Here is a 178,354-nt window from a genome sequence, read left to right as displayed (position 1 = left end):
GCCCGATCATCCCGGTAAAAGTCCGGCGCCATCGCCTGACAAAAGTAAAAAAACTCGCGGGAAGCGAGCTCAATAAGGGCATAACGTTTGATTGTCTCCAAGTCAACCATTGCGAATCAACTTCCGTAGTTCGTCGGTGGTCAGGCCCTGAAGCGGGTTCACATCCATACTACCGCTGTGCTCCACCTTGTCCTTGAACATACCAAGATGTCGGCCAATCTTCTCCAGCGCTGACACCTTGTCATGGAGCTTGAAGGCGATGCCTTCCCTCGTGTGCTTAACCTCAGAGATAACCGCACCGTCCACCTGGTCGCTCGGCTTCAGCTCGATCACGTCTTGATAGCCAAACACTGGAACCTCCTCATCGTCCACAGTTTCATAGCCAACCACTGCGCGTTCAGTCCGGAACGAGAGATAGCTTTTAATGTCCGCAAAGCCGATCTTCGCAAGTTCTTGCAATACCCTATCCTGGGTTATCTCCGTCCGCTTCTCTCGTCGTTCCATCGCCTCTTGAATCGCCTTCTGGATGTCTGGTTTTGTCAGGTTCTCCGCCCCTATCTTCCGCGCCGTTTTCGCGCTATACCCCGCCCTGATTGCCGCCTGTGTGGCATTGAGGTCTATCAGGTACTCTTGCACAAATGCCTTCTGCTTGGCCGTCAATGCCATGTTATCAACTCCTTTCGGTGATATGGAAAAGCCGCTGAACTCTGTCAGCGACTCAATTTATAAAGCGCGTATTGATTTAATGACACATTTTCGGCCGCTGCCTTCTCCGCCAAGTGTCGATGTAAGGACTTCGGCATGCGAACAAGGAACTTTCCGCTGTATTCCTCGTCTTCTGGTTCCGGAATAGGATCACCGTACTCCAGCTTTATTTCAATGTGCGTTTTAAATACTTCTTGAAGATCCTTATATGCCTCTTCCCACGTGTTACCGGACGTATGACAGCCATCCAGCTCTTTGACCGATGCCCAATAGCCATCCTCTGTACGCTTTACTTGAAAGGTATATGGCAGGCTCAGGTAATAATTGAGATCCTTTTGCTTTTCCATAATGTTTGGCTTAAGATAGGGGACATAAGGGGAATTACTCCCCCTTATGCTTGTTCAACCTCGTAAGCGCATCTTCCACAGCCTTTGGATGGACTGGATTCTCGCGCTTCACGGTGGTTAAAAGCCCTTGCGCGTTTCGGAAATGATGGTGAGAACCGACTATTCTCACTTCTATGTATCCGGCGTGTTCAAGGGCTTTTTTCACCTCTTGAAAGGTTATCCCTTTTGGTTTCCTCATCATTTTATTGACGAGTTTTTCTATCTTAGCCATGTTTCACCTCCTGTAATTATGATATCACATATAGTATCACATAGTCAAGCAGTGAAAATAGAAAAAGCACCGCGAAGGGTGCTTATTGTTAAAAAACCATATTTTCGTATACTTCTTTTATTTTTGAAATTAGCTCTTCATCACTTTCGACAGGAGGGTAGTCCCTATATACCTCGTCATGTGATTCCAAATGGCTAAGCCACCCTGCCAAAAGTGTGGAGTAGGTACTTGATAAATGGTTTAACCTACTCTTTGCGCCCACATAGCTATTGCCAGCTAGGTAACTTTCTAACCTGACTGCGTATCCATCGCGCAATTCTGCAACCGATCTGAAAGGGATAAGTTTTACTGTTCCATCCCAATCTATTATCAGAACGTTATTCTTGCTATCGTCCCCACTTTTTAATATGTCTCTTAGTTCATCCTTAGTAAACAGCATATTCTTAGGCTTTGTCACACGATGTGCTCTTATATGTATGCTGGGATCTGTTAACCCCTTAGCTCCTCCTACCTTTACCGTTATTCCATCGTCAACTACCCATTCTTCTTTTCTGTGGATATATTCCTCTGCTTCCAGTTTCGAGTTAAAAGTCATATCGTCTTCTTCTAAAATTTTATAAGGTTTTGGGATTGGCCCGAACTTTCCATCTTTCTTAAGCCGATGTGTTTCAATTATTGCTCTTGCAACATTAATAGTAAATTTCATTGTCTCGCCTCCCTTCTTCATTCTTCGACAAAAGAAATGAAAATCCTGCCAATAAGAATACCGCCCCCACAAAGGAGGCGGCTATGGTGAAAGGAGACAATAACGTTAGGTACAATTATTTCACACTACCATAATACCACGGGTAAAACGGGGTTGTCGTCTCGTTCTACTATCGATTTTTTATCATTATTTTCTCATATTTTTATTGGTACAAGGCCGCTAATCAATTTACCATATGCCGCAAGGGCCTGCCGACGCCACTTGTACAGGGTTGGGAGTGATATCCCCATCTCATCTGCGATATCCATCGGCTCTTTAAACTCAATGTACTGAAGGCGAAGTATTCGACCGAACTTACCGCCTAACGTTTCCACAGTGGATTCAAAATACTGCTTCTGTGCTTCGAGCTCCTGCAGCTCGCTTATGCGCTCCAGAACCCCCTCGAAATCGTCCACCTGCCCGCCGCCGCGTGCGTCGATTACCTTTTGGATCTTCCCAGCAAGTTCTTTCAGCAATTTGTCATCCTCCACGTCATTCCCTACGCATTGTCTGACTTCGTTTAGCTGTGCTTGGGTCCCGGCAGGATACCGAGTCAAATAAGCGTGCGCTGTTTGCTCTATTCGCTGTTCATGTTTTGTCAAATACATGTATGACGGTAGCCCTCGTAATTTTTTGTGAAGCTCTTGAAGGCGATCGTCTCCCGCAATGGTCCTTAACAAAATCCCCCCTGTTACGGGGTACGTCTCCAAGACCTTGATCCGCGTTAATAGCCGCTTATATGCAAGCAGCTGCTCTAATGCGTGTTGGTCGGCCGTTTCCTGCTTCGCTAAATTTGTCATTATGAGTCACCCCTGTAATTGAAATTCCCAAGCGCTTGGGATTATGCACTTTTAATCCGCTCTATTCTCGCTTTGACTGCCTGCATAAGGGCCTCCTGGCCGTCTGCCTTTCGCTCCAAGGCTGCTACAGCTTCCTCGTCCATCGTGCCCTCTGCCACCAGCCGCATGACGACGATGCTCCGAGTCTGACCCTGCCGATGGACACGGGCGTTCGCCTGCTGGTCCTCCTCGAGGCTCCATATCTGGTCGTACCAGACCACGGTCTGACAGCTCGACTCCTGCAAGTTGAGGCCATGGCCGGCGCTCTTCGGATGCAGAAGCAGAAGCGGGATCTCGTCGTTGTTCCAGGCCCGGATGTCCTCGTTTCCGTCTTTCCCTTTACGCAATACCCGGGCTTGCGGGAACCGCTCTTGAATCCGGGATAGACTGTGCTGGTAGTTGTAAAACACCATGACCGGCTTGCCCTGCGCCGCCTCGATGATATCCTCCAGTGCCTCCAGCTTGGCGTCATGGATCATCTTAACGCCGCGCTCCTCGTCATAGACGGCACCGGAAGCCATTTGCAGCAGCTTGTTACTCAGCACGGCTGCGGTGCTTGCTACCACGTCAGCGTCGACGTACTCCAGCAGCAGGTCCTCCTCAAGCTTCTCGTAAAGTTCCCTAGCCTTAACCGTCATCTTAACCGGTACGGTCCGGTCGATGCGTTCCGGTAGCTTCAGCCAGTCCTCGGCCTTCATGCTTACTGCGATATCGCTAATTGCCTCGTATATGTGCTGTTCTGACTCCTTTTTCTGCTTCCAGTTGTACACGACATGGCCGCTCCTTTCGCCGGGTGTAAAATACCGTTCGCGATAGCCCGTTATCGTCTTACCAAGGCGCTCACCTTGGTCGAGTAGATAAACCGGGGCCCACAAATCCATAAGGCTGTTCGGTGCCGGTGTTCCAGTCAGGCCGATGACTCGCTTCATCAGCGGCCGGACGCGTCGAAGGGCTTTAAACCTCTTGGCCTGTGGATTTTTAAAACTCGACACCTCGTCAATGACCACCGTATCGAACGGCCACTTGCTGCCATATTCCCCGACCAGCCACTCCACATTCTCGCGATTGATGACGTAGATATCAGCTTCGGCCTTTAATGCCTTCCTCCGTTGCAATGCGGAGCCAAGAACTTTGCTAATGCGTAGGTGTCGAAGATGATCCCACTTCTCAATCTCTCGCGCCCAGGTATCGTCAGCCACGCGCAACGGCGCAATGACCAACACGCGGGCGGCGTCGAAGTAGTCGTTCAACAGCAGGTCGATCGCCGTCAAAGTCGATACCGTTTTCCCAAGACCCATCTCTAGGAACAACGCGATATAAGGTGTATCAAGGATGCGGGACGTCGCATACTCCTGGTACTGGTGCGGCTTATACTTCACTCTCTGCTCACCTCGGCGATGAATCTATCTATGTCATCGTTAGAATCAATCTTGTAAACCTCATGGCCCAACTTCCGCAGCGTCTTTGCCCATTTCTGCTGTAAGGGCTGCAATGGCTTCCCCGGCGCTTTCATTTCGACATATACGGTTCTGCCGCCTGGCAGGATAACAAGCCGGTCAGGCACACCTCGATTCCCGGGACTTACCCATTTCGGGGCCCTCCCGCCTATGCGCTTTACCTCCCGCTCCAGTCGGCGTTCCAGTGTTGACTCTCTCATATCAAACCTCCTAAAATCCGTTGCCGTTTTGCCCTTCACGCACGCGTACTGTTAGAATCGCTATATAGCATAGGGGGCATAGGATCCATATAACCATTAGCCCCTATGCTATTAATAACTCCTTTACTATTAAGGAGATTACGGCAACTTCGGCAACTGTCGCCCGGAACCCTTGGTATGGCTGGTGTCTGGCGGTTGCCGTAATCCGATTTTCCCGGCAACCTATTGGCAACCTCGGCAAATGCTGACGGCAACCTTGGCAACCCCTCGGCAACCATTTACGGCAACCGCTCAAAAACACGCTGGACACCGTATCCTGGAACTTTCGCCTTTCCCGGACGTTCAGCCCATCCTGGGATGCGACGCATGATATCCATGATGTCCTTGCCGTCCCACGGCTTCATATCCCCTCTGCGCTTCCCCAGGCACTCGGTCCATATCTGGGCCGCGCACACACGATCCCGCAGTTGCTCCGTTGGCTCATCCTCCCATTCATCTTCGATAGGAGACTCCAGCCATTCCTGAATGAGTCCTTCACGCGGATCAGACTCCATATGTGCCGCTTGCTGCCGCTCTGCCTCCATGCGGGCCTCGCTGTCCAGCTCCAAGGATTCCCCCGCCTTGAACCAGCTCAAAACCTCCGCCCATATTTGCCGTACCACCTCGTCGGTCAAGTGGTCCCAGTGGCTGTACTCCGCCCGTTCCGGGACAACCTCCACCGGCCAGAAGCGGCGGTTCCCGGTCGCGTCCCTCAGAAAGTCCCGCGTGTTCGTGGTCCCGAAGAAGACGCATTTCCGTGGGAACTCCGACACCTGCCGATCATAGGCCACCCGATACCGGTCTTCTGTCTTGGACAAAAACGCCTTGACCTCTTCGACTTCCGTCCTCTTCATGGCCGACAGCTCGCCAATCTCAAATATCCAGCCGTTCTGCAGATGCTCGCCGGCTTCCTTATTTTCGAACGTCCGCAGGCTGTCGCTAAACCATTCCCGTCCCAGCTTCGCCAGCAGAGAGCTCTTCCCAGCTCCTTGGGGGCCAACAAGCACAAGCATCTGATCAAACTTGCAGCCTGGCCGATACAGCCGGGCCACGGCCGCCAGCAGCATCTTGCGCGTAACCTGCCGCGTGTAATGCGAATCGGCGGCGCCGAGATATGTCACGAATATACGTTCCGCACGCGGCACGCCGTCCCACTCCGTGCTCTCCACGTAAGCCTTGATCGGGTGAAAGGTATTTTTATGAACAACCTCCGTAAAGGCGTTTTGTATGGTCCGGGTTGAATTTATAGTAAATACTTTTGCGAACCAATGCTGGAGCCGCTTATCATCGGCCCCTAGCCACGGCTCATAGAGACGTCCCGGGCGCTCCAGGTTCCGCCACGGCAGCGGCCGCCGGATAACTTCCGAATTGCCGAACGCATCATAAGCGAGCACACCCTTCCAAACGCCGTGAGTCAGGATAAGCTCGACGTTCCCAGCAGTAGGGAGCGGGAAGCCGGTCTTTGGATGACATTCCAACTCGTCTTTCCAGCTGTCGTCCTCCGGCTCCTCTTCCTCCTCGTCAGTACTCGCGAAGTCCTCCGACAGTTCCGCCAGCCGCTCCCGCTTCACTTTCGGATCCTGCGTGGCAAAGGACAGCATGGCCGTATAGCTCGGCAGCTTCGTGACATTCGTCTTCTCGCTGGCCCGATCGTCCAACTGGCCAAACTTGTGCAGCCGGACCAAGTCGAACGCGTTGACCTCCCGTCCGCTTACCGGATCACTCTCATGATGGGAGTAAGCGAACGTGTCATCGTCATAGATGACAAGGCCGCCGTGGCTCGTCGAGCCGACATGTGTATATCGCGATAGGCTATCATCGACCGGCTCATATACGTCTGGCAGAAACGTGGCTATCGCTTCGCTGATGGAGTAGCACCGGCAGAACGCCCCTACTACCCCCTGCTTGGCTCTTGGATCTTCCATCCGCTTGGCCGTCTGCCGCAGCGCCTTATCGCCCTCATGCCGAGGCCACTGAAGCGGGTCATGCCAGTCCTCATATTGCTCCAGAACGCCATCGACACCCAACGGCTCGCCCTCGTAGACCCCCAGCACCGGCTCCGCGTCCTTCGAACATGATGGTAAATACATGAGCCGATGAACGTCGAAGGTCGTCTTGTCAAAGTAATCCATGCCGATATTGTCAGCCAGCTTGCGGCTGACAGCGGCGTATTCGTCCGGGCTCATGGTACGATCAGCAGGCACAATGAGCCTATATTTTGGGTTGTCCGGGCGGTGGCTATGCGTGGAATAGATCACATAGGCAGTCCCGCCCAGGACAAGCTCCACGGCGAAAAGGAAGTCGTCGTCAGCATGGTCAACGTCCAACGTTATCAGGCTGCGAGTGTCGACGTTCTCTTTTTTTCGGCGCCCGCCACGGACGAGGCCGCCGACGAAAGCAGGCCCGTCCTTGACTTTGCCGCGGCCGATATTGTGCATCTTGTCGTATTCCGCCATCGTCTCCCCGGTCCGCCGCACCTTCCGCAGCCGATCGACGAACTCCTCCCACGTCAGATATTCCGGCTTCCAATTCGTATCCGCGCGGTGCTTGCCGAATGATATATCTAGTTCCATGATGCCACCTCAGTCCTTTACAGCCGTTCTTCCATCTTTTTAATGAGGCCACTTACGGCTCCTGTGTACTTCTCGCCTTGTTCTGGCTCCGCTGCTTTTACCTCATCGAGCGCCACGAGCAGCCCCTTAAAGCACTCCACCAGTGCCTCGAAGCGTACCCGGAACTTCATCGTCCCCTCGCTGCTTGACTGAACCGCCTTCTTCCGCAGCTCCTCGAGCTCCTTCTCGACGGCTTCCGGTACCTTCTCCGTCACGGCCACGTCGATCGGCTTCTCCTTCAACTCTTTCTCCAACTGTTTAATCCGGAGTCTGGCCTCCTGAATTTCAGCCTTCAGGCGCGCCTCTTCTTCCTCATCAAAATCCGCCTGCGCTTCCTTCAGCTTCTCGTTGAGCTCCTGCAGGGCTGCGCGCTCCTTCTCCGCCGCCTTCAACTGCTTCTCAAGCTGCTTTTTCTCTTTGATAACCTTCTGTAATTCTCGTGCTGATTTATCCTCATTCTCGGCAGCGACCTGCTCCCGTTCCTCTGCCGGCACTCCGAGTAACGCAAGCGCCTTTGTATAGCTCAAATTTCCAAGCGCTTGCGAATTTGAACCATATTCGTCAGCCAAGCGCATGAAGTTGTTCGCAGTGGACTGGCTGTAGTCAACATTCTCTTTGAGCCAGTTCCCCCATTCTCCATGGGGCACCAGCTCCTTAGCTTCATTCAGTCGCTTGCCGATCTCAACCGCACTACGGAGCACGAGCTCCCTAGCCTGCGCATCGATGCCGCGTATCTCCGCAGCAATGATGGCAGCCGTTCTCGTCGATAGCTGCGTCATACGGCTACCCCCCTGACTTTAATTGCCTTTTTCTTTTTAAGCTTCTCGGAAATGAACCGCTCGACGAAATCCCTTACTTCCGGTGTCATTGAGCAATTTTTACAGCCGCGACACTGAAAAACTTGTCCTCCTGAAACCTCCATCGTATAAAAAGGCTTATCCGGTTCAGAGACCCGGCGTATAAAGAGCAGATCACATTTTCCGTCTGCATAGTTCTTGGCGTAACCTCCGACACAATGGCTTAGTTCTTTCCCTTCTCGGAACAGCTCCACGCTAGTTATTGCTGGCCGAATAACTAACCCGTTATATTCAAATTGATATAACTTATTAAGCTTTTCCAGTCGATTGGCGATCTGGATGTTCAGAGCCCTGTCCTCTTTATACTTCACTTTCTCGAGCGTCTTCTGATGCGCCGAATGAAGGTCATTCGGGTAACATACCGCTTGAGATGCCATATCCATCCCAAGCTTCTTGCAGTCGGAAAGATAATCTTTCCAGTCACGCAATACAGAAGATGCGCTGGAGTAATATTTACTAGCTCCCGGCCGTTCCAATTGCTTGAGTATATATTTAATGGCTTGATTGACAGTATGGGAAATACCCAATGACTTGAGGCTGTCCTGATTCTCTTCGAATGTAAGGTCTCTAAGCTTGTTTGCTTGGTCAAATGAAACATTTATACCTTTCTTTCTATAAAATCGGTAGCTATGAAGCATCAAAGGTATGTTTGTAGCGTTGACGGTTCGCATCTCCCGAATCTCTTGCTTAGAGAGCTTGAGCACTTTCTCCATTGTTGCACCCCGCCAGTTAATGGCCTTGTAGGTATAGTGACCGTTAATTTTCGTCTCAATAAGACTCGATAGACCCGACTTAACAAGATACTCTGTGCATGGATATTTCGCGGCCAGCGCAAAAAATTTCACAAGATCCGTTCTCGGCTCGCCTGCACGGCGTTCATAATAAAACAATCCACAATAGTCCACCTCACCTTCACGCCGGTGAGTCAACATTTCCTCCCAACCGCTGTATTGAAACGGTGTCCCGTGAACGGCCTCGCGAACATTTTCCTTATCTAAATAGAATGGGGGCCGCCTCATAGCATTTGACAGTTCAGTGATGATAGAGCTCGGGCTATAAAAATGATTGCCCCAAGGATGGCGTCGCCTCATATGAGCTTCGCCGAAGCGAGCCTTTCCTTTTGCTTTTGGATCCCCAGGAATAAAAAGATATTCCGCTTGCACATAAAACTGCGTATTGACTTCCCTATAATCTCCTGTGTAATCCCGCTTTACATATATGCCGTGAGCTACTAGTGCCTTGGAATTAATAAGTGACTTGTCATACCAGACTAAATAAGCATCATCAACTAACCGGCTTCTTCCTCTACCGCTGGCCTTAACCGTACAGAACGATCCGCACTTCTCGCACATCTCCGTTTTACCGTGGCGAAAACCTTTGGTCAGGTACTCCTTCCTGCAATGTGTACAATATCCGTATTGGAAACCGCCCACTCGACGAGTGAAGATATATCGGCTATCTCGTAAAGCCACATCAACAACATAAGTGTTTAACTCATCGCTAATCTGCTTAGGTAGGTGGGCTTCAAAATCTTTTGACATGTCCGCCCCTCCTTACTTCAAGAGCTCATCAAGATCGACATCGAAGTCATCAACGACAGGCGTCTCCACTTTTGCCGGGGCCACTGGCACGACCGAGGCCGCGTCTGTCGACTTAATGCCGTAATACTCGAACACAACGGCGAAGCCTTCCTGCGGTGTAAGCATGGCGACGTTGCCTTTACGCTTCTTCTCGGCAGCTTTGCGCATGGCTTCCAGACTCTTCGCGATCGTCTTATCCTTGACCATGACCTTCTCCGCATCGCCAGGGTGCGCCTCGATATGGTCAAGCAGGTATTGGCCGACAAATTGCACATAATCGTTATCCTTGGTTCCGTCCATCTCGGCCCTGAGCTTCGCTTTCGCTTGTTCTAGCATCCCGAGTCCTCCTCTAATGCAAATTCCAGATATTTGGCCGCCTTCTGCAGGTCTTCCTTGCCGTTCTTCCAGCGGGCCCGGCTGACATATTTCAACACGTTCCCCTTGCAATACCCCTGAAACTCCTCCGGAGTCAGCTTGGCCCGAATATAGTCGATCGTTTCAATTCCACCTGATGTGTAGTGCGATGGGTGATTCACCGGGTCGTTATCGCCGCCGAATATCTTTTCAGCAGCACCAGCCAACTGCCGCTCCAGTTCTTCCGCTCGCCGCTTCCAGTTGAATACATCCTCTTCAACCTCAGCAACACGCCGTTTATCTTCGTTCATTGCTCCTCCCCCTAGTCCTTTTTTTGATAGAAGTCACATTCAAAGCCGGCTGCCTTGAGCGGCAGTCCTGGCGCCCAATCAATCGGCCGCCCCATTATCTCCGTAACATGCTCCACCGAACCTGTCCCGATCGGCACTTCTAGCACAACCTCGTCATGTACATGTAGCGAAATAACATAATTTTCACTGTCCAGCCGCAGCAAACTTTCGGCGAGGCAGTCGCGCGCAATGGCCTGCACCAGATTCTCCACCAGCGTTCCGCCCCAGGTCCGCTGGGTGACCATCTTTCCCTGTTTATCTGGCGCCTTAAACGTAAGTCCTTCTTTCCCGTCAAATTTCGGATCAGGTTTAATAGCTGGTGAAGGGTAAGCCAAACTGTGCCCGCTTGGCAAATCGGCAAACAGAACTCCTGACTTATAGCGATACTGAACGCCGTGAGCTAACTTGACAGTGGATTTCGTCCGCACCGCCTCCATTGCGGCCTCCTCAGCTCTATACCAAAGCTTCCGGATGTTTGGATTGGCCTCCCGCCACTGCCTCACCAGTCTCGGATATTCTTCTGCAGGGATCTCCCTCTTTTTGTCCATACTGGCCAGAGCAGGCGCGCCGCCGCCGAATCCACAGGCCAGCGTCGCCACCTTCCCTGGCGGCCGATATTTGTAATTCTCATGGCCTTTGACAATCGTCTCGAAAGGGATGCCAAACATTCGGGCCGCCGTTGCTTCGTATATCTTGCCGTGCCCTTTAAATACTTCAAGCACCCAGTCCTCGTCCGCCAACCAGGCGATTACGCGTGCCTCAATCGCAGAAAAGTCCGAAACAATAAACCGGCACCCTTCTGCGGGGAGCAATGCCGTCCGGATAAGTTCAGATAGCACGAACGGTATTCGGCCATACATCAATTCCATCCACTCGTAGTCCCCGGCTTTTAATGCCTCGCGCGCTTCGGCTAAATCCGCCAAATGGTTTTGGGGCAGATTATGCATTTGCACGCGACGTCCTGCCCACCGCCAGGTCCGACTGGCACCGCAGTATTGCAGGATCCCCCGCACCCGTTCGTCAACACACATACTGAGCTCCATCGCATTGTATTTGCCGACGGACGTCTTACCCATCTCTTGGCGAACTTTCAGCATTCTCTTCGTGCTTTCGTTTGGCGCCGCCTTGAGTAGATCGGGCATATAATCCTTGTTCATCGACTCAATCTGCATGCCTTGGCTTGCAAACCAAGTTTTCAACTGCACCAAACTATTCGGATTTTCGAGCCCCGTCAGCTCCTTTGCTTCCTGCAGTAGCTGCTCCGTATATTGCACCGAGCACTCAATAGCCCGACTGACAAGCTGCGAGTCGATGCGAACCCCACGGTCATTGATTACCTGGTCCAGTGCCCAGATGCGCCACTCGCGTTCTGGAACCGGGAAGCGCTCCAGTCTGCGGCGCACCTCGCGTTCAACAACAACATCTTGCTGGTTGTATTCGATATATTGCTGCCACTTCTCCGGATCATGATGCGGATGATTACGCAGCCGGCCGCCGTTCACTTTCGTAGGTTTACATGGAGAACTGAAATACCTAATCAGGCTTTTGCCTCGACTATCCTTCTGCTCATCCAACCCTAATGCAATCGAAGCTTTTTCGAGAGTCCCAGGGAGTCCAAGCGTGTAAGCATGCGCCATCGAACACCGCCACCAATGAGGATCGCAATCGATGCCGATGTGCTTCGCTATGGCCGTGCGCTCGAATGCGGCATTCCAAGCGGTTTTTATCACGTCCGATTGAAGCGCTTGAATGACATCCTTGGGTAAATCCTCGAAGTCCGTTAAATCAATGACGGTGACAGGGTCATCGTCAAAGGCAAAAGCGAACAACAAGATTTCAAAGTCTGGAGCCTCAACATACCGATGCACGCCGGATTTTTTTAGATCAATGGAAGAGTAGGTCTCGACATCTATCTGAAGAACAGTCATGGCTGACTCCTCCCAAAAATATTGATAGGAAAGGGGATCCATTGCTGAATCCCCTAAAAATGCGCTAGCCCAAAAAATCCTCGTCATCATCAATGTCATCATCGATGTCGAAATCCTCATCACCGAAATCATCATTAACGCTGCTGCGGCCGCCCAAGAAGTCGCCGTCTTGCACCTTCACGATGTTGTTCAAGCCAGCAGCGATCCCCTTATTCCCTTTCGTGTCGAAAAGATAGAAGTTGACAGACACCTTAGCGTAGCAGCCGCTATAAACCTCTGTTGTGTCAGTAATCTCCTGAAACTTCGTTTTTCCATCGGAGCCTTTCCCGAGCGGCTTGGCAATACCCGGTTTGTTCTTGCTAGATGCGTTGAAGAAATAATGGCCAGCATAAGCCTCGTCATCCGGGCGTTCCTCATCCCCATCCCGAAGCGGTGTATGGAATTTAGCCGGAAGTTTCCCGTTATACTTCGCTTTTGCCTGCTCTTTCAGCAGGTCGGTAGCGGCCTTAATTTTGCGCAGTGTCTCCTTATCATCTTTTGGGATCAAAATCGAAACGCTATATTTCGGGTCTCCCCCGTCAACAGATTGCGGTTCCCAAACATTCGCATAGCTCAGACGTACCTTGCCCGTAATTACCTTTGTTGATTGGTTATCAATTGTCATTTGCACATTTCCCCTTTTCATTGATTTGAAAGTTGCTACAGGCCATTTGCCTGAAGTCATCATGTCTACGTGGTAATCCGCTATTTCACCCATTAGCTACACCTCAAACCCCACGTCGGCAAACTCATCTTCCAAGCTGTTCAACTCCGCGCGTGGGTCCGTCTCCGGAACAAGCACTGGTTTACCGGGCGGCTTAATAATCAGTTCGTCCAGGAGCTTTGCCAGCTCTTTCTTGCCGATCCGTTTCTCCAGCTCGCCGATGCCGCGAAGCTCCCGCGGTTTGAGATATTTGTCCGGCTCCAAGTTCGCCTCTTCAAGAGTCTTCCAAGCTACGTCTTTGTCAGAAATGACCCTATTGCTCCGGCCTTCAACAAGCTTCCATTGCGGGATCCGCTTCCCAACTTTCGCCTGTTCGAAGGCATAGTCAGCGACATCCTTCGCCCACGCTTGCAACTGCTCGGCAACAAAAAGAATCGATCCGATTTCTTCATTAGAAAGCAATGCCGGATCCTGAAACTCGTAAACCAACGCCTTCATGTTCTCATCAGCACGGGCTCGGCAGTTCCCTTTCACCTTGCACCAGCGGCAGTGGCTGCCTGCCTTAAATCCCCCCTCGCCGGCGTAGGCCAGCGCCGCAGCAGGCTTGACCACAATCTCCGCCCACTCTATTAGTTCATCAATAGGCATGGTATCCGTGCTGACGCTATCCAGGCGCGGCTGCACAATGGTCATGCAGACCTCTTTAATGTCATAGAGCCAGCTGTGAGCAGACCAGGCGCCAAGGCCGTACAGTCGAAGCTGCGCGTTACCGACTGCGCTGACGGGCACCCCTTTGCCGTATTTTAGGTCAATAACTTCAAGTACACCATCCGATATCAGGACCACGTCACCTGTGCCGTAGCCCATCGGTACCCACTCGGTGAAGTCTAGGCGTTCCTCCAACAGCACAACGGCGTCGGAGCTACGGGCCTTCGCCTCCATGAAGCGTTCCTCTACAAGCTCAATGTAATCCTGGACAGCATTCTCCATCTCTGGCCCGTAATACTCGTTCGTCTTGAATTTCTCTATCGCTGCATCGAGCCGCCGCCGCTCCGCCGAGTTACAAGGGATGATGCGGCGGCGCAGCTTCAATTCTGAAAGCTCATGCGCCGCTGTCCCCTCGTCCGCGTACTCGCTGCGCTTATCGGGAATCTTCTCGCACAGCCGGGCACTCGGCGGGCAGTTGATCCATCGCTCCGCTCCGGATGCACTCAGCAGAGCGTGGGCCCGTTCAACATGCGCCGGCTGTGTCATAGTGCTTTCAATCGTGCCAGGAACGCCGCCCGCTGCTCTTCCGGCACTGCGGTAATGTTCTTACTGCCGAACTCGTCAAGCAGAGCCTTTACGGCTTTCTTCCCTTCTGCCGTCTTGCCCTTAGCAGCAGCGACCTCTCGCAGTTCCTCTACAGTAGGGATCCCTTCTTCCCCATCGATGCCTTCCTCTTCGGTGACATCCGGCTTTTCTGGTTCCTCTTGCTTCTTCGCCGCCTCCGCTTTTGCGGTGCGCTGGCGCTTTGGCTTCTCCTCTTGAACCGGGACCGCTTCGAAGGTGGATACCTTTTGTCCCGAGATAGCTGCAGCTAAGACAGACAACTCCTGAATGGATTCGGCAGCATCGGCGCCGTTGATTGTGATTTGTACAGGCATGATAAGTCCTCCTATGATAAAATGATGAAGTGTGATACAATGGCGGTGAAAAATGTGTTTCGTGTGCAGCTCCGCGCGGCTCCTACCCCGCAAGGAGCTGTTTTCATTTTCTAGAATGTCTTTAGCCCGTAGGTATTGCCGGCGGTACATCTCGCGAGCCTGGCTGCATTGTGCCGTATCCCGCAGCTGTAGCAAGTTGCCCAGACTACGAAGGCGTTGCTTTCTCGACATGTCCTCTTACCTCCTTATCAGAATTAGAAGGATAACCGCACTCCTTTGTCGAATAATGGAAGTTGTCGAGACTACCAATATTAAGAAGGAGGTTTTTTGCGTTGGAAAAGAATGTCGTCACACCAAAAGACTTTGCTTTGGCTGTCGTCAGTGCAAACCCCGTAGACGGGGATACGCCTGAAGAGAAGGCCAAAAATGCGTTGGAATTGTATCTTGCAGCTAAAGCAGTTGTAAATGAACACAATTCACAAGTAAAAAATCGTCAAGCCAAGGCATATTTAGATTCCAATTAATCAAACATCGCTTGAGTGAGCTTTACTACAAAGTAGAGCTCCTCATCCGTCCATCCTTTTTCCTGAACAAATTTAAAGAACTCCTCAATGTTCTTTAAGGTCTTCTCAGGATGAACATAAGCTTCTACATCACGGTTGAACATGCCCCATCTCACCTCCTTATCAGAATCTGAAGCCCATTTCCTAGGCCTCAACTGTTGCCCAGGTCAAAAATGGGCATTTGCTTGGGTCGATATACTCCAGCATGTATCTTTCAGAGCCAGGTGGTCCAGCAGCTCGTCAGGAATCGGCATCAGGCTCGCCTCCTCCGACATCAATCTCCTTGCCAGCAATCACGATGGTTACCTTGGTACGCTGGATCATGTGATCCACCGAGCAACACAGGTCAGATCCTACTTTCCAAGCTACCTGGCCGTAATAGATTTCCTGTCCACATATTGGACAATGGTCGATGACTTCCTTATTAGTGCTCAAGTCCAATCCTCCCCTCAAAAAATGTCCATTTTGGACTGGAGCTTATCGATCCGGCTGCATATATCATGCTGCCAATCGGTATCGCCCATTTCATATGCATGCAGGCTCAACTGCTTGAGGCCGTCCAACTGCTGAATCAGGTCATAATTGGCCTGCATGCAGTTGATCATCTCCAGCTTTTCAAGGTCAGTCCATGGACGCCGCTTCTGTGCCAGGTGGAGCTCCGCCATCCGGCGGTGTACCGGGTGGATACCGATTTTGATGTCGGTCATGGTAATTCTCCTTTCTCTATGCACCGCTGCTCATACTCCAGCACCCATTCACGGCGGTAACGATACTCCTGACCTTCTTTGTAAAAGCGGATATCTCCGTTTTTAGACCGTCGCCGTATCGTCCATGTGCTGCGCTGAAAATACGCTGCAACGTCCTTGAGTTTAAGGACGGCCGGTAAGCTTGTCGGTAGCTCTGTCACTGTGCATACCTCCTCTCATGATGCGCTAATGAGCTGTAACAGATCGTCAAACTTGCTCGCATAGTAGTGCGGTTGAGTCTCTCGCGGGTTAACCGGGCTAATGATGTTCTTCCCATAAATCAATCCGTCATCGGTCAACGATTTAAATGTCTTGACTCTGCCATTGCTTGATGGCCGTTCCCTCTCTTCCAACAAGCCACGCTGAATTAATAAGGTGTTGAACTTGGCGGCCCCAAACGGTGCACCGTGCTTTTTCAGTAAAACCGTAGCCGATTCCGTGACATCCTCATTGACCGCATAGGCAGGTAATGGGACGTTGAGATGATGCACTTTAGCAAAGTCGCCCATCAGCTTCAGTTTCCCGCTTTCCGGCAGCCGGAGTATATTGGCGGCTGCCTCAAGGAACATCATCTCCTTCCGGAAGTGCAGCGTATCTACTGTTTCCCTAGCCGGGTGGGACTGCTCTGCATCCAGTAGGTAGCTCCTTACTGTCTGCGCAATGATGCTGTCCCGTAAGAGCATTCCGATGCGGAGGACTGCCCGCCGTGGGATGACAGTGAAGGCCGATGCCGTTTTTCCAATTAAACCCATGTCCTTGTAGGACTTCAGTTCATTTCCCATCAATACCCGCAACCCGTCAGACTCCAATTCACTTCTGTTATCTTTGATACAAGAATTTATTGCTTCTTTGCCTACTTCGTAATACTCCGCTGCCATGTCTATGCTTACGTTCATGTCGTCCGGCAACATGGCCAACTTCTTCACCTTGTCCAATACGTCTGTACGGTCAATGACTGATTCCCGCAGTGTCTTGCTTTCGATTAATGCCAGTTGATTCATTTGCCCGTCTCTTCCTTTCTTTCTTTTGTGCATACCGCATTCTCGAATCCATTTTTTTATAAAGCTGTCTCCATCTCTTCCAACTGACATCCCCCGGCTCTTTTACCCAAGCAGGATTTTGTGGATGGAATACTATCGAGGTGCCAGCCCTTTCAGCCATTCTAAGTAAACATTCCTTTTTAACTTTCATACTTGCCTCCCTTTTTTACTTTAAGTTAAACTATGCCGATGATGGGACGCGGATAACATCTAGGTCTACATCATATAACTTAGCTAGAGCGTAAATAACCAACTCTTTTGGTTCAGCGTGCCCGCCCTCCCATTTCATAACGGTTTGGCGCGAAACACCGAGTTTATCGGCTACATCTTGCTGAGTCATTCCCGCGTTGATCCTCAATGCCTCCAGCGATAATTGCAAGGACATTGTTTCACCTCCATTCGCCTTACCTGTAGCACCACTATATTTCACTTTAAGTTAATTGTCAATACTTATAAAGTAATAATTTTCCCTATAGTTAAGTTCTCATGTTTACTTTTTTTACTTTTGGTATATACTATATATAAAATCGGAGGGGATTATATTGAAAAGTGCAAGAGAAATCTTAGCCGAAAATTTACAGCGGCTCATAGACAGTAAAAGAATTGATCAAAGGGTTTTAGCGGAACACCTTGGAGTTAGCGACTCTGCTGTATCCCAATGGCTGAGCGGTGATAAGTATCCACGTATAGACAAGATCCAGAAGATTGCCGATTTCTTCAATGTCCCAAAGTCTAGATTAACAGAGGAACAGCCATCTAACCTCATCCATGCGACCCCTAAGACCGTACGCATTCCTCTTTTGGGGGTGATCGCATGTGGAGTGCCGATCTTGGCCGAGGAAAACGTTGCCGAATACATATACGAATCACCTGACCGGCTCCCAAGTGGAAATTTATTTTATCTGCGAGCTAAAGGTACGAGCATGGAGCCGACCATCCCCGACGGTTCTCTTGTACTTATCAGAGAGCAGCCGGAAGTTGAACCTGGTGAGATCGCCGCTGTGCTTGTCAACGGCGATACTGAAGCGACACTCAAGCGCATCAAGCGCCAGGGAGAGATAGTGATTTTGATGCCAGACAACCTAGAGCACGAGCCGATTATAATTACACCGGACAACCCGATCCGAATTATCGGGCGTGCTATCCAGTTCACGCAGACCCTGTGATCAGCGCTTTCCAGCCGCAAGGCTGTTTACATATACCTATCAATAGAACATAAGTTCGTAAAGGAGGGAAAGATATGCCAAAGGAAAAGAAGAAGAAGCTACCGCCTGGGGTTCGCGAGCGGAACGGCCGGTATACTTATCGGTACAGCGTTCCCGTCATCGTAAATGGAAAAAAGAAACGGAAACAGAAGGAGACAGAATCCTATCCAACGGCACAGGAGGCGTATGAGGCTGGAATACAAATAAAAGCAGACCAGATACGCGGGAAACTGGTCGATGAGAAGGATATCACTTTAGAGAAGTGGGGAGAGCGTTGGCTTGAGGATTACACACTCCTAAATGATCCAAGTAAGCACACAATACGTAACAAAAAAACTACAATTAATTCGTTAAAAAAACATCTCGGGGAACATACAAAAATCAAGGATATATCGGGCGATGATTATCAACGATGGCTAAACAATCTTAAAAAAGATGGACGAAAAGAAGGGACGCTTAAAGATTACCACAGTGATGCATGCATGATTTTTGGCGATGCGGTACGAAAGAAAATAATAACTAATGATCCGACGGAAGAAGCGAAGGTACCAGCATATAAACAGACGCTGGAGGAAATCGAAGCCGGGGAAACCATGTTACCGAAATACTTAGAGAAAGAGCAATTAAAGCACTTTTTGAACTTTGTACGATTTCGGGGGAATCCCCAGGATTACAACATTTTCGTTGTCCTTGCCTACACTGGCTTGCGTATCGGTGAGTTGTTAGCATTGAAAGTAAGCGATTTCCACGAAAAGGAGCGATATCTTTCAATCACTAAAACACTTACCGTTTTAACCAGTGTAAAAAAATACGAACTCGGGCCGCCTAAAAATCCATCGTCCATCCGAAAGGTGACCATAGGAGACACAGTTATTAAAGTCATAAAGTCACAATTGGCCTGGCGAGAACAGAAGGAGAAAGACGGGGAAGTTATCCATGACGGAGGCTTCATATTTTGGAGTATAAAATATCCGGGGTATCCTGGTAGCGTAAATGCGATAGAGTATCGATTTTCGCGCCTGCTTGAAGCTGCTGGGCTGCCGTCATCTCTCACTCCACACAGTTTACGGCATACCCATGTCACGTTGCTTGCCGAAGCAGGGGAGCAACTGGCAGTAATCCAGGAGAGGTTAGGCCATAAAAATGACGACATTACAAGACGGGTTTACTTGCATGTAACCGAGGGGCAGAAAAAACTTGTTCCGGACAGGTTCGAGCTGGTTATGAATTCATAAGGAGGACGGTTGTGGGTAACTTGTGGGTAACCCTTCATCCGTCCCTCCTCGAAATCCGCGCCATTTCAACGTTTTTTCTCATATTCTTGAATTTGCATACGGAATTGAACTCGGTCTGAAATCCCATCCGTCCCCGCTCCTTTGCGTTATAGTCTCTCTATTATTGAACCATGATGGAAGGGGATGCAGCAACCGGGCAATCACCGGCCGTCCCGAGGAGATCCCTACATGATGTTCGCCATGGCAGCGAAAGAGCTGGCCAAATTCGCAAATCCATGGATGAACCAGCTTGGAAGGATCGAGCCGCCCGGCATGAATGAATTGACTTCATCGTAAACCCTCCTCTCTTACTTATGTCCGTATGCACCAGATTCATCAGGTGCGGCAGAGTCCTCTTGTCCGTGCTTGAAGGGGCCTGCCCCGCAGCCGGGACAATAGTCCCAGGAAGGATGAAGCGGGTTCCGGCACCGCTCGCAAAGCCGTCCGCGTTCCGTTCCGCAGCGGGGACAATAGAGTTGATCGTCAGTCAACAAGCGGCCGCAGTTGCGGCATGGAATGGAAGCGTGATCCGCGGCTTCGCTCCGGCTGCGGGCCACAAAATATAAGATGACTCCGATCAGGTTCGGCACGTATACCGCAATCGTCATCCACAGCCACGGATCCATGCCGTGCCGGGCGGCATCTTTATATATGAATCTTCCAATAATGAGCACCAGCGCCGCCATGGCCAGAATCGCTCCCGGGAACAGGACATAGGCCAACAAATGTTCACCGGCCCGCGACATCTCCGCAATGCCGAACGCGCCGAGGCCGATTGGCAAATATCGCGACGATCGCCGTGATCGCAATAAATAAGCGCTTCGTTCTCATGAGCAATCCCTCCTTGTTCCAGAGCGATTTACAGAAGGGTTCAGCATGCCTGCCCCCCATATCACCACCGCATTGATCGCGGTAATCATGGCGTACCCCAGCATTCCCCACTCGATCCAGTGCCACTGAGGCATGAGGTGCGCGAGATAAACCCCATAACCAAGCACGCTTAACAGCAGAGACGCGATAAGAACCGGCGTCACGGATCCAGCTCGAATCCGCTCCCGCGTGCGCAACATTACATGCGGAGGAACCTGCGCTTGTTCTCGCCCCATTTCCCGGAGAATATTCTCAATCTCCGTCTCTTTCACGTTCTGCCGCCTCCACTTCTCTTTTCAATGCTTTCTTCGCCGAATTCACCCGGGATTTGACTGTCCCCTCCGGGATGCGCAATATCTCGGCCGCTTCCTGGTAAGTGCACTCCTCGAAACAGTACAGCACGAGGAGAATGCGATGCTCATCCATTACGCCTGACCTCCTCTTTCGTTCGCCGCAACGTACTGATTTATGATAAATAAAAATCCCCTTGCCAATCACGCTCCGTGACCGCAAAGGGACTTACTATCCTGGGAACTCTTAAATATTTTGCGCGTAACGCTCGTCGGGCGTTTTCGTCAAAACTACATACAGGCTGGATACCCCGTCTGCTCCGTTGCGAAAAGAGAAGCTCTCATCGCCAGTGATATGAATGACATCCCCTGCCGCTGCCGCCGTTTCCGTCCCATCGCAGATTACGGTGCCCGCCCCGTCAACAACGAGAATATAGACGTTGGCGCCCGGATGATTATGCGTCGGAAGCTCGGCTCCCGGACTAAAATTCAACATGAAAATGACATTTTCCGCTTCCTTGTGAATAATGCGCTTCGTAAATTTATGGTCCTGATATTCTTGATACTGGGCCAGATTACTCTTTTGCATCTCCTATCACTCTCCTGTTAAGTTGTTTTTTAAATTCCTGTTCAAAAAGGCCGGTTTCCTCTCAAAAACGAATTTCATACTCGCAGCAATCGTCGCCCGCCTTCCAGATCACAGACCATATGGCCTTCCATTTCCGGCAGCCCTTCGCAAAAACAGTCCTTCACGGCAACGTGCATTTTGTGCTCGTCCTCCAGCACGATTTGCGGATCTCCGATTTTTAATTCGCGAAACAAAGCAAACAGCTCCTCCAACGAATGAACGGGTAAGCTTTCGTCAAACGAAAACTCTTGCACAACACGTGCTTTATCCATAACGACACCGCCTCTTCATAACTGGTGGATGTGAATTTACTTCTAGTATATTGAACTGGTATTTTCAACTTGTGATTACAATCACATATTAAAAAATCACCATCTTTATCGGAATTATTTTTTCAGAAAATTTGATTTCAATCCTCTTTTTTGAAGCCCGGCAGGCATAGAATCAGGGTGTCGTCCAAATTGAAACCGCAGGAGGTTAGTCAAATGCACACGGAATATAAGCTGTCCAAGGATATTTATTGGGTAGGAAAAATCGATAGCCGCGAGGTTCCCTTTCATCGTCTTCTGTTAGCAAAAGGGACAACCTATAATTCCTATTTGCTCAAAACCGGCAAACCAACGGTGATTGATACGGTAGATATCGCGTTCGGAAGAGAGTTTGTCGAAAAAATAACGGAAATGATCGATCCACTTGATATCCAATATATTGTCATCAACCATACCGAACCCGATCATTCAGGCGGTCTGGCGGCGCTGGCTTCCAAGGCAACCAATGCCACGATTGTCTGCACGGAAATAGCCGTACCGGAAATTCAACAAATGTACAAGCTTCACCACCGCAATTACCTGGTGGTCAAGGATGGAGATCAGCTCGATATCGGAGGCAAGACGCTTCTCTTCAAAGAAACGCCTTATCTGCATACGGAAGAAACCATGATCACGTATTGCATGGAGGATAAAATATTGTTTCCCTGCGATATTTTCAGCACCCATGTCGCCGTGGAGCATCTCTTTGCCGATGAAGCGGGATTGGATATCACGGAGGATTTCATCGGATATTACCAGGCCATTATCCATCCGCACCGCAGATACGTCCGGACACTGATGGAAGCCATCCGGGATCTGGAGATCGACATCATCGCCCCCTCCCATGGCTTTATACTGCGGCGCGACATTGCCAAGTACATCGGCCTGTATGACGAACTCAGCACCGACACGAAGGACGGCAAACAAGTAGCCATCGTCTATGCAACGCTCAAAAATAACACCAAAAAAATGGCTCATATATTGAGGGATTGTTTTCTTGAAAACAATATCGCCGTCGAACTGTGGGACGTGGACAAGGCTGACGAGGCTGACATCCTGCACAGCATCGGGACTGCGGACGCCGTCTTGGTCGGCAGCTCGACGAAATATGCGGATATGACCGGAAACTTGGAGACCCTGCTGCAGAAAATGCAGAAGATGGACCTTACAGGGAAGCTTGCGGCGGCCTTCGGCTCCTACGGTTGGAGCGGCGAAGCGATTGAAGTGGTGCAGGATTATTTGAATCAGACGAATATGACCGTTCAAAGCACCTCCAGCGTAATCAAGTCAACCGGCATGACGCATGTCGAATTCCCTGTGCGCGTGCGCTTCTCTCCACAGGAGGAAGACAAAATCAAAAAAATCAGAAATGCTGCCGAATTCATCTCGGACTTGCTGCTTAGCGCGGTCTAATGAGATCAGGCAAGGAAAGGAAGACGAATATGGCCGAGAACCGCCATTATGTTATTGTGGGCAGCGGAGTTGCCTCCGTACATGCCGCCAAAGCGATCAGAGACCATGATGACGAAGCGCAGATTTCCATTTTCGGGGAAGAACCGGCCCTTCCGTATAACAGGGTAAAGCTGTCGAAAGGCTTGTTTACCGATTTGCACAGTGAAAAAATAGTAATCAAGAAAGAAAAATGGTTTCGCGAAAACCGAATTACCGTGCATGACAATACCCGGATCTCTTCTATTCATACCGGGAAAAAAGCGGTTATGACCGCTGACGGCCGGGAAATAGCGTATCATAAGCTTCTTCTGTGTACAGGAGCCACGAATCGCAAGCTGAGCCTGGAGGGCGCCTCCCTTCCCAACGTGCATAACATTCGGGACAAGCGTGATGCGGACCAGTTCAAGGAAGCTTTGCGGACCGGGGATCGGGTCTGTGTGATCGGGGGCGGGATTCAAGGGTTGGAGACGGCCTGGTCCCTTATCCAAGCCGGATATTCCGTCACGATTATTGAGGCCGGATCACGTCTTATGCCCCGGCAGTTGGACGCCCCATCTGCGGCGAAATTGAGGAAATATGCCGTTGAATGCGGAGCGGAGGTCAGGCTGGGTCAAGGCGTCACCCGCATCATTGGCGAAGGCGCAGGCCGTGCAGACGGGATAGAGCTTGAAGACGGATCGATTCTCGCTTGCGAGCATATCGTCTATTCGATCGGAATCATTCCGAACATAGCGCTTGCCCGCGAGGCAGGCCTTGAAACCGGGACGGGCATTATCGTCAACGAGCGGATGCAGACCAATGATTGTCATATTTATGCCGCGGGAGACTGCGCCGAATTCCAGGGCAAGGTGGACGGCCTGTGGGGATGCGCCATCGAGCAGGGACGAGTGGCCGGGGCCAATATGGCCAACCAGAATGCGGTCTACCGGCGGCCGGTTCCGATGACCTTGTCCAACACATTCAACACCCCCTTATTTTCCATCGGTCTGGTGGATGAACAGCAGTGCGATGCCAGCATAACCGATTCGGCGCAGGGGCGTTATAGACGGATTTTTATCAAAGGCGGCTCCCTCTGCGGGGCGATTGCCTTCGAGAACGCAGCCGCTTCCTTGCCGTATCAAGCCGCTATTGAACAAAAGCTTCCTCTGGATGGAATCGATGCTGCAAGCTGCGGCATGGAGGAAGTCATGAATGAAATCGCCAGAAGATTGCAATGACAAGGAGAGAGTAGTGTGAAAAAATATATATGTCAGCCTTGCGGATATATTTACGATCCAAGCGTTGGCGATCCTGATGAAGATATTTTACCCGGCACCGCATTTGAGGAGCTTCCCGAGGATTGGGTGTGCCCGGTGTGCGGGGAAGACAAGAGCCAATTCGCGCCTATTGAAAACTGACAGCATGAAATGACGTGCGGTCATATCGTGCTCACTATATGGAGCAGATAGAGGGAATGGAGTGGAGACGATGACAGAAGATTCCTGCCAATATGCCAAGGAGCCTTGCACCCGCAAGGTTCCTATTTTCGCCTCTCTTTCTGATGAGGAATTGGCTAAAGTCAGCGCCATGATTAAACATCGAAAGTATGAGAAAGGCGAAGCGCTGGTTCTGGAGGAGCAACCTTCGGACACCTTGTTCATTATTAAGCAAGGCCATGTCAAGCTGTTGAAAGTGACGCCTCAAGGAAAAGAACAAATTTTGCATATCCTGTCCAACGGCGATTTTTTTGGCGAGCTGAATATATTCAATAGCGATGAATTGAGTAATTTTAGTGCCTATGCGCTGAAAAAGACCGACATTTGCATGTTCACCAGAGATGATATGGAGCATCTTGTGCGCAACAACCCGGATATTTCGTGGAAGCTGCTCAAAACGGTAACCAAACGTTTGGCGCATACGGAAAACCTGGCCCAAAGCCTGGCTACCAAGGACCCTGAAATCCGTATTGCCTATATGATCCTGGAGCTCGGGAATAAATACGGCAAACCGGTTCAAGGAGCGCAGGATCGGATAAAGCTAGAACTCCCCCTGTCACGGGAAGAATTGGCCAACTATGTCGGCGTTACACGGGAAACGATCAGCCGCAAATTCAGCAAGTTTGAACGGCTGGGTATCATTGAAATCAAAGGTACCCGGGAAATCACGATCCTGAATGTGCAAAAGCTTAACGAATATATTGATTAGGTCATGAACGGAGCTGTAATCCCCCTGTTCACGAACATCTAAAGCCAAGCACCCCCTTGGCACTTAACGGCAGCCCGCAGGACAGAGGCACTTGCGAAGTGTCCGGCCTGCAGTGCATTGCCATAAATGTCCGCTCACCTTGCAGCGGCCGCACCAGAATAGGCAGACGATCCCGCCGCTGCCCCACATCCATTTCTGGCCGTCCGCCAGCGGCATAATCAAAAAAAGCCTTGGCGGCACCTGCTCCCGCCAAGGCTCCAATTTATTTGCTTCATTCCGCCCCATAAATCTTGTCGTACCATGCGCGCAGATGATGGATGGCGACGCCGGCGAAGGACGGATGTCGTCCTCCCTGCTGCTCCACGGCCCGCAGATGGTAATCAAAATAATGCTCCGACTGGCCATGGAACGATACGCTCTCGCCTTCGTCGGTCTGGCCCAGCTCGACGCCGATGAGGACCGGGCGGTTCAGCCGCTCCCCGATGCTCAGATCGGCGGCGGCCACGTCATAGATCGCATTGACGTGGTTGCGGTACGCCATAATCGTAATGGCGTCGAACCGCTCCTGCACCCAGACGCTCATCGAGGCGTCCTCCCCTGGCGCCGGAATCTTGTCCAGCCAGAAGGGCACGTCGGCCGCGATGAACAGTCCCGCCTCCCGGGCCTCGCGGATCCAGCGGTCCATGCTGTCCGTCCATTCCTTCACGATGCGAGCCTGCTCCTCCTTCCAGCCCGGAAGGAGATAAGGCTCGACATCGAAATGGACGCCGCTGAACCGCTCCTCCTCCGGAACGGCCTCATTATAATCGCGGACCCAGCGGATGAAGCCGACGCCTTCCTCGAGGCGGTCGGGCTTGGCCCACTCGGGCTTCCCTTCCAGGGCGTGCACCTGGATGCCGGCCTCGCGGGCCATGCGGATGAAGCGGCGATAAGACTTCGCTTCCCGCTCCTGATCAATCTGCAGATAGATCAGATTGATTCGCTGCGCCTGCGCGAAGGAGACGATCTCGGCCGGCGCTTCCGCCATCCACTGCGTCTCCCACAGCCAGGTCGCCCGCGTATTTTCCGTTCCGGCCTGGCTGAGCAGCAGAGAAGCGACCACCAAATAGCAGAGCAGCACGGCCACCTTCAGCCCGTGCTGCCCGGTAAGGAACGAGGGCCGCCAACTGCCTTCCTCGCTCCGGCGGAACAGCCACAGAAGCGGTCTAGACCAGAACAACCTGATCCCACTCGCTCTGAATTTGCTGCACCGAATTGCCCAGCTTGAAAATATTCGGCCGCTCAATGCCCTTGAAGGCGTTGCGGGTATCCAGAATCGGAATCCCCAGATCCGCCAGCTGTTCATAGTCGAACGACTGGTGATTCGTGATCAGCACCATGCAATCATAGGTCCCGAAGTCAGGCAGACTGTAGTCGATGGTGCGCACCATTTTGCCGGACTTGCTGACGAAGTGAGTGGCGTGCGGATCGTAATAGTCGACATTGGCGCCGCTCGCCTTGAACAGCTCGTACACTTCCAGTCCCGGCGATTCCCGCAGATCGTCGATGTCGGGCTTGTACGCCATCCCGAGGATAAGGATTTTGGAATGATTGAGCGATTTGGCGCTCTGATTCAAAATCCGTCCGGCCTTCTCCACGACATAATACGGCATGTTCGCGTTGATCGATTGGGCAATATCGATGAATTTGCTGTAGAAGCGGAAGCCCTTCGCCTTCCAGGACAGATACATCGGATCCAGCGGAATGCAGTGGCCGCCGATGCCCGGTCCCGGGTAGAACGGCATGAATCCGAACGGCTTCGTCGAAGCGGCCTCGATTACTTCCCAGATGTCGATGCTCATCCGGTCGCACATCATCGCCATCTCGTTGATGAAGGCAATATTGATGCTGCGGAACGTGTTCTCCAGCAGCTTGGACATTTCAGCGACCTTCGTGGACGAGACCGGCACGACCTTCATGACGACGCGGCTGTAGAGCGCCGCCCCCAGCTCCAGGCAGGCCGGGGTGGCGCCGCCGATGACCTTCGGCGTGTTGAACGTATTGTACTTTGTGTTGGAAGGATCGACCCGCTCCGGCGAGAAGCAGAGGAAGAAATCCTCGCCCGCACGGTAGCCGAGCTTCTCGATCTCCCGTTGAATGAGCTCCTCCGTCGTGCCTGGATAAGTCGTGCTCTCCAGCGTAATGAGGGTCCCCTTCTTCATATACTGCTTCAATTGATCCACGACTTGCGTAATGTACGACGTGTCCGGATCCTGATTTTCGCTCAGCGGCGTCGGCACGCAAATGCTGACCGCATCCATCTCCCGGATATGCTCGTACTCGTTCGTAGCCATGAACCGTCCTGTGTCCATGCATTGTTGCAGCGTCTCATCGCTGACGTCCTTGATGTAGGAGTGCCCTTTGCGGATGCTGGCGATCTTGGAAGGATTCAGGTCAATTCCGATGACGCGGAACCCTTGCTTGCACATCTCGACCGCGAGCGGCAGACCGACATATCCGAGACCGATAACTCCGACGACAGACGATTGATTTTCGATGTTGTGTTTCAAATTGGCGGCATACATGTTCACAGGTTTCACCTTCCATAGAAGAATTGGATTATAGAGGCTGTTCCCGTTGTCCGCTTGCCGGCTCTGCGGGAACGCGCACTTCTATCTATCTAAAAACAGTTTCTGATTCTGGCGTCCAAATCCGCCGGCGAGAACGGCTTCGTAATATAATCGCTGACGCCCTGCTGGAAACAGTGCTCGATGGTGCTTCCTACGCGCTGCTCCGACAGAATGACGATTTTGGGCTCCTTGGCCAGGTCCATCTTCTGAATCTGGGAAATGAACGGCAAGCCGTTCAACCCGTACAGATTCAGCTCGGTGACGATCAGGTCGTAGCTTTCCTTCCGGATCATATCCAGGGCGGTGATTGCATCGGTAGCCGCATGCACCTTATAGCCCTGGAGCTTGAGCTGAATCTGGAGGAACTCGCGCACGCTGTCGTCATGGTCGACGATGAGAATTTTCTTCGCGTCAGGCGCCTCCAGCTCATCGTGCAGGACGCGGATGCCGGCGGTGCCGTCCATCATCTTCAGCTCCGACCAGCGGTCGAAGAGGAGCGCTTCCGCTTCCGCCGGGTTGTCCAAGGCGGCTATCGCGCATACGATCGGCTTGCCGACATGGCTCTGCTCGAGCAGCATCTTCAGCTGCAGCGCATGATAGTGGGTCATGTCGAGCGCGCAGTCCGGCAGCAGGACGGCCAGAATGTCATGCGCCGCATCGCGCAGCAGCTCGAAGCGGAGATTCCGGTCAGCCGAGAGCCACTCCCGCGCCTGCGCTTCCCAGTTCGAACCGAACGGTTGAGCGTGAAGAAGAATCACCCCCAGGCGGCCGCTGTCATTGGCGCACAAGCGATGGACCTTTTCTTTGACAGACGTTGCAGCTTCCGGTTTCATTACCGTGTTCAGCATTTTCGGAAATACCACCTTTCCCAACTGTTATCGTCAAGCCGATTTGACCGGCTTGCTGTCCTCTTGCCAGCTCTGGCGGGTCATCGCCCCCCACGAGTTGTTGTTCTGGAAATATTGAATATGGCCTTGAATCCGCCATAGACCTCCCAACTGACGATAGCCGAAGAACATGAGCACGCTGAACGCGAGCATGCGCAGCAGGTCGCTAATCCGCGGATATCGATTGAAGGCGATCTCCTCCAGCAGCAGCGAGCCGATGGCAAGCAGCATGCCGGACAGGAAATTAATCAGCATGAAGATAAGCACGATCGGCCACTGCGTCATGTCCAGGAAGGCATAGCCGATCAGGGCGAGCAAGCCCGTGACTTTGAAATACGGATTCAGCGCCTCGAACAGAATCGTATACGGCATCGAGAGCAAGCCGAATACTTTGTACTTCGGACGGAACGCCATGTCGTAGTTCTCGATCATGTTTTTCAGATTGCCTCGTCCCCAGCGCTTCCGCTGATTGGACAAAATATGATACGTATCCGGCGCCTGGGTCCAGCAGACCGCTTCCGGGCAGAACGCGACGCGGTACGGCAGTTTATTTTCCAGCATATAGCGGTGCAGCTTGATAATGATGTTCATGTCCTCGCCCGGATACCCCTCGCGGTACCCGCCGACCTTGATGACATAATCCTTGCGGAACAGCCCGAACGCGCCCGAGACGATGATCAGCCCGTTGATCGCGCCCCAGCCGATGCGGCCGCCGAGGAACGCCTTCAAATACTCCAGCGTCTGGAACATCGGCCACCACTTCTTCGGCAGTCTCACCTCGGTGACGGTGCCGTTCTCGATCTTGCAGCCATTGGCGATCCGCACATTGCCTCCGATGGCGACATACTCCTCCGGATTGGACATGTACAGGTTCGCCATTTGGATAAGCGAATCTTTCTCCAGCAGCGAGTCGGCGTCAATCGACGAGATGAGCGGATAGTGGGAGAAGTTGATCCCCGCGTTGAGCGAGTCGGCCTTCCCGCCATTCGCCTTGTCGATAAGATACAGATTCGGGTATTCCGGATTGTAATAGACGCCCCGGAACTTCGTGCAATTTACCGCGTAGCGCACGGCCAGATTGTCCATGCGGTACATCCCGAACTCCTCGATCATCACCTGCAGCGTATTGTCGCTGGAGCCGTCATTGACGACGATAATCTCGTAGGTCGGATAGTTGAGCGTCATGAGCGACTTCACATTCTCGATAATCGTCAATTCTTCGTTATAGGCAGGCACGAGCAGCGATACCGGCGGTACATGCTCCGAGCCTGCAAGATTGCTGCGCAGCGCGTAGCGCTTGCGGCGAACAATCGAGAAAATGCTCTTAAAAGAACACAGCATTATGCCGAAATAAATAGAGTTGACAATAATGACGTAGTACATGACGACGATGCCATAGACAAGCAGCAGATCTCTAAGCAGAATAATCGCCTCCTACCCTGCCAAGTAGCGGAGCGATCGCGGCCTCGCCGAAATACTGCTCATAGATGATCCGCTTCGGCTGATATCCAGCACCCTGCTCTCGCCGGCTAGCAAAGAAGTGTTCGCGCAGAAGCTCCTTGTGTATGCGATCCTTCGCCATGTCCGACTTGAAGTGATCGTCGGTCTCCAGCGCTGCTTCGCACAGCGCATGGAAGCCCTCATCTCCCATATTGGCCAGGCTGTCCGCGCTGTAGTAGCGGACCCACCAATTGGAATCGGTCAATGCTTGCTTGAGCACCGGGATTCGATCCGTGTTCTTGGAATGTCCGAGCGCTTCTGCCACAGCGGCCCGGATTTCCCATTCCGGATCCTTCATCCATTCGCGGATGTTGTTCTCGGTCAGCGCATGTCCGGCGCGAACGAGCATTTTGACCGCGAGGGCCCGGATCTCTTTGTCATGGCTGTCAACAAGCGGAAGCAGGGCGGGCGTCAGCGCGACGTCTGTCTGTCCGCTTAACGCGAGCAATGCCGCCTTGACCATATTGTCCGATTCGTCCTTGAGACAGCGGACCAGCATCGGGGTCGCGTTCACCCGCGTCTCTTCCAACACCTCCGCAGCCAGCAAATAATGGCTTTGGCGGTGGCGCGTCAACTGCTGCAGCATGGTGTACAGCTGCTCTGCATCATTCGCGCATTTGGCTACGGAACGCGCCAGCACCTGCAGGAGCGGACCGTCCTTCTCCTGCATCATCGCCTTCGTCAGATGGGGCACCGCCCGCTCGGAGCGCATTCCGCCCAGCCGGAACGCCGCCTTCATCTGCCTGGAATAGAACAGGCTGCCCAACTCCTTAATGTCGCGTTCGACCAGACCCATCTCTTCACAGAGCGCCGTCAGCTTCTGCTGCTGCTCCCCGCTGAATTTGTCCATCCATTCCATCAGCTTATCCTGAATCACTCGCATCTCCAGCGGGCGAATAGGCCCCTTGGGAGGCTGGAACGGATCCGGGTCCAGCATATGTCTCTGCAAATACACGAAATAAGGCTGATGCTTCTCCAAATAAATCTCTTGATGCTTGGCTAGCCGGTTATTGCGTGCTTTCATCAATAACAAAATGAGTACACCGATTCCAATCAAGCCAAGACAAACGTAAATGAAGCCGAGGGCGACTCCCAAACTGGAAAACATGTACGCGTGCCTCCTTTGTCGGTATCAAGCGAAGCTGTGGGCCGCTACTCTGCACCCAACTGCTCGAATATATTTTTCATGTCGGTATAGCTTTGCTTCAATCGCTCCGTATAGCCAACCTGCTCCCAGTCATCCCATTGGTATACTGGGATATTCAGGAAAGCGTAAGATGCGGCCTTCTTCCCGGCTGAAGCCTGTCCCCGTTCCGAGAGCCAAGGCAGGAACCGGATGCCTTCCGTCTTCACAGTCGTGAAGGTCCGCTTGTCCTTGACCGGATCGTAGCTGATGACCTGCTTCGAGCTCGGGTCGGCGAAGCCGAGCAGCATCCAAGGGATGCGCAGCTCGATGAAGTCTCCCTTGTACTGCCAGGCGGCAAGCGATTGATATTGTTCGTCCTGCGGATTGTTCGTCCCCCGGATCAGCTTGCCTACCGTCACATCCTGGAACGGATGCGCCGTTCGCGTATCCGGCGGCTCCATCTTCAGGCTGACGGCCAATTTCCACGGATTGAAAATCCCTGAATTATCTTTAAGCTCTTTATTGTCCGGCTCCACCATCCAATAACCCGACGGACCGTACAGCCGGTTGTTAAAGTCATAGTTGGACGCGATGCGAATCTCGCTCTCCTGATCCGTGCCGAGCGTGATGAGCGTCTCCAGCCCTTCATCCAGCTTCAGGCCCGGGAGCTCCGGCATGGTGCGGTTGCCCCCCTCCAGCACGCTGGAGCCGATATGGAGCTTCTGCGTCTTCGGATCGAACGGCTTGTCCAGCTTGAGCGCCAGATAGACGTAAGCTTCATCATGGGTGGCCCACATCTCCCGGATGCCCGGAAGCTCGGTCTTCAATTGAACCTTATCCTCCAGGGCCTCCCAGTCGCTCCATTCGCCGTCGAGCACGATCTGCTCTTCCTTGCTCGGGTACATGCCGAGGATGCCGAACAATTGCTCATTCGTCAGCACGTTCAGCCAGTAGGAGCGGCGATCATCCGGAATTTCGAAGCGCATCGTATTCCAGGTCTTCTTGAACCATTCATCCTGCCACATGAACAGAATCGCGCCTGCGAACTGCTCGTCATAAATATCCTTCGTCAAGGAGGCGTTGATGCGGCCCTGCTCCCGCTCGTCATGTCCTCCCTGATTGCGGCCGCCCATGCCTAGATGGGAGATGCCGATGGACGACGGCACCCCGTATTCGGTAATCATAACCGGCATATCGGGATACTCCTCCTTCAACAGGCGCAAATACGCCTTGTACGTGTTGAACTGGCCATTCTCGTCCTTGATCGTCCGCAGCGTCTTGTCCAGATGGAAAAAGTCCGGGTAATACGGATACACGTGGTATGCCGCGAAGTATCCGGCCTTCCAGTCCACCGGCTGAATATGGCGCGCGTCGACGCTGGCCATATCTTCCTGGAACAGCGGTTCGCCGGGATGCGTCAGCACGTCGGTCGTCACCCAGTTGGTGAACGTCATCGGGTGCTGCCAGCCGTAGCGGTTCTCCAGCTCTGCCGCATGATCAATCATTTCTGCCAGCCAGCTCTCGAATGGCGATGCCTTCTCCGTCGCCTGGAACCGGCTTCCTTGGTAGGGCTTCACATCCTTATGCAGGCGGTTCGTATTATCGACCATCGTCGGGTCCCACTCGGTCCCGAGATGCCAGGCCATCAAATACTGACCCGCACTCTGCTTGTACTTTCCCCCTGCTGTTCCCGGATTGACCGGGATATCCAGATCCCCATAGACGGCCTTGACCGCCTTCTCGATTTCCTGCTTGAACTCCTGCTGGATCTCCGGAAGATACGCATCCTGCTTCTCGATGAGCTGCTCCTCCGGGGACCAGATTCCTTGTATAAAATAAAGCGGGCGTTCCGCTTCCTCCCGATTGAATTTCACTAACGCCTCGTAAAAAACCGGCTGGTGCACCGTATAGACGCGGATGACATTGGCGCCCATATCATGAATTTGGCGGAACCAGCGCAAATACGTCTCCTCATCGACCGGAAATTCACCCGGGAAGTGTCCCGGAACGGTCGCCCCAAGATTGACTCCTTTCACAAATAACGGTTCGAACTGCTCATTCCTGTATTCGAGGAACTGATCTCCTTCCGTCTTGAACTTCAACTTTATGCCGCTCGCATCAGCGTAGGCTATCTGCTTCGGATACAGCAGACCGGGTAAATAATACCCCGCCAGCCCGCCGGCAGCGAGAAGCAAGACAACAACTGTGATGAGATTCCACTTCGTTCTCCGGCTCATGGATCGTAGTATTGTTCACCCTTTCCTGCACAACGTATTTCCTGTGACTCATCCCGTGCCGAGGGAATCAGCCGCAGCACCTAACAATAACTATAACCAAGAAAACCAATGGTTTAACATGGTTATTTAGACTCTTTTTGTTCAGGACCCTTGAGTCAAAAAAATGGTTCTATGCGGGCGGAAGGCAGCGGCCCGTGATCAGACGGTCTACTCGGTTAGTCCCGTCTATCAGTGAGGAGAAAAGCAGGAGTCAGGTTCTGGTTTTCTTTTATTTGACATGGTTAGACGCATTCCTCCTTTAAAAGTTTCGGCATTGTAACCATTTTACCAATAATACCTAGTTTTTTCGTTCTTTAGTCATATTTATATTAACATTCATTGCATTAAAATGTTTTTAGCAATTTCTAGTTAATTTCTAGTTAATTCCTACTAACTTCATACCAAATTAATCCTAAAAATGGATAAACCAAAATGGAGAAAAAAGGACTACTTCTCTTTCCTTTCTCCAGACAAGAAAAAGGGGGTGTCCCAAAAGTAGTATTTCACTACAGTAAGACAGTCCCCCCTGATTCTCAAAGCTCGACTCGCCGAAAAACTGCAAAACTACACTTTTCCTTTATGACATGTACTCCGTTACAGCAATCCTGCAAAACGGCATCAATTTCTGACTATTGACTCGATAAAATACAAAAATCGATGAACATCATGTACTTTTACACTAGCGTTGCATCAATCTTTTTACGAAAATTTCTATCCCATAAGTCTCTATATTTGTAACTTATTGAACTATATTCATGGACAAAAATAAAGAAATCTCCTATTGTTGAGTTACCCTAACGTTATCCATAAAACGCCTCAACAAAGGAGATTTCTTATGGATAACGTACCGAATCATAACGTCATTTGTCAATGCCTAAAATGGTTACATGTCCATTCTACTCGACACGAGTCATTGGAGTACCGGGCCCAAAAGCTGTTTGTCGGCTCTTCGACACTCTTATTTGTAGAGGCACAGCTTCAGCAACGAGACTCATACAAAGTCATGTCAGAGCATGTAGCGGCTAATCCTGAATTTCAAGATCTTCTGGGTCTCAAGAGCATAAGCGCTTCTCAACTATCGCGGAAGCTGAAACGGCTGCCTATGGAGTATCTTCAGACGCTCTTTTTCTCGCTCATTGATCGAATCAAGCAACTTACAAAAGGGAAACGCGGCATTACGCCTGGTATTGGGAAACTCAAGCTAATCGATTCATCGGGAATTACACTACCTCCCATTCTCGCGAAATGGTCCTATTGTTCCAAAAGTAGCCATGGCGTGAAGATGCACACCTCCTTGGTCGTTGCGGACTCCAAAACGATGTATCCAGACAAGATCGTCGCTTCAACCAAAGATGTAGCCGATCATGAAGTCGTGTTGGAATTTACAGTGGATAAAGATGCGACCTACGTGATGGACCGAGGATACCAGGTATACGACCATTTTCAGAAATGGGTAGAGGATAAGATTAAATTTGTTTGCCGCGTCAAGCAAAAGAGCCGGTTAACGATCATCAGAAAAAGAGACCTCCCCAAAAGGCAGAATGGGTTTATCCTTGATGCTGATGTGACGATGCCGGAGCTGCCAGCGGTTCTGCGTTTGATTGAGTTTAAGGATGACCAAGGGCGTACCTATCGAATTGTAACGAATCGATTTGACTTATCCGCACATCAAATTGCCGAGATTTATCGAAATCGCTGGCATATTGAGTTGTTTTTTAAATGGGTCAAGCAGCATATTCGATTGGTAAAACCCCACGGTTATACGGCCGAAGCGATTTGGAACCAAATGTATATTGCTTTAATCGCGTATGCTCTCTGTTTGCTGATTAAATTAACACTGGACTGTAAAAAGTCGACATGGGACCTCCTCCAGTTGATTCGCATCTATGCGGAAAAACCATGGGAAAATTTGATCGCTGCACTCAACCGCAAGCCGACTCGAACATCTAGAGGTCGACCAAAGCGAAATGGGAGACGTCCGAAAAAGGCAACAAAGTCGATGAAACCGAGACTGATTGTGACGTAATGACAAACGAAAACGATTTTTACATATAATGGATAACGCGTAGGGTCTGTTTCCAGCTCGACTTTTTTAGACTTAGCGCGGACATCGCAAATGTAAATATATATCATATATTGATGTTAATTGAAATTAGATTATGAACTAACCGCTCGATGCAACGCTAGTGGTACTTTTACAGGAATTTCATCAAATAGCGGCTTAAAGAGCTGAAATTGATGCATCCACGCAGCATTTCACTGCTTGTGAGACACCCCCTTTGGGAATAAATCCGCTACATTCAGCAGGATTACGTATAAAGCAGCGTGATGACCAGCAGCTCGTACAGAACAAGCGGCAGAATGACATTGCTGTAATACGCCCCTGCCAATGACCGCTGCTCCATAAGCGGCCTCGTGTACAAATAAAGGTGACATCTGTCGACGTTAACGATAATGCCGTCATAGACCTGCCCGTCTATCGTCTGAACCCGCACATGCCGATCCTTATACATACGCCCCATATGCTGAACCCGGTCCCGTATAGAATGCAGGGCTTGAACCGTTCCCGGCTCCATCTGATAGATAACTTGTTGTTGATGCGGATTCGGGTAATGATGAGCGGAATATGGCTGATACAAGGGCCTGAACCTCCGTTCGGATTGAAATAGTATATTTCACCTTATGCGCATTCTTCAGGCATCAGCACCGAAAATTACCGTTGCTCGTCCGCCGCCCTCCGGCAACCCGCACTCCAATATATAACAAAAGCGGGCCAGCGCATGATGGCCAGCCCGCCCGGCAGGGAAGAAAGTGGATGTTATTCGATTCGATTACTCCTTGCTGCGGTAGTAGACATGGCGAAGCCGGAGAGACTGATCCTCTTCGATATCCAACAGGCCGTACGAATACTTCGGTTGAAACCGTTTGTCCGTCGGAGAGCCCGGATTGAAGAGAAGAATCCCCTCCCTTTCTTCCATATACGGGATGTGCGAATGGCCGAAGACAATGATATCGACACCTTGATTACGGAAAGTATGGAAGGCGGTATCCTTCGTCGATCGGCCTGCCCCGTCCCCATGAACGAGTCCGATCCGGAGCCCGCCAGCCTCAATGACTTTACGGCGGCCGAAGCGCTTTACAATATCCGCACCGTCATTATTCCCGGCGACACTGTCAACCGGGGCCAACGACTCGAACATCAGGATAACGCTTGCCGATGTCCAGTCTCCCGCGTGGAGGATAAGGTCAACGCCGCGCAGTCCTTTGACCAGAGCGCGAGGCAGCTTCTGTCCCCGATGAGGCATATGGGTATCCGACACGATTCCGATGCGCATAGGCTCTCCTTCCTCCTTTTCTTTTCCTAGAATAGGATACTCACTCGCCGCCTTCTTCTTTGTTTGAGTTCTATTGTGACACAACTTCCGCCTTACGTCGATCCCTTTGCCCCGCCGTTGTCCCGCCCGCGCAGGACGAGGATTGGCCAGGGCTGCGGGCTCTTACGGGCACTATCCCTTCCGCTCAGCGCGAGATGGGACACGGCGTACCGGTCCTACGAGCACTATCCCCCCCGCTCAGCACGGGATGGGACGCGGGCTGCTAGGCCCTTACGAGCACTATCCCTTCCGCTCAGCGCGAGATGGGGCGCGGGGGCCGGCCCCGAAGGGATAGTACGCTGGCCCCCCGAAGGGGCCGGGTAGGGGTGAGCAGCAGCCAGGTACATGTTCATACGCAGAGCAACAGCCGAATGTGGCCCCGGGTTCATTCCTATTGGCGTGCATGATGTTCAGCGGACGCTGTATTTATTTCTTTTATGAAGCGAAGGGATAGTGCCCGTAAGGGGTTCGAAAGGCATATCCCCGCATTCGAAATTCCCTTTCCACCGATTTCACCGCATGCCAGTGTTCTCCTCGACGGGTGTCATTTTCCGTTTTTCTTCCTATTATATGCATCGCTCTCCTACAACACGCCCAGAAGAAAAAGAAACCCGAAGTCTTCACCAAGACCGGGTTTCTCGACAAGCCGCCCGACACATGCTGTCCATATCCGGCAGGCCCTCTACCATTGCTTTTATTCAGCCTTCCAGCGGTCAAACACCTGACTGCGGGAAGCAAGCTCTGAAGCTATATCAGGCTATACGTTCTCATAGTGCAGCTTCTGCTTCGTCTCGAAGCGCTCCAGAGCGAGCTGAATGAGACGATCGAGCAGAGCCGGATACGTGATGCCCATCTCCTGCCACAGGATCGGGTACATGCTGATCGGAGTGAAGCCAGGCATCGTATTGACTTCATTAATCAGGACAGCCATGTCGGAACGGCGGACGAAGAAGTCCACGCGCGACAGACCGGAGCCGTCAATGGCACGGTAGGACTGCAGCGCCATCTCGCGGATTCGCTCCAGCAATTCCTCGTCCAACGGCGCGGGGATGGTGATTTGCGATTTGCCGTCGATATATTTTGCCTTATAATCATAGAATTCGTTGGATGAGATAATCTCGCCCGGTATGGATGCTTGCGGCTCGTCATTGCCCAGAACGCTCACTTCGACTTCCCGCGCGTCAACGAACTCCTCTACGATAATCTTCCGATCGTATTGCAGCGCGAGTTCAATCGCCCGCTTCAATTCCGCTGTATTGCGCGCTTTGGAGATGCCGACCGAGGAACCAAGGTTCGCAGGCTTGACGAAGCAAGGATAGCCCAGTTCGGTCTGCACCCGATCCATAATCTCCGCTTGATTCTGATCCCATTCCCAGCGGAGAAACTGCTCATATTTGCACTGCGGCAAACCGGCGTGAGCAAAGACCTGCTTCATGACGGCTTTGTCCATTCCGACGGAAGAGGCGAGCACCCCCGCTCCGACATACGGGATGCCGGCCATCTCCAGCAGTCCCTGGATGGTGCCGTCTTCGCCGTTCGTGCCGTGCAGCAGGGGGAATGCGACATCGATCTGGCGCCGGTTCACGCCGTCCTCCGATGTTCCTTCCGCGCTGTCCATGCCGGCGAACAGCATCTCCATCGCTGTTACGGTTCCCCCTCTGAACGATTCCAGCGTCAGCTCCTCCTGGTTCGTGAACGGCTGGTCCCGCCATGTGCCGACCCGCCACTCTCCCCTTTTCGTAATATAAAAAGGAAGGATCTCATACTTGCCGTAATCCATCGCTCCCATCACCGCATAAGCTGTAGACAACGATACTTCGTGTTCCCCTGATTTGCCGCCGTAGATGAGACCGACGCGCAATTTGCGTTCTTGTTCCATGTTCCCCTCCGGTCAGCGCCTGATGCGCCTGTTGTCTTCTCCCAGAATGCCCGTCACGCCTCGCACATCGGGCCACGCCGCAATAAGCGGGAACGGATTGTCTCCTTCCCAGCCTGGCAACCTAGAATGCATCGACAATATGGAAAAAGCGGTACTTCGTCGCTTCCGTCCATGCATACGAGTCCTGGTAATCCCAGTACCGGTGGCGGCTGCTTACCGTGTGAGCGTTCACCAGCGGCATGCCGTTCGCATCGAATGCGGTGACAATCGTCGTATGCTGATAATGACCGTTGCCGTCCCAATCATACGCAATGACGTCACCAAGCTGCAGATCACCGGGATGATCGACCAGCTCGGCCCGCAGACCGTGCGTGCTGTTCGTCAAATGCCGCTCCAAGCTGTTGGCTACCGCCCAGCTGTAGCTCCACGCTTCCTGGCCGTTAACCATGCCTTTGTACCACCAGCCCGAATCTCTTCTACCAGTATAGTTCATCGGTGCGCCGCCTGCAAAGAGACATTGCGAGATATAATTGGTGCAGTCGACCTCGAAGCTGAGGAAGCGCGGGTTCGGTTCATTCCACCATTCGTCCGCGTAAGCGACCGCTTTGTCGCGGCGGTACGGAATGGCCCGGAGGGAGCCGGGCGGCCCAAGCACATTCCGATTCAACAGCGGCAGCGAGCGGCTCGAACGCGATGCCCGCTCCTGCTCGGCCCCGGCGAATTGCTGTCCCCGCCGCTCCGGCACCGGAACCTCCACCTTGGCGACGACCCAACCGCTTCCTTCTTTAAGCAAAGTGAGCCGCTCTCTCTCAATTCTCTCATCCTTCAGAGGCAGTCCCTTCTGCTCATAGCCTCTCCGGATATGGAATTCGAGGTCTACCGTAACCTCCTGGTCGGCCTCGTAGGTGCGCAGGAGCTTCGCCTGCGTCTCGCTCTTGGTCGGGCTTGCCCCTCTGCTCTCATACCACGAAATCATCCTCCGTGCCCGCTCGCTCGCGAGGAGCGCATGCTCCATGTCGGTCACCGGCGCCTGGATAGCCCGGGGCCGATCGTCAATTTCAGAACGATTATGCTGATCCACGTACAAATAAAGGGTTGTCTTCCAATCATGACGCATCTCCTCTCTCCACCTCCTTCACTCACGTTTGCCGCTTCAGCCGCGGACGGAGCCTGTCGCTCTTTTCTCTCCGCCGGCCCGGTATTTTGCTATTCATTGTATGCAGAAATGCCGCTTCGCATGTCGAAGCGGCAGATTTAGGCACGTTTGTACGGGAAAAGCTCTTTACGGTGTCTCGCGAACACGATATACTAAAGATGTGAAGCAATTATGAAATCGGGTTTCATCAGATGAAACGAACAATGTAAAGCAAACGAAACATGACAGCGTGAAGCTCCATGACGGGCTTCGGATGAACAGAATCTAGAAGGAGGTAATTTTCAATGGCAAGAACAGATGCTTTCTCTACGGCCCGCGAGCTGACAGTCGGCGGCAAGTCGTACCGCTACTACAGCCTGGAAGCATTGGGCGCGCAAGGCTACGAAGGAATTGATCGCCTTCCGTTCTCGATCAAGGTCCTGCTCGAGGCTGCCGTTCGCCAATTCGATGGCCGCGCGATTACGAAGGATCACGTCAATCAAATTGCAAAATGGGCGGAAGGTCAAGATGAGAATAAAGAAATTCCGTTCATTCCGTCCCGCATCGTCCTTCAGGATTTCACCGGCGTTCCGGTGGTCGTCGACCTGGCGGCTATGCGCGATACGGTGAAAAAAGCGGGCGGCGATCCGAAGCGCATCAATCCGCTCGTTCCGGTCGATCTCGTGATTGACCACTCGGTAATGGTCGACGCTTTCGGTTCGGAGCAAGCTTTGGAATATAACATGAACGTGGAATTCGAGCGCAACGAAGAACGCTACCGCTTCCTGCGCTGGGCCCAGACCGCATTCGATAACTTCCGTGCGGTGCCGCCGGCTACCGGTATCGTTCACCAGGTGAACCTGGAATATCTGGCTTCCGTGGCCGCGACCAAGGAAGTCGACGGGGTGACCGAAGTCTTCCCTGACTCCCTCGTCGGTACCGATTCCCACACGACGATGATCAACGGTCTCGGCGTAGTCGGCTGGGGCGTTGGCGGGATCGAGGCCGAAGCGGGCATGCTCGGCCAGCCGCTCTATTTCATTACGCCGGAGGTTATCGGCTTCAAATTAACGGGAACGCTTGCAGAGGGCGCGACCGCGACCGACCTGGCGCTCACCGTGACGCAGATGCTGCGCAAAAAAGGCGTCGTCGGCAAATTCGTCGAGTTCTTCGGACCGGGTCTTGAGTCGATCAGCCTGGCGGACCGGGCGACCGTCGCCAACATGGCTCCGGAATACGGCGCGACGATCGGATTTTTCCCGGTAGACCATGAGACGCTGAACTACCTTCGCCTGACCGGCCGCACCGAGGAGCAAGTCGCTCTCGTGGAAGCCTACTACAAGGCGCAAGGCATGTTCCGCCATGCGGACACGCCGGACCCTGTATTCACCGACATCATTGAGCTCGACCTGGGTTCGGTCGTGCCGAGCCTGGCCGGACCGAAGCGTCCGCAAGACCGCGTGGAACTGTCGAATATGAAGCAATCCTTCCTCGATATCGTCCGCACGCCGGTCGACAAAGGCGGATACGGCTTGTCCGACAGCAAAATCGAGCAGAAAGTGCCAGTTGCTCATCCGAACGGCGAGACAAGCCAATTGTCGACAGGCGCTGTCGTCATCGCCGCGATTACGAGCTGCACGAACACCTCCAACCCAAGCGTGATGCTCGGTGCGGGCCTGGTGGCGAAGAAGGCTGTCGAGCGTGGACTGCACAAGCCGGCTTACGTGAAGAGCAGCTTGACGCCAGGTTCTCTGGTCGTTACGGAATATTTGAAGAAATCCGGTCTGATGGATTCGCTGGAGCAGCTCGGCTTCCATGTCGCCGGCTACGGCTGCGCAACGTGCATCGGGAACTCCGGTCCGCTGCCGGATGAAGTGAGCCAGGCGATTGCCGAGCATGACATGACGGTCGCGGCGGTCCTGTCCGGGAACCGGAACTTCGAAGGCCGCATTCACGCGCAAGTGAAAGCGAACTACCTGGCTTCGCCTCCGCTCGTCGTCGCCTACGCGCTCGCGGGCACGGTCAATATCGACCTGGATAACGAGCCAATCGGATACGACAAGAATAACCAGCCTGTATATTTGAAAGATATCTGGCCTTCCTCGGAAGAGATCAAGCAGGCGATGGCGCAAGCGATCAACGCTTCGATGTTCCGCGAAAAATACGAGCATGTCTTCACGCAGAACGAGCGCTGGAATGCGATTCCGGTTCCGGAAGGCGAGCTGTATGAATGGGATGCGAAGTCAACCTATATTCAGAACCCGCCATTCTTCGAGAATCTGGGCACCCAGCTCGGAGACATCGCCGATATCGAGAATGCCCGCGTCCTGGCGCTGCTTGGCGATTCCGTGACCACGGACCACATCTCGCCGGCCGGCAACATCAAGGTGGACAGCCCGGCAGGGGAATACCTGATCGCGCGCGGCGTTCAGCGCAAAGACTTCAACTCTTACGGTTCCCGCCGCGGCAACCACGAGGTGATGATGCGCGGTACGTTCGCGAACATCCGCATCCGCAACCAGGTGGCTCCGGGCACCGAGGGCGGCGTGACGAAGTATTTGCCGAACGACGAGATGATGTCCATTTACGATGCATCCATGAAATATCAAGGAGAGAACACGAACCTGGTCGTCATTGCCGGCAAGGAATACGGCACAGGCAGCTCCCGCGACTGGGCGGCGAAGGGAACGTACCTCCTCGGCGTGAAAGCAGTCATCGCCGAAAGCTTCGAGCGTATCCACCGCAGCAATCTGGTCGGCATGGGCGTGCTTCCGCTGCAATTCCAGGAAGGCCACGGCTGGAAGACGCTCGGCATCGACGGTACGGAAGTGTTCAGCATCAACGGCTTGTCGAACGACATTCAACCGGGACAGACGCTGCAAGTCACAGCGACCCGCCAAGACGGCACGACGTTCGACTTCCCGGTTACAGTCCGCTTGGACAGCATGGTCGACGTCGACTACTACCGCAACGGCGGCATTCTGCAAACCGTATTGCGGCAAATGATCGCCAGTGAAAAGGCGAACGCGTAAGCCGAATTGCTTGAGGGCGTAACGGTGAAAAAATAAAAACGGGGCTGTTCCCAAAAGGATAAGCTCCCCTCGTAGTTCTACTATAAGGGGAGAATCTCGACCGGGAGCAGCCCCTTTTTGCGTCTTCGGCCTCCAGGATTTGTCCCAATTATTTTCCTCCTGCCCCCGATGCGAACCGCTTCCCAATAACTAGGCTACCGCATAGGATGAACTATCTTGAGACCAAGGCATATCCAACGGAGGCGATTCTGTAATGACAGTCGTATTAACCGGCATTCACGCCGTCTATTTGCTGTTCGTCGCCCTCATCATTCTGTGCCTCGTCCTGCGGCGGGACACCACGGTCGTCTGCCTGATCGGCATCTTTGCGTTAGGATTGCTCGCCACCTCGTCGGCCAGCTCGGCGGTGAGCGGCATGTTCACAAGCTTCATTTATGCGCTTGAGCAATTGCTCGGGACGATACTCATCATCTCCATCATCGTCGCGATGAGCCGCGTAATGCTCGCGTCCGGCGTGAACGAGACCATAGTCTCCCCGTTCACGCGGCTGATGCGGGGGCCTGGCCCGGCTTATTGGACCGTCGGGCTCCTGATGTTCCTCATCAGCCTGTTCTTCTGGCCTTCCCCGGCCGTCGCTCTCATCGGCGCCGTCCTGCTGCCGGCTGCGGTCCGCGCCGGCCTTCCGCCGCTGGCGGTCGCCATGGCCATGAATCTGTTCGGCCACGGCATCGCGCTGTCCGGCGACTTCGTCATCCAGGGCGCGCCGAAGCTGACCGCCGACGCCGCGGGCCTGCCTGTGCAGCAGGTGCTTCAGGCCAGCGTGCCGCTCGTCCTCGTCATGGGCGCGGTCACGGTCGCCGTCTCCTACTGGATGATGCGCCGCGACATGCGGACCGGCCGGCTGACGATGGCGACCGGTCTGGCGAACAATGCCGCGGTTAGCGAGCCGCCGCGCCTGCCTCTGTCCGCCCGGACGAAGACGGCGGCGGCGCTGCTTATCCCGCTGCTGTTCGCCTTCGATGTCATTCTCCTGTTCCGCCTCGATCTGCAAGGCGGAGAGGCGACCGCCCTTATCGGCGGGACGGCCATCGCGATTCTCGTGCTCCTGGCCGGGCTTACTCATCGGAAGCAGGCGCTGGAGGCGACGACCGCCTATCTGATTGAAGGCTTGCAGTTCGGCTTCAAAGTGTTCGGCCCGGTTATTCCGATCGCCGCCTTCTTCTATCTCGGCGATGCGGCCTTTCTCGATCTGTTCCATCAGGGACTGCCGGAGGGGTCCCAAGGGATCGTCAATGATCTGGGCGTCGCGCTGGCCCATAGCGTGCCGCTCCATCCGGCCGCCGGAGCCGGGACGCTGGCGGTGGTCGGCGCCATTACGGGCCTGGACGGCTCCGGCTTCTCCGGCATTTCGCTCGCCGGATCGGTCGCCTCCCTGTTCGGAACCGCCAGCGGCGGCGGAACGGCGACCTTGACGGCGCTCGGGCAGATTGCGGGCATCTGGGTCGGCGGCGGCACGCTTATTCCGTGGGCGCTCATCCCCGCGGCCGCCATCTGCGGCGTGAGCCCGTTCGAGCTGGCCCGCCGCAATCTGACTCCCGTCGTCATCGGGCTGGCGGCAACCACGTTCGCCGCCATTCTTCTGTTGGCGCTGCACTGAGAGCGGGAGGAGGGCATGCCATGCCCGAGCGAGAAATGACTGGCGCCTGCGGTAAAATGAGAGTACGATAGTAGGAGCAATTATCCAAAATATAGCTAGGAGGCAGCATAGTGCTCCGAATCGGAATTATCGGACTCGACACATCCCACGTCACGGCCTTCACCGCGCTGCTCAATGACCGCACTCATCCCTATCATGTGCCGGGCGGGAAGGTCGTCGCCGCCTATCAAGGCGGGACGCCCGGGCTGGAGCTGAGCATGCCCCGTTTGAAAGCGTATACAGACGCGCTTGTCGGTCAATACGGCGTCACCCTCGTGCCGGATCTCCCGTCATTGGCGGAGCAATGCGATGTCCTGCTGCTGGAAGGCTGTTCTACTACGGCATCCACTGTGCGGAGATGCTGTATTCGGCTATGGGGCCCGGCTGCCGGGAAGTCCGGGGGGAAGCGATCCCCGGCGGGGAGTGCATTGCCGCCCGCTGGGAGGATGGGCGCGTCGCAACGAGCCGCGGCCGCCAGGGCGGGACGTTCGGCGCGCTCGTTCATGGCGAGCGCCAATCGCGCTATGCGGATGTGGCGGCCGATGCCAAGCCGTTCTACGCGAGCCTGCTGGAACGGGTCATGGCTTTCTTCCAGACCCGGGAGCCGGACGTCCCGCTTGCGGAGACGCTGGAGCTTATCGCCTTCCTGGAAGCGGCCAATGCGAGCCTCGCCGGGAATCGTACGGTAAGGCTGCGTTAAGCGAGGCAATAAGAAACGCCCCCTGACGCCGCGTTCCCTTCCCAGGGGAGCAACCAGGGGGCGGCGACTGCCGGATATTCCATTCGACAAGGCGAGCAGGCGGATCTGTGGCGGGCTGATCCTCTGGAGCCTCTCCGCTCGGCCCCGCTACCTTCTCTGAGGCTCGGTGGTCCTTTCCTCGATTATACGACAAGGATTGTTAAATTGTTCCTCCCGGCGACAATAATGATTCCAATTACCAGCTATCCTATCTTCAACAAAACAGGGCATAGCAGATATCACTCTGCCTGCCCTGTATTGTTGGTCCCGGATGATTAATCGGTCCAGTAAATTATAAATGGCTTGCGCGGCTTCCGCGCGAGTCGCGGCTGCTTCGGGGATGAACCGCCCGGTCGTCCGCCCCTTCATCAAGCCAAACCCGGCCGCGGCGTTCACATAATCGGCGGCCCAGCGCGAGATCCGGTCCGCGTCGCTGAACGCCCCCTTCGTGTTGGCGGGAAGCTTCTTGCCTGTCTTCGCTTCATAAGCTTTGACCAGCAAGACCGCCATCTCTTCCCGGGTAACCGCGCCCGCGGGATCGAAGCGGTTCGCGTTCTTGCCGCTGACGATTCCCGCCTCATGGGCCGCCGCGACCGGCGCGGCATACCAGGCATCCGCGTCGACGTCGGCAAATGCCTTGCCGCCCGTCCCGGCCAGGTGCAATGCTTGCGCCAGCAGCGCGGTGAATTCCGCCCGGGTAATGGCCCGCGCCGGCTCGAACTTCGTAGCGCTGGTGCCGCTAATGATCCGCTTCAGCGCCAGCTCTTGAATGACGCCGTAGGCCCAATGGCCGGAAGGCAGATCGGCGAACGGCTTCGTCATTTCCAGCACCGCATAGGTGCCGAACTGGCGGATCAGCGCAGCCATCTCGGCGCGAGCGTAGTCTCCCTCTGCCTGCGCCACCGCTCCGCTGCCGGCGATCGCAAATATCCCCGCGAAGTCCAGGCAGATGTCCGAGTCGGCGGTGAGCCGAAGCACAACGGGCTGTTCGAAGGAGGTCAGCTTCTCCGTCGTTCCGTTCGCGAGCGTGATCATCAGGCCAAGTTCGTACATATCGCCGGACAGCCTCACCTTCATGCCGGTTGCCCTTTCGGCCTTGGCGATCATCTCGTTCGCCGCCTTCTTCGCGAGCGGCGCCAGCTTCAAGGAGATGACGGCTCCCTGCTTCTCGCTGTCCGTCCATGGATTAATCAACTGCTTCATCAATTCGGAAGGGATCTCAAGCGTAATATGCTCCGAATTCACTTCCAGCTTATTCTGAAGCAGCAGCCCGTACGTATTGGACGGGAACTTCACTTCGCTCGTCCCGGCCGGCATCTCGAAGACGAGGCTGCCGCGTCCGTTCGCGGCCAGTTTTTCCGGTGTCGCCGTTACGGTTCCGGGCTTATCTTCGGCAGGCTTCGGTGTTGGCTTCGGACTTGGGGTGGAGCGGGAATCCGAGCTGGAGCTTGATCCGGAGCCTGATCCTGTCCCCGGGCCCGGATTCGGATTCGGGCCGGGCTCTTCCGGCTGCTTGCCGCCCTTCAGATCGGTAATCCGCCCTTCCACGCCGGCGTTGATGATGCCGACGCGCTCAAGATGCTCGATGAACACTTCATAATCAACAATGTTCAGTTCATAGAAGCGGCCGTCGTTCTTCGCCTGCTTCATCGAGCGGTAGAAATCTCCCCCGTCCGCCATGAACGAGTTCGTCGCCACGATGTAATAGCCCCGCGGATCGATATCGGCATAGGTGCCGTCGTCATTTTTCACCTGGACCTTGATGATCCGCTCGCCTTTCTGCGTCGCCTCGCCGGTCACGGCGTCGATCGTCTCGCCCTTCTTCGTGGAGTCGTAATAGAAGCGCATACCCGACACTTGCGGGAAGCGGCCCTGCCCCGTCTCCACGCCGCTGACGCCGTTCTCCAGGGCAGCGATAATTTCCTCGCCCGTCATCTTCACGGCGGACAGATTGTTGCCGAACGGCATGACCGTCAGCAGATCGCCCAGCGTAATATCGCCCGCCTGAATCGACGCCCGAATGCCGCCGCCGTTTTGTATCGTTACATAGCCTTTGACGTCTGTCTCGTTCAACAGGCGCTGCACCTTCGCGCGCATGCTGTCGGCGATCAGATTGCCCAGATTGGTCTCCTGCCTGCGCACGCTGCCGCGCTCGCCGTCCAGGAACACCTTCGTCTTGCCGATGACCTGCTTCTTGAATTCCTCCAGCGGCCCCGCGTACTCGGCCAGCTTCGCCGCGGCCTCCGCATCGTCGGCCAAGATATATTGGCCGGAGGCATCCTTCGCATCGATATCGGTCAGCTTGCCGTTCCAGTCCGTCAATGCGCCGTTGCGGTCGAAGGTGACATCCAGCTCGCCGAGGCAGCGCCCGTATTCCCCGGTCTGAACGATCAAGGTCCGTTGGCCGTCTGCCCGCTCGATGACGACCGGCTCCGTTAATTTCGTATGGGAATGGCCGCCTATAATGATGTCAATGCCTTCTACGCTCTCCGCAGCGCCCGGTCGACTTCATACCCGAGATGGGTGAGCGCAATAATTTTGTCGATTCCTTCTTCGCGCAGCATGGCCACCGTTGCCCGGGCGCTGTCCGCGTAATTGCGGAAGGCGATATGCTCGCCCGGAGAAGCCAGAAATGCCGTATCCTCCGTCGTCAACCCGAATACGCCGACCTTCTCGGCGTCCACATCAAGGATAATCGCCGGATAAATGCTCGCTTCCGCTCCCGGATGGCCGATCTCATGATGGAACAGGCCGCGGAGCTCCGGCTCCCGGTCGAAATCGATATTGGCGCTGAGGAACGGGAACCTCGCCTGCTTGATGAAGTTCGCCAGCTTCGCCGGCCCGGCATCGAATTCATGGTTGCCGAAGGTCATCACATCGTAGCCGATCAGGTTCATGAAGTCCAGATCCGCCAGGCCTTCATACTTATTGAAGTACAGCGTGCCGGAGAAGACGTCGCCCGCATCGAGCAGAAGGGAATGTTCCGCGCCCGCGCGCGCTTCCTTGATCGCCGTAATGCGGCGCGGCACACTGTCCAGATGCGCATGCGTATCATTCGTGTGAAGCAGCCTCAACTGGAACTCCTCGTCATCCGGCTCGCCGAACGGAAGCTGAACGAGCAGCGGATCGTGGTCGCTCACCCGTCCATGCGCTTCCATGAAATCGGCATTGATATGCACGATGTCCAGTTCCGCTCGCTTGGCCAGCTTTTTATCGGCCAAAATATGATCCAGCGTCTGCGAATTGCCTTCATAAATATAAGAGTAGCGCTCGGCTTCCGGCAGGCCGTCCACCAGATTGATTAGTTCATTCCCCGCTACAATCCGCAAGGTGCCGGAGAATTGGAAATCGTTCAAATCCCCGATCAGCACGACGTTCGTCTGCGGATTATGGGTCAGCGCTTCACTTACGAAGCCGTGCACGAGCGCCGCTTGCTTCACCCGCTGCACTTCGCTCGAGCGCTGCGGAGGCTGAATGCCTCCATACGGCGCATGGTCCCCGCCCTTCGAATTGAAGTGGTTGGCGATGACCAGCACGCGCTCGCCCCGGAACAGGAACTCTGCGGCCAGCGGCTTGCGCGAACTCTCGAACGCTTCGTTCGCCGGCTCAATCCGCCCCGGATTGAAGGACAATCCGTCCGGGCCGTAGCGAACGGCGGTCTTCGCGTCGCCCTTCGCATGCTGTTGGCTGTCAGCCAGCGCGACCCGTTCCGGATTGTACAGGAACCCGACGCGAATATTTCCTCCCGGCGCGCCCCCGTCCATTTTATCCTCCGGAGCGATATCCGTATATTGATAGACCGGCCCGCCCGCCGCTTGAATCGCCCCGATAATCGCTTCATAGTTGCGGCTTGCATCGACGGCGCCATTATCCGTTTCCCCGTTATTGTCCTGCACTTCCATCAACCCGATAATATCCGGTGATTTCAGATTCGTCACAATAATCTCCCCGATCTTCCGGGTTTTCTCTTTCCCCTTCGTACTCGGATCGTTCCAATAATTTTCGACATTGAAGGAAGCAATGGTCAATTTCTCGCTGTCCGCCACGATGCTCGTCACCGCAGGTTCCCCCTTGCCGTTCTCCACCTCCGGCAGCCGTTCCGGCAGCAGCTTATAATTGCTGAAGGAGTAGGCGATGACGCCGGTGAGCGGTTCTGTAAACCGATCGCCCGTCTTGACGACCGGATTCGGCTTCGGCGCAAGATAATCAAGGGATACCAGCACGCGCTGCGGATTGAGGCTGTCCTCGGTCAGGACGAGGCCGCCCGCCGGAGACGCGACGGGATGGCTGCCCTCCTGCCGCACGCTGACCGGAATCTCATATTTATAAGGGCCGATAATGTCCGGGTTCTCGATCATGACGCGCATCCCTTCCAGACTCTCGTACAGATCAAGCGCATTGCGCCCCGGATCGTAATAAGCATCCGTCAATTGATAACCGTCCGTAATGATCGATGGCGGAATCACCCGATCCTTGCCCAGCACAACGGGCGGAGGCAGATCCTGATCATGCGAAATAATATCCACGCTCGAAGCCGCGATTTCCGTCGTCGTCAGATCGACCGGATTGCTGGAATACGTCTTTTCCTTATATTCCTTGACGACGCCGGATACCTTCACTTTGTCCCCGACCTTCACCGGGCTGTCCTTGTGATAGACGAGAATGGCGTCCGAAGCGCGGCTATCCTTGCTGTACCGGTCCGGATTGCTTTCCTGGATATAGAAGTTACTCTTATCCCGCTTGAACGTCACGATGCCTTCCACGCCCGTCACGGCTTGATCCGCGTACGGAGAGCGATGGCCTTCGCCCTGAATATCGTGGATCAGGAGATGGCCGGTATCCTTCAGCACCTTGTACGTGAACGTACAGATCCCGCTGGCCGCTCCGTCCTTCACGACGATGGCCTTAATCGTCGCATCCTCCTGGATCGCAATCGGCGCTGCGTAGCGGGAGCTCGCCTGCGTCGGCTCCGTTCCATCCAGCGTATAGTATATGACGCCGCCGGAAGCCGGCGTGCTGAGCGCAATCTCGCTGCCCTTCGCGACATTCCCGGACGGCAGGCTTGCCGTTACGGACAGCTCGGTCTCCACCACATCCTCGTAGGCTCGCGGAATCAACTGGTACCCGTATGAGCTGTGGTAGGACAGGACGCCGGCAATCCTCTCGTAGGTGCGGCTGACCGCGAACGCTGCGGGAACGTTTTTGGCGTAAATGACAATGCCTGCGCCAAGCTTGTCAGCGGCATAGCAGGTAGATCCGCTGCTGCGGTCTATCGTTGCCGCGGTGACTTCCACCAACTGGCCTTCATACTGCTTCCCGGCATTCTGGGCAAAATCCGCCGAAGTGATTGGCTTCGACGCCGGCAGAGGCAAGCCCGGCTCCACGATCCGAAGGCTGCCTCCCGGCTCCTTGTTCAACTGCAGCAGACCGTTGTACAGCTCCAGCTTGCCCTGCACCTCGATCTTATCCCCTTGCTCGGCCGTGATATTCTGGCCGCGGACGACAATGCCCGCCGTATCGTCCTGAATATACAGATTGGAGAAGCCGCTGCCCGTATCTTCCCTGTAGGTGACGATGCCTTGCACCAAGGCGGAATCTCCCGCATTCATCCCTCTGGCTGCCCCAATGCTGGAGGCCGTTACAACCGAATAGGTGAATTCGGAAACATCGCTATCCTTCAGCCCATCCTGCTTGGCATAGGAATACTCTTCCAGCGTTCCGGTGACCCGAATCCGGGAGCCGATCAGGCCTGGATTCGATTGCAAACCGAACTCTTGTCTGAACGGAGACGCGATCTGGACGTTCAGCGTCCTGTCCTCTGCCGTCTCCTCTGCGCGGTCTGCGATGACCAGATTCGTATCGGAGTTGAATTTCGCGCTATCCCGCGTAAATGCGGTGCTGCTGATGGCAAACCCGACAACATGCCCTTCCACCGTGTAGGACTTGCCGTCATTGTTCTTCGCGATCGCATCGGCGACGGTGAGCACCGCCTCCGCGGCAGCAGCAGTTCCTGCGGTCCAGCCCGCAGGCGCGATCGAAGACAGCAGCAACACGGCCGCCACAATGACACGGATTGACTTGGTCCAGATCCGATATACCATTTTGTCGCTCCCTTCCCAATATGGGTTATTATTATAAATCGTAGCTTGTCTGTATAATCTTGGTGTTAGCGGACTGTAAAGAATATATGAATAAGCTCGGCTCGTTCATGCCGGAATGAACTTAAGCTCACCCCTTTATCATGCTTCCCGCAAAAAGAAACCTTGAAGGACATGGAGTCAATCAAGGTAAGTAACGCGATGCTATTCTTATTTTCTCTCGCTTATTGCCGCTCACCCCTTCGCTCCCTCTACAATCAGCATTTATCTCTTGTATACCCGCTTATTCAGAAGGTATTGGCTTATCTCGTCAACGTTGCTGCAGCCCCATCGAATATCCTCTTTTTGTGGAAAATACGAAGAAATGTGTTTCAAATAGTGGACACTTTTCTGCGGAAGAGATAGATGCTCCCCGCTCCTTCAAACTCTATATGTGGGGCTATGGGGCGAGTTCATGCACGATATATAGACTCATCTCTGTACATCAGCCAATCCCCCTTCGTGTCCACCTTTATATGGACAATTCCGCAATCTGTCTACCTAGAGAGAACAAAGCTTCATTCAATGCGCTTCCTGATCATCCAATCCTTCGGCTCATTCTCTGGAGATATACTGGGGAGGAATAAAGTCCGCCAGCCATATCGTATGATTGCCCGGATAAAACATAACCCCCTCGTTCCGGGCCATCCCGGCACCACCTTCAACAACACCGGGGCAGCGTCTCTTCGTTTCCCGACCAGCATGGCCGTCTCTTTGTCGGCGGATAAATGAACATATTGTCTCCCCATCGGCCGTAGTCCCTCCTTCAAGATTTGCGCCGCAAAGCGCCGCGCCGTTCCATGGTACACGACCGGGGGAGGAGTCTCCGCCTGCTTGACGATTTTGCGGGGCACGGAATGCCCGTATAACGCTCTAATTTTCCCGTCCGCTGCCTCAAACCGCCGCTTGTCCGCGGCCTCCATCATGCTGCAGATATCCTGCTCATTGAGAGATTCCCATCGTTGGTCGAGGCGAAGCGCCTGCAGCAGCTGCTCCAGGCTTACCCAGCCTTCCTCATCCAGCTCCAATTCATACTCCCAAGGCGCATGCCTCAGCGCATAAGATATTTCCTTGCTTAATTTGAACATATCTATATTCTGTCTGGTCATAAATAGCGCCTCCATAAATCTAATCTACTATTCCTATACGGCGCTGTCCCGGCAATCGATTCATCGGGAATGGACGCACGCACCTGGCTTGTATCCTACGCTCGCATTCGCTCGCCTTGCTCGGCCGCTCCTGGCAAGGGAACACACTATTTCGATTCCGATACCTCCCAAAAGATGAAAAAATGCAGTTTTTTGATCGACGCCGATATGCAAAAAAGCGAATCCTGCAAATTTACAGGAATTTCATCCATTATAGCTTGAAATAGAGATAAATTGAGTAAAAAGATGCACATTTGCAGGAATACAAACAAATATACCCTAAATTAGCACAAAATGATGTATTATTGCAGGATTGGCGGCCGACGTCGATGGCGCAAGCGGGGAAAACAAAAAACGATCACCCCCGTACTAACTTCAGGGGTGATCGCTTATACAATTTCACTTCGCCTCGCTATGCTATTCCGCCTTCCCTGCCGGGACCGCACCCGCCAGCTCGTCGTACATCGCTTGCAGGTCGATGACCTGGCCGCCCTGAAGGCGGGACTGCTCGGCCGCGAAGGCCATCAGATGGCTGCGCACGGATACCGAGGCGGAGGACAGGCTCTCTGTGCCGGAACTGGAGCCGAATGCGCGCACTTCCTTCAGGAACGAGCGCACGATGCCCGAATCGCCGCCGCCGTGGCCCGTGATGGACGGAGCGAGCTGCACGACGCGCTTCTCCTTCGTCACGAAGTCGGTGATCGTGAACGAGTCATCCTCCATATTGCCGCGGATGTCGCCCTTCGTGCCCATCACCTGCACGATGCGCGTGTTGTCGTGCGTGAACCCGCACATGCTGAACATCGCGGTCGCTCCGCTCGCGAATTCAAGATTGACGACCTGATGGTCGACGACGTTGTTGTCCGTCTGATAGACGCAGCGCCCGTACGGACCTTCCCAGAGCGCCTTCAGGATCCCTTCCTTCGTGTAGTCATCCGTAATCTTGCGCGCCCAGTCGATGCCCTCGCCGAGATAATAGCGCGGCGCATGGTACTGGCAGGCCATCTCCGCCGGACAGCCCTCGATGCAGCGGGCCGGTGCCCCTTCCGGCTTATGCCCTGCATGGAAATGCATTAGCGAGCCGAACGAGCTGACCCGCACGCAGGGCTCATTCATCAGATACGCCAAAATATCCATGTCATGGCATGATTTCTGCAATATCATCGGGCTCGATTCGTCGCTGTTGCGCCAATTGCCGCGGACGAAGCTGTGCGACATATGCATATTGCCCACATTCTCGTTCAATTGAATGGACACGATATCTCCGATCGCGCCGCGATCGATCTCCCGCTTCATCGCCGACCAGAACGACGTGTAGCGCAGCACATGGCATATCGTCAACAGCCGGTTATGCTTCTTCGCCGCCAGCTCCATCTCGACGCATTCCCGCGGCTCCGGCGACATCGGCTTCTCCAGCAGCACATGATAGCCGAGCTCTAGCGCCCGCAGCGTCGGCTCATAGTGCATGCGGTCCATCGTGCAGATGATGGCCGCATCGGCACGCCGGCCCCCTTCCAGGATCGCTTCCCATGTCTCGAACTGCTGCGCTTCGCTGAGGCCGAACTGCTCGGCGAAGGCTTGCCGCCGCTCAACATTCGGATCGGCGACGCCGACAAGCTGCAGCTCGTGCGGATTATCCAGGGCATACGGCGAATAAGCGCGCGCCCCCCGGTCGCCTGCGCCAATGACAATGGCTGTAATCGGATTCATGTGACATCTCTCCTTTGGACGGCGCAGAGAAACGCCGGCACGAAGCGGCGTTTCCCCGGCATACTCTGCTTATTTTGCTTGGGCGGCTTGGTAAGCCTGATTCATTTCATCAATAACTTTGAGTAAATCATTATCTTTTTTGATTGTTTCGATAAATTTATCATACTCCTCAATCGTCATTTTGCCAATAATTACTTTTGTGCGCATATCGTCAACTTTTTTCTTGATCTCCGGAAAATAGCGATTATACGCTTCCGAGTAGAGGCCGCGCTCCGGTTCCGGCACGACATGCTTCTTCCGTTCGTTCACGATCTCGACGTTGCGCTCGTACAGGTCATCCGGCATGCCGACGGCCCCGATCGCCATATCGTCGCTGATCAGATGGAAAAGGCTCGACATGTTGCCGTCTCCCGTCAAATCCGTTTTCGCCTGCTCCGTAGTCACGATTTTCCCGTTCTCTTCCTTATAATGGATGTCCTTGAGGCCGTAATAGGCCAAAATATTCCCTTCCGGACTGTTCCCGTAATCGAACAGCTCGAGAATTTTCTTCACTTTATCTTCCGGTACCTTCTTCGGAATCAAATATACGCCGTAGTACGAGGCGCCGGATGGCGCATATTTATAGCCATTCGGATTCTCCAGATATGGCAGCGGGTACAGATCCGCCTTCGAGTCGATGTCGCGCAGCATCTTGCAGGTTACCCAGACATGGTTCATGGACAGGCCCGTGCCGCCGACCTTGCCGCTGCGGAACGCATCCAGTATTTGTGAAAATTTCAAGATGGCGAAATCTTTCGGGAACAAGCCTGCATCATATGCTTTCTTAATCCACAGCAACGCGTCGCGCGAGTCGTCTTCCGTAATAATCGGCACGAGCTTGCCGTCCTTCAGCTTCCAGTTGCCCTGCGTCTCGTTGTAAATATTGTAAACGAAGGCCATCGAGCTTGGGGAGGCCGCATACGGAATCTCATCCGCCTGTCCGTTGCCGTTCGGATCCTTCTCCTTGAACGCCTTCAGCACATCGAACAGGGAGTCGAGCGACGTCGGCGCCTCCAGGTTCAGCACATCGAGCCAGTCTTTGCGGAGCATCGCGAAGGCGCCGCCTCCGAAGCTGGGATAATAGCGCGGAATGACGTAATTTTTGCCATCCACCTTCGTCTCGTCCCACATCGACGCCTTGACCCCGTCCGTCAGGTTCGGGTAATCCTTGATGAATGGCGTCAAATCCCAGAAGACGCCCTGCTTGATCATTTTTTGGAGCTGCGCGTTGTTGAGCGACTCCACAAAGACGACATCCGGCATATCGCCGGAAGCAAGCATAACATTGACCTTGTCCTCGATCGTCGTCGGCGTGAGCCAAGTGATGTCCAGCTTCGTATTGGTGCGCTTCTCGAGCTCTTTCCAGATCGGGCTGCTGTTGTTGACCATGTCGGTCGCATAGTTCAACGTCTGCATCGAGATCTTCGTCGGACCGTCTCCTCCTGATGAAGCGTTCTTGCCTCCGCCGCCGCATGCCGTCAGCAGCAGCGAGCAGGCGAGCAGAATGAGCATCGATGTTTTCAGCGCGGAAGCCAGCTTTCGTGGTTGCTTGTGAATCATCGTGGACCCTCCTTTTTTACGTGAACATGCTTCTTTTTTGTGTATCCTTATTTCGTCATTCTTTGACAGAGCCAACCATCGCGCCCTTGGCGAAATGCTTCTGCAAGAATGGATACACCATCATAATCGGCAGCGTCGCAATGACGACCGCGGCCATCTTGAGCGTCTCGGTCGGCATCTGGCGGTTCACATGGAAGTCCATGCCGCCGCCCGTGCCCCCGCCCATCGCCGTCGGATCGACCAGCATGTTCTGCAGGAGCACCTGCAGCGGCCATTTGCTCTGGTCGTTGATGAACATGAGCGCATTGAAGTACGTGTTCCAGTAGCCTACCGCGAAAAAAAGTCCGAAGGCGACCAGCGCCGGCAAAGACAGCGGAAGCATAATGCGCCAGAACACCCCGATCTCGTTGCAGCCGTCGATGCGGCCGGCTTCCTCCAGGCTGTCCGGGATGCTGTCGAAGAACCCCTTCATCAGCAGCACATACCAGGCGCTCGTCAAGCTTGGCAAAATCAGCGACCAGACGCTGTCGATCAGGCCGAGATGGCGGACGACCAGGTACAGCGGCACCAGCCCCGGCTGGAACAAAAAAGTAATTAAAATCATCATCATAATGGCTTTGCGGAAGCGCAGCCGCTTGCGGGACAGCGCATAAGCGAGTCCTCCCGATACGATGAGGCTGCACGCCGTGCCCGCGGTCGCCAGGAAGGCGCTGATTCCGAGCGAGCTCATGAACAGCCCGTTGGACAGCAAATATTTATAGGCGTCCAGCGTCCACTGCTGCGGGAAAAGAATTAACGGCCGCGTATAATATTCCGTCGGATCCGTGAACGACAGCACAATCGTATAGTAAATGGGGAACACGGCGGCGATACTGAACAGAATCAGCACCGTCGCGTTGCCCGCCTGGAACAACCGATCCCGCCACTGCTCTCTCATGGCATTCGGCCCCTTTCCTGCTTTTCTCATGGAAGATGTTGAACAAGCTAGTACAGACTGTCCTGACCGAACCGCTTCGCCGCCTTGTTCGCCGTGATGACGAGAATGACGCCGACAACCGACTTGAACAGCCCGATGGCCGTGCTGTAGCTGAATTCGCCCTGCTTGATCCCGATGCGGTACACATACGTATCGAACACATCGGCGACATGGGTTACCGCCGAATTCATCATCAGATAAATTTGCTCGAAGCCGGTATCCATAATCGTGCCCAGGCGAAGAATGAACAGAATCATGATGACGTTGCGCATGCCCGGCAGCGTAATATGCCAGATGCGGCGCATCCGCCCCGCTCCGTCCATGACGGCTGCTTCATAGAGCTGCGGATCGATGCCGGCGATCGCCGCCAGGAAGATAATCGTGCCCCAGCCGACTTCCTTCCAGATCGATTGCGCCGTCAGCAGGCCCCAGAAATAATTCGGATTGGACAAAATGTCGACCGTCTCCTTGCCCATCGAGACGAGCAGCTTGTTCATGAGCCCCTCCGATTGGGAGAACATGAGGAACGTCAAGCCGTAAATAAGTACCCAGGACAGAAAATGCGGAATATAAATAAGCGACTGCACCGTGCGCTTCAAGAGCGAGTTCCGCACCTCGTTCAGCATGAGGGACAGAATGATCGGCGCCGGAAAAAAGAAGAGAAGATTCAGGAAGCTGATGGCCAGCGTATTCCGCAGCAATATATAGAAATCTTCATTGGCGAAAAAGCGGCTGAAATGCTCGAACCCGACCCAAGGACTGCCCGTGACGCCGAAGTACGGAGAGTAATCCTGGAAGGCAATGACCAGATTCGTAATCGGAATGTACTTGAAAATCAGAAAAAACAGCAGTCCCGGCAGGGCTAACAAATATAAATACTTGTCGCGCTTCAGATCGGACCATAGCTTACGCTTGCCGGCGCGAGCATGGGCACGGGGCGCAGGGCCTGCTGTTCGCTCGGCGGCGATATTCGTTGGCTGTGAGCTCATCGGTCATCCTCGCTTTCTATTCGAATCGAAGCTTCATGGCTTGGTAGTGATAATGTAAACGCTGTCATCATTCCGTGCAATTTGACTTTTTTTCCAGACTGGCTTTATCCCTTTGCCGTTATGAAGGACAAGGCCGAAAAAGCCTCGTCCTGCCTGGACGGAGCGCCGGCGCAGCGTCTTTTTGGACCGTTCCGATTTCCTGCCGTTGCACTTTTTTTCCGGCCCTCTCCGGGGCTTGTTCTCTCCTTTTCCTACGGGACAATTTCGATTGGAAGCCTTTTCAATCCGCAGGTCATTCAGTATGATGAAGACAACGGCATCCGGACTTCCGCGATCCGAATCCGCTGCATGATGGGAGGATAACCGTTGAGACGGCAATGGATAAGCCTGTTGTCTTCGAAAGGCGTGTTTTATTGGAAGACCGTCGCGATGGCTGTGCTGTTGACCTGTCTTCCGCTGACGGTCATCAGCGCGGCTTATTTATATATCGGGAACCAGCATATGGTGAACCAGTTCCAGCAGAAGAATGAGGACGCGCTCCGGGATGCGGCGAAGCAGATTGACGAGCAATTCTCCCAGCTTGTCCAATATGCGCTGAACATGGTTGTGAAGCCGCATTTCAAGCCGTCCGTGTCGGATATGGATTTCGGGCTTCAATTCGAGGAGACGCTCCAGTTGCTTGATACGCTGACCTTGATTGAAAATGCCGATCCGCTGATCGACCAGGTGTACCTCTACGTGCAAAAGCAAAACAAAGTGCTGCAGCCTGCTCTCGGCCTTCGCACGCTGGAGGATCCGCAGGATGCCGAGCGCTGGGGCCGGCTGCTGCAGGAGGAGAAGGGGATCTACTGGGTGCATGATCTCGTGCGCCCGTTCGCCAAGGGCGGCGCGCCGCACGCAATTGTTCTCAAGCTCCCGTTCAACGGATCGGCATCCTTCGGCGCGATCGTCATCTATAGCAATCCGTCGAAGCTGCATATCTTCGCCAATACGGACAACCTCTCGTATGTGCTGGATGCCGAGGGACATGTGATCGGCCATTCCGCGAAGACCGCGGAGCATCCGGAGGCGCTGCCGCTCATTCTTGAGCATCTGCGGGAAGAGCCTGCCCCGGCCGAACCGGGACGCCTCCCTCCGCCGCGAACATGGCAGATGCCGATCGAAGGCGGGGACTCGCTGCTCGTCAATGCCGTCTTCTTCGAGAAAATGGGCGGAACGTGGACCTACATCGCGGGAACCCCGCTGTCGGTCATTACGGCCCCTACCCGGCCGTATACCCATGTCGTGCTCGTCCTGTGGGGCTGCGCCCTGCTGGCCGCGCTCGCGCTGAGCTGGTTCGCTTCGCGCCGGATGTACCGGCCGATTCGCCGGGTCGTCACGATGCTCGGCGGCTGGCGGACGCCGGAGTCGGCGGTCCACAATGAACTCGACTATATCGAGAAGGAATGGAAGCAGTACCGGTTCGCGAACGAGACGCTGCAGAGCCGCCTCGATCAATCCGTTCCTTCCGTGCGCGAAGCGTTCATCAACCAGTTCGTGACCGGTCAGGCTTCGCACCTGAGCGAGCGGGAGATTCGCGAGAAGCTGAAGCTGCTGCAGGTGAATATCGAGGGGAAGCGCTTCGCGGCCGTCGTCGTGCAGCCGCATGCGTTGGGGGATGGCCGGGAGCCGTTCTCCGACCGGGATGAGCATCTGATGGCGTACGCGGCCATCAACATCGTGCAGGAGCTGTCCGAGCAGGCGGCCGATTACGTCCACCTGATTAACTTCCTCGACGGCTCCTTCGGCGCCGTGCTTATCCTGCCGGGGCCGGGGCCGGGAACGGAGCCGGACGAATCCAGGCTCCGGATCGAGCAGCTCTGCGATCAATGTCTGCGCGCCCTGCGCGATGTGCTCCGCCTGGAGGCGACGATCGTCGTCAGCGTGCCGACTTCGTCCTGGCTTGACGTGCCGTATGCGGTCGAGCAAGCGCGGCGGGCCCTGCGGCACCGCGCCTTCGATTCCGGCAGCCAGCTGCTGGAGGCGGAGCATGTCCTGTCCCGGACGGCAGGCAGCGTCGAATTCCCGCTGGAGCTGGAGCAGGACATCATTCACGCCCTCAATATGGGCCTGGAAGAGGAAGCCGTGCAAGGGGTGGAGCAGTTCGTCACCGCCCTCCATGCCGGCGGAGCGGCCGAATGGCTGATCCACCAGGCCTTGATGCCGCTCGTCGGCAACATTCACCGGGCCATGCTCCAGGCCGGGCACAACCCGTATGCGGTGTTCGACGCGGCGGGCTTGCAGGAGGAGCTGAACGGGCTGCGCGACACGCGCGCCTGCCTGACCTGGTTCCATGCTCGCATCATCCAGCCGTACATCGCCTCGCTGAACAAGAGCTACAGCGCGACTATGAAGCGGCTGGTCGAAGAGATGCTGGAACGCATCGGCCAAGATTATATGAGCGACCTGTCGCTCGACACCGTCTCCGCGGAGGCCGGCGTGAGCGCATCCCAGCTCAGCAAGGCCTTCAAGCAGATGACCGGCTCCAACTATGTCGATTACTTGACGTCGCTCAAGATGAACAAATGCAAGGAGCTGCTCCTGACGACCGATATGAAAATCAACGAGATCGCGGAATCGGTCGGCTATCAGCCCTCTTACTTCAACCGGATGTTCAAGAAGCTGGAAGGGATGACGCCTGGCCAATACCGGCACCGGCATGCCGGATAAGGTCATCACCGGGCGGAGCAGAGGCTGCTCCCTCCACTCGTGGTTCCCGGTACGGAGAACCGGCCAGTGCCTGCCTTTGGATTCATAGACAAAAACGAGGCTGTCCCCATAAGTAGTTTTTACTACAGTGAGACAGCCTACTCTGATTCTCAAAGCTCGACTCGCCGAAAAACTGGAAAAATACACTTTTCCTTTTTGACGTGTACTCCGTTACAGGGAATCCTGCAAAGCAGCATCAATTTCTGACTATTCAATCAATAATAGACAAAAATAGATGAAAATAATGTACTTTTGCAGGAATTTCATCAAATAGCGGCTTAATGAGCAGAAATTGCTGCATCCACGCAGCATTTCACTGCTTCATCCATCTTCCACCGGTTTGCGTGCCGCCGTTTTTACCGCCTTCACACTCTCTGTTAACTCCTCCACATTTTGCAGTGCCTGTGAGACACCCCCGTGTGCTTGTGCAGTTCGCCGTACACTACGGCATAGGAAGCAATTAACGCAACATCGCCATTTGTTGATATCATTTAGCAGGTTAGCCGATCGAGCGCAGCATCGTCGCCATCCGGCTGGCAGCCTCCGTCAGCTGCGGCGCATACGCCTCCAGCGTCTCGAGCGACATCCGGCTGACCGGGCCGGAGACCGACAGGGCCGCCGCCAGCTTGCCGTGGCGGTCGAATATCGGCACCGAGACCGCGGCCGCGCCCGGCTCGCGCTCCTCGATGCTTACCGCGTACCCTTTGCGGCGCACCTCATCGAGCTGCCGCATACACGCTTCGCTGTCCACGCTGGGCGGCCAGAAGGCATCCCGAAGCGCCGCTTCGCGCTCGGCCGGATCGGCGAAGGCGAGCAGCACCTTGCTCGACGCGCCGACGAACAGCGGCAGCCGCGCCCCGACCGGGGCCACCCGCCGAATCGCCTGATTGCTCTGGACCGCCTGAATGCGAATCCGGTCCGAGCCGTCGCGCACATACAGACTGACCGTCTCACCCAGCCGGTCTCGCAGCGCCTCCATCTCGGGAAGCAGCAGTTGAGCGGCATCGCCGACCTGCGTCAGGTGCGCGGACAGCTCCCATATCCGGTAACCGAGGCGGTACTTGTCGCCGTTGCGCAGCACGAAGCCGCGTTCCTCCAGCGTCGTGAGCAGCCGGTGCACGGTGCTCTTATTCAAGTTGACCCGCGCGGCCAGCTCGGTCAAGCTCATCTCATACTGCTCCGTGAAGCACATCAAAATATCGAGCGCCCGTTCCACGGCACGGACGGTTAATTTCCCTCGTTCCTCCACGTCATCTCCCTCTTTCCGTTCCATTGAGTGAAACTACGTTACATCTAGTATAACCCGCTTTTCCGATGCCGTAAAGGGACGGACCGCCGATCGCCTCCCCGACCAACGTCCCTAATTTCGACATTTTTTACACCCGGATTGCAATATTACGGGACGATTACAAACACCTTACAAATCACGCACTTTTATTGACGTTATGCGGATCGCGGCATACGATAGTAGTACATTTCAGAGCAAATGAAACGCTTTCACTATCAAGCTATCATTTGACCCTAACCAAGACTTTCGTTCTAGTTAATGTCAGTTTATGTCGATACCTCGCTTTGCGAGTTTTTCTCCCTTTTCCCGCACATCCAGAAGGAGGTCATGCCCATGAGCACACCTGTCGTCACATCACCCGCGCTTCAACCGGAATGGATCGGGCCCTCGGGTCTGGCGCCTGCGGCCGCACGCCGCATCCGCCTGAAGCATATTGTGATCGCCCTGGCCTTGTCGACGGTGTTCGCCGCATCGGTCATCTTCCTCGCTCTGCACGGCTTTATCGCCTGGATGTTCGCGAATCCGCAGGTGCCTCCGCTCTTCTCCACTCCGATGGAGGCCAAGGGAATGCCTTACGAGACGGTGACCTTTCCGGCGGCCGACGGCCATACGCTCGTCGACGGCTGGTATATTCCTTCGGACACCGCTTCGTCACGCACGATCATTTTCAGCCACGGCTATGGCGCGAACCGCGAGGAATATTGGGTGCCGATGTACGATCTGGCCCAGTTCGCCCACCGGCTTGACTATAACGTCATCATGTTCGATTACGGCTTCGCCTCGGAGCAGCACAAGACCACCGCCACCGGGGGCAAGCTGGAGAAGGAGCAGCTGCTTGGCGCCGTGAACCTAGCCAAGGAACGGGGGGCCTCCCACATCGTCGTCTGGGGCTTCTCGATGGGAGCCGGCACCGCCCTCCAGGCCGCGCTGTTGACCGAGGACATCGACGCGATGATTTTGGACAGCACCTTCCTGCTGGAGCCGGATACGCTGTACCACAATCTGAAGCAGTACGTGCCGCTGCCGAAGCATCCGTCGCTCGATCTGCTTCGCTTCTTCTTCCCGGCGCTGAACGGCACCAGCCTGGCGCAGATTCCGTACAACGAAGTGAAGGCCACCAGCTACGAGATGCCGACGCTTATCATTCACGGAACCGCGGATACGAAGGCGCCGTACGAGATTGCCGAGCAGATTGCGGCTCGTCAGAGCAACAAGCTGTCGGAATCCTGGATCGTCCCTAATGTGCAGCATGAGCTTATCTACCGCACGCACCGCAAAGACTACCTCGGCAAGGCCGCCGCATTTCTGAGCGCAGCCTACCGCGCCGATGCCGCATCGATCATCGCCCGCCCGTAAGCCTTATGGCTTGCGGGTTTTTTGCGCTTCGCCGGGGCAGCGGGAGAAGCATAGGCCAACCTGTCGGCGGAATAGGCTATATAAGTTGAACTATTGAACCATTCAACTAGAACCTAATACACAGGCGATCAATAATGGACCATGGAGATTTCATGATCTCGTTCATAAACTGCAGGACATTCTTGCGAATATCGGCAACCGTGTGATAGAACACATTGTTAATGACATCGGACTTCAGCCATTTCCATAGCCCTTCAACAATATTGAGTTGAGGGCTGTAAGGGGGCAGGAAAACAAGTTCAAGCCGCCTTTTCATTTCGTCCAAAAACGGCCGGAGCAGCTTGGCATGATGAATGCGAGCATTATCTAACACGATGACGATTTTGCCTGCAGGATAGTGAGCAACAACCTTTTGGAGAAAACTCAAAAAGGTCTCGGCTGTGTATTGCTCGTCTTCCTGCCAAACCACCTTGCCGGTGGAATAGTCAAGCGTGGCCAGCAGCTTGACTCCACGGTGTTTGCCTGCCGTTCGAATCATTCGCTGTTTGCCCCTAAGAAACCATGTTTTTTGAATGGCTTGGTAGTCACGGATCATGGACTCATCTTCAAATAGCAAATGGTCGATCTCATCATTCATCAGTCTTTTTTTAACGCAGGAAAAATGGTTTCCGAGAACTGGCGTTGCTTCTCCTCGTCTGCTGCAGCTAAAGTGTATGTCGGTTTGGTGTAGCTTAACCCTTGGCGGTGCATCATCTTCGAGACCCCGCGAAGCGAATACGTTTGCCCAAATTCACGCTTAATAAAGGCTGCAATCAGTTCCAGCGTCCAGTTATGGCGAGCGGTAAAGCCCACCTCATGAGGAACACAATGAGCTATGGTCTGCTTCAGCTTTTCCTGCTGCTCTTTTGTTAAGCGAACAGGCGCGCCCGGCGAATGATTCATTTGCAGTCCGGAAAGTCCGCCCTGATCATAAGCCTTGATATATGCCTTTACCGTTTGAACGCTTCGGTCCAACGTATGGGCAATCTCTTTTACCGGAGCCCCTTGGAGATGTAAATATAATGCCTGGTAGCGCTCGTACATTCGGCGATCCTTTGCTTTTCTCATGGCTTGCTTCACTTCGTCAAGCTTCGTTGGGTTTTCCATGTTCTACTCCCTACCTGTCTTTTTGTGGTCCTTTATTCATTCGACATGCAGGTATGAAATTCCTTACCATAATTCTCTAAAACTTTAATTCAATTTATATAGATACAAGAGGTTATGGATGCGAGTCTGCATTGACATGTAAAGGAGGGACGCTCGTTGGAATACATATATGGGGCACTGATGCCCGTCCGCGTGCTCGAAGAGATCGTATTTTGGAAAAAACAAGAGCGCGAGCACATCGAGGTCATTCTTGCCATCGTGCCGCAGCTTGAGCCGGAATATGTTCAAGTGCTCCGGGAATGGCAGCCGGTCTTCACCAAGACCGAGGAAGCGGCCTCGGCCTGGCTCCAGTTCATTCTGTCGCAAGGAGGAAGCACCTCTCCCGATACGATGCACAAGATCGAGCTGCTGCTCAAGGCATCCGTCTATCAATCCGAGCAGTTCGTGAAGCATCTGGAGACGATGAAGCAGTACAGCCGCGCGGTGCAGACCGTGCCGCTAGCCCCGATCGTATTCGATCATATCGCCGATGAATCAATCTATTTCCTGAACGTCGTGCACGCCCTGAAAGAGAAACCGCTGTCTTCCTTCACTTCGCCGGACGTTCCGGGCGGGCATGCCGCGCAACCCGGGCACGCCGTGCAGCCGAAGGCGTTCATCCACGAAGCCCTATCCTTCGATAGCGGCAGCAGCTCCGATGCGCCGGCGGAAGCGGAATATCCCTTGACAGCCTATGACAGGGAACCCGAGGAGAGCTCCCACGGTCCGGAGGCAACCGCACCGCCATCGCCAGCTTCGGGCATTCTGGCTTACATCGGTACGGCTCAGACGCCCCAGACGGCCCAAGCACCGCAAGCGTCTCATGGGGTTCAGCAGGTTGAGTCGGTCCAGGAGCAGGGCGAAGCCCGGACCGGACCGGAAGACGCCTCCTTCGGCAGCGCATCGTGCCGGGATCTGCCGTATGCCCCGACGGGCGGATGGCCGCCCGGCCACCCTCAGCATCAGCCGCCGGTGCCGGAGTACTATCTGCGGGCGGAGCCCGACTCCGTCCCGATCGGCGGCCATACGCTGCCGCCATTGCCGTATCCGTATGATGCATTGGAGCCGTATATCGACGAGACGACGATGCGGGTGCATCACGACAAGCACCATCAGAGCTATGTCGACGGCTTGAACCAGGCCGAGCGCGCATTGGCGGAAGCGCGGCGCACCGGCCGCTTCGATCTGGTGAAGCACTGGGAGAGAGAGCTTGCGTTCCACGGAGCGGGCCACTATTTGCACACGATTTTCTGGAATACGATGAATCCGGTTGGCGGCGGCCAGCCGACCGGGGAGCTGCTCGACCAGATTACGCGGGATTTCGGAAGCTTCAAGGCGTTCAAAATGCATTTCTCCAAAGCCGCAGAGAAGGTGGAGGGCGGCGGCTGGACGATTCTGGTCTGGAGCCCGCGCAGCCGCCGCTTGGAGATTTTGCAGGCGGAGAAGCATCAGAATCTGTCGCAGTGGGACGTCATCCCGCTCCTGCCGATCGATGTATGGGAGCACGCCTACTATTTGAAACACAAGGACGAGCGGGCCAAATATATCGAGGATTGGTGGCATGTCGTCAATTGGCCCGCGGTCGATGAGCGGTTCCAGGCGGCGCGCACCCTGGTATGGAAGCCCTATTAATGCAGGCGCGCTTTCCTAATTCCCCGGGAAGCCGTATACGGCCGCATTTTCGATATTGCGTCTTCTCCCTCCCGTTGAGTACAATAGAAGAGGATACGCGAACTTACGTGCGGCCTTCAGGCCGCCTTTTTTTTGCGTGAGGAGAGACTGCCCCGCCTGCGGGCGAGCAAGTCCTCACGACGCAGATAACCGACAGGGGTGAAGGGCAATGTTGAAACCGATACTCAAATGGGCGGGAGGCAAGCGCCAACTGCTCCCCGACATCCGCCGCCGTCTGCCGCGCCTCGACTGGTCGCAGGCGGCCTATTTCGAGCCGTTCATCGGGGGCGCCGCGCTGCTGTTCGATCTGATGCCGCCGCGCGCCTTCATCAACGACGTGAACGGCGAGCTGATCAATCTGTACGAGACGATTCGCCGCGACCAGGAAGCGCTTATCGATGCGCTCCGGGTTCACCGGAACGAAGAGAGCTATTACTATGAAGTCCGCTCCTGGGATCGGAATCCGGAGGAATACGCGCAGATGGACGCCGTTACCCGGGCCGCCCGTCTCGTCTATTTGAACCGGACATGCTATAACGGCCTGTACCGGGTCAACGCCAAGGGACAGAACAACGTTCCCTTCGGGCGCTACAAGCAGCCGGATATCGTCCAGGAAGAGACGATCCGCTCCTTGGCGTCCTATTTCCAATCGGCGGATATCGCCATGACCGTCGGCGACTTCGAGCAGGCCGTGGAATCAGCGCAACCGGGAGACTTCGTCTACTTCGATCCGCCATACGACGTCTTGACCAAGACGGCTGCCTTCACCTCCTATGCGAAGGACGGCTTCGGGCGGGACGAGCAGCTGCGGCTGGCCAACCTGTTCCGCGAGCTGGACGGACGCGGCGTCTATGTGATGCTGTCGAACCATGCGACAGACTATATTCGCGAGCTGTACGACGGCTTCCCGCTCCATATCGTGCAGGCCCGGCGCAATATCAACTCCAAGGCGACCGCCCGCGGCGCGGTGGACGAGGTGCTGGTCATGAATTATCAACTCGAAGAATAAGGCCGGAACGGGGATGATTCCGTGAACACAGGAAGCTCCAGGGGGAATGAAGGAGATGGCGGCGGGCCGGCTGCGGAAAAAAGATGTCACCGGGGAGGCCCCGGCCATCGCAGAGCCGGAAGGCGGGCCGTTCCCGCAAGCGAACTCGTTCGTGCGTATCATCCCTCTGCTGGAGCCGCTGGCGGAGACCTGCCGCACACCGATAGGAACGGCGCGCCGCCCCTCTCCCTTAATCCAGATTGTAGCGTTCCTTGGCCCGCTTCACCGCCTCCTCCACCTTGTCCCTCCGGGGAAGCTTCGATTCGAGTTGATCCGCAGCAGAAGCAGCAGACTGCACACCAGCAGCACGATGATAATCAGCCCCATCACTAGCCTTCCCCCCTCCTTCCCTATGTACAAAAAAAGCTGCCGCCCGCGCCGCATGGACCTGCTACGTCGATCCCATGCAGCGCAAGGCAGCTTCTATTTTCTTCCGAATCGATCGCCAATCCGGCTCCCGACTCAGGCCTGTTCCTGCCCTTCGTCCGCTTCCGCAAGCGCGGCTTCCAGCCAAGGACTCGGCCGCCCCGTATAGTAGACATGGAGCTCATGCATCGCCCGCGTGCACGCCACATACAGCAGCTTGCGCTCGCTCTCCCGGCCGTACCCTTCGTCAGATGCATTATACAGCACGACGGCATCGAACTCGACGCCCTTGGCCAGATACGACGGAATAACCAGCGCGCCGGCTTCGAAGGTGACCGTCTCCTGGTGAACGAGCCGCAGCGGCACAAGATCCTTCAAGGCCTCGTACGCCTCGCGGCTCTCCCGAGCGGTCGTGCAGAGCAGAGCGACATTGCGGTGCCCGGCGGCGAGCAGCTCGCGCATCCGCGCGGCAACCTGAGCATGCAATTCCTCCCTGTCCTGCAATCCCGTCAGCGTCGGCGCCGGACCTTCGCGCACGAACGTATCGATCCGCTCGCCGCCCGGAATGATGCGGCGGGCCAGCTCCATGATCGGCCGGGTCGATCGATAGCTTCGGGTCAATTGGAACGACTCCGTCTCCTCGGCCGGGAACACTTCCGCCAACGCCGGCAGCGGCACCGCCGCCGCTCCTTCGGCATGCGGGTAAATCGCCTGATCCTCATCCCCCAGCACCGTGAACCGGGCCCGAGGGAACAGGCGCTTGAGGAAATGGAGCTGGAAGACCCCGTAATCCTGGCCTTCGTCCACGAAGACATGCCGGATCGACGTATTCGTATGGAAGCCTTCCAGACATTCATTCAAATACAAGTAAGGCGTGGCATCCTCTACGGACATCTCGCCCCGGCGCACCCGTTCGGCCGTCAGGGCGCAGATGTCGGCCCAGCGCTCAGGCAGCCCTTCTTTTCCGGCCAGGCTGGCCGCTATGTCCGGACTGGCGAATAATTGCGTGTAGATGGCTGGCATATCGACGAAGCGGAATCGCTTGATGTCCGCGCGAAGCGGCTTGAAGCGCTCATTCACGATCTGGCGGGCCAGCCATTCGCGTTCGCGATCGAAGTCATCGAATGTCTCCTCCGTATATCTTTGCCGGCGCTGCAGCTCCTGGAACGCCCTCACATAATCCTCATTGTCGAGCAGCTCGATCTCTTCCTCCACCCAGTCCGCCTTCCGCTCCCGGCGCGCGGCGGCGACCAGCTCGCCCCGCAGCCATTCCGCCAGCTGGCTCAGCCGGTTCGGGATCGACAGGGACGCATCCAGCTCATAAAAATGCCGCAGCATCGCTTCCCCCGATACGAGCGTCCGATCCTGGAAGCGAAGATCGCGGAACCGCATGCCTTCCTGTCCGAGCCGCTCCACATAGCGCCCGAGCAGCCGGAAGAAAGCCGCCCCCGCTTTATAACGAATCCCTTCCATCCGCGCCGCGTATTCCGGTTCATCCCCGGCGCTCAGCGCATATTCCATCTGTTCTGCCGGGTGCTCCAGACGGAAGGAGTCGGCCAACCGGTGCTCCACGTACTCCTGATACGTCGTCTGCCGCATGTTCCGTTCCCCCAATTCCGGCAGGACGGTCGAGACATAGCGGTTGAACATCGGATTCGGCGAGAACAGCACGATCTCATCGGCCTGCAGCGTATCCCGATACCGGTACAGCAAGTACGCAATCCGCTGGAGAGCGGTCGACGTCTTGCCGCTGCCCGCCGGGCCGGTGACGATCATGAGCCGCTTCTGCTCGTTGCGGATGATGCGGTTCTGCTCCCGCTGGATCGTCGCGACGATGCTCTTCATATGGGCGCTGGACGGGCGGCTGAGAATCTCCCGCAGCAGCTCGTCGCCAATCGTAAGCCCCGTATCGAACATGCCCCGGAAGCGGCCGTCCGTGATGATGAATTGGCGCTTGAGCCCCATCTCCCCCGACAGGCGGCCGATCGGCGTCTCATAGTGGGCCGGGCCCGGCGAATAGTCATAATACAGGCTGGACACGGGCGCCCGCCAGTCATAGACGAGGAAGTTGTCGTCCTTGTCCCGGAACGAGCCGATCCCGATATACACTCGCTCTGCCTCCGCTTCCCCCTCTTCCCGGAAATCAATCCGCGCAAAATAAGGGGACCGCGCCATCCGCCTCCACACATCAAGCTGCTGGGCGGCATGAAGATGCCTGCGCTCACGCTCCGCCAATACCTCCGCCTGCTGCTTCAAGCTGGCATGCGTCTCGATGGCCTCATTCGCGTCATCCAGATTGACCTTGACGTCGTCCCAGAACTCGCGCCGGATATCCACGACTTCCCGCTTGACCGCGCCCATCTCTTCCTGCAGCGGAACGATGCGCTGCTCAATTTTCTCCATTACCTCGACAGCCCGAGCTTCCTCCAACTGCCACTCCCGATGTTTCGGGTCCATCTTATCACCCGCTTTGATATAGATTACGATTTTGCGGCACCGGGTTGCTTAACCAGTTGACAACACCCCGTGCGTTATGATATTATATATTTGGATAAGAATATATTTGTTCATCATAAACTTATGCCGCACCTGATATCGTACCATAGGATGGATGCGGCTGCAAGCGTTGGACAAGGTGCTAAGCATGCTTTATATTACATAGATAACCTAATTTTGGTGATGTTTTCAAGAAGAGAACGACCGGAGGAGAGAATTTCCCCCGGTCTTTTTTATTGCGGTGAATTCGGAGCTTCCGAACTTATTACGAAGTTTTCCTTATGATCGATGAAGGGAGGTTGGAGCCTGCAGTATCCTCAACGCGCTGCGGATTCCGCGGCGCGGCTCTCCTCCGCGACCGGAATATGCTTGAAGGCGGCGAATTCGAATAAGCCCATATCCGTCAGCTTCAGTTCGGGTATCACAGGCAAGCATAGGAACGACAGCGTAACGAAAGAATTGAACTCGCTGGATGCGCCAATCCGCGCCATAGCCTGGCGGATCTGTTCCATATGACGGAGCACCTCGGCATAATCGCCGGTCGACATTAAGCCTGCCACCCGAAGCTCGATCGCCGCGAGCACGGCTCCATCGCTTGCGACGACCAATCCGCCCTCCATGTCGCGCAGCGCTTGGATGGCGGTCAGCATATCCCGATCATTGCTGCCGGCCACGACGAGGTTGTGCGAATCATGCGCCACGGTGGAGGCGATCGCTCCGCATTGAATGCCGAATCCCTTGACGATACCCAGTCCGATGCATCCGGTATGATGATGCCGCTCCAACACGGCGATCTTCAAATGGTCCTTGGCCACGGAAGGACGGAAGCAGCCATCCTCCACATCGACCTCCTCCACGAGACGCGTCGTGATGAGGCTGTTCGGATTGATGCCGATAATATGGCAGCGGCGCTCCCCCTGCAGCCGGATTTGCAGATCCCGCTCCGTTATCTCGGGCAGGTTGACCGTCTTCAACAGCTTGGCCGGGATTTCGGCGGCTTGCGGCTGCGGTCCGGTATATTGGCCGTTCTCGCCCACCAGCCTGCCGGCTTTGTACACTTGGGCAATCGTCAGGCGCTCCAGATCGTCGAGCAGCAAGAAGTCCGCCTCGTACCCGGGAGCGATCGCGCCTTTGGCCGGCAATCCGTAGCATTCGGCGGCATTCAGGGATGCCATCTGGATCGACTGCAGCGGATCAAGCCCGCAGCGAATGGCCAGACGCGCGTTATGATCGACGCTGCCCTCCTGCAGCAGCTCGTCCAAATGCTTGTCATCGGTGCAGAACACGCAGCGGCGCGCGTTGCTGGCGGTCACGGCCGGGATGAGCGCTTCGACATCCTTGGCGACCGAGCCTTCGCGAATCATGACATACATGCCGCGCCGCAGCCGCGCCTTGGCTTCCTCGGCCGTGACGCACTCATGATCGTTGCGAATGCCGACCGCCCGGTACACATTGATGGCCTCTTCATCCAACCCGGCGCCGTGACCGTCAATCCGTCCGCCGTGCCGATGCGAGGACACCAATTTATCCAGCATGCCGTCATCGCCGCGCCGCACGGAAGGGTAATCCATCACCTCGGCCAAGCCCAATACCCGGGGGTGGGGATAGAATGCCTCCAGGCTGGCCGCATCGAGCGTCGCTCCGGCATGCTCGAACGGCGTGCACGGAACGCAGGACGGGAGCATGACGTATACGTCCAGCGGCAAATTCTCGGAAGCGTCCAGCATATATTGAATGCCGTCCGCCCCTGACACATTCGCGATCTCATGCGGATCGGCGATGACGGACGTGACGCCGTGAGGAAGGACGACGCGAGCGAATTCGGCCGGCGTAACCATGGCGGATTCGATATGAACATGCGTGTCGATGAAGGACGGGGCGATGTAGCGTCCCTCCGCATCGATGACGCGGGCGCCTTCATAGCTGCCGCCAATGCCTGCGATGATGCCGTCCACAATCGCGACATCCCCTTCGATAATCTCGAGATTGAAGACATCGACGATTTTCCCGTTCGTGATGACGAGGTCGGCAGGCGCCGTTCTGGCGGCTGCGGCAATCCGCTTGCTCAAATGTTGCTTGCTCCAATTCATACGATTTCACATTCCTTTGCTTTTTGTAGGATACTAGCGCGATCCGAGTACAACAAAAAAACTCTAGTCCAGCAACTAGAGTTTGACGGCAAGGATCAAGAACAGCCTGTCCCAGCGGGGATCCATCCTCCGCGGCAGGCATTCTCTTCCTCGTAGTCAAACTATTTACGGTAGTTTGGTAGAGACGGTTGGACCATATTTCCAAAATTATACGAAGACTATCCTATTCAATTCTCTACATTGTAGCGACTGGGCCTATTTCCGTCAATGGATGTATGCGAAGTAAAAAGATGCCTGGCCCAATATCCCGCCTCAACCAAAAAAACGGGGATGTCCCAAAAGTAGTATTTCACTACAGTGAGACAGTCCCCCCTTGATTCTCAAAGCTCGACTCGCCGAAAAACTGCAAAAATTCACCTTTCCTTTATGACGTGGACTCCGTTACAGGGAATCCTGCAAAACGGCATCAATTTCTGACTATCCAATCGATAAAAGAAAAAATCGTTGAAAATAACACTAGCGTTGCATCAATCTTTTTACGAAAATTTCTATCCCATAAGTCTCTATATTTGTAACTTATTGAACTATATTCATGGACAAAAATAAAGAAATCTCCTATTGTTGAGTTACCCTAACGTTATCCATAAAACGCCTCAACAAAGGAGATTTCTTATGGATAACGTACCGAATCATAACGTCATTTGTCAATGCCTAAAATGGTTACATGTCCATTCTACTCGACACGAGTCATTGGATTACCGGGCCCAAAAGCTGTTTGTCGGCTCTTCGACACTCTTATTTGTAGAGGCACAGCTTCAGCAACGAGACTCATACAAAGTCATGTCAGAGCATGTAGCGGCTAATCCTGAATTTCAAGATCTTCTGGGTCTCAAGAGCATAAGCGCTTCTCAACTATCGCGGAAGCTGAAACGGCTGCCTATGGAGTATCTTCAGACGCTCTTTTTCTCGCTCATTGATCGAATCAAGCAACTTACAAAAGGGAAACGCGGCATTACGCCTGGTATTGGGAAACTCAAGCTAATCGATTCATCGGGAATTACACTACCTCCCATTCTCGCGAAATGGTCCTATTGTTCCAAAAGTAGCCATGGCGTGAAGATGCACACCTCCTTGGTCGTTGCGGACTCCAAAACGATGTATCCAGACAAGATCGTCGCTTCAACCAAAGATGTAGCCGATCATGAAGTCGTGTTGGAATTTACAGTGGATAAAGATGCGACCTACGTGATGGACCGAGGATACCAGGTATACGACCATTTTCAGAAATGGGTAGAGGATAAGATTAAATTTGTTTGCCGCGTCAAGCAAAAGAGCCGGTTAACGATCATCAGAAAAAGAGACCTCCCCAAAAGGCAGAATGGGTTTATCCTTGATGCTGATGTGACGATGCCGGAGCTGCCAGCGGTTCTGCGTTTGATTGAGTTTAAGGATGACCAAGGGCGTACCTATCGAATTGTAACGAATCGATTTGACTTATCCGCACATCAAATTGCCGAGATTTATCGAAATCGCTGGCATATTGAGTTGTTTTTTAAATGGGTCAAGCAGCATATTCGATTGGTAAAACCCCACGGTTATACGGCCGAAGCGATTTGGAACCAAATGTATATTGCTTTAATCGCGTATGCTCTCTGTTTGCTGATTAAATTAGGGCTTGCTGAACATATTGCCTTTTAGGCCACAGAGGCTGACGGCACAGATTCAGCAGCAGTCTGAAAATCGGCAAAAAGAGAACGCGCAGCTTGCGTTCGAGATTCATAACAAGCAGTTGCAGAGCAATGACCGTTTCGCTTGTCTCTCGAAGGCGTGCTCGAATACGCCCCAGTCCGTAGGAGCGTTTGCCTTCTCCGAATTTTCCTTCGATCGCGTTACGCATTGAAGCATCCTGTCTGGCCTGGTTCCGTTCTGGTTCCGCTTCTTTCTTCGGACGTCCTAAGTTTGGACCACTCAGACGGATGCCGTGCTCCTTACAATAGCGAAGGTTCTCCCGGTTTCGGTAGATTTGGTCGGCTAGAATGGCTTCCGGATAACATCCATATCGCTGGACGAACGACTCCACGGAAGCTTTCAGTGTCATGCTTTCGTTGAAGTTATCCCAGGACAGCTTCTCCATCCGAGCGTAACCATCCACCAGACTGATCGCCAGCTTTGCTCCAAACTCGACGGGAGCATTCACTTTCCCGCGGACAATCGGCCGTACATGCGGTTGGGAAAGACTGACGATTCGATCTTCCACCGAGTGTGTCCGTTTGTCGTACATCTCTTGCTGTTGACGATACAGCTCGGAAATGACGAGCAATTGCCGATACTGCTGCGAACCCAGTTGATTCAAGCTGCTTTTCGCTGCCAGCATTTCGATGATGCCAAGATTACGCGAAACATAACGAAGCTGTTTGCCAACCGCTTTCCGGATGGATTTGGCACCCGTTCGCCGTTTCTTGGCGATCTCGAGGTAGCATTTGCGGGCGGTTTGACGATACGTTCTCGGTTTCTTGGCCTTCCCGACGAAAGGCTCGTGCAGAACATCGATGATCGCTTCGAGTTTTTCCCGCGCCTCGTTCAATAATTTCAAATCGGTCGGATACGAGATGTCGGCCGGTGCGCAGGTCGCGTCGAGCATCAAGGTGCCTTTGTTGCATGGTTTCTCTTTGCTTTTGCCGTCTTCATTAACGGATGTTCCATCAGAGCCATGGCCGCTGCCTGGAGGATCTTGAGGATCGCTCTTGTTTTGTTCCTGTTTCTTTCGCTCTGCGTCCTCTTCCAAAATCCAATCGTTGATTCGTTCAATGACATCCGCACCCAATCGCTTGCGGAAATGGGTCAACAGCGAGTGATGGAACGGAGGCTTATCTTGGAACGCCGGCAGCCCAAGGAAGTACTGGTAGTACGGATTTTCGGCGATCTGCTGGACCGTCTCTCGATCATCGAGCTGCATACGTTCCTGAATGTACAGCGCTCCCAAAGCCATACGAACAGACAAAGGGATCTGACCGCGCATTGATTTCTTGAACGACTTCGCGTAGAATTCTTCTGCCCGCCACCACGGGATGATAGCGGCCAGTTGAACCCAACGGTTCTCCTTATTTAATTTACCGCCAAACGGCAAGTAGAAATCTTCGAACAACTGAAGCTGGCTTTCGGTTCTACGATACATGTTGGTTCACTCCACGTGCACGATTTTTTGCAAGAAATTCGCATTTTCCTTGCATTTTATTTCGAGTTAGAGTCCAGAAATCCTTGTAAAACCTTAGAAAAATGATTGTTCAGCAAGCCCTAAATTAACACTGGACTGTAAAAAGTCGACATGGGACCTCCTCCAGTTGATTCGCATCTATGCGGAAAAACCATGGGAAAATTTGATCGCTGCACTCAACCGCAAGCCGACTCGAACATCTAGAGGTCGACCAAAGCGAAATGGGAGACGTCCGAAAAAGGCAACAAAGTCGATGAAACCGAGACTGATTGTGACGTAATGACAAACGAAAACGATTTTTACATATAATGGATAACGCGTAGGGTCTGTTTCCAGCTCGACTTTTTTAGACTTAGCGCGGACATCGCAAATGTAAATATATATCATATATTGATGTTAATTGAAATTAGATTATGAACTAACCGCTCGATGCAACGCTAGTGTGAAAATAATGTATTTTTGCAGGAATTTCATCAAATAGCGGCTGAAAGAGCAGAAATTGCTGTATCCACGCAGCATTTCACTGCTTCATCCTCCTCCGCCGTTTTTCCCGCATCCACATTCTCTGTTAACTCGTCACCTCAATCATTTTGCAATGCCTATGAGACACTCCCATTGGGTGCCGAGCATCCTGCAAGAACGCCCGGTATGGCAATCAAGCTTCGTGCTGCGCGAAATAATCGAACAGATCCGCCTGGGCCTCCTCCAGATAGATGAGGCGCGGCTCGCGTTCGATTTTGATTTTCAGGCGCTGCGCCGTCTTCTCGAACAGATCCAGGCCTTCGTTCGACCGGATAATGAGCTTTTGCGGGCGCGCCCCTTTCTCCTCGATTAGCTTAATCATATGATCAATGAATTCCTGCTCGTAATTCCCTTCATAAGCGACATGGAAGCCGACCGCGCTGCGGGTCTGCCGATCCACCCACAGGCAGAGCCGCGGGTAATACGGCCGCTCCGCCTCGCCCTGCACCGCGACGGGAGCGAAGAAATAATCGGTCTCCCACTGCCCCCGCTTCTCCGGAATGCGGCGCACCAGGTCCGTCAGCTTCGCATCGTCGCTGTATTCATACTTCGCCGGGCGCTTCAGGACGAATTCGGGATCGCGCCAGCCTTCGCTCCATTCCCCGTTCTCCTGCGCGCGGACCAACAGTTGGCCGGAGACCGGCGGCACGAGCAGCCGCTCGTCCTTCTTGCATCGGGCGGCCAGCTCCACCGCTTGCTCCAAGGCGTTCGTCAGGAAGCGGACCTGCTTCCGGTCAAGCGTCCATGGTACAAGCCCCGGGTCATAGGCCCGGAACAGCGGCCAGGCGTTGCGGCCGCGGAAGCGGAAGCCAAGCTCTTTGATTTGCGCCAGATCCTGCTTGTCCAGATCGGTCCGGTCCTCGAACGTCACCATCATGCATTTTTGCCGGTTCAGCCAAGCATAATGATCGTCCTGCTCCAGCATCATGTCCCGCAGGCTCTCCAGCCCTTCGCCGCCGCGGAAAACGGCCAGGCCGAACAGCTCTTCGTTCGATCCCATAATGGTGCAGTAGCCGACCTCTCCATCCTCCGGGTTGCATACGCCGAAGATTTCGGAGTCGGACACCCACTTCCAGCTTCCTTGCTTCTTGAAAGCCGCCGCCGCTTCATAGAGGCGATGCCATTCCGCCTGCTCTTCGGTTAACTCCACCGCTTCTTCGTTGCGTTCCGTCTGTTCTACATCCGTCTTTGCCATAGAATTTCCTTCGTCCTCCTCTTCCATGCTGCGCTCTGCCGCAAGCGCGCCTTAATCCAAAAAACGCCTCGTCCCTCTCAACCTTTGCTACAAGCCAAGCAAAAAACCCGCCCCTTTGCCCGGAACGGGTTCCATTGGTTCTGCTCAAACCCTAAAGCACCAATTTACTGCTTAATCAGTGACAAAAATTCCGCGCGCTGCGCCGCATCGCTCTTGAAGCTGCCCCGCGTCGACATCGTAACCGTCTTGCTGCCAGGCTTCTTGACGCCGCGGGAACACATGCACAAATGCTCGCCCTCGACGACCACCATCACGCCGTGCGGCTTCAACACTTCTTCCATAATATCCGCGATTTCCGATGTGACCCGTTCCTGCACCTGCAGACGGCGCGTGACCGCTTCGACCAGCCGCGCCAGCTTGCTCAGGCCGGCCACCTGTCCGCTTGGAATATAGCCGATATGCACCTTGCCGAAGAACGGCGCCATATGATGCTCGCACAAGCTGTAATACGTAATGTCCTTGACGATGACGAGCTCCTCATGGGCTTCGTCGAAGGTCACCCCGAGCACGTCGCGCGGGTCGACCTCATACCCGCCGAAGATCTCTTCGTACATGCGGGTGACACGCGCCGGCGTCTCCTTCAGGCCTTCCCGATCGACATCCTCGCCGATCAGCCTTAAAATTTCTTTTACGTGATGTTCGATCTTCTCGCGATTCTCCCCGACTTTTGAATTGACATAGTCTTTCAAGCCAGCCATAATCGTGCCTCCTCCCGCCTAACGTGCCCATGGACGCGGGCCGTTCCGTTATTTCATTTTCTCTTATTTTTTTGCATCATTTTCTGAGCTTGCTGCATCTGCTTCGCATTCAAATTGTAGCCCATTTGCTTTGCCATCTTTTGAAGCATTTGCGGATCCGATTGCATCTTCTCCATCTGTTTGCGCAGGTAGAACACCCCTCCGGCAAAGCCGATAATGACACCCACAATGAGTGCGATAATCCCTACAACCCAAATCATCTGCTTATGGTCACCCCAACAAAAAATTAGTTAGATGAGGTCATTCAAAAACCGACTTTCGAGGAAGCCCGGCTTTTGAACACTCACTTCGATCTATCCGTGAGAAGGCATGGCTTCGCGGAACTCGTCCGCCATTATGATAGCATGTCCCTTCCAATATGACAAACGAATGGAATCTGTCCTGGATTCGCCCTGCGGCTCATGGCCCGCAAGGAATGCCCTCGAGACGGAGCAGGGTGATTTTCTTGTCCATGCCGCCGCCATACCCGACCAGCTTGCCGTCGGCTCCGATCACGCGGTGGCAGGGCACGATAATGGAGAGCGGATTGCGATTATTCGCTCCGCCGACGGCCCGCACCGCCCCCGGATTCCCGATCGCTTCCGCAATCTGCTTGTAGGACCGGGTCTCCCCGTATGGGATCTCGGCCAAGGCTTGCCATACCTGCCGCTGGAACGGCGTCCCTTGGATATCGAGCGTCAGATCGAACTCGCGGCGCGTTCCCGCGAAATACTCCTCCAACTGCCGCTTGGCCTCCTGCAGCCGCTCCGGATGGCGCTGCAGGACGGCGCGGCCGTAGCTGCGGGCGGCCCGCCGCTGGAGCCCTTCCGCCGCCGACAGCGCGTCCCCGAACTCGATCGCGAACAATCCGGTCGCGGTCGCGGCCAATGTCAACGGCCCGAGCGGGCTCTCCATCTCCTGCACATACAGCGGCTCTTGCTGAGCTTCGGCGCGCTCCTGCGCTTGCATCACAGCTTCCTTCACCTTCGGTTCCTCCTCGCGGCTTAGCGCCGCCTTCAATATGCGCTTGGCGTCCGGCCCGCCGATCTGGCCGAGCGCCCAAGCCGCGGCGGCGCGGATATCCGGCCGCTCATCCGCGCGCAGCAGCCCTTCCAAGGCCGGGACGGCCTGGCGGTCGCGGAAATTGCCGAGCGCCGCGATCGCGTTGCGCTGGATCGGCTTCTTCCCGCGCCACGCCGCCGCGCTGCTGCCGAACTGCGACTTGAATTCCCGGTTCGACAGCGACAGCAGCGGCACGAGCAGCGGCTTCGCCTGCTCCGGATCGGGCTGCATCTCGGCATGATGGGTCCAATTCAGACCACGGTTCTTCGGGCATACGATCTGGCAAGTATCGCAGCCGTACAGCCGGTTGCCTATCTTGACCATCATCTCATGCGGCAGCATCTCCTTCGACTGCGTCTGGAACGAGATGCAGCGCTGCGCATTGAGCTGCCCGGGACCGACGAAGGCTCCCGTCGGGCAGGCATCGAGGCAGCGCGTGCATTCCCCGCAATCTTCGGTCAGCGGGTGATCCGGCGGCAGCGGCAGATTCGTAATCATTTCCCCTAAGTAGATCCACGAGCCCCATTTCGGGGAAATAATCGAGCAGTTTTTGCCGCTGAAGCCGATGCCGGATCGCTCGGCGACCGCCCGGTCGCACAGCTCGCCCGTGTCGACCATGCTCTTCACCCGCACCTCCGGCACCCGCTCGCGCAGGAACTGCTCCAGCCGCTGCAGCCGGTCCCTCAGCACCTGGTGGTAGTCCAATCCCCATGCGGTCCGGGCGAACATTCCCCGGTACGCGCCCGGCTCCGACTTCGGACCGCCCTCCAGCTTGGACGGATAAGCGACCGCGATCGCGATAATGGAGCGCGCCCCGTCGAGCAGCAGCGCAGGCTGTGTCCGCTTGTCGAGGTCCGGCTCCTCGAACCCGGACGCATAGCCTTGATCGATGGAATGCTGCAGGCGCGCCTTCAATTCGGTGAACGGGTCTGCCGTCGTGAAGCCGACCTGGTCGATGCCCAGGGAAGGGGACGCGTCCATAATCTCCTGCTTGAGCCGCTGCCAGCGTTCCGCTTCCCGGATCGCCTCGGCCCCGGCCGCTTGGTCTGTTCCGTGTGGTGTCCATCCTACCGTTTGCTTCTGTTCCGTCATCCCGTTCACCTCCTTCGATTGATGTCACGGCGCGGTTCCGCGCCGCTCTAAATACATACAGAACGGCCCCCTAGCTCCGGGTACCGGATTCCCCAGAGCAGGCGCCGCTCCTGTTAAGGTCTGACTTCCCTGCATTTCCATTCATCCCCTGCCGCATTCCTGGCTCCGCCAGTCTGCTGCTTGCAGATGAATCCCCTCATTCCGGCTGGATCGCCTGCTTCCAGTCGTCGTAGTACCGGCGCACCTCATCGTCCCAGAACGGAGGCCGGCGATGCCGAATCCGTTCCAGCACCGCTTCGAGGCCGGCACTGATCTTCCGCTCCACCAGATCAGGATAGTGGTATATATGCCGGTTCTGTTCATACTCGTCCTGGTCCACCACATTCACCTGGCCTCCGGGCATTTGAATGACGTCCAGATCGTAATCGATATAGGTGAAAATGTTGTCCGTACGGTATGGGGGCGAGGCAATATTGCAGTAGTAGCGAATGCCGTGATCTTCAATCAGCGCCACCACATTGAACCACTGCTTCGGAATGAGGAACGTAACGGCAGGAATTTTGCTGTTCCATTGCTTCCCGTCCGCTTCCCTGATCGGAGTCTGGCTGTTAATCAGCACGAACATTCCTTCAGCGGCATGCTCGGGATGCACGAGCGAGGAGGGCACGATCCAGTTCTCCAGCCACATCCGGTGCAAATGGCCATCGTGTTTGAAACTTTTCACAAGGGCTTTCTCATAACGTTCCATGCGTTTTCCTCGGCTTTACTTCATTTCTCTTCACTTATTATTAATAGAAAAGCATATCTTCACCCCGATTGCAACGGTTGTAAAGATATGCCTTCCCATTCGGCGACAAATGTTCAATTCAGAGACAGCTAGCCGGCAACAATCCGAAGCTGCTTCAATGAACGCAAGACATGCTGGGCCCCGTATCCCAATGCCTCGAACCAAGGCAGCACGAATTCCGTATGCTCATCCGCAGCAATCATAATGTTGCGGACCTTGCGCTGCTGGAATTTCTGCTCCATTCCGGCCACAAGCGCCTTGCCTACGCCTTGGTTGCGGAATTCCGGGTGCACGGCCAGACGATAGTAGTACCCGTTGTTGCGATCGATGGTGCCGATAGCCAATCCGACCATGATCGTTTCCCCGTCCGGGTTCTCCTGTTCCGCGATGAGCACAAGCTCTCCATCCAAGGACAACTGGCGCGCGAAGGCATCCAGCGTCTTCTCGCAGCATTCCTCGGACAGCGATTCCTTCAATAACTGAGTAGCCGGCAAATAATCCGCCAAACGAAAGGATCGAACGTTCATGTCTTACTCTCCCTCATCCTGAGCTTGGTGTAAAATATACGGTTCTCTTCTCTATCTGTGAACAAACAGTCTGCGCCAACGGACATCCATTTTGCTCTCATATCATTATATATAGTATTTACAAATACGACAAAAATCGCGAAATTCCTTCTTTATCATTCAGATTCGCGTAAAAACGCCGAAAAAACACGGTTTTTCTCGTGTAAGCGTTTTAAATAAAGCGTTTACATTACTATTGGGTCCATAGGTATAAATAATTGGCAATTGTGCCAATTTTGTGACGAACTTTGTGAGCGCCTGCGCTACGTTTGAAAGCATCTTATATTGGGTAAGGATATAAAGTCAGGCCCTATGACAAACCTTTGACTTTTGAAACATTTATGTTGATTTATTAGCCCGACTCATGGTTAAATGAGAATATATCACTTACATATTTTTTGGGAGGAATGAACGAATGGCACATCAATTACCAGCTCTTCCGTATGCGAACAATGCACTGGAGCCTCACATCGACGAGACGACGATGATGATTCACCATGACCGTCACCACAACACATATGTGACGAACCTGAATGCGGCATTGGAGTCTGCCCCAGAATTGCAGTCCAAATCCGTTGAAGAACTCATCTCCGATCTGAACAGCGTGCCTGAGAGCATCCGCACGGCAGTCCGCAACAACGGCGGCGGCCATGCGAACCACTCCCTGTTCTGGGAGACCATCGGACCGAACGGCGGCGGTCAACCGTCCGGCAAGCTGGCGGAAGCAATCGACAAGGAGCTTGGCGGATTCGACAAGTTCAAGGAAGATTTTGCAAAAGCGGCTGCGACTCGCTTCGGCTCCGGCTGGGCTTGGCTGGCAGTCGACAAAGACGGCAAGCTGTCCGTTTCCAGCACGCCGAACCAAGACAGCCCGCTGATGGAAGGGAAAACTCCGATTCTCGGCCTGGACGTATGGGAGCATGCCTACTACCTGAAATATCAGAACAAGCGCCCGGACTACATCGCTGCGTTCTGGAACGTTGTCAACTGGCCGGCAGTTGAAAAGAAATACGAAGAAGCCGCAAAATAAGAAATGAAAATAAGGGACCGTCCCCCGGGTCTTGCCAGACCTTGGGGACGGTCCCTTTTTGCATGTCCATATCAGAACCGTTCCGTCTGCTCCTTCCGTCTCCGGCCCGCGCGATAACGGTATACCGCATATAATCCGCCCGCCAATGCCGCATAGAGGAGCAGCACGGCCGGAATCTTCAGGCCGTCTTCCAACAGCTGCTCCCCGATGAAGGCAAAGACGAGCATCACCGGGAGCTTGCCTGCGGCCGTAGCCAGCAAAAAAGAGACGAACGGCACCGACACGAGCGCCGCATACACATTGATCGCGATCGCAGGAAGCACCGGAATCGTTCGGGCGATGAAGATCGATGTCACCGGGCGATGTTCCATCGCGGCGTTCAGCTCGTGCAGCGGGGAGACCCGATCCAGATAGCGCCTGCCCTGCTCCTGCCAGCCGTGGCGGACAGCGAGGAACATGACGGCCGCCCCGAGCGTCGAAGCGGCTGCATTCATCAACCCGCCCAGCCATAGTCCGTACGCGGCTCCCATAATGCCCCCGACGACCCCGAACGGGATGACGGGAAAAAGAGAAGCAAGCGCCGCCATGATGAACATTTGCGCGGCGGCGGCCGCATCGCGGGAGGACTTCAAGCTCTCTATCCAATGAAGGAGCTCCTCGCGGCAGAACCAGATTCCGGCCATAGCCAGCATATAGACGGCCGCGGTGGCCCATTTCCCCATGCCTTCACCTCGTTTTCCTCTAACGGTACAAGCCCTTGTCCATTCTAGTGTAAAATGTCCGCACAATCATTGCTCTCGACTTGAATGCCCCCTCTTACAGCCGCTATCCCCTTCGCTCATTCGCTTGCGTTCCTGCACATTGCAGCTGCCTGCTACGACTGCCCCTCCGGCTTGCCGAGCGTCCCGTACTGCTGCAGCATGTCCCACATCGCCTTCACCGGCGGCGATATCCACCGTTCCTTGTGATAACAGCGGTAAATGAACCGCTTCAACCCCCGCTCCGGCAGGCGGATGGCGATCAGCGTCCCATTCGCCGCCTCCTGGCTCACGGCCCGTTCCGACAGCAGCGTCACGCCTTGCCCATGGATAACGGCCCGCTTGATCGCCTCGATCGAGTTCATGTGCAGCCGCGAGGTCAGCTTGATACCGTGAGCGTTCGCCCATTCGAGCATGATGCGCCGCGTCGCCGATTGGGTATCGTGGAAAAATAAACGGCTCCTCGCCGATCCGCTCCGCCGTCGGCGCTCCTTCCTGCGCCAGCGGATGCCCGGGCGGCACGACGAGCACCAGCTCGTCCTCGAGCCAGACTTGCTGATGGAGATCGTCGGCCTCGAACGGATGCGACGAGATAATCCGATATCGAGCTCATGCTGCCGCAGCCGCTCTTCGATGGCCGGGGCCGTCTGAATCTCGAGATGCACCGTAACGTCGGGGTAGCGCGTGTCGAAGGCGTTCAGCACATCCGGCAGCAAATACGCCCCCGGCACATGGCTGGCGCCGATCCGCACCGTGCCCCGGCCGCCCTCCGTGAAGTCTCCCATGACGTGATAAGTCTCCTCCATCAAGGCATGGATGCGGCGCGCATAATGATGCAGCGCCTCGCCCGCTTCCGTCAGCACCAGCTTCCCGCTTCGCGGCTCGCCCTCGTCGGCAGCGATGACGAGCGGATGCGGGTGCTGGAGGGACCGCCACGGGTCATCCTCGTCACCGACGGCATGATGCATACACCCGCAGCCCGCTTCTATTACGAGCAGCTCAACACCCGGAAGATCGGGATCGTCGCGATCCTTATCGCGTTCGCTTCCTTCGCAGCGTCCGCGGAGCCCGCTTCCTCCGCCGCGGCGCCGCAGCCGATGACGCCCGATTATGAAGTCAAACTGTTCCTGGATCCGAGCCTTGTGCTCGATGCCAATCACGAGCTGACTCCCGCTCTCCGGAACTTTTTCCAGACAAGGGCTGCCGAGAAGATCCGGGTCCAGTTCCTGGACACGAATGATCAGCGCATCAATCAAGAAGGCTGGTATGTCCGCCTCCGCAAAAAAGAAAACGACGCCAGCAACAAATTCGAGATTGTGTACAAGAAGCGCTATCCCGTCGAGAATGGCAATCTGAATGCGGCTCTCGCCCAGGCGGCCCGGGACGGCTTTACCGCAGACGACACCAATTACGAAGCGCAGGTCGATTGGGGGTACGCCAAGCAGACGCTGAGCATTTCCCGCAAGAAAAAAGTGAAACAAGACGCCTTCAGCGGCATGGCCTTGCCTGACCTGCCGACCACCCGAAGCTGGGCAATCGATGAAGCGCCCGGCAAATTCGTCAATTGGAGCGCGCCGCAATGGGGCGTGAACCGGCTTCAAGCCGTTCAGAAGCTGTACGGCCCGTGAACGCCACCCGTTCCAGCGGTCTGTGGGACGGCCGCAAAATCGACATTGAAGTATGGGAGATAAAAAATGAAGCCGGCACCGGCTTTGATTACATCGTAGAGGCCTCCTTCAAGGAAGCGGACGGCGCTGCGGCCGCCGCCAAAAAAGCGGCCCTGGAAGCCGATCTGGCCCAAGCGGGCTGGCTGCTCCCGGTCGACCAATTGAAATATGGGACAAGCACGTGATCGGCGTACGCCCCGTAATCAGCTTTTCCCCGTCGCTGTAACCTTCTTCCCTGTCCTTCAGCTCCCGCACGAGCACCTGCCGCCAATACGCCACCCGCTCCTGGACGGCGGCATCCCCGATCGCATTGTGAAGCTCCTGCGGATCATGAACGAGATCAAAATATTGCTCCACGCCGGTCTGGGAATACCAGATGAGCTTCTCCTTGCCGTTCGTCACCCAGTGCGTCGAAGCCATTCCCTGGGCATGCTCGCCGTGCAAATATTCGCGCCATTCCCGCTTCCGGCCGCGCGCCGCCGCAAGCATGCTCTTCCCGTCCACGCCCGCCGGCACCGGCACGCCTGTACGGGCCAGCTCATCCAGGTTCGGCGCCAACTATAAAAAATAAGTTCGATTGTAAGCCCTATCATTCCGCAACCATTTTATCATAACGAACGAAAGATTGGTTAGATTTCTCCGAATTCTTCTTACGCCCCGCTCCAACACAAGCTTTTTTCAGGAAATCCCCCCTCTCACTCTTGACTTTATTCCATTTTGGATAAAAGTCAGTTATACTAGCAGAAGAGACATAGCAAAGTATGTCAGTCACAAGAATGGGGATGAAGCGATGAGCGACACTCCGAACGCCAGAAAATCACCGGGTTATCCCGCTCTTCTTTTGCAATTATTTACTACGTTTCTCAAAATCGGCCCGACGACCTTCGGCGGCGGGTATGCGATCCTGCCGGTCATCGATCGGGAAGTGACTCAGAAGCGCCGGTGGCTCGACGAACAGGAAATGGGGGAAATCACCGCCTTGTCCGGCGCCGCCCCCGGGGGTATCGGCCTGAATGTTGCCGCTCTTGTCGGCTTCCGGATTGCAGGCCTTCCCGGCCTGATCGCAGCCATTATGGGGATTGCCTTGCCCACCGTCCTCATCATGCTTGCGCTCGGGGTGGCTGCCGCCTGGTTCCGCGCCAATCCTTACGTGCAGGGAGCAATTGCGGGCATTAAGCCGGCGGTCATCGCCCTGATCGTATACGCCGCCTTCGGCATGGGAAGAGACGCCTTGCGTCACGTTTTCGGCTGGACGGTCTCCTTATTGTCCGTTGCCCTGCTGCTGTGGACCCCGTTCAATCCGATTGCCGTGCTTGCCATCGGAGCGGCTGCCGGCCTCGTGGCGGAATGGTTCCGGCACCGCAGACTGCGGCGCCATGAGGGCCCTTATTCCGCCTCTTCCCCCCACCCGCCTTCCTCCTCCCGGCAGGTCAAGCAGGAACAAGGATAGACGATGAATCCTATTGAATCGCCCGGAAAGAAGGATGCAGCACATGCTATGGGACTTATTTTGGACGTTTTTCAAGCTGGGCTTCGTCTCGTTCGGCGGCGGCTATGCCATGCTGCCGGCGATCGAGCATGAAGCGCTGAGCCATCGATGGCTGACCGCCTCGCAATATACGGAAGCCGTCGCCTTGGCCGGCATGGCTCCCGGGCCTATCGCGATGAACAGCGCCGTATACGTCGGCTATACCGCGGCGGGCTGGCCGGGCAGCCTCATGGCCGCGTTCGGCATCGCGCTGCCGTCGGCCATCATCATGTTCGCCGTTGCCACATTTTTCTATCGCGTGTATGATAATCAGTGGGTGCAGTCCGCATTGGATGGAATGAAGCCTGCCGTCGTGGCGCTGATTGCCTTGGCGGCCGTCAACATGACGCGCAACGCAGGCTACCTGGACGGCTGGACCATCAGCTCGGCCTGGCCGATCATTTTGTTCATCGCAGCCTTGTTCGCACTGATTCGGCTTCGATTGCATCCGATCACGGTCATCATATTGTCTGGAATAGCGGGGATGGTAATCTATGGGTAACGCATTGGAGCAACGCATCCCTTCCAAAAAGGGAAAAGAACTGTTTCAACGAATCCGCCGGGCGCCGGAAATATCGAAAAATGATCTGGTCAGCGAGAGCGGCCTTACCGTCAGCACGCTGACCCGTGTACTGGAGGAACTGACGGCGCTCGGCCTTATCGTGGAGAGCGGCTTCGGCGCCTCCACGGGCGGACGGCGTCCGATTCTGTACCGTGTCCGCGCGGAATACGGCTATGCCTTCGGGCTTGATATCTCCCGGACCTCATCCCGGCTCGTCCTGCTGGACACGGCCGGACAGTTGAAGGCGGCCCACGTCATCGAGATGAACGACCAGATGACGCCGGAGCGGCTTGTGGAGCGCGTAACGGCCCATATTCATACATGGATGGACGAGTACCGGCTGAATTCGGATACGGCACTCGGTCTTGGCATTGGCGCTGTCGGACCGCTCAACCGGTTTGACGGCGTCATTTTGCAGCCGGAGTATTTCCCTGCGCCCGGGTGGGAGAACGTGCCTATCGTCGCCGAGCTGGAGCGGCGGCTGCACCTGCCTGTGCTGCTGGACAATGGCGCGAATACGGCCATCCGCGCCGAGGCCTGGGCGAACCGCTCCATGGACGTGCGCCACATGCTGTACTTTCATGTCGGGATCGGTCTCCGCTCGGCGATGATGTCCGACGGCAAGCTCATTTACGGAGCCGTCGACATGGAGGGGGCGCTCGGCCAAATGATCATTCAGGCCGACGGCATCCCTAACCGCTCCGCGAACGGCAATTACGGCTGCCTTGACTCTTATGCCACCATCTACGCGCTGGAGCGCGAAGCGAACGCGATGCTGCGCATCGGACGGCGCAGCCTGCTGGAGCATATCGTGCCCCGCGGGGAGCCTGCCGCATTCCCGCATATTATCGAGGCGATGAAGAAGCACGATCCGCTCGTCACCGAGCTGGTTACCCAAGCAGCAACCTACTTCGGCGTCGGGCTTGCCAACCTGCTCAATGTGCTCCATCCGGAGCGCGTCGTGCTGGGCGGACCGTTCATGAATATTAACGATCTCTATTTCTATACCGCGACGCAGACAGCGATTCGCAAAACCTATCATTACCCGCAATATCAGGTCGTCTTCAGCAAGGGCAGCTACGGCGAAGACGCCCTGGCGGTCGGCGGAGCGCTCATGGTGCTGGATCAGCTGACGGCGCCCGTCTCGCCGTCCCCGGCGATGCACATGTAATACAATACACTTAAGTACAATACCCTTAAGCATGACACTGCCTTCCCGGGCTCGCTAGGGAAGCCGCGGCATGATTATCTAGCACACAGCCGCATGACGAAAAAGTACAGCAACTTAAGCACAACAATGCCAAGGAGGCGATCACGATGACCCAAAGCAACCAACATCCGGACGGTTCTCCGCGGCCTTGCTGCGCGGCAGCGCGCGGCACCTCCCTCTCGGCAGAACCGGCGGCCGGAGATCGCCTGAACGGACAAGCCGGCCCCGATTGCTCCGGACTCCATGCCTCTACTTCTTCGACGGGCCTAGACAATACTGCCGCTGCCCTCCCGCCGGATGAGTCTGTCCAGGCCGCACGGAAGCTGCTGGCCAACGTGGACGGAGGCGCTGCGTCGCGTCCGTCCCTTGACAGCTTCATCCTCCTGGAAGGCGGCACATTCGCCATGGGCTCCGAGGATGCCGAAGCGTTCCCGGCGGACGGGGAAGGGCCGATCCGGGAGGTAACGGTTGGCCCCTTCCGGATTGCTCCTTATGCCGTCACCAATAAAGACTTCGCCCGCTTCGTCGCGGCGACAGGCTATGTAACTGAAGCGGAGCGCTTCGGCTGGTCCTACGTCTTCCATTTGCTTGCTCCCGCTCTGGAAGAGGAGCACATCATCGGCCGCCCGCAGGGAACCCCCTGGTGGCTTGGCGTCCGCCAGGCCTGCTGGCATCGCCCGGAAGGCCCCGGGAGCAGCGTCGCCCAACGGATGAACCATCCCGTCATCCACGTGTCATGGCATGATGCCCGGGCCTACTGCGAATGGGCCGGCACGCGCCTCCCCAGCGAGAGCGAGTGGGAGTTCGTCGCCCGCGGCGGACTGGAGCGCAGACGCTATCCTTGGGGCGATCTGCTGAAGCCGGATGGCGAGCATCGCTGCAACATATGGCAGGGCAAATTCCCCGTCAAAAACAACGCCAGCGACGGATACATCGGCACCGCTCCCGTCGACGCCTTCGAGCCGAACGGCTACGGACTGTACAACGTCGCCGGCAACGTCTGGGAATGGTGCGCGGATTGGTTCACCGCCAACCCGAACGAGCGCGGCCCGGCCGTTCAACCGCGCGGACCGCAGACAGGGACGGAACGCGTCATGAAGGGCGGTTCCTACCTGTGCCACAAATCATACTGCAACCGCTACCGCGTCGGCGCACGCAGCAAAAACACTCCCGACAGCTCCACCGGCAACCTCGGCTTCCGCTGCGCAGCCGACGCCAACTAGCCAACGCCATCCAATGCCTCTCCACGCAAGAGACCTTGCCATCGCGGAGAGTCACACCAATTGCCAATAGCCGGAGGCCTCCTTGCCTCCGGTTTTTTATGCCCCCTACTCGGGGAGTCTTCGTCCCCTCGGGACCGTTACTTTACTCCCGCTATCCTGCCTGTTTCTTATTTCACACTCCTGTCTGGCGCTCACCTCGGCTATCTGACTAATGCCTATCTATGCTCTCCTGTCTAGTTCTCACCTTTGCTGCCTAGACTCTTGCCCACTTCCGCTCCCTCTGTCTAGTGCTCGCCTCGGCTATCTAGACTAATGCCTATCCATGCTCTCCTGTCTAGTTCTCACCTTTGCTGCCTAGATTATTGCCCACTTTCGCTCCCTCTGTCTAGTGCTCGCCTCGGCTATCTAGACTAATGCCTATCCATGCTCTCCCGTCTAGTTCTCACCTTTGCTGCCTAGATTATTGCCCACTTTCGCTCCCTCTGTCTAGTGTTCACCTCGGCTATCCTCACTCCTGCTCACCTCCATTCTACGCCTTGTTCACTTCCGTCGTCCTGTCTATGTGCCCATTACCGACAGCGCCCTTCTCTTGTCGAATCTAGCAGCCTCTGTGTTTAGGTCCTTTTCATCAATATCCCCTCCACTTAAGCTGATTCAATGGGATAGTGACGCAAAGCTAATAGAGAGCCATTTGTTTCAAAAAAGCATGGTTGTTATCCAATAAAAGCACTCTACACCTTTTAGCTAGCTCCTGAAGGCTATATATTAAGTGTTTGAAATTCTTTGCAAATTTCTGAGGATAATGGAGGACTGGACAACGGAAAGTTTATGGATTAATTTTCAAATAAACACTTGAAACAAGAACATTAGTTCGTTATAATAAAAACAGAATGTATGTTCCTATATTTTCTTTTCGAGGAGGGAAACGGCATGAGCGCCTGGGAGTCGATTGATAGGGTGGAAGAACTGCTGCAGCTGTTACATAACGAAGCTGAGTGCCACTCTTTCTTGTTTCGTATGAAATGGCCTGATGGCTTTACTTGCCCACGCTGCCATCATGGCGAGGCCTATGTCATTAAAACGCGTCGGCTGCCGCTATATGATTGCCGCGCTTGCCGCCATCAGACCTCGCTAATTGCAGGAACGATAATGGAGGGAAGCCGTACGGCGCTATGGAAATGGATTACGGCAATCTGGCTCGTTTCCCGTACCGACATTTCATTGAATGCTGTTGAACTTCGTGCACTCATTCAAGTGACATATAAGACGGCTTGGTCCATGCTCCATAAGATACGAAAAGCCATTAACCGTGCCGACAGCGCTCAGCCGCTGGAAGGAGAGGTTCATGGCATCGTAGCTTTCTATGGCCGTCCCTATTACTCCCCTATTCTTCTCCATGAACGGGAGTGCCCGATCATTGTTGCTGAGTCGAACAGTGCGGAGTCCGCCGGTTCAGATGCAGTCAATCCAGCTTCTGATATCGAAATGGAAGAACAAACCGCCCATACCCGGAGGATCAAAATGAAGATCGTTGACCGTTCGCATTGCTCCGGCAAGTCTCTCTTGCGCACAGGTTCTGACGAATTCGCCAAGCTTCACGCTCATAGCGATTCTACCGTCTCGATTATTCGCTATTACTTCTAGGTCAAGCGCAACAGATACCTGTGCCAGACATTCAAGCGTGCCTGGCAGTGGATGAATAGTACGTTTCACGGCATCGGGTCTACATACCTTCAGTTGTACCTGGATGAGTTCTGTTTCCGCCATAATGCAGCAACCCGAGGATCATCATCGTGGGGCTATTTATTGCGTTTATGCCTGTCGTTCAATGATGCGCGTGTATCGAACGCCTCTTATGTATTTTCCGCTGCATAGGCAGATGCCAACGCAGGAAAATATGCAAATGGGTGTAACGTCCGTCTATTATTCACTGACAATAGGCCTTTCATGAGGATGCACTTAGCACCTATTTTCTGCAATGCCCTCAACGCGCCCCTCTCCTGATGAGCGTTGAGCATAGCTGGGGTGCGAATAACTTAGGCTTAGAGAGACTGGTAGGCTGCAGTTTTGTTTTTCAGAAAACTTTTCAGTTGGTTACTTGTGAGGGAGCAAGAACTGCAGTACTGCTACTATGCCCTTTTTATGAGTGGATGGGATAATGGCCAAAAGAACTTTAAACCCCACTGTCCTGTAAAGCATCCTTCCATTCAGGATATTCAACGATCCGAGCACTTCTTGGTATCTACTATACTATCTTGTCCTATTATCGTCTTCTGGGCCGCCTGCTCCATGTCAAAATATCCGCGCCCTTCCTGAATATAAAGGTATTCCAGAATCATCTAATCGCATTACTCGTCGCCACACAAGGATGCCGGGAATATTACAATGCCGAACAGAACAGTCTGCTGGACGAAAATATGACTATAATCGATTATTTCGAGAGGCGGATCACGTCGAGCAGCGGGACATATTGATGAGTGGCTTCGTGGACAAGATGGCTGTCGGTCACATGGTCAATGAACAGCTTGCCGTCCAGATGGTCCATCTCATGCTGGATGCAGCGGGCGAGGAGGTTTTCTCCCTCCAGCGTGAATGTCTTCCCGTTGCGATCCATGCTGCTGATTTTGACGTATTGGTATCGCTTGACGCGGCCGTAATATCCCGGGTAGGACAGGCACGCTTCCATCCCATCTTCTTCCCCCTCGGCCGCCAGCAGCTGCGGGTTAATCAGTTCTATCAGGCCTTCTCCGCAGTCCATGACGAGCACGCGCCGCAGCACGCCGATTTGCGGCGCCGCCAAGCCGGCTCTGCCGGGGCGGGCATAGAGGGTATCTTTCAAATCCTCGAGCAAGGCCAAGATCCGGTTATTCACTTCGGTAACAGGACGGCATATTTTGCGCAGTATCGGATCTCCAAAAGGAAGGATTTCTCGTTGAGCCATGAACACACTCACCCTCATTTCAAATCGAAAAGGCAGGATGACGTCTGCCGTCGGCCTGCCTTTTCGTAATGGTGTCTATTATATCATAGGAACGCCGCAGAAGTGTTATCCGTGCTGCCATTGCTCGGCGAAATAAGCATGCAATAGTCGTAAAAATAAGTTCGGGAACGCCAGCCGCTCCATCTCTTCCGGCCCGATCCAGGCATATTTGCCGCCGGCAATCGCCTTCGAGGCATCCTCTATTCCGCAGCGGTACACACGCATCTGCCAATGGATGTGGCTGAACGTATGCTCGGCATCGGTCCAATGCTCGAGCGGCTTCAGCCATACGCCCTCCGACTGCATCCCTTGCCGCAGCGCATCCATCGCTTCTTCCTCCCGCAAGTCAAGCAGCCCTCCCGTCTTCGGCGCCAGCAAATGGGGCAGCTCCCACATGCGCGCCAATAGTCCGGCGTCCGGGCGCTGGCGCACCAGCACCTTGCCCGCATGCTCCCCTGCGCCTTCCACGAGGGCTGCATAGCGGAGCTCCCGCTTCGGCGGCTTCGCCTTGGTCTTTACCGGCAGCATCAGCTCCTCGCCGGCAATCCGCCCGGCACAATGCTCCATGACCGGGCATGGCAGGCACGCCGGGGATTTGGGCGTGCAGACGAGCGCGCCCAGCTCCATCAGCGCCTGGTTGAATTCCGAGGCACAGCCCTCCGGAATCAATTCCTGCGCCAGATGCTCCATGTGCGCGCGGGTGCCGGCCTTGGCGATGTCGTCATGCAGGCGGAAGTAGCGCGACAGCACCCGCATGACATTGCCATCGACGGCCGGCTCGGGCCGGTTGAACGCGATGCTCATAATCGCGCCCGCGGTATACGGCCCGATGCCCTTCAAGGCCGAGACCTTGGCCTTGTCGTCCGGGATGCTGCCGCCGTATTGCGCCTTCACTTCACGCGCGGCAGCTTGAAGATTGCGGGCTCGCGAATAATAGCCGAGCCCTTCCCACGCCTTCAGCACCTCTTCTTCCGGTGCTTCGGCCAGCGCCTCGACCGTCGGAAAAAGAGCGATGAAGCGCTCGAAGTAAGGCTTGACGGTCTCGACGCGAGTCTGCTGGAGCATAATTTCCGATACCCATCACTAGCGTTGCATCAATCTTTTTACGAAAATTTCTATCCCATAAGTCTCTATATTTGTAACTTATTGAACTATATTCATGGACAAAAATAAAGAAATCTCCTATTGTTGAGTTACCCTAACGTTATCCATAAAACGCCTCAACAAAGGAGATTTCTTATGGATAACGTACCGAATCATAACGTCATTTGTCAATGCCTAAAATGGTTACATGTCCATTCTACTCGACACGAGTCATTGGATTACCGGGCCCAAAAGCTGTTTGTCGGCTCTTCGACACTCTTATTTGTAGAGGCACAGCTTCAGCAACGAGACTCATACAAAGTCATGTCAGAGCATGTAGCGGCTAATCCTGAATTTCAAGATCTTCTGGGTCTCAAGAGCATAAGCGCTTCTCAACTATCGCGGAAGCTGAAACGGCTGCCTATGGAGTATCTTCAGACGCTCTTTTTCTCGCTCATTGATCGAATCAAGCAACTTACAAAAGGGAAACGCGGCATTACGCCTGGTATTGGGAAACTCAAGCTAATCGATTCATCGGGAATTACACTACCTCCCATTCTCGCGAAATGGTCCTATTGTTCCAAAAGTAGCCATGGCGTGAAGATGCACACCTCCTTGGTCGTTGCGGACTCCAAAACGATGTATCCAGACAAGATCGTCGCTTCAACCAAAGATGTAGCCGATCATGAAGTCGTGTTGGAATTTACAGTGGATAAAGATGCGACCTACGTGATGGACCGAGGATACCAGGTATACGACCATTTTCAGAAATGGGTAGAGGATAAGATTAAATTTGTTTGCCGCGTCAAGCAAAAGAGCCGGTTAACGATCATCAGAAAAAGAGACCTCCCCAAAAGGCAGAATGGGTTTATCCTTGATGCTGATGTGACGATGCCGGAGCTGCCAGCGGTTCTGCGTTTGATTGAGTTTAAGGATGACCAAGGGCGTACCTATCGAATTGTAACGAATCGATTTGACTTATCCGCACATCAAATTGCCGAGATTTATCGAAATCGCTGGCATATTGAGTTGTTTTTTAAATGGGTCAAGCAGCATATTCGATTGGTAAAACCCCACGGTTATACGGCCGAAGCGATTTGGAACCAAATGTATATTGCTTTAATCGCGTATGCTCTCTGTTTGCTGATTAAATTAACACTGGACTGTAAAAAGTCGACATGGGACCTCCTCCAGTTGATTCGCATCTATGCGGAAAAACCATGGGAAAATTTGATCGCTGCACTCAACCGCAAGCCGACTCGAACATCTAGAGGTCGACCAAAGCGAAATGGGAGACGTCCGAAAAAGGCAACAAAGTCGATGAAACCGAGACTGATTGTGACGTAATGACAAACGAAAACGATTTTTACATATAATGGATAACGCGTAGGGTCTGTTTCCAGCTCGACTTTTTTAGACTTAGCGCGGACATCGCAAATGTAAATATATATCATATATTGATGTTAATTGAAATTAGATTATGAACTAACCGCTCGATGCAACGCTAGTGGATACCCATGTATAATACGGATTCGAATGGCGCCGCCAAGGCAGATCCCGCCGGTTCGCACGGTACCAACTCAGCAGCTCCCGGCTGAAATAACGCTTTTGTTCGTTCATGACGGCCTCCCGTTCACGTTTGTTAAAATTAAGGATATTACTTTTTAACGATCTTAACGATAAACAACCTTACGTATTTGTTCAATCCCTTCCCCCGTTTTTTTGCAGCCCCCCGCTGGAACCGCGGACAAGTCTCAGACAAAATAGAAAGTATTTTTTCAAAATCACAAACAAATCGAAGTCATTATATGATATATTTGTACACATTGAAACCTATTCAAGGAGTTATTATTTCGAAATGATGTAATTACGCAAGTCTCAACAAAATAATTCTCCTTGGCCTTCGTTTATACTTTCTTAGAAAGGAGATGCGTTCGTGACTCTCTTTGCTTTTGAAATGCTGCTGATTTCCGTCCTGGCCGGCATCGTCGGATCCGTGCTTGGGCTTGGCGGCGGCATTATCGTCACTCCCGCATTGACGCTGCTCTTCGGTATCGACATCAATCATGCCATCGGAGCCAGCATTATCTCCGTCATCGCGACGTCCAGCGGCTCTGCCATCGCTTATATCAGGGACCGGATTACGAACCTCCGCGTCGGCATGTTCCTTGAAATTGCGACAACGGTAGGCGCTATTACCGGAGCTTTCCTCGGAGCGATTATCGCGCCAGACTGGCTCTATGTTATCTTCGGCTTGCTGCTGCTGTACTCTGCCCTGGCCATGCTGAAGAAGGCCAAATCCGACCTGCCGGCCGAAGTCGAACCCCATCCGTTGGCGACGAAGCTGAATCTGCACAGCCATTATTATGACAAGGCGATTCAGCAGGAAGTGCACTATACCGTGGCCAACCCATACGGCGGGTTCGGCGTCATGTATGGCGCAGGCGTCATCTCTGGCCTGCTTGGCATCGGCAGCGGCAGCTTCAAGGTGATGGCCATGGATCTGTTCATGAAGCTGCCGCTCAAAGTATCCAGCGCGACCAGCAACCTGATGATGGGGGTCACGGCGGCTGCCAGCGCCGGCGTCTACCTGTTCCGCGGCGATATCGATCCCGTCATCTCCGCACCGGTCGCACTCGGCGTCTTGATCGGAGCCACCCTGGGCACGCGCATTATGCAGCGTTTGAAAAACAAAACGATACGCAAGCTGTTCGTACCGATACTGGCCTACGTTGCCATCCAAATGATTATACAAGGGATAGGTGGTCAAGGATGAACGAACCGAAGAATAAAGAGAAGCAAATGCTTGATGTCGAAGCCGCGGTCAGCTCGTTTTTGCGAATCGGCGTCCTGACGAGCGCGGCCGTCATTGTGACCGGACTCATCATGTTCCTTGTTACGGGAGTGAGCGGCTATCCGGAGGGCGAATATCCGACCACCGTCACGGCGATTATACAAGGTATCGCCGCCGGCAGAGCCTATGCGATTATGATGGGCGGCTTGCTGCTTCTCATTATGACCCCGGTCGTAAGGGTTTTTATTTCGATTTTCGTCTTTGCCAAAGAGAAAGACGATATTTATGTCGCTATTACATCGCTCGTCTTCGTCATTCTGATGATAAGTCTGGCGTTGGGCAGAGCTGGTTAACGAACTTCAGGAGGTGTCCGCATGTTCTCCTTTGACGATATTCCCGCTTCATCGCTCGATGAGATTGATAAGATGATTTTGTCGGCGCTGCACAGCAACAGCCGGATCTCGTATACCGATCTGGCCAAGAAGGTCAACCTGTCCCGCGTAGCCGTTCAAGCCCGGGTACAGGCGATGATGGAAGACGGGTTGCTGGAGAAGTTCACGATCGTCATCAATCCGGAAAAATTGGGCATCCGGGTCTCTGCTTTTTTCAATGTCGAGGTGGAGCCCCAATACTTGATGAAGGTCGCAGAGCAATTAGCGAATGAGCCCTGCGTGACGAGCCTGTATCATATGACGGGCCCGAGCAAGCTGCATATGCATGGACTGTTCGCTTCGAACCGGGAGATGGAGCAATTTCTGCAAGAGAAGCTGTATCCCCTTCCCGGCATTATGAGCGTGGAAACGCAAATTTTGATCAAGCGGTACAAGAGCCGGATGGGCATGAAGTTGTAACTCAGTTGTGAACCTTCTGCAACATTGCGGCGGAAAGCTTGCTTTTCGAGGAATTCCTTTCCTATACTGAGTACAAGATCATAGACAAATCGGAAAGTACGGGAAAGGAAGGGTTCCATGCGCACACGCAACTTATCGGCGCGCGCCGCGGCAGGCGGAGCGCTGCTGCTCGCAATCGGCATGCTGCTGGCCGCTTGCGGCGGATCGTCGTCCGCTTCGACGCTGGAAGGGCCGGAGGAAGCCGTCGCCGTCTACAAGCAGCGCTGCATGCAATGTCACGGCGATGCACTGCAAGGCTTGATGGGGCCGGAATCGAACCTGCAAAAGATCGGGGAACGGCTGTCGAAGGAAGACATCGTGAATACGATCAATAACGGGGGCAGCCGCATGCCTGCGCAGCGCAATATCGATCCGGATGACATTGACAAGGTCGCCGAATGGCTGGCCGGCAAGAAGTAGCGGGACACGGCTCAAGCCGCGGGTCGAGGCACGGCTGCCTCCACCAGAGATCGAAGCGCCCGCTCTCCAGTTGGGACAGATCCAGCAGATCCTTCACGAGGCGGGACATCCGCTCCGCTTCGTTCACGATGACCGAGGCGTACTTATGCCGCTTCGCCCCTTGGCCCACATTGTCGCGAAGCGCTTCCGCGTAGCCTTGGATCAGACTGACCGGCGTCTTCAGCTCGTGAGATACGTTGGCGACGAACCGCTTGGGCAACAGCTCCTGCTGCTTCTCCTTCTCGATATCCCGTTGCAGCTGCTCATTCGCCGCCTGCAGCTCTCCCATCATGCCGTTCAGCTCGGTAGCCAAATAGTCGAAGGTCGCGGCCAATTCTCCAATCTCATCCTGGCGCCTCATCTCGGTCCGCACGGAGAAATCAAGCCGGGCCAGCCGCTTCGCCATCTCGTTCAGCTTGACAAGCGGATGGGAGATCAGGCGCGGGAATAGGGCTCGAAAAACATCAATTGCATCACCATGAACAATGCCGTGAATAAGAAAAAACCGACCGCCGTCGTCCAATACACTTTTTTCGCGAGGCTCCAAGTGCGTTTTTGTTTTGTCATCGGTATTTGTATTCATTTCCTCCCACGGTGATCATCCGTCGCCACGCATTGGAATTTACTCCCATTATGGAGGAAGCCCCATGAGATTGCAATATACGCATGTTTACATCAAAGAGCCCCGCCCCCTGAACGGGGAACGGGGCTTCGCCGTGCGGATGCAAGGTTATACAACAACCGGGCAGTCCGCCAAGGGCGGTGTCTGTCAGCGGCCCTTATTCCGGCAGCCGCTCCACGATCGCCTGCGCCGAGGCGAGGCTTGGCTGATGGGAGATGCTGACGTGAATGCGGCAGGAGGCGCGGGACAGGCCGAGCCGGCTCCAGGCCGCCTCGCTGAGACGGGCATGCGGCTTGCCGAGCGCATCGGAGAGCACTTCGATATCCTGGAAGCCGATCAGCGGGCCGATTCCGGTGCCGAACGCCTTCACGACGGCTTCCTTGGCCGCGAACCGGCCGGCTACCCATTCCGTCCGGCGCGCTTCCCGCTGCGCCAGCGCCTCCCGCTCGCCCGCAGTCAAGATCCGCTGCAGGAAGCGCTCTCCGCTGGAGCCATTCAACAGGCGGGCAACCCGCTCCAGCTCCAATATGTCATGCCCGATACCGTAGATCACGAACCTCTTTCCTTTCTTTTCGGTTACGCTCCATTTTATTCGGTTACGCTCCATTTTATATAGAGAGCATACAACTGAGAAGCCGTAAGAAGCAAGTTAGCCTCCGGCAAAGCGGGCTGGTGTTGTTGCATCCGATTCCGCATGGCCCGTTCGGCTCCCGTGAGGTTAGTTCCCGTCAGATTGCTTTCCTGCGGGGCAGCCTCCCCACGTGCTGCCGTCTACTCGCTCACCCGCCATTTCACCAGCTTGTTAATGACGAACAAGGTGACAATGCTGCAGGCGAGCAACACGAGACAGTTCCACATGACGCTGTCGGTCCAGCCAATCAGCAGCACCGTGCGCATCGCATCGGCGGCATAGGTGGTCGGGAACAGATACGACACCCACTGCAGAGGCAGCGGAAGCTGTTGAATGTCCATCATGACCGGGGACAAGAAGGTGATGAACATCATGAGCACCTGGCAGATCATGTTCGTCAGCTGGTGATTCGGCGACCAGAAGCCGATGCACACCCCGATGCCGACGACGCTGGCAAGCGATAAAATAATGACGACCGGCAGTCCCCATGACAAGTGGAAGGCGATACCGCAGCCAAGGCTTCCGATGACGGCCAAAATAACCGTAGACGGCAGCGTGCTCATCAAGCCGCGCAGCAGATTGGCGATGACGAAGCTCATTTTGGAGATCGGAAGCGAAGCGTAGTACGTAAAGTGCCCTTGATGCTTTTGCCATGAAATCTCCTGGCCCATGCTGTTCATCCCCATCACGATGACCCCGAAAATCAGGTTGCCCGCAATGATGCGAGTAATCATCTCTTCGCTTGGATTGTCCGTGAAGAAGGTCATGAACATCATCGTCGTTAACGGAAACATCGTCGCCATCAGCAGCACCCATGCCCAACTGTCCCGGATGATAGCGAATTGAATGCGGAACAGGACGGACAGCTCGGTCAGCGCGCGGCCCGGACCTTGCAGCGGAGCGGATGCCGCTTCCGAATTCGGATGTGGAGTAATCGCCGGATTCATGCTCCCGCCACCTCCTTCTCTACCTCTTGATCAATATGAAAATAGACATCCTCCAGGCTTGGCGGCCTTACAGCATATTCCTCAATCGGCAATTCCGGAGAATGGACGATATAATCGAGCACTTGACTGGCGTCCTCCTTGTTCACCAGCAGGATGAGCCGGTTCTCTCCGTTGCTGTGCAGCTTCCCCCAGCGCTCCATCGCCCGCATCGTATCCTCGCGGCGCCCGAATTCCGTCGTCAGCTCGAACTTGAGGCGGTGATCGGCCTTCTGCTTCAGCTTCGCGACCGTATCGTTCGCCAGCAGCCGGCCGTGATTGATCACCGCGACCCGATCGACGACCTGCTCCGCTTCGAGCACATTATGCGTGACGAGAATGACGGTAGCGCCCTGCTTATTGCGCTCCTTGATCAGAGTCCAGACCAGCCGCCGATTGGCCGGGTCGAGCTCATTCGTGGGCTCATCCAATATCATCACCGGCAGCCGGCCGATCATGACCGTCCCGATGCCAACCATCCGCCGCTGGCCGCCGGATAACTGCCGCAGCAGCTTCCCTCCCTTATCGGCCAGCCCCATAAGTTCCAGCAGCTCCTCAGCCTGCCGCTCGGCCTCCGCCTTGGCCATCCCCCGCAGCCGCCCGGTGAATACGAGCGCTTCGCGCGCCCGGAGCGAGGACAGCACATGCGGCTCCTGTGAATAATAGGCAACCTGCTGCGCGACCCTTTTCGACTGCTGGCTGACGTCGATTCCTTCGTACCGCACGGAGCCCGACGTCGGCTTCAAATGTCCGATCATTTGCTTGATCAAGGTAGATTTGCCCGCGCCGTTCGGGCCGAGAACACCCAAAATCTCGCCCTCCTGCACCTGGAGCGAAATGTCGATATTCGCTTTGACCTTTCCCTTTTTATAGAGCTGGTTCACTTGTTCGACCTCATACACTACCCGATTCACCGCTTCTCCCTCCTCCTTCTTCTATCTATGAGCATACATGGCGCTCCTCTTCCCCTGAAGCGTCCGCCGCCTGAAAACGGATTCATGCTGCAGAAGAATTTATTTCTCGGTCTGAAGACCGAGGAGGGAGCCGGCCAAGAAGGTCCGATTCCACGGTGCCTAAACCTATCCACCGCGAGAGCAGCCCCTGCCGTTTGCCGATAGGTATTGTCTCTATCTTTATCATTTGTTAACCTTATATTGATATAAAATAGTTAACGTTTAAGATGAAGGGAAGTTAACGGACATACCGAACACGAAGGAGATGGAGTTCCATGGATGAGAACCGGAAGCGGCAATTGCTGGATAAGGATCGGGCGTTTGTGTGGCATCCGTTTACGCAAATGAAGGATTACGCCGATCGCGATCATGTGCTGATCGAAAAGGCCGAGGGCCTCTTCCTCTATGACGCGGACGGACGGCGGTATTATGATACGGTATCCTCCTGGTGGTGCAATCTGCATGGGCATGGCCATCCGCGCATCAAGGGGCGATTCGCGATCAGCTTGACACGTTCGACCACATTATGTTCAGCGGGCTGACGCATGCGCCGGGCATCGAACTGGCCGAGCAGCTCGTGCGTCTGACCCCCGAAGGGCTGACGCGGGTATTTTACTCCGACAACGGTTCAACGGCGGTCGAGGTGGCGCTCAAAATGTCGTTCCAATATTGGCAGCACCGCGGGCGAACGGAGAAGACGACGTTCGCTTACCTGGACGGGAGCTATCATGGCGACACGTTGGGCGCGGTGAGCGTGGGCGGGGTCGATCGCTACCACGCGCTGTTCCGGCCGCTGCTGTTCCACGGCCACCGCCTGCCGGCGCCCGATCTGCGGCAGGCGCGCGCCGCGGGAGCCGAGGGCGAACGCGAGGTGGCGGCTCGGGCGCTCGCGGCTGTGCTCGAGCTGTTCGAGCGGAAGGGCTCCACGATCGCGGGCTTGATCGTGGAGCCGATGCTGCAGGGAGCCGGCGGCATGATTATGACGCCGTCCGCCTATTTGCAGGGCGTGCGCGAGCTCTGCAGCCGCTACGGCGTCCACCTCATCGCCGACGAGGTGGCGACGGGCTTCGGGCGAACGGGCGTCATGTTCGCCTGCGAGCATGCCGGGGTCAGCCCCGATATCCTGTGCCTCAGCAAGGGGCTGACCGCCGGCATCATGCCGCTCGCGGCGACGCTGTGCCGCGAGGAGCTGTACGCCGCGTTCTATGACGAGGACGCGGCGAAGACCTTTTTCCACGGCCACAGCTTCACCGGCAATCCGGTGGCGTGCGCCGTGGCGTTGGCCTCGCTGCGCCTGTTCGAGGAGGAACGCGTCCTCGAACGGGCGCAGGACACCATAGCCGCGCTGGCGGACGCCCTGCGCGGCCTGGCCCGCCTGCCGCATGTCGCCCATGTGCGGCAGCTTGGGCTCGTGGCGGCGTTCGACCTGTACCTGGATGCCGAACGCCGCCAGCCCTTCCCGCCCGAGCGGCGCATCGGGGCGGCCATGTACGAGGCGGGCTTCGAGGAAGGACTCATCCTCCGCCCGCTCGGCGACACCCTCTACTATTGGCTTCCATTGTCCGCCACGCCGGACGATGTCCGCGACATCGCCGCCCGCACCGAGCGGGCGCTCCGCCGCGTCCTCGGCTAAACGCCGAAGCGGGCGGGCGCTTGATTCATCAGCTCCCGCCCGCTCTATTATCCCTGCTCGCTACAGCCTCATCCGAGTCAGGGTCCGGATGATCAGATACCCGAGCAGAAAACAGAACCCGGCTCCAATCAAATATCCCAAGCGGCCCGGGTAGACAAGACCATAACCGATATTGCCGCCGAGCAGAGCCGCGCACAGGACGAAGCCCCCAATCAGCACCTTTTCTCCCGCAGGAAACAGAATCAGCTTGCCGTTATTCTCCAGCGGATTGCGGTTATACAGGACAAGACCCGCGACAAGCAGCAGCAGAGCGGATACGCCGACGAATCCGTACGGATACCGATCGATTTCTTCCGTAATCCAGCCCAGGAGATTGAGTTTTTCCCATACGGTCCCGCGCAAATCCATATGCTGGTAGATCGGAACTAGAAAGAAAACATAGGAAAGCTGCTGCAGCATCGAAGCCATAAACTCATAAATGCAGAAAAGAATGAAGGTCAGCACCGCCTGGGCGGTCCAGCTGCCTGTGAAGGAACCCATGAACAGCATAAACGTATACACCGACAGGACGGCAAAAATAACATGGAACGCGTACTTGATGAAAACCATGACGTGAAAATGAGAGCCGACTGGAGAAGCCCACAGCATGACGGCGTACAGCACGGTGATGACAAACACGGACGAGATGATATAAGCGGCGCCGACCATCCATTTCGTGCCATAGATAAGCCATCGCGGATAAGGCAAGGCGAACCCCAGCTCGCTGATGTGGCTGCGCCGTTCATAGCCCATTTGCCACAAAGCCAGCAAAAAGCAGATCAGCGCAAGACCGAACTGGAAAATGGCATACTTCTCGGAAAACGCCCAACTCACTGCAATATCCGGGTCGCGGTCGAATATCGAGGCGTTATGCTGGATATACTCCGGCGTCTGGAACCACCATTGCTGCATGTGCGTGAACAAGACGGCAAAGAACCCAAGCAGCAGCATCAACCCGAGCAAGCCCCATGTCTGGCGAATCTCCTTCCGCCACAGCGGCCGGACAAACCAATTATGCAGCACCCCCGTCACCTCCCGACTTCCATGTAAACCAATCTTCCAGCGAGAGCGGGAGCTCGTCGATCAGCATCAGTTCCTCCCGCTTCAATGCCTCCAAGGCCGCTTCCGCTTCCACAATCACCGTGTACACGCGGCCAACCTGCTGGAGGACGAACACCCCCGGCTCATAGAGCCAGGCTGGCGGCTCCGCCTTGCCGAACACGATCTGCAGCTTCTTGATCTGCTCCCGGAGCCGATCCAGCTCCCACACCTCCTCCGTCCGTCCTTCCCGGAGCAGGACGACCGTATCGGCGATGCGGTCCAACTCGTGAAGCATATGCGATGAAATAAGGATGGAAGATTCTTCATCCATCGATTCGACAATCAGACTTAAGAGCTGCTTCTTCGCTACCGCGTCTATCCCGTTCGTCGGCTCATCGAATAGAATCAGCCGCGCTTTCGTAGCCAACCCGAGGGCCGTGCTGAACAGCATCTTCATCCCCTTCGACAGCGACCGCACCCGCTTGTGCAGCGGGAGCTTGAAGTTATCCATGGCCTCCGTAAAATAAAAAAGATCAAAATTCGGGTAAATTTGCGCGTACCAGCTGGCGCATTCCTTAATCGTATACGATTCCAGCGCCGTCGGCGCGTCCGGGACAAAGACGATATCCCGCTTCAGCTCCGGATAGCGGTGCACGCTAATCCCGTCAAAAGCGACGCTCCCCTGATCCGGGCTATAGATGCCGACCATCGTCCGCATCAGTGTCGTCTTGCCGGTGCCGTTCCGGCCCACGAGCCCGACGATGCGCCCCGGCTCGATGCCGAAGGTGACGCCTCGCAGGACGGGCTTGCCGTCAATCGATTTATGTACAGCCTCCACTTGCATCATGATTCTTCCCTCCACCATTCATGACATGCCTGCTCGACAATGTCCAGCAGACCGGACGGTTCCAGTCCGAGATGCTTCGCTTCCAGGGCGACGCGCTTGATGTCCTCTCTCAGCTTCTTCATCCGTTCCTCCGCCATGCCGGGAGACGCCGCTTCCGCGACAAACGTGCCTTTGCCCCGCATCGTCACAATCACCCCTTGCCGTTCGAGCTCCTGATAAGCCTTGCTGACCGTATTCGGGTTAACCAGCAGCATCGCGGACAGCTCGCGCACCGAGGGCACCTTCTCTCCCGCTTCCAGCGCTCCCGTGGCGACGAGCGCTTTCATCTGGTCCACGATCTGCTCATATATCGGCGAAGCGCTCTGCTCTTGCAGACGAAACATGGAAACCCTCCCTTTTTGCTATCGAACCATTAGTGTATTATCAGGACTAGTACACATGGTACATAAGAATAGACATTCCTGTCAAGATGAAAAGGACATTCTGCTCCCATTCAGGGGTGTGGTACAATGAGTGAAAATAAGCTGGAAGGCAAGGAGGTTGGCTTAGATTGAAGTATGCATTCACTTATTCAGGGCAGGATGGCCGCATCCTGCGCGGGGACGTGTTTCTGCCTGCGCAGCCGCAGCGCCCGGCAGTGCTCCTCATTGCTCACGGGTACAAAGGGTTCAAGGATTGGGGAATGTTCCCTTATGCGGCGGAGCAAATCGCAAACCGCAGCGGACTGCTTACGATGACGTTTAATTTTTCGCATAATGGCGTCGGCCCCTCGCTTGACCGCTTCGATCAGCCGGAGCGATTCGCAATCAATACGTACGGAGAGGAGCAGACTGACCTTGCCACGCTGCTCGATTGGTTGCGCTCCTCCGAATTCCCGCAATGGCTGGCTGCCCAAGGAGGAAGCTTCCCTTGGTCGAAGGAGATGCCGCTCTATCTGCTCGGCCACAGCCGGGGCGGGGCAAGCTGCCTGCTGTATGCGCTGGAGCATCCGGATCATATCGCAGGCGTGCTTACGTGGAATGGCGTGACGAATATGGATTTATTCTCCGCGGAGCAGAAGCAGGAAATGCGGGACAAGGGGCAATCCAAGGTCATTAACGCCCGCACGGGCGAAGCTCTTCCGTTGTCCCGTCTGCTGCTGGACGACCTGGAAGCCAATCGCGAGAAATATGACCTGATTCACCGCGTCCGCGATGCCCGCTTCCCTCTCGCGCTGATTCAAGGCTCGGACGATTTGCCGGGCTTTCGCGACGGATCGGCACGTCTGGTAGCCAACTATCCCCAAGCGGAGTGGATTACGATCGAAGGGGGCGGCCATACGTTCAACACGGTTCACCCGTTTCAAGGCACGACACCGGAGCTGGAGGCCGCCATTGAAGCAACCGTTCAGTGGCTGCAGGCCCGCTAATCTTCGCACATAGACAGGAGTTGCTGTGTACTTATGTTGACCCCGCGCCAGCTCGCTGTATCGGTCCTGACGACGATAGGCGGCCTTACCGCCGCCTATCTGCTCGGTCTGCCGCATATTGCCGGCTTTGCCGCCGGCTTCCTTGTGCTCGCTCTCTGCTCGCGCAAGCAGGGCCATCCCTGGCCAGACCTGCTTCGCTATATGCGTGCGGGCGCCCTCCATACGATGGAAGTCGTCTGGATTCTGCTTATGGTCGGCCTGATGATTCCGGCCTGGACGATCAGCGGAACGATCCCTTACTTAATCGAGCAGGGACTGTCCTGGATTCATCCGGCATGGATGACCACGCTCACCTTCTGGTTGTCCGCGCTATTTTCCATGCTGCTGGGCACCTCGACGGGAACATTGAGCGCGGTAGGCATCCCGATGATGGGTGCCGCGGCGATGGCTGGCGTGCCGCTGCCTCTCATGGCCGGCGCTCTCGTATCCGGCGCGTTCATCGGCGATCGCACCTCCCCCTTCTCAAGCGCCCGCCGCTTGGTCGCCGATTCGACGGGAACCTCCGTCAGACTCCAAGCCCGGGCGATGCTGCCTACCACTCTGCTCGGCCTCGGCGCGGCTACGGCCGTCTTTGCCTTATTCGACTGGGCGGGAGCATGGGTCGTACCGGCCAAGGCATTGCAGATGGAAGCCTATCGCGACGCCTTTGCATTTCACCCGCTGCTGATCCTGCCCGCTCTCGTTCTGGTCGCAGCGATCCTGTTCCGGGTCAAAACGCGTTACGCCTTCCTGCTCTCCATCGTAACGTCAATCATTCTCGGAACCTGGCTCCAAGGCGCCGGCGCGATGACATGTTGGAATGGCCTGCTGTGGGGCTATGACCATGCCTCGCTTCCCTCGCTGCATACGAAGGGCGTGCTGAATATGGTCGACCTCGTCCTGCTGATAGCGATGGCCGGCGCCTTCAACGGCATACTGGAGTCGACGCGCACCCTGGAGCCTTATATGGCCTCCTTATTGGGCGCGAAGCCGTCCCTGCCCGGGGCCACCGCGCGCATCGGCTTATTCGGCTTCATCCTGGCGCTTGTCTCCTGCACGCAGACCCTGCCCATCATGATGTCAGGACGGAGCGTGCTGCCGCTGTGGACCGCCCGCTTCCCGCCGGAGCAGCTCTCCCGCATCGTCGCCGATACGGCTCTCGTTTTCGCTGCCCTGATCCCGTGGAATATGCTGGCTGTCCTCTGCGCCACGATTCTAAATATGCCTGTTCATCAATACGCGCTCTTTGCCGTCTTTCTATGGATACTGCCGCTGTGCACGTGGCTCGTCTCCTTCCTGAGGGGGCGGAAGCAAAGTGCCGCTCATTACAGCAAAACATTATCAGGCTGAACATATCACCGCTCGCTTCAAGCTCCTTTACGCCGCTATCCCCTCTGCTCATATTGGATGCCTGTTGCCGGTTCGCCAGCTTCCCGGGAGATATTCTCCAGAGGTATTCTCCGGAGGTATGCTGCGGTGGTATTTGCTCCTTATCGATATTTCAGTGCGGCCCGGTTCGGTTAACAGCTTCTTTGAATGTTGGACGATATAAGCAAGTCAGTTCGTTTTTTCTTCTTTATGAATCAATGGGATATTGAGTAAAAGGCCTTGAAGATATACTGTTCTCCTGGCGCGGAAGAGAGGTCATCCAGTTCAAATCACACAGCGAACACGGTATCCGACAGATAATGCGAGATTCATCAAATAACACGGTATTCATTCTAAAAACACGAGTTTCGTCAACTAATGCGGAATCCTCTAAAAAGATGACATCAGTCAAAAAAACGCTGCATTTTTCCCCTTATGCTGTAAAAGTTGCAAATGTACGGCTGAGTTGTTGGGATCGTACGAAAAGAAACGCAGCCTCGACTTGCCGATGAATGCCGGTATCCTTCATCAAGGGCGAGCCCTGGGTTCAGCATGGCTTGCATAGGCATGGTTGTTAGGCATAAAAAAAGACAAGCACGGTTCATGTGCTTGTCTTCCTCGAAGAAAAGAGAATAGGGCAGGCGAAGGCCTGGTCTATTTCGCCTATCGCTCAGATGCCGGGAATCGGGGCGCGCTTGTGCTCGGTTTTGCGGTAATGCTGCTCGAGCTTCGCTTGAACGTCGGCGGGAACCGGCTTGCCCTCCAGGTAATCGCTGTTGTGCTCGTAGGAGACACCCAGCTCTTTCTCGTCGGTCTGCCCCTCCCACAGGCCGGCGGTCGGCACTTTATCGATGACGCTGCGCGGCACGCCAAGCCGTTCGGCAAGCTGGCGAATCTGGCGCTTGTTCAGAGAGGAGAGCGGAGTAATGTCTACGGCTCCGTCGCCCCATTTGGTGTAGAAGCCGGTCAACGCTTCGGACGCATGGTCCGTGCCGACCACGATCAGGTTGAGGTCGAACGCCAGGGCATATTGGGCGACCATCCGTATCCGCGCTTTGATGTTCCCTTTTCCGGGAACGCTTAAATGGCGCGGTTGACCAAGCCGCTTGAAGCCTTGCTCGACCTCAAGCGCCACCTCGTTCACCGCCTCTTCGATGTTGGTCTCGACGGTATGCTTCAACTCGAACGCTTCGGCGACGGCATAGCTGTCGGCAATGTCAACCTGGTCCCCGTAGGGTTGGAACACGCCGAGCGTCATGTACTCCTGCCCGGATTCCGCAGACAGCTCGTCGGTGGCCTGCTTGCATAAGCCGGCGGTGACAGCGCTGTCGATTCCGCCGCTAATGGCGATCAGCAGCCCTTTCGCGCCTGCGTTGGTCACATACTTCTTCAAAAAATCAACCCGTTTGCGGATTTCGGCATCTACATCGATTTGGGGCTTGACTCCGAACCGACTGATGATTTCCTCTTGTAGGCTCATCTGGATATCTCCCTTCGATCCATCCTGTTCACATCTGGTCGTATTTATGGAAACATCCCCGCATCGGACAAACGCGGGGATGAGTTGCTCCTTAGCGGCAGTGGCGATCAAACGCCGCTGTCAGATCCGCCGCAATCTGCTCGGCAGAGCGGTCTTCTACGCTATGGCGTTCGATAAAATGCACCAATTTGCCATCCTTCATCAAGGCAATCGATGGGGAAGACGGCGGATACGGCGCAAAGTATTCGCGCGCTTGTGCCGTGGCTTCTTTGTCCTGGCCCGCAAAGACGGTGAATAAATGATCCGGCGTCGCTTCATGCTCCAGCGCCTTGCGCACGCCTGGGCGGCATTGTCCCGCGGCACAGCCGCAGACGGAGTTCACGACCACAAGCGCGGTTCCCTTCGCCGTCGGCAGCTTCGCTTCCACCTCTTCCGGCGTCCGCAATTCTTCGAATCCGATCGATGTCAATTCGTTGCGCATCGGCTGCACCATATCGCGCATATATTGCTCAAAAGACATAGACATTCTTTCACTTCACTCCTAACCCGTTAAATAATTACCCCGATAGATGTCACCAGATAGTGCTATCGTTAATATTTTAACCATTTGCACAGGAGTAAAGCAAGGGAAAGCCGTTCCTTCCGGAAACGGCTTTCCCTTATCTTGCGCCGTGAGCGCTTATGTGGAAGGACGGTTTGGTCCTTCCAGCTTTTTGTCAACCGGTATTTTGCCGCGTGTGTCGGCTGTACGGTTGGCTTGTTCCTGCTGCTTTTGCTCCTTGGAATGACTTTCTTGCATCTCCATAGACCTCCTTCATGCAGTCTCGCGTCTAGTATGCGCACCTGCACTAGAGCCTATCCTTCCTCCCTATCCGCGGAACGCTCCGGCGATGAATCCGTCCGTGTCTCCGTCTGTTCCCGGTGCCGAACAACCATGTATCCCGCTGCCAGCAGGACAACGCACAGCCATTGCTCCGGGGCGAGTCCCACCCATACGGTCTCGTGAGACTTCAGGAAGCTGGCAAGCATGCCGAAGGCGCCGACGGGGACGAAGGTCCACTGCGCATCCGACAGATTGCCCAATGGCCGCCGTCTCATCCAGATTCCCGCCAGCCATAGCAGGGCGAGCATCGACTCGACCGGCGGCAGGCCTCTTGGCGAGATGCCGCTGGGCATCGGCAGCGCCGTATATCCCGGCGCCGCGCCATCCTGCACCGCGTACAGCCAGCCATAAGCCGCGAGAGATGCCAGCAGCCCGTAGGCGAGCAAGTCGGACAGCACCGGATACGACAAGCCGTGCCGTCTCATGTATACGGTCGTCCACACGATGAGGCCGAGTACGAGCAGCACATTGCCGTTCGTGGACGTTCCGCTCAAAAACAAGAGCGTCCGCGGCTGTTCCCACAGAATCGACGGTCCGTCCCATAAAAAGCCGAACTTCGCATTTAACATACAGATAAAGGCAACTCCGTAGGCCCAGTCTGCATAGCGCCGATTCAATCCTTTGTCCATACGGGCCCGGAGCGAGATGATGAGCGCCGCGATCAGGAAGGATGCGAAGCTTGCCAGTAAATCGCCGTTGATGGTCAAGCTGCCAATCTGGATTACGTTCACACGCTCACCTCCCTCATCTATGATAGCGGACGATCAGAGCGCGTTCAACGCATCGAGCGGATTGTGATCCTGCCCCTGATGCGGTTCTCCCCGCCGCTTCGGATCGATATGGAAGGTGACGATGAACGTCGTCCCTCGCTCCGACGTGTCGATCTCGATGGTTCCTTCGTGCCGTTCGACGATGCTCAAGCAGAGCGGCAAGCCAAGTCCGGTCCCTTTCGACTTGGTCGTATAGAACGGCTCGAACAGCTTTTCCATGACAGAGTTCGGTATACCCGTCCCGGTATCGCTTACAAGGAGCTGCACGCCTTGCGGCACGGCACGCGTCGAAAGCGTTAAGGTCCCCCGCTTCTCCATCGACTCCATCGATTCCAGCGCATTGCGCGACAGGTTCAGAATAAGCTGCTTCATTTCCTTCGTATCCAGGTACATCTCCGGAATATTCTCGCCCAACTGATAGATGATCTCCTGGCCACGGAGATTGGCATCCGCCCACAGCAGCGGCGACAACTGCTTCATAATATCGTGGAGATGGACCATTTCCTTCTCTACGATGCGGTTTTGCGCCAGCGCCAGGAAATCGTTGATGATTCCGTTGGCCCGGTCGATCTCGTCCATAACAATCCGGTAATAGTCCTTCATATTGTCGGGACTCTTCTCCTGGATCAATTGCATAAACCCGCGAATGACCGCCATCGGATTGCGGATCTCGTGCGTAATGCTGGCAGCCATCTGGCCGACCAGATGCAGCCGTTCCATGTTGCCGATCTCGGCGCGCAGCTTGGACAGCTCGGTCACATCATGGGCCATGCCGACTGCTCCGACAATCTCCCCGGTCTCTTGACTGTAGATGGACTTCGCCAGAATGTAGTAATCCCGTTCACCAATACGCGTGACTTCCCCTTCGACAGCCCCTTTTTGCAAAGCCCATTGCAGGATGATAAACTTATTCGGCTCATCCCCCATCTTTTTCAGCAGATCCCGGAGAGGACGGCCCATTAATTGAGCCCTGGTCATGCCTGGGACCTGCAGTTGGATCCCTTCAATCATCATATCGTTGATGGCGGTGATGCGGGTATCCGCATCGATGGCGATGACGCAGAGCGGAGCCGTATTGAGAATCTGCTTGAGCTTCTCGACTTCCTCCCGGTATTGACGGGAAACAATCCGGTATCCCTGCTGCAGGAACGTCTTCTCCCTCGTGCCTTCCATCATATACAGTACCAGACACGCGGTAAGCAGAAATACGATCCCGAATAAGACGAGACAGGACAAGCCTAAAGCCCCCGCATCTCTTTCGACCGGAACCGTCCAGAGATACGTTGCATAGACAATGCTGTAGACGAGCATGCCGAGCAGCGAGAAGGAAATAATGATGGCAAGCCGCATTTGCAAGCCGGACTGACGGAATTTGTTGATGGTAAGAAACAATAGCGGGGTTAAATAAATCAGGGCATCGCCCCATTGGTTCCCCGCCGGTTGATATAGTGGAAAAGCGATAATAAAAACGGTATAGAGGGCCACCATAACCAATCCGATGCGGTATCCGCCGTATAGCACGCCCAGCATAAAAGGGATCAGCCGGAAATCAAATGGCTGCGAAGCCTCCGCATGATGAAAGGAGAACAGGATGCACAGAAACACGGAAATCACGGAAGCCGCTCCAACAGCAAGCCGAGTCAGCAGCGGCCGCGCCGACCGAATGGAACATAGCTGGCAGGAGAACGCCGGTATACAAGCAATCAGAACTTGCAGAAGGGTTTCCTTCAAAGCGATGTACATGATTTCTCTCCTCTGGCATGTTGTGGAATGCATTGATTAAAACATAAATGCCCAAGTTTGACAATGGAGCAAACCAATTTTTTAGGCATTTTTCTACATATTGCGATACAATAAGGGACGAAACGACGGTGAAGGAGCATACGACATGAAAGAGACCGATATTATAATTATCGGCGGCGGGCCGTCAGGATTGATGGCCTGTATTGCTGCCGCGGGGGAAGGCGCGCGCGTGCTGCTGATCGACAAAGGGGATAAATTGGGCCGCAAGCTCGGCATTTCGGGCGGCGGGCGCTGCAACGTAACGAATAATAAAGATTTGGATGAGCTGATTCGTCATATTCCGGGAAACGGGAGATTTTTATACAGCGCGTTTTCTCATTTCAATAATCGGGATATTATCCGCTTCTTCGAAGGACTCGGCATCGCGCTGAAGGAGGAGGACAACGGCCGGATGTTCCCGGTGTCGGACAAGGCAAAGACCGTGGTCGAAGCGCTTATCGGGGAAGTCCGCAAGCGGGGCGTCACGATAATGACGAACCGGACCGTGTCGGAGGTGCTCTACGCAGACGGCGCCGTGGAAGGCGTCCGCCTGTCGGATGGCACTATTATCCGAGCCAAGTCGGTCATCATTGCGACGGGAGGAAAGTCCGTTCCGCGCACAGGCTCTACCGGCGATGGCTATCCTTGGGCCGAGGCTGCCGGGCATACGATCACCGAGCTGTATCCGACAGAGGTTCCGCTGACCTCGCAAGCTTATTTTATCCGCGAGAAGCTGCTGCAGGGGCTGTCGCTTCAAGATATCCGTCTTGCGGTGTGGAACGCCAAGGGCAAAAAGATCATTGAGCACGATGGAGATCTCCTCTTTACGCATTTTGGGCTGTCCGGGCCGGCCGCGCTGCGCTGCAGCCAGTTCGTCGTCAAGGAGCGGAAGCGGACCGGGCAAGAGACCGTGCTGCTGACCATTAACATGAAGCCGGAGCTCAGTCCGGAGGAACTGGAGCGGCATCTGATGGACCGGTGGAGCCAGGAACCGAAGAAGGCGATCAAAAATGTGCTCAGGCACCTCGTCCCCGAGCGGATGGTGCCCATCCTGCTCCAGCAGGCCGGCATCGAGGAGAGCATAACCCGCGATCATATCCGCAAGCAGCCGCTGCAAGAGCTGTGCCGGCTGATTACGGCCTTCCCCGTCAAGGTGAACGGAACCTTGTCTCTGGAGGAAGCATTCGTCACGGGAGGCGGCGTCAATTTGAAGGAGATTGACCCGCGCACGATGGAGTCGAAGCTGATGCGGGGGCTCTTTTTCTGCGGGGAGATTCTTGATGTGCACGGGTATACGGGCGGCTATAACATTACGGCCGCATTCGCGACCGGATATACAGCCGGCAAGCATGCCGCGGCCCTTCCATAACAAGGCGAAGCGGCTTCGCTCCCTGTTGCCGCCGGGGAGCGAAGCCGCTTCTTGCGTTGCCCTAGATATGAATCCCTCCAGGGAACTGGTTCGTATCGTCATTCCAGCCCATCGCGTCCTCTTCCCGCGCCGCGAGATCATCATGACTCGATGCGGCCAAGGCATACCGGTCGTCGTCTGCCCAATCCTCATTGATCACATGCGCCGGAATCGGAATGAGATCGATATTATAGGCATCATTCACGATTGCGGATTTGGTCATATCTCCCTCTTCCACAAGCGTGCCGCCGTGAGCCTCGGCAATCTCCATCGCCGAGGTCAGATCTCTTTTCTCCACATGAATATGAAGCTCCGTACGGTGATCGCCGTCATACACCGGCTCATAGCCGAGCTCTTCCAAGGTGTCGAAGGCCAATCGGGCACTCGCGGCATCCGAGAACCGGAACCGGATAGCGGCTGCTTCCATGTCTTGCCCTCCTCTTTCTCCGCTTTGGACATAATATGCCCGCAAGACCGGAATCTCATCCGTTCATCGGTTCACGCGCCGAATTGGCTCTCCTTCTCTTCCTTCTCTTCCTTCGTCTTCTGCTTCCAGCCCTTGATCTGCACGATGACGGTTCCAATCGCGCCGGCGGCCAGTCCTCCTACAAGCCCCATGCCGACTGCCAGCAGCGGCGGCGCAATGAACAGCCCGCCTGCCAGTGCCCAGAGGATCCGGGAACAGACGCCAGCACCTGGACCATGTGAGCCGCCGCTTGCTGCAGATGCGACGAGCGGAACGAGAACATCGAAGGCACGTCTCCCTCAATGAACTCCCTCCAATATAAGCTCAGCCAGTAACTTAGCACGCCGCACAAGACAGGAACGATTAAGTAGTACAAGGTTGACAGGGAAATGACGGAGGCAACGACTGCGGACAAGCCAACCCCCACGAACTGCAGATAAAACATAACATGATTGCGGCTGCGAAGCAGCGACTTGACGGCCAAAGATCCGATGACCTGCCCGCCGTTCTTCCGCTTCATGAAATAGCCCGAGCGCGGGAAGAGCAAGCCCCGCTTCCGCTTGCGCCGCACAGGCCGGTCCATGCTCTGCGACAGCAGCAGCGCGGTCAGTCTCATCCGTGCCTGGCTCTCCAGCTCGACATCGCGCTCTAATCAACATCAGCTTCTGCTGCATTCCTTTGGAGTAGCTGGCCGGCAAATGATGCTTCACCTAGGTTAATTGAAAGATGCCCAGCAGCTCCTCCGCCCGCTCCCGGAACTCGGCTTCCGGCAGCTCATGGGCGGCGGCAGCCAGCTCCAGATGCTCCCACAGCGTCATCGAATCATACAGAACGGGCTGCTCCGGCACATAGGCGTACGTCCCCGTTCCGTCCCCGATGCGAATGGCTCCCTTAACCTCGCGCATAATGCCCAGGATGGACTTGATGGTCGTGCTCTTGCCGGCCCCGTTCGGCCCGATGAGTCCGACAAGCTCCCCTGCGTTCACTTGAAAGGATATATTGCGAATCGTCGGCTCTCCTTTGTCGTAGCCCGCCTCTTCGATTCGTGTATCCAATACAATCATGCCGACACCTTCTTCTGCTTGTTCGTTCTCTTGCGGCTTAAGGCACCAAGAGAACGATTTTTCCTACATTTTCATTACGTTCCATCCGCTGATGCGCTTCATTTATTTGCTCGGGCCGCCATACCGAATCGATGACCGGCAGACACTCGCCCCGCTCCAGCCATTCTCCGGCGAAGCTCCAGAACGCCTTCGTCAGATCGCTCTTGCGCTTCGGAGGCAAGCCGCGCAGCGTGCTCCCGATGACTTGCAAGCGGCGCAGCATGACGGACATGAAGTCCACCTCCGCCTTCGAGCCGCCCAGCGTTCCGATCAGGACCAGCCTGCCGTCCATCGCCATGCAGCGCACATGATCGTTCCAATACGTGGCGCATACCGGATCCAGCACGACATTCACGCCGGCGCCCTCCGTCCAGGACAGCACCGTCTCGGCCAACGGCTCGGTCTTATAGTTCAAGACGAGCTCGGCCCCCAACGCCTTCAGCCGCTCGCATTTCTCCTCTGTGCCGGCCGTGGCGGCGACTCTCGCCCCCGCAGCCCGTGCGAGCTGAATCGCGGCCGTCCCGACGCCGCTTGCCCCGGCATGGATGAGCACCGATTCCCCGGCTGCCAGCTTCCCGAGTTGGAACAGGTTCAAATAGGCGGTCAAATAAGCCTCCGGCAGCGCCGCCGCCTGTTCCAAGGTGAGAGCCGCCGGGACGGGCATGGCCATATCGGCCGGGATGACCGCATACTGGGCATAGCCTCCTCCCGGAAGCAGCGCCGCACCCGGTCTCCCGCCTTCCAACCTGTCACTCCCGGGCCTACGGCCTCCACCGTCCCTGCCATTTCGAGGCCGAGGACGGGAGACGCTCCTTCCGGCACCGGATAATTCCCGCGCTTCTGCAGCAGATCGGCCCGATTCAGCGCCGTGGCATGCACCCGGACAAGCAATTCTCCCTCATCCCAGGGCGGCGCCTCCATCTCTTTCCAGGTCAATTGAAGATCCGGTTCCACATGACAAGCCAGCATGTTTTTCGCATAGGTCATTCTTTTCCGCCTCCTTGCGTATCTCCTCTCCATTATTCACCGAATGGAGCCGAAAGATCGCGATCAAATTTAATATTCAAAATTTTCTGCACTTTTTAGCCGAAAGTGTGATCTATGACATGTTGGACATCATCTTAAGCTTATACGATGAAGAGGTAACCAGTAAAGCGAGGTGGAAAGGACTATGTCTGAACGGGCGCAACGCGACACCGACGAAGCCCTGCATTTGTTCCGCGTATTCTCCAAAGCTTTCAAGAGCGTCTCCGATCATGCCGCTGCAGGCTGCAAAAAACAAGGCTACAATCCGACCGACTTTGCCGTACTCGAAATGCTCTATCATAAAGGACCACAGCCGATACAACAAATCGGGGCGAAGCTGCTGCTGCAGAGCGGCAACGTAACCTATGTCATCGACAAGCTCGTGCGCAACGGCCTGGTGCAGCGCCACCCTTGCTCCAAGGATCGGCGCGTCATTTTCGCCGAATTGACGGAACAGGGCCGGGCAGAGATGCAGAATATTTTGCCGAAGCAGGCCCAGACCCTGCGCCGGGCATTAAGCGGACTGACTTTGGAAGAGAAGGCGCAAGCGATCAATCTGCTCAAAAAGCTGGGCATCCAGGCGGAAAAGCTCAGCCTTGTCACAAAAAAAGAGGGGTAAAACGAGAAAGAAACGGCCGCGGTTGCGAATGCCGTTTCTTTGCTTGTTACCCCGTATATTACGCCTCCCCTCCCGCCGCTTCCGCGCTGGCTCTCCCGTCCGCATAGTGGGAGAATTGACGGAAGCGCGCCGCGAATTCCTCCGCAGGCAGCGGATGGCTGATATAATAGCCTTGGAAATGGTTGCAGCCCAATGCCTCCAAGTAATGGAACTCCTCGGCCGTCTCCACCCCTTCCGCTATGACGGTGAGATTCAAGCTGTGGCCGAGCTGGATGACGGCCTGCACAATCGAGGCGTTGACCGGATCCGCGGACAGATGCCGGACGAAGGAACGATCGATCTTCAACGTATGCACCGGCAATGTCTTCAACCGCTCCAGCGAGGAATAGCCGGTCCCGAAGTCGTCGATGGCGATGTTCATGCCGCGCCGATTCAGCTGCCGCAGGACATGGTTGGCTTGTCCGACATGCTTGTGAACATAACCTTCCGTAATCTCAAGCACCAATTGCTCCGGTTCGAACCGGGTCTCCTGCACGATACGCTCCACCATCGCCACGAAATCCTGATTCAAAAACTGCCTCAGCGACACGTTCACCGAAAGGCGAAGCGGCGGCATGCCCTGCTCCCTCCATTGGCGATGCTGCATGCATGCGCTGCGCAGCACCCATTCGCCAATCGGAATGACTAAACCGGTTTCTTCCGCGACCGGAATGAACTGCGAAGGCGATATATAGCCTTGCTGCGGGTGCAGCCAACGCAGCAGCACCTCGGCGGCGACGACTTTCCCTGCCCGATCGACAATCGGCTGGTAATGAAGCGTCAGCTCGTCCCGCTCCATCGCCCTATACAGCAAGCTTTCCAGCAGCATGCGGCCGGAAGCCAGATCCGGATGAATCTGATCGAAGAACATGTAGGACTGCCCGCCCCGCTCCTTCGCCGCATACATCGCCGTGTCGGCCTGCTTGAACAGGGCGGTCAGCGTATTCCCGTCATCGGGATAGAGCGCGATCCCGATCGATGCCGAGACGAACAGTTCATGCGCTTGAATGCAGAAGCGCTCGCGGAAATGCTGGAGGATGCGCTGCGCCAATTTTTTGGCCTCCTCGCGCGTTCCCTTTTCCAGCAAAATGACGAATTCATCGCCGCCCAGCCTGGCGCACAGATGCGCTCCTTCCGGCTTCGACAGGCAATGGAGCAGGCGCTGTCCGGCTCGAACGAGCAGCATGTCGCCGACCTTGTGGCCGAGCGAATCGTTAATGTGTTTGAAGCGGTCGAGATCGATGAACAGCAGCGCCAGAGGCGCGGCGTCCACCTCGGCCCGCTCCAGCGCCTTATCCATCTCTATCGTAAAATAATGGCGGTTCGGCAGCTTGGTGAGCGGATCGTAATAGGCTAGCCGCTGCAAGTGCTCTTCCGATTTTTCCAGCAGCTTCGTCTGCTGCACGAGATGCTCGTTCATGCGGTGAAGCTCGCGGAACTGCGCGGCAACCCTCTCGGCCATAGCGCGGAAATTCAGCATCAGGGAGCGAATCTCTCTGACGCGGCTATGCGGCCATGCCTGCCTCTCCCAATCCGTTCCCGCCGGATCAACGCTCGTCATCCGGTTCAACCCGTCAAGGGAACGAACGAGAGAACGGCTGGCGGTAACCGCGATCCCCGATACAATGCCCCATACGGCCAGCATCAGGGCCAACTCCCGGACATAAAAATGGAAGATCGTCGGCAGGAACGTATCATTCGGGAGAAAGGCGGTAACCGCCCCCGCCCTTCCGGCCTCGCCATAGCGTTCCAGCACATAGTAGCCGTCTCTCCAGCGGCAGGTTCCGTAAGGGTACTGCTTCGCCCCCGGCAGCACGCGGTAGAAGCCGGCCACCCGGCTCCGCTCCACTCCATCTCCGGACGTTAACGTTTTGGGCAGCGGAAGGTCGGTTCGGACCACTCCCGCTTCTGCGAACAACTGCTGCCGGGACTCCGCCCACATCCGGTCGCTCCACGCGAACATATTGCCGCGCTCGTCCGACAACGCGAACTTGAGCACGCCCTCCAGCGATTCCTCCTTCAGCAGATTCTCCGCCAGCGATACGTTTGCCCATACGTCCGGAACGCTCCACGGGTGCCTCCGGTTCGCTCCTTCCACCTCCCGAAGCGCTTCCTCGGCCCGGATCGACTGCTCCTCCAAATGGGCATACGCCTCGCGCTCGACTTCCGTTAATACGCCCGCGCTGCCTAGCCTCATCTGCGCGAGGAAGGAGAGCAAGACAGCGCACAGCGCCAGATGAACGATAACGCGATGGAGAGAAATCGGCCGATCCGCCCTGCGGGCGAGGAGCCGCTGCCATGGCACATAAGCAAGCAGCATATCGGCGAGAAGCGCGTTGGCGATGCCATTCACAGCGAACATCAAATATTGGAGCATGGCCTCTGTCCCGAACACGCCGGTTCGCGCCAAGAACAGCAGCACGAATGCCGGAGCTCCGACCGCAAGCCAGAACAAGCTGTCCCAGAACAACAGCCGCCGTCTCCGGCGACAGAGGAAGCCCACGACGGCAAGCTCCAGTCCGATGAACGCCAGCATATCGACAGAATATCCGGCGAAATAGAGGATCAGTGCGGCCAGGCCGGCGAACGCCATCGTTCGGACGGCACCGAATAAGACCAAAGCCACAAGGAAGAAAGCCCCGCTCAGTGCAAATTCCACACCGAACGGGAACTTGATTTCGATTTGGGAGCCGATGACCCCCAGCAGTATAAGCGAGATGTAAGCAAGCCCCGTACGGCTTGAGTTCGGCAGTACCGAGGTATACGGCATAGAGGACGACTCCTTTGGCTGAAGGTAGTTCGACATTTCCCCTATAACCATTCGACACAAATCCATATTTTCCTACTTTATGCATAAAAAAACCGCCCCGCACGCAGGGGGCAGTGGAATACGCCCTTCTTCTGGTTATAGTTGGCTCACAATAGTTGTATCCGATGTTTAGGATGCGAGCGAGTTTGTAAGCAGACCCTGCAGCAAAAATCAGAGGCTATCCCATAAGTAGTTTTACTACAGTGAGACAGCCCCCCTGATTCTTAAAGCTCGACTCGCCGAAAAACTGCAAAACTACACTTTTCCTTTATGACGTGTACTCCGTTACAGGGAATCCTGCAAAACAGCATCAATTTCTGACTATTCAATCAATAATAGACAAAAATCGATGAAAATAATGTACTTTTGCAGGAATTTAATCAAGTAGCGGCTTAATGAGCAAAAATTGATGCATCCACGCAGCATTTCACTGCTTCATCCATCTTCCACCGGTTGCAAGCGGCGCCATATTTTCGAACATAACGGCGTGGAGTTAACATATCGCCGCTTTGAGAATAGGAGTCAAATCCAGAGTTCCATCGCGGGCTGAGCCGAGTTGCATTGCCTTGCTTGGTAAGGTTCATCGTCGGGGCAATCGGGTAAAAAAGCTCCTGTAATGTTGTTGTTAATTCATCCGTTGTTTTTGCAGCCCTTACTTTGCCCACCCCATAAATGGCAAAACGATTCCAGTCGATTTGCGTGTTCTCATCACTTGGGTGAAAAAACCTTACATACCCATACAGCTTGGCAAACGCCTGAACGTTCCTAAGCTCTTGATTAGCGGTTTCCTTCGTTTCCTTTGCAAAAACGGGTACCACTGACATGAGAAAAACGATTGCGGTGAAAACAATAAGACTAGCCTTTTTCACTTGCCATTCTCCTTGTCCAATGTTTTGATCGGCCAGGTATGTATACGTTGCATTAATTTAGCCGACTATTTGTTTACACACCAACTACCTCCTCAGGTCCCATTATAATGAGTAATATTCTTCCAAGTAATGTCCGCCAGGCCAGTATATGATTTGACCCAGGCCCAGTATTTGGGCTAGACCTTCACCCAAAACACCGCCTTTTGTAGAGTAGAGAACTGAAATTTCATTGGAGGGCGAAAACCCTCTTCTTTACTTTTTCAGTTCCCCCTTCATCAAACCGTACGTGAGGTTTTCCCTCATACGGCTTTCCGATGCTCTTCTTCCTCCGGCATTACGGTACTTCCCTTAGCTGGCGAGTTTCTTTAATCCCGCAAGTTGTGCAGCAATGGCTGCTTGCCGGGAATTGCTGTGTTTGTTACGACGGCTACGTTTCTTGTTCCAGAACAGGGTGAGACGCTTACGGATGTACCAATCGATTTTGTTCAGGTACTGGTCAGCAAAGGAGTCTATACCATAGTAGTTCCTCCATCCCTGTATCTTCGGGTTGAGTTCATCTACCATCCGGTTCATCGTCCAGAATAGACGATTGCGCGGTTCTGTTGCTTCCTTTACCTTTTGCTTCATGTTCTTCATCGCCTTCTTGACGGGTAACTGCGAAGAACATGAACTTCCTTGTTCCTTTTCATCATCCTCGGTATTTTCCGGTGATGCATCCCCAGAAAGTCGAAGCCTTCTTTGTCTCCCCAGAGGTTAACAAGTTTGGACTTCGTCTTGTTCATTTCAAGTTCCAGCTTTCCAAATACCGCTTTGAGGACATCAATCGCCCTCAGAGCTTGTTCTTTGGTTTTGCACAGGATGACCAGATCATCGGCATAACGCACCAGTGTTCCTGCTTCCGCAAACTTCTTCTCCCAGATGGTATCCAGATAGTTCAAGTAGATATTTGCCAAGAGCGGACTTATGACTCCGCCTTGCGGGCTCCCGAGGTCGGTTTCATGAAACTGATCATCTTTCACGAATCCTGCCTTGAGCCACTTGCGGATGAGTTGTAACACTCGTCGATCACTAATTCTCTGTTCCACCAGTCGCATCAGTTTCTCGTGCGGGATATTGTCAAAATATCCGGTGATATCGATGTCGACGACCCAGTATACGCCTTTCTTTACTGCTCGGCGGATATGCCGGATTGCATCATGCTGGCTTCGCTTGGGCCGGAATCCGTAGGAGCAATCCTTGAAATCCGCTTCGAAGACCGGTTCTATAACCATCTTGGTCGCCATTTGAACGACCCTATCTCGGATGACAGGGATACCAAGCGGGCGCATCTTGCCGTCCGGTTTGGGTATCTCTTTCCGTCTTGCAGGCTGTGGATGGTATTTTCCGTTCCTCAGCTTACCTTGGATTTCATCGACAAATCGCTCTTCCCCGAACTCTTTGACGATGTGGTCGATGGTTATGCCATCTACTCCACCGCTTCCGCCCTTCGCCTTGACCCGTTTCCATGCTTCCCAAAGAATGTCGCCGCGGTGTACCTTGTCGTACAGCGCATGAAATCGCCGCCTCGGATTTTCCTTGGCCGCTAGATATAGTACGTTTTGGAGTTGTTGAGCTTTTACTTTGGCGTAGTTAGCCTTTTGGGCATTCACTGACTCTTACCTCCTCCAGTACGTGAACAAAGCAGGGGCTCTTTCCTCCACAAGGTTGTGTTGTCCTTGCTTCACGGGTACTACAACCCCCTCCGCCACCCTTCTCGCAGCTCGCCACTTCACCTTTCGGGCTTATAGGGTCGCTCTTTACGGCGTTGCCGTGCGAGGTAGGGTTTCCCCAGTTCCAGACACAACTTTCTCAACATGCCGTTCCCCATACACCGGAGAGTTCTTCCGCGCTGCGTTTCCAAGAGCTTCACGCGTTCCATGGCCTTCGCCCAATGTTCCGAGGCTCGGCTCTCTCTTGTCCTTTGCAGGTTCTTTTTGACGATGCGGCAGGATTCACTTCATGTTACGGCCTGCTGATTTGCTCGCACTCTCTTGAGAGTTACTTTGTCACAGGGCTTCAACCTTAGGGTCTCTCCACCAGTTGCCTGTCAGCTACGAGGCGACTTGGCTCTTACCTCGACCGGACTCACACCGGCTAGTTGTGCCTAGCTTGGCTAGGCGCGCGGACACAAAAAACCGCCCCCTAAGGGACGGTCTAATGTATTCTATTTGCTGTTGAGCTTGCCCTTCGGCATCAGCAATGTGCACCCGAGGCAGATGACGGCAACAGCCGCCATCACGAGGAACACATTTTCGAGCCCGGTCTCCAGAAACGTGCGCAGGCTGTTCATGATATCCGGCGCCAGTTGGCTGGCGCTCTCCGGGTTCAACAGCTTGTTCAGATCATCGTCCGAAATGCGCGAAGCGACGTCCGGACCGGCTTGTCTGACCATGGACGCGATGCGTTCATTCAGGAAGGTGCCGAGCGCCGCGATGCCGATGGTCTGTCCGAGCGTCCGCACGAACGTATTCAGCGCCGTGGAAGCGCCGCGCATATTCCATTCGACCGACGATTGGACGATAATCGTGAATACGGTAATCGAAAAACCGAAGCCGAGTCCGGACACCGTCATCAGCGCGACGATGACCCACATCGACGTGGCGCCCGTAATGGCGGCCAGCCATATCGATCCGGCGGCAATCAGCGTCATGCCGAGGGAAGAGGTCAGCCGCGGCCCGCTCTTGATCAGCATTCGGCCTCCGATAATCGAGCCGATAAGCCAGCCGATAGACATCGGCGTCAGCGCCATGCCGGAGCTGGTGGCGCTATGACCCATGACTCCCTGAATCCAGAGCGGCATGTACGAATTGATGCCAATCAGCACGCTGCTCACGAGGAAGCCGACGAGATTGGAGATGGCGATGTCCTTAATGCGGAACAGTTGGAACGGAACCATTGGTTCCTGCGCCGTTTTTTCGATACGGTAGAACCAGATGAGGAACACCGCCGCCAAGCCGAGCAGCGCGAACATCCAGGGGGATGTCCATGCAATATTCTGCCCGCCGGTAATGATGGCGAACAATAAGGCCGTCATCCCAATCGAGAAGGTCGCCGCTCCGGCGTAATCGATCGGCTTGTCCTTCTTCTCCACCTTCTCATGGAACAGCTTGGCGATCATCCATACCGAGATTATACCGAATGGGACGTTGAAGAAAAAGATCCAGTGCCAGGAGAGCGAATCGACAAAAAATCCGCCGACCAACGGGCCGACCAGGCCGGCTATGCCCCAGATGGAGCTGAACAGCCCCTGGATTTTGGCGCGTTCCTCCAGGGTGAAGATGTCCGCCACGATGGTGAAGGTGGCGGGCATGACCGCGCCAGCCCCAATCCCTTGGATGGCCCGGAACACGATCATTTGCGTCATATTGGAAGATAGGCCGCACAGCATGGAGCCGCCGACGAATAAAATAGAGCCGAAAATAAAGATCTTTTTGCGGCCGAACAGATCGGCCAGCTTGCCGAACAAGGGTGTCGAGATGGCCGTCGTCAGCAAGTAGGCGGAATAGACCCAGCTGATCAGCTTGAGTCCGCCCAGATCGGAGACGATCTGCGGCATCGCGGTGCTGACGACCGTAACCTCAATCGCCGCCAAAAATGTAGATAATAGCAGGGCCAGCGTCACGAGCTTCCGTTCGCGCCCGGCCTGCATCGTTGCAGTGCTTCCCATTGCTTCATTCCCCTTCTCTCTCGCTTGCTCTCCGCTTCCATTCAAATTGGTGCTGTATCTTGTAACGCATGCTGCCGCTATAGGCTATCTTATCATGCCCTTGTCCGGGCTGCGAACCGCTCGGATCCCTAATGTTGTTCCGGCCCTGCGCTCCGCCGCCCGTCCGCGCCATACCAGCATCCCGCTTCCATATAGGCCGTGACCAACTGCGAATGAGCGCCCTCATCCCAAATGTCATCATGGGTGATAACCATTAAGCCGCAGCCCCGCCCGGTCTGCGCAAGGCACCAGTCGCGTATCAGCGCGGCGCTCCGGGCATCGAGACCCGCTGTCGGCTCATCGAGCAGCAGCACGGCGGGCCGGTGCAGGCCGGCCAGCGCGACGCAGAGCAGCCGGATCGCCCCGGCAGGCAGATCATGAGGATGACGGCGGCGGTAACGGGACAGGCCCGTGGCGCGAAGCAGCTCCTCTGCCATCGCCGCAACCGCGTCCTCCCGCTTGGCCTGCCCCGGCGGGACCGGAGCGTTCAAGCGGGTGCTCCGCCAAGCCATGGCCGCCGCGTCAAGCACTTCCTCTTCCACCGTACCGGCGAACAGTCCGGCTTCCGGCTGCTGGGGCACATACCCGATCAAGCGGCCCAATTCATAGACGGAGAAGCGCGGCAGCGGTTGTCCGGCCAGCCGAATCTCTCCGGACATCCGTCCCGCTTGCCGCGGGATGCCCTTCGTCAGCAGCTTGAACAAGGTTGATTTGCCTGCTCCGTTCGGTCCGCGAAGAAGCATGCATCGGCCCGGATACAGCTCGAACGAGACCTCGTCTAGCGCCCGTTCCCGGCCGTTCGAGCCGGCGTTATCCTTTCGCCTTTTCCCGTACCGGAACGACAGGTCCTTCACTTCCAGTACGGGGGCGTCCTCTGGATGCTTACCAGGCAGCCGTCCTTTCCTGTATGCGGTGACTGCGGCTGTCGTCTCATCCGGTACGGCGATTGGCGGCGAGGACGGCAGTACCGCGGTGGACGTCCTCAGCTTGTCCAGGGCGGCCGCCGCTTCCGCTTCGTGGAGGCTGCCATCATAGATAATGCGGCCTTCCTCGAGCAGAAGCAGCCGCACAGCGGGCAACTGCCCGATCCAATCCTCCAGCCGGGCGCCAGCCAGCACCGTCGTTCTCCCGGCCTGCCGGCCTGCGCGAAGCGTCTGCAGGAGACGCTCCCGCGAAGCCGAATCCAGATGGCTCCAGGCCTGGTCCAGGATGAGCAGCTCCGGCTCCATCGCCATCACCGCAGCGATAGCCGTCCGCTGCTTCTCCCCCCCTGACAGATCCGTGATCGGCGCCTCCCGCAGCGATTCAAGCCCGAACGCATCAAGCTGCTCCTCCACCCGGCGCATCACTTCATCCGCAGGCAGCCCCATATTTTCCGGGGCGAAGGCCAGCTCGTCCTCCACCGTGCCGAGGATGAGCTGAGAATCGGCATCCTGCAAGGCCAAGCCGGCCAATACGGGCGGCGGGCCCTCCGGCGGCGCCGCCTTCCCTTGCAGGGTGCCTTCATGGGGCTGCATTACGCCGGCCAGCAGCTTGCACAGCGTCGTCTTGCCGCTGCCGTTCGCTCCGGCGATATAGACGATATCTCCCCGGCGCAGCGTGAAGCTGCAATCGCGGAGAGCCGGCTCGTCCGCGCCCAAATAGGTAAAGGTCACGCGCTCGATGCGCATGACCTCTTCACGCAGAAATCCCATCGTCGAAGCCCCCTATCCCCGCCGCTCGCGGCAGGCCTTCCCCAGAGCGAACGGGCTGACCGCCCGCGCGGGCGCCAGCCGGTCGCCAATCAGCTTCGTCAAGGCGCCGCAGAGCAGAAGACCGCTGAGACAGCGAATCACAAGCGTCGCTATCAATACCCACGTCTCATAATAAATGTAGCCGAACATGAAAGCCGAGACGACGAACCAGAGCGGGACCGCCGCCAAGCCGATAAAGAGCATGGCCCCCCAGTCGTAGCGCCGGTAACGGAACAGATACAGCAACGGCTCGATGACGATGCCGTAGCATAGCGCGGCCGCAATCGCCGACCAGGCGCCGTAGGCGGTGCCGACCAGAATCTGCACGACGGCGCCGAGCGCATAGGTCAGCATCGCCGCGCCCGGCTTGCGAATAATGTAGGCGGCCAGCAGGCCGTAAATCATATATAACCCTACGATGGATGATGTCAGCATCGGTCCGCCCAACGAGTGCAGCAGCTTGTTCAACCAGGACAAGCCGCTCGTCAGCACCCCGTTCGCCGCGGCCAGCAGCGCCATGAGCACCCATTCGCTCAAGGTCAGCGAACGCCATATTCGCGTATTGGATGATGTCATCTGTGGTTATCTCTCCCTTATGTTCTCCCTTATGCGGAAGGATGGATGATACGGCATCCCTTTTCCTCTATACACGTTACAAGCCATGCGCTGGAAATGCAAGTAAAAAAGCGGAGCCCGCCTGCGCCCGGACCGTGATGCCCGTGGCCGGCAAGGCAAGGACTCCGGACGCTTAGCCGCACCACCAGGTGGCGGCGGCTCCGAGCGCCGAGGCCACGGCCAGTCCGATACCCGGCGCCGCGAACACGAGCCGGCGCCGATACGTGCGCGGGGCGGCGCCGAACCGCTTCGCCTCCATCGCCGTCGCGACGTCCTGCACCCGGCGGAGCGTATGGGCAGCCGCGCCGGCAAGGACGCGCTGCAGCCGTTCAAGCCGTTCCGCCGCGCTATGCGGCGGAACGAGGCGGCGCAGGCGCTCGGCGTGCCGGATGCGGGCCGTCTCGGCCAGCAAAATCGGCACGAAGCGCAGCGCGATTGCCGCCGCGTACGCGAAGCGGTCCGGCAGCCGCAAGTAGCGCGACATAGCGAGGACGACATCGCGCGGCGCCGTCGTCCCCGCATAGACGAGCGATGACAGGAACAACGTCATCGCCCTGAGCGTCAGCGCGGCTGACTGGAGGCCGGCTTCCCGCGTCAAGGTCAGCCCCCCCGCCGTTAGCCACGGCGTGTCGCCAGGCAGGACCAGCCACTGGAACAGCAGAAGCGGAAGGGCGAATCCGCCGATCCATAAGCTCACCAGCTTCCAGCGCTGTGCCGTCCACCCGCTTCCGGTCAGCGCGATCAGCAGGACAGCAAGGAACCAGCCGGCCTGCCACTCCACCTTCATGCTGATCATGACAGCCAGTCCGGTGCTAAGCAGCCAGACCCCCTTCGTCAAGGGGTCGATGCGGTGCAGCCAGCTCATGAGTCTTCCCCCCTTATCTTGCAAGCGCCCGCCGGGACAAGCTTCCCGCTTCCGAACCGCCATGGACGCATAAAATCGTACGGCGCAAACCAACTTAATACAGATCGGGAAGAGCTTGCGCTTTTCTTGCCGGTACACCGAAAAATTCAATTAGCATCATACCGCTTAACCTGAAGAAAGTAAAGACGGAGCAAGCGCGGCGAAGCCCGCTTCGAAGACGCCGCAGCGTACGGAAAGGAGGCCAGTGATGGCGGTGGAAGATATAGCGAAATCTCGGCGCAACATGGTTCTCATCGGTCTTATTATGGGGATGTTTTTCAGCTCGCTCGAACAGACCGTCGTAGGTACGGCCATGCCGACCATTATCAAGGAATTAAGCGGGTTTGCCATCTTCGCCTGGGTGACGACCGCGTACATGATCTGTTCGACCACCGTCATCCCGCTCTCCGGCAAGCTGGCGGATCTGTTCGGAAGCCGGTTTATTTATTTGACCGGATGGATCATTTTCGTCATCGGTTCATTTCTGTGCGCCACCGCGGTCAACATGGGGCAGTTGATTGGCTACCGCGCCATCCAGGGGATCGGGGGCGGGCTGCTTATGCCGATGTCCCAGACGATTATCGGGATGCTGTTCACCCCGGCCCAGCGGGCGAAGTGGCAGGGCGTGTTCGGGGCCATCTTCGGGCTGAGTTCCATCGTCGGCCCTTTTCTCGGGGGCTTGATCGTCGATCATATTAGCTGGCACTGGATTTTTCTCATCAACGTCCCCTTCGGCCTGGTCTCGACCGCGCTCATTTTCATCGGGATGAAATCGATGGGCAGCCCGCGCGGCAAGAACAAAAAGGTACACATCGACTGGCTCGGCATTTTCACGCTCATTCCGGGTATCGTGCTGCTGCTGTACGGCCTGTCGCTCGATCATGCGAAGTATGCCTGGACATCCTCTTACAGCCTGTTTATTTTCGGCGTGGCCCTGGCGTTGTTCCTCGTGTTCATTCCGATCGAGCACCGTGCGGCCGATCCGATTATCGACATGTCGCTATTTCGCAGCCGCGTCTTCAATGTCGCCGTCGGACTCGGCTTCCTGGTCGGACTCGGGATGTTCGGCGCCATCATGTTCGTGCCGATGTTCATGCAAGGCGTCCTCGGAGTAACGCCGACCCAGGCGGGCTCCACCATGACACCGATGATGATCGCGCTCATCATCGCCAGCGTGCTCGGCGGCCGGCTTGTGCTCAAGCTCCCCTACCGCACCGTGATGGCTACTGGAATGGTAATCAGCGCCCTGGGCTTCTCGCTCATGTCCACGATGGGTATCCGTACGTCTCCATTTACGGCCTACGGCTTCATGATGGTGCTCGGCTTCGGCATGGGTCTGGTCATGCCGCTTATTACCATCGTCGTCCAAAACGCGTTCCCCCGCGAGAAGCTGGGAACCGTCACCTCGGCGACGACCTTCTTTCGTTCCATCGGCAGCACCATCGGCACGACGCTGTTCAACGTCATTATGAACGCCGACATCGCAAGGAACATCACCGCGGCCATGCAGACTGCCGATCCGGTAACGAAGGCCGTCCTCGACAGGATCGGGACGGATTCGAACGCGCTCTATCAGCTTCTGATCAATCCGGCAATGCTGCCGCTTGAAGGGGAAGCCAAAGTCGCCGTGCTCGACACGCTGAAGGAAGCGTGGTCGGCTTCCTTTTCGTCCGTCTTCTTGACGGAACTCGGGTTCATCGTCGCCGGCATCGTTATTTCTTTGCTCATCGGCAACGGCCGCATCTCCCGCGACGACCCGGGCCGAAGACGCCATCCGGACCCCGCCCAGGAAGGGTCGGACCGGAATTCCGCCCAGCCCGCCTAAAGACAACAAGCTGCAAGCCATATCTCATTTTCTATAATATCCGTATCATTCACTATAAAGTGATTGAACTATACGATAACCCCGCCCTTCACACCCAACGTGACCGGCGTCATTGCTTGTCCCTGGCAATATCGGCATGATAAGAGAGGCTTTTTCAAGTCTCAAGCACGCAAAAGGATGGGGAACGTACGATGTCAGACCAAGCAGAACAGCAGTCTTCAAATGTAACAACGCAACTTGGATCCCGGCAAACGGAGGAGCAACGGTCCGCTGCCGCACAGGGGTGTTGGCGTCCTTCCCGCTTCAACGCCCAGGCGCAGGTGGATGACGGCGGCCTTGTTCTCTATAACAGCTACACGGGAGCAATCGCCTCCTTCTCGGCAGAAGAACGAACGGAAGTCCTGTCATGGCTGCGACCGGGCCGAGCGGATCAAGAGCCGGATCATCCATTATATAAGGAACTGCGGGAACATGGCTTCCTCGTTCCGGCCGATACGGATGAGCTGCGGCGGGCGCAATTTCTGCATCAGACCATGCACCGGCTCGATGCCATGCATCTCGTGCTGCTCGTGACTGAAGCATGCAATTTCCGGTGCCAATATTGCTATGAATCCTTCCCTCGCGGGAATATGCGCGATGAAGTCATGGAAGGACTGGCCGCTTATATCGCCCAGCGGGCCAAGACGCTGAATGCCTTGACCATCAGTTGGCATGGCGGGGAGCCGCTGCTGGCGCCGCATGTCATTGAGCGGCTGTCCGGCGCATTCATCGAAGCGTGCAGCCGGAATGACGCAGCCTACAACGCGGAAATCTCAACGAACGGCTATTACTTGACGCGCGAGCGGTTCGAGCAGCTTCTGGATTGGCATGTCGATCGCTATATGATTACGCTGGATGGCCCTGCAGACGTGCATAACGCCCGGCGCGGATTAGCCGGAGGCGGAGCGACCTATGAACGCATCATCTCGAACCTGCTCTCGCTCAAGCAGGTGGAGCGTCCATTCGAGATCAATATTCGGGTCAACTTCGACAACAGCAATCTGGAAGCCGTCCACTCCTTTATACCGGCATTGCATGACATGTTCGGCGATGACGAGCGGTTTGCGGTTTATTTTCGTCCGGTTGGCTGTATGGGCGGGGAAAATGATCTTACGCTCCCGGTATGCGACGCTCGCACCAAGGATAAGGAAATATGGGCGCTGAACGAGGAAGCCATTAACGAAGGGCTTAACGTCAGTTCCTTCCTCCATGATATTTTGCTGCCGACGGGAGCGATCTGTTACGCCGCCAAGCCGAATTCCATGATTGTCGGCTCGGATGGCCGCCTCTATAAATGCTCGGTCGCGCTGGAGCAGGAGAACAATCAATTGGGACGCATTCATCCAGACGGCACGCTCGACCTCGATATGGACAAGCTGGCGCTCTGGACGACGTCCGGAGAAGATACCGATGCGAACTGCCAAGCCTGCTTCTTCCGTCCGGCCTGCCAAGGGAACCATTGCCCGCTGTACCGGATGCGAACAGGGAACCGCCCTTGTTCCTATGAGAAGCGCCAGATCAAGAAAGTCCTGCGCACCATATGGCTTCAATGCCGGAATCATGAGCCCGCCGCCCGCTGAACGTGCGCGAGAGGGGCTACCCGTCCGTTAATACGGCTGCAACATGCCGGCATCATTCTGCAAAGGAGGTGGCCTCAATGAAAATTATTCGTCCCGCAGCTCAGCCTGCATCCGTCAAAACCGGACGCTTATCCAAATCGGTTCCGGGCAACCTGAGCTAATCTGAACATCTATTCAAGAGCCCTGATACATACGATGGCTCACCAAAAAAAGGCGCCTCTCCAAAGGAGAAGCGCCTTTCAACTCATTATATTCTTTATACCGGCACCGGATTATTGCTTGCGCATATACGTCCGGTACCAGAGGCCGAACACATACAACACCCAGATTTTGCGGGAGTAATCGCCCTGGCCGTTGCGGTGGCGGCTGAACATCTCTTCCACCGCGCTCAGGTTGACGAGCGGATCGATGCCGCTTGCGGCCAGTTCCTCCCACATGATGCCGGCCCGCTCTGTGCGCAGCCAATCGCGCATCGGAACAGGGAAGCCGAGCTTCGGCCGGTGGAGCACCGAATCCGGAATAATGCCCTCCATCGCTTTGCGCAGCGCGTACTTCGTCGTCTTCTCGGCAATCCGGCAGGAAGCAGGGATCGTACGGGCCACGTCGAACACTTTGCGATCCAGGAACGGGACGCGCAGCTCCAGCGAATGCGCCATCGTCAGCTTGTCCGCCTTCATCAGAATGTCGCCCGGCATCCACAGATTCATATCGATATATTGCATCCGCGATACCGGATCGAGATGGCGGGTGCGTTCATAATAACGGCGCGCGATATCGAACGGCTTCTGATAGGCCGCTATCTCTTCCGCGCCGACGCGCAGCAGCTCCGCCTTCGCATCGTCGGTCATAATATTGGCATTGCCCAGGAAGCGCTCCTCCAGCGGAGTCGTCCCCCGCAATAAGTAGTTTTTCCCGTAGAAAGTGAACGGGATGGCGCGCACCATCTTGTTCACCATGCGCTGCATTCCTTCCGGCATCCAGGACAGATAGCGCAGCGAATGCGGCTCGCGGTAGATGCGATAGCCGCCGAACAGCTCGTCCGCGCCTTCTCCGGACAGCACAACCGTTACATGCTCCTTCGCCAGCCGCGCGACCTCGTACAGCGCGATCGCGGACGGATCGGCCACAGGCTCGTCCAGATGCCAGATCGCGCGCGGCACTGCATCGAAATACATCTCCTGCGTAATGATCCGATCATAGTGCTCGGTATCGATCTGCCGGGCCGTATCGCGGGCGATAATCGTCTCATTGTTCGCCCCCTCGAAGCCGACGCTGAACGTCTTGATCGGCTCGATGGAACGCATGAGCGTGGACGTAATCGTCGAGTCGATGCCGCTCGACAGGAAGCATCCGCGTTCGACCTCACTGTGCAGATGATGCTCTACCGAATCGCGCATGACGTGGCGAATCTCGTCGATAACCTGCGTAAGCGGGCGATCGACCGGTTCGAACATCGGGTCCCAATATTTCTCGATAACCGGCTGCCCGCCCAGCGGAATCGTCATCGAATGAGCCGGCGGCAGCTTGTAGATGCCGGCGTACATCGTCTCCGGATCGGGGACGTATTGGAAGGTCAAATAGTTGTAAAAGCCATTCATATTGACCTGACGGGCCACGCCCGGAACGGCCAAAATGCTCTTGATCTCCGAGCCGAAGGCGAGCATCTCGTCGTTCATGTAATAGTACAGCGGCTTGATGCCGAAATGATCGCGGGCCAGGAACAGCTCCTGCTTGTTCCGATCCCAGATCGCGAAGCCGAACATCCCCCGGAGATGGTTCACGCACTTGGTTCCGTATTCTTCATACAGGTGCAGGATACATTCCGTATCTGTATTGGTTTTGAACTGATGGCCGCGGCTGAGCAGATCCTCACGCAGCTCCAAATAGTTATAAATCTCGCCATTAAAAATAATCCATACCGAATCATCCTCGTTGCTCAGCGGCTGCGCTCCCTCGGCAACGTCAATGATGGACAGGCGGCGGAAGCCCAAGCCGACCCGGTCGCCGATCCACAGCTTCGCATCGTCCGGTCCCCGGTGATGGATCAAATCCATCATGCTGCGAATGAGATGTTCGGATGGTTGTTGATCATGAAAATGATAGATTCCGGCAATGCCACACATCGGTTCCAAATCCTTTCGATCATTGCATACGTATATGCATGAAGTATGTCAACATAAAGTTGGCGCTAGTCGGCACTTGCCGCAATCGCGGCATAGCTAGCTGGATATCGTATACAGGCCTTGACATTTTTAGACCCGTACTGATTCATTATATACGTTTTTGACGAAATGCGACACAGGCCTCGCGCCAATTCGCCACAATCTCCGGATTCGACGCGAAATGCAGATGCGTATACCCTGCAACGAGCGGAAGCCCGGCCGGATGAACCGCTCCTTCCGGTTTCTCTCCGGCCCTTCCCCGGGACAGATAGGCCGGAGGGTAAGCTTGCTTCGGCCCCGCCTTGGGCTCCTCGATCGTCGAATAATGGAACTCATGTCCTCTCGCCGTGCCGCCCCGAAGCAGGAAGTTGCCGTCCGTGCCGCTCACCTCCCGATAGCCCAGCGCGGCCAGCTTCGTGCCCATCCGCGTCTCGCCCGGAAGCAGACCGGCCAGCGGGCAGACTTCGCCGTCGACGGTGACGAGCCGATCCATCAGCAGCATGTACCCGCCGCATTCGGCGAATGTCGGCATGCCCGCCTCCACGGCTTCCCGGATCGAACCGAGCGTCCGGCCGCATCGCGCCAACTGCTCGGCAAACGCCTCCGGGAACCCTCCACCGATATAGAGCCCGTCGGCATCCTCCGGCACCGGCTCGTCCAGGAGCGGCGAGAAGCGCACCAGTTCGAAGCCTGCCTCTTCGAGCATCTCAAGATTATCCGCGTAATAGAAATGAAACGCGGCATCATAAGCGAGCGCCAGCCGCAGCCGCCGCTCCGCCCCGGCGATCGGCGCCTCCGTTCCGGCACCTCCCGCCGCAGCCGCTTCCTTCGCGGACAGGGGAGCCGCGTCCGGCGGCTCCATGGTCTCGCCGCCTTTGGCCGTCTCTTCCCGTTCCGCTGCACCGACCGCCGCGATGCGCAGCAGCGCCTCCATATCCGTATGCGCCTCGACGGCGTCGGCCATCCGGTCGAACAGCGTCTCCAGCCCGCCTCGCTCCACGGCCGGGACGAGACCGAGATGCCGCTCCGGCACCTGCAACCCGTCTTCCCGCAGCACGTAGCCTACCAACGGCACGCCGCATACCTGCTCTACCGCTTCGCGGATCAGCTTGCCATGGCCCTCGCTGCCAACCCGGTTCGCGATGACGCCTGCCAGGCGCACCTCGGGATCAAGCTGCTGGAAGCCGAGCACGATCGCCGCGGCGCTTCGTCCCATGCCTGACGCATCAATGACGAGCAGCACCGGGCAGTCGAGATGCTTCGCAATCGAAGCCGCGCTCCCCTCCTCGCTGTCGGCGCGCCGCCCGTCGTACATCCCCATCACGCCTTCGATGAGCGCGATATCCGCCGCCGCCGAATGGCGGAAGAAGGTCGACCTCATCGCTTCCGCCCCGCACATCCATTCGTCCAGATTGCGAGAGCTTACTCCGCATACGGCCGTATGATAAGTAGGATCGATATAATCCGGCCCGCATTTGAACGGTTGGACCTTCCAGCCTCGACGGGTAAGCGCCCGCATTAGTCCAAGGGTGACCGTCGTCTTTCCGGTCCCGCTTCCGGTTCCGGCGATAAGCAGTCGGCGCGGCCCCTTTTTCGGATTACGATCGATAAATGTCGAATGATTTGAATGAAGTTCGGACATGGTGTCTTATCCTTTCGCATCTCTTTTTCCCCATTGTACAGAACCTCTACCGCGAACGCCAATCATGAACGGCTAGGCGAAATGGCAGCATCCTTGCCCGGGGATGTGTAAATTGCTACTTCCCTGCACAACCTAGGAACATCGTATCGACAATAACTGACAAGGGGAACTCGCGGATATGATCTACATCCTCCTGGCCTGCACGCTCATCATTATCTTGGTTCTAATCGCATGGATTGTTCCGCGATATGCCGTCTACCAGATGACCCGCAGAAAACCGGCCACCTACGATAATTGCTTCGAGCTGTTGGAGCAGTATCGCGTCTTCAGCAAAAAGGAATTCGACGATTGCGACAAAGAAGAAATTTTTATTCGCAGCCACGACGGATTGAAGCTTCACGGCACTTACATTGAAAAGCATCCCTATTCCGATCGAATCGTCATGATCGTACATGGATACACATCCGCCCTTCCGTGGTCGGCCCAATTCATGAACATGTTCTTCCAGCTCGGGTACAATGCCCTTCTGATCGATCAGCGGCGGCACGGACAGAGCGAAGGGATCCGCACGACCTTCGGATTGAAGGAAAAGCGCGACATTGAAGCCTGGGTAGACTGGATTATCGCGAATAAAGGAAAGGACTGCACCATCGGGCTGCATGGACAGTCATTTGGCGGGGGCACCGTGCTGGAGTACGCAGCCAATCCTCATCCGCACGTGAAATTCATCGTGGCCGACTGTCCCTATTCCGATCTGACAGAGCTCATACGCCATCAGGTCACCGTCCTGAATCGCCTTCCGGCCTGGCCCTTCATGAAGCTGATCGACATCCTGCTGGAAAGCAAAGCCGGCTTCCGTTTGGGAGATGTCAGCCCGATCAAGGTCATGCGGACCTGCAAGCTTCCAATCCTGTTCATCCACGGAGCAGCGGATATATTTGTCCCTACCCAGATGAGCATCGATATGTACGAGGCTAAGCCCGAGCCCAAGGAACTGCTGCTGATAGACGAAGCTACCCATGGGGTTGCCTATTGCTACGACAAAGAACGGTATGCCGACAAGGTGACCCAGTTCGTCATCCAACATACCGGCCTCCCAACCGCCCGCGAAATGGAGGAGATCGATCCGAGCAAGCATCAAGACGCCGCCTCGGATCAGCAGCCGTATCCCGCCTACCAGGCGCATCATGAATCCCATGCTTCCATGCAACGCGCTACATGATGAAGCACAGTCAAGCAAGCCGGGGAGTGCATGCCCGACATGCACTCGTCCCCGGAACCGGAAGCCTCGGGGACGTTCCTCCGTTCTCGCCTTGTCTCAATGACGGAGACATGCTCACCCCATCTACCCGTACAGAAAAGGCCCCTTATCCAAGTAACTCGACCCGGACCTGCGCCTTAACCAGGCTATTTGTTCCTGAACTGCCATCAGATTGCCCATAAGCACCTTCTCTCCGTCTACCTCCCTATCAACGATTACGGCTCCACAGATCTCCCCTCTCAAGTCCTTGTGGTCAATATCCCATTAACTCATAACTTGGGCCAAGGCGGTACATCAACAAGGCACCCCCATGGCCATTTTGTTCTTGCAAAACTGCTCAACTATCGCCGGCATACGTCCTTTACAACATATGATCGAAGACCCGTTTTCACGAAAAAACGGCGAATAAGAATAAGCTGCATCTGCATTTTACCGAAAAGGTCATTTCTGAGCCATTGGGAGATTGCTTATAAGGGGCAAACACCCGCTTCTCTTTCTGAGCCGGGGGAAGATTATGCATAAGGCCACTCGCACCATGTTCCCCTTTTTGAACCATAGGGATAATGTCCATAAGTTTCGAACGCCCCGACTTCTTTTCTGACCCGAGGGGAGATTGACCATAAGCATCGCACGCCCCTACTCTTTTCGCCGCTCCTCCTCCAAAATTAAAAGCGGCATCCGCAAGTTCGGGTGCCGCTGCATATTCAATCTGTTACGCCTGAGCCGGGGCTGATGCAAGCTGGAACAGCAGGCTGTCGTAATCTTCGGCCTTGAGGCTGTAGATGGCTTCGGGAGAAGCTCCGCGCTCCGGATCGCATTCCTGTATGTCTCCATAACGGAAGACGCAATCGAGGGCGGCCTGCACCTGGGCGGATTTGCCCCCTGCCTTCATGATCTGCATCAGTTCATAGTCGCGGATGCCGCGCTGCAGCCATTTGTAACGCAGGGACAACAGCGGCTTGCCGAGCGGGCCCGGGTAGACGAAGTTCGTATCTCCGGCCTTCCATATTTCAGAGCGGTAAGCGATCCGCTCCAGCGGCTTATCGGGCCATACGGTGTAGTTCCAGCGCAAGAAGCCGTCCGTCCCGAGACGCTCCGCGAACCAGGCGATGAGCCGGCTCTCGAGCGGCGGAGAAGACAGAAACGTATTCGGACGGGCCGGGCTGCAGCAGACGTAATAGAGCAGCTTGCCCTCGATCGACGAACGCTGATCCATCAGCCGTTCATGCTCCTTCACGACACAATTGAACAAGGGCACATAATCGGATACGCCCTCCAAGCCTTTTTCCACAAATTCCACATGGTTGATCGCGACCTTGTAACGGAAGGAAGGAGCCGCGCTGCGCAGCCATGTGAGGCGGCGATGGAACAGATCATACTCAGCCGGCTCGTCTGCCAAAATGCGGACGCGCTCGATCCGGCCGGCCGCCACAAAATGCTGCTCCAACGCCTGAACATACGCCTTCAAGTCCTGCTCTTCCCGTATAAAGCGGTATGTTCCGCTCGCTTCGTCGTAGTATCGGACCCGCACTCCGTCTGGAGCCCCCTCGACAATGGCGCCATATCCCGATTCGGCTTCCTGCCAAATGTTCAACAGCCCGAAGACCTCAATCTCCTCGCGAATGCCATGCTTCTCTCCGAGCGCAATGTACCGGTCCAGCGCGGAAAAATCATAATGGAAGACGCCGTCCGCGCTTCTGCTGACGCCGACGATGCTGTACTCGAACAGATCGGACGGCTCGCGGTCGTTATGCGAGAACTGTCCGGACCACGGAATCTCGGATACAATGACGGTCAATGCCTTCTGCCCCAGCCCGGCCATGCTCTCCAGGTACGCATCCAGCACGGAGAAATGCTCTTCCGTCCAGTAACCGGTATGGTATTTGCGCGCAATATTGGAGCTATGCTGCCACAAATCGAGATAAAACCGGTAATCGCGCGGCTCGGGCAGCGTCTCCGGCAAGACGGTCCATCGGAAGCCGCATTCTCCTGCCAGTTGTTCGTCCTCGAACAACGTATGCGTGCAGATGCGCACCTTGCCTTCGTACGTTCCCGGTTTCATTTTCTCGTCCGCATGCCATTCCACCCATACCGGCTGCACCTGCCGGGCATGCACATGAATATGGGCATCCTCCAGCAGCAGATCGGCCTTCGGCGTGCCGTCGTCATCCTCGATGAAGCCGACAAGCTTGATCTCCGGCCGAACGTGAACGCCCTCGGCCAACACTTCGATTCGGGCGATGCGAAGCGCGCCTCCCTTCCAGAACAGCGCATCCGGCCGCGCCGTCAGCAGGAAAGGCTGTTCGTCCGCCACAAGCACCTGGAACGCGGCGCTGTCCCGCCGGCCACTGGCTATCTCATACGGGGCATTGCCGTCCGCCGCGTGCTGGGTGTAATGGGCCCATCCCTTCCATGTGCGCGTTTCCTTATGGAACATATTTTTCAAGCCAATATACATCGAGCTCTCACTCCTCTGCCGCTCGCATGGTTCACGGCGCTGGCGAACCGCTGCTGCTTGAACTTGAATTGCAGGTGAACAACAAAGCTAGTCCCTTCCTAGCGATTTTACGAGAAATGAACATGCACTATTTTTGCCATCTATATGAACGAAAGCCTATTTATTTCGACAGCGACGGAGCTTCTTCAAAGCGCAGCGGCTCCCCTTCCCGATGGAGCTCGAAGACGATGATTTCATTCTCGCCCTGGCGCAGCAGCGGCGCCGGAACATAGAGCGTTTGCTGCGGGCCTACTTCCCAATAACGCCCCAGATTGAAGCCGTTCACGAAGACCACGCCCTTCGTCCATCCGTTCAGCCGAAGGAAGGTGTCCTTCGGTTCTTCCTCAATAACGAGCTTCGCTTCATAGAATCCGGGCTGCTCCTCTTCCCATGCCGCAGCGCCGGCATCGAAGCTCAAGCCGGCAAGCGTCTCCAGCTCCAGCGAACGGACCTGCCAGTGGAACAGGAACTGTCCGTTCAGGCGCACGCCATGCGTAATGCCTTTGCGATCGTACAGTTGAGGCCCGTAGTTGACCCGGCCCATATTCTCGACCAGGATGTCTAACTGGGCTCCGCCTTTCGGAACCGTGACCGGAATCGATTGCGGATTCCAGCGCTCCACGACGCCGATCAGCTTGCGATCAAGAAAGACGAGCGCCCGATCCCGCACATCCTGAATCGTTAACCGGCTCTCCGGACGCGGTCCGCTGACGCGAGTCGAATATACGATGAAGCCGTTGTTCTGACCGTACTTCTCCATCGGCTCCGGGCAGATGCTGTCCCGGACCTCCGTCATCGGCTCCAGCGTATCGAACAGCTTCACGCGGCGAGTGACCGGGACGGAGCCATAGTCCGCCTTCGGCGTATTTGCCGGCAGCTCCCCTTCCGGAAGAGAAACGTACTTACCGATAACTTCGCGGAACGCATGGAACTTCGGCGTCAAATCCCCGGCCTCGCTAATCGCGGCATCATAATCATAGCTTGTTACGGTCGGCTCATATTTCTCGCTGTGGTTGGCGCCGCTGCCGAACCCGAAGTTCGTTCCCCCGTGCACCATATAGAAATTGAGGGAGGCGCCCATGCCGAGCATGTCGTCAAGCACGCGGGCCGCATCCTCAGCATCGCGGGTATGATGCGGTTCGAACCAATGGTCGAACCAGCCGTTCCAATATTCCATACACATGAGCGGCCCATCCGGCTGGTACTCTCGCAGCTTGTCGAACGCTTCCTTCGGGCGGGAACCGAAGTTGACGGTCGCGAGCACCCCTTCGGCCATGCCTCCCTGCAGCATATCATCCTGAGGGCCGTCCGAGGTGAACAGCAGCACGTCGACTCCGCGCTCGATCAGCATCGCACGCTGCGCTTGCAGATAAGCCTGGTCGTTGCCGTAGCTTCCATATTCATTCTCGATCTGAACGGCAATAATCGGCCCCCCCTTGGTCGCCAACAGCGGCGTCAATTGAGGAAGCAGCGCATCATAATATGCCGCCACCTTCTCCAAGAAGCGCGGATCGTTGCAGCGCAATCTCATGTCATCCTTCAACAGCCAGGCCGGCAGACCGCCGAATTCCCACTCGGCGCAAATATACGGGCTTGGACGGACAATCACATACAAGCCAAGCTCGCCGGCGAGGCGGACGAATTTCGCCACATCCGCCATGCCTTCGAACTGGAACTCGCCCTCGCGCGGCTCATGCACATTCCAGGCTACGTACGTCTCGATGCAGTTGCAGCCCATCGCCTTGATTTTGCGCAGGCGATCCTCCCAATAGGACGGCACTACGCGAAAATAATGCATCGCACCGGAAATAAGCTGAATGGGACGGTCCCCCATCGTAAATTGCCCTTTGTCATAAGAAAGCGTTGTCATTGTCTTCTCTCCTTCGCCGATATCATCCTGTATCCTACCTGCTCCTTCAATTCTGCAGCAGATCTTACCTTCATGATAGCGGTTTTCGGGCAAATGAACATGCAATTTTTTTACCACCTGCATGCACAAATGTTGCAAAAAAAGACTTGCCTCGCTCACGGCGGTGCAAGTCTCGTTCAATTCCCTTATTCCATTCGGCTTGCGGCTCAGCCCCGGAACACTTCCGTCTGCCGCTTCAAGCGCGCTGCCTGCTCGCGCAGCACCTCCGAGGATGCGGCGATTTCCTGCATCATCGCGGTCTGCTCCTGCGTGGCGCTCGCCACCTGCCTCGTGCCTGACGCCATTTCTCCCACGACGACGGCCATCTGCTTCGTCTGCCCCAGGGTAGCTGCAAATTGCTCGGTCTGCCGTCCGACCGCCGACGCGATATCGCGCATCGAGGAGGAGGCCCGCCGGGTCACTTCCGCAATCGTGTGAAGCGCTTCTGCGGCATCGTCTTTTTTACCCGCTTCGACGCTGACCATCTCCACCTGGGCGGTAATCAGGCGAACCGCTTCTTCAACCTGGGCCTGCATATGTACGATGCGCTCGTTAATGCTGCCGACGGCTTCGGCGCTCTGCTCGGCAAGCTTGCGCACCTGGGAGGCGATAACCGCGAAGCCGGCGCCCTGCTCTCCGGCCCGGGCCGCTTCGATGGACGCATTCAGGGCGAGAAGATGCGTCTGATCCGCAATCTCGCGTACGGCAATGGAAATATCCCCAATCTGGGCAGCCTGATCATTCAGGCGCTCCACCGTCTGAATGGAGGCTTGGCCGGATTCGGCGGCATGAAGCATGCCGTCGATGATCGACTTGAGCATGTCCTCGCTGGCGGCCAGCGCTCCCAGCATGTCGGAGGTCATCCGCTCGGTGTCGCTGGCCTGGCGCTGCACGTCCAACGCGGATTCATGGATCCGCTCGACCGTGGCCGCCGATTCGGCCGTCCATTCAGCCTGCTGCTCGGCCCCCCGGTTCATCTCCTCCGCCGTTCGTGAAATATGCTCAATCTGCTCGGCTGCCGACGTCATCGCATCCCCCAGCATCTCCGTATTGCGCGTCGCAATCTCCACGCTCTGCTTAATCTCCGCAATCATGCTCCGCAGGTTGCAGATCATCGTCCCGAACGATTCGACGAGAATGCGAATCTCATCATGGAAATGGTAGTCCGGAATGTCGACATTCAGATTGCCCTGCGCCGCTTCGTCAGCCGCCTTCGCCAACTGGGTCAGCGGCTTGACGACGAAGCGGGCGGCCAGCCAGCCGAGAAAGCATGTCCAGAAGATGCCAAGCGCAAAAATAATGGCATCATAGACTACGGTGTTCATATCCGGCGCCAATACCGGCTTCAAAATAAAGATGAAAAAACCGCTGGTCGCATACGTGACCGCTGATACGATCAGCAAACCCAACACCATTTTCGTCTGAAATCCGAATTTCATCTTGTCATCTCCCCATGATTGATGAACGGTTGGCTTGTCTCTACTCTTCGGATTCGTCCTTACTCGCGGTGAACAACAGGATCGTAATCAAGACAAAAGCAACGAGTGCCAGCAACGGAATCGTAATCCAACCGAATAAATCAAGGTAATCGGAACCGCAAGGCACGCCGGTCCGGCAAGGCGAAATTTCCTCCATGCCGGGAACTTTTTGCACCATGTAATGATAAATGGACACCGAGCCCCCGATTATCGACAGCGGCAAGGTATAGCGGAAAATCCCCCGGTCGCCGCGGTAAGCGGCAATCCCCAGCAGCAGAACGAGCGAGTACATAAAGATACGCTGTACCCAGCACAGCTTGCAGGGCTCCCAGAGGAGAATTTCACTCATATATAAGCTTCCGCCCGTCGCGATGACGGCGACGAGCCAAGCAAGATGCAAAGCATATCGTCGAATGCTCGACATAACGGTTCCCCCAGTTCCGTTTATTTCGCCTGCTCCAAAGCTTTATCGATCATTGCTTTGAGGCCTTCATAATCCTGGATATGGCCGGTGAACTCCACGCCGTTCACGAACAGCGTCGGCGTGCTGTTGACCCGGGCCTGGGCCGCCTGCTGCTCGTCCTTCGTCACTTCATCCCGCATCGTGCGATCCTGAAGCGCCTTCTCAAGTTGGGCCGTATCGAGATCCGGCACCGTCCGCTGGGCGAAATCGACGAGGAACGGCGCGGTCGCCCAGTCCTTGCCTTCGTCCTGCTGCGCGCGGTACAGCTCGTGATGGAACGACCAGAATGCTTCCGGCTGCTGGCGATACACCTCTTCGGCCGCCTCGGCCGCCAAGTCGGAGCGCGCTATGACAAGCTTATTCAAAAACGTGAACTTCACTTTGCCGGTATCGATATAGTCCGCTTTCAATTGAGGGAAAATGGTCTCGTTCCATATTTTGCAGGCCGGGCACTTATAATCGCCGAATTCCACAATCGATACGGCGGCATCGGCATTCCCGAGCGTAGGCTGTCCCTCGATGTTGAATTCAACCGGAGGCTGGTTCGCCATCTCTTCCTGCTTCATTTTCTCCCCTTGCTGATTCAAGACATAAATAAGAACGCCCAAGACGACAATCGCAATGGGGATCATTAACAAAAAGGCGCGATCATTCCCTTTTTTTCCTTTGCGCGAGCTTGAAGCCGGTCGGTGTTTCGTAGTTTTTGCCAATGGATTCACCCTTTTCTACTTGTTTCTTCCTTTCTTAACTGTAATAGATATACGGGCAATTTTCCATTTGTTTTAAAAAATTTCTCTTCAAATCTATGAGGTATGTCACTGTTTGTTAACATAATAAATTCGGTTATTGTATCTGATTATAAAGATAATAGGATTTATATATTTAATCAATAAAAAGGTCTGTGCCATAATCAAGCCATCCCGAAGCCGAAAAGGAGTGAGCGAGTAATGGCAGACGAGTGGCGTCCTGAACTGTATGACAGCAAGCTGGGGTTCGTGTCCGTCCATGGGCAAAATGTGATTGGGCTGCTCCAGCCAAAGGCAGGGGAAGCGGTGCTGGATATCGGCTGCGGCACCGGAGATCTCACGGCCCGCATCCGGGAGAGCGGGGCTCATGTCGTCGGCATCGACAAGTCGGAGGCGATGATTGCACAGGCGCGCAGCAAATACCCGGAGCTGCGGTTCATTGTCGCGGGTTCCTTCATTGTACAGCGGAGACAAATGGACCTTGGAGTACGCCAGGCTGCGGTTCGCGGCGCATAAGCCGCGGCGCGGGTGAAGAGAGCGCGAGCGGATCATCCGCGGCGCGCTCTTCTCTTAGGCGTGCAGCTAGCAGCGGCAACGAACCGAGGCTTAATGGCCGTGGCTGCCATGCCCTGCTCCCGACTGCGCCTCGATTTCCAGGAGCGCGTCCAGGGCGCTCTGCACGCTCGGCATCACCGCCTCCGCCGCTCCGGTAAGCCAGGCCGCATTGAACGGCCCTTCCACCGGCGTCTGCTTATAGCGGGGGCGAACGGATTCCAGATACGCCTCCACCTGCGGCGGGACCTTGCCTCCGCTCGTCCACAGCAGCGGGGCGTGCTTGCCCAGATGGGCGAACGGCGCCTGAATGACTGCCAGTTCCTCATCTCCTTCACGCACGAAGGAGAAGTTGTGCCCCGGCGTCCTAATCCTCCATCCGAAGCCTGTCTGCGGATCGTAGTACTTGGCGAAGGCAATCGCCAGATCGATCGGATTGTCCGCCGCTATCCGCTCCACTCTGCCAAAAGCCTTTAATTGCTCCAACACTTCCTCGGGAATGAGCTCCTTCGGGCCTAACACGTACATTACCGCTTTTTTGCGCCGCTTGGAGAGGGCGTCGGCGGTCGCCTGCGGAATGCCTCGCTTGGACACGTAGAGCACCGGTTCCGGCATATGGGCAATCCAGTTGACAGCCGGCATCGCGTAGGCTGCCTCTTCGCTGGAAGCGATAATGACCGAGGACGGCTGCTCCTTGCTTACGCGTGTATAATAGGCGTCGATAGCCGAGGCCACGCGGGCAGGATCGTCGCCCGGAATCGCATCGACCTTCAGGTCCAGCCCGCGAAGCTCCTTCAGGACGTCATCACTCACCTTGCCGACGACAAGAGCCTGGATGCCGTTATTGTCGGGAGAGCCGACAGGCTTCAGCCGCTTCAGCTCGGCCAACGTGTCGTCGGGAATGCCATCGGCATCGAGATAGAGCAAGGGCCCGTTATTCGGGAAGTGAATTAAATCGGCCGCCGCCATTGCAACGGCCCAGTCCTCCTTCGGCGCCAGCACGACGGCGTTCGGCCGCTGATTATCCGTGCCGGCCGGCCATACCGTGCGCGATACGTAGACCGCGGCCTTCACCGGATCGTTTGTATTGATGCGAACCATATTTTTCATGGCAATCCAAGGGGCATCGTGCGCCCGCTCCTCCGCCAGCGGCTCCCCGGCATGGAACGCGGCCTCTCCGGACACCGGCTCGCTCTTCTCGCAGCCCGCAGCAAGCAGCAGGACGCCGGCAAGCAGGACGGCTGTCAAAGGCAGACGGGCAGTCCGCCTGAAGGGCTGTCCCTGTCCCCGCATCGCATGAAGCGCCCGCCTCCATGCCGCCCCCCGGGCTCTGCAGCGGCTTGGGCGATCGCCCTGTTCGATTGTTGTCATTACACAGCCACTCCTTCCTTCATACATTCTGTAAAGTTATTTCCATAGTTGGTTCCATTTACACGATCCCGCCTCCGCCTGCTTGTTCGGTCACCGTTCAGCCTGTCCTTCCTTACCCTTGTGCTCCGCCATCCCAACCACGTGCGCCCTAACAGCAAAAAAAGACCTCCCCTCGCGTCTCCTCCGGAGACATCAAGGGAAGGTCTCAATATCGTTAAGGCAAGCTCCGTTTTAGCAAGCTCCGTTTTATTTGGCGCCGGCCACGTCTTTATCTTTGCCGAGCAGAATGGTCAAGCCCAACAGCGTGACCAGGATCGTCGCTCCCATATCCGACAGAATCGCGATCCAGAGCGTAAGCAGTCCTGGAATGGTGAGCAGCAGCGCCGCAATCTTCAAGCCGAGCGCGATGCCGATATTCCAGCGGATAATCCGGTTGACGTGCTTCGAGATCCGGATCGCGTTCGGCAGCTTGCCGAGGTGATCCTGCATCAGCACGATATCGGCCGTCTCGACGGCGCTGTCCGTCCCTTTGCCCATGGCGATGCCGAGCTGGGCAGAGGCGAGCGCCGGCGCATCGTTGATGCCATCGCCGACCATGGCGACCTTGTACTTCGCGGCCAGCTCCTTAATCTTGCCGACCTTCTGCTGCGGCAGCAGCTGCGCGAACCAGTCGGTCACCCCGACCTCATCCGCGACCTGCTTGGCCGATTGGGCGTGGTCGCCCGTCAGCATCACCGTATGCTTCACGCCGGCTTCATGCAGCGCGGCCACGGTAGCGCGGCTCTCCGGACGAATCTCGTCGGCGAGCCCGAACAGGCCCAGCGGCTCCCCGTCCCGCTCGGAGACGACGGCGACCAGGGTCAAGCCCTTCGCCTTCATGCGCTCCGCTTCGTCCCGGGCGTTCCGGATGCGCTCGGCGGCCGCTCCGCTCGCCTGGACGATGTCCAGCACGCGCTCGCTGCCCACCCAATACACGGAACCGCCCACAACCGCCCGGATGCCTTCCCCGGGCACGGTCTCGCTCTCCGACGGCTCTTCGAACGCCGCCTCTTGCTTCGCTTCCAGATGACGTATAATCGCCTTCGCCAGCGGATGAAGCGAAGCCTGCTCGACCGCGCCGGCAATCCGGTAGAAGCGGCCGGCATCATAGACGGCTTCCTCGTGAACGGCCGGCTCGCCTTTGGTCAGCGTCCCGGTCTTGTCGAAGGCCAGCGCCTCGATTTTGCCGAGCTGCTCCAGATGAACGCCGCCTTTGACGAGAATCCCGTTGCGGGCGTTCCGGGTGATGCCGCTGACAATGGCGATCGGCGACGACAGCACCAGGGCGCAAGGACAGCCGACAATCAGCACCGCCAATCCTTGATACAGCCATTTATACCAATCCCCGTCAAAGAACAGGGGCGGGATAAGGATGACAAGCGCCGCGACGGCCATAATAATCGGGGTGTACACCTTGGCGAAGCGATCGATGAACAGCTCCGTCGGCGTCTTCGTGTCCTGCGCCTCCTGCACGAGGTGCAAAATCTTGGCGAGCGACGAATCCTCGTACGCTTTATCGATCCGAACCTTCAGTACCCCGTCCGTATTCACGCTGCCGCCGAAGACGGCGTCCTGGACTTCCTTGGCGACGGGAAGCGATTCCCCCGTAATCGCCGCTTCATCGACAGCGCTGCGCCCTTCCATGACCGTCCCGTCGGACGGAATCTTCTCGCCCGGGCGGACGAGTACGATATCGCCAACGGCCAACTGCTCGATCGGAATCGATACCGTCTGCTCACTCCGGATGACGGTCGCTTCCTTCGGAGCGACGGCAAGCAGCGACTCCATCGAACGGCGGGCCCGTTCCATGCCGTAGCCTTCCAGCATCTCATTCAGCCCGAACAGAATCGCGACCAGCGTCGCTTCCTTCCATTCCCCGATGAGTACCGCTCCGGTCAGCGCAACCGTCATCAGCGTATCCATCGTAAAGCGCAACCGCAGCAGATTGCGGGCGCCCTTCAAAAACGTCACATAGCCGCTAAGCGCCATCGCAGCCAGATAGATGACAATGAGGACGGGGCCCGGCAGGCGGCCGTCCAGTACGAAGGTCGATAAGTACAAGACGCCGGAAATGCCGAGAAACCATTTCATCCGATTCATATTGCCATGGCTGTGATCATGGCCATGGCCGTGTCCTTCCGCATCGTGATGCCCGTGATCATGGCTGTGCCCTCCTTCGGAGCAGCAGCCGTCTCCGTGCGAATGACCGTGGGCATGGCCGCCGGCGGCCGCCGCTCCGGCCGCTTGCGAAGCTTCCACCAATCGCGCCCCGTCCGAGCGGAGGATGCGCCGCACTTTATCCATATCGATCTGGCGGTGCATTTTCAAGGTTGAACTGTTATAGCTGAGCACGGTATCTTCCCCGAACTCCAGCTTGCGGATCTCCTCCTGCAGCCCGGCCGCGCAATTGGCGCAGGACAGGCCTTGCACTTTATAGACAACGCGTTCGTCAGCTTCTGTTCTCTCCCGCTCCTGTGTCTTCATGGCAATGTTCCTCCCTCATATGCTCCAATGTCATGCGAATCAAGGTCCGAATATGGTGGTCGGCCAGGGAATAGAAGACATTCTTCCCTTCCTTGCGCGAGGTCGCGATCCCCAGCGACTTCATCAGGCGCAAATGATGCGACGCGGTCGCAATCGACTGCTTCGTCAGGATGGACATGTCGCATACGCACAGCTCGCCGCCCTCGTCCAGCAGCCACGCCATCTTCATCCGCGTCGGATCGGACAGCGCCTTGAACATCTGCGCCATCCCTTGAACCTCTTCCTCCTGCACCCGTCCTTGCAGCTTCCGAATCTTCTCCGCGTCATAGCACACAATATCGCACACGTCTTCTTTGCTTGTTCCGGAGCCGTTCATATCGGCTTGCTGCCGTTTCTCTTCCAACAAGGTCACCACTCCATTCCATTTCGTAATGTGGGGCTCAATATAGAACATGAAATCGTAAAAGAATAAGTATAATGGAACACTCTTCAAACAATCAAACGAATGATTGAATATGTCCTTGTCTGTACTATATCCGATCTCCCTCTAATATTCAAGCGAACGTTTGACTATAAATTTATTTTTATGCGAGATGCTTTACATCCGCACCAAGCAGAGCTTGTCTTCATTATCTCCCAGTTTCCCATTTATCTTGTTATACAGCACAAAACCGCCAGGAACGAGGGATTCTCTCCTGACGGTTCTATTCCATATGATTCTGACGTCCCGGCGTCTTCGTCCGGCGGACAAACCGCCGTTCCCGGGCCCCTGCCCGGCGGGCGGCTTCTTCCCCGCAGGCTCTCTACCGCTCTGCCTGCATCGCCTTCCACAGCGGCACGGCCTCCTTGTCAACGACGGAGACATAGGGATCGCCCTGTATGTAAAAACGCCACAGCTTGTCTACGAACTCTTCCGCATACGGAATATTGATGCGCGGGGCAGAGACGATGCGATCCGCGCCCGGGTATACTCCCGCTTCGAGCCACAGCTCCTCGCTGACCGTCAAATCCACGGCATTGCACCGCTTGTCGATATCCAGCGCCATACAGAGCTTGCCGGGGCCATTGCACAGATCCGCCGGCTTGCGGGAGCGGATCGCGCGGAACGAGCGCATCCTCGCTTCGTCTTCGGGCGTGCAGGGGGCCACGGCCCGAATGAGGACCGCCTCCGGCTTGTCCTTCTGCTCCGCGACCACATTCAGGCAGTGATACATGCCATAAATAAAATAGACATACGAAGTTCCGCCGTCCGCGAACATCGGCTCCGTCCGGGCGGTGCGCAGCCCGCCGTAAGCATGGCAGCCCTTGTCCTCGGGGCCCACGTAGGCCTCCGTCTCCACAATCCGGCTGCGAATGATGCCCGCCGCCGTGCGCCGGACGAGCACCATGCCGAGCAAGGCCTGCGCCAGCGACACCGCATCCATCCGGTATACGGTCCGGGGCAGCCGTTCCCCCGGCTCCAGCGGGCGAAATATCGTATACCCGCTCTTCCCCGCCTCGGCCTCACTTCTGATGTCCTCTTCTCGCTCCATGCTTCCGCTCCTCTCCTGCTCTTTTTCCTGACGCTATGATAGCATATCCATGCCATCGGATAGGGAGTCATCCGGAAGCGCGCCTGAACAAGCACCGGACGGAGCAGCCGAGGGCGGCCGGACCGCTCCCGCTGAGCGGTACCGGCTCGGAAGGCGGCGGTACTCCTCCCGTCAAGCGGAGCCGGGTCCGATGCTACGGCTTGACGTAGGCGTAGGTCAAATCGGTCGCTTCCTTAATGCAATCCGATGTATCATACTCATCGTTGTTGACGAGGACGGTGACCGGATAGGATCTCATGCGCGCGGGATCATGCGGCACCAGGAGCCGGGCCAGCGCCTCGACCTCGGTTATGGCCGGATCGAGCCACGCGCCGATCGCCTCCCGCTCCAGAATCGCCGGCATTCGCCCGTCGAACTCCGCCACCAGATCGTTCGCACGGGTCATGACGAGCGTGCAGGTGGAATGGGCCCGCCCCTTGGCATCCTTCCACTGCTCGTACAGCCCGGCTACGCCGAAGACGTCCTTGCCGCCGAGCACTAACCGGACAGGAAAGCTTTTTTTCCCTTCCCGCCGCCAATAATAGAAGCCGCTGCACGGAATAATACAGCGTTGGCGCTCGACAACCTTCCAATAGGCCGGATTGCCCTGCACGGAATAAATGTCCGCATTCAGGGAGTCTTTGCCCCAGAACGGAACCATTCCCCAGCGGTACTCGTCTAGTACCCGCATACCATGGCGCTGCAGCACGACGGGAATGGTCTGGGTGGGGCTAATATTATAGCGGTGTCGATAATGAATCATGACCTTTTCGACCTCAAAATGCTGAATGATATCCGGCAAATCGGCCGTGAGCGAGAACCTTCTGCACATCCTGCATCCTCCTTTTACTCGACCCTCTCATCTTGTCCCCTTCCTGCTTGTCCCTTGAGGGCGTTCCCAAGCCGGCTTCCCTTTGGGCGACTGCATCGGCGGCCCTTACGGCAGCGGCAACTTCGGCAGCGGCAACTTCGGCATTGGCAACTCCGAGAGCGGCAGATCCGGCAGCGGCAACTTCGGTACCGACAGCTCCGGCATCGGGATCTACGGAATCGGCAGATCCGGGATCAGCAGCTACGGCAGCGGCAACTCCGGCAGCAGCAGCTACGGCACCGGCAGCTTCGGCAACGGGAGGCACGGGATCGTGAACAAGAACTGTGCTTAGGTTTTGTAAAAAAAGGAAAGTTATGCAGACCAACAGAGGAAAACAACACTCTGCTCTATCGCGCCAAGGCAAACAGCTATATCATGGGCGGCCATACACAGAAGCGTCTGCGTTTTTCCCGGGCAATCACGCTTGGATCACGCCCCCTGCTCCGTTCCGCCCCCACCAATGCTGCAAAAGTGCAATAATTTTTCGGCGACCAAAATCCCTGAAAAGCAATCCTGCAAAAATACATCAATTTCACCCCGCTTCACTTCCGGCAGCGCTAAAATGGGCGAAATCCTGCAATCCGGCAGCAATTTTCGTGAAAAGGGCCGACGTGGCCATAAATTACTGTAAAATTGCAGGATTGGCCCCAATGGCCATCATATGAAGTATGGAGAGCAAGGCCATTCGCAGCATGCCAAAAAGGCGCCCCCGGTCCTAAAGCGGGGACGCCTCCTTTATTCCATCCAATGACTCCGCAGGGCGAACAGCTCGCGCAGCTCCGTCGTGGACATTTCCGTAATCCATTTGTCGCCGCTGCTCATCACCTGCTCGCTCAGCTGCAGCTTCTGCTCGATCATATCATCGATCCGCTCCTCCAGCGTGCCGAGCGCAATGAGCTTGTGCACCTGAACGTTGCGGGTCTGGCCGATGCGGTAAGCCCGGTCGGACGCCTGATTCTCGACCGCCGGATTCCACCAGCGATCATAGTGGAACACATGATTCGCCGCCGTCAGATTCAATCCCGTGCCCCCGGCCTTCAGCGAGAGGATGAAGGCCGATGCGCGCTCGGAGCCCGGGGCCCGCGCCTCCTGGAACTCCTCGACCATCCGGTCCCGCTCCTTCTTCGGCACGCCGCCGTGAAGGAACGGCACCCGTTCGCCGGTCTCCCGCTCCAGAACCGCCTGCAGCAGGCGCCCCGTCTCCGCATACTGGGTGAAGATGAGGCAGCGTTCGCCTTCCGAGCGAAGCTCCTCCAGCATCTCCAGCAGGAGGACCAGCTTGCCCGAGCGTTCCGGCCTCCATCCGGCCGGCCCTTCCTTGCTCAGCATCGCGGGATGATTGCACACCTGCTTCAGCTTCGTGAGGGCGGCGAGAATATGAGCGCGCCGCTCCAACATCTCCATCCGCTCGATCGGCGCGAACAGATCCTGCAGCGTCTGCTCGTACAAGGACGCCTGCTCCGCCGTCAACGGAACATACACCTTCGCCTCGTGCTTCTCCGGCAGATTGAGCTGGATGTCCGGGTCGCTCTTCATGCGCCGCAGCAGGAACGGCTGCACCAGCCGCTGCACCAGCTGCATCCATTCCTTGTCGCGAGTCCGCTCGATCGGCAGAATGTAGGTCCGGCGGAAATGGGAAAGCGACCCCAGATAGCCCGGGTTCAAGAAATCGAAGATGGACCACAGCTCGGTCAAATGATTCTCGATCGGCGTTCCCGTCAAGGCGATCCGGTGTCTGGCCTGCAGCTTGCGAATGGCCACCGATTGCTTGGCATACGGGTTCTTGATATTTTGCGCTTCGTCGAGACAGAGCGAGCTCCAGACGATCTGCCGCAGCTCCTCTCGATCCTTGAGCGCAAGTGTATACGTTGTAATGACAACATCCGCCTGCCGGACCGCAGCGGCAAAGCCTTCTCCCTTGGCCCGTTCCAGCCCGTAATGCAAATGCACCTTCAAGCTTGGCGCAAAGCGCTCCAGCTCCTTCTGCCAATTCCCCATCAGCGAGGTCGGGCAGATGAGCAGAGACGGAACCTTCTCCGGCTCCTCCTCTTGAATGCGGAGCATATAGGCAATCCATTGAATCGTCTTGCCCAGCCCCATATCGTCGGCGAGACACGCGCCCAACCCGAAGCGCCGCATGAAGGCAAGCCAGGAGAAGCCCTGGAGCTGATAGCTGCGCAGCTCGCCGCGCAGGCCGGCAGGCGGTTCGCATAGCGGAATAGAGTCGTGATGCTTCAGCTTGTCGATGAACGTCTGGAGGTAGCTGCTCAGCTCCAGCTCGAGGCGAACCGCGTCCTCCCGCTGCAGAGGCTGATCCTCTTCCAGCCCTTCCCGCTCGGCGGCCAACTGCAGCTCCAGCACTTCGCCCAGCGACAAGCCGTCCCGCTCGGCCTTCATCATAATGCGCCGAATCCGCGCGGCTTCCTCCGGGTTCAGCGCCACCCATTGTCCATTCTGATAAATTAACCGCCGGTCTTCTTCCAGCAGGGCGCGGAATTGCTCCTCCGTGAACTGGGAGTCGCCGATAGCGAGCTTCCAATCGAACTGCATCATCTGCTCCAGTCCGATATAGGACGTCCCGGTGAAGCCGTTCCCGGACAGCTTCGCCTTCAGCCGCGTCTGCAAGCGGCGCGCGCGCTGCCACCAGGCCGGCACCGCGACCAGAATGCCCGCGTCGGTCAGAATAAGGCTGCCCTCCGCCAGGAACTGCCACGCCTCCGCCTCGGTGAGCAGCGTCTTCAGCCCGCCGCCCGCTACTTCCGGGGCGAGCCAGGGAAGGAGACGGACGATTTTGTCCGTCTCATGATGCACGCGGCTGTCGACATAGGGCTGCCACGCTTCCGGGAATTGGCCTTCCGCGGCGGCGGCCCGGTAGCCCCGGGCTTCGGGAATATACGCGCAGGCCAACTGCACGGCAGGCTGCTGCTTGTCTTGCAGCAGCACGCGCAGCCGCCACGGAGCGCGCTCCTCCTCCGGCTCGTCCAGCCGCAGCATGAGGCGGAACGGCGTCTCGTCCTTCACCCAGCCGATCGCCTCCAGCCAGTCGGCCTCCTCCCACCAGGCCGCAGACCGTTCGGGAAGGCGCAGCGTCTCGATGCCCGGCCTCACGGACGCGATCATCCGCCAGACCCCTCGATGATCGTCACGGCGGGCCTGGGCGTCAGCCATCAGCTCGTCGAACCAGCGGGCCAGGCCCGGATCCCCAAGGGCGGCCGCCTCTTGCTCCAACGCTTCCAGAGCCAGGCGCTCCTCCATCATCAACTGCAAATCCCAGCCGCGCTTCCCCTGCTTCCATAAGTCGAATGACGGCCGATACCGGCCGTCCCGCAGCACTTTCGCATAGATCCGGGCGGCCGACGCCGCGATGCGGAAGCTGTCTCCCCAGGCAATCCCCGCCCACCGGACGGAGATCGGCTCTTCCGCCAGCTCCAGGAGCATGACGGGAGAGACGGCAATGCCCGAGACGCGGCCTTCCTCCGCCTCGTCCAGCATCGTGCCGTAAAAGGAAGGCCGGTGCCAGCCGAACAGCGTATGCTTGAACGTCCGGAGGGTACGTCTGAACTCCCCGTGATGGAGCAGAAATCCGCCCTGGCGGCGGGAGAGGCATTCCACCTTCCAAGCTCCCTGTTCCTTCATGTCAAGAGCGCTCCTTCTCGTAACTCTTTGTGCAGCGCCCGCAAGCGGGCGTAACGGGCCGCGAACCGTTCCATGAACAGCTCCCATGTCCCGGCCGAGCCGCAGGCTTCATAGAGCGGCTTCAACCGCTGAAGCAAGCGGGCGGCCTCGCGGTAATGCTCCTTCGTCCGTTCCTCGATATGGCGCTCAATCGCCTGGTGGAACAACGGCAGCAGCAGCTCCGGGGCGTCGCGCTCCACCTCTTCCAGTTCCCCAGCCGCGATATCTGCCGGCGAGATGCTTTGCATCAATTGAATTTCCGCCCAATCCCGATACCGTCCCTGTTCCAGCAAAAAGGAAGACAAGTGCGGAGAAATGCCAGGCAGCAGAGATAGGACGAGCGCTTCCAGGCCGTCCTTGTCCGGCATCCGTTCATAGACCCGCTTCCAAAACTCCCAATATTGCTCCAAATCGGAGTTCTGGCCGGACTGGCGGATCAACGGAGCGAGAGGGCCGAGCCAATAGACAATCCGATCGTAGCGTCCGGAGCGCTCATGCTCGCGCAAATAACCCCAGTACCGCCCGGGATCGTTGTGGTAGGTCAGCTCGCTCAGCCGCTTCACCGCCTCGGCTTCGCGTCCAAGCAGCACCTCCAAATGAACCAGCGCCACCCGGATCGCGTCCCGGCGCCGCGGACGGAGCGACGAGACGGGAACGAGCATCCGTTCCAGCCTGCGGTGCGCCTCCTCCATCCAGTCCGGCCGGTTCAGCACCGTCGACCAGAGCAAGGCGAGCACGTCCAGTCCGTCGACCGCCGATTCTTCCTCGGACAAGGCCACCGCTTCCGCGATCTCGCCCAGGGCGGCTACATGCGGCTCATAAGCGGCAGGGATGGCGGAAGGGTCGTAAGACTCCGCCAGCCGCCGCAGCTCCTCCATATAGGGCCGGACCGTCTCCGCGGCCGGAGCGTCCCGCCCCGGATAGCTCCGGGAGCCGCCTTGGTAACGAATGGATAACTGCCGCAGCAGGAAGAGCAGGACATGCATGCGGTACAACGGAACGGCCTGCTCGGGAAAGCGTTCTCCCTCGCGGTACAATTCATAATGAGCCCACGCCGCGATATCGGTCACCGGAGAATGGTAATCGGTGAAGGGCTTGCTGTATTTTCGATGAAAAAAATCATGCCATTCTTGAGCCGGGGCCGACGGGGACAGACTCATCTGCCAAGCCTTCTTGCGCCGCTCGAGCTCCGCCTTATGCTCCGCGCGCTTGCGCAGCACCATGCGTTGGCGTTCCTCTTCGATATAGACCTGACGGAATTCCGCCAGATACAATTCCGGCTTCTTCCCCAGCTCGTCACACAGCTGAAAATAGACGGCGGCCATATGCTTGCAGCCGCCCTCCTCCGAACAGGTGCACTGGCTCCGCTTGACGGCGGTGCAGTTGAACCGGACGCGGTAGCGCTTCGTCTCATACACCTCGGCCGCTATGCACTGATCCGGCTTTTCCTCGCCGCCGGCCTGCTCCTCCGCCGCCAAATCCAGCACGGCTTGCTTGCGGTAATAGCGCCAGCCCTGTTCCAAAGTCGCGTAGCGAAAACGGCGCTTCATCTGCTCGGTTACACGGTTGAATGTCTTGACGGATAATCCCAGTTGTGACAAGCGCACGTACCTCCACTTTCACGGCTTCTCAAGGAGAAGGCCGCATTCTGTATCCTTTCAGTTTACACAAAATCAACGAAAGATAGAAGAAAAGAGAGCAAAAAACGGCCTGCAGGCCGCAATGGAGTCCTCCCTGAACCAGCGAGAGGGAGCTGGCCACAGTCGGAGGCTACGCCAAAAAAGAGGGCGCGGGAACATCCCGATCCGCCCTCTTCCGCCGCCGTTATCTCGTCTGGGCACTCGTCGTGCCGAACTCCTTCACGTTGAGCTTGACGCTATAACGGATCGTGGCGTCTGCGAAGATATCGTCCCAATTCTTCTTGATGCGCGCCCACTGGCGCGGGTAATGGATGCGGACATGATCGCCCAAGCCGAGAACATCGGCACGGTATTCCTTCTGCACCTTCTGCAGCATGCCGGAGATTCGGGCCTCCACCTGCTTGGCTGCGGCCGCCTCGACCTCCCGGATAAAGCGGGGGTCGAAATCATTGCCTTCCGTAGTCCATTGCTCCCCAAGCCGTCCATCCGACACAATCTGGATATCGAACGAGAACTTGCCCCTATTCAGGCGGGAACGAATATTATTTTTGACTGAGGTAATTTCATAAGCGATGACATTCCCAGTCCGCTCATCATAGGACTTCACAATGCCGCCTATTGCTTTTGCAGTCAACCAGGTGACAGCCTCAAGGTCCTCCTCATCGAGAAATCCGATCAACTTCCCTGTCTTGCCATAGATGACCGCAGCGCCGGCCAGCTTCACTTGCCCTTCTGTTGTAATTACGTTCTGCAGCAGGAAGCTGGATGAAGCATAAATCGCTGACAGTGCTTTCGTCAACGACATCTTCGGCAGCAGCCGGCTGCTTCGGTACTGGTTGTCAATGATGCCAATCAACTTCATGGCCGGAAATTCAGACTTGTCTGCCAGCTCTAGCGTCTTGCGTGCCTCTCCCTTGCTAATCAACACAGGACAGCTCGGCCGGAACTCCTGTTCCCGCACGAAGAAATCCAGCAGTTGTCGCAGGCCGTATGTACGCACCAGCTTGTCGCTAAGTACGATGACCTTATGATGCTGCCCGAATATGGGACGGGCCCACTTCAATGAAATTTCCCGCGTCATCTCATAAATGGAATCACCCGTCACGGAAAGGTTGCGGTAATTTTCCTTATTCCCGGAGCCCCCTTTCCCTGTGCTTATCTTGTATCCGGAATCGACGACCTGATAAGTCATCGTCAGCACATTTTTTTTCGGATAATCGCCCCCTGCTTCTTCAAGCTCCTGTTGCAGCTTCGTCTCTCCGGCAAAATCCACCGCCGTGCCTATCGCTATGCCCAGCTCCTCGATCTCCCTGGCGCTCCAGCAGCCTGTCACCAGAACAAGCAGCGCCACCATCGCACATATCAACGGCAGCTTCCCAATATACCGTTTATCCTGTTTTTCACTCACTTTTTTCCACCCCGCAGCTTTGCGATTCCAAGCAGGACGGCAGGCAGCACGCCGAACAATACCATTCCGGCATTGCCGATTTGGTCTGCGAACCGGAACAACTCATTAATATCCTTCGGCAGCATAGCGATAATGAATACGAGGGGGAGCAGCAAATACAGAAACTGACGAATATCTTTTTTCATCATACTCGCCAGCCCATGGGCGGCCGCATAGTGCGTAATGACATACGTTGCAAAAATCTGCATAATCCAGATAACAAGCAGCAGCGAATCATAACGCTCGAAAAAAATGCCTGGGAATTCAAAGCTCCGGATTAAACCAATTGTCGCACAGGCACGGCTAATGACGCTTTCCACCGACATAGCCCCAATCACCATGACGACGGTCGTGACATAGAAGAAGAGTGGAATGGCCAACCCGAGCAGCACCGCTTTGGTCGCGGACTTCGAACGGTGCATATAAGCCTGCAGAATGATCATGATTTCAAATCCGGTAAACGAGAACACCGTCGCCTTTACGCCGTTCAGCACAGGCATGATGCCAAGTCCCAGCACGGGACGCAAGTTATTAAGATCGAATATTTTTAGGCTCATGACGGCGATCAGCACGAAAATAATGACTGTAATGGGGAAAATCAACTCAAACAAGCGGGCTATGGCGTTCAGGCCCCCCAGTACCAGGTATAGTCCGACCCACAAGAAGGACAGCATAATCGCCCAATGCGGAGTTCCTTCGAGCAGAAACAAGGTCGTTACTTCCGCCAACGCACGGACGACATGCCCGGACATGGCTATGAAGTATCCAACGATAAAAATATTAACTGCATAACTTAGCCATCTGCCGACAATCAGTTCGCAGTACTCATAGAAGGTCTTTCCCGGGAACTGCTGTCCCAGCTTGACAAGAATAACTCCGGCTATCATCGCCAACAAGCCGCCAATGATGACGGAGAGCCAAATATCCGGCGTCTGCACCTTCTGAGCCGCCGTCCGGGGCAGCGTCAATATACCGACTCCAAGAATGTAATTGACTACGAACACAGCCGCTCGCTGCATCGTAATACCCTGAACCGGTTCCATCTTCACGACTCTTCATTCCTCCTGCTGCTTGTGGCGTATCTGATTCTGGACGTTCAACATCTTCGGCCGGCGGTTCATCCGTCTAAGCGGCCCCCGCACCAAAAAGTCCTTCCAATCCCGGAACCGATATGGGGCCGCCGGACTGAGGTAAGGAGTTCCGAAGCTCTTCAGCTTCGCCAGATGGCTGCAGATTGCCAGGAAGAACAGCACGAGGCCGTACAGACCGAATATGGCGGCAAAGATCATGGCAGCGAAGCGGAGCATCCTCAACGCGATGCCGGCGTTATATTGCGGAATCGCGAAGGAAGATATCGCGGTAATGGCCACGACGATAATCATGATCGGGCTGACGATGCCGGCTTGGACGGCCGCTTCGCCAATGACCAGACCGCCGACGATGCCGATCGTCTGGCCGATTGGCTTCGGCAGACGGAGACCCGCTTCCCGCAATATTTCCAGAGACACTTCCATAATCAACACCTCTATCAGTGAAGGAAACGGCACCCCAGCCCGTGATTGGGCGATGGAGAGCGCTAACTTGGTCGGAATCAAACCTTGGTGGAAAGAAATGAACGAAATGTACAACGATGGACCGAACAGTGAGATAAATGCGGCGAAGTAGCGAAGGATTCGGAGCAGCGTCCCTGGAATCCAACGATCGTAATAATCCTCCGGGCTCTGAAGCAGCATGTTGAAGGTAACCGGAACGATCAGGGCGAACGGAGTTCCATCCATGATGAGCGCCACCCGCCCTTCCAATAAGGCGCCGAGCACGCGGTCGACCCGCTCCGTGCTCTGCACTTGCGGGAACGGGGACAGGAAGTTGTCCTCCATGAGCTGCTCAATATAACCGCTTTCAAGAATATCGTCCAGATTCAAGCGGCCGATTCTGGCCTGAACCTCACGGACGAGACTTGGATTGGCAATATCGGCAATATAGGTGAGCAGCAGTTCTCTTTTTACCCGCTTGCCGACACTTATCCGAGCGATGACCAGATTTTCATTTTTTCCATGCTGCCGCAGCAAAGCGGTATTTTCATCAATGCTTTCATTGAAGCCAAGGCGCGGTCCCCGCACCAATGCTTCCGACGGCGGTTCCTGTATGTTTCGCGTTATTTCTTTTCTCGTCGAGAGAATGAGGGCTCCCGGACACTGATCAATCAGCAGCACGGTATTGCCCAGCATCAGTTCGGAAGCAACCTCACCCAATGTGTCCGCTTCCTTCACCTTACTGACCGTCAACGCATGTTGTAGAATAAATGGCTTGGAGTACGGCGGTTTTGCAGCGTCCGCTCCCCCCTCTATCTGTGGCAATTCTCCCATGAGCGATTTCAATATGTGAGTTTCAATCAATTTCTTATCGGAAATGCTGCTTATGAAAAAAACGGCTGCCTGCTGACTCGTCTTCCCCAGACAAAACGTGCGCAAGGATACATCGCTCTGGTGATTAAACTTATTCTGAATCAGCGTTATATCGGCCTGCAGATTTCCTGTAAAATCGGAAGGCTGGGCAACTACTCCGCCCTCCTGTGCGGATTTTTCCTGATTCGGCTGCTTGTTCTTGCTTAGGGCCAAAGAGACTCCATAGGGTACGCACAGCCCCATAACCGCCTGCAGCCATACGTCCCATTTTGGAAAATAGGACACGATTACATTCCACATTCATGATCACCTGCAAATACTATGCATCGTTGTCAATCATCCTATTCATCCGGCCCGGTCTGAATTGGTCCGTCTTCAATGCAAAAAAGCCGACGCCGGCAATACGCCGATGTCAGCCTTCCATGCACGTTTTCATGTGGTCATCGTCGAGCTCGGGCCTGGAACGGATCTCATTCCTTGATCATCCGCAAAGAAGATTCGCGTACAATCAGCCGATGAGGAATGATGAGCCGATTCTGCATCGGCTCGCCCTTGATCGACCGGATCAAGGTCTGGGATGCGGTATAGCCCAGTTGATAGATGCCGATATCGACCGAGGTAATCGGCGGCGTCGCCAGCTCGGACAGCGGGACATTGTTGAAGCTGACGAGGCTCAGATCGTGAGGCACCCGGTAGCCGAGCTCGACCAAGCCCCGCAGCACGCCGAAGGCGACCGCGTCGTCGATAGCGACCAGCGCGGTCGGGCGCTCCGGCAGGCTCATAAAGAACGACATCGCCCGGTAGCCGCTCTCCTGCAGGAACTCGCCTTCCACAATCCATTCCGGCCGGCCTTCAATGCCCGCCTCCCTGAGCGCGAACCGATACCCTTCCATTCGATCCTTCGAAATCATGAGATTCGAAGGACCGCTTACGAAGCCGATGCGGCGGTGCCCCTGATCGATCAGATGGCAGGTCGCGTCATAGGCAGCCTGCACATTATCATTATTGACGGATAAAATATCCGGGTGCTCCTCGCTGCGCCCGATGAGCACGAACGGAAATTGCTGCTCCTTCAGGAACGACACGATCGGGTCCTTGCGGCGGGAGTAGAGCAGGATGACCCCGTCGACCCGCTTGCCCTTGACCAGCCGGGTAACGGCCTCAAGCTCCTCCTGCTCCGTCGAGCCCGTCGTCATCAGCAGATCGAAGCCCGGGCGGCTCGCTTGCGTGACCAAGCCGCGCATCACTTCGGAGAAGAACAGGTTCAGAAATAATTCCTCCGCCGGGCGGTGAAGCAGCACGGCGATCGTGTTGCTCACTTTGGAGACCAGGCTCTTCGCTATCACGTTCGGATGATAGCCGAGATCGGCCATCACTTCGCGAACCCGCTGCGCGGTCTTGGCACTGATCCGAGGGTGGTTGGATAATACTCGCGATACCGTCGAAGGAGAGACTCCCGCTTGCTTGGCGACATCGATGATCGTTACGGACATAACAGCTTCCTCCTTCGTCTTGCATCCACAATCCTTCCATTCCCTTCTTGGTATGATAGAAGATCTTCGAAAAGTCCGCTTTGTTCCGCTTTATTTCAACAGCAAGGAGCTGTACGGGGGCACCGTCACGACGCCGTCGCGCAGCGCCGCCTCCTCCTTCGTCGAGCGGGCGATCTCCCGAAACGGCAGATCCGGGCGAGCGCTGACGTCGACGCTCTGTTCGCGGGCGGACAAGTTATGAAGGACGAGCACCTGATTGTCCTCATTCAAGCGAATGAAGGCCAGCACTTCATTCGGCACGCCCGCATACGGCAGGATCGCGCCATCGGCCAGCAGCAGTTCCTCGTTGCGCCACGCAATCATCGTCTGGTAATGACGAAGCAGCGAGTCCGGATCCTTCAACTGCTCCTCGACCGGCGCGACGCCGTCCGCATGCTTCGCCGGCTGCCATCGGGTCTGCCCCTCCGCCTTGCTGCCGGAGGACCAGAGCATCGGCTCGCGAATCCGCTCATCGGGCTTCACCCCGCGCATCCCGATCTCTTCTCCATAATAAATAAACGGATTGCCCGGCATCGTCAACAAGAGCGAGGCCGCCATCTTCGCCCGTTCCCCATGGCCATCCAGTTCGCTCATGACCCGGTTCTGATCGTGATTGGTCAGGAACGGGGCATCGACAAAAGCGCCGTCCGATTGCTTGCTGAAGAAGGAATACGTCTTGCTCAGCACCGACGGAATCGTGGAGGCGCGCTCCAGCTTGGCGGCGTTGACCAGCATCTTCGCCAGATCGAAGTTGAAGCCCGAATCGAGCGCGCGATCCAGATACGGCCCGACGACGCTCGCGGCATCCCATATCTCCCCGATCAGGTACGCTTCGGGGTCGACTTCGTCGAGACCGCGGCGGAATTCCTGCCACCAGGCCTGGTTCTTCTTCACCACATCGGGATTGGTAACCGATGATTGGAAGTCTTCATAGATATGCTTCGCCGCATCAAGCCGGAACCCGTCCGCGCCCTGCTTCAGCCAGAATTGTCCGATCTTGATCATCTCGGCGCGAACATCGGGATGATCCAGATTCAGATCCGGCATTCCTTCCCAGAAAATCCCCACATATTTGTTATCGCCCGTTCCGTGCCATGCCTGCTGCCCCCAGGCCCCCAATTGGGATTCCTCCGGGCGGGTGCCGTCTGCAAAAGTATACCATTCCCGGTACGGGCTTTTCTTGTCCTCCAGTGCGGACTTGAACCACGGGTGATCGCTGCTCGAATGGTTGAGGACCAGGTCGATAATCACTTCGATGCCGCGCTCATGCGCCGCTTCCGTCAGCGCCCGGAAATCATCCAGCGTTCCGTAATCCGGATTCACCTCATAGTAGTCGGTCACATCATATCCGTGATAGCTCGGTGACGGATGGATCGGCATGAGCCAGATGCCCTTAATGCCGAGATCCTGCAAATAATCGAGCCGTTCGATGACACCGCGCAGATCGCCGATGCCGTCGCCATCGGAGTCATGGAAGGAGCGGACGAAGATTTCGTAATAGACGCCCCGGCTCTGTCCCATCGCCGGCTGAGCGCGATCCAGGGCGAAGGCGGCCGTGCCTGCTGCGCTATCCCCCGGCTGGCCCGGCGCGCTGTCAGCCGGCGGAACGCGTTCCGGCTCCGTGGACGTGCACCCGGCGGCCAGCACCGCTACCAGGCAGATTGCAGCCAAGGCGCCGAGCATCCGCCGGACGAAGGCGGACGTTCGCTGTCGATGCCCGCATGGTCGGTTCCCTGTCTTCATCCCTTATCCGCTCCCGCCGTCAGACCTTCGACCAGGAAGCGCTGCATCGACATGAACAGAATCGTGATCGGCAGCGCGACGAGCACGCAGCCCGCGGCGAAGACGGTGAACTGCGTCGCGAACTGATCGCTGACCATGCTGTAGAGCCCGACCGCCAGCGTCTGCTTCTCCTTCGTGCGCAGCACCATCTGCGCGAAGATGAAGTCATTGAACGCGCCGGCGAACGAGGTCACGCTGAGGAAGACGATCAGCGGGCGGGACAGCGGCAGGAAGATGCGGAAGAACACGGTAAGATGGTTGGCGCCATCGATCCGCGCCGCTTCTTCCAAGCTTTTTGGAATCGTGTCGAAGTAGCCTTTGACCAGCAAATACCCCATCGCCGCGCCCGCAGAGTAGACGAGCATCAAGGCCGAATGCTTGTTCAGCAGGTTCATGTTCAACAGCAAAATGTACACGGCAATCATGCTCATGAAGGAAGGGAACATGCCGAGTATGAACAGAAAGCTCATGATTCCTTTGCGTCCGTAGAAGCGGAAGCGCGAGAAGGCATAACCCGTCAGCAGGACGAACAAGGTGCTGAATACCATCGAGACGACGGCGATTTTCAGCGTGTTCACGTACCAGTCGGCGAACGGGAACTTAATGAACAGCTGACGGTAATGCTCGAGCGTGAACCGATCCGGGATCAGCGACTCGCTGAACAGGGATGTCCCCGGCCGGAAGGAGGACAGAATCACCCAGATCGCCGGATACAGGGCAAACAGGGCGATGAGCACGAGCAGGATATGGGTAATAACGGACCAGGTCTTTTTTCTCCATCGGTTCATCGGTAAACATCCTCCTCCTGGAACGAGCGCGTGCGCCGAAAATTCCACAATGAGATCGTAGCGAGAATGGCAAAGATGATAATGCTGACGACCGCGGCGAAATTGTACTTGCCGTTGTTAATCGACAAATTGTACAGCCACGTAATCAAAATATCCGTCTCGCCGGCAAATTGGTAGTCGCTATTGGCCGGCCGCCCGTTCGTCATCAAATAAATGACATTGAAGTTGTTGAAGTTCCCGGCGAACTGGCCGATCAGAATCGGCGCAAGCGAGAACATGACGCTCGGGAACGTAATCTTGCGGAACTTCTGGAACGGCGATGCCCCGTCGACTTCGGCCGCCTCGTACAGATCGCGCGGAATCGTCGCCAATATCCCGATGATGAGCAGCATGGACACCGGGAACCCGAGCCATAGATTGACGAGCAGAATCGTCGCCTTCGCCCAGACCGGATCAGAGAGCCAATTCGGTCCCTCCAGCCCGAGCCAGCGCAAATACTGGTTCACCGGCCCGAACTGCGCGTTGAACATATTGCGCATGATGAGCAGGGAGACGAAGCCTGGAATCGCGAACGGCAGCATATAGAGCGTGCGCCACATCGCCTTGAAGCGCGTAATCGGCTGCTGCACGAGCAAGGCGACCGCGAAGCCGCCGAAGAATGTCGTCACGGTGGACAGGATGGCCCATACGACCGTCCAGGAGAAGACGCCGTAGAACGTTTTGGCCCAGGCGCTGAGCGCGAACAAATCTTTGAAGGTCGATAATCCGACCCAATCCACCAGATTGGCGGGCGGAAGATTTTTCGGCGAAGAGTAGTTCGTGAAGGCAATCAAGATATTGAATATGAGCGGCAGCACGCTGAAGAAAAACACGAACAAGAGCGGCGGAAACAGAATGAGCTGCGCGAAATTTTTCTCAAACACATGCTTCAACGATTGCACGAACGTATGCGGCTGTCCGCCAGCTTCCCGCAGCGCCCCGTTCCGGTAGGCATCCCGAATATTGTAAATATAGAGCATGATGAAGACGATGACGACAAATACGATAATGAGCCCCTCAATCAGCAGAAAGATGGAGTGATCGCCGGCAACCCGTTGATACACCTTGCCGACCAGCTTCAGCTCCTGCTTCCGCTCCCCGAGCGTTGCCAGTCCCCATAACGCATGCCCGAGATTCATGAAGGCAAAATAGAGGCCTCCTGCGTACATGGCCAACAGAACGAGGCCTTTGCCCAACTGCCGATTGTAGATCTGACCAGCGCCCATAATAACGGCGGATAGCACGGCGGCGATGCCGCGGTGTCTGTTCATGAGTCAATCCCCCCGATGAATGAGACCGTCACCTGCCCGCAAAGGGGAAGGTGACGGCGCTCGAAGTGATGATCGATCTTATCAGCCCTGTTGGGCAATCGCGGTCTTGACGTCCTCCACCGCTTTTTTCAGAATCGCCTCTACATTGCCGCCGTCCCAGATCGGCTCCAGCGTGGCGGTCAGCGGTCCCCAGACGGAGCGCATTTCAATAATGTACGGCATCGCCTCTACGTTTTTGAACTGCTCCAGGAACGCCAGCGCATTCGGATTCGCCTGGATGGCCGGCTCGTTCTCCATGCCGTTGCGCGCCGGAATGATGCCTGACAGCTCGTAGTTCTTCACCATCGCTTCCTGAGAGGTCACATGATGGATGAACAGCTTCGCCGCATTCGGATACTGGGAGAAAGTGCTCACGAAGTAAGCCTTGACCCCGAGGAACGGCTTCGGCGCCTTGCCGTTCGGCATCGGCGGCAGCGGCACCGCGCCGACCTCGAAGCCGAGCTTCTCCTTCGTGAAGTTGCCCAACTGCCAGATGCCGTCCATGTTGATCGGCAGCTTGCCGGTCTGGAACAGACTTGTTTTGACGTCTCCGCTCGCGTCTGCCGCCTTGATCGGAATCGCTTCGCGCAAGCTCTGGAAGAATTGGAACGCTTCTACCGCTTCCGGCGCAGCCAGACCGATATCGGCCGGGTCGGTGCCCTTTTTGCCGAAGACATAAGCGCCGTTGCCGGCCATAAAGGCATAGTTGTAGTAGAAGTTATTGACTTCATACAAAAACCCGAATTTATTGTTCTTCGCATCGTTGTATTTTTTCGCAAAGGCGATGATGCGGTCCCACGAGGCCAGATCCTCTTCCTTCACCAAGTCTTTGTTGTAGTACAGCAAGTATGTCTCCATATTGCGCGGATAGCCGTAGATGATGCCGTCCAATGACACCGCTTCCACCGCAGCCGGCGCGAAGTTGTTCATCGTGTCTTCCGCATAGAAATCATTCGGCATGACGAGTCCCGCAGCTACCGCCTCTCCCAAGTGATCATGCGGCAACACCATAATATCGGCTCCGAGCCCGGCCGGGCCGTCTGTCTTCACCTTCGCCATCTGCTCGCCGGATCCGATCTCCTGGATCTCGACCGGAATGTCGTACTTCGCCGTGAACTCTTGGGCCATCGCCTCCAGGAACTCCTTCTGCTCCGGTCCTTCCCAGATGACCAGCTTCGCTCCCGGTTCAGGAACAAGCTCCTCGTCGCCAGCCGCTCCGCCGCCGGACGCCGTCTCATTGGCCTCGCCCTGTGCCGCCGGCTCCTCTGTCGCAGGCGCCCCGCTATCCGGCCGCGGTCCGCACGCCGACATCATCAACAACATCATGACCATTACGATGAACAAGCTGCCAAGCTTTTTCCCCTTCATGTTCATACCCCTCTCCCTGGTTGGTTCCGATGAAGTCATGCTTTTATGCAAACGTTTGTCTTTTTTCGACTTATCATCTCTTCTTTTTTGTTTCGATCCCTTAAATTCCACATAAGATCCACATTAAGAAAAAAATGAAAGATCTGAAGAAGTGAACATTTGCAAAATTGGTGAAAATCACAAAAACCGCTATTCAATCGCAAATTCCCCTTGTGAAAACATCCTCCTTTTCATCCTGTGCCCGTCATTCGCGTCGTTGTTGGTTCAGGAAGCAAGCCCGCGGGGTCTTCTTCTGCACCGCATCAGCCTGCCTTATTACCCGATTCATTCAAACGATTGCACAAATGGACGCAGGACACCCTGCCGTACGCATCATCCCCTTATCCGGCAATAACTCCCTGGCCCGTCATAATACAAAATAACCCCGGTATCTCTTCACTCAAGCTTCAAAGAGAATACCGGGGTTGTTCGGCTAAGCCGCCGAAAGCATTGCCCTTAAATTGTACTTGTCATAGTTGCATTGTATACGTTTTCATCGGGGATTGTCAATATTGCTTTTCATGCAGAGGACCGCAAAACCGTACCCATCCAAGGCTATCTCCAGCATGTCCGGCTGAGCGGCAATGGTGCTGCCTTCTCCGTATTCCAGCGACCATGAACCCTCTGTGTCCGTTCCCGCCTCCAGCCGGAGCTTCGCCGGAGCGTCAGCTGCATTCATCGCGATCAGGAAGCAAGCGTCGGATCCCGTTAATTCATACATCAACGTTCTTCCCTCCGCTTCGGCATGCAGGAAGCGAACCCGCGCGGATCGCAAGGACTCATGCTTGCGGCGAAGCGCGATCATGCGCTGGTAGAAGGCGAACAGATCACGGTCTTGTTCCGCTTCATCCCATATCATGCATTTGCGGCAGCCTGGATCCGGTCCGCCCTCCAGGCCGATCTCGTCTCCATAGTAGATGCAAGGGGTCCCCGGATAAGTGAACTGGAATAACGCCGCCAGCTTCATCGGACGGACATCTCCCTCGCAGAGCGTCAGCAGGCGCGGCGTATCGTGGCTGTCGAGCAGATTGAAGGACACTTCGGTCACCGGCTGCGGATAGCTCGCCAGAATCGATCCGATAGAATCCGCGAACGCGCGGGCATCCGTCGTCTGACGGGCGAAGAAGTTCAGCACCGCATCCGTGAACGGGTAATTCATGACGGCATCGAACTGGTCCCCCTGCAGCCACATCATCGAATCATGCCATATTTCCCCCAAAATATAGGCGTCCGGATTGGCCTGCTTGACGACTTGCCGGAATTCGCGCCAGAATTGATGATCGACCTCATTGGCCACATCGAGCCGCCAGCCGTCAATGCCGATCTCCTCTACCCAATATCTCGCCACCTCCAGCAAATACCGCTTCACCTCCGGATGGCTCGTATTGAGCTTCGGCATCAGCGGCTCGAAGGCGAACGTCTCATAGGTCGGCTTGCCGTCCACGACGCGGAGCGGATAGTCTCTCACGTAGAACCAGTCCGCATACGGGGATTCGCTCCCCTTCTCCATCACGTCGACGAATGGAGGGAACGTGCGGCCGGCATGATTGAACACCGCGTCCAGCAGGACCCGGATTCCCCGCTTATGGCACGCCACGATCAATTCCTTCAGCTTCTCATTCGTGCCGAAATGTCTGTCCACCTTCAAATAATCCCGCGTGTCGTACTTATGGTTCGTCGTCGCTTCGAAGATCGGCGTAAAGTAAATGGCATTAATGCCTAACTCCGTTAAATAATCAAGATGATCCAGAACCCCTTGCAGGTCGCCGCCGAAGAAATTGTCCGGCTTCGGTTCCCCGCCCCATGCCTCGGTCTTCTCCGGGTCGTTGGCTGGATCGCCGTTCGCGAACCGCTCCGGGAAGATCTGATAGAAGACGGCCTCCTTCACCCAGGCAGGCGCTTCGAACATATCGTTCGGATGGAGGAACGGATACTCGAACGACTCGAAGTAGTCCCAAGGCAAGTCCTCGAAAAACCCGCGTTCCGTCAAATATACCTGCTCGTCCTTGCCCTGAATCCGGAACGCGTAGCGCAACCGCCGGTACGGCGGACGGTACGCAGCCTCCCAATAATCGAACAAGGCATCCGAAGCAAAAATATGCATCGGAATGAACTCTGTCGAATCTTTGAACGCATATTTGTCCACCACGATCGCTTCCACCTTCACGGCATCATCCCGCTTCGTGCGGAGCCGGAGATGGATCGTCTCGCGATCATAGGCATACGACCAATTTTGCTTGGAACGATGATACACCGCTTCCCTTTGCATGTGCCCACTCCCTTGTACCTCTTCTCAATATGCCATAACCGAAGGCATGGCCGGACAACAAAAAAAGGCACAGCCAGCGCGATAGATCACGAGGTTGTACCTGTCCGGTAGCATTGCCTTTAAGTTATTTAGCTGTATTATAGGCGGAACCGTCCCGTTTGGCTATAGCTTTTTCCACTTTAATGATTAATTTTTTCCTTGCCGGTTCATTCTAAGGATGTCAATCAGACCCAAAAAGGATGATCTCCATGAACCGCGGCTCGGAATTTATCACCTATCTCCAATTATGCTTCATCATGATGCTGTCAACCGGGCTCCTGAATCATGTCATCATTATTCCGATCCTGGTTCAGCAAGCCGGCCGTGACGGATGGTTGAGCGTTATGATGCTGATGCTTATCGTTCTGAGTTGGATACCCTTGCTCCAGAGGCTGATGAAGGCCAAGGGTCAGCAGGCGTTGTTCCCTTGGATGAAGGAGACCTTCGGCCCTGCGGTTGCCTGGTGCGTTACGGCCGTTCTTGGGCTGTACTTATGGATCAGCGCGTTTGTCACGGTGAAGGATACCGTGAACTGGGCCAGAACATCGTATTTACCGCAGACCCCCCTATTCGTTCTTACGGTATCGCTTCTGCTTCTCTGTATTTTCGGGGCACTGGCCGGCCTGCGCTCCATTGCCATTTGTTCGGGGATCCTGCTTCCGTTTGTCCTCCTGTTCGGATACTTCATCATGTTCGCCAACGCCAAATATAAAGACTACTCCTTAATGTTCCCGCTGTTCGAGCACGGGTATATGCCGGCGGTTCGCGGAACGCTGTACATCGGAGCGGGCCTGGCCGAACTGTTCCTTTTGATCCTTATTCAGCACCGGATATCCAAGACGCCTCGCTTCTGGGGAATCGCGGTGCTCGCTTTGATTTTATGCGGATTGACGATAGGGCCGCTCATCGGATCGATTACGAACTTCGGCATCAAAGAAGCTGTCAATATCCGATACCCGGCATTCGAGCAGTGGAGATTGGTTACCGTCAGCAAATATATTGAACATATCGATTTTCTGTCCATTTATCAATGGATGTCGGGCGCGTTCATCCGCATTTCGTTCATGCTTTTTCTGATCGTGGAACTGCTTCCGCTCCATTCGCTCTACCATCGGATGCTGATGTGCATCTTTGCGGGGGTAACCTTGCTGATTGCCGCCAATTTGCATCTAAGCGATATGTTGTTTTTCAAAGTTCTCGAATTATTCGTTTTACCCGGAACAACCGCAGGCTTTACCCTGTTATCCCTGTTCCTGATACTGATGAGCTGGTTCCGTTCCCGGCGCGGCACGAAGCCGCGCCCCAAAGACTTATAAGCAAGGAGGCTGCAGACATGGGCGCCAATTCGTCACCCTCTTCTCCGCTTACGCTCAAAGTCATTCGAGATTATTTCGCGGAATGCTCCGATATCAAGTCAGAAAACTACGAATTCGGTTCGGCTGCAAAAACGTTCAATCTCACCTTAATCTACTGCTCCGGACTGACCGATATGAAGCAGTTGAATCAGGCTGTCGTGCCGGCGCTGCAGCGTATGCTGCAGGAGGCCACGTCCGTATCTCGGGCGGTCGCACGCAACCGGTTCATTCCTCTGCTTCCCATGCCCCCGGGATCGGGGCTGACAGAGATGGAACGCAAGCTGTTCGCCGGAGAACTGCTCGTGTATGTGCATGGTGACAATGAAGTCTACTTCATCGATATTTCCGAGCGGCCGGAGCGGAAGCCGGAAGAATCCAATACAGAAGTCTCCATCAAAGGCCCGAAGGATGGATTTACGGAAAATCTGGCAACGAATATAGCACTCGTCCGCAAGCGTCTTCGCACCCAGTCCGTGAACTATGAGACGTTTATTATCGGCAGGCGCTCGCAGACCGAGGTCGGCCTGCTCTACATGCAGGATGTCATTCGGCCGGATCTGGTCGATATCGTAAGGAAGCAGCTTCATGCGATCGATACCGATATAATCGTCGGCAGTTCCCAACTGGGCGAATTGATGGTGAACTCCAATTATTCCATGTTCCCGCTGATGGATTACATCGGACGCCCTGATTATGTGGTGGAGGCCCTGAGCCGCGGAAGATTCGTCATCCTTGTCGACGGCTCGCCTATGGCGCTTATCGGGCCTTCCAGCCTGTGGCTGCTCCTGAAGTCGCCGGAAGATGTTCATTTTCCGACTTTCTTCGTCAGCTTCCAGCGTATTATACGCTTGTGCGGACTTGTCATCTCCATCTTCACCCCTGGCTACTGGCTGGCCCTCAGCGCTTACAATGTAGAGCAGCTCCCGTTCCCGCTCCTGGCGACCGTGTCGACTGCCCGGAGTGGCCTGCCGTTGTCGGCGACGATGGAATTGCTGTTGATGCTAGGCATGTTCGAATTATTCCGTGAGGCCGGCATTCGCCTGCCGAAGGCCGTGGGGCAGACGCTAGCCGTCGTCGGCGGCTTGATTGTGGGAGACGCCTCGATCCGGGCGGGGCTCGCTTCTCCGACGACGCTGGTCGTCGCGGCGGTCACGGCCGTAGCGACCTTCACCCTAATCAATCAGTCTTTGAGCGGAACGGTGAGCGTGCTGCGGCTGGGCGTGCTGCTGGCCAGCTCGCTGCTGGGCATGTTCGGCTTCTTCTTATCGGTGATGGCCATTTTACTCTATTTGTCATCGATTATGTCTTACGGCATTCCGTACCTTGCCCCCGTATCGCCGCCCAGATGGAGAGATATGTGGAAGGCGCTGCTCCGCGTACCGCTCAATATGGATAAGTACCGCTCCCAGATCTTGACGCGGGGCCAGGACGACACGAGAAAGGAGGAGGACTCTTGAGATGAACGCCAGATGGAAGCGGTTGGTCATCCTTCCGCTCGCGGTAATGATCCTTCTCGGTCTGCCCGGCTGCTGGGATGCCAAAAATATTCAGGACATTAACTACATTGCGGCCATCGGGATCGACTACGAGGGCGGGAAATACGTCATCTACACGCAATCGCTCGACTTCATGAACGTCGCCAGGCAGGAGAACAAAGCGAATGAGCCTGCTCCGATCTGGGTTGGACGCGCCTCGGGCTACACGCTGGACATGGCCATTAACGCCATTTACACCGCCTCCCCGCTGCGCGTTCTGTTCGAGCACACCTCCGCCATTATTATAACGGAGAGAGCGTTGAAGCATGATATCAACCACCTGATGGACGCGCTGCGCCGATACCGGGAAGTTCGTTATACGCCCTGGGTGTTCGGCACGAAGGAGCCCCAAGACAAGCTGCTGTCGGTCACGAATGTGTTCAACATTTCGCCGCTCACGTCTCTGCTTCATCACCCGGAGGACGTCTATCAGCAGAGCTCCTTCATCGCCCCGCTTGCGCTGCAGAAGGTGACATCGGAACTGGGAGAACCGGATTCCTCCGTTATCCTCCCGTCATTGATCACGCAAGAGACGCAATGGGTCGAGAATGGGAAGCCAAGCGGACAGTACTTGATCAACGGGGCTTATATCATCGTGAACGGGAAAAAGAAGAAATGGATGTCATGGAGAGATCTGATGGGACTGCGCTGGCTGACAAGGACAACGGCGCGCACCCCCGTCTTCGTCGGCAAGGAAGAAGAGCCGGCTGCCGTCCTGTCGATGTACTATCCGATGAGCCGGATTCAAGTATCGCTGAAGAACAATCAGCCCGTCTTTCACATCAGCCTGAAGGTATCCGGACATCTGGACGAAATGCTTGAAAATATTCCGGTTGCGAAGCTGCGCCGCATGCTGAACGAAAAAATCGAAAATGATATCCGCCATACGTTCGAGAAGGGGTTGGAGCATGGCATTGATATATATAACTTGAAAAACGAGGTATACCGCAAGAAGCTGAAACTGTGGAAAGCGCTCGGCAACGGAAAAGATATTCGGCTCACTCCCGACTCGATCGCCTCAATCCAGATTAACGCGGAGATTCGCCATAGCGGCGCCTACAAGTATATTAATCCGAAGTAGCGCTTCCGATATAGAAAGACCCTGTCCAATAAAGACAGGGTCTTTCCGCATCCGGTTCGCGTCTTAGCTCGCTGCCGGAGCGGACGCGCTCAATGATTGCAGGATCGATTCCGGAAGCCACAGCCGATTGTCCGTCAGCTTCGATTGAACCGGCTGCTTCTGGCCATTCACCTGAATCTCGTGCGAATTCAATATATAAATGACAGTGGCATCGCCTTTGGTCAAGGTTACCGTCTTCGTCTTGTTGTTATAGACGATGTCGATGCCGGCCTCCTTCGCCTTCGTCCGCACCGGAACAAGAGCATCCGAAGCGGATGGCTTCTCCGGCGTCGTCTGCTGCTCCTCGCCCGCCGACATGTCCAGCGAGAACTTGACGAAGCCGTCGCTCTCCAGCCCGATGAATTGCATGCCTCCGGCTTGAGCCGCCGCCTCTTGAGCCTTCGGAGACGTCCGGAACGTGACATTGGCCTCCCCTTGAATCGGGACGAAGGACCAGTTGTTATCTGCGGTCGGATTGATTTTTTTGTTCTGCGCGATGTAATCGATCAAGATTTGCCGTGTCTCGTCCGGCGAAGAGATAACGATGTTGGAACCGTCCAGATTCGGGAAGTTGCCTCCGCCGCTCGCACGGTAGTTGTTCGTTGCAACCAGGAATTTCTGATCCTTCGTCACCGGCTTCCCGTTATATTGCAGATTGACGATCCGGTGCGAATCCGGAGCCGCCAGTTGGCCCTGCCGATTGTAGCGGGCAGGCTGCGTCACGTCGATCTGGTACGTAACGCCGTCGATGGCATCGAACAGATACGTCGGGAACTCTTCATTGATGAGCGCCTGCTCTCCGGCCTTGCCCGCCACAATCTGGTTGAATTGCCCCGCCGCATGCTCCAGCCATTCTTTTACTTCATCGCCATTGAGCAGCACGACATTCACCGTATTCGGATACACATACAGATCAGCGGCGCTCTTCACGGCCAGCGTCCCTGCCGGAATATCGGTGAAATAGCTCGGACCCCAGCGTCCGCCTGCCTTGAACGGAGCTGCCGCCGACAGAACCGGAATGCCCTCATAGGAAGTGCCTTGAATATATTTTTCCGTATACCATTTCTGGGCGTTGGAGACGATCTGAACGGACGGATCGTCGCGCACGACGGAGAAGAAGCTGTTGATCGGCGCCGTGGTCTCCCCAATCGGCTGGCGCACATATTCGACCGTGCCTTCGTGATCCGCCTTCACGGCATCCACGATGCGCTGATCGGCATCGACCAGCGGCTTCTTATTCGCTTTATCGTAGATCGGACGGGCTTCGGACTGACTGTCGACGACCGTCCATTTCCCGTCTGACTTCTCCAAGGTCAGATCGATGATGCCAAGATGATCTCCCCAGAATCCCGGCATGACCGCAGGAGTCCCGTGAATGGTTCCTTTCTTCACATCGACTCCCTCGATGTTCTCGAAGTCCGGACTCGGGAAGACGTTGTGGTCATGCCCGAACATGACCGCGACGATTCCCTTGACCTGGGTCAAATAGTAGACCGTGTTGTCATCATTGCCCTTCCGCGGGCTGCTGTCGAAGCCGGAGTGAGGAATCGCGACGATGAGATCGGCGCCTTCCTGCTTCATCTTCGGCACGAACTTCTCCGCGGTCTCGATAATGTCCTTCACGACGACCTTGCCTTCCAGGTTCGCCTTGTCCCACTCCATCACCTTCGGCGGCACAAATCCGATGACCCCGATCTTCAGCGTAACGTCTTGACCGGCTTCATCCTTGAATGTTCTCGGCAAGATTTCATAAGGCTTGAAATAGTTTTTATCGTTGTCCGGGTTGTTGTCCCCATCATCGATGTAAACATTGGCATTCACGTAAGGGAACGCGGAGCCCTTCAAGCTGCGATCGAGGAACTCCAGACCATAGTTGAACTCATGATTCCCGATTCCGGCCGCATCGTACTTCAGCAGATTCATCGCTTTGAATACCGGATGGATCTCGCCGTCCTGAAGCGGCTTGATTTTGGCCGCGTAATCCCCCAGCGGATTGCCTTGAATCAGGTCGCCGTTGTCGAACAGCATGCTGTTCGCCGCCTCTTGGCGCGCCATCGTAATGAGCGAAGCCGTCTTCGCCAGGCCGAATTCGTCGGTCTCCGTGTCCTGGTAGTAATCATGATTCACAATATGTGTATGAATGTCGGTCGTCTCCATCAACCGCAGCTTCAGCTTCGCCCCTTGCGCCTCCGCCGAGGCCGCCATGGAGAATGCGCTGCTCAGCAGCATGACGGCAAGAAAACATGTTAACGCTTTCAATTTCTTCATTCCAGCAACCCTCCCGTTGTATTCAATCCCATTTTGGCAATCAAATGATACGAGCGTCTTTACAATATTTCATACCAACTCCGCTTCGCCTATGTACAACGATGCTCTATCCGCTTCCCTCCTTACGAAAAACGATAGATTGGAATCACATCATGAACGACTCGCTTTATTACTGTAACCTTTGTTCACGTATTTGGCAATAACCTGTTTCTCAATTTACAAAATTAAAAAAAGCCCGGAAGGGGCCGCAGTCCGAGAAAATAACAACCAGAATCGGAAGCCGCGCTATCCAAAGCAAATGCTTCCGCCCGTGCGCCATCTCGCCATCTATATCAGGTGACTGATGTTCCATAACTCCAGACACGATAATTTGCTGCGACGTAGTATACATCAGTAGCTGTAAAACCTACGGCTGCACTTATTGCAGCGAGAATTGTGCTGTATGGAGCTTTCGTAGCAGTAGATAAAGCTGCAGCTACTACTGCAAGAGTTGCCTTATCATTTTTTTCATTTCTCGCCTCAATTTTGACCAGTTCACCAGTGCTTCTTCCATCAGGTGCAGTTGCATACTTTGGAGGGCAAGTTGCAGGAGCACGAGGCCCATATAAACCTGGTAACTTCTTCACACATGCAGCGTATGCGTCATCAACAGGTTAGCACTGTAATCACTCTGAACTATAACCAGACTCACAACTGACAATGTGAGTTACAGTTATAATTTGAGACCAATAAATTGCTAAAACACTTATTATTATTGCTACGAGTGAGATAATTCACATGATAATTTGAGACTTTTCGTATTTTTTAACATTATTATTGAGATTTTCCCAAAAGCACATGGTCAATTCATATAATAATGTTTAGATAAACAAATCGAGATTCCTCAGCCCTACTTGAAAAATTCTATGTCTGTATCTTTACCAACTGGTTTCAACAACATCAGGAACGTTATGCCTGTTATTGTGGTTGAATGCACTGATGAAGTAATTGGGTGGGCTTCTCTCAACCTCTATTCGCATCGCTTATAACGTTGTTGCCGACCTTCCGAGTTACATCGATCGTGCCTTTAGAAGTAAAGGGTTGGAGTGCACTCCTTCAGCATCTAGAGATAAGAGATAATTGGAAGGGAAAATGGTTTTTATAAAATTGTGTTTTTCACCTCTCCGTTTAATCAAAATGGTCAGGTCCGTATCAAGAACTTGGATGCCCTGACGCAGGCGTTTTTGAATCGATACTTGCGATCCATCCATTTTGTAATGACAATAATTGCGGCGCCTGCAATGAGGTATACGTATCCGCTGTTTTCAATGGTATACCCGAAGGGAGGAACAAGCCTTGGCAGAAAAATGATGCCGTTTATACAAATAACATCGAGGTTCACCGTGCCGGACTCAATTTCCTTATTTGCTCAATTCATTCCCGTTACATGCTGCATGTTATGTTCTTTCCTCAAATGTTTGGCAAACCAGTAAAGAGTTATTGCACCCATTACAAGACCTAGTATACCTTCTGCATTAATCACTAGCAAATTGCCTTCAACGATACCGGGTTTGTTGGTGTAAATATTACCGAGTACTGTCGTATTGGTTACATTCCAAATGGAGTGAAAAAACAGCACGGGGATTAGGTTGCCTGACAAGTAATAGCAGTATGAGATTGGAAAACTAATCGTAAATGCTACGCACGCTTGAACCATACATAGTAAAAACGGATGGCTCATGCCAGTTGCTTTTGCTAACAAATAAACGGCCGGGGCATGATATAATGCCCAAATGATGCCTACAATAACCGTCGCCTTCAATTTACCAATTTGTTTTGTCAGCTCGGGAAGCAAATAACCCCGCCATCCATATTCCTCTCCTAGTACGGTAACAAGATTGACGATAATTGTAACAACAATGGTAATCGCCATTTTTGAATCGGGAATTTTCTCAACGTTGAATTTTCCTATACCCGTAATTTGTGACAGAATCGCACACAGGAGTATAAATAAAATCGGATAACATATACCGAATATCAGTGATTTTAAATTAAATCTCTGCTTTAAATCATTGGTACCTTTATTAAGCAATTTTTTAAAAATAATTGCTACAACGGCTGGTATAAACATAACGGTTGAAAATAATTTTAAACCTATAGACGGGCTTATGAATAAAATAATAGTAACCAGCCAAGTGATTGCCAATACGGTACACGCATAAAATAGTGCAGAATTTTTCCAGGATAAGACTCTCTTCATCATTCGCGAACACTCCTAAAGTCTCGTTATTTTGGCCTGCAACTTCATTTTATGCTTGCAACAAAACCGAAGATAGAAACTTTAGTCATCAGTCGCAACGTTACTTTAGTAATCTACCCTCTATGGGTGCTCGAATCCCTTGTCCGGCAAGGATAGTAGATGCTGGCGATCCGTTTCCCACAGTTCAGCAATCCGTGTCTTTTTGGCATCATGCACGCGCTCCCGATCTTGCCGAGCCTGCTTCGCAAAATCGGCGGCCAACTGCTCATGGCTTTCATACACCGGGATCGGCACCACCCAGCGCCAACATTTTAACGAATGTTGGCGGGACCCCTAATAGGTATGAAAATGATGATGTGTGTTCAATCTCCCGGGTGGATAACTTTATGTTGAGCAAAGTGGTCAACGTTTTGGCGAGCGTTCACATTCGATCACACGCTTCACGTACCATCCATTGGGAGGTTATCTCCGCCTCTCGGGCACACTTACATGCGGATGCGTTTATTATGGTCCCAAAATGAACGCAGCTCTGCATTTCGAAAAAAATAGTTCAGCCCATTCGCTCCATCATGGGGAACGGAAGGGCTCGTTTTTTTCCAAAAGTTTGAAAGTATTACCGCACTGACTTGATCATGGACACCAATTCTTCTTCACTGACGCCTTTCTTCAGGCTCAAGGAATACGAAAATCCATGCGAGTTCCATGTTGCCAGTTCATATTTGCCCTGATTGCCTTTGATGGTCACCTGTTCATTTCCGATTTGAATGATGTTCGCGTCACCATACTCTTCATAGTTGCCACTATTATCGTTCGTGCCGGGCGAAATCCTAAACGTCAGGCTGTTATCGGCACCGCTATAACGAATTTGAGCCGTCTCTACGCCTAGTGACAAGTAACTCGTGTTCTACACTTCAAACGGAATTTCCCCAATACCAGTTACTTCAAACCCTATGCCAGCCACAAGCTCCTGCAGCGACGAATACTCGTTAATGCCAGGCGATGCTAGCTCGGGGCCAGGGCCCTGGACGTTGGGGACGGTGTCATCCTGATGATAATAATACGTAGTCACTAGGGTACCGGTGAGGAGAACCAGGCAGCAAGCAGCCACGTAAGTGACTCTTTTGGCATGATTAAACAATCTCCGAGACCGTTTTTCTTGGGGGGTCAAGTCCGCGCTGCGAATGTTTCGCATGATCCGCTCGTGCATATCCGGAGTGACTGTTACCCTGCTCATGATCTCGTTATATTTATTCGGCAAAGTCATAATCCTCCTTCAAAACGATTTTGAGCTTCTCTCTGGCTCGGTGCAAAAGCGAACGGATCGTCGTTTCTTTTTTGTCTAATATCCGTGCAATCTGCGCGGTCGAATACCCTTCCTGGTAAAACAGATGCAGCACTTCGCGATAGATGACCGTCAGGCTGCTTACTGCCTCCCATACGAACTTCAAATCCTGCTCATCGTCTGAAAGTAGCCCTTCGTCCAGTTCGGCGTCGTCGAGCTTCTCTTTAGACTTGATTTTATTTTTG

150 protein-coding genes, 6 pseudogenes and 1 riboswitch (1 of these 157 running past the window's edge) are annotated in these 178,354 nt (G+C 55.5%); of the genes and pseudogenes, 42 read left to right on the top strand and 114 right to left on the bottom strand.

What is annotated here, in order from left to right; translation table 11 throughout:
- Positions 1–102 precede the first annotated feature (102 nt).
- The 16 genes from OCY70_RS11630 to OCY70_RS11555 form a co-directional block, all read right to left on the bottom strand.
- A complete protein-coding gene (locus tag OCY70_RS11630; RefSeq protein ID WP_261945126.1) occupies positions 103–666 on the bottom strand; it encodes a terminase small subunit in 564 nt (187 codons plus the stop codon).
- A 44-nt stretch (positions 667–710) separates the two neighbouring features.
- On the bottom strand, positions 711–1,052 hold the full coding sequence (locus OCY70_RS11625; RefSeq protein ID WP_213429985.1) for a type II toxin-antitoxin system HicB family antitoxin: 342 nt from the start codon (positions 1,050–1,052) through the stop codon (positions 711–713).
- Positions 1,053–1,086: 34 nt separating this feature from the next.
- The gene (locus tag OCY70_RS11620) at positions 1,087–1,323 is read right to left on the bottom strand and encodes a type II toxin-antitoxin system HicA family toxin (RefSeq protein ID WP_213429984.1); all 237 of its coding nucleotides are present in this window, start codon (positions 1,321–1,323) and stop codon (positions 1,087–1,089) included.
- Positions 1,324–1,411: 88 nt separating this feature from the next.
- Positions 1,412–2,029 (bottom strand): hypothetical protein, encoded by a 618-nt coding sequence (locus OCY70_RS11615; RefSeq protein WP_249725452.1) that lies wholly within the window; start codon positions 2,027–2,029, stop codon positions 1,412–1,414.
- A 194-nt stretch (positions 2,030–2,223) separates the two neighbouring features.
- Positions 2,224–2,868 (bottom strand): DUF1492 domain-containing protein, encoded by a 645-nt coding sequence (locus OCY70_RS11610; RefSeq protein ID WP_213429983.1) that lies wholly within the window; start codon positions 2,866–2,868, stop codon positions 2,224–2,226.
- Between the two features lie 41 nt (positions 2,869–2,909).
- On the bottom strand, positions 2,910–4,286 hold the full coding sequence (locus OCY70_RS11605) for a DEAD/DEAH box helicase (RefSeq protein ID WP_213429982.1): 1,377 nt from the start codon (positions 4,284–4,286) through the stop codon (positions 2,910–2,912).
- On the bottom strand, positions 4,283–4,564 hold the full coding sequence (locus OCY70_RS11600; protein WP_213429981.1) for a VRR-NUC domain-containing protein: 282 nt from the start codon (positions 4,562–4,564) through the stop codon (positions 4,283–4,285). Before OCY70_RS11600 ends, OCY70_RS11605 begins: the two co-directional genes overlap by 4 nt.
- 278 nt (positions 4,565–4,842) lie before the next feature.
- Positions 4,843–7,176, bottom strand: coding sequence for a virulence-associated E family protein (locus OCY70_RS11595; protein WP_213429980.1), 2,334 nt, complete (start codon positions 7,174–7,176; stop codon positions 4,843–4,845).
- Between the two features lie 17 nt (positions 7,177–7,193).
- Positions 7,194–7,994, bottom strand: a complete 801-nt coding sequence (locus tag OCY70_RS11590) for a DUF3102 domain-containing protein (protein ID WP_213429979.1) — start codon at positions 7,992–7,994, stop codon at positions 7,194–7,196.
- The gene (locus tag OCY70_RS11585) at positions 7,991–9,613 is read right to left on the bottom strand and encodes a PcfJ domain-containing protein (RefSeq protein WP_213429978.1); all 1,623 of its coding nucleotides are present in this window, start codon (positions 9,611–9,613) and stop codon (positions 7,991–7,993) included. Before OCY70_RS11585 ends, OCY70_RS11590 begins: the two co-directional genes overlap by 4 nt.
- Positions 9,614–9,625: 12 nt before the next feature.
- Positions 9,626–9,988, bottom strand: coding sequence for a hypothetical protein (locus OCY70_RS11580; RefSeq protein WP_213429977.1), 363 nt, complete (start codon positions 9,986–9,988; stop codon positions 9,626–9,628).
- Positions 9,982–10,317 carry a DUF3310 domain-containing protein gene (locus OCY70_RS11575; RefSeq protein ID WP_213429976.1) on the bottom strand — a complete coding sequence of 112 codons (336 nt, stop codon included), beginning with the start codon at positions 10,315–10,317 and terminating at the stop codon, positions 9,982–9,984. Before OCY70_RS11575 ends, OCY70_RS11580 begins: the two co-directional genes overlap by 7 nt.
- A gap of 11 nt (positions 10,318–10,328) precedes the next feature.
- Positions 10,329–12,284: a DNA polymerase gene (locus OCY70_RS11570; protein ID WP_213430000.1), complete on the bottom strand. Its 1,956-nt coding sequence runs from the start codon at positions 12,282–12,284 to the stop codon at positions 10,329–10,331.
- 64 nt (positions 12,285–12,348) lie between these two features.
- Positions 12,349–12,948: a DUF2815 family protein gene (locus tag OCY70_RS11565; RefSeq protein ID WP_213429999.1), complete on the bottom strand. Its 600-nt coding sequence runs from the start codon at positions 12,946–12,948 to the stop codon at positions 12,349–12,351.
- 96 nt (positions 12,949–13,044) lie between these two features.
- Positions 13,045–14,241, bottom strand: a complete 1,197-nt coding sequence (locus OCY70_RS11560) for a DUF2800 domain-containing protein (protein ID WP_213429975.1) — start codon at positions 14,239–14,241, stop codon at positions 13,045–13,047.
- A complete protein-coding gene (locus OCY70_RS11555) occupies positions 14,238–14,633 on the bottom strand; it encodes a hypothetical protein (protein ID WP_213429974.1) in 396 nt (131 codons plus the stop codon). Before OCY70_RS11555 ends, OCY70_RS11560 begins: the two co-directional genes overlap by 4 nt.
- Before the next feature lie 332 nt (positions 14,634–14,965).
- On the opposite strand from OCY70_RS11555, the gene OCY70_RS11550 reads away from it, so the two are divergent.
- Entirely contained in the window at positions 14,966–15,157 is a 192-nt protein-coding gene (locus OCY70_RS11550) for a hypothetical protein (protein ID WP_213431513.1), read from the top strand.
- On the opposite strand, the gene OCY70_RS11545 is transcribed toward OCY70_RS11550, so the two are convergent.
- From OCY70_RS11545 to OCY70_RS11520, 6 genes are all read right to left on the bottom strand, one after another.
- On the bottom strand, positions 15,154–15,300 hold the full coding sequence (locus OCY70_RS11545) for a hypothetical protein (RefSeq protein ID WP_213431514.1): 147 nt from the start codon (positions 15,298–15,300) through the stop codon (positions 15,154–15,156). The genes OCY70_RS11550 and OCY70_RS11545 overlap by 4 nt on opposite strands.
- Positions 15,301–15,436: 136 nt before the next feature.
- Positions 15,437–15,631 (bottom strand): hypothetical protein, encoded by a 195-nt coding sequence (locus OCY70_RS11540; RefSeq protein ID WP_213431515.1) that lies wholly within the window; start codon positions 15,629–15,631, stop codon positions 15,437–15,439.
- A 14-nt stretch (positions 15,632–15,645) separates the two neighbouring features.
- The gene (locus OCY70_RS11535) at positions 15,646–15,903 is read right to left on the bottom strand and encodes a DUF7667 family protein (RefSeq protein ID WP_261944866.1); all 258 of its coding nucleotides are present in this window, start codon (positions 15,901–15,903) and stop codon (positions 15,646–15,648) included.
- The gene (locus OCY70_RS11530; protein WP_213431559.1) at positions 15,900–16,103 is read right to left on the bottom strand and encodes a helix-turn-helix domain-containing protein; all 204 of its coding nucleotides are present in this window, start codon (positions 16,101–16,103) and stop codon (positions 15,900–15,902) included. Before OCY70_RS11530 ends, OCY70_RS11535 begins: the two co-directional genes overlap by 4 nt.
- A gap of 15 nt (positions 16,104–16,118) precedes the next feature.
- On the bottom strand, positions 16,119–16,943 hold the full coding sequence (locus OCY70_RS11525) for a hypothetical protein (RefSeq protein WP_005548364.1): 825 nt from the start codon (positions 16,941–16,943) through the stop codon (positions 16,119–16,121).
- Positions 16,944–17,163: 220 nt separating this feature from the next.
- Entirely contained in the window at positions 17,164–17,367 is a 204-nt protein-coding gene (locus tag OCY70_RS11520) for a helix-turn-helix transcriptional regulator (protein ID WP_213430387.1), read from the bottom strand.
- A gap of 151 nt (positions 17,368–17,518) precedes the next feature.
- Between OCY70_RS11520 and OCY70_RS11515 the strand changes: the two genes are divergently transcribed.
- Both OCY70_RS11515 and OCY70_RS11510 read left to right on the top strand, forming a co-directional pair.
- A complete protein-coding gene (locus tag OCY70_RS11515) occupies positions 17,519–18,148 on the top strand; it encodes a LexA family protein (protein WP_213430389.1) in 630 nt (209 codons plus the stop codon).
- Positions 18,149–18,222: 74 nt separating this feature from the next.
- Positions 18,223–19,422, top strand: a complete 1,200-nt coding sequence (locus OCY70_RS11510) for a tyrosine-type recombinase/integrase (RefSeq protein ID WP_213430386.1) — start codon at positions 18,223–18,225, stop codon at positions 19,420–19,422.
- 347 nt (positions 19,423–19,769) lie between these two features.
- On the opposite strand, the gene OCY70_RS11505 is transcribed toward OCY70_RS11510, so the two are convergent.
- From OCY70_RS11505 to OCY70_RS11485, 5 genes are all read right to left on the bottom strand, one after another.
- Positions 19,770–20,270, bottom strand: coding sequence for a zinc ribbon domain-containing protein (locus OCY70_RS11505; RefSeq protein ID WP_213430385.1), 501 nt, complete (start codon positions 20,268–20,270; stop codon positions 19,770–19,772).
- An 18-nt stretch (positions 20,271–20,288) separates the two neighbouring features.
- A complete protein-coding gene (locus tag OCY70_RS11500) occupies positions 20,289–20,603 on the bottom strand; it encodes a hypothetical protein (RefSeq protein ID WP_213430384.1) in 315 nt (104 codons plus the stop codon).
- Positions 20,584–20,757: a sigma factor-like helix-turn-helix DNA-binding protein gene (locus OCY70_RS11495; RefSeq protein ID WP_213430383.1), complete on the bottom strand. Its 174-nt coding sequence runs from the start codon at positions 20,755–20,757 to the stop codon at positions 20,584–20,586. Before OCY70_RS11495 ends, OCY70_RS11500 begins: the two co-directional genes overlap by 20 nt.
- A 111-nt stretch (positions 20,758–20,868) precedes the next feature.
- Positions 20,869–21,210: a cupin domain-containing protein gene (locus OCY70_RS11490; RefSeq protein WP_213430382.1), complete on the bottom strand. Its 342-nt coding sequence runs from the start codon at positions 21,208–21,210 to the stop codon at positions 20,869–20,871.
- Between the two features lie 74 nt (positions 21,211–21,284).
- The gene (locus tag OCY70_RS11485) at positions 21,285–21,521 is read right to left on the bottom strand and encodes a hypothetical protein (protein WP_249725519.1); all 237 of its coding nucleotides are present in this window, start codon (positions 21,519–21,521) and stop codon (positions 21,285–21,287) included.
- 213 nt (positions 21,522–21,734) lie between these two features.
- On the opposite strand from OCY70_RS11485, the gene OCY70_RS11480 reads away from it, so the two are divergent.
- From OCY70_RS11480 to OCY70_RS11465, 4 genes are all read left to right on the top strand, one after another.
- The gene (locus tag OCY70_RS11480) at positions 21,735–22,970 is read left to right on the top strand and encodes an FprA family A-type flavoprotein (protein ID WP_213430381.1); all 1,236 of its coding nucleotides are present in this window, start codon (positions 21,735–21,737) and stop codon (positions 22,968–22,970) included.
- Positions 22,971–22,999: 29 nt separating this feature from the next.
- Positions 23,000–24,226 (top strand): NAD(P)/FAD-dependent oxidoreductase, encoded by a 1,227-nt coding sequence (locus tag OCY70_RS11475; protein ID WP_213430380.1) that lies wholly within the window; start codon positions 23,000–23,002, stop codon positions 24,224–24,226.
- A 15-nt stretch (positions 24,227–24,241) separates the two neighbouring features.
- Positions 24,242–24,406: a rubredoxin gene (gene rd, locus OCY70_RS11470; RefSeq protein ID WP_006679878.1), complete on the top strand. Its 165-nt coding sequence runs from the start codon at positions 24,242–24,244 to the stop codon at positions 24,404–24,406.
- Between the two features lie 70 nt (positions 24,407–24,476).
- Positions 24,477–25,193, top strand: coding sequence for a Crp/Fnr family transcriptional regulator (locus OCY70_RS11465; protein WP_213430379.1), 717 nt, complete (start codon positions 24,477–24,479; stop codon positions 25,191–25,193).
- 271 nt (positions 25,194–25,464) lie between these two features.
- Here OCY70_RS11465 and OCY70_RS11460 read toward each other — a convergent pair whose 3' ends face one another.
- The 6 genes from OCY70_RS11460 to OCY70_RS11435 form a co-directional block, all read right to left on the bottom strand.
- Positions 25,465–26,412, bottom strand: a complete 948-nt coding sequence (locus OCY70_RS11460; protein ID WP_261944865.1) for an SGNH/GDSL hydrolase family protein — start codon at positions 26,410–26,412, stop codon at positions 25,465–25,467.
- Entirely contained in the window at positions 26,399–27,757 is a 1,359-nt protein-coding gene (locus OCY70_RS11455) for a nucleotide sugar dehydrogenase (RefSeq protein WP_213430388.1), read from the bottom strand. The genes OCY70_RS11460 and OCY70_RS11455 overlap by 14 nt, the downstream gene beginning before the upstream one ends.
- Before the next feature lie 95 nt (positions 27,758–27,852).
- Complete coding sequence (locus tag OCY70_RS11450; protein WP_213430377.1) at positions 27,853–28,650, bottom strand: response regulator; 798 nt, start codon at positions 28,648–28,650, stop codon at positions 27,853–27,855.
- 33 nt (positions 28,651–28,683) lie between these two features.
- Positions 28,684–30,072, bottom strand: coding sequence for a glycosyltransferase family 2 protein (locus OCY70_RS11445; RefSeq protein WP_261944864.1), 1,389 nt, complete (start codon positions 30,070–30,072; stop codon positions 28,684–28,686).
- A 31-nt stretch (positions 30,073–30,103) separates the two neighbouring features.
- Positions 30,104–31,297 carry a HEAT repeat domain-containing protein gene (locus tag OCY70_RS11440; protein ID WP_213430375.1) on the bottom strand — a complete coding sequence of 398 codons (1,194 nt, stop codon included), beginning with the start codon at positions 31,295–31,297 and terminating at the stop codon, positions 30,104–30,106.
- A 44-nt stretch (positions 31,298–31,341) separates the two neighbouring features.
- Positions 31,342–33,552 (bottom strand): hypothetical protein, encoded by a 2,211-nt coding sequence (locus tag OCY70_RS11435; RefSeq protein WP_261944863.1) that lies wholly within the window; start codon positions 33,550–33,552, stop codon positions 31,342–31,344.
- Positions 33,553–34,426: 874 nt separating this feature from the next.
- On the opposite strand from OCY70_RS11435, the gene OCY70_RS11430 reads away from it, so the two are divergent.
- The gene (locus tag OCY70_RS11430) at positions 34,427–35,617 is read left to right on the top strand and encodes an IS4 family transposase (protein ID WP_261944862.1); all 1,191 of its coding nucleotides are present in this window, start codon (positions 34,427–34,429) and stop codon (positions 35,615–35,617) included.
- Between the two features lie 283 nt (positions 35,618–35,900).
- On the opposite strand, the gene OCY70_RS11425 is transcribed toward OCY70_RS11430, so the two are convergent.
- From OCY70_RS11425 to OCY70_RS11410, 4 genes are all read right to left on the bottom strand, one after another.
- Positions 35,901–36,230, bottom strand: a complete 330-nt coding sequence (locus OCY70_RS11425) for an acetyl-CoA acetyltransferase (RefSeq protein ID WP_249725420.1) — start codon at positions 36,228–36,230, stop codon at positions 35,901–35,903.
- Between the two features lie 192 nt (positions 36,231–36,422).
- Positions 36,423–36,926, bottom strand: coding sequence for a metallophosphoesterase family protein (locus OCY70_RS11420; RefSeq protein WP_213429756.1), 504 nt, complete (start codon positions 36,924–36,926; stop codon positions 36,423–36,425).
- Between the two features lie 796 nt (positions 36,927–37,722).
- Entirely contained in the window at positions 37,723–38,844 is a 1,122-nt protein-coding gene (locus OCY70_RS11415; protein WP_213429757.1) for a D-alanine--D-alanine ligase, read from the bottom strand.
- A gap of 121 nt (positions 38,845–38,965) precedes the next feature.
- Complete coding sequence (locus OCY70_RS11410) at positions 38,966–39,961, bottom strand: amidase domain-containing protein (RefSeq protein ID WP_213429758.1); 996 nt, start codon at positions 39,959–39,961, stop codon at positions 38,966–38,968.
- A gap of 323 nt (positions 39,962–40,284) precedes the next feature.
- Between OCY70_RS11410 and acnA the strand changes: the two genes are divergently transcribed.
- From acnA to OCY70_RS35760, 3 genes are all read left to right on the top strand, one after another.
- Positions 40,285–43,011, top strand: a complete 2,727-nt coding sequence (gene acnA, locus OCY70_RS11405) for an aconitate hydratase AcnA (RefSeq protein WP_213429759.1) — start codon at positions 40,285–40,287, stop codon at positions 43,009–43,011.
- A 253-nt stretch (positions 43,012–43,264) separates the two neighbouring features.
- A complete protein-coding gene (locus OCY70_RS11400; protein ID WP_213429760.1) occupies positions 43,265–44,668 on the top strand; it encodes a hypothetical protein in 1,404 nt (467 codons plus the stop codon).
- Between the two features lie 343 nt (positions 44,669–45,011).
- Complete coding sequence (locus OCY70_RS35760; protein WP_306433961.1) at positions 45,012–45,407, top strand: hypothetical protein; 396 nt, start codon at positions 45,012–45,014, stop codon at positions 45,405–45,407.
- 147 nt (positions 45,408–45,554) lie between these two features.
- On the opposite strand, the gene OCY70_RS11390 is transcribed toward OCY70_RS35760, so the two are convergent.
- The 7 genes and pseudogenes from OCY70_RS11390 to OCY70_RS11360 all read right to left on the bottom strand — a co-directional run bounded on the left by OCY70_RS11390 (position 45,555) and on the right by OCY70_RS11360 (position 58,005).
- Positions 45,555–47,840 carry an S-layer homology domain-containing protein gene (locus OCY70_RS11390; protein WP_249725421.1) on the bottom strand — a complete coding sequence of 762 codons (2,286 nt, stop codon included), beginning with the start codon at positions 47,838–47,840 and terminating at the stop codon, positions 45,555–45,557.
- Positions 47,841–47,926: 86 nt separating this feature from the next.
- A complete protein-coding gene (locus OCY70_RS11385; protein WP_261944861.1) occupies positions 47,927–51,547 on the bottom strand; it encodes a DUF6359 domain-containing protein in 3,621 nt (1,206 codons plus the stop codon).
- Between the two features lie 591 nt (positions 51,548–52,138).
- Positions 52,139–52,692 (bottom strand): annotated as a pseudogene (locus tag OCY70_RS11380) (RNA 2'-phosphotransferase).
- Between the two features lie 456 nt (positions 52,693–53,148).
- Positions 53,149–54,441, bottom strand: a complete 1,293-nt coding sequence (locus tag OCY70_RS11375; protein ID WP_213429761.1) for a Gfo/Idh/MocA family protein — start codon at positions 54,439–54,441, stop codon at positions 53,149–53,151.
- A 69-nt stretch (positions 54,442–54,510) separates the two neighbouring features.
- Entirely contained in the window at positions 54,511–56,040 is a 1,530-nt protein-coding gene (locus OCY70_RS11370; protein WP_213429762.1) for an extracellular solute-binding protein, read from the bottom strand.
- A gap of 55 nt (positions 56,041–56,095) precedes the next feature.
- Positions 56,096–56,977, bottom strand: a complete 882-nt coding sequence (locus OCY70_RS11365; protein WP_213429763.1) for a carbohydrate ABC transporter permease — start codon at positions 56,975–56,977, stop codon at positions 56,096–56,098.
- A 47-nt stretch (positions 56,978–57,024) separates the two neighbouring features.
- Positions 57,025–58,005, bottom strand: a complete 981-nt coding sequence (locus OCY70_RS11360) for an ABC transporter permease (RefSeq protein ID WP_249725423.1) — start codon at positions 58,003–58,005, stop codon at positions 57,025–57,027.
- A 366-nt stretch (positions 58,006–58,371) separates the two neighbouring features.
- On the opposite strand from OCY70_RS11360, the gene OCY70_RS11355 reads away from it, so the two are divergent.
- Positions 58,372–60,714 carry a helix-turn-helix domain-containing protein gene (locus OCY70_RS11355; RefSeq protein WP_261944860.1) on the top strand — a complete coding sequence of 781 codons (2,343 nt, stop codon included), beginning with the start codon at positions 58,372–58,374 and terminating at the stop codon, positions 60,712–60,714.
- 538 nt (positions 60,715–61,252) lie between these two features.
- Here the strand turns inward: OCY70_RS11355 and OCY70_RS11350 are convergent.
- The gene (locus OCY70_RS11350; protein ID WP_213429764.1) at positions 61,253–62,002 is read right to left on the bottom strand and encodes an IclR family transcriptional regulator; all 750 of its coding nucleotides are present in this window, start codon (positions 62,000–62,002) and stop codon (positions 61,253–61,255) included.
- A 372-nt stretch (positions 62,003–62,374) separates the two neighbouring features.
- Here OCY70_RS11350 and OCY70_RS11345 point away from each other — a divergent pair, with 372 nt between their 5' ends.
- Positions 62,375–63,397 carry an alpha/beta hydrolase gene (locus OCY70_RS11345; RefSeq protein ID WP_213429765.1) on the top strand — a complete coding sequence of 341 codons (1,023 nt, stop codon included), beginning with the start codon at positions 62,375–62,377 and terminating at the stop codon, positions 63,395–63,397.
- 106 nt (positions 63,398–63,503) lie between these two features.
- Here the strand turns inward: OCY70_RS11345 and OCY70_RS11340 are convergent.
- Positions 63,504–64,543, bottom strand: a protein-coding gene (locus OCY70_RS11340) for an IS630 family transposase (protein ID WP_213431522.1) whose coding sequence is annotated in 2 segments (ribosomal slippage) — positions 63,504–64,037 and positions 64,040–64,543 — 1,038 coding nt in all. Because the reading frame shifts where the segments join, the coding sequence is not laid out codon by codon here.
- 156 nt (positions 64,544–64,699) lie between these two features.
- Here OCY70_RS11340 and OCY70_RS11335 point away from each other — a divergent pair.
- A complete protein-coding gene (locus OCY70_RS11335; RefSeq protein WP_213431089.1) occupies positions 64,700–66,214 on the top strand; it encodes a Fe-Mn family superoxide dismutase in 1,515 nt (504 codons plus the stop codon).
- 208 nt (positions 66,215–66,422) lie between these two features.
- Positions 66,423–67,262 carry a DNA adenine methylase gene (locus OCY70_RS11330; RefSeq protein WP_213431088.1) on the top strand — a complete coding sequence of 280 codons (840 nt, stop codon included), beginning with the start codon at positions 66,423–66,425 and terminating at the stop codon, positions 67,260–67,262.
- Between the two features lie 501 nt (positions 67,263–67,763).
- Here OCY70_RS11330 and helD read toward each other — a convergent pair.
- Together helD and ade are read right to left on the bottom strand one after the other, a co-directional pair.
- A complete protein-coding gene (gene helD, locus OCY70_RS11325) occupies positions 67,764–70,124 on the bottom strand; it encodes an RNA polymerase recycling motor HelD (protein WP_213431086.1) in 2,361 nt (786 codons plus the stop codon).
- A gap of 356 nt (positions 70,125–70,480) precedes the next feature.
- Positions 70,481–72,253, bottom strand: coding sequence for an adenine deaminase (ade, locus tag OCY70_RS11320; RefSeq protein ID WP_213431085.1), 1,773 nt, complete (start codon positions 72,251–72,253; stop codon positions 70,481–70,483).
- A 133-nt stretch (positions 72,254–72,386) separates the two neighbouring features.
- Positions 72,387–72,488, bottom strand: a riboswitch (purine riboswitch).
- 437 nt (positions 72,489–72,925) lie between these two features.
- On the opposite strand from ade, the gene OCY70_RS11315 reads away from it, so the two are divergent.
- Entirely contained in the window at positions 72,926–73,951 is a 1,026-nt protein-coding gene (locus tag OCY70_RS11315; RefSeq protein ID WP_261944859.1) for an IS4 family transposase, read from the top strand.
- Here the strand turns inward: OCY70_RS11315 and OCY70_RS11310 are convergent.
- Positions 73,917–75,428, bottom strand: a complete 1,512-nt coding sequence (locus OCY70_RS11310) for an IS5 family transposase (protein WP_261944858.1) — start codon at positions 75,426–75,428, stop codon at positions 73,917–73,919. The genes OCY70_RS11315 and OCY70_RS11310 overlap by 35 nt on opposite strands.
- A gap of 166 nt (positions 75,429–75,594) precedes the next feature.
- On the opposite strand from OCY70_RS11310, the gene OCY70_RS11305 reads away from it, so the two are divergent.
- Positions 75,595–75,747: a hypothetical protein gene (locus OCY70_RS11305; protein WP_261944857.1), complete on the top strand. Its 153-nt coding sequence runs from the start codon at positions 75,595–75,597 to the stop codon at positions 75,745–75,747.
- A gap of 375 nt (positions 75,748–76,122) precedes the next feature.
- Here OCY70_RS11305 and OCY70_RS11300 read toward each other — a convergent pair whose 3' ends face one another.
- The 6 genes from OCY70_RS11300 to OCY70_RS11270 all read right to left on the bottom strand — a co-directional run bounded on the left by OCY70_RS11300 (position 76,123) and on the right by OCY70_RS11270 (position 81,449).
- Positions 76,123–77,184: a DUF7309 domain-containing protein gene (locus OCY70_RS11300; RefSeq protein WP_261944856.1), complete on the bottom strand. Its 1,062-nt coding sequence runs from the start codon at positions 77,182–77,184 to the stop codon at positions 76,123–76,125.
- A 164-nt stretch (positions 77,185–77,348) separates the two neighbouring features.
- Positions 77,349–77,942, bottom strand: a complete 594-nt coding sequence (folE, locus tag OCY70_RS11295; RefSeq protein ID WP_213430306.1) for a GTP cyclohydrolase I FolE — start codon at positions 77,940–77,942, stop codon at positions 77,349–77,351.
- A gap of 53 nt (positions 77,943–77,995) precedes the next feature.
- Positions 77,996–78,202 (bottom strand): YneF family protein, encoded by a 207-nt coding sequence (locus OCY70_RS11290; RefSeq protein ID WP_168180073.1) that lies wholly within the window; start codon positions 78,200–78,202, stop codon positions 77,996–77,998.
- 199 nt (positions 78,203–78,401) lie between these two features.
- Complete coding sequence (gene queG / locus OCY70_RS35755) at positions 78,402–80,135, bottom strand: tRNA epoxyqueuosine(34) reductase QueG (RefSeq protein ID WP_213430305.1); 1,734 nt, start codon at positions 80,133–80,135, stop codon at positions 78,402–78,404.
- A gap of 196 nt (positions 80,136–80,331) precedes the next feature.
- Complete coding sequence (locus tag OCY70_RS11275) at positions 80,332–80,883, bottom strand: DUF402 domain-containing protein (protein ID WP_213430304.1); 552 nt, start codon at positions 80,881–80,883, stop codon at positions 80,332–80,334.
- Positions 80,884–81,011: 128 nt separating this feature from the next.
- Positions 81,012–81,449, bottom strand: a complete 438-nt coding sequence (locus OCY70_RS11270) for a GNAT family N-acetyltransferase (RefSeq protein ID WP_213430303.1) — start codon at positions 81,447–81,449, stop codon at positions 81,012–81,014.
- A 454-nt stretch (positions 81,450–81,903) separates the two neighbouring features.
- Between OCY70_RS11270 and OCY70_RS11265 the strand changes: the two genes are divergently transcribed.
- Entirely contained in the window at positions 81,904–82,518 is a 615-nt protein-coding gene (locus OCY70_RS11265; RefSeq protein WP_197255511.1) for a superoxide dismutase, read from the top strand.
- Between the two features lie 71 nt (positions 82,519–82,589).
- Here the strand turns inward: OCY70_RS11265 and OCY70_RS11260 are convergent, their stop codons facing one another.
- Both OCY70_RS11260 and OCY70_RS11255 read right to left on the bottom strand, forming a co-directional pair.
- On the bottom strand, positions 82,590–83,240 hold the full coding sequence (locus OCY70_RS11260) for a TVP38/TMEM64 family protein (protein WP_213430302.1): 651 nt from the start codon (positions 83,238–83,240) through the stop codon (positions 82,590–82,592).
- A 152-nt stretch (positions 83,241–83,392) separates the two neighbouring features.
- Complete coding sequence (locus OCY70_RS11255; RefSeq protein ID WP_213430301.1) at positions 83,393–84,139, bottom strand: substrate-binding domain-containing protein; 747 nt, start codon at positions 84,137–84,139, stop codon at positions 83,393–83,395.
- On the opposite strand from OCY70_RS11255, the gene OCY70_RS11250 reads away from it, so the two are divergent.
- A complete protein-coding gene (locus tag OCY70_RS11250) occupies positions 84,107–84,904 on the top strand; it encodes a hypothetical protein (protein ID WP_261944855.1) in 798 nt (265 codons plus the stop codon). The two genes, OCY70_RS11255 and OCY70_RS11250, sit on opposite strands and share 33 nt — an antisense overlap.
- 108 nt (positions 84,905–85,012) lie before the next feature.
- On the opposite strand, the gene OCY70_RS11245 is transcribed toward OCY70_RS11250, so the two are convergent.
- Complete coding sequence (locus tag OCY70_RS11245; RefSeq protein ID WP_249725506.1) at positions 85,013–85,501, bottom strand: sulfatase/phosphatase domain-containing protein; 489 nt, start codon at positions 85,499–85,501, stop codon at positions 85,013–85,015.
- A 232-nt stretch (positions 85,502–85,733) separates the two neighbouring features.
- On the opposite strand from OCY70_RS11245, the gene OCY70_RS11240 reads away from it, so the two are divergent.
- The 5 genes and pseudogenes from OCY70_RS11240 to OCY70_RS11220 all read left to right on the top strand — a co-directional run bounded on the left by OCY70_RS11240 (position 85,734) and on the right by OCY70_RS11220 (position 91,341).
- Complete coding sequence (locus OCY70_RS11240; RefSeq protein WP_213430299.1) at positions 85,734–86,393, top strand: chromate transporter; 660 nt, start codon at positions 85,734–85,736, stop codon at positions 86,391–86,393.
- Positions 86,394–86,436: 43 nt separating this feature from the next.
- On the top strand, positions 86,437–86,973 hold the full coding sequence (locus tag OCY70_RS11235; protein WP_213430298.1) for a chromate transporter: 537 nt from the start codon (positions 86,437–86,439) through the stop codon (positions 86,971–86,973).
- The gene (locus tag OCY70_RS11230; protein ID WP_213430297.1) at positions 86,966–88,204 is read left to right on the top strand and encodes an ROK family protein; all 1,239 of its coding nucleotides are present in this window, start codon (positions 86,966–86,968) and stop codon (positions 88,202–88,204) included. Before OCY70_RS11235 ends, OCY70_RS11230 begins: the two co-directional genes overlap by 8 nt.
- 410 nt (positions 88,205–88,614) lie before the next feature.
- Positions 88,615–89,466, top strand: a pseudogene (locus OCY70_RS11225) (formylglycine-generating enzyme family protein); the annotation flags it as partial.
- A 930-nt stretch (positions 89,467–90,396) separates the two neighbouring features.
- Positions 90,397–91,341, top strand: a pseudogene (locus OCY70_RS11220) (transposase).
- Positions 91,342–91,897: 556 nt separating this feature from the next.
- On the opposite strand, the gene def reads toward OCY70_RS11220, so the two are convergent.
- Positions 91,898–92,407 carry a peptide deformylase gene (gene def / locus OCY70_RS11215; RefSeq protein ID WP_213430295.1) on the bottom strand — a complete coding sequence of 170 codons (510 nt, stop codon included), beginning with the start codon at positions 92,405–92,407 and terminating at the stop codon, positions 91,898–91,900.
- A gap of 105 nt (positions 92,408–92,512) precedes the next feature.
- Positions 92,513–93,526: pseudogene (gene mutY / locus OCY70_RS11210) on the bottom strand (A/G-specific adenine glycosylase); the annotation flags it as partial.
- A 159-nt stretch (positions 93,527–93,685) separates the two neighbouring features.
- Here mutY and OCY70_RS11205 point away from each other — a divergent pair.
- Positions 93,686–94,876: an IS4 family transposase gene (locus tag OCY70_RS11205; protein ID WP_261944552.1), complete on the top strand. Its 1,191-nt coding sequence runs from the start codon at positions 93,686–93,688 to the stop codon at positions 94,874–94,876.
- A 162-nt stretch (positions 94,877–95,038) separates the two neighbouring features.
- Here OCY70_RS11205 and OCY70_RS11200 read toward each other — a convergent pair.
- Positions 95,039–95,149 (bottom strand): annotated as a pseudogene (locus tag OCY70_RS11200) (A/G-specific adenine glycosylase); the annotation flags it as partial.
- Positions 95,150–95,486: 337 nt separating this feature from the next.
- Here OCY70_RS11200 and OCY70_RS11195 point away from each other — a divergent pair.
- The 4 genes from OCY70_RS11195 to OCY70_RS11180 all read left to right on the top strand — a co-directional run bounded on the left by OCY70_RS11195 (position 95,487) and on the right by OCY70_RS11180 (position 97,633).
- Positions 95,487–96,305, top strand: coding sequence for a sulfite exporter TauE/SafE family protein (locus OCY70_RS11195; protein WP_373871502.1), 819 nt, complete (start codon positions 95,487–95,489; stop codon positions 96,303–96,305).
- Positions 96,302–96,676 (top strand): DUF1634 domain-containing protein, encoded by a 375-nt coding sequence (locus tag OCY70_RS11190; protein ID WP_261944854.1) that lies wholly within the window; start codon positions 96,302–96,304, stop codon positions 96,674–96,676. The genes OCY70_RS11195 and OCY70_RS11190 overlap by 4 nt, the downstream gene beginning before the upstream one ends.
- Positions 96,677–96,697: 21 nt before the next feature.
- Positions 96,698–97,174: an Lrp/AsnC family transcriptional regulator gene (locus OCY70_RS11185; RefSeq protein WP_006678024.1), complete on the top strand. Its 477-nt coding sequence runs from the start codon at positions 96,698–96,700 to the stop codon at positions 97,172–97,174.
- A 117-nt stretch (positions 97,175–97,291) separates the two neighbouring features.
- Positions 97,292–97,633: a c-type cytochrome gene (locus OCY70_RS11180; protein ID WP_213429911.1), complete on the top strand. Its 342-nt coding sequence runs from the start codon at positions 97,292–97,294 to the stop codon at positions 97,631–97,633.
- Here OCY70_RS11180 and OCY70_RS11175 read toward each other — a convergent pair.
- The 4 genes from OCY70_RS11175 to OCY70_RS11160 form a co-directional block, all read right to left on the bottom strand.
- Positions 97,542–98,255 (bottom strand): sensor histidine kinase, encoded by a 714-nt coding sequence (locus OCY70_RS11175; RefSeq protein ID WP_249725443.1) that lies wholly within the window; start codon positions 98,253–98,255, stop codon positions 97,542–97,544. The two genes, OCY70_RS11180 and OCY70_RS11175, sit on opposite strands and share 92 nt — an antisense overlap.
- Before the next feature lie 196 nt (positions 98,256–98,451).
- Entirely contained in the window at positions 98,452–98,847 is a 396-nt protein-coding gene (gene acpS, locus OCY70_RS11170) for a holo-ACP synthase (protein WP_213429910.1), read from the bottom strand.
- A gap of 218 nt (positions 98,848–99,065) precedes the next feature.
- Positions 99,066–99,872: an ABC transporter permease gene (locus OCY70_RS11165; protein ID WP_213429909.1), complete on the bottom strand. Its 807-nt coding sequence runs from the start codon at positions 99,870–99,872 to the stop codon at positions 99,066–99,068.
- Positions 99,869–100,822 (bottom strand): ABC transporter ATP-binding protein, encoded by a 954-nt coding sequence (locus OCY70_RS11160; protein ID WP_213429908.1) that lies wholly within the window; start codon positions 100,820–100,822, stop codon positions 99,869–99,871. Before OCY70_RS11160 ends, OCY70_RS11165 begins: the two co-directional genes overlap by 4 nt.
- A gap of 314 nt (positions 100,823–101,136) precedes the next feature.
- Between OCY70_RS11160 and bioA the strand changes: the two are divergent.
- Positions 101,137–102,494, top strand: a pseudogene (gene bioA, locus OCY70_RS11155) (adenosylmethionine--8-amino-7-oxononanoate transaminase).
- Between the two features lie 60 nt (positions 102,495–102,554).
- On the opposite strand, the gene OCY70_RS11150 reads toward bioA, so the two are convergent.
- From OCY70_RS11150 to OCY70_RS11140, 3 genes are read right to left on the bottom strand one after another with little or no spacing between them, the layout of a single operon-like run.
- Complete coding sequence (locus tag OCY70_RS11150; RefSeq protein WP_213429907.1) at positions 102,555–103,556, bottom strand: acetoin ABC transporter permease; 1,002 nt, start codon at positions 103,554–103,556, stop codon at positions 102,555–102,557.
- A complete protein-coding gene (locus tag OCY70_RS11145) occupies positions 103,546–104,421 on the bottom strand; it encodes an ABC transporter ATP-binding protein (protein ID WP_213429906.1) in 876 nt (291 codons plus the stop codon). The genes OCY70_RS11150 and OCY70_RS11145 overlap by 11 nt, the downstream gene beginning before the upstream one ends.
- The gene (locus OCY70_RS11140; protein ID WP_213429905.1) at positions 104,418–104,804 is read right to left on the bottom strand and encodes a GntR family transcriptional regulator; all 387 of its coding nucleotides are present in this window, start codon (positions 104,802–104,804) and stop codon (positions 104,418–104,420) included. Before OCY70_RS11140 ends, OCY70_RS11145 begins: the two co-directional genes overlap by 4 nt.
- Positions 104,805–104,971: 167 nt before the next feature.
- Here OCY70_RS11140 and OCY70_RS11135 point away from each other — a divergent pair, with 167 nt between their 5' ends.
- Together OCY70_RS11135 and OCY70_RS11130 are read left to right on the top strand one after the other, a co-directional pair.
- Entirely contained in the window at positions 104,972–105,829 is an 858-nt protein-coding gene (locus OCY70_RS11135) for an alpha/beta hydrolase family protein (RefSeq protein ID WP_213429904.1), read from the top strand.
- Between the two features lie 33 nt (positions 105,830–105,862).
- Complete coding sequence (locus OCY70_RS11130; protein ID WP_213429903.1) at positions 105,863–107,218, top strand: Na+/H+ antiporter NhaC family protein; 1,356 nt, start codon at positions 105,863–105,865, stop codon at positions 107,216–107,218.
- 688 nt (positions 107,219–107,906) lie between these two features.
- On the opposite strand, the gene nadE is transcribed toward OCY70_RS11130, so the two are convergent.
- The 4 genes from nadE to OCY70_RS11105 all read right to left on the bottom strand — a co-directional run bounded on the left by nadE (position 107,907) and on the right by OCY70_RS11105 (position 112,112).
- Complete coding sequence (gene nadE, locus OCY70_RS11125; protein WP_213429902.1) at positions 107,907–108,716, bottom strand: ammonia-dependent NAD(+) synthetase; 810 nt, start codon at positions 108,714–108,716, stop codon at positions 107,907–107,909.
- A 91-nt stretch (positions 108,717–108,807) separates the two neighbouring features.
- Positions 108,808–109,242: a BrxA/BrxB family bacilliredoxin gene (locus tag OCY70_RS11120; protein WP_213429901.1), complete on the bottom strand. Its 435-nt coding sequence runs from the start codon at positions 109,240–109,242 to the stop codon at positions 108,808–108,810.
- 329 nt (positions 109,243–109,571) lie between these two features.
- Complete coding sequence (locus OCY70_RS11110) at positions 109,572–110,330, bottom strand: hypothetical protein (RefSeq protein ID WP_213429900.1); 759 nt, start codon at positions 110,328–110,330, stop codon at positions 109,572–109,574.
- Positions 110,331–110,363: 33 nt separating this feature from the next.
- Entirely contained in the window at positions 110,364–112,112 is a 1,749-nt protein-coding gene (locus tag OCY70_RS11105) for an ATP-binding protein (protein ID WP_213429899.1), read from the bottom strand.
- 145 nt (positions 112,113–112,257) lie between these two features.
- On the opposite strand from OCY70_RS11105, the gene OCY70_RS11100 reads away from it, so the two are divergent.
- The gene (locus OCY70_RS11100; protein ID WP_213429898.1) at positions 112,258–113,520 is read left to right on the top strand and encodes a BaiN/RdsA family NAD(P)/FAD-dependent oxidoreductase; all 1,263 of its coding nucleotides are present in this window, start codon (positions 112,258–112,260) and stop codon (positions 113,518–113,520) included.
- A gap of 61 nt (positions 113,521–113,581) precedes the next feature.
- Here OCY70_RS11100 and OCY70_RS11095 read toward each other — a convergent pair whose 3' ends face one another.
- The 5 genes from OCY70_RS11095 to OCY70_RS11075 all read right to left on the bottom strand — a co-directional run bounded on the left by OCY70_RS11095 (position 113,582) and on the right by OCY70_RS11075 (position 116,115).
- Positions 113,582–113,986 carry a DNA/RNA helicase gene (locus tag OCY70_RS11095; RefSeq protein WP_213429897.1) on the bottom strand — a complete coding sequence of 135 codons (405 nt, stop codon included), beginning with the start codon at positions 113,984–113,986 and terminating at the stop codon, positions 113,582–113,584.
- A 178-nt stretch (positions 113,987–114,164) separates the two neighbouring features.
- Complete coding sequence (locus OCY70_RS11090; RefSeq protein ID WP_249725444.1) at positions 114,165–114,641, bottom strand: ABC transporter permease; 477 nt, start codon at positions 114,639–114,641, stop codon at positions 114,165–114,167.
- A gap of 94 nt (positions 114,642–114,735) precedes the next feature.
- Positions 114,736–115,089: an ATP-binding cassette domain-containing protein gene (locus OCY70_RS11085; RefSeq protein WP_306433963.1), complete on the bottom strand. Its 354-nt coding sequence runs from the start codon at positions 115,087–115,089 to the stop codon at positions 114,736–114,738.
- A 37-nt stretch (positions 115,090–115,126) separates the two neighbouring features.
- Positions 115,127–115,792 carry a zinc-binding dehydrogenase gene (locus tag OCY70_RS11080; protein WP_261944877.1) on the bottom strand — a complete coding sequence of 222 codons (666 nt, stop codon included), beginning with the start codon at positions 115,790–115,792 and terminating at the stop codon, positions 115,127–115,129.
- Complete coding sequence (locus OCY70_RS11075; protein WP_261944852.1) at positions 115,732–116,115, bottom strand: alcohol dehydrogenase catalytic domain-containing protein; 384 nt, start codon at positions 116,113–116,115, stop codon at positions 115,732–115,734. The genes OCY70_RS11080 and OCY70_RS11075 overlap by 61 nt, the downstream gene beginning before the upstream one ends.
- 184 nt (positions 116,116–116,299) lie before the next feature.
- Here OCY70_RS11075 and OCY70_RS11070 point away from each other — a divergent pair, with 184 nt between their 5' ends.
- On the top strand, positions 116,300–116,773 hold the full coding sequence (locus tag OCY70_RS11070) for a MarR family winged helix-turn-helix transcriptional regulator (RefSeq protein WP_213429895.1): 474 nt from the start codon (positions 116,300–116,302) through the stop codon (positions 116,771–116,773).
- A gap of 58 nt (positions 116,774–116,831) precedes the next feature.
- Here OCY70_RS11070 and OCY70_RS11065 read toward each other — a convergent pair whose 3' ends face one another.
- From OCY70_RS11065 to OCY70_RS11030, 8 genes are all read right to left on the bottom strand, one after another.
- Positions 116,832–119,582 (bottom strand): putative bifunctional diguanylate cyclase/phosphodiesterase, encoded by a 2,751-nt coding sequence (locus OCY70_RS11065; RefSeq protein ID WP_261944851.1) that lies wholly within the window; start codon positions 119,580–119,582, stop codon positions 116,832–116,834.
- Positions 119,583–120,013: 431 nt separating this feature from the next.
- Complete coding sequence (locus OCY70_RS11060) at positions 120,014–120,490, bottom strand: hypothetical protein (protein WP_213429893.1); 477 nt, start codon at positions 120,488–120,490, stop codon at positions 120,014–120,016.
- Positions 120,491–120,838: 348 nt separating this feature from the next.
- Positions 120,839–121,117: a group II intron maturase-specific domain-containing protein gene (locus tag OCY70_RS11055; protein WP_261948752.1), complete on the bottom strand. Its 279-nt coding sequence runs from the start codon at positions 121,115–121,117 to the stop codon at positions 120,839–120,841.
- 5 nt (positions 121,118–121,122) lie between these two features.
- Complete coding sequence (gene ltrA, locus OCY70_RS11050; RefSeq protein WP_261944850.1) at positions 121,123–122,139, bottom strand: group II intron reverse transcriptase/maturase; 1,017 nt, start codon at positions 122,137–122,139, stop codon at positions 121,123–121,125.
- Positions 122,140–122,693: 554 nt separating this feature from the next.
- Positions 122,694–124,196, bottom strand: a complete 1,503-nt coding sequence (locus OCY70_RS11045) for an MDR family MFS transporter (RefSeq protein ID WP_213427399.1) — start codon at positions 124,194–124,196, stop codon at positions 122,694–122,696.
- A gap of 128 nt (positions 124,197–124,324) precedes the next feature.
- Positions 124,325–125,929 (bottom strand): ABC transporter ATP-binding protein, encoded by a 1,605-nt coding sequence (locus OCY70_RS11040; RefSeq protein WP_213427400.1) that lies wholly within the window; start codon positions 125,927–125,929, stop codon positions 124,325–124,327.
- A 12-nt stretch (positions 125,930–125,941) separates the two neighbouring features.
- A complete protein-coding gene (locus OCY70_RS11035; protein ID WP_261944849.1) occupies positions 125,942–126,544 on the bottom strand; it encodes an ECF transporter S component in 603 nt (200 codons plus the stop codon).
- Positions 126,545–126,716: 172 nt separating this feature from the next.
- Positions 126,717–127,511 (bottom strand): energy-coupling factor transporter transmembrane component T family protein, encoded by a 795-nt coding sequence (locus tag OCY70_RS11030; RefSeq protein WP_261944848.1) that lies wholly within the window; start codon positions 127,509–127,511, stop codon positions 126,717–126,719.
- Between the two features lie 184 nt (positions 127,512–127,695).
- Between OCY70_RS11030 and OCY70_RS11025 the strand changes: the two genes are divergently transcribed.
- The gene (locus OCY70_RS11025) at positions 127,696–129,312 is read left to right on the top strand and encodes an MDR family MFS transporter (RefSeq protein WP_213427403.1); all 1,617 of its coding nucleotides are present in this window, start codon (positions 127,696–127,698) and stop codon (positions 129,310–129,312) included.
- Between the two features lie 191 nt (positions 129,313–129,503).
- Positions 129,504–130,931, top strand: a complete 1,428-nt coding sequence (locus OCY70_RS11020; RefSeq protein WP_213427404.1) for a radical SAM/SPASM domain-containing protein — start codon at positions 129,504–129,506, stop codon at positions 130,929–130,931.
- Positions 130,932–131,203: 272 nt separating this feature from the next.
- On the opposite strand, the gene asnB is transcribed toward OCY70_RS11020, so the two are convergent.
- On the bottom strand, positions 131,204–133,054 hold the full coding sequence (gene asnB, locus OCY70_RS11015; protein WP_213427405.1) for an asparagine synthase (glutamine-hydrolyzing): 1,851 nt from the start codon (positions 133,052–133,054) through the stop codon (positions 131,204–131,206).
- Between the two features lie 148 nt (positions 133,055–133,202).
- Positions 133,203–134,735 carry a cobyrinate a,c-diamide synthase gene (locus tag OCY70_RS11010; protein ID WP_213427406.1) on the bottom strand — a complete coding sequence of 511 codons (1,533 nt, stop codon included), beginning with the start codon at positions 134,733–134,735 and terminating at the stop codon, positions 133,203–133,205.
- 178 nt (positions 134,736–134,913) lie between these two features.
- On the opposite strand from OCY70_RS11010, the gene OCY70_RS11005 reads away from it, so the two are divergent.
- Positions 134,914–135,957: an alpha/beta hydrolase gene (locus OCY70_RS11005; RefSeq protein ID WP_213427407.1), complete on the top strand. Its 1,044-nt coding sequence runs from the start codon at positions 134,914–134,916 to the stop codon at positions 135,955–135,957.
- A 751-nt stretch (positions 135,958–136,708) separates the two neighbouring features.
- Here the strand turns inward: OCY70_RS11005 and OCY70_RS11000 are convergent.
- From OCY70_RS11000 to OCY70_RS10980, 5 genes are all read right to left on the bottom strand, one after another.
- On the bottom strand, positions 136,709–138,454 hold the full coding sequence (locus tag OCY70_RS11000) for a DUF4091 domain-containing protein (protein WP_213427408.1): 1,746 nt from the start codon (positions 138,452–138,454) through the stop codon (positions 136,709–136,711).
- Between the two features lie 160 nt (positions 138,455–138,614).
- Positions 138,615–140,363 (bottom strand): glycoside hydrolase family 35 protein, encoded by a 1,749-nt coding sequence (locus OCY70_RS10995; protein WP_213427409.1) that lies wholly within the window; start codon positions 140,361–140,363, stop codon positions 138,615–138,617.
- Between the two features lie 206 nt (positions 140,364–140,569).
- Positions 140,570–141,841 (bottom strand): methyl-accepting chemotaxis protein, encoded by a 1,272-nt coding sequence (locus OCY70_RS10990; RefSeq protein ID WP_213427410.1) that lies wholly within the window; start codon positions 141,839–141,841, stop codon positions 140,570–140,572.
- 40 nt (positions 141,842–141,881) lie between these two features.
- On the bottom strand, positions 141,882–142,304 hold the full coding sequence (locus OCY70_RS10985) for a disulfide oxidoreductase (protein WP_213427411.1): 423 nt from the start codon (positions 142,302–142,304) through the stop codon (positions 141,882–141,884).
- A 20-nt stretch (positions 142,305–142,324) separates the two neighbouring features.
- Entirely contained in the window at positions 142,325–143,053 is a 729-nt protein-coding gene (locus tag OCY70_RS10980; protein WP_249724806.1) for a DsbA family protein, read from the bottom strand.
- A gap of 237 nt (positions 143,054–143,290) precedes the next feature.
- Between OCY70_RS10980 and OCY70_RS10975 the strand changes: the two genes are divergently transcribed.
- Positions 143,291–143,605, top strand: a complete 315-nt coding sequence (locus tag OCY70_RS10975) for a class I SAM-dependent methyltransferase (protein WP_213427412.1) — start codon at positions 143,291–143,293, stop codon at positions 143,603–143,605.
- A gap of 90 nt (positions 143,606–143,695) precedes the next feature.
- Here the strand turns inward: OCY70_RS10975 and OCY70_RS10970 are convergent, their stop codons facing one another.
- From OCY70_RS10970 to OCY70_RS10950, 5 genes are all read right to left on the bottom strand, one after another.
- On the bottom strand, positions 143,696–145,012 hold the full coding sequence (locus OCY70_RS10970; RefSeq protein ID WP_213427413.1) for a cell wall-binding repeat-containing protein: 1,317 nt from the start codon (positions 145,010–145,012) through the stop codon (positions 143,696–143,698).
- A 246-nt stretch (positions 145,013–145,258) separates the two neighbouring features.
- Positions 145,259–147,535 (bottom strand): heavy metal translocating P-type ATPase, encoded by a 2,277-nt coding sequence (locus tag OCY70_RS10965; RefSeq protein WP_213427414.1) that lies wholly within the window; start codon positions 147,533–147,535, stop codon positions 145,259–145,261.
- Positions 147,501–147,947 carry an ArsR/SmtB family transcription factor gene (locus OCY70_RS10960; protein WP_373871438.1) on the bottom strand — a complete coding sequence of 149 codons (447 nt, stop codon included), beginning with the start codon at positions 147,945–147,947 and terminating at the stop codon, positions 147,501–147,503. The genes OCY70_RS10965 and OCY70_RS10960 overlap by 35 nt, the downstream gene beginning before the upstream one ends.
- 391 nt (positions 147,948–148,338) lie before the next feature.
- On the bottom strand, positions 148,339–149,067 hold the full coding sequence (locus tag OCY70_RS10955; protein ID WP_213427415.1) for a DNA-3-methyladenine glycosylase: 729 nt from the start codon (positions 149,065–149,067) through the stop codon (positions 148,339–148,341).
- 193 nt (positions 149,068–149,260) lie between these two features.
- On the bottom strand, positions 149,261–149,938 hold the full coding sequence (locus tag OCY70_RS10950; RefSeq protein ID WP_213427416.1) for an SOS response-associated peptidase: 678 nt from the start codon (positions 149,936–149,938) through the stop codon (positions 149,261–149,263).
- Positions 149,939–150,020: 82 nt separating this feature from the next.
- On the opposite strand from OCY70_RS10950, the gene OCY70_RS10945 reads away from it, so the two are divergent.
- The gene (locus OCY70_RS10945; RefSeq protein WP_213427417.1) at positions 150,021–150,269 is read left to right on the top strand and encodes a hypothetical protein; all 249 of its coding nucleotides are present in this window, start codon (positions 150,021–150,023) and stop codon (positions 150,267–150,269) included.
- Positions 150,270–150,712: 443 nt separating this feature from the next.
- On the opposite strand, the gene OCY70_RS10940 is transcribed toward OCY70_RS10945, so the two are convergent.
- From OCY70_RS10940 to OCY70_RS10890, 11 genes are all read right to left on the bottom strand, one after another.
- Complete coding sequence (locus OCY70_RS10940) at positions 150,713–153,613, bottom strand: DEAD/DEAH box helicase (protein ID WP_261944847.1); 2,901 nt, start codon at positions 153,611–153,613, stop codon at positions 150,713–150,715.
- The gene (locus tag OCY70_RS10935) at positions 153,610–155,259 is read right to left on the bottom strand and encodes an SWIM zinc finger family protein (protein ID WP_249724808.1); all 1,650 of its coding nucleotides are present in this window, start codon (positions 155,257–155,259) and stop codon (positions 153,610–153,612) included. Before OCY70_RS10935 ends, OCY70_RS10940 begins: the two co-directional genes overlap by 4 nt.
- A 217-nt stretch (positions 155,260–155,476) precedes the next feature.
- Complete coding sequence (locus OCY70_RS10930) at positions 155,477–156,700, bottom strand: Ger(x)C family spore germination protein (RefSeq protein ID WP_249724811.1); 1,224 nt, start codon at positions 156,698–156,700, stop codon at positions 155,477–155,479.
- Entirely contained in the window at positions 156,697–157,782 is a 1,086-nt protein-coding gene (locus tag OCY70_RS10925; protein ID WP_261944876.1) for a spore germination protein, read from the bottom strand. The genes OCY70_RS10930 and OCY70_RS10925 overlap by 4 nt, the downstream gene beginning before the upstream one ends.
- Positions 157,783–157,794: 12 nt before the next feature.
- Positions 157,795–159,387 (bottom strand): spore germination protein, encoded by a 1,593-nt coding sequence (locus OCY70_RS10920; RefSeq protein ID WP_407873323.1) that lies wholly within the window; start codon positions 159,385–159,387, stop codon positions 157,795–157,797.
- 227 nt (positions 159,388–159,614) lie between these two features.
- Positions 159,615–160,637 (bottom strand): LacI family DNA-binding transcriptional regulator, encoded by a 1,023-nt coding sequence (locus OCY70_RS10915; RefSeq protein ID WP_213427421.1) that lies wholly within the window; start codon positions 160,635–160,637, stop codon positions 159,615–159,617.
- Between the two features lie 90 nt (positions 160,638–160,727).
- Positions 160,728–162,359, bottom strand: a complete 1,632-nt coding sequence (locus OCY70_RS10910; RefSeq protein WP_213427440.1) for an alpha-amylase family glycosyl hydrolase — start codon at positions 162,357–162,359, stop codon at positions 160,728–160,730.
- A 56-nt stretch (positions 162,360–162,415) separates the two neighbouring features.
- The gene (locus OCY70_RS10905; RefSeq protein ID WP_213427422.1) at positions 162,416–163,246 is read right to left on the bottom strand and encodes a sugar ABC transporter permease; all 831 of its coding nucleotides are present in this window, start codon (positions 163,244–163,246) and stop codon (positions 162,416–162,418) included.
- Entirely contained in the window at positions 163,243–164,556 is a 1,314-nt protein-coding gene (locus tag OCY70_RS10900; RefSeq protein WP_261944846.1) for a carbohydrate ABC transporter permease, read from the bottom strand. The genes OCY70_RS10905 and OCY70_RS10900 overlap by 4 nt, the downstream gene beginning before the upstream one ends.
- 81 nt (positions 164,557–164,637) lie before the next feature.
- Entirely contained in the window at positions 164,638–165,963 is a 1,326-nt protein-coding gene (locus OCY70_RS10895; protein ID WP_249724814.1) for a sugar ABC transporter substrate-binding protein, read from the bottom strand.
- A 532-nt stretch (positions 165,964–166,495) separates the two neighbouring features.
- A complete protein-coding gene (locus tag OCY70_RS10890; RefSeq protein WP_213427425.1) occupies positions 166,496–168,271 on the bottom strand; it encodes a glycoside hydrolase family 13 protein in 1,776 nt (591 codons plus the stop codon).
- Between the two features lie 248 nt (positions 168,272–168,519).
- Here OCY70_RS10890 and OCY70_RS10885 point away from each other — a divergent pair, with 248 nt between their 5' ends.
- From OCY70_RS10885 to OCY70_RS10875, 3 genes are read left to right on the top strand one after another with little or no spacing between them, the layout of a single operon-like run.
- Positions 168,520–169,626 carry a GerAB/ArcD/ProY family transporter gene (locus OCY70_RS10885; RefSeq protein WP_249724815.1) on the top strand — a complete coding sequence of 369 codons (1,107 nt, stop codon included), beginning with the start codon at positions 168,520–168,522 and terminating at the stop codon, positions 169,624–169,626.
- 17 nt (positions 169,627–169,643) lie between these two features.
- Positions 169,644–171,122 (top strand): spore germination protein, encoded by a 1,479-nt coding sequence (locus OCY70_RS10880; protein ID WP_213427427.1) that lies wholly within the window; start codon positions 169,644–169,646, stop codon positions 171,120–171,122.
- A 1-nt stretch (position 171,123) separates the two neighbouring features.
- Positions 171,124–172,281, top strand: coding sequence for a Ger(x)C family spore germination protein (locus OCY70_RS10875; protein WP_261944845.1), 1,158 nt, complete (start codon positions 171,124–171,126; stop codon positions 172,279–172,281).
- A 63-nt stretch (positions 172,282–172,344) separates the two neighbouring features.
- Here the strand turns inward: OCY70_RS10875 and OCY70_RS10870 are convergent, their stop codons facing one another.
- The 6 genes from OCY70_RS10870 to OCY70_RS10845 form a co-directional block, all read right to left on the bottom strand.
- The gene (locus OCY70_RS10870) at positions 172,345–174,588 is read right to left on the bottom strand and encodes a bifunctional 2',3'-cyclic-nucleotide 2'-phosphodiesterase/3'-nucleotidase (RefSeq protein WP_213427429.1); all 2,244 of its coding nucleotides are present in this window, start codon (positions 174,586–174,588) and stop codon (positions 172,345–172,347) included.
- 332 nt (positions 174,589–174,920) lie between these two features.
- Positions 174,921–175,214: a hypothetical protein gene (locus OCY70_RS10865; RefSeq protein ID WP_213427430.1), complete on the bottom strand. Its 294-nt coding sequence runs from the start codon at positions 175,212–175,214 to the stop codon at positions 174,921–174,923.
- Positions 175,215–175,996: 782 nt separating this feature from the next.
- The gene (locus OCY70_RS10860) at positions 175,997–176,830 is read right to left on the bottom strand and encodes a CPBP family intramembrane glutamic endopeptidase (protein WP_213427431.1); all 834 of its coding nucleotides are present in this window, start codon (positions 176,828–176,830) and stop codon (positions 175,997–175,999) included.
- A 117-nt stretch (positions 176,831–176,947) separates the two neighbouring features.
- Positions 176,948–177,109 (bottom strand): hypothetical protein, encoded by a 162-nt coding sequence (locus OCY70_RS10855; protein ID WP_213427432.1) that lies wholly within the window; start codon positions 177,107–177,109, stop codon positions 176,948–176,950.
- 331 nt (positions 177,110–177,440) lie between these two features.
- Positions 177,441–177,719, bottom strand: coding sequence for a DUF4367 domain-containing protein (locus tag OCY70_RS10850; RefSeq protein ID WP_213427433.1), 279 nt, complete (start codon positions 177,717–177,719; stop codon positions 177,441–177,443).
- 355 nt (positions 177,720–178,074) lie between these two features.
- Positions 178,075–178,354: the final stretch of an RNA polymerase sigma factor gene (locus OCY70_RS10845; RefSeq protein ID WP_261944844.1), read on the bottom strand. It continues 362 nt past the right edge of the window; the window shows 280 of its 642 coding nt (coding positions 363–642); the start codon falls outside the window, past its right edge — the gene reads right to left on this strand; it ends in the stop codon at positions 178,075–178,077.

Origin of the sequence: Paenibacillus melissococcoides (assembly GCA_944800085.1) — a bacterium.
In the GTDB taxonomy this organism is placed as follows: domain Bacteria; phylum Bacillota; class Bacilli; order Paenibacillales; family Paenibacillaceae; genus Paenibacillus_B; species Paenibacillus_B melissococcoides.
The sequence above is the reverse complement of the archived record's forward strand: the minus strand, read 5'-3'. Positions and strand labels throughout refer to the sequence as shown.

Bases quoted from the DNA above. Each gene is read 5' to 3' on its own strand.
- OCY70_RS11040 (WP_213427400.1), bottom strand. From the start codon at position 125,929: ATGGGATTTCTGCGTGAAGAGGTCATGCGCATCGAGCGCGTGACCTTT.
- OCY70_RS11130 (WP_213429903.1), top strand. From the start codon at position 105,863: ATGTTGACCCCGCGCCAGCTCGCTGTATCGGTCCTGACGACGATAGGC.
- OCY70_RS11165 (WP_213429909.1), bottom strand. From the start codon at position 99,872: ATGAATCCGGCGATTACTCCACATCCGAATTCGGAAGCGGCATCCGCT.
- OCY70_RS10970 (WP_213427413.1), bottom strand. From the start codon at position 145,012: ATGACAACAATCGAACAGGGCGATCGCCCAAGCCGCTGCAGAGCCCGG.
- OCY70_RS11465 (WP_213430379.1), top strand. From the start codon at position 24,477: ATGACAGAAGATTCCTGCCAATATGCCAAGGAGCCTTGCACCCGCAAG.
- OCY70_RS10975 (WP_213427412.1), top strand. From the start codon at position 143,291: ATGGCAGACGAGTGGCGTCCTGAACTGTATGACAGCAAGCTGGGGTTC.
- OCY70_RS11510 (WP_213430386.1), top strand. From the start codon at position 18,223: ATGCCAAAGGAAAAGAAGAAGAAGCTACCGCCTGGGGTTCGCGAGCGG.
- OCY70_RS11485 (WP_249725519.1), bottom strand. From the start codon at position 21,521: ATGGATAAAGCACGTGTTGTGCAAGAGTTTTCGTTTGACGAAAGCTTA.
- OCY70_RS11080 (WP_261944877.1), bottom strand. From the start codon at position 115,792: ATGCCCGTCCCGGCGGCTCTCACCTTGGAACAGGCGGCGGCGCTGCCG.
- OCY70_RS10950 (WP_213427416.1), bottom strand. From the start codon at position 149,938: ATGTGCAGAAGGTTCTCGCTCACGGCCGATTTGCCGGATATCATTCAG.
- OCY70_RS11585 (WP_213429978.1), bottom strand. From the start codon at position 9,613: ATGTCAAAAGATTTTGAAGCCCACCTACCTAAGCAGATTAGCGATGAG.
- ade (WP_213431085.1), bottom strand. From the start codon at position 72,253: ATGAATTGGAGCAAGCAACATTTGAGCAAGCGGATTGCCGCAGCCGCC.
- OCY70_RS11025 (WP_213427403.1), top strand. From the start codon at position 127,696: ATGGCGGTGGAAGATATAGCGAAATCTCGGCGCAACATGGTTCTCATC.
- OCY70_RS11145 (WP_213429906.1), bottom strand. From the start codon at position 104,421: ATGATGCAAGTGGAGGCTGTACATAAATCGATTGACGGCAAGCCCGTC.
- OCY70_RS10875 (WP_261944845.1), top strand. From the start codon at position 171,124: ATGAACGCCAGATGGAAGCGGTTGGTCATCCTTCCGCTCGCGGTAATG.
- OCY70_RS11120 (WP_213429901.1), bottom strand. From the start codon at position 109,242: ATGTCTATGTCTTTTGAGCAATATATGCGCGATATGGTGCAGCCGATG.
- OCY70_RS11365 (WP_213429763.1), bottom strand. From the start codon at position 56,977: ATGAGAGAGCAGTGGCGGGATCGGTTGTTCCAGGCGGGCAACGCGACG.
- OCY70_RS11430 (WP_261944862.1), top strand. From the start codon at position 34,427: ATGGATAACGTACCGAATCATAACGTCATTTGTCAATGCCTAAAATGG.
- OCY70_RS10915 (WP_213427421.1), bottom strand. From the start codon at position 160,637: ATGTCCGTAACGATCATCGATGTCGCCAAGCAAGCGGGAGTCTCTCCT.
- OCY70_RS35760 (WP_306433961.1), top strand. From the start codon at position 45,012: ATGCGATGTCCTGCTGCTGGAAGGCTGTTCTACTACGGCATCCACTGT.
- OCY70_RS11265 (WP_197255511.1), top strand. From the start codon at position 81,904: ATGGCACATCAATTACCAGCTCTTCCGTATGCGAACAATGCACTGGAG.
- OCY70_RS11290 (WP_168180073.1), bottom strand. From the start codon at position 78,202: ATGATTTGGGTTGTAGGGATTATCGCACTCATTGTGGGTGTCATTATC.
- queG (WP_213430305.1), bottom strand. From the start codon at position 80,135: ATGACGGAACAGAAGCAAACGGTAGGATGGACACCACACGGAACAGAC.
- OCY70_RS11240 (WP_213430299.1), top strand. From the start codon at position 85,734: ATGAGCGACACTCCGAACGCCAGAAAATCACCGGGTTATCCCGCTCTT.
- OCY70_RS11495 (WP_213430383.1), bottom strand. From the start codon at position 20,757: ATGGATGAGCATCGCATTCTCCTCGTGCTGTACTGTTTCGAGGAGTGC.
- OCY70_RS11370 (WP_213429762.1), bottom strand. From the start codon at position 56,040: ATGATTCACAAGCAACCACGAAAGCTGGCTTCCGCGCTGAAAACATCG.
- OCY70_RS11065 (WP_261944851.1), bottom strand. From the start codon at position 119,582: ATGCCGTATACCTCGGTACTGCCGAACTCAAGCCGTACGGGGCTTGCT.
- OCY70_RS11105 (WP_213429899.1), bottom strand. From the start codon at position 112,112: ATGTACATCGCTTTGAAGGAAACCCTTCTGCAAGTTCTGATTGCTTGT.
- OCY70_RS10870 (WP_213427429.1), bottom strand. From the start codon at position 174,588: ATGAAGAAATTGAAAGCGTTAACATGTTTTCTTGCCGTCATGCTGCTG.
- OCY70_RS10860 (WP_213427431.1), bottom strand. From the start codon at position 176,830: ATGATGAAGAGAGTCTTATCCTGGAAAAATTCTGCACTATTTTATGCG.
- OCY70_RS10880 (WP_213427427.1), top strand. From the start codon at position 169,644: ATGGGCGCCAATTCGTCACCCTCTTCTCCGCTTACGCTCAAAGTCATT.
- OCY70_RS11385 (WP_261944861.1), bottom strand. From the start codon at position 51,547: ATGGTATATCGGATCTGGACCAAGTCAATCCGTGTCATTGTGGCGGCC.
- OCY70_RS11590 (WP_213429979.1), bottom strand. From the start codon at position 7,994: ATGACGCAGCTATCGACGAGAACGGCTGCCATCATTGCTGCGGAGATA.
- OCY70_RS10925 (WP_261944876.1), bottom strand. From the start codon at position 157,782: ATGGAACCGGTTCAGGGTATTACGATGCAGCGAGCGGCTGTGTTCGTA.
- OCY70_RS11600 (WP_213429981.1), bottom strand. From the start codon at position 4,564: ATGAGAGAGTCAACACTGGAACGCCGACTGGAGCGGGAGGTAAAGCGC.
- OCY70_RS10885 (WP_249724815.1), top strand. From the start codon at position 168,520: ATGAACCGCGGCTCGGAATTTATCACCTATCTCCAATTATGCTTCATC.
- OCY70_RS11575 (WP_213429976.1), bottom strand. From the start codon at position 10,317: ATGAACGAAGATAAACGGCGTGTTGCTGAGGTTGAAGAGGATGTATTC.
- OCY70_RS11620 (WP_213429984.1), bottom strand. From the start codon at position 1,323: ATGGCTAAGATAGAAAAACTCGTCAATAAAATGATGAGGAAACCAAAA.
- OCY70_RS11560 (WP_213429975.1), bottom strand. From the start codon at position 14,241: ATGACACAGCCGGCGCATGTTGAACGGGCCCACGCTCTGCTGAGTGCA.
- asnB (WP_213427405.1), bottom strand. From the start codon at position 133,054: ATGTGTGGCATTGCCGGAATCTATCATTTTCATGATCAACAACCATCC.
- OCY70_RS11250 (WP_261944855.1), top strand. From the start codon at position 84,107: ATGATGCAGCGCCTCGCCCGCTTCCGTCAGCACCAGCTTCCCGCTTCG.
- OCY70_RS11545 (WP_213431514.1), bottom strand. From the start codon at position 15,300: ATGTTCAACCGTGATGTAGAAGCTTATGTTCATCCTGAGAAGACCTTA.
- OCY70_RS11000 (WP_213427408.1), bottom strand. From the start codon at position 138,454: ATGTATATTGGCTTGAAAAATATGTTCCATAAGGAAACGCGCACATGG.
- OCY70_RS11525 (WP_005548364.1), bottom strand. From the start codon at position 16,943: ATGAATCAACTGGCATTAATCGAAAGCAAGACACTGCGGGAATCAGTC.
- OCY70_RS10965 (WP_213427414.1), bottom strand. From the start codon at position 147,535: ATGAAGACACAGGAGCGGGAGAGAACAGAAGCTGACGAACGCGTTGTC.
- OCY70_RS11400 (WP_213429760.1), top strand. From the start codon at position 43,265: ATGACAGTCGTATTAACCGGCATTCACGCCGTCTATTTGCTGTTCGTC.
- OCY70_RS10990 (WP_213427410.1), bottom strand. From the start codon at position 141,841: ATGAAATTCGGATTTCAGACGAAAATGGTGTTGGGTTTGCTGATCGTA.
- OCY70_RS10985 (WP_213427411.1), bottom strand. From the start codon at position 142,304: ATGTCGAGCATTCGACGATATGCTTTGCATCTTGCTTGGCTCGTCGCC.
- OCY70_RS11580 (WP_213429977.1), bottom strand. From the start codon at position 9,988: ATGCTAGAACAAGCGAAAGCGAAGCTCAGGGCCGAGATGGACGGAACC.
- OCY70_RS11090 (WP_249725444.1), bottom strand. From the start codon at position 114,641: ATGAGACTGACCGCGCTGCTGCTGTCGCAGAGCATGGACCGGCCTGTG.
- OCY70_RS11375 (WP_213429761.1), bottom strand. From the start codon at position 54,441: ATGAATCCGATTACAGCCATTGTCATTGGCGCAGGCGACCGGGGGGCG.
- OCY70_RS11140 (WP_213429905.1), bottom strand. From the start codon at position 104,804: ATGTTTCGTCTGCAAGAGCAGAGCGCTTCGCCGATATATGAGCAGATC.
- OCY70_RS10890 (WP_213427425.1), bottom strand. From the start codon at position 168,271: ATGCAAAGGGAAGCGGTGTATCATCGTTCCAAGCAAAATTGGTCGTAT.
- OCY70_RS11100 (WP_213429898.1), top strand. From the start codon at position 112,258: ATGAAAGAGACCGATATTATAATTATCGGCGGCGGGCCGTCAGGATTG.
- OCY70_RS11070 (WP_213429895.1), top strand. From the start codon at position 116,300: ATGTCTGAACGGGCGCAACGCGACACCGACGAAGCCCTGCATTTGTTC.
- OCY70_RS11085 (WP_306433963.1), bottom strand. From the start codon at position 115,089: ATGATTGTATTGGATACACGAATCGAAGAGGCGGGCTACGACAAAGGA.
- OCY70_RS11185 (WP_006678024.1), top strand. From the start codon at position 96,698: ATGTTCTCCTTTGACGATATTCCCGCTTCATCGCTCGATGAGATTGAT.
- OCY70_RS11190 (WP_261944854.1), top strand. From the start codon at position 96,302: ATGAACGAACCGAAGAATAAAGAGAAGCAAATGCTTGATGTCGAAGCC.
- OCY70_RS11010 (WP_213427406.1), bottom strand. From the start codon at position 134,735: ATGTCCGAACTTCATTCAAATCATTCGACATTTATCGATCGTAATCCG.
- nadE (WP_213429902.1), bottom strand. From the start codon at position 108,716: ATGAGCCTACAAGAGGAAATCATCAGTCGGTTCGGAGTCAAGCCCCAA.
- OCY70_RS11450 (WP_213430377.1), bottom strand. From the start codon at position 28,650: ATGCTGAACACGGTAATGAAACCGGAAGCTGCAACGTCTGTCAAAGAA.
- OCY70_RS11480 (WP_213430381.1), top strand. From the start codon at position 21,735: ATGCACACGGAATATAAGCTGTCCAAGGATATTTATTGGGTAGGAAAA.
- OCY70_RS11420 (WP_213429756.1), bottom strand. From the start codon at position 36,926: ATGCGCATCGGAATCGTGTCGGATACCCATATGCCTCATCGGGGACAG.
- OCY70_RS11260 (WP_213430302.1), bottom strand. From the start codon at position 83,240: ATGGGGAAATGGGCCACCGCGGCCGTCTATATGCTGGCTATGGCCGGA.
- OCY70_RS11630 (WP_261945126.1), bottom strand. From the start codon at position 666: ATGGCATTGACGGCCAAGCAGAAGGCATTTGTGCAAGAGTACCTGATA.
- OCY70_RS11045 (WP_213427399.1), bottom strand. From the start codon at position 124,196: ATGGGAAGCACTGCAACGATGCAGGCCGGGCGCGAACGGAAGCTCGTG.
- OCY70_RS11330 (WP_213431088.1), top strand. From the start codon at position 66,423: ATGTTGAAACCGATACTCAAATGGGCGGGAGGCAAGCGCCAACTGCTC.
- OCY70_RS11445 (WP_261944864.1), bottom strand. From the start codon at position 30,072: ATGTACTACGTCATTATTGTCAACTCTATTTATTTCGGCATAATGCTG.
- OCY70_RS11275 (WP_213430304.1), bottom strand. From the start codon at position 80,883: ATGGAACGTTATGAGAAAGCCCTTGTGAAAAGTTTCAAACACGATGGC.
- OCY70_RS10920 (WP_407873323.1), bottom strand. From the start codon at position 159,387: ATGGGGCTGTGCGTACCCTATGGAGTCTCTTTGGCCCTAAGCAAGAAC.
- OCY70_RS11055 (WP_261948752.1), bottom strand. From the start codon at position 121,117: ATGAAGCAAAAGGTAAAGGAAGCAACAGAACCGCGCAATCGTCTATTC.
- OCY70_RS11095 (WP_213429897.1), bottom strand. From the start codon at position 113,986: ATGGAAGCAGCCGCTATCCGGTTCCGGTTCTCGGATGCCGCGAGTGCC.
- OCY70_RS11005 (WP_213427407.1), top strand. From the start codon at position 134,914: ATGATCTACATCCTCCTGGCCTGCACGCTCATCATTATCTTGGTTCTA.
- helD (WP_213431086.1), bottom strand. From the start codon at position 70,124: ATGGACCCGAAACATCGGGAGTGGCAGTTGGAGGAAGCTCGGGCTGTC.
- OCY70_RS11270 (WP_213430303.1), bottom strand. From the start codon at position 81,449: ATGAACGTTCGATCCTTTCGTTTGGCGGATTATTTGCCGGCTACTCAG.
- OCY70_RS10940 (WP_261944847.1), bottom strand. From the start codon at position 153,613: ATGAAGGAACAGGGAGCTTGGAAGGTGGAATGCCTCTCCCGCCGCCAG.
- folE (WP_213430306.1), bottom strand. From the start codon at position 77,942: ATGGCTGGCTTGAAAGACTATGTCAATTCAAAAGTCGGGGAGAATCGC.
- OCY70_RS11315 (WP_261944859.1), top strand. From the start codon at position 72,926: ATGGATAACGTACCGAATCATAACGTCATTTGTCAATGCCTAAAATGG.
- OCY70_RS11300 (WP_261944856.1), bottom strand. From the start codon at position 77,184: ATGGCAAAGACGGATGTAGAACAGACGGAACGCAACGAAGAAGCGGTG.
- OCY70_RS11625 (WP_213429985.1), bottom strand. From the start codon at position 1,052: ATGGAAAAGCAAAAGGATCTCAATTATTACCTGAGCCTGCCATATACC.
- OCY70_RS11030 (WP_261944848.1), bottom strand. From the start codon at position 127,511: ATGGCGGTTCGGAAGCGGGAAGCTTGTCCCGGCGGGCGCTTGCAAGAT.
- OCY70_RS11175 (WP_249725443.1), bottom strand. From the start codon at position 98,255: ATGAATACAAATACCGATGACAAAACAAAAACGCACTTGGAGCCTCGC.
- OCY70_RS11475 (WP_213430380.1), top strand. From the start codon at position 23,000: ATGGCCGAGAACCGCCATTATGTTATTGTGGGCAGCGGAGTTGCCTCC.
- OCY70_RS10905 (WP_213427422.1), bottom strand. From the start codon at position 163,246: ATGAACCGATGGAGAAAAAAGACCTGGTCCGTTATTACCCATATCCTG.
- OCY70_RS11035 (WP_261944849.1), bottom strand. From the start codon at position 126,544: ATGACATCATCCAATACGCGAATATGGCGTTCGCTGACCTTGAGCGAA.
- OCY70_RS11435 (WP_261944863.1), bottom strand. From the start codon at position 33,552: ATGAGCCGGAGAACGAAGTGGAATCTCATCACAGTTGTTGTCTTGCTT.
- OCY70_RS11440 (WP_213430375.1), bottom strand. From the start codon at position 31,297: ATGTTTTCCAGTTTGGGAGTCGCCCTCGGCTTCATTTACGTTTGTCTT.
- OCY70_RS11205 (WP_261944552.1), top strand. From the start codon at position 93,686: ATGGATAACGTACCGAATCATAACGTCATTTGTCAATGCCTAAAATGG.
- OCY70_RS11345 (WP_213429765.1), top strand. From the start codon at position 62,375: ATGAGCACACCTGTCGTCACATCACCCGCGCTTCAACCGGAATGGATC.
- OCY70_RS11555 (WP_213429974.1), bottom strand. From the start codon at position 14,633: ATGCCTGTACAAATCACAATCAACGGCGCCGATGCTGCCGAATCCATT.
- OCY70_RS11455 (WP_213430388.1), bottom strand. From the start codon at position 27,757: ATGTATGCCGCCAATTTGAAACACAACATCGAAAATCAATCGTCTGTC.
- OCY70_RS10955 (WP_213427415.1), bottom strand. From the start codon at position 149,067: ATGGAGCGAGAAGAGGACATCAGAAGTGAGGCCGAGGCGGGGAAGAGC.
- acnA (WP_213429759.1), top strand. From the start codon at position 40,285: ATGGCAAGAACAGATGCTTTCTCTACGGCCCGCGAGCTGACAGTCGGC.
- OCY70_RS11520 (WP_213430387.1), bottom strand. From the start codon at position 17,367: ATGTCCTTGCAATTATCGCTGGAGGCATTGAGGATCAACGCGGGAATG.
- OCY70_RS11075 (WP_261944852.1), bottom strand. From the start codon at position 116,115: ATGACCTATGCGAAAAACATGCTGGCTTGTCATGTGGAACCGGATCTT.
- OCY70_RS10995 (WP_213427409.1), bottom strand. From the start codon at position 140,363: ATGACAACGCTTTCTTATGACAAAGGGCAATTTACGATGGGGGACCGT.
- OCY70_RS11615 (WP_249725452.1), bottom strand. From the start codon at position 2,029: ATGAAATTTACTATTAATGTTGCAAGAGCAATAATTGAAACACATCGG.
- OCY70_RS11360 (WP_249725423.1), bottom strand. From the start codon at position 58,005: ATGAGCTCACAGCCAACGAATATCGCCGCCGAGCGAACAGCAGGCCCT.
- OCY70_RS11415 (WP_213429757.1), bottom strand. From the start codon at position 38,844: ATGGAACAAGAACGCAAATTGCGCGTCGGTCTCATCTACGGCGGCAAA.
- OCY70_RS11565 (WP_213429999.1), bottom strand. From the start codon at position 12,948: ATGACAATTGATAACCAATCAACAAAGGTAATTACGGGCAAGGTACGT.
- OCY70_RS11410 (WP_213429758.1), bottom strand. From the start codon at position 39,961: ATGCGTCATGATTGGAAGACAACCCTTTATTTGTACGTGGATCAGCAT.
- OCY70_RS11020 (WP_213427404.1), top strand. From the start codon at position 129,504: ATGTCAGACCAAGCAGAACAGCAGTCTTCAAATGTAACAACGCAACTT.
- OCY70_RS10895 (WP_249724814.1), bottom strand. From the start codon at position 165,963: ATGAAGGGGAAAAAGCTTGGCAGCTTGTTCATCGTAATGGTCATGATG.
- def (WP_213430295.1), bottom strand. From the start codon at position 92,407: ATGGCTCAACGAGAAATCCTTCCTTTTGGAGATCCGATACTGCGCAAA.
- OCY70_RS11570 (WP_213430000.1), bottom strand. From the start codon at position 12,284: ATGACTGTTCTTCAGATAGATGTCGAGACCTACTCTTCCATTGATCTA.
- OCY70_RS11180 (WP_213429911.1), top strand. From the start codon at position 97,292: ATGCGCACACGCAACTTATCGGCGCGCGCCGCGGCAGGCGGAGCGCTG.
- OCY70_RS11610 (WP_213429983.1), bottom strand. From the start codon at position 2,868: ATGACAAATTTAGCGAAGCAGGAAACGGCCGACCAACACGCATTAGAG.
- OCY70_RS11535 (WP_261944866.1), bottom strand. From the start codon at position 15,903: ATGACCGACATCAAAATCGGTATCCACCCGGTACACCGCCGGATGGCG.
- OCY70_RS10900 (WP_261944846.1), bottom strand. From the start codon at position 164,556: ATGAACAGACACCGCGGCATCGCCGCCGTGCTATCCGCCGTTATTATG.
- OCY70_RS10910 (WP_213427440.1), bottom strand. From the start codon at position 162,359: ATGCTCGGCGCCTTGGCTGCAATCTGCCTGGTAGCGGTGCTGGCCGCC.
- OCY70_RS11235 (WP_213430298.1), top strand. From the start codon at position 86,437: ATGCTATGGGACTTATTTTGGACGTTTTTCAAGCTGGGCTTCGTCTCG.
- OCY70_RS11490 (WP_213430382.1), bottom strand. From the start codon at position 21,210: ATGCAAAAGAGTAATCTGGCCCAGTATCAAGAATATCAGGACCATAAA.
- OCY70_RS11310 (WP_261944858.1), bottom strand. From the start codon at position 75,428: ATGTATCGTAGAACCGAAAGCCAGCTTCAGTTGTTCGAAGATTTCTAC.
- OCY70_RS11195 (WP_373871502.1), top strand. From the start codon at position 95,487: ATGCTGCTGATTTCCGTCCTGGCCGGCATCGTCGGATCCGTGCTTGGG.
- OCY70_RS11230 (WP_213430297.1), top strand. From the start codon at position 86,966: ATGGGTAACGCATTGGAGCAACGCATCCCTTCCAAAAAGGGAAAAGAA.
- OCY70_RS11595 (WP_213429980.1), bottom strand. From the start codon at position 7,176: ATGGAACTAGATATATCATTCGGCAAGCACCGCGCGGATACGAATTGG.